The 230686-nt window shown below is 59.3% G+C and carries 210 protein-coding genes, 7 tRNA genes, 3 rRNA genes and 2 pseudogenes (2 of these 222 only partly in view); 131 read left to right on the top strand and 91 right to left on the bottom strand.

The window, feature by feature from the left end; genetic code table 11:
- From glyA to fdhA, 7 genes are all read left to right on the top strand, one after another.
- Positions 1–92: the end of a serine hydroxymethyltransferase gene (gene glyA / locus J9870_RS27020; RefSeq protein ID WP_047228145.1), read on the top strand. The gene continues 1162 nt to the left of window position 1, outside the view; only the last 92 of its 1254 coding nucleotides appear in the window; its start codon lies beyond the left edge, outside the window; it ends in the stop codon at positions 90–92.
- 21 nt (positions 93–113) lie between these two features.
- Positions 114–1364 carry a sarcosine oxidase subunit beta gene (locus J9870_RS27015; protein ID WP_109755034.1) on the top strand — a complete coding sequence of 417 codons (1251 nt, stop codon included), beginning with the start codon at positions 114–116 and terminating at the stop codon, positions 1362–1364.
- Positions 1365–1378: 14 nt separating this feature from the next.
- Positions 1379–1708, top strand: a complete 330-nt coding sequence (locus tag J9870_RS27010; RefSeq protein WP_109755033.1) for a sarcosine oxidase subunit delta — start codon at positions 1379–1381, stop codon at positions 1706–1708.
- Positions 1705–4722 carry a sarcosine oxidase subunit alpha gene (locus tag J9870_RS27005; RefSeq protein ID WP_210641604.1) on the top strand — a complete coding sequence of 1006 codons (3018 nt, stop codon included), beginning with the start codon at positions 1705–1707 and terminating at the stop codon, positions 4720–4722. The genes J9870_RS27010 and J9870_RS27005 overlap by 4 nt, the downstream gene beginning before the upstream one ends.
- Positions 4723–4889: 167 nt before the next feature.
- Positions 4890–5522 carry a sarcosine oxidase subunit gamma family protein gene (gene soxG, locus J9870_RS27000; protein WP_210641602.1) on the top strand — a complete coding sequence of 211 codons (633 nt, stop codon included), beginning with the start codon at positions 4890–4892 and terminating at the stop codon, positions 5520–5522.
- A gap of 127 nt (positions 5523–5649) precedes the next feature.
- Entirely contained in the window at positions 5650–6507 is an 858-nt protein-coding gene (gene purU / locus J9870_RS26995; RefSeq protein WP_134926133.1) for a formyltetrahydrofolate deformylase, read from the top strand.
- Between the two features lie 225 nt (positions 6508–6732).
- Entirely contained in the window at positions 6733–7932 is a 1200-nt protein-coding gene (gene fdhA / locus J9870_RS26990; RefSeq protein WP_186656865.1) for a formaldehyde dehydrogenase, glutathione-independent, read from the top strand.
- 174 nt (positions 7933–8106) lie between these two features.
- On the opposite strand, the gene J9870_RS26985 is transcribed toward fdhA, so the two are convergent.
- The 4 genes and pseudogenes from J9870_RS26985 to J9870_RS26970 all read right to left on the bottom strand — a co-directional run bounded on the left by J9870_RS26985 (position 8107) and on the right by J9870_RS26970 (position 11752).
- The gene (locus J9870_RS26985) at positions 8107–9087 is read right to left on the bottom strand and encodes an RHS repeat-associated core domain-containing protein (protein WP_210641600.1); all 981 of its coding nucleotides are present in this window, start codon (positions 9085–9087) and stop codon (positions 8107–8109) included.
- Positions 9088–9265: 178 nt separating this feature from the next.
- The gene (locus tag J9870_RS26980) at positions 9266–10267 is read right to left on the bottom strand and encodes an RHS repeat-associated core domain-containing protein (protein WP_210641598.1); all 1002 of its coding nucleotides are present in this window, start codon (positions 10265–10267) and stop codon (positions 9266–9268) included.
- A gap of 718 nt (positions 10268–10985) precedes the next feature.
- Positions 10986–11513 (bottom strand): annotated as a pseudogene (locus J9870_RS26975) (RHS repeat-associated core domain-containing protein); the annotation flags it as partial.
- 26 nt (positions 11514–11539) lie between these two features.
- On the bottom strand, positions 11540–11752 hold the full coding sequence (locus J9870_RS26970) for a cold shock domain-containing protein (protein WP_210641596.1): 213 nt from the start codon (positions 11750–11752) through the stop codon (positions 11540–11542).
- Positions 11753–11996: 244 nt separating this feature from the next.
- Here J9870_RS26970 and J9870_RS26965 point away from each other — a divergent pair.
- Positions 11997–12245, top strand: a pseudogene (locus J9870_RS26965) (formaldehyde dehydrogenase, glutathione-independent); the annotation flags it as partial.
- 100 nt (positions 12246–12345) lie between these two features.
- Here J9870_RS26965 and J9870_RS29625 read toward each other — a convergent pair.
- The 5 genes from J9870_RS29625 to J9870_RS26940 form a co-directional block, all read right to left on the bottom strand.
- Positions 12346–13371 (bottom strand): RHS repeat-associated core domain-containing protein, encoded by a 1026-nt coding sequence (locus tag J9870_RS29625; protein ID WP_246883055.1) that lies wholly within the window; start codon positions 13369–13371, stop codon positions 12346–12348.
- A 35-nt stretch (positions 13372–13406) separates the two neighbouring features.
- On the bottom strand, positions 13407–13607 hold the full coding sequence (locus J9870_RS26955; RefSeq protein ID WP_210641594.1) for a cold shock domain-containing protein: 201 nt from the start codon (positions 13605–13607) through the stop codon (positions 13407–13409).
- Between the two features lie 188 nt (positions 13608–13795).
- Complete coding sequence (locus J9870_RS26950) at positions 13796–14068, bottom strand: hypothetical protein (protein ID WP_210641592.1); 273 nt, start codon at positions 14066–14068, stop codon at positions 13796–13798.
- A 576-nt stretch (positions 14069–14644) separates the two neighbouring features.
- Positions 14645–15220: a hypothetical protein gene (locus tag J9870_RS26945; RefSeq protein WP_210641590.1), complete on the bottom strand. Its 576-nt coding sequence runs from the start codon at positions 15218–15220 to the stop codon at positions 14645–14647.
- An 86-nt stretch (positions 15221–15306) separates the two neighbouring features.
- Positions 15307–15735, bottom strand: coding sequence for a DUF3757 domain-containing protein (locus J9870_RS26940; protein WP_210641588.1), 429 nt, complete (start codon positions 15733–15735; stop codon positions 15307–15309).
- A 304-nt stretch (positions 15736–16039) separates the two neighbouring features.
- On the opposite strand from J9870_RS26940, the gene J9870_RS26935 reads away from it, so the two are divergent.
- The gene (locus J9870_RS26935) at positions 16040–16615 is read left to right on the top strand and encodes a DUF2780 domain-containing protein (protein WP_210641586.1); all 576 of its coding nucleotides are present in this window, start codon (positions 16040–16042) and stop codon (positions 16613–16615) included.
- A gap of 36 nt (positions 16616–16651) precedes the next feature.
- Here J9870_RS26935 and J9870_RS26930 read toward each other — a convergent pair whose 3' ends face one another.
- From J9870_RS26930 to J9870_RS26920, 3 genes are all read right to left on the bottom strand, one after another.
- The gene (locus J9870_RS26930) at positions 16652–17059 is read right to left on the bottom strand and encodes a DUF3757 domain-containing protein (RefSeq protein ID WP_210641584.1); all 408 of its coding nucleotides are present in this window, start codon (positions 17057–17059) and stop codon (positions 16652–16654) included.
- 117 nt (positions 17060–17176) lie between these two features.
- Complete coding sequence (locus J9870_RS26925) at positions 17177–18211, bottom strand: RHS repeat-associated core domain-containing protein (protein ID WP_210641582.1); 1035 nt, start codon at positions 18209–18211, stop codon at positions 17177–17179.
- 80 nt (positions 18212–18291) lie between these two features.
- On the bottom strand, positions 18292–19185 hold the full coding sequence (locus tag J9870_RS26920) for an acyltransferase (RefSeq protein WP_210641580.1): 894 nt from the start codon (positions 19183–19185) through the stop codon (positions 18292–18294).
- Between the two features lie 207 nt (positions 19186–19392).
- Here J9870_RS26920 and J9870_RS26915 point away from each other — a divergent pair, with 207 nt between their 5' ends.
- From J9870_RS26915 to creD, 4 genes are all read left to right on the top strand, one after another.
- Complete coding sequence (locus tag J9870_RS26915; RefSeq protein ID WP_058543389.1) at positions 19393–19899, top strand: ATP-dependent zinc protease; 507 nt, start codon at positions 19393–19395, stop codon at positions 19897–19899.
- Positions 19900–19968: 69 nt separating this feature from the next.
- Positions 19969–20649 (top strand): two-component system response regulator CreB, encoded by a 681-nt coding sequence (gene creB / locus J9870_RS26910; protein WP_210641579.1) that lies wholly within the window; start codon positions 19969–19971, stop codon positions 20647–20649.
- The gene (creC, locus tag J9870_RS26905; RefSeq protein ID WP_210641577.1) at positions 20649–22067 is read left to right on the top strand and encodes a two-component system sensor histidine kinase CreC; all 1419 of its coding nucleotides are present in this window, start codon (positions 20649–20651) and stop codon (positions 22065–22067) included. The genes creB and creC overlap by 1 nt, the downstream gene beginning before the upstream one ends.
- Before the next feature lie 218 nt (positions 22068–22285).
- Positions 22286–23659, top strand: coding sequence for a cell envelope integrity protein CreD (creD, locus tag J9870_RS26900; RefSeq protein ID WP_210641575.1), 1374 nt, complete (start codon positions 22286–22288; stop codon positions 23657–23659).
- Positions 23660–23857: 198 nt separating this feature from the next.
- Here creD and J9870_RS26895 read toward each other — a convergent pair whose 3' ends face one another.
- The 9 genes from J9870_RS26895 to J9870_RS26855 all read right to left on the bottom strand — a co-directional run bounded on the left by J9870_RS26895 (position 23858) and on the right by J9870_RS26855 (position 34614).
- On the bottom strand, positions 23858–24487 hold the full coding sequence (locus J9870_RS26895; protein ID WP_210641573.1) for a glutathione S-transferase: 630 nt from the start codon (positions 24485–24487) through the stop codon (positions 23858–23860).
- A gap of 100 nt (positions 24488–24587) precedes the next feature.
- Complete coding sequence (locus tag J9870_RS26890) at positions 24588–25886, bottom strand: MFS transporter (protein WP_210641571.1); 1299 nt, start codon at positions 25884–25886, stop codon at positions 24588–24590.
- Between the two features lie 205 nt (positions 25887–26091).
- Positions 26092–26271: a hypothetical protein gene (locus J9870_RS26885; RefSeq protein WP_210641569.1), complete on the bottom strand. Its 180-nt coding sequence runs from the start codon at positions 26269–26271 to the stop codon at positions 26092–26094.
- Positions 26268–27398 (bottom strand): PepSY-associated TM helix domain-containing protein, encoded by a 1131-nt coding sequence (locus J9870_RS26880; protein ID WP_210641567.1) that lies wholly within the window; start codon positions 27396–27398, stop codon positions 26268–26270. The genes J9870_RS26885 and J9870_RS26880 overlap by 4 nt, the downstream gene beginning before the upstream one ends.
- 142 nt (positions 27399–27540) lie before the next feature.
- Positions 27541–29979: a TonB-dependent siderophore receptor gene (locus J9870_RS26875; protein ID WP_210641565.1), complete on the bottom strand. Its 2439-nt coding sequence runs from the start codon at positions 29977–29979 to the stop codon at positions 27541–27543.
- A 261-nt stretch (positions 29980–30240) separates the two neighbouring features.
- A complete protein-coding gene (locus tag J9870_RS26870) occupies positions 30241–31221 on the bottom strand; it encodes a FecR family protein (protein WP_210641564.1) in 981 nt (326 codons plus the stop codon).
- On the bottom strand, positions 31218–31736 hold the full coding sequence (locus J9870_RS26865) for an RNA polymerase sigma factor (protein WP_210641562.1): 519 nt from the start codon (positions 31734–31736) through the stop codon (positions 31218–31220). Before J9870_RS26865 ends, J9870_RS26870 begins: the two co-directional genes overlap by 4 nt.
- A 239-nt stretch (positions 31737–31975) precedes the next feature.
- Positions 31976–32683 (bottom strand): 3'-5' exonuclease, encoded by a 708-nt coding sequence (locus tag J9870_RS26860; RefSeq protein ID WP_210641561.1) that lies wholly within the window; start codon positions 32681–32683, stop codon positions 31976–31978.
- Positions 32680–34614 (bottom strand): putative nucleotidyltransferase substrate binding domain-containing protein, encoded by a 1935-nt coding sequence (locus J9870_RS26855; protein WP_210641559.1) that lies wholly within the window; start codon positions 34612–34614, stop codon positions 32680–32682. Before J9870_RS26855 ends, J9870_RS26860 begins: the two co-directional genes overlap by 4 nt.
- 258 nt (positions 34615–34872) lie before the next feature.
- On the opposite strand from J9870_RS26855, the gene J9870_RS26850 reads away from it, so the two are divergent.
- Complete coding sequence (locus J9870_RS26850; RefSeq protein WP_210641553.1) at positions 34873–35319, top strand: response regulator; 447 nt, start codon at positions 34873–34875, stop codon at positions 35317–35319.
- Positions 35320–35580: 261 nt separating this feature from the next.
- Here J9870_RS26850 and J9870_RS26845 read toward each other — a convergent pair whose 3' ends face one another.
- Positions 35581–37758, bottom strand: coding sequence for a malate synthase G (locus J9870_RS26845; RefSeq protein WP_210641551.1), 2178 nt, complete (start codon positions 37756–37758; stop codon positions 35581–35583).
- Between the two features lie 537 nt (positions 37759–38295).
- Between J9870_RS26845 and J9870_RS26840 the strand changes: the two genes are divergently transcribed.
- Positions 38296–38814 carry an ACT domain-containing protein gene (locus J9870_RS26840; protein WP_210641549.1) on the top strand — a complete coding sequence of 173 codons (519 nt, stop codon included), beginning with the start codon at positions 38296–38298 and terminating at the stop codon, positions 38812–38814.
- A 217-nt stretch (positions 38815–39031) separates the two neighbouring features.
- Here the strand turns inward: J9870_RS26840 and rarD are convergent, their stop codons facing one another.
- The 5 genes from rarD to J9870_RS26815 form a co-directional block, all read right to left on the bottom strand.
- Positions 39032–39919, bottom strand: coding sequence for an EamA family transporter RarD (gene rarD, locus J9870_RS26835; RefSeq protein ID WP_135847503.1), 888 nt, complete (start codon positions 39917–39919; stop codon positions 39032–39034).
- A 218-nt stretch (positions 39920–40137) separates the two neighbouring features.
- Positions 40138–41112 (bottom strand): serine/threonine protein kinase, encoded by a 975-nt coding sequence (locus J9870_RS26830; protein ID WP_210641547.1) that lies wholly within the window; start codon positions 41110–41112, stop codon positions 40138–40140.
- A 173-nt stretch (positions 41113–41285) separates the two neighbouring features.
- The gene (locus J9870_RS26825; RefSeq protein WP_210641545.1) at positions 41286–43187 is read right to left on the bottom strand and encodes a PhoX family phosphatase; all 1902 of its coding nucleotides are present in this window, start codon (positions 43185–43187) and stop codon (positions 41286–41288) included.
- Between the two features lie 67 nt (positions 43188–43254).
- The gene (locus tag J9870_RS26820; protein WP_210645438.1) at positions 43255–44019 is read right to left on the bottom strand and encodes a TOBE domain-containing protein; all 765 of its coding nucleotides are present in this window, start codon (positions 44017–44019) and stop codon (positions 43255–43257) included.
- 58 nt (positions 44020–44077) lie between these two features.
- A complete protein-coding gene (locus tag J9870_RS26815; RefSeq protein WP_210641543.1) occupies positions 44078–44818 on the bottom strand; it encodes a ComF family protein in 741 nt (246 codons plus the stop codon).
- Positions 44819–44908: 90 nt separating this feature from the next.
- Between J9870_RS26815 and bioB the strand changes: the two genes are divergently transcribed.
- From bioB to J9870_RS26760, 11 genes are all read left to right on the top strand, one after another.
- Positions 44909–45964, top strand: coding sequence for a biotin synthase BioB (gene bioB / locus J9870_RS26810; protein WP_210641541.1), 1056 nt, complete (start codon positions 44909–44911; stop codon positions 45962–45964).
- 162 nt (positions 45965–46126) lie between these two features.
- Positions 46127–47305 (top strand): 8-amino-7-oxononanoate synthase, encoded by a 1179-nt coding sequence (bioF, locus tag J9870_RS26805; protein ID WP_210641539.1) that lies wholly within the window; start codon positions 46127–46129, stop codon positions 47303–47305.
- Entirely contained in the window at positions 47298–48029 is a 732-nt protein-coding gene (locus J9870_RS26800; protein ID WP_210641538.1) for an alpha/beta fold hydrolase, read from the top strand. Before bioF ends, J9870_RS26800 begins: the two co-directional genes overlap by 8 nt.
- Positions 48022–48834 (top strand): malonyl-ACP O-methyltransferase BioC, encoded by an 813-nt coding sequence (bioC, locus tag J9870_RS26795; protein WP_210641536.1) that lies wholly within the window; start codon positions 48022–48024, stop codon positions 48832–48834. The genes J9870_RS26800 and bioC overlap by 8 nt, the downstream gene beginning before the upstream one ends.
- Positions 48831–49511, top strand: a complete 681-nt coding sequence (bioD, locus tag J9870_RS26790) for a dethiobiotin synthase (RefSeq protein WP_210641534.1) — start codon at positions 48831–48833, stop codon at positions 49509–49511. Before bioC ends, bioD begins: the two co-directional genes overlap by 4 nt.
- A 121-nt stretch (positions 49512–49632) precedes the next feature.
- Complete coding sequence (locus J9870_RS26785) at positions 49633–49929, top strand: pyrroloquinoline quinone biosynthesis protein PqqE (protein ID WP_210641533.1); 297 nt, start codon at positions 49633–49635, stop codon at positions 49927–49929.
- Between the two features lie 276 nt (positions 49930–50205).
- Complete coding sequence (locus tag J9870_RS26780; protein WP_210641531.1) at positions 50206–52011, top strand: phenylacyl-CoA dehydrogenase; 1806 nt, start codon at positions 50206–50208, stop codon at positions 52009–52011.
- Positions 52012–52278: 267 nt separating this feature from the next.
- Entirely contained in the window at positions 52279–53568 is a 1290-nt protein-coding gene (locus J9870_RS26775; protein ID WP_210641529.1) for a GGDEF domain-containing protein, read from the top strand.
- Between the two features lie 91 nt (positions 53569–53659).
- Positions 53660–55456: an acyl-CoA dehydrogenase C-terminal domain-containing protein gene (locus J9870_RS26770; RefSeq protein ID WP_210641527.1), complete on the top strand. Its 1797-nt coding sequence runs from the start codon at positions 53660–53662 to the stop codon at positions 55454–55456.
- A 247-nt stretch (positions 55457–55703) separates the two neighbouring features.
- The gene (locus tag J9870_RS26765; protein ID WP_210641525.1) at positions 55704–57482 is read left to right on the top strand and encodes an acyl-CoA dehydrogenase C-terminal domain-containing protein; all 1779 of its coding nucleotides are present in this window, start codon (positions 55704–55706) and stop codon (positions 57480–57482) included.
- 344 nt (positions 57483–57826) lie between these two features.
- A complete protein-coding gene (locus tag J9870_RS26760; RefSeq protein ID WP_038436734.1) occupies positions 57827–57985 on the top strand; it encodes a YqaE/Pmp3 family membrane protein in 159 nt (52 codons plus the stop codon).
- Positions 57986–58125: 140 nt separating this feature from the next.
- Here the strand turns inward: J9870_RS26760 and J9870_RS26755 are convergent, their stop codons facing one another.
- The 19 genes from J9870_RS26755 to rpsU all read right to left on the bottom strand — a co-directional run bounded on the left by J9870_RS26755 (position 58126) and on the right by rpsU (position 83049).
- Complete coding sequence (locus J9870_RS26755) at positions 58126–59955, bottom strand: S9 family peptidase (protein WP_210641523.1); 1830 nt, start codon at positions 59953–59955, stop codon at positions 58126–58128.
- Positions 59921–61090 (bottom strand): pyrroloquinoline quinone biosynthesis protein PqqE, encoded by a 1170-nt coding sequence (gene pqqE, locus J9870_RS26750; RefSeq protein ID WP_210641521.1) that lies wholly within the window; start codon positions 61088–61090, stop codon positions 59921–59923. Before pqqE ends, J9870_RS26755 begins: the two co-directional genes overlap by 35 nt.
- Positions 61062–61337, bottom strand: a complete 276-nt coding sequence (gene pqqD / locus J9870_RS26745; protein ID WP_018607357.1) for a pyrroloquinoline quinone biosynthesis peptide chaperone PqqD — start codon at positions 61335–61337, stop codon at positions 61062–61064. The genes pqqE and pqqD overlap by 29 nt, the downstream gene beginning before the upstream one ends.
- Positions 61334–62086, bottom strand: coding sequence for a pyrroloquinoline-quinone synthase PqqC (gene pqqC / locus J9870_RS26740; protein ID WP_210641519.1), 753 nt, complete (start codon positions 62084–62086; stop codon positions 61334–61336). The genes pqqD and pqqC overlap by 4 nt, the downstream gene beginning before the upstream one ends.
- Positions 62087–62295: 209 nt before the next feature.
- The gene (gene pqqB / locus J9870_RS26735) at positions 62296–63207 is read right to left on the bottom strand and encodes a pyrroloquinoline quinone biosynthesis protein PqqB (RefSeq protein ID WP_210641517.1); all 912 of its coding nucleotides are present in this window, start codon (positions 63205–63207) and stop codon (positions 62296–62298) included.
- Positions 63208–63288: 81 nt separating this feature from the next.
- Positions 63289–63363 (bottom strand): pyrroloquinoline quinone precursor peptide PqqA, encoded by a 75-nt coding sequence (pqqA, locus tag J9870_RS26730; protein WP_003177660.1) that lies wholly within the window; start codon positions 63361–63363, stop codon positions 63289–63291.
- Between the two features lie 169 nt (positions 63364–63532).
- Complete coding sequence (gene pqqF, locus J9870_RS26725) at positions 63533–65965, bottom strand: pyrroloquinoline quinone biosynthesis protein PqqF (protein WP_210641515.1); 2433 nt, start codon at positions 65963–65965, stop codon at positions 63533–63535.
- Positions 65966–66013: 48 nt separating this feature from the next.
- Positions 66014–66808 carry a carbon-nitrogen hydrolase family protein gene (locus tag J9870_RS26720; protein ID WP_210641513.1) on the bottom strand — a complete coding sequence of 265 codons (795 nt, stop codon included), beginning with the start codon at positions 66806–66808 and terminating at the stop codon, positions 66014–66016.
- Positions 66809–66820: 12 nt separating this feature from the next.
- The gene (locus tag J9870_RS26715; RefSeq protein WP_210641511.1) at positions 66821–68503 is read right to left on the bottom strand and encodes an NAD(P)/FAD-dependent oxidoreductase; all 1683 of its coding nucleotides are present in this window, start codon (positions 68501–68503) and stop codon (positions 66821–66823) included.
- Between the two features lie 259 nt (positions 68504–68762).
- Positions 68763–69224: an Lrp/AsnC family transcriptional regulator gene (locus J9870_RS26710; protein WP_092169790.1), complete on the bottom strand. Its 462-nt coding sequence runs from the start codon at positions 69222–69224 to the stop codon at positions 68763–68765.
- Positions 69225–69259: 35 nt separating this feature from the next.
- Positions 69260–71575 carry a hypothetical protein gene (locus J9870_RS26705; RefSeq protein WP_246883054.1) on the bottom strand — a complete coding sequence of 772 codons (2316 nt, stop codon included), beginning with the start codon at positions 71573–71575 and terminating at the stop codon, positions 69260–69262.
- A 372-nt stretch (positions 71576–71947) separates the two neighbouring features.
- Positions 71948–72550, bottom strand: coding sequence for a protocatechuate 3,4-dioxygenase subunit alpha (gene pcaG, locus J9870_RS26700; protein WP_210641509.1), 603 nt, complete (start codon positions 72548–72550; stop codon positions 71948–71950).
- Between the two features lie 12 nt (positions 72551–72562).
- The gene (gene pcaH / locus J9870_RS26695) at positions 72563–73282 is read right to left on the bottom strand and encodes a protocatechuate 3,4-dioxygenase subunit beta (protein ID WP_210641507.1); all 720 of its coding nucleotides are present in this window, start codon (positions 73280–73282) and stop codon (positions 72563–72565) included.
- 127 nt (positions 73283–73409) lie between these two features.
- The gene (pcaQ, locus tag J9870_RS26690; RefSeq protein WP_210641505.1) at positions 73410–74339 is read right to left on the bottom strand and encodes a pca operon transcription factor PcaQ; all 930 of its coding nucleotides are present in this window, start codon (positions 74337–74339) and stop codon (positions 73410–73412) included.
- 180 nt (positions 74340–74519) lie between these two features.
- Positions 74520–74596: transfer RNA gene (locus J9870_RS26685), tRNA-Ile, on the bottom strand.
- Between the two features lie 15 nt (positions 74597–74611).
- Complete coding sequence (locus J9870_RS26680; protein ID WP_210641503.1) at positions 74612–78355, bottom strand: EAL domain-containing protein; 3744 nt, start codon at positions 78353–78355, stop codon at positions 74612–74614.
- Positions 78356–78478: 123 nt separating this feature from the next.
- Complete coding sequence (rpoD, locus tag J9870_RS26675) at positions 78479–80326, bottom strand: RNA polymerase sigma factor RpoD (RefSeq protein WP_135847475.1); 1848 nt, start codon at positions 80324–80326, stop codon at positions 78479–78481.
- 67 nt (positions 80327–80393) lie between these two features.
- Positions 80394–82352, bottom strand: a complete 1959-nt coding sequence (gene dnaG, locus J9870_RS26670) for a DNA primase (protein WP_210641501.1) — start codon at positions 82350–82352, stop codon at positions 80394–80396.
- A gap of 481 nt (positions 82353–82833) precedes the next feature.
- Positions 82834–83049 carry a 30S ribosomal protein S21 gene (rpsU, locus tag J9870_RS26665; protein WP_002551877.1) on the bottom strand — a complete coding sequence of 72 codons (216 nt, stop codon included), beginning with the start codon at positions 83047–83049 and terminating at the stop codon, positions 82834–82836.
- Between the two features lie 199 nt (positions 83050–83248).
- Between rpsU and tsaD the strand changes: the two genes are divergently transcribed.
- Positions 83249–84274 (top strand): tRNA (adenosine(37)-N6)-threonylcarbamoyltransferase complex transferase subunit TsaD, encoded by a 1026-nt coding sequence (gene tsaD, locus J9870_RS26660; protein ID WP_210641498.1) that lies wholly within the window; start codon positions 83249–83251, stop codon positions 84272–84274.
- Between the two features lie 8 nt (positions 84275–84282).
- Here the strand turns inward: tsaD and plsY are convergent, their stop codons facing one another.
- The gene (plsY, locus tag J9870_RS26655) at positions 84283–84852 is read right to left on the bottom strand and encodes a glycerol-3-phosphate 1-O-acyltransferase PlsY (RefSeq protein ID WP_210641496.1); all 570 of its coding nucleotides are present in this window, start codon (positions 84850–84852) and stop codon (positions 84283–84285) included.
- A gap of 74 nt (positions 84853–84926) precedes the next feature.
- On the opposite strand from plsY, the gene folB reads away from it, so the two are divergent.
- Positions 84927–85280, top strand: a complete 354-nt coding sequence (gene folB / locus J9870_RS26650) for a dihydroneopterin aldolase (protein WP_210641495.1) — start codon at positions 84927–84929, stop codon at positions 85278–85280.
- Positions 85271–85789, top strand: a complete 519-nt coding sequence (gene folK, locus J9870_RS26645) for a 2-amino-4-hydroxy-6-hydroxymethyldihydropteridine diphosphokinase (RefSeq protein WP_210641493.1) — start codon at positions 85271–85273, stop codon at positions 85787–85789. Before folB ends, folK begins: the two co-directional genes overlap by 10 nt.
- Before the next feature lie 152 nt (positions 85790–85941).
- Here folK and J9870_RS26640 read toward each other — a convergent pair whose 3' ends face one another.
- The 11 genes from J9870_RS26640 to J9870_RS26590 form a co-directional block, all read right to left on the bottom strand.
- Positions 85942–87168, bottom strand: coding sequence for a multifunctional CCA addition/repair protein (locus tag J9870_RS26640; RefSeq protein ID WP_210641490.1), 1227 nt, complete (start codon positions 87166–87168; stop codon positions 85942–85944).
- A gap of 63 nt (positions 87169–87231) precedes the next feature.
- Positions 87232–88797 carry a SpoVR family protein gene (locus J9870_RS26635; RefSeq protein WP_210641488.1) on the bottom strand — a complete coding sequence of 522 codons (1566 nt, stop codon included), beginning with the start codon at positions 88795–88797 and terminating at the stop codon, positions 87232–87234.
- Positions 88794–90065, bottom strand: a complete 1272-nt coding sequence (locus tag J9870_RS26630; protein ID WP_210641486.1) for a YeaH/YhbH family protein — start codon at positions 90063–90065, stop codon at positions 88794–88796. The genes J9870_RS26635 and J9870_RS26630 overlap by 4 nt, the downstream gene beginning before the upstream one ends.
- A gap of 113 nt (positions 90066–90178) precedes the next feature.
- Positions 90179–92101, bottom strand: a complete 1923-nt coding sequence (locus J9870_RS26625; RefSeq protein WP_210641484.1) for a PrkA family serine protein kinase — start codon at positions 92099–92101, stop codon at positions 90179–90181.
- Between the two features lie 302 nt (positions 92102–92403).
- Positions 92404–92733, bottom strand: coding sequence for a thiosulfate sulfurtransferase GlpE (gene glpE, locus J9870_RS26620; RefSeq protein ID WP_210641482.1), 330 nt, complete (start codon positions 92731–92733; stop codon positions 92404–92406).
- 33 nt (positions 92734–92766) lie between these two features.
- Positions 92767–93645 (bottom strand): symmetrical bis(5'-nucleosyl)-tetraphosphatase, encoded by an 879-nt coding sequence (locus J9870_RS26615; RefSeq protein ID WP_210641481.1) that lies wholly within the window; start codon positions 93643–93645, stop codon positions 92767–92769.
- Positions 93645–94025 (bottom strand): Co2+/Mg2+ efflux protein ApaG, encoded by a 381-nt coding sequence (apaG, locus tag J9870_RS26610; RefSeq protein WP_210641479.1) that lies wholly within the window; start codon positions 94023–94025, stop codon positions 93645–93647. Before apaG ends, J9870_RS26615 begins: the two co-directional genes overlap by 1 nt.
- Before the next feature lie 114 nt (positions 94026–94139).
- Entirely contained in the window at positions 94140–94958 is an 819-nt protein-coding gene (gene rsmA / locus J9870_RS26605; protein ID WP_210641477.1) for a 16S rRNA (adenine(1518)-N(6)/adenine(1519)-N(6))-dimethyltransferase RsmA, read from the bottom strand.
- Complete coding sequence (gene pdxA, locus J9870_RS26600) at positions 94955–95944, bottom strand: 4-hydroxythreonine-4-phosphate dehydrogenase PdxA (protein WP_210641475.1); 990 nt, start codon at positions 95942–95944, stop codon at positions 94955–94957. The genes rsmA and pdxA overlap by 4 nt, the downstream gene beginning before the upstream one ends.
- Positions 95941–97257, bottom strand: a complete 1317-nt coding sequence (gene surA, locus J9870_RS26595; protein ID WP_210641473.1) for a peptidylprolyl isomerase SurA — start codon at positions 97255–97257, stop codon at positions 95941–95943. Before surA ends, pdxA begins: the two co-directional genes overlap by 4 nt.
- On the bottom strand, positions 97238–100036 hold the full coding sequence (locus J9870_RS26590) for an LPS-assembly protein LptD (protein ID WP_210641472.1): 2799 nt from the start codon (positions 100034–100036) through the stop codon (positions 97238–97240). The genes surA and J9870_RS26590 overlap by 20 nt, the downstream gene beginning before the upstream one ends.
- A 130-nt stretch (positions 100037–100166) precedes the next feature.
- On the opposite strand from J9870_RS26590, the gene J9870_RS26585 reads away from it, so the two are divergent.
- Genes J9870_RS26585 through J9870_RS26575 form a run of 3 tightly spaced genes read left to right on the top strand, consistent with a single transcriptional unit; the run spans position 100167 to position 102629 of the window.
- On the top strand, positions 100167–101192 hold the full coding sequence (locus J9870_RS26585) for a phosphotransferase (protein WP_210641470.1): 1026 nt from the start codon (positions 100167–100169) through the stop codon (positions 101190–101192).
- A complete protein-coding gene (gene murU / locus J9870_RS26580; RefSeq protein ID WP_210641468.1) occupies positions 101189–101860 on the top strand; it encodes an N-acetylmuramate alpha-1-phosphate uridylyltransferase MurU in 672 nt (223 codons plus the stop codon). Before J9870_RS26585 ends, murU begins: the two co-directional genes overlap by 4 nt.
- Before the next feature lies 1 nt (position 101861).
- A complete protein-coding gene (locus J9870_RS26575; protein WP_210641466.1) occupies positions 101862–102629 on the top strand; it encodes a TerB family tellurite resistance protein in 768 nt (255 codons plus the stop codon).
- 61 nt (positions 102630–102690) lie between these two features.
- Here the strand turns inward: J9870_RS26575 and J9870_RS26570 are convergent, their stop codons facing one another.
- Positions 102691–103686 (bottom strand): alpha/beta hydrolase family protein, encoded by a 996-nt coding sequence (locus J9870_RS26570; protein ID WP_210641464.1) that lies wholly within the window; start codon positions 103684–103686, stop codon positions 102691–102693.
- A gap of 74 nt (positions 103687–103760) precedes the next feature.
- Between J9870_RS26570 and J9870_RS26565 the strand changes: the two genes are divergently transcribed.
- The 14 genes from J9870_RS26565 (at position 103761) to J9870_RS26500 (ending at position 119510) form a co-directional block, all read left to right on the top strand.
- Complete coding sequence (locus J9870_RS26565) at positions 103761–106157, top strand: sensor histidine kinase (protein WP_210641462.1); 2397 nt, start codon at positions 103761–103763, stop codon at positions 106155–106157.
- Positions 106158–106277: 120 nt separating this feature from the next.
- Complete coding sequence (locus J9870_RS26560; RefSeq protein WP_210641460.1) at positions 106278–106907, top strand: response regulator transcription factor; 630 nt, start codon at positions 106278–106280, stop codon at positions 106905–106907.
- Positions 106908–107241: 334 nt separating this feature from the next.
- On the top strand, positions 107242–108366 hold the full coding sequence (locus J9870_RS26555) for an ABC transporter ATP-binding protein (RefSeq protein WP_210641458.1): 1125 nt from the start codon (positions 107242–107244) through the stop codon (positions 108364–108366).
- A 49-nt stretch (positions 108367–108415) separates the two neighbouring features.
- Positions 108416–109459: an ABC transporter substrate-binding protein gene (locus J9870_RS26550; protein WP_210641457.1), complete on the top strand. Its 1044-nt coding sequence runs from the start codon at positions 108416–108418 to the stop codon at positions 109457–109459.
- Positions 109460–109662: 203 nt separating this feature from the next.
- The gene (locus tag J9870_RS26545) at positions 109663–110910 is read left to right on the top strand and encodes an ABC transporter permease (protein ID WP_210641455.1); all 1248 of its coding nucleotides are present in this window, start codon (positions 109663–109665) and stop codon (positions 110908–110910) included.
- A 12-nt stretch (positions 110911–110922) separates the two neighbouring features.
- Positions 110923–111747, top strand: a complete 825-nt coding sequence (locus tag J9870_RS26540) for an ABC transporter permease (RefSeq protein WP_210641453.1) — start codon at positions 110923–110925, stop codon at positions 111745–111747.
- Positions 111748–111964: 217 nt separating this feature from the next.
- On the top strand, positions 111965–113113 hold the full coding sequence (locus tag J9870_RS26535; protein ID WP_210641451.1) for an iron-containing alcohol dehydrogenase: 1149 nt from the start codon (positions 111965–111967) through the stop codon (positions 113111–113113).
- A gap of 78 nt (positions 113114–113191) precedes the next feature.
- Complete coding sequence (gene rpe, locus J9870_RS26530) at positions 113192–113866, top strand: ribulose-phosphate 3-epimerase (RefSeq protein ID WP_210641449.1); 675 nt, start codon at positions 113192–113194, stop codon at positions 113864–113866.
- Positions 113863–114681 carry a phosphoglycolate phosphatase gene (locus J9870_RS26525; RefSeq protein ID WP_210641448.1) on the top strand — a complete coding sequence of 273 codons (819 nt, stop codon included), beginning with the start codon at positions 113863–113865 and terminating at the stop codon, positions 114679–114681. Before rpe ends, J9870_RS26525 begins: the two co-directional genes overlap by 4 nt.
- Positions 114682–114751: 70 nt before the next feature.
- Entirely contained in the window at positions 114752–116233 is a 1482-nt protein-coding gene (trpE, locus tag J9870_RS26520; protein WP_210641446.1) for an anthranilate synthase component I, read from the top strand.
- Between the two features lie 85 nt (positions 116234–116318).
- Positions 116319–116912, top strand: a complete 594-nt coding sequence (locus J9870_RS26515; RefSeq protein WP_210641437.1) for an aminodeoxychorismate/anthranilate synthase component II — start codon at positions 116319–116321, stop codon at positions 116910–116912.
- Between the two features lie 9 nt (positions 116913–116921).
- Positions 116922–117971: an anthranilate phosphoribosyltransferase gene (gene trpD, locus J9870_RS26510; protein ID WP_210641435.1), complete on the top strand. Its 1050-nt coding sequence runs from the start codon at positions 116922–116924 to the stop codon at positions 117969–117971.
- A complete protein-coding gene (gene trpC / locus J9870_RS26505; protein ID WP_210641433.1) occupies positions 117968–118804 on the top strand; it encodes an indole-3-glycerol phosphate synthase TrpC in 837 nt (278 codons plus the stop codon). Before trpD ends, trpC begins: the two co-directional genes overlap by 4 nt.
- 4 nt (positions 118805–118808) lie before the next feature.
- Positions 118809–119510, top strand: coding sequence for a lipoate--protein ligase family protein (locus J9870_RS26500; protein WP_210641431.1), 702 nt, complete (start codon positions 118809–118811; stop codon positions 119508–119510).
- Here the strand turns inward: J9870_RS26500 and crp are convergent.
- Entirely contained in the window at positions 119507–120151 is a 645-nt protein-coding gene (gene crp / locus J9870_RS26495; protein ID WP_210641429.1) for a cAMP-activated global transcriptional regulator CRP, read from the bottom strand. The two genes, J9870_RS26500 and crp, sit on opposite strands and share 4 nt — an antisense overlap.
- 230 nt (positions 120152–120381) lie before the next feature.
- Between crp and J9870_RS26490 the strand changes: the two genes are divergently transcribed.
- Both J9870_RS26490 and speD read left to right on the top strand, forming a co-directional pair.
- The gene (locus tag J9870_RS26490; RefSeq protein WP_210641422.1) at positions 120382–120804 is read left to right on the top strand and encodes an OsmC family protein; all 423 of its coding nucleotides are present in this window, start codon (positions 120382–120384) and stop codon (positions 120802–120804) included.
- A gap of 238 nt (positions 120805–121042) precedes the next feature.
- The gene (speD, locus tag J9870_RS26485; protein ID WP_210645435.1) at positions 121043–121837 is read left to right on the top strand and encodes an adenosylmethionine decarboxylase; all 795 of its coding nucleotides are present in this window, start codon (positions 121043–121045) and stop codon (positions 121835–121837) included.
- Positions 121838–121912: 75 nt separating this feature from the next.
- Here the strand turns inward: speD and coq7 are convergent, their stop codons facing one another.
- From coq7 to hemJ, 6 genes are all read right to left on the bottom strand, one after another.
- Complete coding sequence (gene coq7 / locus J9870_RS26480) at positions 121913–122560, bottom strand: 2-polyprenyl-3-methyl-6-methoxy-1,4-benzoquinone monooxygenase (protein ID WP_210641420.1); 648 nt, start codon at positions 122558–122560, stop codon at positions 121913–121915.
- 74 nt (positions 122561–122634) lie between these two features.
- Positions 122635–122973, bottom strand: a complete 339-nt coding sequence (locus J9870_RS26475) for a histidine triad nucleotide-binding protein (RefSeq protein WP_123343850.1) — start codon at positions 122971–122973, stop codon at positions 122635–122637.
- Positions 122974–123056: 83 nt separating this feature from the next.
- On the bottom strand, positions 123057–123845 hold the full coding sequence (locus J9870_RS26470; RefSeq protein WP_210641414.1) for an SDR family oxidoreductase: 789 nt from the start codon (positions 123843–123845) through the stop codon (positions 123057–123059).
- 62 nt (positions 123846–123907) lie between these two features.
- Positions 123908–124870 (bottom strand): DUF805 domain-containing protein, encoded by a 963-nt coding sequence (locus tag J9870_RS26465; RefSeq protein ID WP_210641412.1) that lies wholly within the window; start codon positions 124868–124870, stop codon positions 123908–123910.
- Positions 124871–124912: 42 nt separating this feature from the next.
- Complete coding sequence (locus tag J9870_RS26460) at positions 124913–125881, bottom strand: nitronate monooxygenase family protein (RefSeq protein ID WP_210641410.1); 969 nt, start codon at positions 125879–125881, stop codon at positions 124913–124915.
- 40 nt (positions 125882–125921) lie between these two features.
- On the bottom strand, positions 125922–126353 hold the full coding sequence (hemJ, locus tag J9870_RS26455; protein WP_210641408.1) for a protoporphyrinogen oxidase HemJ: 432 nt from the start codon (positions 126351–126353) through the stop codon (positions 125922–125924).
- A gap of 134 nt (positions 126354–126487) precedes the next feature.
- Here hemJ and argC point away from each other — a divergent pair, with 134 nt between their 5' ends.
- Together argC and erpA are read left to right on the top strand one after the other, a co-directional pair.
- Entirely contained in the window at positions 126488–127522 is a 1035-nt protein-coding gene (gene argC / locus J9870_RS26450) for an N-acetyl-gamma-glutamyl-phosphate reductase (RefSeq protein WP_210641406.1), read from the top strand.
- 128 nt (positions 127523–127650) lie between these two features.
- A complete protein-coding gene (gene erpA, locus J9870_RS26445) occupies positions 127651–128001 on the top strand; it encodes an iron-sulfur cluster insertion protein ErpA (protein WP_025215766.1) in 351 nt (116 codons plus the stop codon).
- 69 nt (positions 128002–128070) lie between these two features.
- On the opposite strand, the gene J9870_RS26440 is transcribed toward erpA, so the two are convergent.
- Together J9870_RS26440 and J9870_RS26435 are read right to left on the bottom strand one after the other, a co-directional pair.
- Entirely contained in the window at positions 128071–129162 is a 1092-nt protein-coding gene (locus J9870_RS26440; RefSeq protein ID WP_210641404.1) for an anhydro-N-acetylmuramic acid kinase, read from the bottom strand.
- Positions 129163–129165: 3 nt separating this feature from the next.
- The gene (locus tag J9870_RS26435; protein WP_210641402.1) at positions 129166–130581 is read right to left on the bottom strand and encodes a peptidoglycan DD-metalloendopeptidase family protein; all 1416 of its coding nucleotides are present in this window, start codon (positions 130579–130581) and stop codon (positions 129166–129168) included.
- A gap of 210 nt (positions 130582–130791) precedes the next feature.
- Between J9870_RS26435 and tyrS the strand changes: the two genes are divergently transcribed.
- The 56 genes from tyrS (at position 130792) to bfr (ending at position 174500) form a co-directional block, all read left to right on the top strand.
- Positions 130792–131991: a tyrosine--tRNA ligase gene (tyrS, locus tag J9870_RS26430; RefSeq protein WP_210641400.1), complete on the top strand. Its 1200-nt coding sequence runs from the start codon at positions 130792–130794 to the stop codon at positions 131989–131991.
- A gap of 563 nt (positions 131992–132554) precedes the next feature.
- Positions 132555–134091 (top strand): 16S ribosomal RNA (locus J9870_RS26425).
- A 122-nt stretch (positions 134092–134213) separates the two neighbouring features.
- Positions 134214–134290: transfer RNA gene (locus J9870_RS26420), tRNA-Ile, on the top strand.
- A 10-nt stretch (positions 134291–134300) separates the two neighbouring features.
- Positions 134301–134376: transfer RNA gene (locus J9870_RS26415), tRNA-Ala, on the top strand.
- 243 nt (positions 134377–134619) lie between these two features.
- Positions 134620–137511: ribosomal RNA gene (locus tag J9870_RS26410) — 23S ribosomal RNA — on the top strand.
- Between the two features lie 149 nt (positions 137512–137660).
- Positions 137661–137776, top strand: a 5S ribosomal RNA gene (gene rrf, locus J9870_RS26405).
- Together the 16S, 23S and 5S rRNA genes with 2 tRNA genes alongside form the textbook arrangement of a ribosomal RNA operon.
- Before the next feature lie 133 nt (positions 137777–137909).
- Positions 137910–138866, top strand: coding sequence for a bifunctional biotin--[acetyl-CoA-carboxylase] ligase/biotin operon repressor BirA (gene birA / locus J9870_RS26400; protein ID WP_210641398.1), 957 nt, complete (start codon positions 137910–137912; stop codon positions 138864–138866).
- Positions 138856–139605: a pantothenate kinase gene (locus tag J9870_RS26395; RefSeq protein ID WP_210641397.1), complete on the top strand. Its 750-nt coding sequence runs from the start codon at positions 138856–138858 to the stop codon at positions 139603–139605. The genes birA and J9870_RS26395 overlap by 11 nt, the downstream gene beginning before the upstream one ends.
- A 7-nt stretch (positions 139606–139612) precedes the next feature.
- Positions 139613–140068 carry a hypothetical protein gene (locus J9870_RS26390; protein ID WP_210641395.1) on the top strand — a complete coding sequence of 152 codons (456 nt, stop codon included), beginning with the start codon at positions 139613–139615 and terminating at the stop codon, positions 140066–140068.
- Between the two features lie 142 nt (positions 140069–140210).
- Positions 140211–140295 (top strand) — tRNA-Tyr (locus tag J9870_RS26385).
- Between the two features lie 24 nt (positions 140296–140319).
- A tRNA-Gly gene (locus J9870_RS26380) sits at positions 140320–140393 on the top strand.
- Positions 140394–140419: 26 nt separating this feature from the next.
- Positions 140420–140495: transfer RNA gene (locus tag J9870_RS26375), tRNA-Thr, on the top strand.
- Positions 140496–140581: 86 nt separating this feature from the next.
- Positions 140582–141775, top strand: coding sequence for an elongation factor Tu (gene tuf / locus J9870_RS26370; protein WP_003186103.1), 1194 nt, complete (start codon positions 140582–140584; stop codon positions 141773–141775).
- Between the two features lie 53 nt (positions 141776–141828).
- Positions 141829–141904, top strand: a tRNA-Trp gene (locus tag J9870_RS26365).
- 45 nt (positions 141905–141949) lie between these two features.
- Positions 141950–142318, top strand: a complete 369-nt coding sequence (gene secE / locus J9870_RS26360; protein ID WP_003186101.1) for a preprotein translocase subunit SecE — start codon at positions 141950–141952, stop codon at positions 142316–142318.
- A gap of 9 nt (positions 142319–142327) precedes the next feature.
- Positions 142328–142861 (top strand): transcription termination/antitermination protein NusG, encoded by a 534-nt coding sequence (gene nusG, locus J9870_RS26355; protein ID WP_010443972.1) that lies wholly within the window; start codon positions 142328–142330, stop codon positions 142859–142861.
- Positions 142862–142978: 117 nt separating this feature from the next.
- Entirely contained in the window at positions 142979–143410 is a 432-nt protein-coding gene (gene rplK, locus J9870_RS26350; RefSeq protein ID WP_003210097.1) for a 50S ribosomal protein L11, read from the top strand.
- Positions 143410–144105 carry a 50S ribosomal protein L1 gene (gene rplA, locus J9870_RS26345; protein WP_003186095.1) on the top strand — a complete coding sequence of 232 codons (696 nt, stop codon included), beginning with the start codon at positions 143410–143412 and terminating at the stop codon, positions 144103–144105. Before rplK ends, rplA begins: the two co-directional genes overlap by 1 nt.
- Before the next feature lie 198 nt (positions 144106–144303).
- Complete coding sequence (gene rplJ, locus J9870_RS26340; protein WP_210641394.1) at positions 144304–144804, top strand: 50S ribosomal protein L10; 501 nt, start codon at positions 144304–144306, stop codon at positions 144802–144804.
- A 78-nt stretch (positions 144805–144882) separates the two neighbouring features.
- Positions 144883–145248, top strand: coding sequence for a 50S ribosomal protein L7/L12 (gene rplL / locus J9870_RS26335; RefSeq protein ID WP_210641392.1), 366 nt, complete (start codon positions 144883–144885; stop codon positions 145246–145248).
- Between the two features lie 220 nt (positions 145249–145468).
- On the top strand, positions 145469–149542 hold the full coding sequence (gene rpoB, locus J9870_RS26330; protein ID WP_053125867.1) for a DNA-directed RNA polymerase subunit beta: 4074 nt from the start codon (positions 145469–145471) through the stop codon (positions 149540–149542).
- A 64-nt stretch (positions 149543–149606) separates the two neighbouring features.
- Positions 149607–153806, top strand: coding sequence for a DNA-directed RNA polymerase subunit beta' (gene rpoC / locus J9870_RS26325; protein WP_123415185.1), 4200 nt, complete (start codon positions 149607–149609; stop codon positions 153804–153806).
- A 216-nt stretch (positions 153807–154022) separates the two neighbouring features.
- The gene (gene rpsL, locus J9870_RS26320; protein WP_003186084.1) at positions 154023–154394 is read left to right on the top strand and encodes a 30S ribosomal protein S12; all 372 of its coding nucleotides are present in this window, start codon (positions 154023–154025) and stop codon (positions 154392–154394) included.
- 102 nt (positions 154395–154496) lie between these two features.
- Positions 154497–154967 (top strand): 30S ribosomal protein S7, encoded by a 471-nt coding sequence (rpsG, locus tag J9870_RS26315; RefSeq protein WP_003186074.1) that lies wholly within the window; start codon positions 154497–154499, stop codon positions 154965–154967.
- A gap of 30 nt (positions 154968–154997) precedes the next feature.
- On the top strand, positions 154998–157103 hold the full coding sequence (gene fusA, locus J9870_RS26310; RefSeq protein ID WP_210641390.1) for an elongation factor G: 2106 nt from the start codon (positions 154998–155000) through the stop codon (positions 157101–157103).
- Positions 157104–157134: 31 nt separating this feature from the next.
- Complete coding sequence (gene tuf / locus J9870_RS26305; protein ID WP_003186071.1) at positions 157135–158328, top strand: elongation factor Tu; 1194 nt, start codon at positions 157135–157137, stop codon at positions 158326–158328.
- 157 nt (positions 158329–158485) lie between these two features.
- A complete protein-coding gene (rpsJ, locus tag J9870_RS26300) occupies positions 158486–158797 on the top strand; it encodes a 30S ribosomal protein S10 (protein ID WP_003186070.1) in 312 nt (103 codons plus the stop codon).
- 80 nt (positions 158798–158877) lie between these two features.
- The gene (rplC, locus tag J9870_RS26295) at positions 158878–159513 is read left to right on the top strand and encodes a 50S ribosomal protein L3 (protein WP_003186059.1); all 636 of its coding nucleotides are present in this window, start codon (positions 158878–158880) and stop codon (positions 159511–159513) included.
- A gap of 12 nt (positions 159514–159525) precedes the next feature.
- Positions 159526–160128, top strand: a complete 603-nt coding sequence (gene rplD / locus J9870_RS26290) for a 50S ribosomal protein L4 (protein ID WP_003186057.1) — start codon at positions 159526–159528, stop codon at positions 160126–160128.
- Complete coding sequence (gene rplW / locus J9870_RS26285; RefSeq protein ID WP_002555488.1) at positions 160125–160424, top strand: 50S ribosomal protein L23; 300 nt, start codon at positions 160125–160127, stop codon at positions 160422–160424. Before rplD ends, rplW begins: the two co-directional genes overlap by 4 nt.
- A gap of 14 nt (positions 160425–160438) precedes the next feature.
- The gene (rplB, locus tag J9870_RS26280) at positions 160439–161263 is read left to right on the top strand and encodes a 50S ribosomal protein L2 (protein WP_003186055.1); all 825 of its coding nucleotides are present in this window, start codon (positions 160439–160441) and stop codon (positions 161261–161263) included.
- A 16-nt stretch (positions 161264–161279) separates the two neighbouring features.
- A complete protein-coding gene (gene rpsS, locus J9870_RS26275) occupies positions 161280–161555 on the top strand; it encodes a 30S ribosomal protein S19 (RefSeq protein ID WP_002555486.1) in 276 nt (91 codons plus the stop codon).
- 11 nt (positions 161556–161566) lie between these two features.
- The gene (gene rplV, locus J9870_RS26270; RefSeq protein ID WP_003103908.1) at positions 161567–161899 is read left to right on the top strand and encodes a 50S ribosomal protein L22; all 333 of its coding nucleotides are present in this window, start codon (positions 161567–161569) and stop codon (positions 161897–161899) included.
- Positions 161900–161912: 13 nt separating this feature from the next.
- On the top strand, positions 161913–162599 hold the full coding sequence (rpsC, locus tag J9870_RS26265) for a 30S ribosomal protein S3 (protein WP_003176422.1): 687 nt from the start codon (positions 161913–161915) through the stop codon (positions 162597–162599).
- 12 nt (positions 162600–162611) lie between these two features.
- Positions 162612–163025: a 50S ribosomal protein L16 gene (gene rplP / locus J9870_RS26260; RefSeq protein WP_003186052.1), complete on the top strand. Its 414-nt coding sequence runs from the start codon at positions 162612–162614 to the stop codon at positions 163023–163025.
- The gene (gene rpmC / locus J9870_RS26255) at positions 163025–163216 is read left to right on the top strand and encodes a 50S ribosomal protein L29 (protein WP_002555481.1); all 192 of its coding nucleotides are present in this window, start codon (positions 163025–163027) and stop codon (positions 163214–163216) included. The genes rplP and rpmC overlap by 1 nt, the downstream gene beginning before the upstream one ends.
- Positions 163217–163218: 2 nt before the next feature.
- Positions 163219–163485, top strand: coding sequence for a 30S ribosomal protein S17 (rpsQ, locus tag J9870_RS26250; RefSeq protein ID WP_003176419.1), 267 nt, complete (start codon positions 163219–163221; stop codon positions 163483–163485).
- A gap of 23 nt (positions 163486–163508) precedes the next feature.
- A complete protein-coding gene (gene rplN, locus J9870_RS26245; protein ID WP_002555479.1) occupies positions 163509–163877 on the top strand; it encodes a 50S ribosomal protein L14 in 369 nt (122 codons plus the stop codon).
- Positions 163878–163888: 11 nt separating this feature from the next.
- Positions 163889–164203, top strand: coding sequence for a 50S ribosomal protein L24 (gene rplX / locus J9870_RS26240; RefSeq protein ID WP_003186046.1), 315 nt, complete (start codon positions 163889–163891; stop codon positions 164201–164203).
- 20 nt (positions 164204–164223) lie between these two features.
- Positions 164224–164763, top strand: coding sequence for a 50S ribosomal protein L5 (gene rplE, locus J9870_RS26235; RefSeq protein ID WP_003186044.1), 540 nt, complete (start codon positions 164224–164226; stop codon positions 164761–164763).
- 13 nt (positions 164764–164776) lie between these two features.
- The gene (rpsN, locus tag J9870_RS26230; RefSeq protein WP_003186042.1) at positions 164777–165082 is read left to right on the top strand and encodes a 30S ribosomal protein S14; all 306 of its coding nucleotides are present in this window, start codon (positions 164777–164779) and stop codon (positions 165080–165082) included.
- 210 nt (positions 165083–165292) lie between these two features.
- Positions 165293–165685 carry a 30S ribosomal protein S8 gene (gene rpsH / locus J9870_RS26225; protein ID WP_003186040.1) on the top strand — a complete coding sequence of 131 codons (393 nt, stop codon included), beginning with the start codon at positions 165293–165295 and terminating at the stop codon, positions 165683–165685.
- Between the two features lie 12 nt (positions 165686–165697).
- Entirely contained in the window at positions 165698–166231 is a 534-nt protein-coding gene (gene rplF / locus J9870_RS26220) for a 50S ribosomal protein L6 (protein WP_003186039.1), read from the top strand.
- A 10-nt stretch (positions 166232–166241) separates the two neighbouring features.
- Complete coding sequence (rplR, locus tag J9870_RS26215; RefSeq protein ID WP_003186037.1) at positions 166242–166592, top strand: 50S ribosomal protein L18; 351 nt, start codon at positions 166242–166244, stop codon at positions 166590–166592.
- Between the two features lie 3 nt (positions 166593–166595).
- Positions 166596–167096, top strand: a complete 501-nt coding sequence (rpsE, locus tag J9870_RS26210; protein WP_003186035.1) for a 30S ribosomal protein S5 — start codon at positions 166596–166598, stop codon at positions 167094–167096.
- Between the two features lie 2 nt (positions 167097–167098).
- The gene (gene rpmD / locus J9870_RS26205; RefSeq protein WP_003186033.1) at positions 167099–167275 is read left to right on the top strand and encodes a 50S ribosomal protein L30; all 177 of its coding nucleotides are present in this window, start codon (positions 167099–167101) and stop codon (positions 167273–167275) included.
- A 3-nt stretch (positions 167276–167278) separates the two neighbouring features.
- Positions 167279–167716 (top strand): 50S ribosomal protein L15, encoded by a 438-nt coding sequence (gene rplO / locus J9870_RS26200; protein WP_003186032.1) that lies wholly within the window; start codon positions 167279–167281, stop codon positions 167714–167716.
- Positions 167717–169045, top strand: a complete 1329-nt coding sequence (gene secY, locus J9870_RS26195; protein ID WP_210641389.1) for a preprotein translocase subunit SecY — start codon at positions 167717–167719, stop codon at positions 169043–169045.
- Between the two features lie 30 nt (positions 169046–169075).
- On the top strand, positions 169076–169192 hold the full coding sequence (rpmJ, locus tag J9870_RS26190) for a 50S ribosomal protein L36 (RefSeq protein WP_002555468.1): 117 nt from the start codon (positions 169076–169078) through the stop codon (positions 169190–169192).
- Between the two features lie 130 nt (positions 169193–169322).
- Positions 169323–169679 (top strand): 30S ribosomal protein S13, encoded by a 357-nt coding sequence (rpsM, locus tag J9870_RS26185; RefSeq protein ID WP_003186020.1) that lies wholly within the window; start codon positions 169323–169325, stop codon positions 169677–169679.
- 30 nt (positions 169680–169709) lie between these two features.
- Positions 169710–170099 carry a 30S ribosomal protein S11 gene (rpsK, locus tag J9870_RS26180; RefSeq protein WP_002555466.1) on the top strand — a complete coding sequence of 130 codons (390 nt, stop codon included), beginning with the start codon at positions 169710–169712 and terminating at the stop codon, positions 170097–170099.
- 18 nt (positions 170100–170117) lie between these two features.
- Positions 170118–170738, top strand: a complete 621-nt coding sequence (gene rpsD, locus J9870_RS26175; RefSeq protein WP_003176404.1) for a 30S ribosomal protein S4 — start codon at positions 170118–170120, stop codon at positions 170736–170738.
- 22 nt (positions 170739–170760) lie between these two features.
- A complete protein-coding gene (gene rpoA, locus J9870_RS26170) occupies positions 170761–171762 on the top strand; it encodes a DNA-directed RNA polymerase subunit alpha (protein WP_003186012.1) in 1002 nt (333 codons plus the stop codon).
- Positions 171763–171804: 42 nt separating this feature from the next.
- Positions 171805–172191, top strand: a complete 387-nt coding sequence (gene rplQ, locus J9870_RS26165; RefSeq protein ID WP_003176402.1) for a 50S ribosomal protein L17 — start codon at positions 171805–171807, stop codon at positions 172189–172191.
- 238 nt (positions 172192–172429) lie between these two features.
- Complete coding sequence (locus J9870_RS26160) at positions 172430–173878, top strand: catalase (protein WP_210641387.1); 1449 nt, start codon at positions 172430–172432, stop codon at positions 173876–173878.
- A gap of 157 nt (positions 173879–174035) precedes the next feature.
- Positions 174036–174500, top strand: coding sequence for a bacterioferritin (bfr, locus tag J9870_RS26155; protein ID WP_025215751.1), 465 nt, complete (start codon positions 174036–174038; stop codon positions 174498–174500).
- A gap of 94 nt (positions 174501–174594) precedes the next feature.
- Here bfr and uvrA read toward each other — a convergent pair whose 3' ends face one another.
- Entirely contained in the window at positions 174595–177429 is a 2835-nt protein-coding gene (uvrA, locus tag J9870_RS26150) for an excinuclease ABC subunit UvrA (protein WP_210641385.1), read from the bottom strand.
- Between the two features lie 179 nt (positions 177430–177608).
- Here uvrA and J9870_RS26145 point away from each other — a divergent pair, with 179 nt between their 5' ends.
- On the top strand, positions 177609–179006 hold the full coding sequence (locus J9870_RS26145; protein ID WP_210641384.1) for an MFS transporter: 1398 nt from the start codon (positions 177609–177611) through the stop codon (positions 179004–179006).
- A gap of 9 nt (positions 179007–179015) precedes the next feature.
- On the top strand, positions 179016–179534 hold the full coding sequence (locus J9870_RS26140; protein WP_092444796.1) for a single-stranded DNA-binding protein: 519 nt from the start codon (positions 179016–179018) through the stop codon (positions 179532–179534).
- 77 nt (positions 179535–179611) lie between these two features.
- On the opposite strand, the gene J9870_RS26135 is transcribed toward J9870_RS26140, so the two are convergent.
- Complete coding sequence (locus J9870_RS26135) at positions 179612–180679, bottom strand: LacI family DNA-binding transcriptional regulator (protein ID WP_210641382.1); 1068 nt, start codon at positions 180677–180679, stop codon at positions 179612–179614.
- 211 nt (positions 180680–180890) lie between these two features.
- Between J9870_RS26135 and J9870_RS26130 the strand changes: the two genes are divergently transcribed.
- On the top strand, positions 180891–182207 hold the full coding sequence (locus J9870_RS26130) for an MFS transporter (RefSeq protein ID WP_210641380.1): 1317 nt from the start codon (positions 180891–180893) through the stop codon (positions 182205–182207).
- On the top strand, positions 182204–184588 hold the full coding sequence (locus J9870_RS26125; protein ID WP_210641378.1) for a glycoside hydrolase family 31 protein: 2385 nt from the start codon (positions 182204–182206) through the stop codon (positions 184586–184588). Before J9870_RS26130 ends, J9870_RS26125 begins: the two co-directional genes overlap by 4 nt.
- 104 nt (positions 184589–184692) lie before the next feature.
- Here the strand turns inward: J9870_RS26125 and J9870_RS26120 are convergent, their stop codons facing one another.
- From J9870_RS26120 to J9870_RS26110, 3 genes are all read right to left on the bottom strand, one after another.
- Positions 184693–185316 carry a hypothetical protein gene (locus tag J9870_RS26120; RefSeq protein ID WP_210641376.1) on the bottom strand — a complete coding sequence of 208 codons (624 nt, stop codon included), beginning with the start codon at positions 185314–185316 and terminating at the stop codon, positions 184693–184695.
- A gap of 143 nt (positions 185317–185459) precedes the next feature.
- Complete coding sequence (locus J9870_RS26115; protein WP_210641375.1) at positions 185460–186314, bottom strand: hypothetical protein; 855 nt, start codon at positions 186312–186314, stop codon at positions 185460–185462.
- 90 nt (positions 186315–186404) lie between these two features.
- Entirely contained in the window at positions 186405–188330 is a 1926-nt protein-coding gene (locus tag J9870_RS26110) for an MAC/perforin domain-containing protein (RefSeq protein WP_210641374.1), read from the bottom strand.
- Between the two features lie 210 nt (positions 188331–188540).
- Between J9870_RS26110 and J9870_RS26105 the strand changes: the two genes are divergently transcribed.
- Positions 188541–191840 carry an AAA family ATPase gene (locus tag J9870_RS26105; protein WP_210641373.1) on the top strand — a complete coding sequence of 1100 codons (3300 nt, stop codon included), beginning with the start codon at positions 188541–188543 and terminating at the stop codon, positions 191838–191840.
- A gap of 89 nt (positions 191841–191929) precedes the next feature.
- Here J9870_RS26105 and J9870_RS26100 read toward each other — a convergent pair whose 3' ends face one another.
- Complete coding sequence (locus tag J9870_RS26100) at positions 191930–192484, bottom strand: cysteine hydrolase family protein (protein ID WP_210641370.1); 555 nt, start codon at positions 192482–192484, stop codon at positions 191930–191932.
- A 96-nt stretch (positions 192485–192580) separates the two neighbouring features.
- Between J9870_RS26100 and J9870_RS26095 the strand changes: the two genes are divergently transcribed.
- From J9870_RS26095 to J9870_RS26085, 3 genes are all read left to right on the top strand, one after another.
- Positions 192581–193579: a GlxA family transcriptional regulator gene (locus J9870_RS26095; protein ID WP_210641368.1), complete on the top strand. Its 999-nt coding sequence runs from the start codon at positions 192581–192583 to the stop codon at positions 193577–193579.
- 231 nt (positions 193580–193810) lie between these two features.
- Complete coding sequence (locus J9870_RS26090; RefSeq protein ID WP_210641366.1) at positions 193811–194920, top strand: DUF3182 family protein; 1110 nt, start codon at positions 193811–193813, stop codon at positions 194918–194920.
- Positions 194910–195668: an alpha/beta fold hydrolase gene (locus J9870_RS26085; protein WP_210641364.1), complete on the top strand. Its 759-nt coding sequence runs from the start codon at positions 194910–194912 to the stop codon at positions 195666–195668. The genes J9870_RS26090 and J9870_RS26085 overlap by 11 nt, the downstream gene beginning before the upstream one ends.
- 137 nt (positions 195669–195805) lie before the next feature.
- Here the strand turns inward: J9870_RS26085 and J9870_RS26080 are convergent, their stop codons facing one another.
- From J9870_RS26080 to J9870_RS26065, 4 genes are read right to left on the bottom strand one after another with little or no spacing between them, the layout of a single operon-like run.
- A complete protein-coding gene (locus J9870_RS26080) occupies positions 195806–196807 on the bottom strand; it encodes a lysylphosphatidylglycerol synthase domain-containing protein (RefSeq protein ID WP_210641362.1) in 1002 nt (333 codons plus the stop codon).
- Complete coding sequence (clsB, locus tag J9870_RS26075; protein ID WP_210641360.1) at positions 196794–198092, bottom strand: cardiolipin synthase ClsB; 1299 nt, start codon at positions 198090–198092, stop codon at positions 196794–196796. The genes J9870_RS26080 and clsB overlap by 14 nt, the downstream gene beginning before the upstream one ends.
- On the bottom strand, positions 198089–198901 hold the full coding sequence (locus J9870_RS26070; protein WP_210641358.1) for an endonuclease/exonuclease/phosphatase family protein: 813 nt from the start codon (positions 198899–198901) through the stop codon (positions 198089–198091). The genes clsB and J9870_RS26070 overlap by 4 nt, the downstream gene beginning before the upstream one ends.
- Positions 198898–199824 (bottom strand): DUF72 domain-containing protein, encoded by a 927-nt coding sequence (locus J9870_RS26065; RefSeq protein ID WP_210641350.1) that lies wholly within the window; start codon positions 199822–199824, stop codon positions 198898–198900. Before J9870_RS26065 ends, J9870_RS26070 begins: the two co-directional genes overlap by 4 nt.
- 288 nt (positions 199825–200112) lie before the next feature.
- Between J9870_RS26065 and J9870_RS26060 the strand changes: the two genes are divergently transcribed.
- A complete protein-coding gene (locus J9870_RS26060) occupies positions 200113–202203 on the top strand; it encodes a mechanosensitive ion channel family protein (RefSeq protein ID WP_210641348.1) in 2091 nt (696 codons plus the stop codon).
- Between the two features lie 134 nt (positions 202204–202337).
- Here the strand turns inward: J9870_RS26060 and J9870_RS26055 are convergent, their stop codons facing one another.
- Complete coding sequence (locus J9870_RS26055) at positions 202338–206651, bottom strand: DEAD/DEAH box helicase (RefSeq protein ID WP_210641341.1); 4314 nt, start codon at positions 206649–206651, stop codon at positions 202338–202340.
- A 307-nt stretch (positions 206652–206958) separates the two neighbouring features.
- Between J9870_RS26055 and J9870_RS26050 the strand changes: the two genes are divergently transcribed.
- Positions 206959–207843 (top strand): sugar nucleotide-binding protein, encoded by an 885-nt coding sequence (locus tag J9870_RS26050; protein WP_210641339.1) that lies wholly within the window; start codon positions 206959–206961, stop codon positions 207841–207843.
- Complete coding sequence (locus J9870_RS26045) at positions 207836–208765, top strand: NAD-dependent epimerase/dehydratase family protein (protein ID WP_210641337.1); 930 nt, start codon at positions 207836–207838, stop codon at positions 208763–208765. Before J9870_RS26050 ends, J9870_RS26045 begins: the two co-directional genes overlap by 8 nt.
- 137 nt (positions 208766–208902) lie before the next feature.
- On the opposite strand, the gene J9870_RS26040 is transcribed toward J9870_RS26045, so the two are convergent.
- The 5 genes from J9870_RS26040 to J9870_RS26020 all read right to left on the bottom strand — a co-directional run bounded on the left by J9870_RS26040 (position 208903) and on the right by J9870_RS26020 (position 213169).
- Entirely contained in the window at positions 208903–209601 is a 699-nt protein-coding gene (locus J9870_RS26040; RefSeq protein ID WP_210641335.1) for an OmpW family outer membrane protein, read from the bottom strand.
- A gap of 259 nt (positions 209602–209860) precedes the next feature.
- Complete coding sequence (locus J9870_RS26035; protein ID WP_025215734.1) at positions 209861–210379, bottom strand: DUF3299 domain-containing protein; 519 nt, start codon at positions 210377–210379, stop codon at positions 209861–209863.
- Positions 210380–210390: 11 nt separating this feature from the next.
- Positions 210391–211656 carry an ABC transporter permease gene (locus J9870_RS26030; protein ID WP_210641333.1) on the bottom strand — a complete coding sequence of 422 codons (1266 nt, stop codon included), beginning with the start codon at positions 211654–211656 and terminating at the stop codon, positions 210391–210393.
- A 1-nt stretch (position 211657) separates the two neighbouring features.
- Positions 211658–212368 (bottom strand): ABC transporter ATP-binding protein, encoded by a 711-nt coding sequence (locus tag J9870_RS26025; protein ID WP_210641331.1) that lies wholly within the window; start codon positions 212366–212368, stop codon positions 211658–211660.
- A gap of 219 nt (positions 212369–212587) precedes the next feature.
- On the bottom strand, positions 212588–213169 hold the full coding sequence (locus J9870_RS26020) for a DUF2796 domain-containing protein (protein ID WP_210641329.1): 582 nt from the start codon (positions 213167–213169) through the stop codon (positions 212588–212590).
- Positions 213170–213299: 130 nt separating this feature from the next.
- Here J9870_RS26020 and J9870_RS26015 point away from each other — a divergent pair, with 130 nt between their 5' ends.
- Positions 213300–213653, top strand: coding sequence for a hypothetical protein (locus tag J9870_RS26015; RefSeq protein WP_210641327.1), 354 nt, complete (start codon positions 213300–213302; stop codon positions 213651–213653).
- On the opposite strand, the gene trxA is transcribed toward J9870_RS26015, so the two are convergent.
- The 3 genes from trxA to J9870_RS26000 form a co-directional block, all read right to left on the bottom strand.
- Positions 213650–214522 (bottom strand): thioredoxin, encoded by an 873-nt coding sequence (gene trxA, locus J9870_RS26010; protein WP_210641325.1) that lies wholly within the window; start codon positions 214520–214522, stop codon positions 213650–213652. The two genes, J9870_RS26015 and trxA, sit on opposite strands and share 4 nt — an antisense overlap.
- A gap of 199 nt (positions 214523–214721) precedes the next feature.
- Positions 214722–215378, bottom strand: coding sequence for a 50S ribosomal protein L11 methyltransferase (locus J9870_RS26005; RefSeq protein ID WP_210641323.1), 657 nt, complete (start codon positions 215376–215378; stop codon positions 214722–214724).
- Entirely contained in the window at positions 215375–215839 is a 465-nt protein-coding gene (locus tag J9870_RS26000) for a YbaY family lipoprotein (RefSeq protein ID WP_210641321.1), read from the bottom strand. Before J9870_RS26000 ends, J9870_RS26005 begins: the two co-directional genes overlap by 4 nt.
- Positions 215840–215966: 127 nt before the next feature.
- Here J9870_RS26000 and nrdR point away from each other — a divergent pair, with 127 nt between their 5' ends.
- The 12 genes from nrdR to J9870_RS25940 all read left to right on the top strand — a co-directional run bounded on the left by nrdR (position 215967) and on the right by J9870_RS25940 (position 224646).
- Positions 215967–216431, top strand: a complete 465-nt coding sequence (gene nrdR / locus J9870_RS25995; RefSeq protein WP_013694316.1) for a transcriptional regulator NrdR — start codon at positions 215967–215969, stop codon at positions 216429–216431.
- Positions 216428–217561, top strand: coding sequence for a bifunctional diaminohydroxyphosphoribosylaminopyrimidine deaminase/5-amino-6-(5-phosphoribosylamino)uracil reductase RibD (gene ribD / locus J9870_RS25990; protein WP_210641319.1), 1134 nt, complete (start codon positions 216428–216430; stop codon positions 217559–217561). The genes nrdR and ribD overlap by 4 nt, the downstream gene beginning before the upstream one ends.
- Positions 217562–217607: 46 nt before the next feature.
- Positions 217608–218282: a riboflavin synthase gene (locus tag J9870_RS25985; protein WP_210641317.1), complete on the top strand. Its 675-nt coding sequence runs from the start codon at positions 217608–217610 to the stop codon at positions 218280–218282.
- 16 nt (positions 218283–218298) lie between these two features.
- Complete coding sequence (gene ribBA, locus J9870_RS25980; protein WP_134926015.1) at positions 218299–219390, top strand: bifunctional 3,4-dihydroxy-2-butanone-4-phosphate synthase/GTP cyclohydrolase II; 1092 nt, start codon at positions 218299–218301, stop codon at positions 219388–219390.
- A gap of 90 nt (positions 219391–219480) precedes the next feature.
- Positions 219481–219957: a 6,7-dimethyl-8-ribityllumazine synthase gene (gene ribE / locus J9870_RS25975; protein WP_003206025.1), complete on the top strand. Its 477-nt coding sequence runs from the start codon at positions 219481–219483 to the stop codon at positions 219955–219957.
- On the top strand, positions 219954–220454 hold the full coding sequence (nusB, locus tag J9870_RS25970; protein ID WP_047229742.1) for a transcription antitermination factor NusB: 501 nt from the start codon (positions 219954–219956) through the stop codon (positions 220452–220454). Before ribE ends, nusB begins: the two co-directional genes overlap by 4 nt.
- A gap of 16 nt (positions 220455–220470) precedes the next feature.
- On the top strand, positions 220471–221436 hold the full coding sequence (gene thiL, locus J9870_RS25965) for a thiamine-phosphate kinase (RefSeq protein WP_210641315.1): 966 nt from the start codon (positions 220471–220473) through the stop codon (positions 221434–221436).
- Complete coding sequence (locus J9870_RS25960; RefSeq protein ID WP_210641313.1) at positions 221433–221936, top strand: phosphatidylglycerophosphatase A; 504 nt, start codon at positions 221433–221435, stop codon at positions 221934–221936. The genes thiL and J9870_RS25960 overlap by 4 nt, the downstream gene beginning before the upstream one ends.
- Positions 221937–221947: 11 nt before the next feature.
- Positions 221948–222706, top strand: a complete 759-nt coding sequence (locus J9870_RS25955) for a transporter substrate-binding domain-containing protein (RefSeq protein WP_210641311.1) — start codon at positions 221948–221950, stop codon at positions 222704–222706.
- Between the two features lie 109 nt (positions 222707–222815).
- Complete coding sequence (gene ribA / locus J9870_RS25950) at positions 222816–223433, top strand: GTP cyclohydrolase II (RefSeq protein WP_210641309.1); 618 nt, start codon at positions 222816–222818, stop codon at positions 223431–223433.
- The gene (locus tag J9870_RS25945; protein WP_210641307.1) at positions 223430–223849 is read left to right on the top strand and encodes an MFS transporter; all 420 of its coding nucleotides are present in this window, start codon (positions 223430–223432) and stop codon (positions 223847–223849) included. The genes ribA and J9870_RS25945 overlap by 4 nt, the downstream gene beginning before the upstream one ends.
- Positions 223846–224646 carry a cobalamin-binding protein gene (locus tag J9870_RS25940; RefSeq protein ID WP_210645433.1) on the top strand — a complete coding sequence of 267 codons (801 nt, stop codon included), beginning with the start codon at positions 223846–223848 and terminating at the stop codon, positions 224644–224646. The genes J9870_RS25945 and J9870_RS25940 overlap by 4 nt, the downstream gene beginning before the upstream one ends.
- 136 nt (positions 224647–224782) lie before the next feature.
- Here J9870_RS25940 and J9870_RS25935 read toward each other — a convergent pair whose 3' ends face one another.
- The 4 genes from J9870_RS25935 to J9870_RS25920 form a co-directional block, all read right to left on the bottom strand.
- Positions 224783–226663 carry a TonB-dependent receptor gene (locus tag J9870_RS25935; protein ID WP_210641305.1) on the bottom strand — a complete coding sequence of 627 codons (1881 nt, stop codon included), beginning with the start codon at positions 226661–226663 and terminating at the stop codon, positions 224783–224785.
- Positions 226664–226811: 148 nt separating this feature from the next.
- Positions 226812–228710: a 1-deoxy-D-xylulose-5-phosphate synthase gene (gene dxs, locus J9870_RS25930; RefSeq protein ID WP_210641303.1), complete on the bottom strand. Its 1899-nt coding sequence runs from the start codon at positions 228708–228710 to the stop codon at positions 226812–226814.
- A 114-nt stretch (positions 228711–228824) separates the two neighbouring features.
- Positions 228825–229712 (bottom strand): farnesyl diphosphate synthase, encoded by an 888-nt coding sequence (locus J9870_RS25925; protein WP_210641301.1) that lies wholly within the window; start codon positions 229710–229712, stop codon positions 228825–228827.
- Positions 229709–229951: an exodeoxyribonuclease VII small subunit gene (locus tag J9870_RS25920; RefSeq protein ID WP_047229733.1), complete on the bottom strand. Its 243-nt coding sequence runs from the start codon at positions 229949–229951 to the stop codon at positions 229709–229711. Before J9870_RS25920 ends, J9870_RS25925 begins: the two co-directional genes overlap by 4 nt.
- A gap of 414 nt (positions 229952–230365) precedes the next feature.
- On the opposite strand from J9870_RS25920, the gene J9870_RS25915 reads away from it, so the two are divergent.
- Positions 230366–230686 carry the 5' end (the start) of a DUF2135 domain-containing protein gene (locus J9870_RS25915; protein ID WP_210645431.1) on the top strand. It continues 438 nt past the right edge of the window, so 321 of the gene's 759 nt are visible here — the first part of the coding sequence; the start codon lies at positions 230366–230368; its stop codon lies beyond the right edge, outside the window.

Raw genomic sequence — 230686 nt, 5'->3', positions numbered from 1 at the left:
ACATCCTCGACAATCTCGGCGATGCCGATGTCGAGGCCAATGTCGCGCAGCAAGTGGCGGCCCTGTGCGCGGACTTCCCGGTTTATCGCTGAGTCGGTTTTGGAGTAATGACTATGCAACGCTATTCGGGCTTCGGCCTCTTCAAACACTCTCTCAGCCATCACGAAAACTGGCAGCGGATGTGGCGCACGCCGACCCCGAAAAAAGTCTACGACGTGGTCATTGTCGGCGGTGGCGGGCATGGCCTGGCGACCGCCTACTACTTGGCTAAAGAGCACGGCATCACCAATGTCGCCGTGGTCGAGAAAGGCTGGCTGGGCGGCGGTAACACCGCGCGCAACACCACCATCGTGCGCTCCAACTACCTGTGGGACGAATCGGCCCACCTGTATGAGCACGCGATGAAACTCTGGGAAGGCCTGTCCCAGGACCTGAACTACAACGTGATGTTCTCCCAGCGTGGCGTCTACAACCTGTGCCACACCCTGCAGGACATCCGTGATTCCGAGCGCCGGGTCAGTGCCAACCGCCTCAACGGCGTGGACGGCGAACTGCTCACCGCCAAGCAAGTGGCCGACGAGATCCCGTACCTGGATTGCTCGAAAAACACCCGCTACCCGGTGATGGGTGCCACCGTCCAGCGTCGCGGCGGCGTGGCCCGTCACGATGCCGTGGCCTGGGGCTTTGCCCGGGCGGCGGACGCGTTGGGCGTGGACCTGATCCAGCAGACCGAAGTGATCGGTTTCCGCAAGGAAAACGGTGTGTGCATCGGTGTGGAAACCAACAAAGGCTTCATCGGCGCCAAGCGCGTCGGCGTGGTGACCGCCGGTAACTCCGGGCATATGGCCAAGCTCGCGGGCTTCCGCCTGCCGATCGAATCCCACCCGCTGCAAGCGTTGGTGTCGGAGCCGATCAAGCCAATTATCGACAGCGTAATCATGTCCAACGCCGTGCACGGCTACATCAGCCAGTCCGACAAGGGCGACCTGGTGATCGGTGCCGGTATCGACGGCTACAACGGCTACGGCCAGCGTGGTTCGTACCCGGTGATCGAACACACCATCCAGGCCATCGTCGAGATGTTCCCGGTGCTGTCGCGGGTGCGCATGAACCGCCAGTGGGGCGGCATCGTCGACACAACGCCGGATGCCTGCCCGATCATCTCCAAGACCCCGGTGCCGAACATGTTCTTCAACTGCGGTTGGGGTACCGGCGGCTTCAAGGCCACCCCGGGCTCGGGCAACGTATTCGCTGCCAGCCTGGCCAAGGGTGAAATGCACCCACTGGCCGCGCCGTTTTCCATCGACCGTTTCCACAACGGTGCACTGATCGACGAACACGGCGCTGCTGCCGTCGCCCACTAACAGGAGAAATCCCTATGTTGCACATCTTCTGTCCTCACTGCGGCGAACTGCGCTCCGAAGAGGAATTTCATGCATCCGGCCAGGCGCACATCCCGCGTCCGCTGGACCCGAATGCCTGCACCGACGAGCAGTGGGGCGACTACATGTTCTTCCGCGATAACCCTCGCGGCCTGCACCACGAGCTGTGGATCCACGCGGCCGGTTGCCGCCAGTACTTCAACGCGACCCGCGACACCGTGACCTACGAGATTCTCGAAACTTACAAGATCGGCCAAAAGCCGCAATTCACCGACAAGGCTGACAGTCCGAAAGCGGCCGCACAGGCTCTGGGAGAGAAGGTATGAGCCAGATCAATCGCCTGTCCAACGGCGGACGGATCGACCGCAACAAAGTGCTGAGCTTCACCTTCAACGGCCAGGTCTACAAAGGTTTCGAAGGCGACTCCCTGGCCGCTGCACTGCTGGCCAACGGCGTCGACATCATCGGTCGCAGCTTCAAGTATTCCCGTCCGCGCGGCATCTTCGCCGCCGGCGCCGAAGAGCCGAACGCGGTGCTGCAGATCGGCGCCACCGAAGCCACACAAATCCCTAACGTACGCGCCACACAACAGGCGCTGTACCAAGGTTTGGTCGCCACCAGCACCAACGGCTGGCCGAACGTGAACAACGACATGATGGGCATTCTCGGCAAGGTCGGCGGCAAGCTGATGCCGCCGGGTTTCTACTACAAAACCTTCATGTATCCGCAATCGTTCTGGATGACTTACGAGAAGTACATCCGCAAGGCTGCAGGGTTAGGTCGCTCGCCGACCGAGAACGATCCGGACACCTACGACTACATGAACCGTCACTGCGACGTGCTGATTGTCGGCGCCGGCCCAGCTGGCCTGGCTGCGGCATTGGCTGCGGCCCGCAGCGGTGCGCGAGTGATCCTGGCCGACGAGCAGGAAGAGTTCGGCGGTAGCCTGCTCGATTCCCGCGAAAGCCTGGACGGCAAGCCAGCGACCGAATGGGTCGCCGCTGTTGTCGCTGAACTCAAGTCGATGCCGGACGTGGTGCTGCTGCCGCGCGCCACGGTCAACGGCTACCACGACCATAACTTCCTGACCATTCACGAGCGCCTCACCGACCACCTGGGTGACCGTGCGCCGATTGGCCAGGTCCGCCAGCGCATCAACCGCGTCCGCGCCAAGCGCGTGGTGCTGGCCACCGGTGCTTGCGAGCGGCCACTGGTCTACGGCAACAACGACGTGCCGGGCAACATGCTGGCCGGCGCGGTTTCCACCTACGTGCGCCGCTACGGCGTGGCACCGGGCAAGAAACTGGTGCTGAGCACCAACAACGACCACGCTTACCGCGTGGCCCTGGACTGGTTCGACGCTGGCCTGCAAGTGGTGGCCGTCGCCGATGCCCGCAGCAACCCACGTGGTGCGCTGGTGGAAGAGGCGCGTGCCAAGGGCATCCGCATTCTCACCGGCAGTGCCGTGATCGAGGCCCGCGGCAGCAAGCGCGTCACGGCTGCACGTGTTGCCGCGATCGACGTCCGCGCCCACAAAGTCACCAGCCCCGGCGAGTGGTTGGACTGCGACCTGGTGGCCAGCTCCGGCGGCTACAGCCCAGTGGTTCACCTGGCTTCGCACCTGGGTGGCAAGCCGATCTGGCGCGAAGACATCCTCGGTTTCGTACCGGGCGAAGCACCGCAGAAGCGTGTGTGTGTCGGCGGCGTGAATGGCGTCTACAGCCTCGGCGATAGCTTGGCCGATGGTTTTGAAGGCGGCGTGCGCGCGGCCAGCGAAGCCGGCTTCAAAACCGTCGAGGGTGTGTTGCCCAAAGCCCTGAGCCGTCACGAAGAGCCGACCCTGGCGCTGTTCCAGGTGCCCCACGAAAAAGCCACCGCACGGGCGCCGAAGCAGTTCGTCGACCTGCAGAACGACGTCACGGCCGCCGCCATCGAACTCGCCACCCGCGAAGGTTTCGAGTCGGTGGAACACGTCAAGCGCTACACCGCACTGGGCTTCGGTACTGACCAGGGCAAGCTGGGCAACGTCAACGGCCTGGCCATCGCGGCCCGCTCGCTGAACGTGAGCATCCCGCAGATGGGCACCACCATGTTCCGCCCGAACTACACGCCGGTGACTTTCGGCGCGGTAGCCGGCCGGCACTGCGGGCACATCTTCGAGCCGGTGCGTTTCACCGCGCTGCATGCCTGGCATGTGAAGAACGGTGCCGAATTCGAAGACGTCGGCCAGTGGAAACGCCCTTGGTACTTCCCGAAGAACGGCGAAGACATGCATGCCGCCGTGAAGCGCGAATGCAAAGCCGTGCGCGACAGCGTCGGCCTGCTGGACGCCTCGACCCTGGGCAAGATCGACATCCAGGGCCCGGACGCACGAGAGTTCCTCAACCGCATCTACACCAACGCCTGGACCAAGCTCGACGTGGGCAAGGCCCGCTACGGTTTGATGTGCAAGGAAGACGGCATGGTCTTCGACGACGGCGTGACAGCCTGTCTGGCGGACAACCACTTCCTGATGACCACCACCACCGGCGGTGCGGCCCGCGTGCTGCAATGGCTGGAGATCTACCAGCAGACCGAATGGCCGGACCTGAAGGTGTACTTCACCTCAGTGACCGACCACTGGGCGACCATGACCCTGTCGGGGCCCAACAGCCGCAAGCTGCTGAGCGAAGTCACCGACATCGACCTGGACAAGGACGGCTTCCCGTTCATGACCTGGAAAGAAGGCTCCGTCGGCGGCGTGCCGGCGCGGGTGTTCCGGATCTCGTTCACCGGTGAGCTGTCGTACGAAATCAACGTGCAGGCCGACTACGCCATGGGCGTGCTCGAGCAGATCGTCGAGGCCGGCAAGAAATACAACCTGACCCCGTACGGCACCGAAACCATGCACGTGCTGCGGGCCGAGAAGGGCTTCATCATCGTCGGCCAGGACACCGATGGCTCGATGACCCCGGATGACCTGAACATGGGCTGGTGCGTTGGCCGGACCAAACCGTTCTCGTGGATCGGCTGGCGTGGTATGAATCGCGAAGACTGTGTGCGCGAGGACCGCAAGCAACTGGTGGGCCTCAAGCCGATCGACCCGAATGTCTGGCTGCCGGAAGGCGCGCAACTGGTGTTCAACACCAAGCAGGCGATCCCGATGACCATGGTCGGCCACGTGACTTCCAGTTACGCGCACAACTCCCTCGGCTATTCGTTTGCCATGGGCGTGGTCAAGGGCGGCCTCAAGCGCCTGGGTGAACGAGTGTTCGCGCCATTGGCCGACGGCAGCGTGATCGAGGCAGAGATTGTTTCTTCGGTGTTCTTCGATCCGAAAGGCGATCGGCAGAATATCTAGTGGCTTGAGGTCCTGTGGGAGACCGGCGATACCGCGTCGGCATCATCGCGAGCAAGCTCGCTCCCACAGTAGATCGCGTAACCCTTGTGGGAGCGAGCTTGCTCGCGATGAAGGCCTGACAGCCACCACAAGGGTTTGACTCAACAGTATTCAGACAGGTGCTCCATATGACCGCAGTCAACGTGTACCAACAACGCCCAACCACCGGGGCCAAGGCCGAGTCGTCGCTGCACCATGCCGACCTCGCCAGCCTGGTGGGCAAGGGCCGCAAGAACGCCGGCGTGACCGTGCGCGAGAAAAAACTCCTGGGTCACCTGACCATTCGTGGCGATGGCCACGACCCGGCGTTCGCCGCCGGCGTGCACAAGGCCCTGGGCCTGGAATTGCCCGGTGCGCTGACCGTCATCGTCAAGGGTGAAACCAGCCTGCAATGGCTTGGCCCGGACGAGTGGCTGCTGGTGGTGCCGAGTGGCGAAGAGTTCGCCGCCGAGAAAAAACTGCGTGAAGCCCTGGGCGACCTGCATATCCAGATCGTCAACGTCAGCGGCGGCCAGCAGATCCTCGAACTGTCCGGCCCGAACGTGCGCGACGTGCTGATGAAGTCCACCAGCTACGATGTACACCCAAGCAACTTCCCGGTGGGCAAGGCCGTGGGCACGGTATTCGCCAAGTCGCAACTGGTGATCCGCCACACGGGCGAAGACACCTGGGAACTGGTGATCCGCCGCAGCTTCTCCGATTACTGGTGGTTGTGGTTGCAAGATGCGGCGGCTGAGTATGGCTTGAGCGTGCAGGCATAACCATGATCGTTCCCACGCTCTGCGTGGGAATGCATCCCGGGACGCTCTGCGTTCCAAAAAGCGGACGCAGAGCGTCCATGGCGGCATTCCCACGCAGTACATGGGAACGATCAGAGGAGTATCACGAATGAGCCGCGCCCCAGACACATGGATCTTGACTGCCGACTGCCCCAGCGTGCTCGGCACGGTGGACGCGGTGACCCGCTTTCTGTTCGAGCAGGGCTGCTACGTCACCGAGCACCATTCCTTCGACGACCGGCTCTCGGCGCGTTTCTTCATTCGTGTGGAGTTCCGCCAGCCCGATGGTTTTGACGAGCAAAGTTTCAGGGCCGGCCTGGCCGAACGTGCGCAAGCCTTCGGCATGGTCTTCGAACTGACGCCGCCCAACTACCGGCCCAAAGTGGTGATCATGGTCTCCAAGGCCGATCACTGCCTCAACGACTTGCTCTACCGCCAGCGCATCGGCCAGTTGTCCATGGACGTGGTGGCCGTGGTCTCCAACCACCCCGACCTCAAGCCGCTGGCCGACTGGCACCAGATTCCCTACTACCATTTCCCCCTGGACCCGAACGACAAACCCTCCCAGGAGCGGCAGGTGTGGCAGGTGATCGAAGACACCGGCGCCGAGCTGGTGATCCTTGCCCGCTACATGCAAGTGCTGTCGCCGGAGCTGTGTCGCAAGCTCGACGGCAAGGCGATCAACATCCATCACTCGCTGCTGCCGGGCTTCAAGGGCGCCAAGCCGTATCACCAGGCCTACAACAAAGGCGTGAAACTGGTCGGTGCCACGGCGCACTACATCAACAACGACCTGGACGAAGGCCCGATCATCGCCCAGGGCGTGGAAGTGGTGGACCACAGCCACTATCCCGAGGATCTGATTGCCAAGGGGCGGGACATCGAAGGGCTGACCTTGGCCCGGGCCGTGGGGTATCACATCGAGCGAAGGGTATTTCTCAACGCCAACAGAACTGTCGTTCTTTAGTTTTTTGGGGCCGCTTCGCAGCCCATTCGCGAGCAAGCTCGCTCCCACAGGATCTGCGTCGTTCTACAGATTCTGATGACACCCACCATCCACTGTGGGAGCGAGCTTGCTCGCGATGAGGCCCTTACAGACAACAAAGAAACAAGACACAAGCACTACCCGAGCAATCAACGCGCTGCCTGCCTGGGCAACGCAGTTTCATAAAAACAACAGCGAGGTGAAAGCATGTCTGGCAATCGTGGTGTCGTGTATCTCGGCAACGGTAAGGTCGAAGTACAGAAAATCGACTATCCAAAAATGCAGGACCCGCGCGGCAGGAAGATTGAGCACGGTGTCATCCTGCGCGTGGTCTCCACCAACATCTGCGGCTCCGACCAACACATGGTGCGCGGCCGTACCACCGCCCAGACCGGTCTGGTCCTGGGTCACGAAATCACCGGTGAAGTGATCGAAAAGGGCAGCGACGTCGAGAACCTGAAAATCGGTGATCTGGTGTCGGTGCCGTTCAACGTGGCTTGCGGGCGCTGCCGTTCCTGCAAAGAGCAACACACCGGTGTCTGCCTGACCGTCAACCCGGCCCGTGCCGGCGGTGCCTACGGTTACGTGGACATGGGCGATTGGACCGGCGGCCAGGCCGAATACGTGCTGGTGCCGTACGCCGACTTCAACCTGCTGAAACTACCGGACCGCGACAAGGCCATGGAGAAAATCCGCGACCTGACCTGTCTGTCCGACATCCTGCCGACCGGCTACCACGGCGCCGTCACCGCCGGCGTTGGCCCTGGCAGCTCCGTCTACATCGCTGGTGCCGGCCCGGTTGGCCTGGCGGCCGCCGCTTCCGCGCGCCTGCTGGGTGCCGCCGTGGTGATCATCGGTGACGTCAACCCGATTCGCCTGGCCCACGCCAAGGCCCAGGGTTTTGAAATCGCCGACCTGTCCAAGGACACCCCGCTGCACGAACAGATCGCCGCGCTGCTGGGCGAACCGGAAGTCGATTGCGCCGTCGACGCCGTGGGCTTCGAAGCCCGTGGTCACGGCCATGAAGGCGTCAAGCACGAAGCCCCGGCCACCGTGCTCAACTCGCTGATGGGCGTGGTTCGCGTGGCCGGCAAAATCGGCATCCCCGGCCTCTACGTCACCGAAGACCCGGGCGCCGTCGATGCCGCGGCAAAAATGGGCAGCCTGAGCATCCGCTTCGGCCTGGGCTGGGCCAAATCCCACAGCTTCCACACCGGCCAGACCCCGGTGATGAAGTACAACCGCCAACTGATGCAGGCGATCATGTGGGACCGCATCAACATTGCTGAAATCGTCGGTGTGCAGGTGATCAGCCTGGATGACGCGCCGAAGGGGTATGGCGAGTTCGATGCGGGCGTGCCGAAGAAGTTTGTGATTGATCCGCATAAGTTGTTTAGTGCGGCGTAAGTCGCCAAGGCTAATAAAAAGGGTGACTTAAAGTCACCCTTTTTATTTTCGAGTTCTAGTCGTGCGACGCGAAGAGCTAGCAAGGTAGATTTAGAGCAGAACACCAGCGACCGTTGCTGGCCTGGATGAGGAACGTACTATTTGACAAGGTAGTGGTTGAATATGCCCTGACCTTTAAAATGATGCTCTGTAACGTGGTAGTGGAAGTTCGAAGACTTCATCATAACTGGGCGGGCGTTTTGTCTCGCGGATTAAACTATTGAGAACATCTAGGTCGTGTTTGTACTGGGCTCTGTTCCTTTTTATTTGAACGGTTAATTCGGTGTAAAGGGCTTTATTGGCGCGAGTCGGCCATGATCGCTTTATCATTTTTGCAGCCGTCGTCTCGTCTGCAATGAGTTTAGTATTGCTCTCGATTATATAGCGTTCAAAATTACTGACCTCATCTATACGTTTCTCTTCAGTCCAGAAGAGATCCAATTGTGTTTCATATTTCTCGGTCGGTTCTGTGATGAAAGCCTTCAGTTTCGTATTTGTCGGGACGCGCAATTTTATCCCATGAACAGTCACGGTTTTTTTATTCGTTATAAACGCTATAAAATTCATTATTGGTTTCACGAGGCTGAAATGGCCAGTAGGGTCCACTCTATTTACAGGGTCACCTTGGCCATACGCGTAGGCATTCAACCCACCCTTTCCAAACGGGCTCATCGAGTCCGGACTATTGAAACGCATCAGCGTTGGATTGAACGCCCTATAACCATTGCCCAACAAATAGTGGCCGGTCACCGGGTCTGGTTGTTCGCCGTTGAAGCCGAGCAGGCTGAGTAAACCGTTTTCTGGAGCACGGTGACCGTAGGGTGTGTAGGCGAGAGGATGAGGCCGCGTTGCGTCGAGTGCATGTAGTACAGAGCGTTGTTGATCGGTGGCGAGCAACGTGGTTTCGACGGCGCCATCCTGGCGCTGTTGTTGCGCCAGAAGCTGGGTCTCTAGATGAAAGATAGAGCACTGTGCCATTCCCTGAATTTCTGTGGTTAGACGACCCTTGATATAGAAACGTTGCAAGTTGATCTGAGTTGTTGGTAGGCAATTGATTAGGCGATCCAAAGGGTCGTAGCTGTATCGGCAGAGCAGACTTTCGCGCTCGGATGGCATGAGCAGTACTCCATGGCGTATGAACTTTTCAGGGGCTACTGTGACGTATTTTGATAAGGTCGCCTACTAGCAGTTCTGTTAGGTTGATAGCAGTCTCCCACGCAACAGCACAGAAATAACCTTGAAAGCCAGCCAAGGATCAGTAGCGCCGATCGCGTCTTTGATAAGGGAGGCACTCCTATACTTGTCTACGTATTTGCTTTCCAATTGAGGGCGATGCTCGATTCGGTAGTGGGTTATCAGAAGTGGCGTCATGGTGAGGCGGGCGGGGCACTTCGCGAAGCAACTTCTCATAAGTCCTCAGATTTTCATTATGGCTTGATCTATCGGAGTATATCGTCTCCAAAAGGACATCGAACTTGGATTCTGTGCGGCGTCCGGCTTTTATTTCGAGTGCTGCCTGCCTCTCATGACCAATTAATATTGCGCTATTCTCGATTAGCCTGTTTTCTAGGTTTTGGATTCTTGGGTTTTGCTGTTCCGGGCTTAAACGTAGTTTCGGTATAAATTGTATTGTGGGGGCTTCAAAGAAATCCATTTCTTCGTCGCTGGGCAAAATGCGCAATTTAATATTCTGAACGTAAAGGGTTGTTTTTGGGGTTTTAAGCCCTGTCAAATTCATGAGTCCTTTGATAGGGTTGGGAAAGATAAAATGTCCAGTAGGGTCTATCGTGTTAATAGGATCACCTTGGCCATATACGTAAGCGTTCAACCCACCCTTTCCAAATGGGCTCATCGAATCCGGGCTATTGAAGCGCATCAGCGTTGGATTGAACGCCCGATAACCATTACCCAACAAGTAGTGCCCGGTCACTGGGTCCGACCGTTCGCCGTTGAAACCAAGCAAGCTGAGTAAGCCACTTGCGGGAAGGCGATGGCCGTAAGGTGTGTAGACGAGAGGATGGAGCTGCGTTGCATCAAGCGCGTGCAATACCGAGCGTTGTTTATCGGTGGCGAGCAACGTGGTTTCGACGGCGTCATCCTGGCGCTGTTGTTGCGCCAGGAGTTGGTCGTCCTGCTGGAAAACCGACCGCTGTACCGGACCCTGGATTTCGCTGGCCAGGCGCTCTTTCAGGTAGAAGCGCTGGGTGCGGACCTCGGTCGATGGTGTGTAATCAGCCAAACAATCTAGCGGGTCGTAATGGTAGCGGCAGAGCAATGTTGTCCGGTTCGTTGACATGGTTAGCTCCCCGATAGGCCGGCTGTTATCCCAGCGCCATTATTGGGCTTGTAATCCGTTGATCCTCCTCTCTCGAAGGAGGCGTCTAATTCAACACTTCCGTCCTTTACCGCTAATAATGAAACTGTGTGAGACGGCAGCGTCGCACTCTTTAAAGCCAGCAAAGCTAAATACGCAGTGTTACTGCTCTTGATAAGTATTGAAGACTAGCTTGTTTGTCCTTGATTGCGTATAGATGACGCATTGCGCCTGACCCATTCAAACGATGGAGGGGCGGGGTTTGATGTGTTTGTAGAGGTATTTTCATTTATCCAGTCGACGGTCATGTTGAAATCCGCAAGTTCTTGTTGGTAAGTTACCTTCATTTTTTGTGCCGTATCCATTATTTTTTGGAATCCCGGCGATCTAAGTTTTGGGCTGATTTTTAATTCATTAGCTAAATGCTCTTCGAATATAATTATTTTCCTATTGTTCGTTTTGAGTATCGCTTCACGCTCGGAAAGGCTTACGCTACCGGGGGGGTGTAAATTTCATGTTCTGGGTCAAATATATTTCTCGTTATAAAAGGTTTCGTAGGCTTTTCGAAAAACTTTATGTCTTCCCTGTCACGAGGCAGGCGCAATTTTATACCATGGACATTGAGCTCCATCTCAGGTGTTTTAAATTTAAACCATTTAAAGGGGTTGAACGCGAAGGGGTTTAAAGTGGAGAGGTTGAAATGTCCAGTGGGATCTAAGGTGTTAATAGGGTCACCTTGGCCATATACATAAGCATTCAAACCACCTTTTCCGAATGGGCTCATCGAGTCCGGACTGTTAAATCGCATCAACACCGGATTGAACGCTCGATAACCATTACCCAACAAGTAGTGCCCGGTCACTGGGTCCGATCGTTCGCCGTTGAAACCAAGCAAGCTGAGTAAGCCACTTGCGGGGAGGCGATGGCCGTAAGGTGTGTAGACGAGAGGATGGAGCTGCGTTGCATCAAGCGCGTGCAATACCGAGCGTTGTTTATCGGTGGCGAGCAAAGTGATTTCAACGGCGTCATCCTGGCGCTGTTGTTGCGCCAGGAGATGATCGTCCTGCTGGAAAATCGAGCGCTGTATTGAACCCTGTATCTCGGAGGCAAGTCGGCTTTTCAGATAGAAGCGCTGAATGCTGGCCTGAGCGGGAGGGGTGCAATTAGCCAAGCGATCCAATGGGTCGTAATGGTAACGGCAGAGCAGCGTTTCACGGTTCGTCGACATGGATTAACTCCTGAGTGAACCGATGGTTACTCCGGCGTCACTCTCGTGGCTTGCATGCCTTTGTCGCCCTTTTCGATTTCAAAGGAGACGGTTTGCCTTTCCTTCAATGTTTTATAACCCTCGCCGGATATCGCGGAGTAATGAACGAACAATTCTTCGCCTCCTTTGCCACAAGTGATGAAGCCATAGCCCTTTGCGTCGTTAAACCATTTAACGGTTCCTTTGATTCGGTCGCTCATTTTTATTCTTCCTGCTGGCCCGAATGAAGAAAGGCACAGGGACTGTGGGTTGCCCATAGCCTTGTGCCTTGTGTTCGTTGTCACAGCAGGAGCTTAGAATCGGCCCAAACGGTTGCCTACTGTCAGAGTTGACAGTAGGTAATACCCAGAGGAAATAACTGACCGCAGGTGATATTCGGATGACTGCCAGAGGCGGTCATGCCATGGCTTGGGCCTGAAAGCGCCGGCCAATCGCGTCCAAATGGGCAGCCTGAGCATCCGCTTCGGCCTGGGCTGGGCGAAATCCCACAGCTTCCACACCGGCCAGACCCCGGTAATGAAGTACAACCGCCAACTGATGCAAGCGATCATGTGGGACCGCATCACCATCGCCGAAATCGTCGGTGTGCAGGTCATCAGCCTGGATGACGCGCCGAAGGGGTATGGCGAGTTCGATGCGGGCGTGCTGAAGAAGTTTGTGATTGATCCGCACAAGTTGTTCAGTGCGGCGTAAGCGGTAAAGGGCAAGACGGGGAAAGTGCGACAGTGATGTCGCCCTTTTTATTGGCACTGGGCAACTTTTAACTGGTTGGCTGCCAAGCTGGTCGCGAGCGTCATGTTTCACGGATGGCGGACAGTCGCAGGCCGAGTTTTTCAGCCAGCTCGCTATTTAGCTCATAGGTTTCTTGGGCGGTTTTAAAGTGAAGCTGTTCAAATCGGTGTTTATATTCGGTGATGGCGATTTGATGCTCTGTCGGAGCGTCGCTATTTGAAAGAGAGTCATAGCTAAGAGTCTCTTTGATTTTTTTTATGATGTTGGTACTGTCGGTCGCATACGCATGTAGTTTTTCTTTGGTGATTTTAAGCAGCTCAATTATTTTGCTGCGATGGCCGATCAGCTTCGCATGGTGAATGGCATTGTCTGCGCTGGTGATGAGTCTTTTTGAGTTGGGTTTGTAGTGATTGATACTGTCTATAACTACTCTATCAATGCCTTCGATCTTTTGGCTAGGCAATGAAAGTGCAGGCTGGGATTGCCAGGGCTTTCGCTCAGTAAATACTGCGAACCAGGAAGATCGGAATGAAGAATAGGTAGAAAAAAATGAGCTGTAGCGACCTGTTGGGTCTTTCCGATTTACTGGGTCTCCAACGCAGTAGGTATAGGCATTCAACCCACCCTCCCCAAACGGACTCAAACTGTCCGGGCTGTTGAACCGCATCAACACCGGGTTGAACGCCCGGTACCCATTACCCAACAAATAATGCCCGGTCACCGGATCCGGTCGTTCGCCGTTGAAGCCGAGCAGGCTGAGCAAGCCGTTTTCCAGGGGGCGGTGCCCGTAGGGAGTATAGGCGAAGGGATAAAGTCGCGTAGCATCGAGAGCGTGCAATACCGAGCGTTGTTGATCGGAGGCGAGCAAGGTGGTTTCAACGGCGCCATCCTGGCGCTGTCGTTGCGCCAGAAGTTGGGCGTCCTGCTGGAAAATCGAACGCTGTATCGAACCTTGTATCTCGCTCGTCAAGCGGCTTTTCAGATAAAAGCGCTGGATACTGGCCTGGGCCGATGGCGTGCAATCGGCCAGGCGATCCAATGGGTCGTAACGGTAGAGACAGAGCGGCGTTTCACGATACGCCAACATAGACTGCCCCCTGATGGATTGTTTTCACTCCGGCGTCACCCGTGTGGCCTGCAACCCCTTGGGCCTTTCTCCACTTCAAAGGAAACGGGCTGTCTTTCTTTCAGCGTTTTATAACCCTCGCCGGCTATCGCCGAGAAATGAACGAACAGCTCCTCGCCTCCCGTGCCGCACGTGATAAAGCCATAGCCCTTTGCATCGTTGAACCATTTAACGGTTCCTTGAATTCGGTCGCTCATTTTTATTGTCCTGCCTGCCCGAATGAATAAAGGCCCTGGGCGCTTGGGTCGCCCGTGGCCTTGTTTTCGTTGTCATAGCTGGAGCTTAGAGTCGGCCCAAACGATTGCCTACTGTCAAAGTTGACAGTAGGCAATACCGAGAGGAAATAACTGACCGCAGGTGATATTCAGATGACTGCCAGGGGCGGTCATGCCATGACTTGCGCCTGCAAGCGTCGGCCGATCACGTCCAGTACGTCACAGCCATCGCGCAACGGAATCGCTAGGAGCAGGGCGAAGTCGTGGAGGACTACGGCGTCGGAACTGATCTCCTCGCGAAAAGCGATGTTTTCCAGCACCTGGGTGACGGCGCGGATGCGGTAGGCAGCGGTTTCGGAGAGGACGTCGAGGGGGGCTTGGGTGTCGATGAGCAGGGTGGCGGGGGGGCAGTCGACGCCGGTGATGGGCATGTATCGGTTCATTCGGTAGATCTCCATGGGGTTCGATGATGCCGCCACTCACTCGTCGCCAAACGAATGGGTGGCAGCTGTACGCAGGTTGGCGAACCGGACACCATGGAAGCCGGCAGACCCGAAGGCCTCCCGCGCACAACCGCCATTGAGCAGTTCTGCGAGTGCAAAAGCCCGTGCCAAAAAGCAGGGCTTCTGACCATAGTGTATCGAGTCGCCAAACCCGAGTCGCCATATGGACGACGGGACGAACTATAGGCAGCGCACATTGGGCGGCGCAAGGCTCACCACTGCGGGTGATTTCCCAAGTAGTTGTAAGATTTTTGGTCGCGAATATTCGGGCCGGAACACCGCCGATTGTGGCGAGGGGATTCAGCGAAAGGTCGCACCGCCCCGCTGGGATGCGTAGCGGCCCCAAACCAGGCAACTCGGTGTGCCAGGAAGATTGAGTTCATCGATCGTTCCCACGCTCCTGCGTGGGAATGTCGCCAGGGACGCTCCGCGTTCCGCTTTTGTAAGGTGACGTAGAGCGTCACGGGATGCATTCCTTGCTGCGCGTGGGAACGATCAAAAATCCCCTCGCCACGGTTATTGATGGGCCGTTGCGGTCCTGACCCGCTCGCAGAATTCAGGGTAGAAACCCTGGGTGCTAGGGCCTTGGCAATAGTCTCGCGCTTGAGCCAAGGCGTCCTCGCTGAAATTCAGGGTGCGGGGCATGCTGGCAAAGGTGACGTAGCCCTCCTGCTGTGTCTTGATCGCGTCGAAGCCCGGCATGTCGTAGACCAGTTCCACGTCATCATCGGCCAGCAGGCGCGCCTTGACCGTCACTTGCGTGTATTGCTTGCCCCCTGGCGCGCCATTGAGCGCTGCCAGGCCATGGCCGACAACACGCAGCATGTGCGGAACCCAGGGCTCGCAGTCATTTGCGCAAGCACCTGGACGGTAAAGCACGGTTAGCGCTTGCTGATCGCGGCTGACATCGATCAGGGCCGGGTCGGAGCGCTTGATGCGGTGCTCGATGGTCAGCCAAGTCTTCTGCTCTTCACTGATGCCGTCGGCCAGTTCCGGATTCAGCGGGCCGCGCTGGCATTCGTTGACGCCCAGGGCAATGAGCATCCCCGTCAGGATGACCGCGAGGGTCGCGCCGCCGATTTTTACGTTCATAGGCAAACTCTGCTGGAGGAGCCGCACTGTACGGTAACTGTGCAGGCGATGCAGGATGCTTTGAGAGAACAGTGACCGAGTTGCCATTACCTATCAAAAATCAGGTTGAAGTAATCGTTGTCCATCAACCTGCACATTCGGGTATCCCGGCTTTCGCAGCGATTGTTCGCCCATCTTGAAAATGCCGGTTCCAGGATCTGTTGATACGCCAACTTCAGATTTATATCCCCGTACCTACAAGTGATGGTCGCTAACCTGGCTGCTTGCTTATCCTCGTCGGACTCATGGATAACGTACTCGGCCCCTTCGAATCGCAGCGAGGTCGGGTCAATCACGTCCACTAGGCTTTCGCTCGCCCATTCGTGATTTTCCTGCCCGTCGACAGAGTAAACGTCTTCCAGCGCTTCAATGTTCCTATGAATGCTTGTAGCGGCCGGACACGTTATTTCACCGGCATGGACATGGCCGATGATCAGCATGAGTAACACCGCGCCTCCAGCCGGTATTTTTTTCATTTGCCAAGCTCCTTGGCTCCGTTAAGCGATACTCGCGGCTTTGGCCGGGCGGGCTACTGTCAAGGTTGGCAGTTATTTATGTCAATTTAGAACTGTGTAGGGATGTTTGGTAACTTTTGGCGATAACAAATGACTCGATTCTCGTTAAATCAGATGTTTCCCACTGTCTTGAAAGATTTGTCTGTAATAACTGTCGGTCGAAGCGCATACAACGCCTAGGAACAATAGCTGTTCGCGCCAGTCCAAAGCACGCTTTACGCCGCTCTATATGGGCGGTTTTTTCATGTTCAAGAGGATGTCCCGGATGAAGGTTTCACGCGGTTTTGCACTGTCTTGCCTGTTGACTCTGGCCGCCAGCCCGGCTTTCGCGCAGTTCAGTCTCAGCGATGCGGCGATTGTGGTGTCGGCGATGCAGGGCAACTCAGGTGAGGAGGAGGGTGTCGTGGCCGCTGCACCGAAAGCCGCGGGGCTGCTCAATACCCTGGGCTCGGAACTCAAGATCACCCCGGAACAGGCCATCGGCGGTGCCGGTGCGATGCTGGGGCTGGCGAAGAATCGGCTCAGCGAGCCGCAGTTCTCCGAATTGAGCAAAAGTGTGCCGGGCCTGGACCAGATCGCCGGAAACAGCGCCATCGGCGGGCTCAATGGCCTGGGTGGTTTGCTCGGTGGTGGCTCGGATAAAAACGCCTTGCTCGACGGGTTGCTGGGTAACGTCAAGGACACCAATGACCTGAACAACGCATTCAGTGCGCTGGGCATGGACAGTGGGATGATTGGGCAGTTTGCCCCGATCATCCTGCAGTACCTTGGTCAGCAAGGGGTTGCCGGTTCGTTGTTGCAGTACCTGGGGGGGATTTGGGGCACGGGTGCGGGTGTTTGATGAAGGTGGCGACATCGAAAGTCCGCCACGAAACCATCAGAATCTCAAGCTGAAGTAGTCGGCGCTCGCGCGCCTGCAGGTGTTGGCGTCTCGGCTGGCGCAACGGTTGGGCACCAAGGGCAACGATGTCGGCCCTTGGAAGTCGAGGTAATCCAGCGTGAGATTGTTCTCGCCGTAATTGCAGGTGATGGTCACTCTCCTCGGTATCTGTTCATCTTCGTCGGGTTCATGGATCGCGAACTCGGCGTCGTTAAGTTGCAGTACCGCCGGGTTGGCCTCTTGTCCTAGGTCCTGGCTCTGCCATTGGCGATCATCTTGGATTTCTATTGTTTCAGTGGTGCCATGGATTTGTGTTGCCGCCGGGCAGGTGACTTCTCCGGCATGGACATGGCCGATGATCAGCAAGCACATTCCAGCGCCGCCGTCCGTTATGAAGTTTCGCATGGACTTGCCTCCGCAATATGTCCCGGCGACATGTTTGCGGCTGTGGTTGGTGAGGGCTACTGTCAGGGTTGACAGTTTTTTATGTTGATTTGGAATTAAACGAGTCGTTTTTTTCGTTCATGGGGTTTGGCGGAGGTCCGCGATTTCAGGCCCAGGATCAAAGCCTTGCTTGAATCTGGAGTTGTCTCTGGGCGTAGACAGTAAGCTGGGATGGATGTGGACGCCTTCTTTTCTAAGCGCACTTATAGATTTGTTGTCTAACGGATATGGAGCAACAAAGACATGGTCTGGTGCGTTAGGCAAGGTGATAAAGACTTTCTTATTTATGATAGTGAAGTTTGTTGGTAATGGTTTTGGTTTTGTAACCGGTCGCAGTGGTTTCGATGCATTTTTTGGGGGAATTGGTGGTGCCGGTGATTGTTGATCAGGTACAGAGATTGGTGGGGGCGGTGAGCGTTTCTCAGGTACAGAGATTGGTGGTATCGGTGAGTATTGCTCAGGTATTGATATAGAGCTTAATGAGGGCCGTTTTGCAATAAGTAATTGTGTTGACTGTGTACTTTTAAGCGCTTTTGGCCTCAAGTTGGATACCCTTCTGAAGAATTTTCCTATCCCCCAAATATGCCCTGAAGGATCTGTCCGATTCCTCGGATCTCCTCCACAATATACGTATGCATTCAGCCCGCCCCCACCAAACGGACTCCAGCTATCCGGACTATTAAACCGCATCAACACCGGATTGAACGCCCGATACCCATTCCCCAACAAATAATGTCTCGTTACCGGATCCGGCCGTTCGCCGTTAAACCCAAGCAAACTGAGCAAGCCATTTTCCGCCGGGCGATGGCCGTAAGGTGTATAGACAAGGGGATGAAGCCGGTTCGCATCGAGCACATTCAACACCGACCGCTGCTGATCGGTCGCCAACAGGGTGGTATCGATCTTCACATCCTCGCATCGAAGTTGCGCCAACAACTGGTCGTCATGCTGGAAAACGCTTCGCTGCACCGCGCCCTGTATCTCCGTAGCCAATCGACTTTTGCAATAAAAGCGCTGAATACCAGCCTCAGCGGAAGGTGCACAATCGACCAATCGATCCAGCGGGTCGTAGCGGTAGCGACACAATACGGTTCCACGAGGGGCATCAGGCATGCTCCGAACTCCGTGCCAGGTCCAAACATCCGGACCTCTAGCATCGGAGCTTTTTCAGCCGCTGCCTACTATCAGAACTGTTAGGTTCCAATCCCTTCGTTGCGCAACTCAGCGATGCGCCGGTCCTTTTCAGTCCAGAGCTTATTAACCCAGTCCTGCACGTGCTGGCGAAACACCGGGTCTTTTTCGTAATCGCCCTGCCACAGCGCCGGGTCCAGTTCGCGGGTCTGGATGTCGATGATGACCCGGGGCACCGCGCCGCTGATCAAGTCCCAGAACCCGGGAATGCGCGCTTGCGGATAAACCACGGTCACGTCCAGTACCGCGTCCAGTTGTTCACCCATGGCTGCGAGCACGAACGCCACGCCACCGGCCTTGGGCTTGAGCAGGTGGGTGAAGGGTGACTGTTGCTGTTGGCTTTTGGCGGCGGTGAAGCGCGTGCCTTCGAGGTAGTTCACCACGGTGACCGGTTGGCGCTTGAACAGCTCGCAGGCCTGTCGGGTGATTTCCAGATCCTTGCCGGCCAGTTCCGGATGCTTGGCCAGGAAGGCCTTGGTGTAGCGCTTCATGAACGGATAGTCCAGCGCCCACCAGGCGAGTCCCAGGAAGGGCACCCAGACCAGTTCTTTCTTGAGGAAGAACTTGAAAAATGGCGTGCGTCGGTTGAGGGTCTGGACGAGGGCGGGGATGTCGACCCAGGATTGGTGATTGCTGATCACCAGGTAGGAGGTGTCGCGCCGCAAGTTACCGCCGCCGCGAATGTCCCAGCGGGTGGGGATGCACAGGGCAAAGATCAGCTTGTCGATCTCGGCCCAGGTCTCGGCGATCCACATCACCGCCCACGAGGCGTAGTCGCGAAAGCGCCCGGGCAGGACCAGTTTGAGCAACGCGAACACCATCAGCGGGCCGAACAGCACCAGGGTGTTGAGTAACAGCAGCAGGGTGACGAAACAGCCGGTGAGCAGGCGGCGCATAGATGACTCTTGCAAACAGATGGGCGGGCCATGATAAGCAGCTTCGGGCGGCAGGCCAAATCGCGTGGACGAAAGTTTCACGTTGGTTCGGGTAGGCTGGACCCGCTTTTGTGGCCAGGGAGCAATCCCAGGCCACAGGTGCGCGATCAACCGAACGAATCCATCGGCCACGGTCTAAAATCCCACCCACACAGGAAGCCCTCTTGCATGAAATCCTTTCTCGCCCTGCTTTCCCTGGTGGCCCTTCCAGTGCTGGCCGCCGAGCCGACCCTGTACGGGCGCTACGAATACATCGCGTTGCCCGAAATCGGCGGCGAGGTGCTCAAGGCCAAGATGGACACCGGCGCCCTGACCGCGTCGCTGTCGGCCAAGGACATCGAAACCTTCACCCGCGACGGTGATGACTGGGTACGGTTCCGCCTGGCGACCAAGGATGCGAGCAACAAGGTCTACGAACACAAGATCGCGCGCATCAGTAAGATCAAGACCCGTTCTGAAGAAGATGAAGACGACGACGAAAAAATCGCGCCCACCAAGCGCCCCGTGGTCGACCTGGAACTATGCTTGGGCAACGTCAAGCGCACGGTGGAGGTCAACCTGACCGACCGCAGCAGCTTCAACTACCCATTGCTGATCGGCGCCAAGGCCCTGCGCGAGTTCGGCGCAGCGGTGAACCCGGCCCGCCGTTTCACGGCAGACAAACCCGACTGCTGATTTCCCCGATTGACGTGCCCCGAGGCTTGGGGCACCGTTCCGGCAACTTTACTGCCGGGCTCGCAAGCCATGCCTCATATCCTGATTGTCGAAGACGAAGCCGCCATCGCCGATACGCTGGTGTTTGCCCTGCAAGGGGAGGGATTCGACACCACTTGGCTGAGCCTCGGCGCGGCCGCCCTCGATCACCAGAAAAGCACCCCGGCGGACCTGATCATCCTCGATGTGGGCCTGCCGGATATCAGCGGATTCGAGACTTGTAAAAATCTCAGACGTTTCAGCGACGTTCCGGTCATCTTTCTGACAGCTCGGGATGGCGAGATCGACCGGGTCGTGGGCCTGGAAATCGGTGCCGACGATTATGTGGTCAAGCCCTTCAGCCCCCGCGAGGTGGCAGCCAGGGTCCGGGCGATTCTCAAGCGCGTGGCGCCGCGACCGGTGATGGAGCCAGGCATGGCGCTGTTTCAGGTCGATGCCGATCGCGTGCAAATCAGCTATCGCGGCAAACCGCTGAACCTCACCCGCCATGAATTCCGCCTGCTCAACTGTCTGTTGGAACAACCCGAACGGGTCTTCAGCCGCGAACAACTGCTCGACGCCCTGGGCGTGGCCAGTGATGCAGGCTATGAACGCAGCATCGACAGCCACATCAAGAGCGTGCGCGCCAAGTTGCGCCTGGTCCGGGCCGAGGCCGAGCCGATCCAGACCCATCGGGGCCTGGGCTACAGCTACAGTCCGGGGCACAGCTGATGTCGCTGGGGATCCGGATTTTCCTGGTGTATGTGCTGTTCATCGGTTTGACCGGCTATTTCGTGCTCAACACGGTGATGGAAGAAATCCGCCCTGGCGTGCGCCAGTCCACCGAAGAAACCCTGGTGGACACGGCCAACCTGATGGCCGAGATCCTGCGGGACGATTTCAAGGCCGGCACCCTCAACCAGAATCGTTGGCCGCAATTGCTCAAGGCCTACGGCGAGCGCCAGCCGGCGGCGACGATCTGGGGCTTGCCGAAGAACCAGGTCAGCCACCGCATCTATGTCACCGATGCAAAGGGCATTGTGGTGCTCGACTCCAGTGGCGTGGCGGTGGGCCAGGATTATTCGCGCTGGAACGACGTCTACCTGACTCTGCGCGGCCACTACGGCGCTCGTTCGACCCGCAGCGTTGCCGACGACCCGACGTCTTCGGTGATGCACGTCGGCGCGCCGATCCGCGACAACGGTCGGATCATCGGTGTGGTCACCGTGGCCAAGCCCAACAGCTCGCTGCAGCCTTATATCGATCGCACGGAGCGGCGTCTGCTGGCGTATGGCGCCGGGTTGGTCGCCTTGGGCCTGCTGCTGGGCGGCTTGCTGTCGTGGTGGCTCAGCGCGGCATTGCGGCGCTTGACGAGCTACGCCCAGGCGGTCAGCCAGGGCCGTCGGGTGGAAGTGCCGCATTATCGTGGCGGCGAGTTCGAGCAATTGGCGGGTGCGGTGGAACACATGCGCACCCAGCTCGAAGGCAAGGCTTACGTTGAGCGCTACGTGCATACGTTGACCCACGAACTCAAGAGCCCGCTGGCGGCGATTCGCGGTGCCGCCGAGCTGCTGCAGAGCGATATGCCTGCGGCCCAGCACCAGCGCTTTGTCAGCAATATCGACAGTGAAAGCGTGCGCATGCAGCAACTGATCGAACGGTTGCTCAACCTGGCCCAGATCGAGCAGCGCCAGGGGCTGGAGGAAAAAGTCGCGGTGCCGCTGGCGGCGTTGATGGAGGAGCTGCTGGAGGCTCGCGGTGGCTGGATCGAGAGTCGGCAGTTGCGGATCGAGCAACACATCGCCGCCGACCTGGTGCTGACGGGCGAGGCGTTTCTGTTGCATCAGGCCTTGGGCAATCTGCTGGACAATGCCTTGGACTTCACCCCCGTCAACGGACTGCTGCGCGTCAGTGCCGAGCGCATCGGCGATTGTGTGCAGATCCACTTGTTCAATCAGGCCGAAGCGATTCCTGACTACGCCCTGCCGCGCCTGAGCGAACGCTTCTACTCCCTGCCGCGCCCGGACAGCGGCCGCAAGAGTACCGGCCTGGGGCTCAACTTTGTGGAGGAAGTGGTGCAGTTGCATGGAGGGGCATTCCAGATTGGCAATGTCGAGGGAGGGGTTGAAGTGGTGTTGCGGTTGCCCTGAAACCGCATCTGCTATCCGACAACGCCTACCCTTTGTGGGAGCGAGCTTGCTCGCGATAGCGCAGTGTCAGCCAGCATAGCTGGCACTGATCTACCGCCCTCGCGAGCTCGCTCCCACAGTTTTTGGCTGTCAGTTTCCACACAATCTCCACACTCTCCCCATAAACGCCTCACACAGCCCCCCCAGACTCTCCCCCATACGAACAGGGAGAGCCCCACATGAACCGCAGCCTCGCCATAAAACTGGGCATGATTGCCCTACTGATTCTGTTACTGATGATCCCGCTGTTGATGATCAATGGCCTCATCGACGAGCGCCAGGAGCTGCGCGACGGTGTGTTGCAGGACATCGCCCGCAGCTCCAGCTACAGCCAGCAGCTGATCGGGCCGATGATCGTGGTGCCGTTTCGCAAGGAGGTGAAGGTCTGGAATACCAACGAGAAGACCGGTGTGCGTTTCCTGGAAACCGTCGAGCGGTCGGGCGAGTTGTATTTTTTGCCGGAAGAGTTCGAGCTCGACGGCCAGGTCCGCACTGAAACCCGTGCCCGGGGGATCTACGAAGCGCGGTTGTTCCACGCCGATAACCGGATCGATGGCCGCTTCAAGGTGCCTGAGCGCTACGGTGTGGCGGTCAAGGATTTTGCCGATTACCGCTTCGACGAACCGTACCTGAGCGTAGGTATCAGCGATATTCGTGGCATCGAGAATGCGCTGACCCTGACACTGAACCAGCAGACCGTCGACTTTTTGCCCGGTTCGCGGCTTGGCTGGCTGGGGCAGGGTGTGCATGTGCCGCTGCCGATGATCACTGCCCAGGGCAGTCCGGAGCTGACCTTCGGCTTCGACCTGCGCCTGCAGGGCACCGGCGAGCTGCAGATTCTGCCGGTGGGCAAATCCACCAAGGTGCACTTGTCCGCCGACTGGCCGCACCCCAGCTTCATCGGCAACTACCTACCCACCAATCGCGACATTAATGAGCAGGGCTTCAGTGCTGACTGGCAGACGTCGTTTTTCTCCACCAACCTGCTGGAAACGTTGCAAGCCTGCGAACCAAGCGACAGTTGTGAAGCGTTCCGCAGTCGCGCCTTCGGTGTGAGCTTCATCGACCCGGTGGACCAATACCTCAAGAGCGACCGGGCGATCAAATACGCGCTGCTGTTCGTCGCGCTGACCTTCGCCGGTTTCTTCCTCTTCGAAGTGCTCAAGAGCCTGGCGGTGCACCCGGTCCAGTACGCCTTGGTGGGTGTGGCGTTGGCGTTCTTCTACCTGCTGCTGTTGTCGCTGTCGGAGCACATCGGCTTTGCCCCGGCGTACCTGGTGTCGGCCAGTGCCTGTGTGTTGCTGATCGGGTTTTATGTCTGCCATGTGCTGCGCAGCGTGAGCCACGGCCTGGGGTTCTCGGTGGGGTTGGCGGGGTTGTACGGCTTGCTCTATGGCTTGTTGAGCGCTGAGGATTATGCGCTGTTGATGGGCTCGCTGTTGCTGTTCAGCTTGCTGGGTGTGTTCATGGTGCTGACCCGCAAATTGGATTGGTACGGGGTTGGGTCCAAGCCGGCCGCTGCCATGAGCTTTGATCTGGGAGAGGTGAAATGAGCCGGTCGTTGGGGTTGCGTGAGGATCGGCAATGGCGAGAAGTGTTAGTGATGCAGGTTGCTGAGTTGTTTCCTTTGGAGCCAGTGTGCCGCTCATCGCGAGCAAGCTCGCTCCCACAGGGGATCCCGGTCGTCCAGACAAAGCAACCCAATGTGGGAGCGAGCTTGCTCGCGATGAGGGCGGAACGGTCAATGCAAGCTAAACCCTGGGCACCGTCTCAACCATCGAAGGCCGCAAACTGACTTCGGCAAACCACGCCGCCAGTTGCGGATTGGCCTTGCGCCATTCCAGGTCAGGATGGCGCAGGTCCAGGTAGCCCAGGGCGCAGGCCACACTGATGGACGCCACGTCGAAATGACAGGCCAGTTCGGCAATCGCCTCGGCTTCGAGCATGGCCAGGGCGCGGCGAATCTTGTCCCGTTGGGCATCGAGCCATTCGTCCCAGTGTTTTTCCGCAGGGCGCAGGGCGGTTTCGTAACGGATCATCACGGCTGCATCCATGATCCCATCGGCCAGGGAGGCTAGGGTCAAGCGCCGCCAGCGGGCCGCGCCGTCCCGGGGGATCAGCGGGTTGCCGACGTGCTGGTGGTCGAGGTAGTCGAGGATGACGCGACTGTCATGGATCACGCTGCCGTTGGCCAGGCGCAGGGCCGGGATCTTGCTCAATGGGTTGTCATCGATCAGGGCCCGATCCGGTTTGACCGGCGTGAGCTGGCTGAGCTGTAGTGCCACACGGTCTTGCTGACCGGTTTCGTGCAGCAGCACCAGAACCTTGCGGACAAAGGGTGAAGCGGGGTTGTGGAACAGCGTCATGCTGGGGGTGGACATGGCAGCGTCTCGATCAGTGGGACTTGTTGCGCAGCATAGCGCGTTCAGCCGTGTACAAGGCAGGCGCGACCTGGGCGATGAGTCCCGGTCGCGCCATGCATCAGGCGGCTGGTTGAAGGGCCTGCGGCGCTGGTGCCGATGTCGTCGGTTGTTGCTTGAGTTCCCGGGCGACGGTCCAGACGATAAAGGCCGCGACCACATCGAAGATCGCTAACAGCACGAACAGTGGGCTGTAGCCGATCTTGGTCACCATCACGCCAAACAACAGGGTGAAGGCCGCCGCGCCCAGATAGCCGAACATCCCGCCCATGCCGGTGGCAGTGGCGACTTCATTCTTGCCGAAGGAATCGGACGTGATGGCGTACAGCGCGCCGGACAGGGTCTGGTGGGCAAAACCGCCGACACACAGCAGGGCGATCGCCGTGTACGGGCTGGCGACCAGGCCTATGCACGCCGGGCCGATCATGCAGGAGGCACCGAACAGCAGGACCATTTTGCGCGAGGTGAACAGCGACACCTTGCAATACTTGTGGAAGAACGGGCTCAGGTAACCGCCCAGCACGCAACCGAGGTCGGCAGCCAGGAACGGCAGCCAGGCGAACATCGCGATCTCCTTGATGTTCATGTGCCGCTCGGTCATCAGGTACAGCGGGATCCAGGCGTTGAACGTTTGCCAAGCCGGCTCGGAGAGAATCCGGGCACTGGCGATGGCGTAGAAGTTGCGGCTGGCGATGATGCGTTTCCAGCTGCCTTTCTTCGGCGTCGGATCTTGGAAGTGGGCTTCCTGGCCGCTGAGGATGTAATCGCGCTCGGTGTCGCCCAAGAGCTTTTGGTCGCGTGGATGCTTGTAAAAGATCAGCCAGAGGAACGTCCAGGCCACACCCAGGCCGCCAACGATCAGGAACGCCAGCTCCCAACCACTGTTCAGAATCGCCCAGACCACGAGTGGCGGAGCCAGTACGGCGCCGATCGAGGAACCGATGTTGAACCAGCCGATGGCCACCGAGCGTTCCTTGGCCGGGAACCATTCGGTAGAGGTCTTTACTGCAGCCGGCAGCCCGGCGGCTTCCGTCAGGCCGAGCAAACCACGGAAAAACGCCAGGCCTTGCCAGCCCGAGGCCATGGCTGCTGCGGCACAGGCGATGGACCAGGCGAAGGCGAAAATGGCGAAACCCATCTTGGTACCGATGGCATCGATGATGTAGCCGGCCACCGGTTGCATCAGCGCGTAGCAGATCTGCCAGGCCACGACGATGTGGGAATACTGCTCGGTGGAGATGTTCATTTCGCTCATCAGGGTCGGAGCGGCCACCGAGAGGGTATTGCGAGCCAGGTAGTTGACCATCAGGCCGGCCGTGACCAGGCCGACCATCCACCAGCGGATGCCTTTGATTTTCATCACTTCACCATCAATTATTTTTGGAGTTGGTGCCGCATGTCTTGTTGTAGGTTGTCGTACAACATTGGCCTTTATAGAAGTGCAAGGATTAATTTGTCAATAAATATGTCGAAGGTTGTGGGGTTTGAATTAACCGGCGGTGTCGGCGGTTATCGTATGACGAGCAGAGGAGGGCGTGCGTCTGGCCAATGCCCGCCCGAATGACTCAGCGGCGCGGGATCAAGCCCCACACCGCCACCACAGAGGGGATACCCAACCCCAGCCAACTGACGGCGTCCCACAGACCGTCACCCAGCAAGGCACTGAACAGCCCTGCCGCGCAAAGGACCCCGATCACCATGGGCACGCCAAACACTTTCCAGAAACTCGATTGCCGGGGCCTCACGAGGCGACCTCCGCACCGACGGTTGCACGCTTGGCCGCTTTACGCCGCACCAGCCACAGGTAAACGCCACTGCCAAGGACGATGATGGTCAGCACGTCGAGGGTCGCCCAGAAAATCTGCATCGGCCGGCCACCGTAGTCGCCGAAATGCAGCGGCAACGACAGGCTCATGACGTCCAAGTACCAAGGCCGTTCGGCCACGGCGGTGACGTCCAGGGTGCTGGCGTCGATCAGTACCGGGGTCAGCAAATGCGAAGTCAGGTGGGTGCTGCCTTTCATGAATACGCCGTAGTGGTGCTCACTGGAAAACAGGGTGCCGGGGAAGGCGATGAAACTCGGCGCCATGCCCGGAGCGACCTCCTTGGCGATGTCGAGCAAGCGGCTTGCCGGTGCCAGTTGCGTCAGCGGCGGGGCGTTGCGGTAGGGTTCGACCATGGCGCTGAGGCTGTCGTTGCGCCAGGCGGCGATGATCAGGTCGGCGCATGCGGCGATCACGCCGGTAACGCCAACGGTCAGCGCCCAGACCAGCGTCACCACACCGATCAGGTTGTGCAGGTCGAGCCAGCGCAGGCGCGTGGATTTGTCTTGGCGTACCGTGGCGAACCTCAAGCGGCGCATGAACGGCAGGTACAGGACCACCCCGGAGACGATGGCAATCACGAACAACAGCCCCATGAACGCCAGCAACAATTTGCCCGGCAACCCGGCGAACATGTCCACGTGCAAGCGCAGCATGACCATCATGAAACCGCCGTTGGCCGAGGGCATTGCCAGGGCCTCACCAGTGCGCGCGTCGAGCATGAAGGTGTGGGACGAATTGGGTTCAGTGCCGGGTGTTGGCGCCATGATGGTGATGACGCCGTTGGGTTCGTCCTCGTCCCAGCCAAAATACTGGACCACCTCACCCGGGCGATGGGCCTTGGCTTTTTCCACCAGTTGTTGCAGGTCCAACTGCGGCGTGTCAGTCGGCATTTGCCGAAACTCGGGAGCATCGCCGAGCAGGTGTTCGATTTCATGATGGAAGATCAACGGTAGCCCGGTGATCGCCAGCATCAGCAGAAACACTGTGCAGATCAGGCTGGTCCAGGTGTGGACAAAGGACCAGCGGCGGATGGTTTTGCTTTTCATGATTGATCCGGATGCAAAAGGGCACCTGTGGCGAGGGGATTTATCCGTGGAAACAAGGCTTGCCCGCGAAACAGGCGATGCGGCCCTTTAGAAACCGAGTCGCCTCCATCGCGGGCAAGCCTTGCTCCCGCGCGCTAACCGCCTACCACTTGTAATTCACACTGGCGACGACGTTGCGCTGATCGCCGTAGTAGCAATAAAAGCCATCGCAGGTGGACAGGTAGTCTTTGTTGAAAATGTTCTTCGCATCCACCGCCACCGAAACACCTTTGAGCGAATTGTTCAGGCGACCCAGGTCGTAATGGGCCGACGCGTCGTAAACGGTGTAGGAGCCGACATGGCCCCAGTCGGTGTTGGTGGTGTTGCCGTAGGTGTCGCCGACATAACGCACACCGGCGCCGACGCCAAAACCGTCGAGCGGGCCGTTGTGCCAGGTGTAATCGGCCCACGCGGTAGCCTGGTTACGCGGCACCTGAGCCATGCGCTTGCCTTTTTCAGCCGTCGTGCCTTTGGTGATTTCGCTGTCGTTGTAGGTGTAGGAGCCGATCAGCTTGAGGTTGTCGGTTACATCGCCGGAGGCTTCCAGCTCCAGGCCGCGAACCTGAACTTCACCCACCTGGCGGGTGACGTTGTTTTCAGTCACGGAGTTGTTCTTCTGGGTCAGGTCGAACACTGCGGCGGTCAGCAGTGTCTTGGTGCCGGGTGGTTGGTACTTGATGCCGGCTTCGTATTGTTCACCTTCGGTGGGTTTGAACGCATCGGTGCTGTTGACGGTTGAACCCGCTGCTGCCTGGAAAGACTGGGCGAAGGAAATGTATGGCGTCACACCATTATCGAAGACGTAGCTCAGCGCCGCGTTGCCGCTGAATTTCTTGTCGCGTTGGGTGTTGGTTGCATCGTTCAGGTTGTGGAAAACGGTGCCGGTGTGAATCCAGTCTTCACGACCGCCCAATGCCAGGCGCCAATTGTCCAGGGCGATCTGGTCCTGAACGTACAGGCCGGTCTGGTGGGTCTTCTGGTTGTAGTCGTACATGGTGAAGTACTGGACGTTGGAGAAGTCCTGTCCGTAGACCGGGTTGTGGATGTTGCTGGTCGGTACGCCAGTCGAACCCCAATCCCAGCGCGAATTGCTGTTGGCGCGCTGGTGATCCAGGCCCAGCAACAGGGTGTGGCTCAACGCGCCAGTCTGGAAATCGGCCTGGAAGTTGTTGTCCACGGCGAACTGACTGATGTCCTCGTCAACGACACTGGCACTGCGCTTGACCGTGCCATCGGCGCTCACCGCTTCGTCAGGACCCGCCGGCCAGAATTGCCCACCGGCGGAGATGCCTTGGGTTTCCAGGTCGCTCTTGGTGTAGCGCAGGTTCTGGCGGAACTGCCAGGTGTCGTTCAGGCGATGTTCAAAGGCATAGCCTAGGGCGTAGTAGGTGCGGTCATAGAATTCCCAGTCCGGGTCGCCCAGGTTCTTGTGATGGGAAATCCTGCCCGCCGCCGAGGCCAGTTTGGTGCCCTGCAATGGCAGGAATTGCCCGGTGATGCCAGTGTCGTCGCGGGTGTACTGGGACAGGAACGTCAGGCGCGTGTCGTCGTTGATGTTCCATGTCAGGCTCGGGGCGAGGTTGTAGCGTTTGTCCGGGATGTGATCGACCTGGGAATTGCTGTCGCGCACGGTGCCGCTGACCCGATAAAGGAACTGGCCTTCGTCATCGACCTTGCCAGTGCTGTCGAAGTTGATCTGCTTGTGTTCGTAGCTGCCGGCCTGCAACTCGACTTCGTGGCTGCTCTCGGCTTGTGGGCGCCGGCTGACCATGTCCAGCATGCCGCCCGGGGGCGTCTGGCCGTAGACCGAAGAGGCCGGGCCGCGCAGCACGGCGATGCGTTCAAGGTTCCAGGGTTCGATCTTCGGCGTGATGTAGTTGCCCTTGGGCAGTGGCAGGCCATCGAGGAACTGGGTCGGTATGAAGCCACGCACCAGCAGCCAGTCGTTGCGCGAGTCCGAGCCGTAGCCGCTGCTCTGCACACCAGCGGTGTAGCGCAGGGCGTCGTTGAGGTTGAGCACGGAGCGATCTTCCATCTGCTGGCGTGTCACCACGGACACCGAGCGTGGCAGTTCGACAATCGGCGTATCGGTCTTGGTGCCGGCGGCGGTGCGGGTGGCGACATAGCCTTCGGTCGGGCCCCACGCGGTTTCGCCGAAGCCGGCGCCAATCACGCTGGTTTCCGGCAGGACCATCACGCCTTCAGGCACGGCCACCAGGCTGTAGGTGCCGGCGCTGCTTTGTTCCAGTTGCAGGCCGGTGCCACGCAGGGCCTCACGCAGTGCCCCGGTGGCATCGAACTGGCCTTGGACCGGCGCTGAAGTTTTGCCCGAGGCCAGGGACGGATTCAGGCTCAGGGCGAGGCCGGCCTGGCTGGCGATCTGGTTCAGGGTGCTGGCCAATGGCGCGGCGGGCAGGTTGTAGGTGCGCATACTCGTGACCTGTTCGGCGGCCTGCAGCGGGCCGCTGGCGAGAGGAACGGCAAAGGCAATGGCAACGGCCAACAGGCTGGGGCGCAACAGGGTGTCTAGCGGGCGGGACATACGGCGGCTCCTGAATGGAAATATTTCTCAATTGCCTGAGTGCCGGATGAAAATTGAAAAGTGATAGAGGCTGGATGAAAATAATTTAGATTCAGTTTTCTGGCGGGTAGTCCAGCCTGGTTTTTGTGCTGAGGCGGTTGGTCCCATCGCGAGCAAGCTCGCTCGCACATTTGATCTTCAGTGAACCCCGCCTTGTGTACGCCGCGCTCTACTGTGAGAGCGAGCTTGCTCGCGATGGCGTCATCACTGACACGAGGTTCCTCAAGGCTTGGTATCGGTCCGCGCGCCCACCACCACCCACCACCGCGTGTGATGTTCGACCTGCACCGGCAAGGTCGGCAGCAGCGCGGTCAGGGCCAGGTCGGTGTCATGCAACGGAAAGCTGCCGGTGATGCGCAGGTCCGCCACCTGTGGCTCTACGCCCAAATAGCCGTGCCGGTAGCGCCCCAGTTCATGGACCAGATCTTCGAGGCGGGCGTTGTCCACCACCAGCATGCCGCGAGTCCAGGCATCGGCGCCGGGGCTCAGGGCCATCGTCGGCCCGAGACCGTCGCGGCGCATCAGCACCTGCTGGCCTTCGCGCAGGATCTGTTCGACATCCGTTGCCTGTGGATGCGCCGCAACCGCGGATTTCAACACGCTCAGGCGCGTGCCTTGGTCCTCGCGCTTGACCAGGAACCGGGTGCCGAGGGCGCGCATGCTGCCTTCGCGGGTCTCGACGATAAACGGGCGCGGGTCGTTGTGACCGGTTTCCACCAGGATCTCGCCTTCCTGCAGGACGATGCGGCGCTGCTTGTCATCGAAACGCACGTCCAGTGCACTGTGGGTGTTGAGGTTGACCAGCGTGCCGTCTGCCAGGCGCAGGGTGCGTTGCTCGCCAGTGGCGGTACGTTGGTCGGCCAGCCAGTAATCCAGCGGCAGGTAACGCTCCCCGGCAAACAGCGCCAGGCCGATGACCGCGACAAGACTGGCCAGGCCGCTGCCCACTTTGCGGACCCGGCGGCGAATGCTCACCCGTGATTGCAGCAACGCGGCCCTCGCCGGTCCACTGGCAACGCTGAAACGCTGGTCGAGCATGCCCAACTGCCGCCAGGCCCGGGCATGTTCTTCGTCCGCAGCATGCCAGCGGGCGAAGGCTTCGCGCTCCTGGGCGCTGCCGCTGCCTGAGTCCAGCGATAACTGCCAGGCTATGGCCGCATCCAGCACGCTGGCCGAGACCGGTTTGCAATGGGCCGGGCTCATGTTGGCTCACCGTAAAGCGCGATATAGCACTGCCGAATGCCCTGGGCCAGATACTGCCGTACCCGTGGCACCGAAACCCCCAGGCGCTCGGCGATTTCGGCGTGGCCGAGGCCGTCGAGGCGGTTATACAGGAACGCCGCGCGGGCTTTGCTCGACAGTTGGCCGAGCAGGCGATCGATATGCTTGAGGTCTTCGAGGATGATCTGCTGTTCTTCCACGGATGGCTGTTCGGCTTCGGGAATCAGCATCAGCTCGCTGAGGTAAGCCTGCTCCAACGCCGCACGCCGGAAATAATCGAACAGCAACCCCTTGGCGATTGCCACCAGGAACGCCCGGGGCTCGCGGGGCGCTTTGAGCTCCTCCCGGCCCAGCAGGCGCACGAAGGTGTCCTGGCTCAAGTCCTCGGCCCGTTGCGCACAGGCGACATTGCGTCGCAACCATGCCAATAGCCAACCGCGATGGTCACGGTATAACGCACCAACCAGATCGCTGTGAGGGCTAGGGACTGACGACACGGAGCATCACCGACGTTTTAAGTAACGAGAATTGTTCGCGATTGTGGCAGAGGCGAGGGAAAGAAAGCAATTGGCACTGGTCGGAGCAGCCGTGGCGGGGGAGTGTGACAAGCAACGCAGCCCCATGTGGGAGCGAGCTTGCTCGCGATAGCGGAGTATCAATCAACATCAATGCCACTGATTCACCGCTATCGCGAGCAAGCTCGCTCCCGCAGGAGGGCTTTGTGTTCTCAAGTCTTCTAAAGCGAAGGTGCCTGCTGCCGCCGTTTCCACTGGCCCAACCGCTGTTGCAGGTCAAGCGGGCTCTGGATCTGCTGTTGGCGGGCACGGCTGAACAGGATCAACGCCAGTTCGGCGGTGGCCAAGGCGTCGGCACTGGCGTTGTGGCGGTCGAAGACTTGCAGCTTGAACCAGTCGATCCACTCATCCAGGCCGGCCTTGCGCAGATTGGCCTGGGGGCAAAGCATCGGCGCCAGGTCGGCCACGTCCAGGAACGCATGCTGCAAGCGATACCCCAGGTAATCCTTCAAGGCCCGCCCGAGCATGTGGGAGTCGAATGGCGCATGAAAGGCCAGCAGCGGACTGTCGCCGACGAATTCCATGAACGTCAGCAGCGCCTCGGCCGGGTCGCTGCCGGCGGCAATGGCGCTGGGCGCCAGGCCGTGGATCAACACGCTCGGCCCGAGCTTCTGCTTGTCGCATTGCAAGGTGCGTTCGAACTGCTGGCTGAAATCGATAGCGCCGTCTTCGATCACCACTGCACCGATGGACAGCACCTGGTCCTTGTTCAGGTTCAAGCCGGTGGTTTCCAGGTCCAGCACCACCCAGCGCTGTTCCCGCAAACTGCGTTCATCCAGTGGCGAGGGGGCGGGCAGGCGTTCCAGGCGCTGCTGCAACATCGGCGGCAACATCGGCTGGGCCGGGCGTAGCCAGGAAAAAATGCTCACAACTGGTACCTCACCGCCAGGCTGCTTTGCAGGCGTTGGGCCTGGCGCAGGGATTCGCGCAGGATACGCCGGTCCAGGTGATTGAGGCTGTCAGGGTCGACACGATTGGAATAGGGCAGGTTCTCGCGGGTTTGCAATTGATGTTGTTGCATGCGGGTCTGCTGGATGAAGTGGTAGGCCTCTTCATAAGCCGCGCCATCGAGCGGTTCGATCACTTCCTTGACGACCAGTTGCCGCAAGCGCTCCAAAGTATTGATGGCTTCGATGCCATTGGCCAGCGCGAGCAAACGGGCGCCGTCGACGAAGGGCGTGAGGCCCTGCACCTTCAAGTCGAGGGTCGCTTTTTCACCATTCTTGCGGCTCAGAACGAAATCCCTGAAGCGTCCCACCGGCGGGCGATGGCGCAGCGCGTTCTCGGCCAGCATGCGCTGGAACAAACGGTTATCGGCTACTTGTGCAAGCACCTGTTGGCGCAGTTGTTCGCAGCCCTGCTCATCGCCCCAGACCACCCGCAAGTCGAAATAGATGCTCGAACCCAGCAGGTTTTCCGGTGTGGCTTCACGAATGAATGCCGCAAAGCGCCGGGCCCATTCGGCGCGGGACAGGCACAGCTCGGGGTTGCTGGCCATGATGTTGCCCTTGCACAAGGTGAAGCCACACAAGGCCAGGCTCTGGTTGATCTGCTGGGCGATGGGCAGCAGCAACCCGCGGATCTGCGCCGCATGGGCCGCGTCCCGCGCTTCGAACAGAATGCCGTTGTCCTGGTCGGTGTGCAGGGTCTGCTCGCGCCGGCCTTCACTGCCAAAGCACAACCAACTGAACGCAACGCCCGGGTCGCCCTTGTCGGCCAGGGTCAACTCGATGACCCGGCACACGGTGTGGTCGTTGAGCAGGGTGATGATGTGGGTGATCTGGGTCGACGACGCGCCGTGGGCCAGCATGCGCTCCACCAGTTGGCCGATTTCGCCGCGCAGGGCCACCAGGTTTTCCACTTTTGGTGCGCTGCGAATGGTCCGGGCCAGGTGCACCAGGTCAACCCGTTGCAGGGAAAACAGATCGCGCTCCGACACCACGCCACACAGGCGCTGATCCTTGACCAGGCAGACATGGGCGATGTGCCGTTCGGTCATGGCGATGGCGGCGTCGAAGGCGCTGTGGTCCGGCGAGAGGTAAAAAGGTGTCTGGGTCATGTGCGCCGCGATGGGCTGGGAAAAGTCCCCAGAACCGTCGGCCACTACATGCCTGAGGTCGCGCAGAGTGAAAATCCCCAGCGGGGCTTTGTGCTCATTCACCACCACGATGCTGCCAACCTGTTGCTCGTGCATCAACTTCACGCCTTCGCGCAGCGGTGTGTCCGGGCTGCAACTCACCGGATGACGCATCGCCAGTTCACCCAAGCGTGTATTGAGGGAGTATTGCGTGCCCAGGGTTTGCGCGGACTTTTGCTGGACCTGCTGGTTGACCTGGTCGAGCAGGCTGCTCACTCCGCGCAGGGCGAAGTCGCGAAACGGGCCGGACAGGGCGAACAGCTTGATGAAGGCCTGCTTGTTCAATTGCAGGCAGAACGTGTCTTCGCCGGCCCGGTGCTCGGTACGGGTGGCCCGCTCGCCCAGCAGCGCAGCAAGGGGGAAACATTCGCCGGTGGTGATTTCGAAGGTGGTCTCGGTCCCGCCCTTGGCCGTATGCGGACGTTCGCCCACCACCCGGCCCTGCTTGACGATGTAAAAGTGCTCCACTGGCCCGTCGGCCGGTTTGATGATGCTTTCGCCGGGCGCATAAAAACGCAGCAGGCATTGCTCCACCAGGTAGGCCAGGTGGGCATTTTCCATTTGATTGAACGGAGGGAAACGCTGGAGAAACTGCAGTGTCCCCTGGATGTTTTGCAACACCGCGGTTTTCCCTGCCTGGATGAAAGCGTCCGCTTTTTTCATAACTGTTACGCAGCTTTTTCGAATTGTTGTGGTCGGAACTGTTCTCCATGGTCGGCCCCTCAGCGTGGGGTGCCCATTGGACGTAAGTCTAGGTCGCCGAATAGGGGCCGAACTTACGGAAAAATCCCAGGCCAGGTGTCAGAGAAATCTTCATTAAATATTCTTGGAAAAAAATCCGACGAAGTGCACATTGAAGCGCTGCCGAACGATGTCTGACCACTGTGCCAGGGGATCGATTTAAAGAACTTAGAGAGCATCATGTCCGACCACGATATTTTGAGTGACGACGAGCGCGAGGCGCTGAGTGCCGTCATGCTGGAACCTGACCTGCCGCCGCAGCGCGTCTTGATCGTCGATGACGACAAGGACGCTCGCGAGTTGCTGTCGGAGATTCTGGCGCTGGACGGGATTCACTGCATGACCGCGGCCAGTGGCGAGACGGCACTCAAGATGCTGGAAACCAAGCCGTCGATAGGGCTGCTGATCACCGATCTGCGCATGGGTAACGTCGATGGCCTTGAACTGGTTCGCCTGGTACGCGAGTCGGAGCGGGCAGCGCTGCCGATCATCATCGTGTCCGGCGACGCCGACGTGAAGGACGCCATCGAAGCCATGCACCTGAGCGTGGTGGATTTCTTGCTCAAGCCTATCGATACCGAAAAGTTGCTGGGCTTGGTCAAGCATGAGTTGGGGGTGGATCTCTAAAATCACTTGCCGAATCGGGGCCTAGTGGCGAGGGGGTTTATCGAAACGTCGCCCCCCCCGCTGGGTTGCGTTGCAACCCTGAAGCTACCGGCTCGGTGTGTCAGATTGACTGAGTTCAGCTCTTTTAGGTTGCTGCGCAGCCAGCGGGGATAGATCCCCCGCCACAAAAACAAAAGCAGTGCTTGGCAAATACCTTCACTTGTAATGAAAAAGCCCTGATCTTTCGACCAGGGCTTTTTTCATTGCATCACTGCCGCTCAATCACAAACCATTGGCGGCCTTGAACTCGCGACGACGACGGTGCAGCACCGGCTCGGTGTAGCCGTTAGGCTGCTTCGTGCCTTCAATCACCAGTTCGACCGCCGCCTGGAAAGCGATGTTGCTGTCGAAGTCCGGCGCCAGCGGACGGTACAACGGGTCGCTGGCATTCTGGCGGTCCACCACCGGCGCCATGCGCTTGAGGCTTTCCATCACTTGGTCTTGGGTGACGATGCCGTGGCGCAGCCAGTTGGCGATGTGCTGGCTGGAGATACGCAGCGTCGCACGGTCTTCCATCAGGCCGATGTCGTTGATGTCCGGCACCTTGGAGCAGCCAACGCCCTGGTCGATCCAGCGCACCACGTAGCCAAGGATGCCCTGGGCGTTGTTGTCCAGTTCATTCTTGATCTGCTCTGGCGTCCAGCTCGGATTGACGGCCAGCGGGATGGTCAGGATGTCGTCCACCGAAGCGCGTGCTCGCTTGGCCAGTTCGGCCTGGCGAGCGAACACATCGACCTTGTGGTAATGCAGCGCGTGCAGGGCAGCAGCGGTCGGCGACGGTACCCACGCGGTGTTGGCGCCGGCCATTGGATGGGCGATTTTCTGTTCGAGCATCGCCGCCATCAGGTCCGGCATGGCCCACATGCCCTTGCCGATCTGTGCGCGACCTTGCAGGCCGGTGCTCAGGCCGATGTCGACGTTCCAGTTTTCGTACGCGGCGATCCACTTCTCGGCTTTCATGTCAGCCTTGCGCACCATCGGGCCGGCTTCCATGGAGGTGTGGATTTCGTCGCCGGTGCGGTCGAGGAAACCGGTGTTGATGAACACCACGCGCTCGCTGGCGGCCTTGATGCAGGCCTTGAGGTTGACCGTAGTCCGGCGCTCCTCGTCCATGATCCCGACCTTGAGGGTGTTGCGCGGCAGGTTCAGCACGTCTTCAACGCGACCGAACAGCTCGTTGGTGAACGCCGCTTCTTCCGGACCGTGCATCTTCGGCTTGACGATGTACACCGAACCGGTGCGGCTGTTGCGCCGCGACGTGTTGCCGTTGAGGCTGTGGATCGCCGCCAGGCTGGTGATCAGGCCATCGAGGATGCCTTCCGGCACTTCGTTGCCATGCTGGTCCAGGATCGCGTCGATGGTCATCAGGTGGCCGACGTTACGTACGAACAACAGCGAACGGCCGTGCAGGGTCACGCTCGAACCGTCGACAGTGGTGTAGACGCGGTCGGCGTTCATGGTGCGGGTGAAGGTCTGGCCGCCTTTGGCGACTTCTTCAGCCAGGTCGCCTTTCATCAGGCCGAGCCAATTGCGGTAGATCACCACTTTGTCATCGGCATCGACGGCAGCCACCGAGTCTTCGCAGTCCATGATGGTGGTCAGCGCGGCCTCCATCAGGATGTCTTTGACGCCGGCGGCGTCGGTTTGGCCAACCGGAGTGCTGGCGTCGATCTGGATTTCGAAGTGCAGGCCGTTGTGCTTCAGCAGCACGGCGGTGGGGGCCGCGGCGTCGCCCTGGAAGCCAATCAGTTGGGCATCGTCACGCAGGCCGCTGTTGCTGCCGCCCTTGAGGGCGATTACCAGTTTGCCGTCGACGATCTTGTAACCAGTGGCATCGACATGGGAGCCGGCCGCCAGCGGTGCCGCTTCGTCGAGGAAGGCGCGGGCAAAGGCGATGACCTTGTCGCCGCGAACCTTGTTGTAGCCTTTGCCTTTCTGCGCGCCGTCGGCTTCGCTGATGGCGTCGGTGCCGTACAGTGCGTCATACAGCGAACCCCAACGGGCGTTCGAGGCGTTGAGGGCGAAGCGGGCGTTCATCACCGGCACCACCAGCTGCGGGCCGGCCATGCGGGCAATTTCGTCATCGACATTTTGCGTCGTGGCCTGGAAATCCGCCGCTTCTGGCAGCAGGTATCCAATGTCTTGCAGGAAGGCTTTGTAAGCCACGGCGTCGTGGGCCTGGCCGGCACGAGCCTGGTGCCAGGCGTCGATCCGCGCCTGGAAATCGTCGCGTTTGGCGAGTAGGGCTTTGTTCTTCGGCGCCAGGTCGTGGATGACCTTGTCAGCACCGGCCCAGAACGCGTCGGCGGTGAGGCCGGTTCCGGGAATGGCTTCGTTATTCACGAAGTCGAACAGGACTTTGGCGACCTTAAGGCCACCGACTTGAACGTGTTCAGTCATTGCTTGCCTCACTCTGCTCAGCTATTTCGCTTTTCAGCTCTTCGATTTTGACAATGAAGCCTCGGGACATTTAAACCACAAACCCCGGAACCAGTACATGCCATCGCTGGCGGCTGGGTGTTAAGCCTTGCTGACGGGGCTTTTCAGGGATGCGACTGGCCTTAAGCAGACATCGCTTCAACGTTATGTAGTGCTCGCTGCGGCATACTACATGATCAATTGGGCTTGTGAAAATTAGACTAATTGCGTCGTTCCGCGACCGACTAAAGCAGTACAGTCACGACGAGGCATGGGATGTTCTCAAAAAACCAACAGATTGTTCCAGATAAATCTTGATGTTTGTACACGATGTATCTGTTGTCATCCTGTGGGAGCAAAGCTTGCTCGCGATGACAGTAACTCGATCCCACTGGAATCGAGGCGCCTGTATCGCGAGCAAGCTTTGCTCCCACAGGGGTGAGGTATAAATCCTCAGGCCCACAGTCTGCTCGCGATCACCTGCCTATACTGTTTCTTCCACAACAAGAGGGCTGCGCCATGGACCACCTCGTCATCACTGTTTTCGCCCCGGACCAGCCCGGGCAGGTCGAGCGCATTGCCGACTGCATCGCCGCGCACGGCGGTAACTGGCTGGAAAGCCGCATGTCGCACCTGGCCGGGCAATTTGCCGGGATCCTGCGCCTCAGCGTCCCGGCCGAGTCCCAGGGAGAACTGATCGAAGCCTTGCAGGGGCTGTCGACCCAGGGTATCCGCGTGTTGATCGCCGAAAGCGCCCTTGAAGAATCCTGCAGCTGGAAACCCATCGCCATGGAACTGGTGGGCAATGATCGCCCTGGCATCGTGCGCGACATTACCCGGTTGTTGAGCGAGCAGGGCGTAAACGTCGAGCGACTGGTGACCCATGTTCGCCCGGCACCGATGAGCAGTGAGTTGCTGTTCCATGCCGAAGCGATCTTGGGCGTGCCGTTGACCCTGTCGCTGGACACCCTGCAGGAGCGCCTGGAAACCCTGGCCGATGAATTGATGGTAGAGCTCAAACTCAGCGACGAAGCGTGAGGCGGGTTATCCAAGGAAAAGTTGTGCCTGCCTGTGGATAACCTGTAGAGACCCGGCGCCAGCCCAAGCCTGCCGGGCTTCGACGGGGAATGATCAAAAAACCATCAGTTTTCAAGGGCTTGTGCACAAACGGCGGGGATCACGCTGTGGATAACCTTGGGAAAGATCAGTGCAGGCCACGTCAGGCGTGGCCTGTGGAGAGTTGTGCAATATTTGATCAGGCGCGCCGACGCATGCTGATCACGGCGTCGACGCTGTACACCGCAAGCCCAGCCCAGATAAACAGGAACGCCACCAGCGTGCTGGACGACAGGTGCTCACCGAACAGCGTCACGGCAAGCAACAGCACCAGCGTCGGCGCGATGTACTGGAGAAATCCCAACGTGGTGTAGGGCAGATGCCGCGCTGCGGCGTTGAAACACACCAGCGGAACCAGCGTCACAGGGCCGGCCGCTACCAGCCACCAGGCTTCGGAGGTGGTCCAGAATGCTGGTTGGGCACTGGTGGCCGTCGGGTTGAACAGCAACCAGGCAATGGCAATCGGTACCAGCATCCAGGTTTCCACCACCAGGCCCGGCAAGGCCTTGACGGGCGCCTGCTTGCGGATCAGCCCATAGAAACCGAAGGTCAGCGCCAGCACCAGAGACACCCACGGCAGGCTGCCCACTTGCCAGACCTGCTGCGCCACGCCGACCGCTGCCAGCCCCACCGCCAGCCACTGCATGCGCCGCAGCCGCTCACCCAGGATCAACATGCCCAGCAGTACGTTCACCAGCGGGTTGATGTAATAACCCAGGCTCGCCTCAAGCATGCGCTCGTTGTTCACCGCCCACACGTAGGTCAGCCAGTTGGCCGCGATCAGCGTGCCACTCAGGGCCAGAATCGCCAGCCGACGTGGGTTGTCCCGCAGTTCACGCCACCAGCCCGGGTGTTTCCAGACCATCAGCAATGCCGCGCCGAACAGCGCCGACCACAGCACCCGGTGGATGATGATTTCCACGGACGGCACGCTGGCGATGGCTTTGAAATAGATCGGGAACAGACCCCAGATGATGTAGGCGCTCAGGCCCAGGATATACCCGCGACGCGGGTTGGCGGCTTGCATGCAGAATCCTTGCTTAGGCAGCTAACAAAAGAGTGATTGTAAGGAGATTTGTCAGGTTGTGCTGGAGCCTTTGTGAAGGTTCCAATCGCAAATCCCTTGTGGGAGCGAGCTTGCTCGCGATAGCGGTATGCCTGCCGACAGAGGTGTCGAATGTTCAATTGCTATCGCGAGCAGGCTCGCTCCCACAGGGGCCAGGGTGCTGTTGGGGCCAAGCCCTGTCAGAACAACTTCAACGGCTCTTCATTGAGCGCCGCCAACTGCTCGCGCAACGCCAATACCTGGTCGCCCCAGTAACGTTCGCTGCCGAACCATGGGAAGCTGCGCGGGAACGCCGGATCGTCCCAGCGCCGCGCCAGCCAGGCGCTGTAATGCATCAGGCGCAGGGCACGCAGTGGTTCGATCAGTGCCAGCTCCCGCGGATCGAAGTCGTGGAATTCACGGTAGCCGTCCATCAACTCCGACAACTGCCCCAGGCATTCCTGGCGATCACCGGCGAGCATCATCCACAGGTCCTGCACCGCCGGCCCCATGCGACAGTCGTCCAGGTCGACGATGTGGAACACCTCGTCGCGGCACATCATGTTGCCGGGGTGGCAGTCGCCGTGCATGCGGATGTTCTTGTGGGGCGTGGCAGCGTAGACCTCTTCGACGCGCTTGAGCAGGTCTCTGGCGACCGATTCGTAGGCCGGCAGCAGGCTGCGGGGCACGAAACCGCTTTCCAGCACGGTGGCCAGCGAGTCGTGGCCGAAGTTTTTCACGCCCAGGGCTTCGCGATGCTCGAACGGGCGGGTCGCGCCGACCGCGTGCAGGCGCCCGAGCAATTGTCCCAGGCGATAGAGTTGATCGAGGTTGCCCGGCTCCGGTGCACGGCCGCCGCGGCGGGGAAACAGGGTGAAACGAAACCCGGCGTGTTCATGCAGGCTGGCGCCGTTGTGGATCAGCGGCGCCACCACCGGCACCTCGTATTCGGCCAATTCGAAGGTGAAGCTGTGCTCCTCCAGAATCGCTTCATTGGTCCAGCGCTGGGGGCGATAGAACTTGGCGATCAGCGGTTCGGCATCTTCGATGCCCACCTGATAGACGCGGTTCTCGTAGCTGTTGAGGGCCAGCACCCGGGCGTCGCTGAGGAAGCCAATGCTTTCAACGGCGTCGAGTACCAGGTCGGGTGTGAGGGTTTCAAACGGATGGGACATGCTGACTCCTGCGCAGCGGCAAAGCTGCCGCGTCCGGCCCAGCATGGTAGCGCAGACAGAGGCAGATAGGTGGCGGCTGTGCTGACGCTATCGCGAGCAAGCTCGCTCCCACAATGGATCTTCGGCGTACCGCCTATCCCTGTGGGGGCGAGCTTGCTCGCGATGAGGCCAAATCAGGCGCCGATCACTCCGCCATCCTCACGGCTAATGACCATCACCGAAGACCGCGGCTTGCCATTGGGCAGGTGCTCAGGGAAGGTCGAGCCGCCGTTTTCCCCCGGATGCTGGATCCCGACGAACAAGGTCTTCTGGTCCGGCGCAAAACTGATCCCGGTCACTTCGCAACCCACCGGCCCGACCATGAAACGGCGGATTTCGCCGCTGTTGGGGTCGGCACAGAGCATCTGGTTGTTGCCCATGCCGGCGAAGTCCCCGGCATTGCTGGAGTCGCCGTCGGTGAGGATCCACAGCCGCCCGGCCTTGTCGAAGCCCAGGCCATCGGGGCTGTTGAACATGTTCTGCGCGTTGATGTTGGACGAGCCGGCTTTTGGCGTGCCGGCGTGAACCGTCGGGTTACCGGCGACCACGAACAGATCCCAGGAGAAAGTCTTGGAAGCGTGATCGTCGCGCTCGGTTCTCCAGCGCAGGATCTGGCCATAGACGTTCTTGGCCCGAGGGTTCGGCCCGTCCACCGGCTGGCCGTCTTCGCCGCGCTTGGAGTTGTTGGTGAGGGTGCAATAGACCTGTCCGTCTTTCGGGCTGACCACGATCCATTCCGGGCGGTCCATGCGGGTGGCACCCACGGCGCTGGCGGCGAGGCGCGCATGGATCAGCACTTCGGCCTGGTCGGCGAAACCGCTGCTGGCGTCGAGGCCGTTCTTGCCGTGGGTCAGCTCGATCCACTGGCCCTTGCCTTTGGGGTGGTCCGGGTTGCCGTCGCCGGCATCGAAGCGCGCCACGTACAAGGTGCCATGGTCCAGCAGGTTGCGGTTGGCCTTGGCATTGCGCGGATTGATGCGCTCGCGGCTGACGAACTTGTAGATGAACTCGCCGCGCTCATCGTCGCCCATGTACACCACTGCGCGACCGTCATTGGTCTGCGCCAGGGCAGCGTTTTCGTGTTTGAAACGACCCAGGGCGGTGCGTTTCACCGGGGTGGATTGCGGATCGAACGGGTCGATTTCCACCACCCAACCATGGCGATTGAGTTCGTTGGGGTTCTTCGCCAGGTCGAAGCGAGGATCGTACAAGTGCCAGTTGATCTCGCGACTGGTGACGGTGGCGCCATAGCGCTTTTGCGCTTCATCGAACTGCAAATCGGATTTGCTGCTGCCGAAGCAGTCGGTGAAGTTTTCTTCGCAAGTCAGGTAAGTGCCCCACGGCGTCATGCCGTTGGCGCAGTTCTGGAAAGTACCGAGCACTTTCTTGCCGCTCTTGTCGGCGCTGGTTTTCAGCAGGTCGTGGCCGGCGGCCGGGCCGCGCAGGCGAATCGGCGTATTGCCGTGGATCCGGCGGTTGTAGCGCGATTCCTGGACGAACTGCCACTGACCACGACGACGCTGGACCTCGATTACCGATACCCCTTCGCTGGCCTGGGCCTTGTGCACGTCTTCGGCCGACTGCGGCTGGCCGCCGTGGGCAAAGAGGTAGCGATAGTTGGTGTATTCGTTGTTGATCGCCATCAGTGCCCGGTCGTTGTCGCCGGGGAATGGGAACAGGCTCATGCCGTCATTGTTGTCGCCGAACTGCATTTCCTGTGCGCGGGCGGTGCCGTTGCCACTGGGGTCGAACGCCGGTGCATTTTTCTGTAGCGGCTGGCCCCAACTGATCAGCACCGAGGACTTGTAGCCCGGCGGCAAGGTGATGGTGTCGCTCGTGGCGGCGGCAATGCTGGCAAAGCCCAGCAGCTTGCTGTTGCCTTCGCTCACGGCGGCGGCCAGGACGCTGCGACTCAGCAGGTTACCGCCCAAAAACATCGCCGCACCGCACAGGGCGCCAGCGCTGATGAAACTGCGGCGGCTCAGGCCGACGATCTTTTCCAGGTCGGTGGATTGGTTTTCTTCTAATAGGCTCATCTCAAGGCTCCCTGCTGGTTTTGGCAGTCACCTTAAAGCGAGCCGATGAAACTATTGTTGCAGCGCGCTACAGCGGTGTGCCGAGCAGCACATTTGTTGGCGAAAACCCCACTTGCACCGGTGAACCGGCTGCCAGGTTCTGCTCTTGCAACTGAAGCGGGTCGGCCAGGGCGCAGAGCGTCTGGCCATTGGGCAGGCTGATACGCACTTCACTGGGGCCGTCTTCGGCGGCGGCAACCTGCTCGATCACGCCGCGTAGTGTATTGATTTCCGATTGCTCCGCTGGCCCGACAGGGTGCAATTGCAGCCAGCCGGCCTTGATCAGGGCTACCACTTCGGTGCCGATCGTCAGTTCCAGGCGCAGTGTGCTGTCGTGGGTGATCTGAGCTTCGATGGCCAGGCCCCGGGCCAGTTCCAGGCGGACCCGGTCGTTGTGGCCCTGGGCTTCGATGCCCAGCACCTTGCCATGCAGTTGATTGCGGGCGCTGGTGCGTAGCATCAGGCGACTGAGCAGGCCCAGGTCCCCGACGTCTTCGCTGGCTTCCAGCAACTGCGACTGCAAGGCTTGCAGGCGCAGATACAGACGCAGCACGCGTTGTCCTTCGTCAGACAGCTTGGCGCCGCCACCGCCCTTGCCGCCGACGCTGCGCACCACCAATGGTTGGTCCGCCAGGTTGTTCAGCTCGTCGATGGCGTCCCACGCCGCCTTGTAGCTTAGGCCCGCACTCTTGGCGGCGCGGGTGATCGAGCCTTGTTCGGCGATGTGCTGCAGCAGCGCAATGCGTTGTGGGCGCCGAACGATGTGCTGGGTCAGAAGCGTGGGCAATGACATGTCGGAGAACTGCGCGCAGTGATTGATGGACGGACGTTGGCGCCTGGAGCGCGGCTCGTCAAGCCGGCTCACCGGGTTTCGGCGTGCGCGCCAGGCAATACACATCGACACGTGCCGCGCCGGCGTCGAGCAACAGGCGCGCCAGCGCCTGGGCGGTGGCACCTGTGGTGAGCACGTCGTCCACCAGTGCCAGGTGACGGTTGTGCAGTAACACGCCAGGCAGCATGGCAAAGGCCTGGCGCAAGTTTGTATGCCGGGCCTTGGCATCGAGTGCCTGCTGGGCGGGGGTGTCCTGGATGCGCCGCAGCAGGTGTTCCTCGCAGGGGATTCCCAACTGCCCGCTGAGCCAGCGGGCGAGCAGCGTCGCCTGGTTGAACCCCCGCTGGCGCAAGCGTCGGGCAGCCAGTGGCACCGGTACCAGCGCGTCGGGCCGCTCCAGCCCTTCGTCGAAATGATGTTGCAGCGACTGCGCCAGCAGTTCGCCCAGCAACCGGCCAAGGGGCCATTTCGCCTGGTGCTTGAAGCGGGTAATCAGACTGTCCACCGGGAAGTCGTAGGCCCAGGGCGCCAGGACCCGCTCGAAGGCCGGCGGCCGCGTGGCGCATTGCCCACAACGCAGCCCGGCCATGGGCAGCGGCAGGGCGCAGACGCTGCATTGATCGCCAAGCCACGGCAGCTCGCTTTCGCATGGCGTGCAGATAGGTTGCGGTGTATCGGTGGTTTCGCCGCACAGCAAGCATGATTGTTTGTTTTTTAACCAGATGTAAACCGGTCCTTCGTATCGTGGTTGACAGCGCATGGCTCTTCCTTAAATATGCCGAACATCCGTGTCGTGCCTGTGGGTATTGCGTACCCCAGGCGCCAGCCAAGCATAATCAAGGAAATGCCCATGAGCGCCAGCACCACTGCCAACCTGCGTCATGACTGGTCTTTGGCCGAAGTCAAAGCACTCTTCGTTCAGCCATTCAATGACCTGTTGTTCCAGGCGCAGACCGTGCACCGCGCGCACTTCGACGCCAACCGCGTCCAGGTTTCCACGCTGCTGTCGATCAAGACCGGCGCCTGCCCGGAAGATTGCAAATATTGTCCGCAGTCCGGTCACTACAACACCGGGCTGGAAAAAGAAAAGTTGCTGGAAGTGCAGAAGGTCCTCGAAGAGGCCGCGCGGGCCAAGGCCATCGGTTCGACCCGTTTCTGCATGGGCGCCGCCTGGAAGCATCCTTCGGCCAAGGACATGCCGTATGTGCTGGAGATGGTCAAAGGTGTGAAGGCCATGGGGCTGGAAACCTGCATGACCCTGGGGCGCCTCGACCAGGAGCAAACTGCGGCGCTGGCCCAGGCCGGTCTGGACTACTACAACCACAACCTCGACACCTCGCCGGAGTTCTACGGCAGCATCATCACCACCCGTACCTACAGCGAGCGTTTGCAAACCCTGGCCTACGTGCGTGATTCGGGGATGAAAATCTGCTCCGGTGGCATCCTGGGCATGGGCGAATCCCTGGACGACCGCGCCAACCTGTTGATCCAGCTGGCGAACCTGCCGGAGCATCCGGAGTCGGTACCGATCAACATGCTGGTCAAAGTCGCCGGCACGCCGCTGGAGAATGCCGAAGACGTCGATCCGTTCGATTTCATTCGCATGCTCGCCGTGGCGCGGATCCTGATGCCCAAGTCCCACGTGCGCCTGTCCGCCGGCCGCGAAGCGATGAACGAACAGATGCAGGCCCTGGCATTTTTCGCCGGTGCCAACTCGATTTTCTACGGCGACAAACTGCTGACCACCGCCAACCCGCAGGCTGACAAGGACATGCAGCTGTTCGCCCGCCTGGGTATCCAGCCCGAAGCCCGGGAAGAGCATGCCGATGAAGTGCACCAGGCCGCGATTGAACAGGCGCTGGTGGAGCAGAAGAGCAGCGAACAGTTCTATAACGCGGCTGTTTGATCACTCACCGATGTCCTGACTGGAATGCAAGGCACTGTGGGAGCGAGCCTGCTCGCGATAGCGATGGAGCCCTCAACATTTGTGTTGACTGGCACACCGCTATCGCGAGCAAGCTCGCTCCCACAAGGGGCTTTGGCCAGTCTTTAAACAGTTGAGGCCTGCATGCCCTTTGATCTCGCCGCACGCCTGGCTGCCCGTCGTGCCGAAAACCTCTATCGCCAGCGCCCGTTGCTCGAAAGCCCGCAGGGCCCGGAAGTGGTGGTGGACGGCCAGCCGTTGCTGGCGTTCTGCAATAACGATTACCTGGGCTTGGCCAATCACCCGCAAGTGATCGAAGCCTGGCGCGCTGGGGCCGCTCGGTGGGGCGTCGGTGGCGGCGCGTCTCATCTGGTGATCGGTCACAGCGCTCCACATCATGCCTTGGAAGAAGCCTTGGCCGACCTGACCGGTCGCCCGCGGGCGCTGCTGTTCACCACCGGCTACATGGCCAACCTCGGTGCCGTCACTGCGCTGGTGGGGCAGGGCGATACGGTGCTGGAAGATCGTCTGAACCATGCTTCGTTGCTCGATGCCGGGTTGTTGTCCGGTGCGCGCTTCAATCGTTATCTGCACAACGATGCCCAAAGCCTGGCCAACCGCCTGGAGAAAGCCACCGGCAATACTTTGGTGGTCACCGATGGCGTATTCAGCATGGACGGCGACATCGCCGACCTGCCGGCACTGGCCCGTGCGGCCAAGGCCAAGGGCGCCTGGCTGATGGTCGACGATGCCCATGGCTTCGGTCCACTGGGGGCCAATGGCGGCGGTATCGTCGAGCATTTTGGCTTGAGCCAGGATGACGTGCCGGTGCTGGTTGGCACCTTGGGCAAGGCCTTCGGCACCGCCGGCGCTTTTGTCGCCGGCAGTGAAGAACTGATCGAGAGCCTGATCCAGTTCGCCCGCCCCTACATCTACACCACCAGCCAACCGCCGGCCCTGGCCTGTGCGACGCTCAAGAGCCTTGAGCTGTTGCGCAGCGAGCATTGGCGGCGTGAGCATTTGCAGGTGCTGATCCGTCAGTTCCGTCATGGCGCCGAACAGATCGGTCTGCAATTGATGGACAGCTTCACGCCGATCCAGCCGATCCTGATCGGTGATGCGGGGCGGGCGATGCGTTTGTCGCAGATGCTGCGTGAGCGCGGGCTGATGGTCACCGCGATTCGCCCGCCCACCGTACCGGCCGGCAGTGCCCGTTTGCGCGTGACCCTGACCGCCGCCCACAGCGAAGCCCAGGTGCAACTATTGTTGAATGCACTGGCCGAGTGTTTTGCCCAACTGGGACCGGAGCCAAGCCATGCGTGATCGACTGATACTGCTGCCCGGTTGGGGCCTGGGTGTTTCACCGCTGGAGCCGCTGGCGGCGGCGCTGCAAGGTCTCGACGAACATCTGCGGGTGGAAATCGAGCCGTTGCCGGCCCTGACATCGAGTGACCCCGATGAATGGCTCGAAGAGTTGGATGCCGTTGTGCCTCAGGATGCCTGGCTGGGCGGTTGGTCCCTGGGTGGCATGTTGGCTTCGGCGCTGGCGGCGCGTCGGGGCGAGCGCTGCTGCGGCTTGCTGACCTTGGCGAGCAATCCCTCGTTCGTCGCCCATGAGCAATGGCCGCACGCAATGGTCGGTGAAACCTTCGATGGTTTTCTCGCCGGATGTGCCGCCGACCCTCGCCAGACCCTCAAGCGTTTCAGTCTGCTGTGCGCCCAGGGCTGCGGCGATCCGCGCGGGTTGTCACGGTTGCTGCTGGCCGGTGCGCCGAGTACTTCGCCAGAGGTCTTGATGGCCGGGCTCGAACTGCTGGCGCAACTGGACACCCGCCAAGCATTGCAAAGCTTTCGTGGCCCGCAACTGCATCTGTTTGCCGGGCTCGATGCCCTGGTTCCGGCCGAGGCGGCGGGTGAGTTGCTGGTATTGCTGCCGGATGTCGAAATCGGCCTGATCGAACAGGCCGGCCACGGATTCCTTCTGGAGGACCCGCACGGTGTGGCGGGGGCGATCCAGGCTTTTTTGCATGAGTCCGGTGATGACTGATTTGTCTCTTCCCAAATTCCCCGGCGCCTTGCCCGACAAGCGCCAGGTGGCGGCCTCGTTTTCCCGGGCTGCAACCAGTTATGACAGCGTGGCTGAACTGCAGCGCGATGTCGGCCAGCAATTGCTGCAGCGGGTGCCACCTTCACTCGTACCGGAACGCTGGATGGACCTGGGCTGCGGTACGGGTTATTTCACCCGGGCCTTGGGCGCGCGCTTTGGTGAGGCAAACGGCCTAGCGCTGGATATCGCCGAAGGCATGCTCAACCACGCTCGTCCCCAGGGTGGAGCTGCGCATTTTGTAGCCGGTGACGCCGAGCGGCTGCCCTTGCAGGCGTCGAGTTGCGATTTGGTGTTCTCCAGCCTGGCGGTGCAGTGGTGCGCGGATTTTGCCGGGGTACTGAACGAGGCCCATCGTGTATTGAAACCCGGTGGAGTGTTTGCTTTCACCAGCCTTTGCGTGGGCACTTTGTACGAGTTGCGCGACAGTTGGCGTCAGGTGGATGGCCTGGTGCACGTCAACCGTTTCCGCGCATTCGAAACCTATCAACAATTGTGCGCAGCCAGCGGGTTGCATGTTGTCAGTCTTGAAAATCGTCCCCATGTGTTGCATTACTCCGATGTGCGCAGTCTGACCCACGAGCTGAAGGCCTTGGGCGCCCACAATCTGAACCCTGGCCGGCCCGGTGGGTTGACGGGCAGGGCGAGGATCCTGGCGTTGGTTGAAGCCTACGAACAGTTTCGACAGGCGCAGGGGTTGCCCGCGACCTATCAGGTGGTCTACGCCGTCTTGGAGAAACCGCTATGAGCCAGGCCTATTTCATTACCGGCACCGACACCGATGTGGGCAAGACCACCGTTGCGGCCGGTCTGCTGCATGCCGCGCGACAGGCCGGCATGAGCACCGCAGCGGGCAAACCCGTGGCTTCTGGTTGCGAAGTAACGCCCAAGGGCCTGCGCAACGCCGATGCCTTGGCGCTGTTGGCCGAGTGCTCGGTGCCGCTTGAGTATGCGCAGGTCAATCCCGTGGCGTTCGAGCCGGCCATTGCGCCTCACCTGGCCGCCCGGGAAGCCGGCGTGGCGCTGACAGTGCAATCGTTGCTGGGCCCGATGCGTAATGTGCTGGCCCAGGAGGCCGATTTCACACTGATCGAGGGCGCGGGCGGTTGGCGTGTACCGTTGGCCGACCAGGACAACCTCTCGGACCTGGCGATAGCGCTGGGCCTGCCGGTGATCCTGGTGGTGGGCGTGCGCCTGGGTTGCATCAGCCATGCGTTGCTGACCGCCGAGGCCATCGCCCGGGACGGCCTGCAACTGGCCGGTTGGGTGGCGAACATCATCGACCCCAAGACGTCACGCCTGGAAGAAAACCTCGCCACCCTGGCCGAACGCCTCCCGGCGCCGTGCCTGGGACGAGTACCGAGGATCAAGGGTGTCACCGCCGATAGGGTGGCGGAGCATCTGCACCTGGATCTGCTGGATTAATCAGTCCGGTGAAGGTTTTGGCTATGACAAGGCACTGTGCCATTAGTGTTTTTGTCGGGCCTTTTCCGCAGGCTTCTGATTCAATGGCCACTGTCGACCCTTCAAGAAGACGAGCCCTGCCATGGAAATCTCAGGAAGCACCGCGTTCTATGCCGGTCTGAGCACTATTCAGACAGGGCAGAACCGTGTCGATCAAGCGTCCAGCGAGATCGCCAACAATACGATCGAGCGATCGGTCACCAGCCAGTCGTCCGAAGTCCAGGTAGATCGCCTGCGTTCAGTAGACCGTAGCCAGCAATCGGACCTGGCCAGCAACATGGTCGAGATGGCCCAAGGCAAGTTCCAGGTGCAACTGGGCGTTAATGTCGCCAAGGCATCCGACGAAATGCTCGGGACGTTGATCGATACCTTCGCCTGATCTGTCTTCCCGTCTTTGCGAGAACGCCGCGATTATTCGCGGCGTTTTTGTCTCTAACGTCTTCTTGCTCAACTAATCTTTTCTTACGCGCGTCGCGGATCCTTCACTGCGATGGATTTCCCGTGTCCGACTTTTTTCTCTAGCTGATGACGAATGGCAAAAGATCGGCGCTTGACAAGATTTGGGCGTAAACGTATGTTTCAAACAACTGTTTGACCGCTACAACAAATCCACGCGGTCGCTCATTCCCGGTTACATCAGCAGAGGTTTATCGCTATGCCTGACTACAAGGCCCCCTTGCGTGATATTCGCTTCGTTCGTGACGAACTGCTTGGCTATGAAGCGCATTATCAGAGCCTTCCGGCTTGCCAGGATGCAACTCCGGACATGGTTGACGCCATTCTCGAAGAAGGCGCCAAGTTTTGTGAGCAGGTGCTGGCTCCGCTGAACCGCGTGGGCGACCTCGAAGGCTGCACCTGGAGCGAGTCCGGCGTGAAAACCCCGACCGGTTTCAAGGAAGCCTACAAACAATTCGTCGAAGGTGGCTGGCCAAGCCTGGCCCACGACGTCGAGCACGGCGGTCAAGGCCTGCCCGAATCCCTGGGCCTGGCGGTCAGCGAAATGGTCGGCGAAGCCAACTGGTCGTGGGGCATGTACCCAGGCCTGTCCCATGGCGCGATGAACACCATTTCCGAACACGGCACGCCTGAGCAGCAAGAGGCCTACCTGACCAAGCTGGTTTCCGGCGAATGGACCGGCACCATGTGCCTGACCGAACCGCACTGCGGCACCGACCTGGGCATGTTGCGCACCAAGGCCGAGCCACAGGCCGACGGTACTTACAAGGTCAGTGGTACCAAGATCTTCATTTCGGCCGGCGAACACGACATGGCCGACAACATCGTCCACATCGTTCTGGCGCGCCTGCCGGACGCACCAGCCGGTACCAAGGGTATTTCGCTGTTCATCGTTCCAAAATTCCTGCCTAACGCCGACGGCTCCATCGGTCAGCGCAACGCGGTTAGCTGCGGTTCCCTGGAACACAAGATGGGTATCCACGGTAACGCCACTTGCGTGATGAACTTCGACGCGGCCACTGGTTTCCTGATCGGTCCAGCGAACAAAGGCCTGAACTGCATGTTCACCTTCATGAACACCGCACGCCTGGGCACCGCGCTGCAAGGCCTGGCCCACGCCGAGATCGGTTTCCAAGGCGGCCTGAAATATGCGCGTGACCGCCTGCAAATGCGCTCCCTGACTGGCCCGAAAGCGCCGGACAAGGCGGCCGACCCGATCATCGTGCACCCTGACGTGCGTCGCATGCTGCTGACCATGAAAGCGTTCGCCGAAGGTAACCGGGCGATGGTCTACTTCACTGCCAAGCAAGTCGACATCGTCAAGTACGGTGTGGACGAAGAAGAGAAGAAAAAAGCTGATGCGCTGTTGGCGTTCATGACGCCGATCGCCAAGGCGTTCATGACCGAAGTCGGCTTCGAATCGGCCAACCATGGCGTGCAGATCTACGGCGGCCACGGCTTCATCGCCGAGTGGGGCATGGAACAGAACGTGCGCGACAGCCGTATCTCGATGCTGTACGAAGGCACCACCGGCATCCAGGCTCTCGACCTGCTGGGCCGTAAAGTGCTGATGACCCAGGGCGAAGCGCTCAAGGGCTTCACCAAGATTGTCCACAAGTTCTGCCAAGGCAACGAAGGCAATGAAGCGATCAAAGAGTTCGTAGGACCTCTGGCTGCGTTGAACAAGGAATGGGGCGAGCTGACCATGAAGGTCGGTATGGCGGCGATGAAAGATCGTGAAGAAGTCGGCGCGGCGTCGGTGGACTACCTGATGTACTCCGGTTATGCCTGCCTGGCTTACTTCTGGGCCGACATGGCACGCCTGGCTGCGGAAAAACTTGCTGCCGGCACTACTGAGGAAGCCTTCTACACCGCCAAGCTGCAGACCGCGCGCTTCTACTTCCAGCGCATCCTGCCGCGTACCCGCACTCACGTGGCAACCATGCTGTCGGGCGCCAACAACCTGATGGACATGAAAGAAGAGGACTTCGCGCTGGGCTACTAAGCCTTACGCGTTTCTTCTGAAAAGCCGCTGCTTCCTTGGGAGCAGCGGCTTTTTCATGCCCGGCGAAGCCCCCCTGTGGGAGCAAGCTCACTCCCACAGGGCATCAAAGGCGATCCTGAAACAATATTCATCCAACTCAACCCTAAGAAAACCGCCCCCTCTGCCGTTACAGCGATGGCAGTGTGACATCTGTCACATCTCGCGTGCCTTACTGCTTCAGTTGCAGGCACAATGCCATCTTTGCTCAGCCCGGTCGGAGCTTTACCCTTGCCGCGTTCTTCCGCTGTACGTTTCAGCCATTTCCTACCGTCCTTGCTGCTGTTGCTGGCGGGGCTCGCGGCTGCGTACGTCAAGGATCTCAACGTTTTCTTCACCTCGCTGTTCAACGTCCTTCCTACGTTGGTGTTGTTGCTGGGGGGTGCGTATTGCGCCGTCTACCGACGTCAGCGTGAACTGTTTCTGATGGTCACGGTGTACATCGCCTACTTCCTGCTGGACACCCAGACTGACTTCTACCGCGATAACGGCAAGGTGCGCGAAGACGCTGCGGTGGTGTTCCACCTCGTCTGCCTGTTGTTGCCACTGTTGTTCGGGTTGTTCGCAGCGTGGCAGGAGCGCACCCACCTGTTCCAGGACATGGTGGCGCGGTTCGCCGTGCTGCTGGTGTTTGGCAGTGTGGCGCTGGCCCTGGAGCAAAGTTTTCCCCAGGCGTTGCTGCTTTGGCTTTCGGAGATCCGCTGGCCCGCGTTGCACGGTGCCTGGATGAGCCTGATCCAGTTGTCGTATCCGATGTTCGCCGCTGCATTCCTGTTGTTGGCCTGGCAATACTGGCGTCACCCTCGGCCATTGCACGCGGCGCAATTGGTGGGGTTGCTGGGGTTGTTCTGGATGTTGCCGAAAACCTTCATCCTGCCGTTCACCCTGAACATCATGTGCAGCCAGGTGATGCTGATGATCGCCGCGGCGGTCGCCCATGAGGCCTATCAAATGGCCTTCCGTGACGAACTCACCGGCTTGCCGGGACGTCGGGCGCTGAATGAGCGCATGCAGCGCCTGGGGCGCAATTATGTGTTGGCGATGAGCGACGTAGACCACTTCAAGAAATTCAACGACACCCACGGCCACGATGTGGGCGACCAGGTGCTGCGCCTGGTGGCCAGCAAACTATCGAAGATCGGCGGTGGTGGTAGGGCGTATCGCTACGGCGGCGAGGAGTTTGCCCTGGTGTTTGCAGGCAAAACCATTGATGAGTGCATGCCCCATCTGGAAGTCATCCGCCAGTCTATCGAAACGTACAGTATTCAGTTGCGCAATCCCGACAGCCGTCCCCAGGACGATCAACAAGGCCGTCAGCGTCGCTCCGGGTCTGCTGCATCCAGCGTATCGGTGACCGTCAGCATTGGCGTGGCCGAGCGCCTCGAGCAACGCACGCCTGAAGAAGTGCTCAAGTCCGCTGACCAGGCCCTCTATAACGCCAAGGGCGCGGGGCGCAACTGTGTGATTGCCTATGGGCAGAACCGGCGCGGCGCGGTGCGCATGGACGCCGCCGCGGGTTGAGTGATGACGGCGCATTCAGCGCCTGGACTGTGATTGTGGGCCTCGGTAGCCGGCAGTAGGTTGAAACGATCTGCTACCGGAGAAAACCACCATGCCCGAGTACAAAGCCCCGCTGCGCGACATGCGCTTTCTGATCGATCACGTCTTCGATTTCCATGGCCGTTATGCCGAGCTGGGGGCCAGCGATGCCAGCCCGGACATGGTCAGCGCGATCCTCGAGGAGGGCGCCAAATTTTGTGAGAATGTGCTGGCGCCACTCAATCGCTCGGGTGACGAAGAGGGCTGCCATTTCGACAATGGCGTAGTGACTACGCCTACGGGCTTCAAACAGGCTTTCGCACAATACGTGGAGGGTGGCTGGCATGGGCTGGCGGCGGATCCGACATATGGTGGCCAGGGCCTGCCCAGCTCCCTGGGGCTGGTCATCAGCGAGATGGTTGGCTCCAGCAACACTTCCTGGGGCATGTACCCGGGCCTGACCCACGGCGCGATGTCGGCCATTCATGCCCACGGCACCGAAGAACAGAAACAGACCTACCTGAGTAAACTCACCGCCGGCCAGTGGACCGGCACCATGTGCCTGACCGAAGCCCACTGCGGCACGGACCTGGGCATCATCAAGACCCGCGCCGTGCCCCAGGCCGACGGCAGCTACGCAATCTCCGGCAGCAAGATTTTCATCTCTGCCGGCGAGCACGACATGAGCGATAACATCATCCATTTGGTGCTGGCCAAGTTGCCGGACGCTCCCGCCGGGACCAAAGGCATCTCGCTGTTCATCGTGCCTAAATTCCTGCCCGATGCCACTGGCGAGGCGGGGGTGCGCAATGGCGTTTCCTGCGGCTCGATCGAGCACAAAATGGGGATCAAGGCGTCGGCCACCTGCGTGCTGAACTTCGATGGAGCCCAGGGTTTTTTGATCGGCGAGCCGAACAAAGGCCTTAATTGCATGTTCACCATGATGAATCACGCCCGACTCGGCACCGGCATGCAAGGCTTGTGTCTGGGGGAAGCGAGTTTCCAGGGCGCGATCAAATATGCCAACGACCGTTTGCAGATGCGCGCGCTGACCGGCCCCAAGGCGCCGGAAAAAGCCGCCGACCCGATCATCGTTCATCCGGATGTACGCAGGATGTTGCTGACCATGAAGGCCTTCAATGAAGGCAACCGGGCGCTGACGTATTTCACCGCGCAACTGTTGGACACCGCACACCTGAGTCAAGACGAAACCGCTCGCCAGGACGCCGAGGACCTGCTGGCGTTCCTCACCCCGATCTGCAAGGCCTTCATGACCGACACCGGGCTGGAGGTGACCAACCACGGCATGCAGGTGTTTGGCGGCCATGGTTTCATTCGCGAATGGGGCATGGAACAGTTGGTGCGCGACTGCCGCATCGCGCCGATCTATGAAGGTACCAACGGCATCCAGGCCCTGGATCTATTGGGACGCAAGGTGCTGGGCAGCCAGGGCAAGTTGCTGCGAGGCTTCACTAAAATCGTCCATAAGTTCTGCGCTGCCAACGGGCAACATCCGCAACTGAAGGACTATATCGCGCAACTCGACGGGCTCAACCAGCAGTGGGGCGAACTGACCACCCACGTCGGCATGGCCGCTATGAAGAACCCGGATGAAGTGGGCGCCGCTTCCGTGGATTATCTGATGTACAGCGGTTACATCATCTTGGCCTACCTGTGGCTGCGTATGGCGTTGGTGGCCCAGGCGCAACTCGACAGCGGTAACGGGGATGGGGATTTCTGCCGGGGCAAACTGGCGACTTGCGAGTTCTACTTCAAGCGCCTGCTGCCGCGCACGGCCGCTCACCGCGCCGCTGTCGAGGCGGGAAGCGATTGTCTGATGAAGCTGCCGGCGGAGTTGTTTGCGCTCTGACAATTGAACCGTGGCGAGGGAGCTTGCTCCCGCTTGAGTGCGCAGCATTCACAAAGAGGGGCTGCTGCGCATCCCGGCGGAGCAAGCTCCCTCGCCACGATAAATCACCTAATCTTCCTTTGTGACCAAAAATAACAAAACGGTCATTGGTTGACCCTATGTGTCGCAAAAGTTGTTGAGGTACACTCCGACCACTGCAAAAACCGTTTTCTTACGAACCAACTGTTTAGATCCTGCGAGGTTTGCCATGGCTGACTACAAAGCGCCCCTGCGCGATATGCGCTTCGTCCTCAATGAAGTGTTCGAGGTCGCCAAACTCTGGGCCGAGCTGCCGGCCCTGGCCGAGACCGTCGACGCTGAAACCGTCGAGGCGATTCTCGAGGAGGCCGGCAAAGTCACCAGCAAAAGCATCGCCCCCCTCAGTCGTGCGGCTGACGAAGAAGGTTGCCACTGGGCTGACGGAGCCGTCACCACGCCGGCAGGTTTCCCACAGGCATACAAGACTTACGCTGAAGGCGGTTGGGTTGGTGTCGGTGGTGATCCGGCATACGGCGGCATGGGCATGCCCAAGGCCGTTTCGGCCCAGGTCGAGGAAATGGTCAATTCCGCCAGCCTTTCCTTCGGTCTGTACCCGATGTTGACCGCTGGGGCTTGCCTGTCGATCAATGCCCATGCCAGCGAAGAGCTGAAAGCTGCGTATTTGCCGAACATGTACGCTGGTGTCTGGGCCGGCTCGATGTGCCTGACCGAACCTCACGCCGGTACGGACTTGGGGATCATTCGCACCAAGGCTGAACCCCAGGCCGACGGTTCCTACAAAGTCAGCGGCACCAAGATTTTCATCACCGGTGGCGAACACGACCTCACCGAGAACATCATTCACTTGGTATTGGCGAAACTGCCGGATGCGCCGGCTGGCCCGAAAGGCATTTCCTTGTTCCTGGTGCCCAAGTTCATGGTCAACGCCGATGGCAGCCTGGGCGCGCGCAACCCGGCCAACTGCGGCTCGATCGAGCACAAGATGGGTATCCAGGCATCCGCCACTTGCGTGATGAACTTCGACGAAGCCGTGGGTTACCTGGTAGGCGAGCCGAACAAAGGCCTGGCGGCAATGTTCACCATGATGAACTACGAACGTCTGGGCGTCGGTATCCAAGGCCTGGCCTCCGGTGAGCGCTCCTACCAGAACGCCATCGAATACGCCCGTGACCGCCTGCAAAGCCGTTCGCCAACCGGCGCGCAGAACAAGGACAAGGTTGCCGACCCGATCATCGTCCACCCGGATGTACGCCGGATGTTGCTGACCATGAAAGCGTCGAACGAGGGTGGCCGGGCCTTTTCCACCTACGTTGCGATGCAACTGGACACCGCCAAGTTCAGCGAAGAGCCGACTACCCGCAAACGCGCCGAAGACTTGGTGGCATTGCTGACGCCAGTGGCGAAGGCCTTCCTGACTGACTTGGGCCTGGAAACTACGGTCCACGGCCAACAGATTTTCGGCGGCCACGGCTACATTCGTGAATGGGGTCAGGAGCAACTGGTGCGCGATGTGCGTATCACGCAAATCTACGAAGGCACCAACGGCATCCAGGCGCTGGACCTGGTGGGGCGCAAGATCGTCGGCAGCGGCGGTGCGTTCTACAAACTGTTCGCCGATGAAATCCGTCACTTCACCGCCACCGCAAGCAGCGACCTGGCGGAGTTCACCAAACCGCTGAACGATGCGGTCGGTACGTTGGACGAACTGACTGAATGGCTGCTGGATCGGGCGAAGACCAACCCGAATGAAATCGGTGCGGCTTCGGTGGAGTATCTCCAGGCGTTTGGTTACACCGCTTACGCCTACATGTGGGCGCTGATGGCCAAGGCGGCCTTGGGCAAAGAAAGCCAGGATGATTTCTACGCGAGCAAACTGGGCACGGCGCGGTTCTACTTCGCTCGTTTGCTGCCGCGCATTCATTCCTTGAGTGCTTCGGTGAAAGCGGGCAGCGAGTCGCTGTTCCTGTTGGAGCCCGGACAGTTCTAAAAGCTGACATTGTGTAAGCAAACGCTTACACAATGTGCTGGCGTTTTCCCTCTATCGGCAGATTGGATCCAGGGCTAATCTACTTCACATGGACGTCGCGCAGGATGCGCAAAGCAACAACACGGACACGTAGGATTCTGCCAGGAAGGCGGAGTGAAATGGATGTCAGGGAAACAGTCTGCAAAACCCCGCTTCGGCGGGGTTTTCTTTTGCCTGCGTTTTTTGTCGTGAGTGGATTTGGCCGTTCGGCCGCCCATCCTGAATGTTTTTCACTGAACCCTGACGAGCGGTCGTGGGTCAATGAGCTATATGGCAACGTAGCCATCGCCAATCAGGAGTCATCCATGGATATCATTCGAATCATCATCGCCATTCTGCTGCCGCCGTTGGGTGTGTTCCTGCAAGTCGGTTTTGGCGGGGCTTTCTGGCTGAATATCCTGCTGACACTGCTGGGTTACATCCCGGGCATCGTGCATGCGGTGTACATCATCGCCAAGCGCTAAGGGCCTGGCGCTAGATTAGTTGAATAGTCAAAACCCTGTGGGAGCGAGCTTGCTCGCGATAGCGGTCAATCAGTCTACTGAGATGTTGACTGAACCGACGCTATCGCGAGCAAGCTCGCTCCCACCGTTTTTGCGGCTTTCTACTGCTCGCTACCCATCACCCTACGATAAAACAACCACTCATGCTCCAGCGCATGCGCCTGGTTAGCCGCCTTGCGGAAGCCGTGGCGCTCTTCCGAGTAATAGTGTGCTTGGACCATCACCCCGCTGTCTTCTAGAGCGGCGACCATGTCTCGGGTCTGCTGCGGTACGACTACGGCGTCCAGTTCGCCCTGGAAAAAGATCACCGGTACGCGGATTTGATCGGCATGCAGCAGTGGCGTACGGGCGCGGTAGCGTTGGGCATCTCGTTGCGGGTCGCCAATCAACCAGTCCAGGTAATCCGCTTCGAATTTGTGTGTGGCACGGCCCAGGGCGATCGGGTCGCTCACGCCATAAAGGCTTGCGCCGGCGCGGAAGATGTCATGGAACGCCAAGGCGCAAAGGGTCGTATACCCACCGGCACTGCCGCCGCGAATGAATGCACGACGGCCATCGACCAGGTTTTGCTCATCCAGGTACGCCACCACCGCGCAGGCATCTTCGACATCCACTATGCCCCAGTTCAAATGCAGCGCTTGTCGATAAGCCCGACCATAGCCGCTGCTGCCACGGTAGTTGAGGTCGGCGACGGCAAAGCCGCGCTGGGTCCAGTACTGGATGCGCGGATCGAACAGGGGATAACAGGCTGAGGTGGGGCCACCGTGAATGAACACCACCAATGGAGGTTTCTCTTCAGCACTCATGGCTGGATAAAAGAACCCATGGGCTTCACCTGAAGCCGAGGGATATCGCAGGGTTTGCGGACGACTGATTTGCTCGACGGGCAACGGTGCGACGCCACCGGCCAGCACCCTCACTTCATGACTTTGCCGCTCAATCGCAATCACCGCCGACGGACTGGTTGGCGAGGCAGCGACGGCGTAAATGAACTGCTCATCCAGCGCCAGGCTGCGAAAGCGGCTGTAGGTCCCGGTAAAGTCCTCGTTGCCACCGTTGCTGCGGCATAAGCCCAGACGGCCGAAACCCGCCGCGGTCCAACTCGCCAGGTAAGCGTGTTCATCCAATGGCAGCCAAGTGCTGCCACCCAATTGCCACGGCGCCGGGGCATGATCGGCTTCAGTGGCGGGCAGCGGTTCCAGGCCGTGGCCCGACTCGACCCAGGGCTGCCAGTAGCCACCGCGATCAGTCAGGCAATAAAGGCGATTGGCGCCATCGAAGCGCGGCTGTTGGATGGACTCTTCTTCACCGTTGCCCGCCACACAGCGCGGCTCACCCCACCCCGAAGCTACGCGCTCGGCCAGCATCAGCCGCGTTGCAGTCCATGGCTGATGGGGACGGCTCCACTCAATCCAGGCGAGCCGCTGACCATCGGGGCTCACGGTCGGTGAAGCATAGAAGTCCGCGCCTTCAGCCAGCAGATGCCGTTGATGATCCGTCAGTCCGATCGACACCAGCCGATGTTGATTACCCTGTTCCTCCACCGCCAGCAGCTGGCCGCAGACGAAATGAAGGTCACCGTATCGACAGTCTCCCGAGGTCAGTCTCACCGGGCGCGAATCGGCCAGTGACTGGTGATACAGCTGCTGGTCGGACTCATTGACAAACAGCACGCCGTCATCGCTCAGGCAGAACGACCCGCCGCCGTATTCGTAGACCCGGCTGCGGGCGCTGAACCCATCCGGGGTCAGGCAACGGGCCTTGGCATCCTGCCAATGCCAGATCCGGCAGGCGCCGTCTTCGGGACGGTATTCATTCCAGAACAAGCCTAGGGGACCGACCTGCAGTTCGGCGAAGTCGGTGCCGGCAGCAACGGCCTGGGCGGCGCTGAACGGATCAGCCTTTGGCGATGAGGCGCGAGTTTCGTTCATTGCGAAAGGCCAGTTGCTCAATGGTTTGGGTGGCGTGCTCGGCTTCTTCGCGAGCCTTAAGAATCATACCGTGGTGTTGCGACTTGCTGCACACCGGGTCGGCGTTGCTGGCGTCGCCCGTGAGCATGAACGCCTGGCAGCGACAGCCGCCGAAGTCCTTTTCTTTTTCATCGCAGGAGCGGCAGGGCTCGGGCATCCAGTCGTAACCGCGAAAGCGGTTGAAGCCGAACGAGTCGTACCAGATGTGCTGCATGCTGTGGTCGCGCACGTTAGGAAATTGCACGGGCATTTGTCGGGCGCCATGACAGGGCAGGGCAGTGCCGTCCGGCGTCACGGTCAGGAATATGCTGCCCCAGCCGTTCATGCAGGCTTTCGGGCGTTCTTCGTAATAGTCCGGGGTCACGAAAATCAGCTTGCACGGATGCCCTTCGGCTTCCAGTTTGGCGCGGTATTCGTTGGTGATACGCTCAGCGCGGACCAGCTGCTCCTTGGTCGGTAGCAGCCCCACTCGGTTGAGTTGCGCCCAGCCGTAAAACTGGCAGGTGGCAAGTTCGACGAAATCCGCCTCAAGGGCGATGCACAACTCGATGATGCGGTCGATCTTGTCGATGTTGTGCCGATGGGTCACGAAGTTCAGCACCATCGGATAACCGTGGGCTTTGACTGCCCGGGCCATTTCCAGTTTTTGCGCGAAGGCTTTTTTCGAGCCGGCCAGCAGGTTGTTAACTTGCTCGTCGCTGGCCTGGAAACTGATCTGGATATGGTCCAGGCCGGCCTTCTTGAAGTCGCTGATTTTCTGTTCGGTCAAGCCGATGCCGGAGGTGATCAGGTTGGTATAGAAGCCCAGCCTGCGTGCCTCGCCGATCAGGTCGGCGAGGTCCTGGCGCACCAACGGTTCGCCGCCGGAAAAACCCAGTTGCGCGGCACCCATCTCTCGGGCTTCGCGAAAGACCTTGAACCACTGCTCGGTGCTCAGCTCCTGGCCTTGCTCGGCAAAATCCAACGGGTTGGAGCAATACGGGCATTGCAGCGGGCAACGATAGGTCAACTCCGCCAGCAACCACAGCGGCAGGCCGACTTCAGGCTTGGGCGGTAGCCCGTTAGCGTCAGGCAAGTTCGATCCAGTGCTGTGCACGGGCGACCTCCATGAATTGCTCGATGTCGTCACCGAGTTCCGGTACGCCCGGGAATTGCTTGGCCAACTCGTCGATGATGGCCGCGACATCCCGTTCACCGTCGATCAGACCGCCGATCAGCGCAGCGCTGTCGTTCAGCTTGATCATGCCTTCAGGATAGAGCAGCACATGGCCCTTCTGTGCCGGTTCGTACTGGAAGCGATAGCCGGGGCGCCAGCGCGGGGTTTTGCTGCGGTCGAAACTCATAAGGCGATCCCTTTGTGCCACACCCGTTGCGCGGTCACGCTGTGGTAGGGCGGGCGGTTCAATTCATAGGCCATGCTCATGGCGTCGAGCATGCTCCACAGGATGTCCAGTTTGAACTGGAGAATTTCCAGCATGCGCTCCTGCCCTTGGCGGGTGGTGTAATGCTGCAAGGTAATCGCCAGGCCGTGCTCCACATCACGCCGGGCCTGGCTCAGACGAGTGCGGAAGTATTGGTAGCCGGCCGGGTCGATCCACGGGTAATGCTGCGGCCAGCTGTCCAGGCGCGACTGGTGGATCTGCGGCGCGAAGAGTTCGGTCAGTGAGCTGCTGGCGGCCTCCTGCCAGCAGGCCCGGCGGGCGAAGTTGACATAGGCGTCCACCGCGAAACGCACACCCGGCAGCACCAATTCCTGTGAGCGCAGTTGATCGGGGTCCAGGCCCACGGCTTGGCCCAGTCGTAGCCAGGCTTCGATGCCACCGTCTTCACCAGGCGCACCGTCATGGTCGAGTAGACGCTGAATCCACTCACGGCGGATTTCCCGATCCGGGCAGTTGGCCAGGATCGCGGCATCCTTGAGCGGGATGTTCACCTGATAGTAAAACCGGTTCGCGACCCAACCCTGGATCTGCTCGCGAGTCGCGCGGCCTTCATACATCGCCACGTGATAGGGGTGATGGATGTGGTAATACGCGCCCTTGGCGCGCAGGGCCGCTTCGAACTCGGTGGGGGACAGGGGGGTGTCAGTCATTTAGATTCTCCGGGAAATGCCCGTGGGGTCGGTGGTGTCAGGGCAGGCCCCATCGCGAGCAAGCTCGCTCCCACACTGGTTTTGCTGTGAATCAGATATCCAGTACGACTCGGACCTCTGTGGGAGCGAGCTTGCTCGCGATAGTGTCCTTTCAGGCATCATCCTGGCTGACCCACCGCAAGCTCGCCCCCAGACTCGTTCCGCTCTTCCTACAACTCAATACTCATTCCGTCGTAAGACACTTCAATCTTTCGGCGTACAAGTTCAGCCCGTTCGGGCGAGTCTTCGTCGAGGATCGGGTTGGTGTTGTTGATATGAATGAGGATCTTGCGCGGCAAGGGCAACTGCTCCAGCACTTCGATCATCCCGCCGGGACCGTTTTGTGCCAGATGGCCCATCTCCCGACCGGTGCGGGTACCGACGCCACGGCGCTGCATTTCATCGTCGTCCCACATCGTGCCGTCCACCAACAGGCAATCGCTGTCGGCCATGATCTCCAGCAACGGTCCGTCCACCTTGCCCAGGCCCGGAGCGTAGAACAGTTTGCCGCCGGAGCGCAGGTCTTCGACGATCAGGCCGATGTTGTCGCCCGGGTGCGGGTCGAAACGATGCGGGGAATAGGGTGGGGCGGCGCTGCGCAATGGCAGTGGCGTGAAGCGCAGGTTCGGACAGGCCGGGATGATGAAGCTCTGGTCGAGCTCGATGCGGTTCCAGCTCAGCCCGCCGTTCCAGTGGGTCAGCATGTTGAATAGCGGGAAACCGGTGCTCAGGTCTTCATGGACCATGTCGGTGCACCAGACTTGATGTGGGCAACCCTCACGCAAGCTGAGCAGGCCGGTGGTGTGGTCGATCTGGCTGTCCATCAGGATGATGGCGCCAATGCCGGTGTCCCGTAGCGCCCGGCCAGGCTGCATCGGGGCGAAGCTCTGGAGTTGGGCGCGAATGTCCGGAGAAGCGTTGCACAACACCCAGTTCACACCGTCATCGGAAATGGCGATGGACGATTGGGTGCGCGCCTCGGCCCGCAGGCTGCCATTGCGAAAACCTGCGCAATTGGCGCAGTTGCAGTTCCACTGGGGGAAACCGCCGCCGGCGGCGGAACCTAGAATCTGGACGAACATGGCCGCTCCCTCTGCAAACCGTAATAAAAAACGCCCCGGTAGACCGAGGCGTTGTGCTGCGTGTTTAAGCGCCTGCAGCAATCAACGGCTGGCGAAGTACATGGTGACTTCGAAACCGATACGCAGGTCGATATATGCGGGTTTGGACCAGGACATGGGAATACTCCTTTGGTTGGGATGCTTTGATTAGATGGTACGGTGCGATCTATACATATAGTCCACCTCCGTTCGGAGATGTTCAGATGCTTAGGTGGCTATGTTACTAAATCTGACCTGTTCGTTCGCCGCGATTCTCAAAGAAAGCTCATTGCAGTGGCTGCAATGATCATCCTGCCGCTTGCCAGGAGGATCCCGGGCAAGCCCCGTTGGCCAGGCAATGCCGTCCACCTTCAGCGTCAGCCAACTGCCTGGCGGCATGCAATAGCTGTTCGCGCCCCAGTAGCAAGATAGCGTCGGATAACTGCTGGAGATAATCCGACGGGCGGCCGGCCAGCTTGCCCTGCCAGAGCAGTTCTGCAGCCTGGGCGCACGGCAGGGTGGTGGTTTGAAGCTGGGCGGCGAGGGCCTGCTGCTGGCTGCTCAGGGTCGCATCGTCGATCTGCTGGATCAGCTCTGGTAATTCGTTCAGGAATTGTTCGACGTGGGCGATCAACTGTCCCGCCGAAGCGCTGGGCGATTGAACACCAAACAACACACCGGTTTGCCCATCGAGCTGTTTCAAGCCACTGAACACTGCATAGCCCAACTGCAATTCGACCCGCAGGCGCTGGTAAAACGGCGTCTGGCACAGCTGCGCCAGCAACCGCCACGCCGCTTCATCGGACAAGGCCGGGGTTGGCGTGGGGCAAAACAGCAACACGGCCTGTTCATCGCCAGGAGGTTGGAGCATGTGCCAGATACGTTGCCGGGAGGGTGTCGTCGGCTCGACTTCCTGGGCGGCGATGCCGGGCACCTGGGCCAGGGTTGGGCTGATTGCGCCTTGGGTGGCCGCTGACAGACCGATGGCCAGGCCGTCCCACTGGGCTGTCGTCCACAGGTTGTCGGCCAGTGGCGATGCCGAGGGCTGCAAGTGTTGCTGACGATAATTCGGCAACTCCCTCAGCAGGTGTCGGATCGGCATCAATGCGATTGCGTTCCTGGCCTGGACCGTCGGCAGCGGTTGGCCCAGTTTCGCCAGGATGTGCTCGAGCACCAACGGTATGGGCGCCTGCAGGCCGACCAGTTTCAGCAGCCATTGATGATTGCCGCAGGGCTCGAAAGTGACGTCTACACCGGCCTGACACGCCTCTTCACGCAGATCTTGCAGATGCCGGTCGAGCCTGGTTTGAAGGTCGAGCGGTGCTGGCGCCGCCAACCGCCAGCGCAGATACACCGCGCCCTGCGGGGTGTTGTCCACCAGCGTCTGGCTAAATTGCATCGGCGAGCGTTCCCGTCGGCCTCGGGAGCGGTCCTGGGCAAAGGTTCGTAGGCCGCGGTGGGCGCTGGTCTGGCCGCGTATCAAGCCGGCGCGGGGTGGTTCGCTTGGCGTTTGCAGGAACGGGTTGGGCGCGGGTAGTTGCCATTGCCCGGTGACGTTATCCACAGGGTGCAATTGCTTGAGGATTTCCCTGAGCCTCGCCAGATCATTTTCCGACAAGGGCCCGTTGCGTTTCTCACTGTCCCAACGGGCCAGTTGCAGCGCTGTTCCCATTTCATATCGACGTTGCAGCAGCGCAGTGAATTCCTCGCGCAATAACGCCCAGTCGTCCTGGGCGGCGAAAAATCCCAGCCAATCGTGCAGCAACGGCTGGATTTGGTTCGACGCTTGATCGTTGTCGAGCTTGAACTCGATGTGCAACAGCGCCTGCCCGGCAAACTCATACAGCGGCGTGGCCTTGAGGCTGTCAGCCAGGCCGCGCTGGCGCAACGTGGCGAGCAGGCCGCCCGGTTTGCTGGAGTTCAGCCACGTGCAGAGAAAATCCATGGCTTGTGGCGAGGCGACGGGTAAATCTTCGAAAGCCAATAGCAGATCGAGACAACCTTCGCGGGGCTGTTGATAAACGGCCGGGGACGCTTCCATCAGCGTGGGTGGCAAATCCCTGACAACCGCTTCGCCCTGCGCAATGTTGTCACCGAATCGCTCGGCCAATGCCTTCAAGGTTTCGGCGCTTTGCGGGCCGGCCAGGCTCAGGGTCATTTGAGCGCTCTGGTAAAACCGTCGATAGAAGTCGTGCAATGCCGTTTGGAATTCGGGCTGCGACACCGCAAGGCTGTCGCGATTACCCGCATGAAAACCTCTCAGCGGATGGGCCGCCGACAGTCCGTCGAGCAGGGCAACCTGTCGCTGGGCTGCCGCGTCTTGGGACCAGGCGATGAATTCTGCGTGCAGCACTTCTCGTTCGCGCAACTGATCGGCCTCATCCAGGCACGGATGTGCAAGCATGTCCGACAACCGCTCCAATCCGCCGGCAAAGGCCGTAGGTGGCAATTCGAAGAAGAAATCCGTGGTGCGTTCGCTGGTGCGCGCATTGACCTGGCCACCGTGCCTCTGCACGTAGGCCATCAAATTTTCCCCTGTGGGAAACTGCTCGGTGCCCAGGAAGAAAAGATGCTCGAGAAAGTGCGCCAAGCCTGGCCAGGCCAGGGGTACATCATGGCTGCCGGCCGCTACCCGCAGCACCGCCGCGCAGCGCTTGAGGCCGGGCATATGACGCACTGTCACCCGCAGGCCGTTGGCCAGGGTTTCAGCATGAGGATGGAGGGAGTCGGCGGCCGGCATGAGCGTTTCCAAAACAGAGAAGTGCTCATGCTAGCGGATTCGCCAGGGTCAGTGCTTGTGCAAGTCGCCGTAAAGCTCAGGCCGACGGTCGTGCAGGTAGTTATAGGCCGCACGTGAATCTTCCATCAGCTGTCGATCCAGCTCACCCACGATCAAGGCCTCGTCCAGCCCTGCAAGCGCGGGACGACTGCCATCCGGTGCGGCGATGCTGCTTTGGCCGCAATACTGCAATTCACCTTCGTGACCGCAATAATTGGCGTAAGCCACGAAACATTGGTTCTCGATGGCCCGCGCGCGCACGGTGATGTCGGCGATGAACTCGTAGGGTTGCATGTTGGCGGTCGGTACCAGGATCAACTCGGCACCGGCCAGGGCCAGGCGTCGAGCGTTTTCCGGGAACTCCAGGTCGTAGCAGATCAGGAAACCGAGTTTCCAGCCGTTGAGTTCCACGATGGGCAATGCGTCGTCGCCGGCGCTGAACATCGCGTGATCGAGGTCGCCGAACAGGTGGCTCTTGCGGTAGTTGGCGAGGCGTTCGCCCTGGGCATCGATCAGTTGCACCGAGTTGTAGATCTGTCCGTCTTCGTCGCGTTCGGGGTAGCCATAGACAATTGCCAGACTGGCCGCCTTGGCAATTCGGCCGATCTGCTGCGCCCATTCGCCGTTGTAGACCTCGGCCAATACATTCACCGCATCGACGCCGATGTTGTAGCCGGTCATGAACATCTCGGGTAGCACCAGCACATCGGCGCCCCTGGCCTCCAGCGCCACTTGGTGCAGGCGTTGCAGGTTGCCGGCCGGATCCAGTGGCAGCGGTGGGCATTGGTAAAGGGCTACACGCATCAAAAACTCCTTTTATTCGGGCAGGGCGATCGGACCGATCTCGTGGAACACATCACCTGGACCCGGGTTCTCGGCGTGAGTTTCACCGCCGAAGTGCTTCATGATTCCCCACACGGCATTGAGCGAGGTCTGTACCGCGCCTTCGACCCAGGCCGGTGTCCATGAGACGTCATCGCCAGCGATAAAGATCCCGCGCTGTTCGGCCGGCATGCCGTCCTGCATGAAATGCGCGTACATGCGCTGGTTGTAGCGATAGTGGCCAGGCAGGGCGCCTTTGAATGCACCGAGGAAATGCGGGTCGGCTTCCCAGGACACGGTGATTGGATCGCCGATGATCCGTGCGGCGATGTCCACCTTGGGGTAGATTTTTTTCAGGGCGTCGAGGGCCAGCTTCACGCGTTTTTCCACCGGATGCGGCAGCATTTTCAACGCATCGCTCATCCAGGAGTACGACAGGCAAATCACCCCGGGCTTGTCATCGCCATTGTCGAACAGATAGGTGCCGCGAGTAAGGCGGTCGGTGAGGGTCATGCTCATCAGGTCGCGGCCGGTTTCCGGGTCCTTGTCCTTCCAGAATGGCCGGTCGACCATTACGAACGTCTTCGACGATTGCATGTAGCGGGTGCGGTCCAGGGCCATCCACATTTTTTGCGAGAACAGCGCCTCTTCACATTCGATCTGGGTGGTCAGCAGCCAGCTCTGGCAGGTGACCAGCACTGCGGCGTACTCACGGGTGTTATCCCAGACGTCCGTCACACTGAACCGGCCATCGGCGGCGCGGGCGATGCGCTTCACGCCGCTGCGCGGGGCGCCCAGGTGCAACGAATTCAGGCTGGTACCTTCCGGCCAGTGCGCGCAGCGCTCCGGCACGTGGTTCCAGATGCCGTGGGGGACCTGTTCGACGCCGCCGACCACCAGGTGTTGATGATCGTCGCAGTTGGTCATCACGACGCGGAAGATCTCCAGCATCGAATTGGGGAAATCCGAATCCCAGCCGCCGGTGCCGAACCCGACCTGGCCGAACACTTCGCGGTGCTGGAACGAGAGTTTGGCGAACGCCTTGGAGGTGGCGACGAAGTCGTAGAACGTGCGGTCGTCCCACAGCGGTACCAGGGTGTTCCACAGCGCCTTGAGCCGTGGCACGTCGCGGTCGCGAATCGCTTGCTGGATCTCACCAAAACGCGAACCGTCCTCCAGCGCATCGGCCCAGGCGTCGGCAACCTCTTGGAACAATGCAGGAAGGTCGGCCAATTTCTGTGCGTAGTAGGTCTGGCCCTCCAGATCGATGACGGTGCTGCCGGAGGCCGGGGTCAGTGGGTTGGGGAACGGTTTTGTCTCCAGGCCCAGCTTGTCGACATAGTGATAGAAGGCGGTGGACGACACCGGAAAGCGCATGCCGCCTAGTTCGGCAATTACGCCTTCGGCGCCATTGAACGCTTGCGAGCGCAGGCGCCCGCCCATTTTCGACGCCTCATAGACCACGGGCTTGAGGCCCAACTTCATTAATTCGTACGCCGCCACCAGGCCAGCGATACCGGCACCGACAATCGCTACTTCCGCACCGTGATTGTGGGCCGGAATACTGCCCAGGCCAGCCGGATGCTCGATCCAGTCGTCAAAGGCGAAGGGAAAGTCCGGCCCGAAAATGGTGATGGGTTTCTTACCGTCTGCTGGGTGGCGATTGTTCTTGTTCATGACTGACCTTGATGGGCGACTCGACACGACGTTCGCGTCTGAGTATAGGAAAGATGCCAGCCATTCTAGGGAGGGTGTAACACGTTAATAAGACACAATATGTCGTCGTTTTGAGTGGTTTTAAGTCACTTTGACGTATTGATGAGTCGTAATGACGAAGCAGGTTCTCTGTGGGAGCGAGCTTGCTCGCGATAGCGGCCTGTCAGTCATGAAGATGTGGCTGAATCAACGCCATCGCGAGCAAGGTAAGTCTCAGGCCCTAGACCGGCTGGCCCCGATCGATCTTGCTGCTGAGGATGATCGAAGTGGTGGTCTTCTCCACACCGTCCACGCTGCCGATCTGGTCCAGCAACTGGTCCAACTGCTCCGGCGAGTCTGTGCGCAACCAGGCGACGTAATCGAACTCACCGCTGACCGCGCACAATTGCTGGACCTGGGCCATGGCGCTCAAGCGCCGCAGTACGTCCTTGCCGGAGCGCGGTTGAACCTTGATGCCGACATAAGCCTGCAAGCCGCCGTCTATCATCCGCTGCCCCAGGCGCACGCCGTATCCAGTAATCACCTTGGTTTTTTCCAGCCGCGCCAACCGCGAGGTCACGGTCGTGCGGGCGATGCCTAGCTGCCGGGCGAGCATGGCGACGCTTTCCCGGGCATTGATTTGCAGCGCCGCGATCAGTTGGCGGTCGATTTCGTCGAGGACGGGAGGGCGGGTGTCAGGCAAGGTGGGCTCCGGCGCGGGCATCGGTGACGGGCATGTTACAGGCTCTCAGGTTGGAAATAGTCAATGGCAGGTAAAGTCAGTGCTCGCCAGAGGGGCGCCAAGTTCACCTGCGAAGACCTGAGCCAGAAACCATCCTGGCAAACCAGCTGCTCAGCGGGCAACTGCAACAAAAGGTCCAGTGAGAACGACTGGATTGAACCTGGGTCGTCAGCGCCTTCTGCTTCCCAATCACGCTCAAAACAGCGTACATGCAGCTGTTCGTCGTCGAAGCGTTCAAACACTGGCCGGTTGCCCAGCCATTGCGAATGCACCCGCAACGTGTGCTCCTGAACATCGAGTAGTAGCAACTGCCAGCCACGATAGCTGCCACACACCTCTGTCACATTCGTTGCCATACAGGTCAGCGCCAGATAGCGGCCATCGGCCGACCAGATCATCGAGGGTGCCAGGTCGACCAAAGCGCAGCCTGACGCCGTCAGCAGGCAGCCTCCAAGCCGGGGCGTCTGCGCACGTACCCAACTGTCGGCATATTCCGTTTCGCTGCCGAATAACCAGGCGGCATCCTGATGACCGGGCGCGGGGAAGATGAAGTCACCGTCGGCGTTGGCCACTTGCGCACGATCCACCAGGCGCCAAGGGGCAACGCTGTGCAGTTGTGAGCCTGTCACCTGCAGGTCCACGGTGTTGTAGAACAGTCGGGATTGTTCGCAGGCGTGAAAGAACGAAGGGTCGCTGCCCGGCTGCGGCGCAGGGATGTTGAAGCGTTGCAGCGCGCTGCTTTCCAGGTCTTGCCCAAGACGACCGGCAATCACCGCGAGACTCAGCCGGCCATCCCGAAAATCGAGTATCCGTTCTACCCACATAGCGGGCCCTGGTAGCAGGCGTCGTTCTTGCACATCTGCAATCACTGCATGGGTTGTCACTGTCGTTGAGTCTTCAAACGGTAGCAGCGCCAGATAACGCCCGCAGTCAGAGACTCGATGGTCCAGCAACCAACTTCCTGGCAAGTGCCAGTCACCGATCTGGCAGCGATAACCGCCAAGCCCAGCGCTATTGTCGGCAAGCCAGGCCAACTGCGCGCACACCCCACCCTGCATCGGCTGCGTCTCTAGGTACGAGTCACCTCGCCGGCCCCTGTTGTCCAACGGCATGACAATGGCGGTGCGGGTCAATTTGAATTCAGCGACTTGCACGCGGCCTTGGGCGTCATGACCGGCCTGGGTTTCGGTATCGCTATGGATACTGTCCAGGCGGTAGCCATAACGGCCAGAGCCTGGTCGCGGATAATCGAGGTACGACCCGATACGCACATGGTTCGCCTCGAGGCTCAATAATTCATGCCAATAGAAAGAGGGTTCGGTGGCGCTCTTCACCCAAGGCGCGGGCAGTACGCGCCAGCCATCGTCAACGTGCCATAACCAATATTGGTCGCCATCTGCCTGACTGGCATGTTCCTGGGCCAGGCACGCCAGGGCGCGCTGATCAGTGCTCCATACCAACGGCGCATCGGCCGCCATCAGCAGGTCCGATGGTTGCCCGTTGATGCTGACGGTGTAGCGCGGCGAACGCAGGGGCTCCAGTGGCTGGGCCAGATCACGGAAGGTCGAGGGCAATGAAATGTTGCCTTGCAGGCGTTGCAGACCATCAGCGGAATGTCGTTCGAAAGTGTGCGGGACATTCTCCGGATACCCGTCGGGTTCCAGCCAGAGATCGGCGACAGGCACCAGATTGGAAACGCTGGCCGTTTGTAACAGCTCACCGAGTCGGGTTTCGCGAACGCTGTCGTCCACCAATGGGCTGTGGCGACCGCGCAATACGTCGAGATCAAACGTGTCCAGCTCCCAGAGCTCGCTATCGGCACAGCGGTACAGCTGGCGCTGTAGACGATCAAGGACCACCAGGCCCCAATTCTGCCGGGACGGTACTGGCGCAGCAAAATAACGTCCATCGCTGGAGAACACTGCTGAGGAACCGAGGCCTTGCAGGAGCACACCATCGGGAAACAGATAATCGCAATAGGTGGGGCCGCCCATCGCGATTTCACTGTGGTTGAACACCCGGATCGGCTCGCCTTCCGGGGTCAGCAGCGGCTCGTTTCCACCCCAGGCACTCGGCCCTTTGACGGAAACCACGACCAGGCCCAGACGCCGCTCCCATGCACTGACGCACGCGAGTCCACCGATGATGCTGACGATTGCGACCAGGATACCCCACCACTCGGGCAGGGCCCTGCCCAGGCTGAAGCCCAGGCCGAACACGGCACCGATCATTAGCCGGGCACAGCCTCGACCGATCGATAGCCAGCCCAGGCGCGCGGCAAGTCCCATCAGCAGGCCGAAGAACAGCACCACCAATAAAGCCAGGGGGGTGGCAGCAGCGTGACGAAAAAGGCCGGCACCAGCAGGATGCTGAGTTGCCAGAACAGGTCAAGAAACAGTCTAGAGAGGCTGGGGCTGGCGATGATGGGCGTCTCGGTGAGGAAGCTGGATGGTCTTAGGCGTGGGGATTGTGAACTTCGCAGAGTATTACTGTAGGTGAGTACAGGGACAAGGGCGGGGGAGCGGTTGGTTGCCTGAGTTGTTATGACGATCAAAAAAACGTCAGTCTTTAAAGCTCAATTCGATAAAAAACCAGACCCTGATGGGTCTGGTTTTAGGGGAGGCCGGCGTCTAGGCAACTTCATCGATCCCGAGCGCTTATGCCCGACACTGTGCAAGTAGCGATTAAAAATCGAAGAACACCGTTTCCGATTCACCTTGCACATGAATATCGAACCGATAAACCAGTTTGCCATCCAGCGTGGAACGCCTGGCCATCAGGGACTGGCGACGTGGCGGTTGCTCGATCAGACCCAGGATGGGGTCCACGGCGTTCGCCTCGGCTTCGTCGTCGAAATACAGGCGGGTCTGCAAGTGAATGTTGATCCCTCGAGCAAACAGGGCAACGTTGATATGCGGGGCCATGGGAAGCCCTGCGGTGTTTTTCACTGTGCCGGGTTTGACGGTCTTGATTATCCATTCTCCGTCATCGGCGGTGGCCGTGCGGCCAAAACAATTGAAGGGCTTTTCCAGATCGTATTCGGGGTCATAGACGCCTTCTGGATTTGCCTGCCAGAACTCCAGAAATGCATCACGAATCAAATGGCCGTTACCGTCATAAACGTGGCCCATCAGTACGATGTGCTCACCTGGCGCGCCACGCTTGGCCATTTCATTCCAGATTTCCTGTTCCCGCGACGGATTACCAGCCGCCTCTAGCGCCAAGCCTATATGCACATAAGGACCGGCCGTTTGCGAAGGGGTTTCAGGCAGAAGTTGAACGGACATTCGCATGCCTCCTCAGCGGTTTTCGAAGTGGGTCTTGCGCTGTCCGCGCAGAACAATATCAAAGCGATAAGCCAGGCAATCCATCGGATTGGCCATGCTCATATCAAGTTTGGCGATCAAACTTTGCACCGCCTCCTGATTCGCGATCGTCTTGACAATCGGGCACATGGGAATGAGCGGATCACCTTCGAAATACAACTGAGTAATCAAACGCGCAGAAATGGATGGGCCGCTGATGGAGACGTGGATGTGGGCTGGCCGCCAGTCATTGGGGCCGTTGCGCCATGGGTAGGGGCCGGGCTTGACCGTGCGGAAGCTGTAGTTGCCGTCACGGTCAGTCAGCGCACGGCCGACCCCGCCGAAATTGGGATCAAGCGGCGCCAGGTAACTGTCTTTCTTATGCCGGTAACGGCCACCCGCATTGGCCTGCCACATTTCCACCAACGTATGGGAAATTGGCTTACCGAATTGATCACAGACTCGGCCCGCGACGATGATGCGTTCGCCGATGGGCAGGCCTCCGTGATTGAAATTGAGCAGCAGATCGTTATCGTGCTGGCCCATTTTCAGATGGGAAAAATCCGGCCCGCTGGTTTCCGATAGAGACTGGGGAATACTCACCAAGGCCTGGCGCGGCGAACGCAGGATCGAAGTCTTGTAGTCAGGCGTCAGGGCTTTGGGGTGCCAATTACGGTCACGAATGACGAAGCGGCTGTCATGCGCATCAGACATGTCGATTTTTCCTATTGTTATGGTTCGTCAGAGGCAAGTGCTGCGTTGGCAGCGACTGGTAGTCCAGTTTCCTCTTGCTCGACCCAACCCAAAATTGAAAAAAACGACTTGATCCATATCCAAATGGTTATGGATATTTTCCTTCGAGGTATTCCTGACCGACTTCGCGAAGTGCCTCCATGCACCACTGCGCCTGCGGTGTTATCGGTAACGCGGGATTTGTGCATAGCCCCACGGAACCGCCTGGTTCGCGCGTCCCTAATTCCAGCTCCACCAAAGTGCCTTGTCTCAAGTCCTGCCTGACAGCATCGAAAGGCGCTACCCAAATGGCCTGGCTGCATTGTACGTAGCGCCGACTCAGCGCGACCGATAAGGTTTCCAGGCGTTGGCGCGATGGGCTAATGCCGTGTTGCACAAACAGGGCGTCGGCGAATTTACGGATCGTCGTCCCCGCCAAAGGAAGGACCCATGGATAGTCTTCGAGGCTCTTATGCCCCTGTGGATTTGCGAGCACAGGATGGTCGTTACACACCACCAGGGTCATGGATTCGCTGTAGAGGTGTTCGAACGCCAACCCATGAATCAATGGGCTATCGGTCATTCTGCCTACCACCAGGTCCAGCTCACCGACGCGCAGTTGCGATAGCAAGTATGCACTGGGGCCGGTCACCACACTGACCACCAGGGCCGGATGTCGAGCATGCAATCGACGGACAACCTCCGGAATCAACATGCTTTCAACCGTGGAGAGCACACCGACGCTAAGGGCAACGGGCTCGTGGACACCTGCGCGCAAACTATTGACCCCCTCGCGCAGCGCTTGCACGCTCGGCCCCGCATATCGCAGAAAAGCTACGCCGGCTTCCGTCAGCGTCGTCCCTTTCTTGCTGCGTTCGAACAACACGGCAGCCAACAACGTTTCCAACTCCTTGAGCGTCTTGGAAAGCGCTGGTTGGCTGATTGCCAATTTGTCTGCCGCACGGGCCAGGCTTCCCTGACGCGCCACTTCGAGAAAACACACCAGATGACGGAATTTGATGCGTGTGTCGATGTTCACTCGGGTCGCTGCCTTCAAAGTACTTGGGATGCGCAGTGTTTGTGCTGCCGGTTGCCGCGCGTGGGCTACTTTTCCAACAGTATCAGCCTTGCTTGTCTGTCTGCTCTGTGCATTACGTCCGGGCGTGCAAAATCCGCAGTCTCAAAAACGCAAAAGCCGCGCAATGCGCGGCTTTCAAGATGGTGGGCCCACACGGACTCGAACCGTGGACCAAAGGATTATGAGTCCTCTGCTCTAACCAACTGAGCTATAGGCCCTCAGTAGGTCGCGGATTATAGCGACGGTTTCTCGGCTGTGCTATCCGAAAAATCCGATACGGTCATACGAAGAAACGTTGCTGCAAACTCTTCGGCGCACAAGGGCAGGCTGACGATATAGCCCTGGATCTGTTCGCAACCTTCTTCAGTCAGGAATTGTTGCTGGGCCAGGGTTTCGACGCCCTCGGCGATGATGGTGAATTGCATGCTGCGGCCCAGGGCGATGATTGCCCGCACGATGGCTGCGTCATGAGGGTCGTCGGGCAGGCCGCGGACGAAAGACTGGTCGATCTTGAGGATGTCCAGTGGCAGACGCTTGAGGTAGCTCAGGGATGAGTAGCCGGTACCGAAGTCATCAATAGCCAGTTGTACGCCGAGTTTTTTCAGTTGGTGCAGTACCGTCAGGGCTTCTTCGGCCTGGCTCATGATGAAGTTTTCGGTAATTTCCAGTTGCAATAAGCCAGGTTCGAGTTGGTGCTCGCGCAGCAGTTGTTCGATACGCCCCAATAGGTTGGGTTGGCGCAGCTGGGCCCCGGCCAGGTTGACCGAAAGGGGGCCAAGGCTGTCGTAAGCGTCGTTCCATTCGCATAACTGTCGGCAGGCGCGCTCCAGTACCCAATCGCCGATTTGCAGGATCATGCCGTTTTCTTCCGCAAGGGGGATGAAGTGTTCCGGCGGCACGTCGCCAAACGTAGGGTGAGTCCAGCGGATCAACGCTTCGGCACCCACCAGTTGGTTGTCGGCGAGGCTGATTTTCGGTTGGAAGGACAATGACAACTCGTTGCGTTCAATCGCCCGCCGTAGCTCGTGCTCCAATGCCACTCGCTCGCTGGCCTGGGCAGTGAGGTCGCGGGTGTAGCTTTCCACCCGATTGCGTCCCTTGGACTTGGAACGGTACATCGCCGCGTCGGCATTCTTGACCAGTGTGGCGACGTCGCAGCCATCCTGCGGGTAGAGGCTGGTGCCGATGCTGGCGCTGATGAAAAATTCGTGTTCGCCGGCCTGGAAGGGCGCGGCGAAGCAGTTCAACAGTTTCTGGGCGATGTGCTCGGCGTCGCTGGGCTGCTGCAGGCCCGGTAGCAGAATGATGAATTCGTCGCCGCCCAGGCGTGCCACGGTGTCGATGTCGCGCAACTGTTCGCGCAGGCGTACGGCAATGCCTTTGAGCAGCAGGTCGCCGACCGGGTGTCCGAGGCTGTCATTGATGTGCTTGAAGCGGTCCAGGTCCAAGAATAGCACCGCCCCCTGGCCACCATTTTCCTGCTGGCTGTTCAGTGCCGTGAGCAAACGGCTTTCGAACAACGTCCGATTCGGCAAGCCGGTAAGCGGGTCGTGGTGAGCCTGGTAATCGAGCCGGGCCTGGGCGTGTTTGAGGCTGGAAATGTCGGCGAAGACCGCGACGAAGTGGGTGATCTGCTGGTTCCGGTTGCGCACAGCGCTGATAGTCAGCCAGCTGGGGTACAACTCGCCATTCTTGCGCCGATTGGAGATCTCTCCCTGCCAGTGTCCTTCTGCCGTCAACTGGTGCCACATCGCGGCGTAAAACGCGCTGTCGTGCAGGCCGGAAGCCAATAGCCGTGGCGTATGCCCCAAGGCTTCGGTTTCGCTGTAGCCGGTGATTTCAGTGAAGGCACGGTTCACCGCGCTGATGTGTTGTTGTGTATCGGTGATCAACACACCCTCGGCGGTGCTTTCGAACACCGTGGCGGCCTGCTGCAGCTTTTCCTGCATCAGATGGCGTTCGGTGATGTCCCGGGCGATGGTCAGCATGCAGTCTTCATTGCCGATGGGTAGCGGACGGCTGGACACTTCGCAGAGTCGTATCTGGCCGTCATTGCGGCGGATATGGCAGCTGAAATCCCTCACGAAGCCGTCTCGCTTCAGCAGATCGAGCATTTGTTTGCGTTCGTTGAGATTGACCCAGATACCCAGATCCAGGGTCGAGCGGTCTACCGATAAAGCGCTGTTGAAGCCGGTGATACGGCTGAAACCTTCGTTGACTTCAATCAGCAGGCCGTCGCTTTGCCGCGACAGCAGCAAGCCATCGGGGGAGGCGTGGAAAGCCTTGGCGAACTTCTCTTCGGATGTCTGCAATTGCTGCTGGGTTTCTTTGAGCTGGCTGATGTCACGCACCACCACGACCAGGGCGGGTGTCGTGTCGAGGTCAAAGGGTTCGGCGGAGATCAGTCCGGTGAACTCCTGGCCGTTGCTGCGGCGAAAGGGCATTTCCAGATTGCGAATGCTCCCGGCCTGCAAACGCTGCAACAGGCTTGGGCCAACGCCCTGGATGCCCCAGATATTCAGTTCGGTCGCGGTCTGGCCCACTACCTCTGCGGCGCTCAGGCCAATCTGCTCTTCGAAGGCTTTATTGACCTCCAGCAGGCAGCCGTCCATCAAGCGCGCTATCACCAGGATGTCCGGGCACTGGCGGAATACCGAGGCGAACTTCTGCTCCGAAAGGCGCAACGCTTCCTCGGTGTGCTTGGCCTCACTGATGTCGATCATCAACCCTCGCATCACTGGTTCGTGACCGTGCTCGATCAGGCTGACAATGTCGCGCACCCACAGGCAGCGCCCGTCGGCGGTGATAACACGGTAATCGATGCAGTGATCGCGACCTGCCTGCACTTCATGATCGCAATAGGTCTGGGCGCGGATCAGGTCAGCCGGATGAATGATGTTGCGCCAGAAGCCCGGAATCAGCCAGTGGGCGAGGGGGTAGCCGAGCAATTCCTCGGCGTGGGGGGAGACGTAGCTGTAGGTGAAATCGCTAACCCTTGCTTCCCAGGCAATCGCCGACAAACTCTCCACCAGACCACGGTAATGGTATTCGCTGCTGCGTAGTTCCTGTTCAAGCTCGACCCGTCGGGCAATTTCCGAGCTGAGCCGACGGTTGATGCGAATCACCACTGCCAGTACGCCGATCAAGAGGAGCAGCGCGGGCAGGCCGTAAAGCAGCAAGTCTGACCAGAGCTGGCGGTAATCGTGCACATTGCCGACCCACTTCTCCTGGATCTCGTTGACTTGCGCTGGCGTCATATCCGCCAGGACCTTGTCCAGGATGCTCACCAGTATCTTGTTATCCCGAGGGACGCCCATTGCCAGTTGATAGCGATAAGGTGTTTCCCCGCTGACATAAAGGCCATCGAGCTTGAGTTGGCGCAGGCTCCAGACGCTGGAAGCGAGGTCACCTACCACCGCGTCCACTTCGTCGGTTGCCAGCGCTTGCAGGGCTGAACTGACATTCGGCAGCGCCACCAGGTTCAGATCGGGATGGTGGTTGCGCAGCAGTTCGTGGGGGGCGTAGTTCTCCACCACAGCGATTTTCAGCCCGTACAGCTCTTTAAGGTTATGCGGCTGGGCGCCGCCATGATGGGCCAGGATGACGATTGGGAAATCGAGATAGGGGCGAGTAAACGCCAGGTAATTCTGCCGTTCGGGGGTGGACATGATGCCCGGCAAAAGATCGATCTTGCCCTGTGCGGCCTGCTCCAGCACTACAGTCCAACTGACCGGCTCGATCGGTGTGAGCTGGATAGCCAGCCGTTCGCGGATGATTTCGACGTAATCAGCGGCCAAGCCCTGATAGCGGCCCTGATCATCTCGAAACTCAAACGGCGGCCATGAGGCATCGACACCCAGGCGCAGGTCGGGGTGGTCCTTGAGCCAGCGAAGCTCCTCTTCAGTGAGCGTCAACGCGCCAGCTGTTGCGGTCCAGGTTATCAAGGACAGCAAAAGCGCGGCCGTCAGTCTGGGCATCAGTGTCTCGTCATCGCTTGGGGAGGATGTTTCGAGTGTAGACGGGCAATAGGGCGGGGGGACAGCACGGGGGGATTTTATCTGTACATAACAAAACCCCCGGCAGGGCCGGGGGTTTGAAGGTCACTCGTCGAGGAAGGAGCGCAGATGCTCGCTTCGCGTCGGGTGGCGCAATTTGCGCAATGCCTTGGCTTCGATCTGACGAATCCGCTCACGGGTGACATCGAACTGCTTACCGACTTCCTCAAGGGTGTGGTCGGTATTCATGTCGATGCCGAAGCGCATGCGCAGTACCTTGGCTTCACGGGCAGTAAGGCCGGAGAGTACTTCGCGAGTCGCTTCCTTGAGGCTCTCAACGGTGGCGACATCGATCGGAGACTGCATGGTCGAGTCTTCGATGAAGTCACCCAGATGGGAATCTTCGTCGTCACCGATCGGGGTTTCCATGGAGATCGGCTCTTTGGCGATCTTCAGTACCTTGCGGATCTTGTCCTCAGGCATTTCCATGCGTTCGCCCAGCTCTTCCGGGGTCGGTTCGCGACCCATTTCCTGCAACATCTGCCGGGAAATACGGTTGAGCTTGTTGATCGTCTCGATCATGTGCACCGGAATACGGATGGTGCGGGCCTGGTCGGCGATCGAGCGAGTGATCGCCTGACGGATCCACCAGGTGGCATAAGTCGAGAACTTGTAGCCGCGACGGTATTCGAACTTGTCCACCGCTTTCATCAGGCCGATGTTGCCTTCCTGGATCAGATCGAGGAATTGCAGGCCGCGGTTGGTGTACTTCTTGGCGATGGAGATCACCAGACGCAAGTTCGCCTCAACCATCTCTTTCTTCGCGCGGCGGGCCTTGGCCTCGCCGATCGACATGCGACGGTTGATGTCCTTGATCTCAGCGATGCTCAGGCCGGTTTCGGTCTCCAGCGCGCTCAGTTTCTGCTGGCAACGAATGATGTCCGGTTGCAGGCGACCAATGGCTTCGGCGTATTTGCTTTTGCCTTTGGCCAGGGCATCGGTCCAGCTTTCGTCGACTTCGTGGCCAGGGAACTGACGCAGGAAATCGGCGCGTGGCATGCGGGCATCACGCACGCAAAGTTGCATGATCGCGCGCTCTTGCTGACGCAGACGATCCAGGGCGCTGCGAACACGCTCCACCAGGCCTTCGAACTGCTTGGGCACCAGCTTGATCGGCATGAACAGCTCGGCCAGTGCCAACAGCTCGGCGATGGCCTGCTTGTTGTTACGACCATGCTTTTTCAGCGCCTTGCGGGTGATTTCCATCTGGTCGGCCACAGCGCCGAAACGCTGTGCAGCGATGACCGGATCCGGACCGCTTTCGGCTTCTTCCTCGTCGTCGCTGGCTTCGGCGTCGTCGTCATCGGTGTCGTCGTCGGCCTTGACGGCTTTCGCGTCGATCGGCGGCGGCACTTCGGCGGCAGGCGGCGCAATGCCGTCGTCCGGGTCGATATAACCACTCAGGACGTCGGACAGGCGGCCACCTTCGGTGGTGACGCGGGTGTACTCGGAGAGAATATGGTCAACCGTGCCAGGGAAGTGCGCGATTGCGCCCATCACTTCACGGATGCCTTCTTCAATACGCTTGGCGATTTCGATTTCGCCTTCGCGTGTGAGGAGCTCTACCGTACCCATTTCACGCATGTACATGCGCACGGGGTCCGTGGTGCGACCAATGTCGGTCTCGACCGCTGCCAACGCTGCGGCCGCTTCTTCAGCGGCCGCCTCGTCGGTATCGGCGTCGGCCAGCATAAGGGCATCCTTATCTGGAGCAACCTCGAATACGTTGATCCCCATGTCGTTGATCATGCGGATGATGTCTTCCACCTGTTCCGGATCTGAAATATCCTCCGGCAGGTGGTCGTTGACCTCCGCGTAAGTCAGGTAGCCCTGCTCACGACCCAATAGGATCAACTCTTTGATACGAGACTGCTGTTGCGCTTTTCCGGACATAACACCCTATCCACTGAAGGTCTTGGCGGGCAAAAAACAAGCCGAGGATTATACCTGAGCTGTGACCTCACGCGCCAGTTGAGGTCGGGTTTGATGCGCAAACATTGCGGCTGAGTAAGTCGCGCAATTGGTTTTTCTCTTCGCTGGTCAACTCGCTCTGGCGAGCTTTTCGCAGAAGTTGTTCCAGATTTCGCTCGCGTTGGCGGGCGGACAAGCTAGTAATGGTGTCGAAAAACTGTTGTTCAAGGTTATCTCCTTCAATCAGCCATTCCTTCTCGGCCAGGGCCTTCAACAGACGCCCCTGTTCGGTGCCATGCCATCGTGCGATCAACTGGAAAGAGTTTAGCTTGGGGTTCTTCTGCACCGCTTCAAGGAGCGCGACCAGCAATTGCGTATTGCTGTGGTCCTCGGCGGCGAAGTGCCCGGCGTCCTCGACCTTTTCAGCCAGTTGCGGGTGATGCAGCAAGGTGCGCAAGGCGGCCAGTGTTGGTGGTTCGACGGCGGCCGGCACGCGCGGGGCACGTGGCTGGTCACGATCGCCGCGCTTGCCGTTCTTGTCCCAAGGCTTTTTGTCCCATTTCTTGCCGCCGCTGCCGGGTTTTTTCGGCGTCCATTCCTGCTGCGGTGCATAGTCCTGCTGCGGTTGATGATAGTCGGCGAAATCTGGCATCGCGTCGTAATCGATACCCGGGTCGTAGGTCGGTGGCGCCTCCTGAGGCGCACTGTGGACCAGTTGATTGACCGCTTCGCTGTTCAGGCCGGTGATCTCGGTCAGGCGCTGGCGCATGAGCGTGCGCAGGTTGGCGCCAGGCACCTTGTCGATCAGTGGTGCCGCGAGAGTGGCCATGTGGGCCTTGCCTTCGAGTGAGCGCGGATCGGCCTCTTCGGTCAATTGCTGGAAAAAATAATCGGCCAATGGTTGCGCGTGCTGATTGATCCGCGCGCGGAACGCATCGGTCCCCTCGGAGCGCACCAGGGTATCCGGGTCCTCGCCTTCTGGCAGGAACAGGAAGCGTGCACGCCGCCCGTCCTGCAGGCACGGCAGGGTGGCTTCCAGTGCACGCCAGGCGGCATTGCGGCCGGCCTGGTCGCCGTCAAAGCAAAACAGCACGTTGGGCACCACGCGAAACAGGCGCTTCATGTGTTCTTCGCTGGTGGCCGTGCCCAGGGTCGCGACGGCGTTGCGCAGGCCTTGCTGGGCCAGGGCGATAACGTCCATGTAGCCTTCGACGACAATGATTTCGTCGAGATTGCGGTTGTTCTTGCGCGCTTCGTACAGGCCATAGAGTTCCTGGCCTTTATGGAAGACCGGGGTTTCCGGGGAGTTCAAGTACTTGGGCTTGTCGTCACCCAGTACTCGGCCACCGAAAGCAATGATCCGCCCGCGGGTGTCGCGGATGGGGAACATTACCCGGTCGCGGAAGCGGTCGTAGCGCTTGCCGGTTTCGGCATTCTCGACCAGCAGGCCGGCGTCGATCATGGCGCGTTGCTGCAGCGTGTCGCTGCTTAGATGCTTATAGAGATTGTCCCAGCCGGGCGGGGCGAAGCCGAGGCCGAAGTCCCGGGCGATTTCGCCGGTCAGGCCGCGACCCTTGAGGTAATCCACCGCTGCCTTGCGTGCCGGATGGCTTTTGAGGGCCTGGCGATAAAAGTCGGCCGCCGCGGTCAGCAGTGGATAGAGCGGCGAGTCGGTCGGTTGGCGCGGCTTGTGTTGCCGACCGCTTTCCTCCCGGGGAATCTCCATGCCAGCGGCTTTGGCCAGTTCTTCGACGGCCTGGGGAAAGTCCAGGTTGTCGTGGTCCATGATGAAGCCGAGGGCATTGCCGCCCGCGCCGCAGCCAAAGCAATAGTAGAACTGCTTGTCGGGGCTGACGCTGAACGACGGGGTTTTTTCCTTGTGAAACGGGCAGCAGGCCGTGTAGTTCTTGCCTGCTTTCTTCATTTGCAGGCGAGAGCTGACCACGTCGACGATGTCGGTGCGGTTCAGGAGGTCGTCAATAAAGCTCTGGGGAATCAGCCCGGCCATGGCGTTCTCATCATCACTGCGCGAAATATGGACCCGAAATCAGCAGGCGTAACCGGCTCTTGGTCTTGAGGCACAGTAAAACGGTGGCTCGACCGGGTCGTCTGCATCATCGCTGTCGGGAAGTGTATCTGCCGATAATCCACTGACGTTAATAACTATCAGCATTCGACTGTTTGAATGTGTTGCGCTGAGTCCGGTAACGGCCGGTCAGGCCTCGGATAGCTCATCAAGCGGGCACGCAAGCAGGTGCCTTGGGCTGATCGTCGTTAGAGGAATCAGGGGTGTGCTCGTCAGTAGCCTTGGTAGGCTCGTCAGAAGAGACGTGCACCGCTGGCAAAAGAGCCAGGTCTGACGTGGTGAAGCAGGTTGTCTTGGTCGCGTCTGCGGCTTTGACGGTGAAGCATCAAGCGTGATTCCGCAAATGCCATAAGCCCGGCTTGAGGGCCGGGCTTGGCAGAAGCTTGCTACGGACGTCTGTGTATTAGTACAGACGTACGGCGCGGCGCTGTTCGCGCTGAACTTTCTTGGCGTGACGCTTAACAGCGGCTGCTGCTTTGCGCTTACGCTCCGAAGTCGGCTTCTCGTAGAATTCGCGGCTACGAACTTCAGCCAGAACACCGGCTTTTTCGCAGGAGCGCTTGAAACGACGCAGAGCTACGTCGAAGGGTTCGTTCTCTTTTACTTTGACGGCTGGCATCCAGAGCTACCTTCATTCATTACCGGGGTCAACATCCTCGCGGCAAAAGAGCACTTGAAGACGTCGGTTTTTAAGGGTTGCGGATGTTAACCCCTCATCGCTCGGAATGCAAAGCCTCTGATCGAAAACCGCTGGTCGGGGCACAACGCGGCGACTATTATGCGCGCCTTCGAATTCAGCCTCTACAAGGCGCAAACCCATGCTAGTACTGGGATTAGAAACCTCCTGCGACGAAACCGGCGTTGCACTTTACGACAGTGAACGCGGCCTGCTGGCCGATGCGCTGTTCAGCCAGATCGACCTGCACCGCGCTTATGGTGGGGTGGTGCCTGAGCTTGCGTCGCGCGATCACGTCAAGCGCATGCTGCCCTTGATCCGCCAGGTCCTGGCCGAAGCAGGCTGTGTACCGACCGAGATCGATGCCATTGCCTACACCGCTGGGCCGGGCCTGGTGGGCGCGTTGCTGGTAGGCGCTTCCTGCGCCCAGGCGCTGGCCTTTGCCTGGGGTATCCCGGCCCTTGGTGTGCACCACATGGAAGGCCACTTGCTGGCGCCCATGCTGGAGCCGCAACCACCGCAATTTCCGTTCGTCGCTTTGTTGGTGTCTGGCGGCCATACGCAGCTGGTTCGGGTCGATGGCATCGGCCAATACCAGTTGCTGGGCGAAACACTTGACGACGCCGCTGGCGAAGCTTTCGACAAAACCGCGAAAATGATGGGGCTCAATTATCCCGGCGGACCGGAAATCGCCCGACTTGCAGCTCAAGGCGTTGAAGGACGTTTCGTGTTTCCGCGTCCGATGTGCGATCGCCCGGGTCTTGATTTCAGTTTCAGCGGCCTGAAAACCTTCGCCCTGAATACTTGGCAGCAGTGCGTCAGCGCCGGGGACGACAGTGAGCAAGCCCGTTGCGACATCTCGCTGGCGTTCCAGCAGGCCGTGGTGGAGACTTTGACCATCAAGTGCAAGCGTGCCCTGAAGCAGGCCGGTCTCAAGCGTCTGGTAATCGCAGGTGGGGTGAGTGCGAACAAGGCGTTGCGCGTATCACTGGAGAAAATGCTCGGCGACATGAAGGGCGACGTTTACTACGCCCGGCCGGAGTTCTGTACCGATAACGGCGCGATGATTGCTTTTGCCGGCTGTCAGCGTTTGCAGGCTGGCCAGCATGAAAGCCTGGCCATCAGCGTGCAGGCGCGTTGGCCGATGGAGCAGTTGTCGCCGCTGTGAAGCGGCTTTTAAAAATGCCGTTCGCGCCCGGCGAACAGGTCGCGTAGATTGCCTCGGTGACGCCAGACGATCAGTGCGACCAAGGCTGTCATCGGCAACAAGGCCGCCGGCTCCTGCCAGGCCAGTAGTGGCAGGGTCAGCGGTGTGGCGATCAGCGCGGCCAGTGAGCTGGTGCGGGTCAGGTAGAACGTCAGCAGCCAGGCACAGACCGCCAGTAGGGCAGCGGGCGGATACAGGCCCAGCAGCATGCCGGCAGCAGTGGCGACACCCTTGCCGCCACGAAAGCGAAAGTACAGCGGAAACAGGTGGCCGATAACGGCGCAGACGCCGATCCAGGCCTGTTGCTGCAACGAGAGCCCTGCAAGGCTGGCGATCAATACCGGGAAAAGACCTTTGCAGAGGTCGCCAAGCAGGGTCAGGACGGCGAGTTTGCGTCCGGCCAGGCGCAGCATGTTGGTGGCGCCGGCATTGCCTGAGCCACTCGTTCGCGGATCCGGGCGACCGGTCAGGCGGCTAAGCAAAATGGCAAAGGACAGCGAGCCGAGCAGGTAGGCGAGAATCGCCAGTAACCAAAACATGCTAACTATTCCGGGCGAGGACGCCCTGATTCTAACGGCGCATTGCGCCCTTGTCGTGCTGCGGAGAAGAGTGCTTGGACAGAGTGTTTATCGAGGGCCTGGAAGTCGACACGGTAATCGGTGCCTACGACTGGGAACGAGGCATCCGACAGTGTCTGCGGCTTGACCTGAGTTTCGCTTGGGACAACCGCCCGGCCGCCGCAGGCGATGACCTGACTTTGGCGCTCGACTACGCCAGCGTATCGGCGCGCATCCAGTCATTTGCCGAGCAAGCGCAGTTCCAGTTGGTCGAAACGTTCGCCGAACGACTGGCCCAGGAACTGATGGACGAGTTCAAGATTACTTGGCTGCGTCTGAAGGTGACCAAGCCCGGTGCGGTGCCGGCGGCCAGCGGTGTTGGCGTGGAGATCGAGCGCGGATGTCGCTGACTCAGGTTTTTCTCGGGCTCGGCAGCAATATCGAGCGCGAAATCCATTTGCGTGCGGGCCTTGAAGCCTTGGCCGATTTCCTGGTGGACATACGCTGTTCGGCGGTCTTCGAGAGTCAGCCGGTGGGGATCAAGAGCGGGCCATTCTTCAATTTCGTCGTGTCGGCCTTCACGGATCTGCCGCTGATGGAGTTGGACCGTCGCCTCAAGTTCATCGAGGCGGACAACGGTCGTTATGCGCCGGATCGCAAGGGGCTGCCGCTGGATATCGACGTGCTGCTGTATGGCGAACAGGTTGGCAACTTCGACGGGTTGATTCTGCCTCGCGCCGAAATCCTCAAGAACGCCTTTGTTCTGTGGCCGTTGTCGTTGATCGCGCCGGATCGGATTCATCCAGGTGTGGGCAAAAGCTTCGCCACTTTGTGGGGCGAGTCGCAGATTGATCAGGTGTTGGCGCCGGTGGCTTTTGAGTGGCGAGGCCAGCAGCTTACGCCGTCGAATCTGCTGTGAGGCGCCTGCGGTCATCGCGAGCAAGCTCGCCCCCACATTGATTAGCCAGCGGACACATGTGTTGTGTTCGACTGAAGCCCACTGTAGGAGCGAGCTTGCTCGCGATGGCGGTGGCGCATCCCGCGAAGATGCAAGCCGCCCCATGCCATCCGTCAGTTCGCTGCGTCCTTGTACGCTTTCAACGCCCTGAGGCGCTCGCGCTTGATCGCCTCGCCCAACTCCGGCCCCTTGAAGCCCTTCTCCAGCAAGGGCTGCACTGCCACTCCGCGGGCCGCCGCTGCTGCACCTCGCAAATAGTCAGCCTGTGGATAACTTCTCTCTTCGAGCCCTTTGCGTCCCCGCGCATCCATCTCGCACGCCGCGATGAATTCCTCGAAGCGCTGAGGCCGGCGATACACGTCAAAACTCTGCAACAGCTCAAGCAGGGTAGAAGCCTTGAGCTCAAGTGCACGATGACCATGGGTGTGGTACTGGCCAACCAATAGCGCCAACTCCTGGCAGTCGCGCGGCACCTTGAAGCGCTCATTGACCGCTTTGATCAGTTTCAATCCCTTGTGCTCGTGAGCGATGTGTCGCGGCCATTCGTGCTCGGGTGTCAGGCCTTTCCCCAAATCATGGAGCAGGCAAGCCCAGCGGACGGTCAGAGGCTGCCGGTGTAGCGCTGCCTGTTCCAGCACGCTCAGGGTATGCAAGCCAGTGTCGATTTCCGGGTGATGGGCTTCAGGTTGTGGCACGCCGAACAGCGCATCGACCTCGGGTATCAGAACCTTGAGTGCCGTACAGTCGCGCAGCACCTGGATAAACACCTGTGGTTGATTTTCCATGAGGGCGCGGGAAATTTCTTTCCAGCTGCGTTCGGCGGTCAATGCCTCCAGCTCGCCGGAATCGCTGAGCTGACGCATCAGCTCAAGTGTTTCATCGGCCACTTTGAAGCCCAGCGGAGCATAACGTGCGGCGAAGCGAGCAACTCGCAGTACTCGGAGGGGATCTTCGGCAAATGCGGGGGAAACGTGGCGCAAAATTCTGGCTTCGAGATCGCGCTGGCCGTGGTATGGATCAGTGAGATGGCCGTTGTCGTCCTCAGCCATGGCGTTGATCGTAAGGTCTCTGCGGATCAGGTCTTCTTCGAGGGTCACTTCAGGGCTGGCATGGAACACAAAGCCGCCATAGCCTCGACCGCTTTTGCGTTCGGTACGGGCCAAGGCGTACTCCTCGCCGGTCTTCGGGTCGAGGAACACCGGGAAATCGGCCCCCACGGGGCGGAACCCCTTGGCCAGCATCTGCTCGGCGGTGGCACCCACCACGACCCGATCGATGTCGGTGACGGGGATGCCCAGCAGGCGATCGCGAACGGCGCCGCCGACTTTATAAATCTGCATAAAAAACCTCCGTTGGTCCGACAGGATAACCTTTGCGCCGGACGTTCGGAGGTGAAAACGGGATCAAAGGTGAATGACGGCCAGGTCCAGGCGGCCATAGTCTCCTTCGGCTTGTTCGGTGCGGGGCGGCACATGGTGGGTTTTCATCACCTGGTCGCCCTGCAAGGTCTCCAGATGGATGTCGAAACCCCAGAGACGATGCAGGTGCTTGAGTACCTCATCGGTGGAGTCGCCCAGCGGTTTTCGGTCATGAGCCTGGTGGCGCAGGGTCAGCGAGCGATCTCCCCGGCGGTCGATGCTGTAGATCTGCACGTTGGGCTCGCGATTGCCCAGGTTGTATTGGGCCGCCAGGGTCTCGCGGATGATGCGATAACCGCCTTCGTCATGGATGGCAGGCACCAGCAGGTCATCTTTCTGGTCATCATCGAGAATGCTGAACAGCTTCAGGTCGCGGATCACCTTGGGTGAGAGGTACTGCAGGATGAAGCTTTCATCCTTGAAGCTGCTCATGGCGAACTTGATGGCGGACAGCCAGTCCGAGCCCGCGATGTCCGGGAACCAGCGCCGATCCTCCTCGGTGGGGTTTTCGCACATGCGCCGAATGTCACGGTACATGGCAAAGCCCAGTGCATAAGGATTGATACCGCTGTAGTACGGGCTGTCGAAACCGGGCTGGAACACTACGCTGGTGTGGGATGTCAGGAACTCCATCATGAAGCCGTCGGTCACCAGGCCTTCGTCGTACAGGTCGTTCATCAGCGTGTAATGCCAGAACGTGGCCCAGCCCTCGTTCATGACCTGGGTCTGGCGTTGTGGATAGAAATACTGGGCAATCTTGCGCACGATGCGCACGATTTCCCGTTGCCAGGGCTCCAGCAGCGGCGCGTGTTTTTCAATGAAATAAAGAATGTTTTCCTGCGGTTCGGCAGGGAAGCGCGCGTTGTCTTTTTCACTGTATTTGTCGGCACCCTTGGGAATGGTGCGCCACAGGTCGTTGATCTGCTTTTGCAGGTGTTCTTCACGGTCCTTTTGGCGACGGCGCTCTTCTTCGGCAGAAATCGGATATGGCCGCTTGTAACGGTCCACGCCGTAGTTCATCAGGGCGTGGCAAGAGTCCAGCAGATCCTCCACTGCGTCGATGCCGTGGCGCTCTTCGCATTGCATGATGTACTGCTTGGCAAACACCAGGTAGTCGATGATCGAGCTGGCATCGGTCCAGGTGCGGAACAGGTAGTTGCCCTTGAAGAAACTGTTGTGGCCGTAGCACGCATGCGCCACCACCAAAGCCTGCATACAGATGGTGTTTTCTTCCATCAGGTAAGCGATGCACGGGTCGGAGTTGATCACGATCTCGTAAGCCAGCCCCATCTGGCCACGGCTGTAGGATTTTTCGGTGCTGAGGAAGTGCTTGCCGTAGGACCAGTGGTGATAACCCAGCGGCATACCGACCGACGCATAAGCGTCCATCATTTGCTCGGCGGTGATGACCTCGATCTGGTTCGGATACGTGTCCAGGGCATAACGGTCCGCGATACGGCTGATTTCGCGGTCGTAGGCCTGGATCAGCTCGAATGTCCATTCGGAGCCGGTGGAAATAGGCTGACGTTTCTGCTCTTTTTTGGCGGTCATGTCACTAACCTGCGCTGGAAGAGTTCACGGAAGACCGGATAGATATCCCCGGCCGAGACCAGTTGTTGTTGGGCAAATGTGTCGGAAAAAGCTTCGGCAATACGCTCATATTCGTACCACAAGGCCTGATGTTCGCGTGGAGTAATTTCCACATAGGTGTAGTACTGGACGAACGGCATGATCTGGTTGATCAGGATGTCACGGCAGATCGGCGAATCGTCGTTCCAGTTGTCACCGTCGGACGCCTGGGCCGCGTAGATATTCCACTCGTTGGCGGGGTAGCGCTCAGCCATGATTTCCTGCATCAGTTTCAAGGCGCTGGAAACGATAGTGCCGCCGGTTTCCCTGGAATAGAAGAATTCTTCTTCGTCCACTTCTCTCGCGCTGGTGTGATGGCGAATGAATACGACGTCGATCTTGTCGTAGTTCCGCTTCAGGAACAGGTACAGCAGGATGAAGAAGCGCTTGGCGATGTCCTTGGTCGCCTGGGTCATGGAGCCTGATACGTCCATCAGGCAGAACATCACTGCCTTGGAGCTGGGGTTAGGCTGTTTCACCAGCAGGTTGTACTTGAGGTCAAATGTATCGAGGAATGGTACGCGATGAATGCGCGCGCTGAGTTTCTCGATTTCCGCTTCGAGATCTTGAATATCGCCGAAATTATCGGGTTCTTCGCGTTTCAGGCGAGCCAGTTCCTCCTTGACCTCCCGCAGTTTGGCCCGGCTGCTTCCTGACAGCGCAATGCGTCGCGCGTGGGCCGAACGAAGTGTGCGGATGATATTGATGCGCGAAGGATTGCCTTCGTTGCTGATGCCGGCTCGCACGGTCTTGAAGGTGTCGGTGCCGGTCAGGTTGCGCTTGACCAGGTTGGGCAGTTCCAGGTCCTCGAACATGAACTCAAGGAATTCCTCCTGGGTGATCTGGAACACGAACTCGTCCATACCTTCGCCGGAGTTGCCGGCCTTACCGGGTCCCCTGCCGCCACCGCCTCCTTGTGGACGGGGAATGTGCTCGCCACTGGTGAATTCCTTGTTGCCGGGATGCACCACGGTCTGCTTGCCACCGCGGCCATGGTGAAGCACCGGCTCGTCGATGTCGCGGCCAGGAATGCTGATCTGTTCGCCATGTTCCATATCGGTAATGGAACGCCGGCTGACCGCCTCTTCGACGGCCTTCTTGATGTGATCACGGTAGCGCCGCAGAAACCGCTGGCGGTTTACCGTGCTCTTGTTCTTGCCATTAAGGCGTCGGTCGATCACATAGCTCATAGGCCCCTCCGGGGAAGCTTCAAGTCGTCAGCTCCAAGCCGCAAGGGAAACGCTGTCGAGCCTCGGGCTCAACGGCTGTCCCTCGCAGCCTGTCGCTAGAAACCTGCCGCTGCTTATTGCGATTTGCGGACCCGCAGATACCACTCGGAGAGCAGCCGTACCTGTTTGTCGGTGTAGCCACGTTCGACCATGCGTGTGACGAAGTCGTTGTGTTTTTGCTGGTCCTCCTTGCTGGCCTTGGCGTTGAAGCTGATGACGGGCAGCAGGTCTTCGGTGTTGGAGAACATTTTCTTCTCGATCACCACCCGCAGCTTTTCATAGCTGAGCCAGGTTGGGTTCTTGCCGTTGTTGTTAGCCCGGGCGCGCAATACGAAGTTGACGATTTCGTTACGGAAATCCTTCGGATTGCTGATGCCGGCCGGTTTCTCGATTTTTTCCAGTTCCTCGTTCAACGCCACGCGGTTGAGGATTTCGCCGGTTTCCGGGTCGCGATATTCCTGGTCCTGGATCCAGAAGTCGGCGTACAGCACGTAGCGGTCGAAGATGTTCTGGCCATATTCGCTGTAGGACTCCAGGTACGCAGTCTGGATTTCCTTGCCGATGAATTCGATGTAGCGCGGGGCCAGGTATTCCTTGAGGAATCGTAGATAACGCTCGCGAGTTTCCGCCTGGAACTGTTCCTGCTCGATCTGTTGCTCCAGCACGTACAGCAGGTGAACCGGGTTGGCGGCGATCTCGTGGGGGTCGAAGTTGAAAACCTTGGAGAGGATCTTGAACGCGAAACGTGTAGACAGGCCGTTCATGCCTTCATCGACCCCCGCGTTGTCGCGGTATTCCTGGATCGATTTGGCCTTCGGATCGGTGTCCTTGAGGTTTTCGCCGTCGTATACCCGCATCTTCGAATAGATATTGGAGTTTTCCGGCTCCTTGAGGCGCGATAGTACGGTGAACTGGGCGAGCATCTTCAGCGTGTCGGGCGCGCAGTGGGCCTTGGACAGCGAGCTGTTGAACAGCAGTTTGTCGTAGATCTTCACCTCGTCGGTGACGCGCAGGCAGTACGGTACCTTGACGATGTAGATCCGGTCGATGAAGGCTTCGTTGTTCTTGTTGTTGCGGAAGGTATGCCATTCCGACTCGTTGGAGTGAGCCAGCAGGATACCGGTGAACGGAATGGCCCCCAGGCCCTCGGTGCTGTTGTAGTTACCTTCCTGGGTTGCGGTCAGCAAGGGGTGCAGTACCTTGATGGGGGCCTTGAACATCTCGACGAATTCCATCAGGCCTTGGTTGGCCCGGCACAGTGCGCCTGAATAGCTGTAGGCGTCGGCGTCGTTCTGCGGAAATTCCTCCAGTTTGCGGATATCCACCTTGCCCACCAGGGCCGAAATGTCCTGGTTGTTTTCGTCCCCCGGTTCGGTCTTGGCTACTGCGATCTGGTTGAGGATCGACGGGTAGAGCTTGACCACTCGGAACTGACTGATATCGCCACCGAACTCGGCCAGGCGCTTGGTGGCCCATGGCGACATGATGGTACTGAGGTAGCGGCGTGGGATGCCGAAGTCTTCCTCGAGGATCGCGCCGTCCTCGGTGGCGTTGAACAACCCCAGGGGCGATTCGAACACCGGCGAGCCCTTGATTGCATAGAAGGGCACTTTTTCGATCAATTGCTTGAGCTTTTCGGCCAGGGACGATTTACCGCCACCTACGGGGCCGAGCAGATAGAGGATTTGCTTCTTCTCTTCCAAGCCTTGGGCGGCGTGGCGGAAATAGGACACGATCTGGTCGATGCATTCTTCCATCCCGTGGAAGTCTTCGAAGGCCGGATAGCGGCGAATCACCTTGTTGGAAAAAATCCGCGAAAGCCTCGAGTTGGTCGAGGTATCCAGCAGTTCCGGTTCTCCGATTGCCAGCAACAGACGCTCCGCGGCTGATGCGTAGGCGCTGCGGTCCTGCTTGCAGAGTTCGAGGTATTCCTGCAGCGAGTATTCCTCCTGCCGCGTGGACTCGAAACGTTGTTGGAAGTGGCTAAAAATGCTCATGACGTCACCTCGCTCGATACGTGGAGCCGGTGGCGGATCAATCAGTCGATGCTGGTCAGCCGCTGGTGGAACCCAGCTGCCGTTTACCCCCCAGAATGCTTTCAGGAATGCAGGCTCCTGAAAGCTTACTCCCGATGACCCGTGCGCCGGTGTACCGGCTCTCCCCTGTTTTGGATGGCCTGAGGCTAAGGATAGTTCGGAATCGGAGAGGTAAAGGGGGAATGCGTAATTAGTTGTGGCAGACCGTTCGTCTGCCAGCGCTCAAGCCCACGGTTCCCGCGGGCTTGGGACGACATAAAAAATTATTCGTGAACGCTTTGCGCAATTTCCGAAGGGTAAGTCGTACGCCATTGTTCGAAACCACCGTCCAGGCTGTAGACATCGGTGAAGCCCTGGCTGACCAGGTAGGCGGCTGCGCTTTGGCTGGAGTTGCCGTGATAGCAGACCACGACGGTAGGGGCGTCGAGGTCGGCGGAGCGAATGAAGTCGGCGATGGAGTGGTTATCCAAGTGTCTGGAGCCGCTGATGTGCAGGGCGGCAAATGTGGCTGGGTCGCGAACATCGACGACCACTGCGCCTTGCTCGCGCAGGGCCTGGGCCTGGTCCGGGGGGATGCGTTTGAATTCAGTCATGAAGGGCTCCTGTAGCTTGAAGCGTAGCGCCGGTCAAACGGCGGTGCCGGCCGACACTGATGCAGTGGTCGGCTTGTGGTTGGGTTTGGCATGGCCCTGTTCGTCGCAATCACAACGCAGTTGCTCGCCGGTGTCGACGTTCATCAGTGTCATCGCGCTACCCCATACGCAGCCGGTATCAAGGGCGATGACCCCGGGCTCGTCGGATTGACCTTGCAGCGCCGCCCAATGACCGAAAATGATTTTAAGGTTACGGGTCTTGCGCTCCTTGTGCTTGAACCAAGGGGCGTAGCCGGGCGGGGCCGTCTCGATGCCTTCCTTGCTCTTGAGATCAAGCTTGCCATCGCGGGTGCAGAAACGCATGCGGGTGAAATAGTTGGTGATGACGCGAAGACGGGCCACGCCGGTGAGCTCATTGTCCCATTTGACCGGATCGTTGCCGTACATACCGTCCAGGTAGGGTGCGAACAAATTGTCGTCGCGCAATGCCTGTTCGACCTCGTTGGCGCATTTGAGCGCCTTGCGTAGCGACCACTGGGGGGGGATTCCGGCATGAACCAGTGCCAGGTTGCGTTGCTCGTCATAGTGCATGAGCTTTTGCTGGCGCAACCATTCCAGCAGGTCGACGCAGTCGGGGGCGTTGAGGATTTCGCTCAAGGTATCGGATTTTTTCAGGCGCTCGATGTTCTGCCAGGCGGCCAGCAGGTGCAGGTCGTGGTTGCCGAGCACGCAGACCAGCGACTGGCGGATGCCGTAGAGGAAGCGCAAGGTCTCAAGCGATTGCGGGCCACGGTTGACCAGGTCACCGACCAACCATAGCGTGTCTCGCTGCGGGTCGAAGGCGACTCGCTCCAGCAGGCACTTGAGTGGTTCGAGGCAGCCTTGCACGTCACCCACTGCATACGTGGCCATCAGTGCAAGGCTCCGGGCACCGCCAGGCGGAAGGGTTTGATGATGGCGTCGAAGCGTTTGCCGTCCTCGGCCAGCATCTGGTAAGTGCCCTGCATGGTACCGACCTTGGTCGTCATCACCGTGCCACTGCTATAGCTGTGGCTTTTGCCGGCCTCGATCAACGGTTGCTGACCCACCACGCCTGCACCGCGCACTTCTTCGACATGCCCATCGCCGTCGGTGATGACCCAGTGCCGCGACAGCAGCCTGGCTGGCAAAGAGCCGTTATTGCGTACGGTAATGTTGTAGGCAAAGGCGAAGCGGTTTTGCTCGGGTTGCGACTGTTCTGCCAGAAAACGGGTGGTGACGCTAACGTCGACCTGGTAACGAGGATCGGACATGCAAAAAGGCCTTAGAAGCGAAGCGGGACGCGGGCGTAGCTGATGAAGTCAGTCTAGGCCAAGTATCGGGTAGTAGACCAGAGTGTCGTCCCGCCCGATAGCGATCATCGTCCGTCAGCTGGCGTCGGCTTGCGGCGCAACCTGTTCGCTGAGCTTGTCGGCCAGGCGCACGAAAGCTGCCAGGTCCAACTGTTCGGGACGCAGGCTACCGTCCACGCCGGCGGCTTCGATTTCAGCGCTGCTGAGCAGCAGTTTCAAGGTGTTACGCAGGGTTTTGCGGCGTTGGTTGAACGCTTCACGTACCACCCGCTCCAGCAACCGATGATCCTTGGCCGGGTGCGGCAGGACCGCATGGGGCACCAGGCGGACGATGGCCGAGTCGACTTTCGGCGGCGGGTTGAACGCCCCCGGGCCGACGTTGAACAGGTGTTCGACCCGGCAGTGGTACTGGACCATGATCGACAGACGGCCCCAGTCACCACCGCCAGGACCGGCAGCGAGACGCTCGACCACTTCTTTTTGCAGCATGAAGTGCATGTCGCGGATCAGGCCTGCGTTGCTTAGCAGGTGAAAGATCAGGGGTGTGGAAATGTTGTAGGGCAGGTTGCCAACCACGCGCAGGCTGCGCGGTGCTGCGTTCAAGCTATTGAAGTCGAACTTCAGCGCGTCACCCTGGTGCAGGTTGAAATTGCTCTTGCCAGCGAACTGCTGGTTGAGGATCGGGACCAGGTCCTTGTCCAGCTCCACTACGTCCAGTTGCGCGCCGCTGTCGAGCAGGCCTTCGGTCAGGGCACCCTGGCCCGGGCCGATTTCCAGCAGGCGATCGTCGGGCTTGGCATTGATGGAGCGCAGGATGCGATCGATCACGCCAGCGTCATGCAGGAAGTTCTGGCCGAAGCGCTTGCGCGCGCGGTGTTGGTATTGCTCGGTCATAAATGGGTCTCGGCCATCTGGTAGGCGGTTTCCAGTGCGACTTGCAGGCTACCGGTATCGATCCTGCCGCTGCCAGCCAGGTCCAGGGCTGTGCCGTGGTCCACCGACGTGCGGATGATCGGCAGGCCCAGCGTCACGTTGACGGCTGCGCCGAAGCCTTTGTACTTCAGTACGGGCAGGCCCTGGTCGTGGTACATCGCCAGCACCGCGTCGCAGTGCTCCAGATATTTGGGGGTAAACAGAGTGTCGGCAGGCAGCGGGCCACGCAGGTCCATGCCCTCGCTGCGCAAGCGTTCCAATGTGGGTTCTATGATGTCGATTTCTTCGCGGCCCAGGTGTCCGCCTTCACCGGCATGGGGGTTGAGCCCGCAGACGAGAATACGGGGCTGGGCGATGCCGAATTTTTCCTGCAGGTCGGCATGCAGGATCCGCGTGACCCGCTCCAGGCGTTCCGGGGTGATGGCGTCCGCGATGTCCCGCAGGGGCAGGTGAGTGGTCACCAGGGCCACGCGCAGGCCATGCGTGGCGAGCATCATCACCACTTGTGCGGTGTGAGTCAGGTCCGCCAGAAACTCAGTATGCCCGGAGAAGGCTATGCCGGATTCGTTGATCACACCCTTGTGCACCGGCGCGGTGATCATGCCCTCAAAAGCTCCGTCGAGGCAGCCTTGGCCGGCGCGGGTCAGGGTCTCGAGGACAAACGCCGCGTTGGCCTTGTTCAGTTGGCCGGTAACCACCGGCGCGCCCAGCGGCGTATCCCAGACATACAGGCTGTTGGCCGGCGCCGGGACGTCCGGCCAGGCGTGCGGCGATACTGGCAGCAGATTGACGACCACCCCCAGCTGCGCGGCCCGCTCAAGGAGCAGGTCGCGGCTGGTGATGGCAATCAGAGGGTATGGCTGGGGCCGCGAGGCGAGTAGCAGGCACAGGTCGGGACCAATGCCGGCGGGCTCGCCGGGTGTCAGCGCGAAACGCTTGGGTTTCACTGCGCTGCCTGGTCTGCACCAGGGAGTTTGATTTCAACGTAGGCCTCGTCGCGAATCTGACGCAGCCAGGTTTGCAGCTCTTCGTCGTATTTGCGATTACGCAGTACGGTCATCGCCTGTTGTTCGCGAGCCTGGGTCGTGCTGTCGGTGGCGCGGCGGCCAAGGACTTCCAGCACGTGCCAGCCATAAGGGCTCTTGAACGGCTTGGACAACTGGCCTTGTGGCGTATTGGCCATGACTTGGCGGAACTCGGGGACCAGTGCATTCGGATCGACCCAGTTCAGGTCGCCACCGTTGAGCGCCGAACCCGGGTCTTCCGAGAAGCTCTTGGCCAGTTCGGCGAAGTCTTCGCCTGCCTCGATGCGGTCGTAGAGTTTTTCCGCCAGGCGCTTGGTTTCGGCTTCGCTGCGGATTTCACTTGGCTTGATCAGAATGTGGCGAACATGCACTTCGTCGCGCACCTGGGTTCCGCCACCGCGTTTTTCCAGCACTTTGAGGATGATGAAGCCACCGGGCGTACGGGCTGGTTGGGTGATGTCACCCACCGCCATGGTGCTCAGTTCGCGGTCGAACGGGGGCGGCAGTTGAGCGGGTTTACGCCAGCCCATGTCACCGCCTTCCAGGGCGTTGTCGCTGCCCGATTTGGCAATGGCCATCTGGCTGAAATCAGCACCTTGCTTGAGCTGCTGGTAGACATCCATCGCCTGGCGATAAGCACTCTGGATCGCTTCGGAGTTGGCGCTTTCCGGGGTAGGGATCAGAATGTTCGCCAGGTGCAGTTCTTCGGAAAGCTGCATTTTTCCCAGGTCGGAAGCGAGGAAATTCTTCACTTCCTGCTCGGACACCTGGATGCGTTCGGCGACACGGCGCTGGCGCACACGGCTGATGACCATCTCGCGGCGGATCTGATCGCGGGCGTCCTCGTAAGAGAGGCCGTCGCGAGCCAGGGCGGCGCGGAACTGGTCGATGGTCATGTTGTTGCGCTGGGCAATGGTGCCGACGGCCTGGTTCAGCTCTTCATCGGTGATGCGAATGCCGGAGCGTTCGCCGATCTGCAATTGCAGGTTTTCGACGATCAGGCGTTCGAGCACTTGTTGGTCCAGCACGCCCGGCGGCGGCATGCCGCCGCCGCGCTTGGCGATGGTTTGCTGCACCTCATGGACGCGCTGATCCAGCTGGCTTTGCATGACCACATCGTTGTCGACGATGGCCACCACTTTATCGATGGACTGCACCGCGGCGTTGGCCGCGGTACCCAGGAACAGCGCGCCCAGCATCAGCGGGCGCAGACAATCAGAAAGCTTGATCTTCACGTTCACGATAACCTTGGATGCCTTTGTCGAGGAAGCTCTCTACCTTGGCGCCGGTGAGGCCGCCGAGTCCCTTCAGAACAATTTGGAGGAAGACGCCGTGGTCGCCTTTTTCGTTTTCCGGGGCGGCTTGACTGAACTCTTCATAGTCGACCCAGTAACGGTTGATCAGGCGCAGTTTCCAGCAGCAGTTGTCGTATTCGAAACCACCGAAGGCTTCCAGGGTACGGTTGCGGTTGTAGTCATACTGCCAGCGGCTGATTGCGTTCCACTGCGGCACGATCGGCCATATGACCGAGAAGTCGTGCTGCTTGATCTTGTAGTAGTCCTTCACGTAGCCAGGAGTGCCCGGGGTGCCGTAGTCGCCGCCGCCCACGGACCATTGACCTGTAGTCTGGTCGTAGCGGATCTGGTCGTTGCGGTAGCGGTAACCCGCATTGATGACCTTGTTTGGGTTGTCTGCTGGCTGATAGTGGAACATCGCACTGCCTGAGCGCGGGCTGCGGGTGTCCGGGTCCCAGTTATAGGTGGCTGTTGTACGCCAGTCACGGTTCCAGCGGTATTCGTACTCCAGCGCATAGGGCGATACATCCGACTTGGCGTCTTCGCGGGTCCGGGCGTCGATGCCTGGCAATTGGACTTCTCGGTCCTTGAAGTACAAGGCTTGGCCAACACTGACGCGTTGACGTTCGAAACCGTTTTCTTCGATCCAACGGCTGGTCACACCCAGGGACAACTTGTTCTCGTCGCCGACACGGTCGGAGCCGTAGAAGCGGTTGTCCCGGAATAGCGAGGAATAGCTGAAAGTCGATTCACTGGTATCGAAAATCGGGATGTCGCTCTGATCCTTTTCGGGTACATAAAGGTAGAACAGGCGTGGTTCCAGGGTCTGGCGATAGTTGGTCCCAAACCATTGGGTATTCCGGTCAAAGTACAGGCCGCTGTCGATGCTGGCGATTGGAATGCCACGGCTCTGGCTGCTGCTATAGGTGCCCAGGAGGCGATCCTGTTCAGCGCTTTGTCCGGCAATGTTGGTTTTGCCTCTGTTATCTAGATCGAGGTCGTACTGGGTGTATTGATACTTGAGCGACGGCTTGATGTACCCATAGGATGCGTTCATCGGCAGGCTCACGACGGGCGCCAGGTTCAAGCGATTGCCGTTAGAACGAGCAAGACCCCAAACCCTGGTGTCCAGAAATGGACTTGTGACCCCATCCTCGTTGCTATAGTCGCCAGTCCTCAGGTCACGATCAAACCGCACCAGTTCTGTTTGGTAGGCGAAGTCCAGGCCATAAGGATGTTGCGGCAGTGCACCGTTGACGGTCAGCTGTGGCAAACGGTTATATGGCGTAATGTTCGAAATCGTGGCCATCTGATAGGCCTGTGCGTTCAAGCGTGCCGTATACGTATCACCCCGATAGCTGACGGCCCCTTGCTGGTTTACATAGTCCTTGGACTCGACACCGATCTGGTCGGTCTGCAAATCCTGGAAGTAGTAAGGGTCGCTGATCTTGGTGTAGTCGACTTCCGTCAGCACGCGGGAATCGAGCCCGCCCTTGTGCTGCCAGTTGTACATGTAGCGGGTCTTGCTGTAGTCGGTCTGCTTGGCGCGTTCGTCTTCTTCGTCGTTGAGGTAAGCGGCGCCGAACTGACCTTCGCTGGACTTGGTCAGGTAGCGGAACTCGCCTTCCATCAACATGCCGCGCTTGCTCATGTAGCGCGGGTACAACGTGGCGTCGTAGTTGGGCGCCAGGTTGAAGTAGTACGGAGTGACCAGCAGGAAGCCGGTATCGGTGCCGCTGCCGATGGTCGGCGGCAGGAAGCCGGACTGGCGACGGTCATCGATCGGGAAATAAATATAAGGCGTGTACAGGACTGGAATGTCCTTGACCCGCAGCGTCACGTTGGTCGCGGTACCGAAGCCGGTGGCCGGGTTCAGGGTGATGTTGTTGCCCTTGAGCGTCCAGGCGTTGCTGTTCGGTTCGCACGTGGTGTACGTGCCGTCCTTGAGGCGGATGATCGCGTTCTCGGCGCGCTTGGCGTATAGCGCGTTACCGCGGATGCGCGACTTGTGCATCACGTATTCGGCGTTGTCGACCTTGGCTTCGCCGGTGTCCAGTTGTACATCGGCATGGTCGCCGACGATCAGTGCACCGTTGTCGCGAACCCGTACGTTGCCGCTCAGCTCACCGCGGTTCTCGGCCTGGTACAGGCTGGCCTCGTCGGCCTCGACCTGCATGCTGCCCTGGCGCATGACTACGTCGCCGGCCAGGGTCGCCACCTGTTCTTCCTGCTGATAGCGCGAAGCCTTGGCACCAAGGAACGTCGGCGCGTCACTCTTGGCCGTCTTGTCGTTCATGCCAGGACGAGTCGGTTCGATGTAGGCACCCGAGCAGTAAGGGCCGGTCTCAGCCAATTGTGCAGGCGTGAGGTTCTCGCGCGGAACCCAGTCCAGGTGACTGTAGTCTGCACTGCGCGACTTCAGGCCGCGGCCCTTGGCTTCGGTGACCAGCATCGGCTTGTCGCCGGCCTGTTCGCCCGAGCTGTTGTCGGTCGCAGCGTCGCCGCTGTCGGCAACCGCGCTGCCTTCATGCACCGGGCGCGGCGGCAATGCGGCGGCCGGTGTCTTGGGTGAGCAGTCCCAGGCACCCGAAGCGGAGACGGAGCAGTCATACTGCTGCGCCGCGACGACGAATGAAGAGGCCAGGGGTTGCAGGGCCAGCAGACTGCCGGTGACCAGCAACGGAAATTTTTTACGAAACGCGGGGGATTTCAATGCCATCTTATTAGTCCGGGCTTCCTGCGTGCCATCTGCCCGCGGTGTGGGCCGCACGCCTCTCGATGGTCTGAAAAAGATGCTGGATAATAAAGCATGACCCGCTTGACGGCTAGCGCCGTCGGAGACCCTTGCAATGCCCGACCAAGATGTACGCCTGCAACACCTGAAAGTTTGGCTCGATGAACAGCTGCCGATCCTCTTTACTCAACAGGGTTGGGGCGCCGTCCCCCCGGCCACGTTGACCGCGGCCAGCAGCGACGCGAGTTTTCGTCGTTATTTCCGTTGGAAAGGCGAGGACCGCAGTTTCATCGTGATGGATGCGCCACCGCCCCAGGAAAACTGCAAACCTTTCGTGGATATCGCGTTTTTGCTGGCGAAATCCGGTATCAATGTGCCAAAAATTTATGCCGAGGACCTCGATCGCGGATTTCTTTTGCTCAATGACCTGGGCAACCAGACCTATCTGGATGTGATCAACGCCGACAATGCCGACGATCTATTCCGCGATGCGCTGCAAGCTTTGCTGGCTTTCCAGCAACTGCCGATGGTGGCGCCGTTGCCCAGCTACGACGTCGCCTTGCTACGTCGGGAGCTGGAGTTGTTCCCCGAGTGGTACGTCAAGCGTGAGTTGGGTGTCGAGTTCGATTCGGCCCAGCAGCAGCTCTGGCAGCAGGTTTCCGATCTGCTGATCGACAGCGCCCTGGCCCAGCCCAAAGTGCTGGTGCACCGCGACTACATGCCGCGCAACCTGATGCTCAGCGAGCCGAACCCCGGCGTGCTGGATTTCCAGGATGCGGTCTATGGCCCCGTCACCTACGACGTGACTTGTCTGTTCAAGGACGCTTTCCTCAGTTGGCCCGAGGAGCGTGTGCGTGGCTGGTTGGTGGATTACTGGCAGCAGGCCGGCGCGCTTGGCATTCCAGTCCAGCCGGATGTCGAGGACTTCCTGCGGGCCAGCGATTTGATGGGTGTGCAGCGTCATCTCAAGGTCATCGGGATTTTCGCGCGCATTTGCCATCGCGACGGCAAACCGCGGTATCTGGGCGATGTGCCGCGCTTCTTTGCTTATATAGACGCGGTCATCGCTCGCCGTCCTGAACTGGCGCAGCTCGATGAGCTGCTTTGCAGCCTGCGTCAAGCGACCGGGGCGACGGCATGAAGGCGATGATCCTGGCGGCGGGCAAGGGGGAGCGCATGCGGCCCCTGACCCTCACCACACCCAAGCCGTTGATTCGCGTTGGCGGCGTTCCTTTGATCGAATATCACCTGCGGGCCTTGGCCAAGGCCGGGTTCACCGACATTGTGATCAATCATGCCTGGCTCGGTCAGCAGATCGAAGACTACCTGGGGGACGGTTCGCGCTTTGGCGTGAGCATTCATTTCTCGCCCGAAGGTGAGCCGCTGGAAACTGGCGGTGGAATTTTCCGAGCCTTGCCGCTGCTGGGCGATGAAGCGTTTGTGGTGGTCAATGGCGATATCTGGACCGACTACGATTTCAGTGCTTTGCGCCGGCCGCTCGAAGGGCTGGCGCACCTGGTGTTGGTGGACAATCCAGAACACCACCCGGGTGGCGATTTCATCCTGGCCGACGGAAAGGCTCACGATGGTGAGCCCGCTGCCGACAAACTGACCTACAGCGGCATCGCCGTCCTGCACCCACTGTTGTTCGACGGCTGCTCGGACGGTGCGTTCAAGCTTGCACCACTGCTGCGCAAGGCCATGGCCGAGGGGCGCGTCAGTGGCGAGCTGCTGAAGGGCCGCTGGGTCGATGTCGGAACCCATGAACGTTTGGCGCAGGTCGAAACCTTGATAGAAGCGAGCGGTTGATATGTGGTGGCCAGGGACTCTGATTGGAGCCGGGGCGGGCTTTGCCATAGCCAGCATTCCGGGGGCCATGCTGGGCGCGTTGTTGGGGCAGGCGTTGGATAGGCGCCTGGACCTGCAGAGCTGGGCGCAGCTACGTGAGCGCCTGGGCGGTCGTCCAGCGTTGCGCAACGATGAATTGTTATTTGTATTGCTGGGGCGGCTGGCGAAAAGCGATGGACGAGTGGTCGATGGCCACATCCAGCAGGCTCGCCAGGAGATGCGCGCCTTGGACCTGAGTGAAGCGGCTCAGCGCCGGGCCATTGCTGCGTTCAACCGCGGCAAGTCTGGAAATGATCGCTTGCGCGGTTATCTGCGTCGCCTCAGCACCCAGCCACATGCGGCTGAAGGTGTGTTACGGGCCTGCTGGCGGATGGTTTGGGCCGATGGTCGGGCGGGCGCAGGGGAGCGTGAATTGATTACCCGGTGGGGCAAGTGGCTGGGCTGGACGCAGCAACAAGTCCAAGCGTTGGCGAGCGATTACGAACCTCAGAAACTGGCGCCGCCTAGTAGCGGCATCACGTATCAGGAGGCGATGCGTTTGTTGGGGGTTTCTGCCACCAGTGAACCGTCGCAGATCAAGCGCGCTTACCGACGCCTGCTCAGTCGTCACCACCCGGACAAGATTGCTGGCAGCGGGGCGACGCCATTGCAGGTGCGTGAGGCCACCGATAAAACCCGGGAGTTGCATAGCGCCTATCGCTTGATTCGCGAGCGGCGCGATTTCCGCTAGTCACCCGCACCACCTGTGGCGAGGGGATAAATCCCCTCGCCACATTATGTCTGCAGTGACCTCACTCCCCCGGTTTCTGCGGGCTCAACCAGCCCCGAACCCGACGGAACAGCTGTTCCTGTTCCGCCGACGGGTTCGGCAGGGCTTTGAGGGAAACCTGGCTGAAGGTTGAGCCTTTCAAGCGTTTGCTCGCCTGCAAGCGTTCCAGTGCTGCGTTGCGATCCAGCGGTTTGTCCGTGTAGAAAATGTCGGCGGTCGCCAGTTTCAAAGTCGGGGTCAGTTCGGCCAGGCCGGGTTTGGCGGTGACCGGGGTCTGGGCGGCGACCATCACGAAGCGTTCGATTTGCGCGGGCTGTTTTTCATTCAGGTAACGTGCCGCCCAATAGGCACCGGTGCCGTGGCCCAGCAGCACAATGCTGCGTGCGCCCTGTTGTTCGGCGTACGCCAGCGCCGCATCGATGCGAGCGAAGATGCGCTCGGCGTCGGCCTTGGCGTGTTCCTCGCTCGTTTCGACAACGGCTGGGTCTGCCGCATCGGCCTCGCCCCCTGCAACCTGTTCGATCGGTGCTGCGGTGGTGGCATCCGGTGCCGCGGCAGCCGTGTCGGCCGGTTTGGTTTCGGCCGGTGTTTCCGCCACGCGCGGTGCGATGACGTCGCTTTGCAGGTCCGGCAGGGTGATACTCAGGCTGCTCCATTCGACGTCAGGTAATTTTTTGCGCAACGGGCCGATTACTTGAGGCCAGTCAGCGGTTTCGCCGGCACCGGGGATTATGATGACCGCGCCTTTGGGGTCGCTGGTGTTGGCCGGTTTCCAGAGCGCCAGGAACGTATCGCTGCCAGTCTGTAGCCGTTGTTGTTCCTGGACCGGGATTTGTCGTTCGAGTGCCACCGCTTCTTCCTGGCTACGCTCAAGCAAGGGTTGGCGTTCGGCCGGTTTTTCCTCGGCAGGTTGCTCCGTCGCAGCGGGTGCTGGTTCACTGGCCTGTACAGAAAAGGCACTCGGCAGGATCAGCGACAGGCACAATGCTGGCAATGCCAGGCGGTAAACAGAGGGCATCGGATATTCCATGACCAGAAGTATTTCCGGCAGCCTAATGGGTTGGTCAGTATTTGTCAGTGCATGAGACTTCGATGATGCGTTTTTGCTGCCTGTGGGTTATCGGCTGTTTATGGCTTCCCTTGATGGCGTGGGCCGCGCCCGCGCCATCGGCGCATGGGGTGCAATTGAACGCGGAACAGCGCGAGTGGCTTGCGCAACATCCGCAATTGCGGGTCGGCCTCGTATTGCAGGCGCCCTATGCGCAATACGACCGGCGCTTGCAGCGTTTGTCGGGTACCAACGTCGAGCTGATGCAATGGCTGGGCAAGGCGTTGAATGTCGAGCTGACCTGGCGCAATTTCCAGGACCTGGGGCAGTTGGAGACCGCACTGCGCGAGGGTGAGGTGGATATCGCCCCGGGCCTGAACCAGACGCCGGGCGGGCTCAGGCTCTGGCAGTTTTCCGACCCTTACATGCGGGTGCCGCAATTGATCGTCGGCGAGCAGAAGGGCGCCGAGGGCGTGGAGCTGGAAAAACTCGATGCCCGGACCCGTGTGGCGGTGCGCATGCCCAGCGCCACGGCCGATTATCTGCGCAGCAATTACCCGACGCTGAACCTGCAGGGGGTGCCGATGGAGCGCCAGGCCCTGCAATTGCTGCTGAGCCAGCAGGCCCGCTATGCCGTGGTTGACGAGGCCCAGTTGGGGCGGTTGATGGTCGAGCCTGAATTTTCCGAATTGGTGGTGGTGGGCGACATAGGTTTGCCGCAACTGCTACGGGTCGCCACGCGTCGGGACTGGCCGCAGTTGGCCGAAATCGTCGACGCCGGTTTGCAGGCGATCCCGGCCAAGGAGCTGGAGCAACTGCACAGTCGCTGGCTCAAGCCTAAATATCCGCGCCTGACCGAGACCCCCGGGTTCTGGCAAAACCTTACCCTGTTGATGCTGGCGCTGTTGTTGAGCAGCGTGGCCATCGTGTTCTGGCAACGTCGCCAGCAACGGGCGCTGGAACGGCGTCTGCGTGCCGCACGGGAGGACATTGCCCAGCGTACCGCCAGCGAAGAAGCCTTGCGCCTGACGCAGTTTTCCATCGATCAAAGCACCGTCGGCATTCTCTGGGTCAACTGGGACAGCCATGTGCGCTACGCCAACCATGCCGCCGAAACCATGCTGGGCTATGCACCGGGCGCCATCATCGACCGGCCCTTGATCGACTTCGAACCCGGCCTGCATATGGATCGCTGGCTCAACCTGTGGAAGCGCGCCCGGGCCAGTGACGAAGGGCCGCAGAGTTTCGAAACCGAGTGCGTGCGGGCCGATGGCAGTATCCTGCCGGCGGATGTGTCCTTGAGTTTCCTGCGTTTTCGCGACGCCGAATACTTGGTGGTTTACCTCAATGACGTGACCGAACGCCGGCGCGCGCTGGCGGCGTTGCGCGAAAGCGAGGCGCGCTTGCAAGGCATTGCCGCCAACGTCCCGGGGCTGGTCTTTCGTCTGGAGCGGGCGCCGGTGACCGGCCAGATCGACTTTGCCTACATCAGCGAAGGCAGCGAAAGCCTGGTGGGTTATTCCCCGGCGACCCTGGCCCGCAGCGACACCGGTCTACGCAGCCTGGTGCACCCGGACGACAAGGCCGGTTACCACCGCACCCAGGACCAGGCGCTGGACAGCGATAGCGACTGGTCATGGCAGGGCCGCATCTTGACCCGCGAAGGGCAGGAGCGTTGGGCCGAGATCAAGGCAATCACTCGTCGTCTCGAGGATGGCGCTTACGTCTGGGACGGAATTGTCTGGGACATCACCGAAAGCAAGCGCATCGAATTGGAACTGGCCAGCTCTCGGGAGCAGTTGCGCGAGTTGTCGGCGCACTTGGAAAGCGTGCGGGAAGAGGAAAAGGCGCGCATCGCCCGGGAAGTCCACGACGAGCTGGGGCAGATGCTGACGGTGTTGAAGCTTGAAACTTCCATGTGTGAGTTGGCCTACGCGCAACTGGACCCTGGTCTGCAGGAGCGGCTCAACAGCATGAAGCGCCTGATTGCCCAGTTGTTCCAGCTGGTACGGGACGTGGCGACTGCGTTGCGCCCGCCGATCCTCGATGCCGGCATCGCCTCGGCCATCGAATGGCAGGCCCGGCGTTTCGAGGCGCGTACGCAGATCCCTTGCCTGGTGCAGGTGCCGGACAATCTGCCGCCCTTGAGCGATGCCAAGGCCATCGGCCTGTTCCGGATTCTCCAAGAAGCGCTGACCAATGTGATGCGCCACGCCCAGGCGCATACTGTGGAACTGACGCTGGTTCAGGAAGGCGACGAATTGTGTCTGACAGTCAGCGATGACGGTGTAGGCTTTATTGCCAATACAGGTCGGCCAACCTCCTTTGGCCTGGTCGGCATGCGTGAGCGCGTGCTGATCATGGGCGGGCAGGTGTCCCTGGAAAGCGAGCCGGGAGAGGGTACGACCCTGTCGGTGCGGGTGCCGCTGAGTGGGGCCTGACGGTTTCGGTTACCTGGGCTGAGTCATCGCGAGCAAGCTCGCTCCCACAGGGTGTGTGTACGCCTCAATCAATGTGGGAGCGAGTTTACTCGCGATGAGATCCTGAATCTGGAGAAGAACGTGATCCGTGTACTGGTAGCCGAAGACCACACCATCGTCCGCGAAGGCATCAAGCAGTTGATCGGCCTGGCGAAGGATCTGCAGGTGGTGGGGGAGGCGAGCAATGGCGAACAGTTGCTCGAGACTCTGCGGCACGTGCCCTGCGAAGTGGTGCTGCTGGATATTTCCATGCCGGGAGTCAATGGCCTGGAGGCGATCCCGCGGATCCGTGCGCTGAACAATCCGCCGGCCATCCTGGTGCTGTCGATGCACGACGAAGCGCAAATGGCCGCCCGTGCGTTGAAAGTCGGCGCCGCTGGCTACGCCACCAAGGACAGCGACCCGGCCCTGCTGCTCCTGGCGATTCGCAAGGTCGCGGCCGGAGGGCGTTACATCGACCCGGACCTGGCCGACCGCATGGTCTTCGAAGTCGGCCTGACCGACACCCGCCCGTTGCATTCGCTATTGTCCGAGCGCGAGTTCTCGGTCTTCGAGCGCCTGGCCCAGGGTGCCAACGTCAACGACATTGCCCAGCAACTGGCCCTGAGCAGCAAAACCATCAGCACCCACAAGGCGCGGTTGATGCAGAAACTCAACATCACCTCATTAGCGGAACTGGTGAAGTACGCGATGGAGCACAAGTTGCTCTAAGCCCTTGTGGGAGCGAGCTTGCTCGCGATGGCGTCGGACCATTCAGCATCGATGTTGGCTGACACACCGCTATCGCGAACAAGCGCGCTCCCACAGGGGATAGTGTCGACATACCTATTTGCGACACGCCCCAACACCGCTTTTACCCAACACTTGCAGCTCGCCGCTTCAAACTCACCGCCGCCCTTATCCAATCCCGCCATCGCTGTAGGGCAATCCCTACCCCGACTCTTCCATCCGGCTGAGGCGATTCTCTCCTGCCTCCCGATTTGCGCAGCCCCCAGGGTCCACTAGGCTTGATTCACAAGCAGTCATCAATACAAAAGGTGCGGGTATGAGCCAGGTCGATTCAAGTGCGGGGGCCAGTGATGTGCTGGTCAGCTTTCGTGGTGTGCAAAAGAGCTACGACGGCGAAAACCTGATCGTCAAGGACCTCAACCTGGAGATTCGCAAAGGCGAATTCCTGACCCTGCTCGGGCCGTCCGGCTCCGGCAAGACCACCAGCCTGATGATGCTCGCCGGGTTTGAAACGCCAACCGCCGGTGAGATCCAGCTGGCCGGGCGTTCCATCAACAACGTGCCGCCGCACAAGCGTGACATCGGCATGGTGTTCCAGAACTACGCGTTGTTCCCGCACATGACCGTTGCCGAGAACCTGGCGTTCCCGCTGACCGTGCGAGGCCTGAACAAGAGCGATGTGAGTGATCGGGTCAAGCGCGTCTTGAGCATGGTCCAGCTGGACACCTTCGCCCAACGCTATCCGGCGCAATTGTCCGGTGGCCAGCAGCAACGGGTGGCCCTGGCCCGGGCCCTGGTGTTCGAACCGCAGTTGGTGCTGATGGACGAACCTCTCGGTGCGCTGGACAAGCAACTGCGTGAACACATGCAGATGGAAATCAAACACCTTCACCAGCGCCTGGGCGTGACCGTGGTCTACGTGACCCACGACCAGGGCGAAGCCTTGACCATGTCCGACCGCGTGGCGGTGTTCCACCAGGGCGAGATCCAGCAGATTGCCCCACCGCGCACGCTCTATGAAGAGCCGAAAAACACCTTCGTCGCCAATTTCATCGGCGAGAACAACCGCCTCAACGGCCGCCTGCACAGCCACACCGGTGACCGTTGCCTGGTTGAGCTGGGGCGCGGCGAGAAGGTCGAGGCGCTGGCGGTGAACGTCGGCAAGCCTGGCGAACCGGTGACCCTGTCGATTCGTCCGGAACGGGTGAGCCTCAATGGCGCAAGCGAACAATGTGTCAACCGCTTCTCAGGGAGGGTGGCGGAATTCATCTATCTGGGCGACCACGTCCGGGTTCGCCTGGAAGTCTGCGGCAAGAACGACTTCTTCGTGAAACAACCGATTGCCGAGCTCGATCCCGGGCTCGCCGTCGGGGACGTGGTTCCGCTTGGCTGGCAAGTCGAGCACGTGCGTGCGCTCGATCCCCTTCTAGAGGCGAATTGATCGCCCCCTGCTGTACCAACACCAACCCTGCACGTGGAGAGAACAATAAATGTTGAGATCCCTGAAGTTCACAGCCCTGACCCTGGGCATGATAGGTGCGGCAAGCGCGATGGCGGCGGGCCCGGACCTGACCGTGGTGTCTTTCGGCGGGGCGAACAAGGCGGCTCAGGTCAAAGCCTTCTACGCACCGTGGGAAGCGGCCGGTAACGGCAAGATCGTAGCTGGCGAGTACAACGGTGAAATGGCCAAGGTCAAGGCCATGGTCGACACCAAGAGCGTTTCCTGGGATTTGGTGGAAGTCGAGTCCCCGGAGTTGTCCCGTGGTTGTGACGAAGACATGTTCGAACAACTGGACCCGGCCCTGTTCGGCAAGGCTGAAGACTACGTCAAAGGTGCCATCCAGCCGTGCGGCGTCGGTTTCTTCGTGTGGTCGACCGTACTGGCCTACAACGCCGACAAACTGAAGACCGCGCCGACCAGTTGGGCAGACTTCTGGGACACCAAGCAATTCCCGGGCAAGCGCGGCCTGCGCAAGGGCGCCAAGTACACCCTGGAATTCGCCTTGATGGCCGACGGCGTCGCGCCGAAAGACGTCTACAAAGTGCTGGCCGGCAAAGACGGCCAGGACCGTGCATTCAAGAAACTCGACGAACTCAAGCCGAACATCCAGTGGTGGGAAGCTGGCGCTCAGCCGCCGCAGTACCTGGCGTCCGGTGACGTGGTCATGAGTTCGGCCTACAACGGTCGGATCGCTGCGGTCCAGAAAGAAAGCAACCTGAAAGTGGTGTGGAACGGCGGGATCTACGATTTCGATGCCTGGGCCATCCCGCGTGGCCTGGACAAGACCCGCGCCGAAGCGGCGAAGAAATTCATCGCCTTCTCGGTGGCGCCGCAGCAGCAGAAGACCTACTCGGAAAACATCGCCTACGGTCCGGCGAACACCCAGGCAGTGCCGTTGCTGGCCAAGGATGTCCTGACCAACATGCCGACCACCCCGGAAAACATCGCCAACCAGGTGCAGATCGACGTCAGCTTCTGGGCTGACAACGGTGAGCAACTGGAGCAGCGCTTCAACTCCTGGGCGGCGAAGTAACCCGACGGTCTGAAACTGGATGAGAGCCATGTGGGAGCGAGCTTGCTCGCGATAGCGGTCTGTCAGGTACCTCAGTATTGAATGTGCCGCAGCCATCGCGAGCAAGCTCGCTCCCACAGGTTCTTGTATCAACTCGGGTGTTTCAAAAGAACAGAGGCGGCCCGCCGCCCCTGTAACGATCAAAAAGATTTGCGGAGTTCGCCATGGCCATCGCCGTTCCACTGAACGCGGGCACCAGCCCCACCCTGAAGCAGCGGCTCAAGCATGCCGAGCGGGTCAACCGCTGGAAGGCTCAGGCGCTGATCGCGCCGCTGGTGCTGTTTCTGTTGCTGGTGTTCCTGGTGCCGATCGTGGCGCTGCTGTTCAAAAGCGTCAGCAACCCGGAAGTGGTGGGTGCCATGCCGCGTACTGTCGCTGCCGTCGCTGCATGGGACGGGCGCGGGTTGCCGGGTGAGCCGGTGTATAAGGCTGCCAGTGAAGACCTGGCCGAAGCCCGCAAGAATCAGACCCTGGGCGACTTGTCCAAGCGCCTGAACATGGAACTGGCCGGCTATCGCAGCCTGCTGACCAAGACCGCTCGTGCACTGCCGTTTGCCAGCGAGCCGGCCTCTTATAAAGAAGCGTTGGAAAACCTCGACGAGCGCTGGGGCGATCCAGCGTATTGGCAGGTGATCCGTCGCAACACCAGCAATGTCACCCCGTATTACTTGCTGGCGGCCGTCGATCATCGTATCGATGACCTCGGTGAACTGGCGCCGGCCACCCCCGACCAGGCGATTTACCTGGATATTTTCACCCGCACGTTCTGGATGGGTCTGGTGATCACCGCGATCTGCCTGGTGCTGGCCTATCCGCTGGCCTACCTGCTGGCGAACCTGCCGTCGCGTCAAAGCAACCTGCTGATGATCTTGGTATTGCTGCCGTTCTGGACCTCGATCCTGGTGCGGGTGGCCGCGTGGATCGTGCTGTTGCAGTCGGGCGGGCTGATCAACAGTGGCCTGATGGCCATGGGCATCATCGATAAACCCCTGGAGTTGGTGTTCAACCGTACCGGTGTCTACATCTCCATGGTCCATATCCTGCTGCCGTTCATGATTTTGCCGATCTACAGCGTGATGAAGGGCATCTCGCCAACCTATATGCGTGCGGCGATTTCCCTGGGCTGCCATCCGTTCGCCAGTTTCTGGCGGGTGTATTTCCCGCAGACTTATGCCGGTGTCGGCGCCGGTTGCCTGTTGGTGTTCATCCTTGCCATCGGCTACTACATCACGCCGGCGTTGCTGGGTAGCCCGAACGATCAGATGGTCAGCTACTTTGTCGCGTTCTACACCAACACCAGCATCAACTGGGGCATGGCCACGGCGCTCGGCGGGCTGCTGTTGCTGGCGACCGTCGTGCTTTACCTGATTTACAACCGGCTGGTGGGCGCCAGCCGCCTGCGCCTGAGCTAAGGGGAGATCGAAATGCTGAGTCCTTACATGTCTCCCGTCGAACGGGTGTGGTTCTACACCTTGCGCACCCTCTGCGGGCTGATCCTGTTGTTCCTGATTCTGCCGGTGCTGGTGATCATTCCGCTGTCGTTCAACTCCGGCAGCTTCCTGGTGTACCCGCTGCAGGGCTTTTCGCTGCAGTGGTACCACGATTTCTTCGCCTCGGCCGAATGGATGCGGGCGCTGAAAAACAGCATCATCGTGGCACCGGCGGCGACGTTGCTGGCAATGATCTTCGGCACGCTGGCGGCCATTGGCCTGACCCGTGGCGACTTCCCGGGCAAGGCGTTGGTAATGGCCCTGGTGATCTCGCCGATGGTCGTGCCGGTGGTGATCATCGGCGTGGCCAGCTACCTGTTTTTCGCGCCACTGGGGATGGGCAACAGTTTCATCTCGCTGATTGTGGTCCACGCCGTGCTGGGTGTGCCGTTCGTCATTATCACCGTGTCGGCGACCTTGCAGGGGTTCAACCACAACCTGGTTCGGGCCGCCGCCAGCCTCGGGGCTTCGCCATTGACCGCGTTTCGTCGGGTGACCCTGCCGTTGATCGCCCCCGGCGTGATCTCTGGCGCGCTGTTCGCCTTCGCGACGTCGTTCGATGAAGTGGTGGTGACCCTGTTCCTGGCCGGTCCCGAGCAGGCAACCCTGCCACGGCAGATGTTCAGCGGTATCCGCGAAAACCTCAGCCCGACCATCGCCGCCGCCGCGACGCTGCTGATCGCCTTCTCGGTGATCCTGCTGCTGACCCTGGAGTGGTTGCGTGGGCGCAGCGAGAAACTGCGTACTGCGCAAGTATAAAGGTCTGAGCCGATCACAATGTGGGAGCGAGCTTGCTCGCGATAGCGCACTGACATTCAACGTAAATGTTGAATGTGCCGCCGCCATCGCGAGTAAGCTCGCTCCCACAGGGGCCCATCCGCAGGTTCCTTTATTGCATTCACAAGCTGAATAGCAGACAACCCCCAATACCGAGCTATCCTTGTGCCAGCCCATACTCGAATAAGAGGCCGCGCACATGAGTCTTTCCTCATTCAAGATCGCCCATAAACTGATCACAGGTGCCGCTGCCATCGAGCAACTGGCGGCCGAGCTGACCCGGCTGGACGTCGACAACCCGCTGATCGTCACCGACGCCGCACTGGTCAAGTCCGGTACCGTGGAGCTGGCCCTGCAGCACCTGGGCGGGCGCGACTACGAAATTTTCGACCGGGTCATGCCGGACCCGGAAATCGCCATCGTCGAAGACTGCATGCAGGCCTACCGCGACGGCGGCCATGATGGCCTGATCGGCCTGGGTGGCGGCAGTGCCATCGACATCGCCAAATGCGTGGGGGTCTACGCCGGTTACCATGGCGAGCTGCAGGATATGTTCGGGGTCGACCAGGTCCCGCGCAAAGGCCCGCCCATGATCGCCATCCCCACCACGGCCGGGACCGGCTCGGAAGTCACCAATGTGGCGATTCTCTCCGACAAGGCCGCTCAATTGAAAAAAGGCATCGTCAGCGATTACCTGCTGCCGGACGTGGCGCTGGTCAGCCCGCAGATGACCCTCACCTGCCCACGCAGCGTGACGGCGGCCAGTGGCGTCGATGCGCTGGTGCACGCCATTGAGGCTTACCTGTCGCTCAATGCCTCGCCGATCACCGATGCCTTGGCCATCGGGGCGATCAAGCTGATCACCCGCGCACTGCCCAAGGCCTATGCCAACCCCGCGCACCTGCAAGCCCGCGAAGACATGGCCACCGCCAGCCTCATGGCCGGGATGGCGTTTGGCAACGCCGGGGTCGGGGCGGTGCATGCACTGGCCTATCCATTGGGCGGGCGCTTCCACGTCTCCCATGGCGTTGCCAACGCCTTGTTGCTGCCGTATGTCATGGCGTGGAACAAGATGGCCTGCGTCGAGCGCATGCGTGATATCGCCGAAGCCATGGGCTTGAAGACCGCTCATCTGAGTGATCTCGAGGCCGCCGATGAGGCCGTGGAGGCCATGGTTGCGCTCTGTGCTGCCGTGGAAATTCCCCAGGGCTTGAGCGGCCTGGGCGTGACCGAGGACGTGATTCCCTCGATGGCGGTGGAAGCGGCGGGGATAGAGCGGCTGATGCGCAATAACCCGCGCCAGCTGAGCGCCAGCGATATCGAGAAGATCTACCGCGCGGCGTATTGATCGACTGTCACGGTGGGCGCGCCAAATCTTGCGGTATACAATGCGCGCCATCGTGATTTCGCTCAAAACAGGTGCGTCATGCAGCCCTTCGCTATTGCTCCGTCGATTCTCTCCGCCGACTTCGCCCGCCTGGGCGAGGAAGTGGACAACGTTCTGGCCGCCGGGGCCGACATCGTGCACTTCGATGTCATGGACAACCACTACGTACCCAACCTGACCATCGGCCCGATGGTCTGCGCGGCGCTGCGCAAGTACGGCATCACCGCGCCGATCGACGCGCACTTGATGGTCAGCCCGGTGGATCGCATTGTCGGGGACTTCATCGAAGCCGGCGCCACCTACATCACCTTTCACCCTGAAGCCACGTTGCACGTCGACCGTTCCCTGCAGTTGATCCGCGAAGGCGGTTGCAAGGCTGGCCTGGTGTTCAACCCGGCCACGCCCCTGGACGTGCTCAAGTACGTGATGGACAAGGTCGACATGGTCCTGCTGATGAGCGTCAACCCGGGCTTTGGCGGGCAGAAATTCATTCCCGGTACCCTCGACAAGCTGCGCGAAGCCCGCGCGCTGATCTATGCCTCGGGCCGTGATATCCGCCTGGAAATCGACGGTGGCGTGAATGTGAACAACATCCGCGAGATCGCTGCGGCGGGTGCTGATACCTTTGTCGCAGGCTCGGCGATCTTCAATGCCCCGGACTACAAAGAGGTCATTGAAAAGATGCGCGCCGAATTGGCCCTGGCTCGCCCATGAGCGGCTTCGAGCAGCTGTTCCCCGGCAGCCTGCCGCGTCTGGTGATGTTCGACCTCGATGGCACTCTGATCGATTCGCTTCCCGATCTCGCGGCGGCCGTGGACCACATGTTGCTCGAACTTGGGCGGCCGCCCGCCGGGCTCGATGCGGTACGCCAGTGGGTGGGAAATGGCACGCCCACGCTGGTACGCCGAGCCCTGGCTAACCACATTGATGCCAAGGATGTTGATGAGACCGAGGCCGAGCGAGCGTTGGAGCTGTTCAACGCAGCCTACGAGGGTAGTCACGAGCTGACGATGGTCTACCCCGGCGTGCGTTCCACCCTCAAATGGCTGCAAAAGCAGGGCGTGGAAATGGCGCTGATCACTAACAAGCCGGAACGATTCGTCGCGCCGTTGTTGGATCACATGAAAATCGGCCGCTATTTCCGCTGGATCATCGGCGGTGACACCTTACCGCAAAGAAAACCTGATCCCGCCGCACTGTTTTTCGTGATGAAAATGGCCAATATCCCGGCCTCCCAGTCGCTGTTCATTGGCGACTCGGTCATTGATGTGCAGGCGGCGAAAGCAGCGGGGGTAAAATGCGTGGGGTTGAGTTACGGCTACAATCCTGGCCGGCCAATTGCCGAAGAGCTTCCGACGCTGGTAATCGACGATTTGCGCCTGTTAATTCCCGGTTGCCTGGACCCGGCCGCTGAGATAACGTTGCCCGACGCTGTTCAATCCTCTTCTGGAAACGCCATCGTGGTGGTCACTCGCAAACTCTGGATGAAAGTCATCAAGGCCCTGGCCCGCTGGCGTTGGCGCGCCTGACGTGATCCTGGCCGGTTATCCGGCGCGTTTGCATACCTGACTGTCAGCTCCTCTTGCCACGAGGCACCCCATGATCCGCGAAGAATTCCTGCGTCTAGCCGCTGCCGGCTACAACCGCATCCCGCTTGCCTGCGAAACCCTGGCCGACTTCGACACGCCGCTGTCGATCTACCTCAAGCTGGCCGACCAGCCCAACTCCTACTTGCTCGAATCGGTGCAGGGTGGTGAGAAATGGGGCCGTTATTCCATCATCGGCCTGCCGTGCCGCACGGTGCTGCGGGTCCATGACCATCGGATCAGCGTGACCCACGACGGCGTCGAGATCGAAAGCCTGGAAGTTGAAGACCCGCTGGCGTTCGTCGAAACCTTCAAGGCTCGCTACAACGTGCCGACCATCCCTGGCCTGCCACGTTTCAACGGTGGCCTGGTGGGGTATTTCGGCTACGACTGCGTGCGCTACGTGGAAAAACGCCTGGGCACCTGTCCGAACCCCGATCCACTGGGCGTTCCGGATATTTTGCTGATGGTGTCCGACGCCGTCGTCGTTTTCGACAACCTCGCTGGCAAGATGCACGCCATTGTCCTGGCCGACCCGTCTCAGGAAGATGCCTACGAGCAAGGCCAACAAAGCCTGCAGGCACTGCTGGAAAAACTCCGTCAGCCGATCACACCACGCCCCGGCCTGGATTTCAGCAAGCAATCGGCGGCCGACCCGGTGTTCCGCTCCAGTTTCACCCAGGACGATTACGAAAGGGCCGTAGACACCATCAAGGAGTACATCCTCGCTGGCGACTGCATGCAGGTGGTGCCGTCGCAACGGATGTCCATCGACTTCAAAGCGGCACCCATTGACCTGTACCGGGCTCTGCGCTGCTTCAACCCGACGCCTTACATGTACTTCTTCAACTTCGGCGACTTCCATGTCGTGGGCAGTTCGCCAGAAGTGCTGGTGCGGGTCGAAGACAACCTCATCACGGTGCGGCCGATTGCTGGCACTCGCCCACGTGGCGCCACGGAAGAGGCCGACCGGGCGCTGGAAGAGGACCTGCTGTCGGACGACAAGGAAATCGCCGAGCACCTGATGCTGATCGACCTGGGCCGTAACGACACCGGGCGCGTCTCGGAAGTGGGGTCGGTGAAGCTCACCGAGAAGATGGTCATCGAGCGTTATTCCAACGTGATGCATATCGTCTCCAACGTCACCGGCCAGTTGAAGGCCGGGTTGACGGCGATGGACGCCTTGCGGGCGATCCTGCCGGCGGGCACCTTGTCCGGGGCGCCGAAAATCCGCGCGATGGAAATCATCGACGAACTGGAGCCGGTCAAGCGGGGTGTGTACGGCGGGGCTGTTGGTTACTTCGCCTGGAACGGCAACATGGACACCGCCATTGCCATCCGCACCGCCGTGATCAAGGACGGTGAGCTGCACGTGCAAGCCGGCGGCGGCATCGTCGCTGACTCGGTGCCAGCGTTGGAGTGGGAAGAAACCCTGAACAAGCGTCGGGCTATGTTCCGCGCCGTGGCGTTGGCGGAGCAGACTTCAGGCGACTGAAATCCTCCACAACAACCTGTGGCCAGGGAGCTTTTTTGCTCTGAAGGCCGTATTTAAAGTCAGTGAATCCAAAGGTTGCTACGCCATGTTGCTGATGATCGATAACTACGACTCTTTTACCTACAACGTTGTGCAATACCTCGGCGAGTTGGGTGCCGAGGTCAAGGTCGTGCGCAACGACGAACTGACCATCGCTGAAATCGAAGCTCTCAAGCCTGAGCGCATTGTGGTCTCGCCCGGTCCTTGCACACCGACCGAAGCCGGCATTTCCATCGAAGCCATCAAATATTTCGCCGGCAAGCTGCCGATCCTGGGCGTTTGCCTGGGGCATCAGTCGATCGGCCAGGCGTTCGGTGGCGATGTGGTGCGTGCCCGTCAAGTCATGCACGGTAAGACCAGCCCGGTATTCCACGAGGACAAGGGCGTATTCGAAGGGCTGAATCGTCCGCTGACGGTCACCCGCTACCACTCTTTGATCGTCAAGCGCGAAACCCTGCCCGACTGCCTGGAGGTGACCGCCTGGACCCAGCTGGAAGACGGTTCGGTGGATGAAATCATGGGGCTGCGCCACAAGACGCTGAACATCGAGGGTGTGCAATTTCATCCTGAGTCTATTCTCACTGAACAGGGCCACGAACTGTTCGCCAACTTTCTCAAACAAACCGGCGGCACGCGCTAAGGACTTTTCATGGATATCAAGACAGCCCTGAGCCGTATCGTCGGCCATCTCGACCTGAGCACCGACGAGATGCGCGACGTGATGCGCGAAATCATGACCGGACAATGCACGGATGCGCAGATTGGCGCGTTCATGATGGCCATGCGCATGAAGAGCGAGAGCATCGATGAAATCGTCGGCGCGGTTTCGGCGATGCGTGAACTGGCGGACAAGGTCGAGCTCAAGACTTTGGACGGTGTGGTGGATGTCGCGGGCACCGGTGGTGACGGCGCCAATATCTTCAATGTCTCCAGCGCTGCGGCATTCGTCGTCGCGGCAGCTGGTTGCACGGTTGCCAAACATGGCAATCGCGCGGTTTCCGGAAAGAGTGGCAGTGCCGATTTGCTGGAAGCGGCCGGCATCTACCTGAACCTGACCGCGGTCCAGGTGGCGCGTTGCATCGATAATGTCGGCATCGGCTTCATGTTTGCCCAGAATCATCACGGCTCCATGAAACACGCCGCTGCGCCGCGTCGTGAGCTGGGCCTGCGCACCCTGTTCAACATGCTCGGCCCGCTTACGAATCCGGCCGGCGTAAAACATCAGGTGATCGGTGTGTTCAGCCAGGCGCTGTGCCGGCCGTTGGCAGAAGTCCTGCAGCGTCTGGGCAGCAAGCACGTGCTGGTGGTTCATTCGAAGGACGGGCTGGATGAATTCAGCCTGGCGGCGCCTACATTCGTGGCCGAACTAAAAAATGATCAGATCAGCGAATATTGGGTCGAACCTGAAGACCTCGGTATGAAGAGCCAGAGCTTGCATGGGCTGGCGGTCGATAGCCCGGCCCAGTCGCTGGAGCTGATTCGCGATGCCTTGGGCCGCCGCAAGACCGAGAATGGCCAGAAAGCCGCTGAGATGATCGTACTCAATGCCGGTGCTGCGTTGTACGCCGCCGACCACGCCAGCAGCCTCAAGCAAGGCGTGGAACTGGCCCACGATGCGTTGCACACTGGCCTGGCCAGGGAAAAACTCGAAGAATTGGGTGCATTTACCGCCGTATTCAAAGTGGAGAACGAAGGATGAGTGTGCCAACGGTTCTGGAAAAAATTCTGGCTCGCAAGGCTGAAGAAGTGGCCGAGCGCAGCGCTCGAGTCAGTCTGGCGGAGCTGGAGAACCTCGCGCGCTCAGCGGATGCACCCCGTGGCTTTGCCAAGGCGCTGATCGATCAGGCGAAGAAAAAACAACCTGCGGTGATTGCCGAGATTAAAAAGGCCTCTCCCAGCAAAGGTGTGATTCGCGAGCACTTCGTCCCGGCCGACATCGCCAAAAGCTACGAGAAGGGCGGCGCGACCTGCCTCTCGGTACTGACTGACATCGACTTTTTCCAGGGGGCCGACGATTACCTGAAGCAGGCGCGGGCGGCCTGCAAGCTGCCGGTGATCCGCAAGGATTTCATGATCGACCCGTACCAGATTGTCGAGGCGCGCGCGCTGGGCGCCGATTGCGTGTTGTTGATCGTTTCGGCCCTCGATGACGTGAAAATGGCCGAGCTGGCGGCGGTCGCCAAAGACGTGGGCCTGGATGTATTGGTGGAGGTCCATGACGGCGACGAGCTGGAGCGCGCGCTGAAGACCCTCGATACCAAGCTGGTTGGCGTGAACAATCGCAACTTGCACACCTTCGAAGTCAGCCTGGAAACCACCTTGGACCTGCTGCCGCGTATTCCGCGTGATCGCTTGGTCATCACCGAAAGTGGCATCCTCAACCGGGCTGATGTCGAGCTGATGGAAGTCAGCGATGTGTACTCGTTCCTGGTGGGCGAAGCGTTCATGCGGGCCGAAAGCCCGGGCACCGAATTGCAACGATTGTTCTTTCCTGAACGTGGTCTCCCGGTCAGCGGTTCGACACTGGACTGATTCAATGTCGCCAGTGATTTCCCTGACCGTCGAAGCCGGCCTGCAAGCCGAACAGGATCTGCTGGCCCGTATTTGCGCGGGGGATGCTGAGTTCGGCTTGTTGTTCTGGCAACCCCATGATCGTGCCTTGGTGATGCCGCGCCGCTTGAGTCGCCTACCGGGGTTTGACCACGCATGCGAAGTATCGGCCACCAACGGCTGGCCGGTACTGTTGCGCGAAACCGGTGGAGAGCCGGTGCCGCAGTCTGCCGCTACCGTCAATATCGCCCTGGTCTACGCACCACCGCGCAGCGAAGGCGATCATGGCCGGATCGAAACCGCGTATCGCCGCTTGTGTGATCCCATCTGTCAGTTGCTCGATGAGTTGGGCGGAGTCGCTTCGTTGGGGGAGGTGGACGGTGCGTTTTGCGACGGACGATTCAACGTCAATCTTGACGGTCGCAAAATGGTTGGTACAGCGCAGCGCTGGCGCCAGAGCAAGGGCGGGCAACGCCCGGTGGGCCTGGTGCATGGAGCGCTGTTGCTAGAGAACGAACGTGAAGCCATGGTGGCTGCGGTCAATCGTTTCAATGAAGCTTGTGGTCTGGAGCAGCGCGTTCGCGCCGAAAGCCATATTGCCTTGCACGAGAAGTTTCCGGCCCCTTGCGCGCTGGAGCGGCTCGATGCGTTATATCGGCAATGGCTGACCACGCTATCCGGGGGCTAGCGCGTTCCGAACACGACCATGGTCTTGCCTTTGACGCTGACCAAGTTGCGCTCCTCCAAGTCCTTGAGCACCCGGCCGACCATTTCCCGAGAACAGCCGACAATCCGGCCGATTTCCTGGCGGGTTACCTTGATTTGCATGCCGTCCGGATGAGTCATGGCGTCGGGTTGCTTGCACAGTTCCAGCAGGCAGCGGGCGACGCGACCGGTCACGTCGAAGAAGGCCAGGTCGCCGACCTTGCGAGTAGTGTTGCGCAGGCGCTGTGCGATCTGTCCGCTGAGGACGTAAAGAATGTCCGGGTCTTGCACTGACAGCTCCCGGAATTTGCTGTAACTGATTTCCGCGACCTCACACTCGATTTTCGCGCGTACCCAGGCACTGCGTTCCTGCTCCTTGCCTGCCTGTTCGAATAACCCCAGCTCGCCGAAAAAATCCCCCGAATTGAGATAGGCGATGATCATTTCCCGACCATCGTCATCCTCGATCAGGATCGTGACCGATCCCTTGATGATGAAAAACAGCGTGTCGGAGCGATCGCCCGCGCAAATGATGTTGTGCTTGGCTGGATAGCGACGGCGCTGACAGTGCATCAGGAGTTTGTCGAGGTTCTTGATCTTGAGCGTGGGAGTAATGGCAACCATGGTTGTATCCCGAAAGACTGCGCGGTGTGGTGGTTTGGTTTTCTTATGAGGCACGATGACAATCGCGATAGCTGGCAATACGCCAGCGAGCCGAGCCAGCTTAACAGAGGCATCTTCAATTGATTTGAGAATTTACCTACATGCGTGCCTCCAGGCGTCTTACGGCAGAGCCTGTCATGACGGGGGCTGTGCTAAGCTGGCGCCCCCTTTTTAACAGTGGAGTCTTGGCGATGAAGGCACGCATCCAATGGGCTGGCGAAGCCATGTTCCTCGGTGAATCAGGCAGTGGTCATGTGGTGGTCATGGACGGTCCGCCGCAAGCCGGTGGTCGCAACCTGGGTGTTCGGCCAATGGAAATGCTCCTGCTGGGCGTGGGCGGTTGCAGCAACTTCGACGTGGTCAGCATTCTCAAGAAGTCCCGCCAGGCCGTCGAAAGCTGCGAAGCCTTCCTGGAAGCGGAGCGCGCCACCGAGGATCCAAAAGTGTTCACCAAGATTCACATGCATTTTGTGGTGAAGGGGCGAGCCTTGAAGGAAGCCCAGGTCAAGCGTGCCATTGAGCTGTCCGCCGAGAAATATTGCTCGGCTTCCATCATGCTCGGCGCTGCCGGTGTTGAAATCACCCACGATTATGAAATCATCGAACTGGGTTGAATCGACATCCAACCATCATAAAAGCAGTGCAAGCTCTGGCGATCAGAAGCCGACGTCTGCATAATGCGCCACTTTTTTCAGGGCAGGGATCGGTCATGTGACCGGTCCTTGTCTGGACAGACAACCAAAATCGCCATCGCGAAGAGGTGTTAACCGTCCTACGCAGGTGCGTCGTTCGCATCTGACGGGCATGCTTGATCACGCGGCCGGGCCGCAATACATAGAGAGTTTTCAAACGGTGAAAAGCAAACTCAAGCTCCATGGGTTCAATAACCTGACAAAGACCTTGAGCTTCAACATCTATGACATCTGCTATGCGGAAACTCCGCAAGACCAGCAGGCCTACGTCGAGTACATCAATAAAGAGTACAACGCCAAGCGCCTCACGCAGATCCTCACAGAAGTTGTCGATATCATTGGTGCCAACATCCTGAACATCGCCAGTCAGGACTATGAACCCCAAGGTGCCAGCGTAACCATTCTGATCTCGGAAGAGCCGGTGACGCCGACCGACAGCCAGATCGAAGAGTCCCCGGGCCCATTGCCTGAAATCATCCTGGCCCACCTCGACAAGAGTCACATCACGGTACATACCTACCCGGAAATACACCCGGTAGATGGCATTGCGACGTTCCGTGTGGACATCGATGTGTCGACCTGTGGTGTCATTTCACCGCTCAAGGCGCTCAACTTCCTCATTCACCAGTTCGAGTCGGACATCGTGACCGTGGATTATCGCGTGCGTGGGTTTACCCGCGACGTTGAAGGCCACAAGCATTTTATTGATCACGAGATCAATTCGATCCAGAACTACCTGTCTGAAGACACGCGCGATGCGTACCAGATGACCGATGTGAACGTGTATCAGGAAAACCTGTTCCACACCAAAATGCTGCTCAAGGACTTTGAGCTGGATAACTACCTGTTTGGTGATGCCACCAGCAACCTGTCTACTGAACAGCGCGCGCAGGTGGAAGAGCGTGTGAAACACGAAATGCTGGAAATCTTCTACGCACGCAACATGCCGCGCTGAAGTTTCGAGCATAAAAAAGGCGACTCCCGGGATGGGTAGTCGCCTTTTTTATGGGAGCTGACTCCAATTTCGCCATCAGATCCGATAAGTGCTCTTGGTCATGACCTTGGCCAGCAGGCTCATACCGAACTTCACCGGTGCCGGAAAACGAAAACCACCGGCCTGGAGGGCGCTTTCGGCATGGTGTTCCTCGTCCTCGCGCATCTGCTCCAGTATCGCCCGGGATTTCTCATCCTCGGCTGGCAGTTGCTCCAGGTGCTCATTCAAATGCTTGCACACTTGATGCTCGGTCGCTGCAACGAAGCCAAGACTGACTTTGTCGCTGATCAGACCGGCCACGGCACCGATTCCAAATGACATCCCATAGAACAATGGGTTCAAGACGCTGGTATGGCTGCCCAACTGGCGAATGCGTTGCTCGCACCAGACCAGATGGTCGACTTCTTCCTCGGCGGCATGTTCCATTGCTTCGCGCACCTGGGGCAGCTTGGCTGTCAGCGCTTGGCCCTGATACAGCGCCTGGGCGCAAACTTCGCCTGTATGGTTGATGCGCATCAGCCCGGCGACGTGGCGCGTCTGCTCGTCGCTCAACTGTGCGTCCGGCTGCACGATAGCCGGTGATGGGCGGTACGGCTGGCCACTGAAGGGCAACAGCGTACGCATCGCGGTATCGGCTTGCAGCAGCAGGCGGTCAATCGGCGAGTAGTGACGTTGGGTAGTCATGCTTACCTCCGGGAAAAATCACAGCGGCCAGTTTAACCGAATCGGCCGCCGAAGATTTGCGTTGAGTCAGGGTATCAACCCGGTGGCCAGTGCATCTGGCGCTGTCCCAGCACATGCATATGAATGTGATAGACGGTCTGCCCGCCGAGTTCATTGCAGTTCATCACTACACGGAAACCGTCTTCGCAGCCTTGCTCCTTGGCCAGGCGTTGGGCTGTGAACAAAATATGCCCAGCCAGCCCTTTATCCTCTTCGGTCAGGTCGTTGAGCGTACGGATCGGCTTCTTCGGAATAACCAGAAAGTGCACCGGTGCCTGTGGGGCAATGTCATGGAAGGCCAGAACCTGGTCATCCTCGTAAATGATCTTGGCCGGAATCTCCCGGTTGATGATCTTGGTAAACAGAGTATCCACAGCTGTTTCTCCATTGGGTTAGTCGAGCTCGAGTGTACTCAAGGCGCAGCTGGCGAGCCTGGGTTTTAACTGCAAAGGGGTATTCAACGCGGACAGTAGGCCTTATTGATCATGCCGGCGACAGTTCGGACCAGCCAACGCGACCCCAGTCGCGGTAGCGTGGCGATCCAGCGATTACGGCGCCCGGGAATGATGATGGCCCTGTTTTTATCCAGTGCGCGCACGGCATACAGTGCAACTTCCTCCGGGCTCATCAGGTACTTACTGTCAGTGAGTTTTTGTTCATCGAGCTGCGCTCGGGCGAAAAAGCCGGTGCGGGTCGGGCCAGGGCAAAGCACCGATACTTTGATCGCGCACTTCTTGAGTTCGACCCGCAGGGCTTCGGAGAAGTGCAGTACATAGGCCTTGCTGGCGTAATAGGTACTCATCCAGGGCCCTGGTTGGAATGCGGCGATCGAGGCGACGTTGAGGATTTGCCCGCCGCCCTGCAGGGCCATGGTATTACCTATCGCATGACAGAGGCGCGTCAGGGCGAGGATATTGACTTCGATCAGGTCCTGTTCGGTCATCCAGTCCTGGCCCAGGAACGGGCCGCAAGTACCGATGCCTGCGCAGTTGACCAGCAGGTCGATGTGTCGCTCACCCTCTTCCAGTTCCAGCAGGAAACCTGAAAGCCTGAGGGGCTCTCCCAAATCGCAAGCTCGGAACAGCACCTCCACGCCAAACCGTTGAGTCAGTTCTATTGCAATACTTTCCAGCCGATCGCGCTGTCGAGCCACCAGTATCAGGTTGCGGCCGCGCCGGGCCAGCGCCTCGGCCATGGCCAGGCCGAGGCCGCTGGAGGCGCCAGTGATCAGAGCGTAACGGGTCATGCAGTTCTCCATCGCAACAGCCCGCCACCAGTGGACTGGGCTGTCACTGGCATCAAGCGCGCTTATTGTTCCTCTTCTTCATAGTCTACAGAAGGCGAGGCGGGCTCGGCTGCCTCTACGGCGGGTTCTTCGGCGGCATCGTCGCTGGACTCGCTGCTTTCATAGCTGCTCAAGGAACTGCTCCCGTATTCCTCGCCGATACCGCTGAAAGCGCCGGCCAACGCGCCGAGGAAAATCAGTACGATCATGACGACCCACAACCACGAAAGTACTTTGACTGCGGTGCTGTTGGGCGGTGGTGGAGGGCCGTAGCGATTCGCCCCGGCATTGCCAGGCATGCAGATGAGCACGAACGGGAAGACGCTGCCCACGAACGGAACGAGGTTGAGCAGCCACAGCCACCCGGACCAGCCCAGGTCATGCAGGCGTTGGACGCTGAACTGAATGCTCACATAGGCAAAGCCCAGTGCGATGACTACCGCCACCAGCCCGCCGACGATCATTGCAGCGATCGAGTTGGAAGTGAGCAGCCAGGACAGGCTGACCCAAAAAGCCACGCCAACCACGGGCATCATGGCCAGGGTCAAAACCATGGTCCAGGCCAGGTAGCGCAGGCGGCCGATACGCCCGTCGAAGCTGAAGGGCTTGAGCGTGCTGTATTCGGCGAGTGCTTCGCCGACGGCGGCCCGTGGCGGTGCGTAAGGCGAAACAGGCTCAATGATCGAGTCCGGGTGCCGTCCGTTCGGTTGCAGTGGCGATTCCTGTACATCGCCAAGGTTCAGCTGGAGGGCGGGCTCGGCTTCGACTCGGGCATCGATTCCGCTCTTGTTGAGCGCTTCCAGGTACTTCTGGGCTTCGCTTTGGGACAGGTTGCTTTTAAGGGCCACCTTGCGACCGCTGAACAACCGTTCGATGGCAGCGACATCGCTTTTGAACAGCTCGGCGAGATTGAGTTTTGCAGTCGTGGCATCGACACCCGGCAGCAGGGCTCCGTCGAATACAATGTTGAAGCGGGGTTCACTCATGCCAGGCATCCTTGTCTCTAAAGTTGAAATTGTTGGGTTAGTTCAGCGGGGCCATTGGCCGCCAAGCTGTACCGTCCGGGCGTGTGCCTGACGGTATTCTTCAGTCAGGCGCGCCACCAGTTGGTCGACGCTGGGCAAATCATGGATTTCACCCACGCCCTGGCCTGCGGACCACACGGTTTTCCAAGCCTTGGCCTCATCGTTCAACGGCTTGAGTTTCGAGCCGAAATTCACCTCACCTTTGCCCTGCAGGGCGTTAAGGTCGAAACCGGCGTTTTCCAGGCTCTGACGCATGAAGCTGGCCGGCACCCCGGACACCGCAGAAGTATGCACGATGTCTGCGGCTTGGGATGTGAGCAACATCTCTTTATAAGCGTCAGGCGCATGGCTTTCGGTCGTGCCGATGAAGCGCGTCCCGAAGTAGGCCAAATCCGCGCCGAGCAATTGCGCGGCCAGGATCTGATGGCCGTGGTTCAGGCATCCTGCAAGCAGCACGGTTTTATCGAAAAACTGGCGAATCTCGGCAACCAGCGAGAACGGGCTCCAGGTCCCGGCGTGTCCACCTGCGCCGGCGGCAACGGCGATCAGGCCATCGACACCGGCCTCGGCGGCTTTCTCGGCGTGACGGCGTGTAGTGACATCGTGGAACACCAGGCCGCCATAGCTGTGAACGGCGTCCACCAGTTCCTTCACCGCACCCAGGCTGGTGATGACAATCGGTACTTTGTGCTCGATGCAGATGGCCAGGTCGGCCTGAAGCCTTGGGTTACTGTGGTGGACGATGAGGTTTACGGCGTAGGGCGCCGGACTTTCCAATGCCGCCAGACCTGCTTCGATTTCCTCGAGCCAAGCCTTGAAGCCACTGCTTTCACGCTGGTTCAACGCCGGGAAGCTGCCGACGATACCGTTGCGGCAGCAGGCCAGGACCAACTGCGGGTTGGAAATCAGGAACATCGGCGCCGCCACGACCGGCAGGCGCAAACGTTGTTCAAGCAGAGCGGGTAGCGACATGGGAAGTACCCCGGATAAGGTAAGTAGTGCCGATTGGAGATTAGAACGGACGGACCACGACCAGAATTACAATAGCTAGCAATATCAGAACCGGTACTTCATTGAACCAGCGATAGAAGACATGGCTGCGGGTGTTTTCACCGCGGGCGAAGCGCTTCACCTGGGCGCCGCACATGTGGTGATAGCCGATCAGAAGCACAACCAGGGTCAGTTTGGCGTGCATCCAGCCGCCCTGGCTGAAGTACGCGCCAGCGTTGAGGCTGAGTAGCCAGATGCCGAACACCAGTGTGGCGATCATCGCTGGGCCCATGATGCCGCGATACAACTTACGCTCCATGACGCTGAAGCGCTCCTTGCTGACGGTGTCTTCGCTTTGGGCGTGATAGACAAACAGGCGGGGCAGGTAGAACAGGCCGGCGAACCAGCAGACCATGCTGACGATGTGAAGTGCTTTGAGCCACAGATAGAGCATTTTTAGTTATTCCCAGATTCACGGTAGCTCGATAGTAGAGGTTAGAGCGGCCACACGTCACCTTGGCGGTTGTCGCCGCGCCGCGTGGCCCCTATCATCGACGGCTTTCCAGTGGGTTCGTTGAGGGCAGGTTTATGGTCAAGGTCGGTATCGTCGGCGGCACGGGTTACACCGGTGTCGAACTGCTGCGTTTGTTGGCACAGCATCCGCAAGCTGAGGTGGTGGTCATTACCTCCCGATCCGAGGCCGGGCTGGCCGTCGCCGATATGTATCCGAACCTGCGCGGTCATTACGACGGCCTGGCGTTCAGCGTTCCGGACATCAAGACCCTCGGCGCCTGCGACGTGGTGTTCTTCGCCACGCCTCACGGTGTCGCCCACGCCCTGGCAGGTGAACTGCTGGCCGCCGGGACCAAGGTCATCGACCTGTCGGCGGACTTCCGCCTGCAGGACGCAGACGAATGGGCCAAATGGTACGGCCAGCCTCACGGCGCCCCGGAACTGCTGGACGAGGCAGTCTATGGGTTACCTGAAGTCAATCGCGAGAAAATCAAGCAGGCACGACTGATCGCGGTACCGGGTTGCTATCCGACTGCGACGCAGTTGGGGTTCTTGCCTCTGCTTGAGGCCGGTCTTGCCGATACTTCGCGTCTGATTGCTGACTGCAAATCCGGTGTGAGCGGTGCCGGGCGTGGCGCCAGTGTCGGTTCGTTGTACTCCGAGACATCGGAAAGCATGAAGGCGTACGCGGTCAAGGGGCACCGTCACCTGCCGGAAATTCGCCAGGGATTGCGTCGGGCAGCGGGCAAGGACGTCGGTCTGACTTTCGTGCCGCACTTGACGCCAATGATTCGTGGCATCCACTCCACCCTTTACGCAACCGTCGTCGATCGCTCCGTGGACTTGCAGGCGTTGTTCGAAAAGCGTTATGCCAACGAACCGTTCGTCGACGTAATGCCCGCCGGCAGTCATCCAGAAACCCGTAGCGTCCGTGGTGCGAACGTATGCCGGATTGCTGTGCATCGTCCGCAGGATGGCGACTTGGTGGTGGTGTTGTCGGTCATCGATAACCTGGTCAAGGGCGCGTCGGGCCAGGCGGTGCAGAACCTGAACATCCTGTTCGGGCTGGATGAGCGTCTGGGCCTGTCTCATGCGGGGATGTTGCCTTAACAGCGGCCACGGCCTCCAAGTCTGCAGCTTGGCGCTGGTCTTCTAAATAGTTGACCGATTTTGTAGGAGAAGCGGATAATGCCCGCCATTACGCATTATGGCGGCGTTAGCGCCGGGAGATATTCAGCATGAGCGTCGAAACCTTCACCCCCATGGCTTTGCAATTCACCCACGGTGCCGCGCACAAGGTGAAGAGCCTGGTCGATGAAGAGGGCAATGATCGTTTGAAGCTGCGCGTATTCGTGACGGGCGGCGGTTGTTCAGGTTTTCAGTACGGCTTCACTTTCGATGAGGAAGTGGCCGAAGATGACACCATCGTCGAGCGCGAAGGGGTCAGCCTGGTAGTCGATCCAATGAGCTTCCAATACCTGGCGGGTGCCGAGGTGGATTACCAGGAAGGTTTGGAAGGGTCGCGTTTCGTGATCAAGAACCCGAATGCCACCACAACCTGCGGTTGCGGTTCTTCGTTCTCGATCTGACAGCTTCAATAAAAAACGCCGCAGTGCCTTACGGCTCTGCGGCGTTTTTTTGTCTGAGGGTTAAGTGGTTCAGGCGGGGTAGATGGCGCCCAGTACGCGTAAGCCCCGCGCGCCTGTGACACTTGGGCGGTTTGCTGGAATGCCTTCAAGGCAGCAATGCGCCAGCCAGGCGAAGGCCATGGCTTCCACCCAATCCGGATCCACGCCGTAAGACGCGGTGCTGCTGACTTTGGCGTCCGGCAGTAAGTCAGCCAGACGCTTCATGAGCGCGTGGTTGTGCGCGCCTCCGCCGCAGACCAGCAACTCCTGAGTCGCCATCTGGGCACTTTGCAGTGATTCGACGATGGTCAGGGCCGTCAGTTCGAGCAGCGTTGCCTGTACGTTTTCAGGGGCGAAAGCTGGCAGGTGCGATAGGTGCTGGATCAGCCAGGGCAGGTTGAATACTTCGCGTCCTGTACTTTTCGGCCCCTTGGTGACAAAGAACGGGTCGCTAAGTAGCTCCTTGAGCAAAACCGGTTCGACTTGCCCGGTGGTAGCCCATTGGCCATCGCGATCGAAATGTTCGCCCCGTTGTTGGTGTATCCAGGCATCGAGCAATACGTTGCCGGGGCCACAATCGAACCCCGCTACGGGTTTTCCGGGTTCTATCAGGCTGAGATTGCTGAAGCCGCCGATATTCAGCACGGCGCGATTACCGACTCGCTCTTCGAACAACGCTTCGTGAAACGCCGGCACCAGAGGAGCGCCTTGTCCTCCGGCCGCTACGTCACGACTGCGAAAGTCACTGACGACGGTAATGCCGGTCAATTCGCTCAGCAGTGCGGGGTTGCCGATCTGCACGGTAAAGCCGCGGGCCGGCTCGTGGCGGATGGTTTGGCCATGACTGCCGATCGCCGTCACGTCTTGAGGCTTGAGTTTCTGTGCATCGAGCAAGGTGTTGACGCCCTGAGCGGCCAGCTTTACCCAGTTCTGCTGGGCAATGGCGGAACGAGCGATCTCATCGGGCCCACTGCTGCACAAACCGAGCAATTCGGTGCGTAGGGAGGCGGGCATGGGGATGTAATGCGTGGCGATCAGTCTGATCGCCGGGGTCAGTTCGATCAGTGCGATATCCAAGCCATCCAGGCTGGTCCCGGACATCACACCAATATAGCGCGCCATGGCTCAGCGTTTGCTCGAGGCCAGCATGGTGGCTTTCTCTTGATCCATGCGAGCCATTAGCGGTTGGCTTTGAGCCAGGAAGCGGGCGCGTTCGGATTTGGCGATTGGATCGGCCATCGGCAGTTTCTGGCCAAGCGGATCGACGTGAACACCGTTGACCTGGAACTCGTAATGCAGGTGCGGTCCGGTGGACAGGCCGGTAGTGCCAATGTACCCGATAACCTGGCCTTGCTTGACGCTACCGCCGGTTTTCACGCCTTTGGCGAAGCCTTGCATATGGCCGTACAGCGTGCGGTAGGTGTTGCCGTGCTGGATGATCACGGTGTTGCCATAACCGCCGCGGCGTCCGGCCAGCAATACTTTGCCATCGCCGGCGGCTTTGATTGGAGTGCCACGCGGGGCGGCATAGTCGACGCCTTTGTGAGCCCGGATCTTGTTCAGGATCGGGTGTTTTCGGCCTGCGGAAAACTTCGAGCTGATGCGGGCGAAATCTACCGGCGTGCGGATGAATGCCTTGCGCATGCTGTTGCCATCAGCGGTGTAGTAGCTGCTGTTGCCCTGTTTGTTGGTGTAACGCACCGCAGTATAGGTCTTGCCGCGGTTGGTGAAGCGCGCGGAAAGAATCGGGCCGTTGCCCACGCTCTTTCCGTTGACCACTTTCTGTTCATAAATGATATCGAACTCGTCGCCCTGACGAATATCCTGGGCGAAGTCGATGTCGTAGCCAAACACGCTGGCCATGTCCATTGTCAGACTGTGGGAAAGGCCTGCGCGCGCAGCCGACTGCGATAGCGAACTATTGATGACGCCATGGACGTACGCCGAGCGCACGGTGGGCTTGGCCGTAATGCGATTGAATACATAACCCTTGTCATTTTTGGTCAGGGTGATGCTTTCCAGGTCGCTCAGCTTGGTGTGCAGATTGGTCAGCTGTCCGTCTGGAGTGAGTTCGAATTCGAGTTTCTGGCCGCGTTGCAGCTGGGTGAACTGTTTGGCTTGCTTGTCGCTGGCCAGGATTTCGTGAACTGAAGTCGAAGGCAGGCCAACTTTTTCGAAGAGGGTAGAGAGCGTATCGCCTTTGGCGACAATGACCTCGCGGTGGTCCGGTCCTTTCTTTTCTTCTACAGCTGGAGGCACTGCTTGAGCGGCCTCCGTGGTGTCCTCAGGGCTGTCTTCAATCTGCGCAAAGGGAGAGGTGGCCGGTTCGTTTGTGGCTTGGACCGCTTCTGCAGCGTCTTGATCTTGTGTCAGTTGTTCAGCAGGACTTTCCAGTTCAAGACTCAGAGTCGTCTTTTTGGCTTCAACATCGCTGGAGGGGAACACCAGGAGCGCCAGGCTAAGGAGGGCTGCGATGCCACTTGCGGCAAGCAGGTGGGTCTTTGGGTAAAGCGGCGGCGCTTTAGACGGTTCTGTGGTCATAAGTAATTTGACTTTTGAAAAGATGAATTGGAAAAGATGAATGACATGATGAAGATGAAATAACTGTATAAAATATAACCAAATCCCCCGCGAAGCAAGCCCGCAGACGCTCTGTCTGTGGATTGGTGTCCGTGCGCCGGGCAAACCTTGTATTTGGTGCGCGATCTTGTATGGTTGGGGCCCTTTGAATCTGAGCCTTGCGGGTCTGTTATGAAGTCGGTTGAAGAGCAGCTAGCGCTGATCAAGCGTGGTGCGGAAGAACTGTTGGTCGAGTCCGAGCTGATCGAAAAGCTCAAGCGCGGGCAACCGCTGCGTATCAAGGCTGGTTTCGACCCTACGGCGCCTGACCTGCACTTGGGGCATACCGTGCTTATTAATAAGCTGCGCCAGTTCCAGGATCTGGGGCACCAGGTCATCTTCCTTATAGGTGACTTCACTGGGATGATCGGTGATCCGAGCGGCAAGAGTGCTACGCGCCCACCGCTGACTCGCGAGCAGGTTCTCGATAACGCCGAGACCTACAAGACTCAAGTCTTCAAGATTCTTGATCCGGCCAAGACCGAGGTGGCGTTCAACTCCACTTGGATGGATCAGATGGGGCCGGCGGATTTCATTCGCCTGACGTCCCAGTACACCGTGGCTCGTATGCTCGAGCGCGATGATTTCGACAAACGCTATAAAACCAATCAACCAATCGCCATTCATGAGTTCCTTTATCCGCTTGTGCAGGGGTATGACTCGGTTGCGTTGCGAGCGGACGTTGAGCTCGGCGGTACGGATCAGAAGTTCAATCTGTTGATGGGGCGTGAGCTGCAGCGCGGATATGGTCAGGAGGCCCAGTGCATCCTTACGATGCCGTTGCTGGAAGGTCTGGATGGCGTGAAGAAGATGTCCAAGTCGTTGGGCAACTACGTCGGCATTCAGGAGGCGCCGGGTGTCATGTACAGCAAGTTGGTCTCCATTCCGGATGTGCTGATGTGGCGCTACTTCGAGCTGTTGAGCTTCCGCTCCATGGACGAGATCAATACGTTCCGTGCAGATGTCGAGGCGGGAGCCAATCCGCGGGATATCAAAATCAAGCTGGCTGAAGAGATCGTTGCTCGTTTTCATGGTGAGGAGGCCGCAGCCAATGCTCACCGTGCGGCGGGCAATCGTATGAAGGATGGCGAGCTGCCGGATGATCTGCCAGAGATCGAGTTGACCGCCGCCGAGGATATGCCGATTGCGGCCGTGCTCAATAAGGCAGGTCTGGTCAAGAATGCGGCAGTGGCCCGAGACCTTCTTGGTTCGGGTGGCGTGCGTATAGATGGTGAGGTTGTCGACCGCACCTATATATATGAGTTGGGGTCGACTCATGTATGCCAGGCCGGCAAGAAGGCTTTCGCGCGAATTACGCTGAAATCCGAATAAAGCTGAAAATAGGTGTTGACGGCAAATTCTGGACGTCTATAATTCGCCCCACTTCCGGCGCAGTAGAAACGGAAAACTCCTTGAGTTTCAATGAGTTAACCATGTTTTGAAGGTGCCGGGCTTCAGTTCATCGAGGCCAGGGAACAGTTGATAAGGCAGTGTTTGTTTGGCCTTGTCAGCGATTCGATCTTCTCGGTCGAAAGCGGAGAAAAAGAGGTGTTGACAGCAGCGAGTAACGCTGTAGAATTCGCCTCCCGCTAACGAGAGATCGGAGGCGCAAGTGGTTGAAGTTGTTGATGTTTCCCAAGCGAAACTTTGAAAACTTCTTAAAATAACCGCTTGACAGATACATCGGGCGCTGTAGAATGCGCGCCTCGGTTGAGACGAAAGCTCTTAACCAACCGCTCTTTAACAACTGAATCAAGCAATTCGTGTGGGTGCTTGTGGAGTCAGACTGCTAGTCAACAGATTATCAGCATCACAAGTTACTCCGCGAGAAATCAAAGATGTAACCAACGATTGCTGAGCCAAGTTTAGGGTTTTCTCAAAACCCAAAGATGTTTGAACTGAAGAGTTTGATCATGGCTCAGATTGAACGCTGGCGGCAGGCCTAACACATGCAAGTCGAGCGGTAGAGAGGTGCTTGCACCTCTTGAGAGCGGCGGACGGGTGAGTAATGCCTAGGAATCTGCCTGGTAGTGGGGGATAACGCTCGGAAACGGACGCTAATACCGCATACGTCCTACGGGAGAAAGCAGGGGACCTTCGGGCCTTGCGCTATCAGATGAGCCTAGGTCGGATTAGCTAGTTGGTGGGGTAATGGCTCACCAAGGCGACGATCCGTAACTGGTCTGAGAGGATGATCAGTCACACTGGAACTGAGACACGGTCCAGACTCCTACGGGAGGCAGCAGTGGGGAATATTGGACAATGGGCGAAAGCCTGATCCAGCCATGCCGCGTGTGTGAAGAAGGTCTTCGGATTGTAAAGCACTTTAAGTTGGGAGGAAGGGCAGTTACTTAATACGTGATTGTCTTGACGTTACCGACAGAATAAGCACCGGCTAACTCTGTGCCAGCAGCCGCGGTAATACAGAGGGTGCAAGCGTTAATCGGAATTACTGGGCGTAAAGCGCGCGTAGGTGGTTCGTTAAGTTGGATGTGAAATCCCCGGGCTCAACCTGGGAACTGCATTCAAAACTGTCGAGCTAGAGTATGGTAGAGGGTGGTGGAATTTCCTGTGTAGCGGTGAAATGCGTAGATATAGGAAGGAACACCAGTGGCGAAGGCGACCACCTGGACTGATACTGACACTGAGGTGCGAAAGCGTGGGGAGCAAACAGGATTAGATACCCTGGTAGTCCACGCCGTAAACGATGTCAACTAGCCGTTGGGAGCCTTGAGCTCTTAGTGGCGCAGCTAACGCATTAAGTTGACCGCCTGGGGAGTACGGCCGCAAGGTTAAAACTCAAATGAATTGACGGGGGCCCGCACAAGCGGTGGAGCATGTGGTTTAATTCGAAGCAACGCGAAGAACCTTACCAGGCCTTGACATCCAATGAACTTTCCAGAGATGGATTGGTGCCTTCGGGAACATTGAGACAGGTGCTGCATGGCTGTCGTCAGCTCGTGTCGTGAGATGTTGGGTTAAGTCCCGTAACGAGCGCAACCCTTGTCCTTAGTTACCAGCACGTTATGGTGGGCACTCTAAGGAGACTGCCGGTGACAAACCGGAGGAAGGTGGGGATGACGTCAAGTCATCATGGCCCTTACGGCCTGGGCTACACACGTGCTACAATGGTCGGTACAGAGGGTTGCCAAGCCGCGAGGTGGAGCTAATCCCACAAAACCGATCGTAGTCCGGATCGCAGTCTGCAACTCGACTGCGTGAAGTCGGAATCGCTAGTAATCGCGAATCAGAATGTCGCGGTGAATACGTTCCCGGGCCTTGTACACACCGCCCGTCACACCATGGGAGTGGGTTGCACCAGAAGTAGCTAGTCTAACCTTCGGGGGGACGGTTACCACGGTGTGATTCATGACTGGGGTGAAGTCGTAACAAGGTAGCCGTAGGGGAACCTGCGGCTGGATCACCTCCTTAATCGACGACCGCAGCTGCTTCATGAGCTCCCACACGAATTGCTTGATTCATTGAAGAAGACGATAGAAGCAGCTTTAAGCTCCAAGCTGATAGCTCACGCTAACAGTTACAAGCTCGAAATTGGGTCTGTAGCTCAGTTGGTTAGAGCGCACCCCTGATAAGGGTGAGGTCGGCAGTTCGAATCTGCCCAGACCCACCAATTTTGTTATGGGGCCATAGCTCAGCTGGGAGAGCGCCTGCCTTGCACGCAGGAGGTCAGCGGTTCGATCCCGCTTGGCTCCACCATAAACTGCTTCTGAAAGCTTAGAAATGAGCATTCCATCAAGGTGATGGTGAATGTTGATTTCTAGTCTTTTGATTAGATCGTTCTTTAAAAATTTGGGTATGTGATAGAAAGATAGACTGAACGTTACTTTCACTGGTAACGGATCAGGCTAAGGTAAAATTTGTGAGTTGCTCTTTGAGCATGCATGCGAATTTTCGGCGAATGTCGTCTTCACAGTATAACCAGATTGCTTGGGGTTATATGGTCAAGTGAAGAAGCGCATACGGTGGATGCCTTGGCAGTCAGAGGCGATGAAAGACGTGGTAGCCTGCGAAAAGCTTCGGGGAGTCGGCAAACAGACTTTGATCCGGAGATGTCTGAATGGGGGAACCCAGCCATCATAAGATGGTTATCTTGTACTGAATACATAGGTGCAAGAGGCGAACCAGGGGAACTGAAACATCTAAGTACCCTGAGGAAAAGAAATCAACCGAGATTCCCTTAGTAGTGGCGAGCGAACGGGGACTAGCCCTTAAGCTTCTTTGATTTTAGCGGAACGCTCTGGAAAGTGCGGCCATAGTGGGTGATAGCCCTGTACGCGAAAGGATCTTAGAAGTGAAATCGAGTAGGACGGAGCACGAGAAACTTTGTCTGAATATGGGGGGACCATCCTCCAAGGCTAAATACTACTGACTGACCGATAGTGAACTAGTACCGTGAGGGAAAGGCGAAAAGAACCCCGGAGAGGGGAGTGAAATAGATCCTGAAACCGTATGCGTACAAGCAGTGGGAGCCCACTTTGTTGGGTGACTGCGTACCTTTTGTATAATGGGTCAGCGACTTATTTTCAGTGGCGAGCTTAACCGAATAGGGGAGGCGTAGCGAAAGCGAGTCTTAATAGGGCGTCTAGTCGCTGGGAATAGACCCGAAACCGGGCGATCTATCCATGGGCAGGTTGAAGGTTGGGTAACACTAACTGGAGGACCGAACCGACTACCGTTGAAAAGTTAGCGGATGACCTGTGGATCGGAGTGAAAGGCTAATCAAGCTCGGAGATAGCTGGTTCTCCTCGAAAGCTATTTAGGTAGCGCCTCATGTATCACTGTAGGGGGTAGAGCACTGTTTCGGCTAGGGGGTCATCCCGACTTACCAAACCGATGCAAACTCCGAATACCTACAAGTGCCGAGCATGGGAGACACACGGCGGGTGCTAACGTCCGTCGTGAAAAGGGAAACAACCCAGACCGTCAGCTAAGGTCCCAAAGTTATGGTTAAGTGGGAAACGATGTGGGAAGGCTTAGACAGCTAGGAGGTTGGCTTAGAAGCAGCCACCCTTTAAAGAAAGCGTAATAGCTCACTAGTCGAGTCGGCCTGCGCGGAAGATGTAACGGGGCTCAAACCATACACCGAAGCTACGGGTATCACGTAAGTGATGCGGTAGAGGAGCGTTCTGTAAGCCTGTGAAGGTGAGTTGAGAAGCTTGCTGGAGGTATCAGAAGTGCGAATGCTGACATGAGTAACGACAATGGGTGTGAAAAACACCCACGCCGAAAGACCAAGGTTTCCTGCGCAACGTTAATCGACGCAGGGTTAGTCGGTCCCTAAGGCGAGGCTGAAAAGCGTAGTCGATGGAAAACAGGTTAATATTCCTGTACTTCTGGTTATTGCGATGGAGGGACGGAGAAGGCTAGGCCAGCTTGGCGTTGGTTGTCCAAGTTTAAGGTGGTAGGCTGAGATCTTAGGTAAATCCGGGATCTTAAGGCCGAGAGCTGATGACGAGTTACCCTTTGGGTGACGAAGTGGTTGATGCCATGCTTCCAAGAAAAGCTTCTAAGCTTCAGGTAACCAGGAACCGTACCCCAAACCGACACAGGTGGTTGGGTAGAGAATACCAAGGCGCTTGAGAGAACTCGGGTGAAGGAACTAGGCAAAATGGCACCGTAACTTCGGGAGAAGGTGCGCCGGTGAGGGTGAAGCACTTGCTGCGTAAGCCCACGCCGGTCGAAGATACCAGGCCGCTGCGACTGTTTATTAAAAACACAGCACTCTGCAAACACGAAAGTGGACGTATAGGGTGTGACGCCTGCCCGGTGCCGGAAGGTTAATTGATGGGGTTAGCTAACGCGAAGCTCTTGATCGAAGCCCCGGTAAACGGCGGCCGTAACTATAACGGTCCTAAGGTAGCGAAATTCCTTGTCGGGTAAGTTCCGACCTGCACGAATGGCGTAACGATGGCGGCGCTGTCTCCACCCGAGACTCAGTGAAATTGAAATCGCTGTGAAGATGCAGTGTATCCGCGGCTAGACGGAAAGACCCCGTGAACCTTTACTATAGCTTTGCACTGGACTTTGAATTTGCTTGTGTAGGATAGGTGGGAGGCTTTGAAGCGTGGACGCCAGTTCGCGTGGAGCCATCCTTGAAATACCACCCTGGCAACTTTGAGGTTCTAACTCAGGTCCGTTATCCGGATCGAGGACAGTGTATGGTGGGTAGTTTGACTGGGGCGGTCTCCTCCTAAAGAGTAACGGAGGAGTACGAAGGTGCGCTCAGACCGGTCGGAAATCGGTCGTAGAGTATAAAGGCAAAAGCGCGCTTGACTGCGAGACAGACACGTCGAGCAGGTACGAAAGTAGGTCTTAGTGATCCGGTGGTTCTGTATGGAAGGGCCATCGCTCAACGGATAAAAGGTACTCCGGGGATAACAGGCTGATACCGCCCAAGAGTTCATATCGACGGCGGTGTTTGGCACCTCGATGTCGGCTCATCACATCCTGGGGCTGAAGCCGGTCCCAAGGGTATGGCTGTTCGCCATTTAAAGTGGTACGCGAGCTGGGTTTAGAACGTCGTGAGACAGTTCGGTCCCTATCTGCCGTGGACGTTTGAGATTTGAGAGGGGCTGCTCCTAGTACGAGAGGACCGGAGTGGACGAACCTCTGGTGTTCCGGTTGTCACGCCAGTGGCATTGCCGGGTAGCTATGTTCGGGAAAGATAACCGCTGAAAGCATCTAAGCGGGAAACTTGCCTCAAGATGAGATCTCACTGGGACCTTGAGTCCCCTGAAGGGCCGTCGAAGACTACGACGTTGATAGGTGGGGTGTGTAAGCGCTGTGAGGCGTTGAGCTAACCCATACTAATTGCCCGTGAGGCTTGACCATATAACACCCAAGCAATTTGCTGACCCGAAAGGGCACCAGATTGCGGTGTGTGAAGACGACATGAACCGAAAGTTCGCAGCAAACACACAAACTATCGCATACCCATTCGCTGGAACGTGACCGCAAGGCGCGCGCTGGCTACCGAATTTCTTGACGACCATAGAGCATTGGAACCACCTGATCCCATCCCGAACTCAGCAGTGAAACGATGCATCGCCGATGGTAGTGTGGGGTTTCCCCATGTGAGAGTAGGTCATCGTCAAGATTAAATTCCGAAACCCCTATCTGCTGACGCAGGTAGGGGTTTTGTTTTGCCCGCAGGAAAGGCATTTTGTGTTTCTATGCAACGGTCTTGTGCATAGCTATCATGCGGGCCTCATTATCAGGGCGCAGTTCGCATGCTCACGTTGCTAAAACTTCTGAAAGATGGCCGCTTTCATTCGGGCCAAGCGCTCGGCATTGCGCTGGGTATCAGTCGCAGTGCGGTCTGGAAGCAGCTGCAGCACCTGGAGGCGGACTTGGGGTTGTCTGTTCATAAAGTTCGGGGCAGAGGGTATCAGTTGGCCAAGCCCCTGCTGCTTTTGGATGCTGCTGAGATTGGCGCAAATGGTCTTCGTGAGTGGCCCATTCATATATTTGACTCCATCGATTCCACTAACGCAGAAGCCTTACGCTCAATAGAGCGCGGGGTGGCGGCTCCATTCATGGTGTTGGCCGAGCGACAAATGGCTGGCCGAGGTCGTCGTGGTCGTAAATGGGTCAGTCCGTTTGCTGAGAATCTCTATTGCAGCATGGTCTTGCGCATTGACGGTGGCATGCGACAGATCGAAGGGCTCAGTCTTGTTGTTGGGCTTGCTGTCATGCACGCTTTGCGGAATATGGGGATCGTGGAGGCGGGGTTGAAGTGGCCTAACGATGTCCTGGTTGGCGAGAAAAAAATCGCGGGCATTTTACTTGAGCTGGTAGGGGATCCTGCGGACGTCTGTCATGTTGTCCTGGGCGTGGGGGTCAATGTGAATATGCGGTCGACCACCGAGGTTGACCAGCAGTGGACATCCATGTGTCTCGAGGCGGGCAGGGATTTTGACCGGAATGAGTTGGTGGCGCGATTGGGAGCGAAGCTTCAGCAATATCTGAAGCTGCATCATGTGTCCGGATTTGCTGCGATCCAATCGGATTGGGAGCGGTACCACCTCTGGCAGGGGCGTGCTGTATCACTGATTGCCGGTGTCAATCAAATTGACGGCGTTGTGGTGGGGGTTGATCGTCAGGGTGCTCTGCGCTTGAAGGTAGATGGTGTGGAAAAAATCTTTAGTGGTGGTGAGCTCAGTTTGAGGTTGCGTGATGATTCTTGAGCTCGACTGTGGCAACAGCTTTATCAAGTGGCGTGTCCTTCAGTCTGATGGCCTTACGCCCGTCGAGGGAGGGGTCGTCAGTTCCGATAGTGATCTATTGGCGTGCCTGAGCTGTGCTGAGAAATTCCAGCTCAAGAAATGTCGCCTGGTTAGCGTGAGAACAGCAGAAGAAACAGACGCGTTGGTCGCATCGCTGGTTGACGTATTTGGAGTTTCTGTAGCGCGTGCTTTACCCGCTAGGGAAATGGCGGGAGTGAAAAACGGCTATGAGGATTACCAGCGATTGGGGCTCGACCGTTGGCTAGCTCTGCTCGGCGGGTTTCATCTTGCTTCGGGAGCATGCCTGGTACTTGATTTTGGTACGGCGATTACAGCGGATTTCGTAGCTGCTGATGGTGGGCATCTCGGGGGGTTCATTTGCCCAGGTATGCCTTTGATGCGCAATCAATTGCGTACGCATACTCGACGAATTCGTTATGACGATACGGCGGCTGAGCGAGCTCATGAGAGCCTTGCTCCGGGGCGTACGACCGTGGAGGCGGTCGAGCGTGGTTGCATGTTGATGCTCAGGGGGTTTGTCCTGACTCAGCTTGAGTTGGCCCGGGAATATTGGGGGGAGGATTTCGTAGTGTTTCTCACTGGTGGGGATGCCAATTTGGTTTCCGGGGTTGTTCCTGGTGCCAGAATGGTGCCTGACCTGGTTTTTGTTGGTTTGGCGATGGCCTGTCCTTTGTCCTGAGGTTCCTATGCGGTGGCTGTTCCTATTGTTGCTGGTTTTGAATGTCTTCTATTACGTCTGGCATCAACAGGAGGCCCCCCTTCGCGCGAAGGATGTTACGCCGCTAAGTTTGTACCGCGGCTCGCAGCAGGATATCCACCTATTGAGTGAGACGGCGGATGCGCTTGTGAAGCGTGATTCGGGCAAATCCAGTGAGGCGCCAAAAACATGTGTCTACTTGGGTGGCTTTGCTCGCCCGGAAATGGCGAAGCAGCTAGAGCAACGACTAGCAGTATTGGGTGTTGTGGTTCGTCCCGCTACGCTGGGTTCGCCGAACTCACCTGAGGTGGGAGGTTTTTGGGTTCAGGTTTCTCCGGAGGGCTCCGGAAAGGTGAATGAAACGCTGCTTCAAAACCTTTCTAAAGAATTCAATGAGTTAAAACATAAAATAATGCCTTGCGAAGGGGTTGCGCCCGCAGGGTAGTTTGCATAGAATGGCGCCCGCTTCGCAGTGAAGGCCTTTAACGGTTAACGATGCGAGGCGTAGTCAACGCAGCTAACCTCAGGTTTTTTATGAGAAAATGCTTGACAGAAGGCTGGCATAATATAGAATGCCGGCTCGCTTAGGAGGGGTTCCCGAGCGGCCAAAGGGATCAGACTGTAAATCTGACGTCTACGACTTCGAAGGTTCGAATCCTTCCCCCTCCACCATTTTTAGCGTGAGCTGCAAGCTCCGCGGGTATAGTTTAGTGGTAGAACCTCAGCCTTCCAAGCTGATGATGCGGGTTCGATTCCCGCTACCCGCTCCACGTTTGCAGGTTGTGCAGAGTGTTTTGCTCTTGTAGCTCAGTTGGTAGAGCACACCCTTGGTAAGGGTGAGGTCAGCGGTTCAAATCCGCTCAAGAGCTCCATATATAACAAGGCAGATATGAAAATATCTGCCTTTGTTTTAATGGCTTGTGTGACTTGTTAAATTCTTCTCCTAGGGGTGATTGCGATGGCTAAGGAAAAGTTCGAACGTAATAAGCCGCACGTCAACGTTGGTACTATTGGTCACGTTGACCATGGCAAGACCACGCTGACTGCTGCTCTGACCCGGGTCTGCTCCGAAGTTTTCGGTTCGGCCAAGGTTGACTTCGACAAGATCGACAGCGCCCCAGAAGAGAAGGCTCGCGGTATTACCATTAATACTGCTCACGTTGAGTACGATTCGGCTGTGCGTCACTATGCGCACGTTGATTGCCCGGGTCACGCTGACTACGTGAAGAACATGATCACCGGTGCTGCCCAGATGGATGGTGCGATCCTGGTTTGCTCGGCCGCTGATGGTCCGATGCCGCAAACTCGTGAGCACATCCTGCTGTCTCGTCAGGTAGGCGTTCCGTACATCGTTGTCTTCCTGAACAAGGCTGACATGGTTGACGACGCCGAGCTGCTTGAGCTGGTTGAGATGGAGGTGCGTGATCTGCTGAGCACCTACGACTTCCCAGGTGATGACACTCCAATCATCATTGGTTCGGCTCTGATGGCGCTGAATGGTCAGGACGACAACGAAATGGGTACCACCGCTGTCAAGAAGCTGGTGGAAACTCTGGATAGCTACATCCCAGAGCCGGAGCGTGCTATCGACAAGCCGTTCCTGATGCCAATCGAAGACGTATTCTCGATCTCCGGTCGCGGTACTGTTGTGACTGGTCGTGTTGAGCGTGGCATCGTCCGTATCCAGGAAGAAGTTGAGATCGTCGGTCTGCGCGACACTCAGAAAACTACCTGTACCGGCGTTGAAATGTTCCGCAAGCTGCTCGACGAAGGTCGTGCAGGTGAGAACTGCGGCGTGCTGCTGCGCGGTACCAAGCGTGACGATGTTGAGCGTGGCCAGGTTCTGGTCAAGCCAGGTACTGTCAAGCCGCACACCAAGTTCACTGCAGAAGTTTATGTTCTGAGCAAGGAAGAGGGCGGTCGTCATACGCCGTTCTTCAAGGGCTACCGTCCGCAGTTCTACTTCCGTACGACTGATGTGACCGGTAACTGCGAGCTGCCAGAAGGCGTTGAAATGGTAATGCCAGGTGACAACATTCAGATGACTGTTACCCTGATCAAGACCATTGCGATGGAAGACGGTCTGCGTTTCGCTATCCGTGAGGGTGGTCGTACCGTTGGCGCTGGCGTCGTAGCCAAAGTTATCGAGTAAACAGTTGTAATGTCTTTTTCGGGCCGGCATAATGGTCGGCCTGATTTTGTTTTAGGTCAGTAGCTCAATTGGCAGAGCGACGGTCTCCAAAACCGTAGGTTGGGGGTTCGATTCCCTCCTGACCTGCCAGATTCACTTGGTGTATCTGGCTTTCTTTTCACAGGATCTTCATAGATGACTCCTAAAGCTGAAGCTCAAGGCTCTCGCTTCGATCTGCTCAAGTGGCTAGTGGTAGTCGCTTTGGTGGTTGTTGGCGTTGTCGGCAATCAGTATTACTCTGCTTCGCCGATCCTGTACCGTGTACTCGCATTGCTTGCCATTGCTGCTGTTGCTGCCTTTGTTGGTCTGCAAACAGCCAAGGGCAAGTCTTTCTTTGTACTCGCTAAGGAAGCTCGCACCGAGATTCGTAAAGTCGTATGGCCGACTCGCCAAGAAACCACGCAGACCACGTTGATCGTTGTGGCTGTTGTTCTGGTAATGGCGTTGCTGTTGTGGGGGCTTGATTCCCTGCTCGGCTGGCTTGTTTCCTTGATTGTTGGCTAAGGGTGTCCCGTGGCTAAGCGTTGGTACGTTGTGCATGCTTACTCGGGTTACGAGAAGCATGTTATGCGCTCGCTGATAGAGCGCGTCAAGCTGGCTGGCATGGAAGATGGCTTTGGCGAAATTCTGGTCCCCACTGAAGAAGTGGTTGAGATGCGTAATGGCCAGAAGCGCAAAAGCGAACGCAAGTTCTTTCCAGGCTATGTGCTGGTACAGATGGACATGAACGAAGGGACTTGGCACTTGGTCAAGGATACCCCTCGGGTGATGGGTTTCATCGGCGGTACCGCTGATAAGCCTGCACCGATCACGGACAAAGAGGCAGAAGCAATTCTGCGTCGCGTCGCTGATGGTAGCGACAAGCCGAAGCCAAAAACGCTGTTTGAACCAGGTGAAGTTGTACGCGTCACTGATGGTCCATTCGCCGACTTTAACGGCACGGTTGAAGAAGTTAACTACGAAAAGAGCCGGATCCAAGTGGCAGTGCTCATTTTCGGTCGCTCTACTCCGGTAGAGCTAGAGTTCAGTCAGGTCGAAAAGGTCTGATTGAGCAGGCATCCCAACCCCGCAGCCCTAGGCTGTGGGGTTTTGTCGTCACTGGGATAAACGCGCAAGTAACCGGGGAGCCTTTCGAGGCGTTCGAACCCGTAATTGGAGTGCCTCATGGCCAAGAAAATTACCGCTTACATCAAGCTGCAAGTGAAGGCCGCTCAGGCTAACCCAAGCCCACCTGTTGGTCCTGCCCTGGGTCAGCACGGCGTGAACATCATGGAATTCTGCAAAGCCTTCAACGCCCGTACCCAGGGTATTGAGCCAGGCCTGCCGACTCCAGTGATCATCACTGTCTACAGCGACCGTAGCTTCACCTTCGAAACAAAAAGCACCCCTGCTTCGGTTCTGCTGAAGAAGGCTGCAGGTTTGACCAGCGGTTCCGCTCGTCCAAACACCGTTAAGGTTGGCACCGTTACCCGTGCTCAGCTGGAAGAAATCGCGAAAACCAAAAACGCGGATCTGACTGCAGCTGATATGGATGCAGCCGTGCGTACTATCGCCGGTTCTGCTCGTAGCATGGGCCTTAACGTGGAGGGTGTGTAATGGCTAAGCTGACCAAGCGTCAAAAGGCTATCGCCGGCAAAATCGAAGCAGGCAAGGCCTACAACTTTGTAGACGCCGCCGCTCTGCTGGCCGAGCTGTCGACTGTCAAGTTCAGCGAGTCGTTCGACGTTGCTGTAAACCTGGGCGTTGACCCACGTAAATCCGACCAGGTCGTTCGTAGCGCTACCGTGCTGCCACACGGCACTGGCAAGACCGTTCGTGTTGCTGTTTTCACCCAGGGCCCAGCAGCTGAAGCTGCTCTGGCTGCTGGTGCTGATCGCGTAGGCATGGACGATCTGGCTGCCGAAATGAAAGGCGGCGACCTGAACTATGACGTCGTTATCGCATCGCCTGATGCCATGCGTGTTGTAGGTCAGTTGGGTCAGATCCTCGGTCCACGTGGCCTGATGCCTAACCCTAAAGTCGGCACCGTAACGCCAGACGTAGCTACCGCGGTTAAAAACGCCAAGGCTGGTCAGGTTCGTTATCGCACCGACAAAAACGGCATCATTCACACCTCCGTTGGCAAGATTGGCTTCGACGCCGTCAAGCTGAAGGAAAACGTTGAAGCCCTGATCGCTGATCTGAAGCGTATCAAACCAGCTTCTTCGAAAGGTATCTACGTCAAGCGCGTTACCCTGAGCACCACCATGGGCCCAGGTCTGGTCATCGATCAGAGCTCGCTGGACGCGTAAGACGCGGATTGGCGCAAGTAATTGCGCCAGTCGAAAAATTGGGGTCCCTGCCTGGCGGGGGCTGTCCAAGACCGTAGGCGACGCAAGTCTTAAACCACAAGCCTACGCAGATGGTGCTCCCGGTTCCTTACCGAATCAGACACCAAAACGACATCCGATTTCGATTGGATGAAACGGTAACAAGCAGGAGTTAAACCCGTGGCAATTAAACTCGAAGACAAGAAGGCCATCGTCGCTGAAGTCAACGAGGCTGCCAAAGCTGCTCTGTCCGCTGTCGTGGCTGATGCCCGTGGCGTAACAGTAGGCGCTATGACCGGACTCCGTAAAGAGGCTCGTGAAGCTGGCGTTTACGTACGTGTTGTACGTAACACCCTGCTCAAGCGCGCTGTTGCTGACACTGAATACAGTGTCCTCAACGACGTGTTCACCGGCCCGACCTTGATTGCATTCTCGAAAGAACATCCGGGCGCTGCTGCTCGTATCTTCAAAGAGTTCGCAAAAGGTCAGGACAAGTTCGAGATTAAGGCAGCTGCGTTCGAGGGCAAGTTCCTCGCAGCTAACCAGATCGACGTACTGGCAACTCTGCCGACCCGTGACGAAGCAATTTCTCAGCTGATGAGCGTGATTCAAGGCGCAACCAGCAAATTGGCTCGTACCCTGGCGGCACTGCGCGACCAGAAAGAAGCTGCCGCAGCCTAAGGCTGAGCACCTCTTTTCGCGTTTTTTGTTTATTTCGATGGTCGCGTAGGCCGTCCCCCAATTCAGGAATTTAGAGTCATGTCTATCTCTCAAAACGATATCCTCGAAGCCGTTGGCAACATGTCCGTAATGGAAGTTGTTGAGCTGATCAAAGCTTTCGAAGAAAAATTCGGTGTTACCGCTGCTGCCGCTTCGGCTGGTCCAGCTGTTGCTGTTGCTGCTGCTGAAGAGCAAACCGAATTCAACGTCATGCTGACCGAAGCTGGCGAGAAGAAAGTTAACGTGATCAAGGCAGTACGTGAACTGACCGGTCTGGGCCTGAAAGAAGCCAAGGCTGTAGTTGACGGCGCTCCTGCCATGGTTCTGGAAGCTGTTGCCAAAGACGCAGCTGACAAAGCCAAAGCTGTTCTGGAAGAAGCAGGCGCTAAAGTCGAGCTGAAGTAAGCATCGACTTTGCGTCTCCAGCCCGAGCGTTAAGCGACAGGCTGATGGCTGGTGGCTCTTGCCACCGGCCTTTTTCCGTTACTGGCAGCCGACTGGGTCGGTGCTGATAGCGAGCTGTAACCACCCGATGTGGTGGCGCAAACCATGGGGTTTGCACGATTTTCTGGCTGCTCCCGTCGGGAGGGGCCAAACAAGCAGGTGACCAAGCTGGGGAACGCTGATGGCTTACTCATATACTGAGAAAAAACGTATCCGCAAGGACTTTAGCAAGTTGCCGGACGTCATGGATGTGCCGTACCTCCTGGCCATCCAGCTGGATTCGTATCGTGAATTCTTGCAAGCGGGAGCGACTAAAGATCAGTTCCGCGACGTGGGCCTGCATGCGGCCTTCAAATCCGTTTTCCCGATCATCAGCTACTCCGGCAATGCTGCGCTGGAGTACGTCGGTTATCGCCTGGGCGAACCGGCATTTGATGTCAAAGAATGCGTATTGCGCGGTGTAACTTACGCCGTACCTTTGCGGGTAAAAGTGCGCCTGATCATTTTCGACAAAGAATCGTCGAACAAAGCGATCAAGGACATCAAAGAGCAAGAAGTCTACATGGGTGAAATCCCCCTGATGACTGAGAACGGTACCTTCGTAATCAACGGTACCGAGCGTGTAATCGTTTCCCAGCTGCACCGTTCTCCAGGCGTGTTCTTCGACCACGACCGTGGCAAGACGCACAGCTCCGGCAAACTGCTCTACTCCGCGCGCATCATTCCTTACCGCGGCTCGTGGTTGGACTTCGAGTTCGACCCGAAAGATTGCGTATTCGTGCGTATCGACCGTCGTCGCAAGCTGCCTGCCTCGGTACTGCTGCGTGCGCTCGGCTATACCACCGAAGAAGTACTGGACGCGTTCTACACCACCAACGTTTTCCACGTGCAGGGTGAAAACCTCAGCCTGGAGCTGGTGCCTCAGCGTCTGCGCGGTGAAATCGCTGTCCTCGATATCCAGGATGACAAGGGCAAGGTTATTGTCGAGCAGGGTCGCCGTATCACCGCTCGCCACATCAACCAGCTGGAAAAGGCCGGGATCAAAGAGCTGCAGGTGCCTCTGGACTACGTCCTGGGTCGCACCACCGCCAAGGTCATCGTGCACCCGGCTACCGGCGAAATCCTGGCAGAGTGCAACACCGAGCTGAACACTGAGATCCTGGCAAAAATCGCCAAGGCCCAGGTCGTTCGCATCGAAACTCTGTACACCAACGATATCGACTGCGGTCCGTTCATCTCCGACACGCTGAAGATCGACTCCACCGGCAACCAACTGGAAGCCCTGGTCGAGATCTATCGCATGATGCGTCCTGGCGAGCCGCCAACCAAGGATGCAGCCGAGACTCTGTTCAACAACCTGTTCTTCAGCCCTGAGCGCTATGACCTGTCTGCGGTCGGCCGGATGAAGTTCAACCGTCGTATCGGTCGTACCGAGATCGAAGGTTCGGGCGTGTTGAATAAAGACGACATCGTCGCGGTACTCAAGACTCTGGTCGACATCCGCAACGGTAAAGGCATCGTCGATGACATCGACCACCTGGGTAACCGTCGTGTTCGCTGCGTAGGCGAAATGGCCGAGAACCAGTTCCGTGTTGGCCTGGTGCGTGTAGAGCGCGCGGTCAAGGAACGTCTGTCGATGGCTGAAAGCGAAGGCCTGATGCCGCAAGACCTGATCAACGCCAAGCCAGTGGCTGCGGCAGTGAAGGAGTTCTTCGGTTCGAGCCAGCTGTCTCAGTTCATGGACCAGAACAACCCGCTGTCCGAGATCACCCACAAGCGTCGTGTTTCCGCACTCGGCCCGGGCGGTCTGACCCGTGAGCGCGCAGGCTTCGAAGTTCGTGACGTACACCCGACTCACTACGGTCGTGTATGCCCGATTGAAACGCCGGAAGGTCCGAACATCGGTCTGATCAACTCCCTGGCCGCCTATGCGCGCACCAACCAGTATGGCTTCCTCGAGAGCCCGTACCGTGTGGTGAAAGACGCTCTGGTCACCGACGAGATCGTGTTCCTGTCCGCCATCGAAGAAGCCGATCACGTGATCGCTCAGGCTTCGGCCACGATGAACGACAAGAAAGTCCTGATCGACGAGCTGGTAGCTGTTCGTCACTTGAACGAGTTCACCGTCAAGGCGCCGGAAGACGTCACCTTGATGGACGTATCGCCGAAGCAGGTAGTTTCGGTTGCAGCGTCGCTGATCCCGTTCCTCGAGCACGACGACGCCAACCGTGCGTTGATGGGTTCGAACATGCAGCGTCAGGCTGTACCCACTCTGCGTGCCGACAAGCCGCTGGTAGGTACCGGCATGGAGCGTAACGTAGCCCGTGACTCCGGCGTTTGCGTCGTGGCTCGTCGTGGCGGCGTGATCGACTCCGTCGATGCCAGTCGTATCGTGGTTCGTGTTGCCGATGACGAAGTTGAAACTGGCGAAGCCGGTGTCGACATCTACAACCTGACCAAATACACCCGCTCCAACCAGAACACCTGCATCAACCAGCGTCCGCTGGTGAGCAAGGGTGATCGGGTTCAGCGTAGCGACATCATGGCCGACGGCCCGTCCACCGACATGGGTGAACTGGCACTGGGTCAGAACATGCGCATCGCGTTCATGGCATGGAACGGCTTCAACTTCGAAGACTCCATCTGCCTGTCCGAGCGTGTTGTTCAGGAAGATCGCTTCACCACGATCCACATCCAGGAACTGACCTGTGTGGCCCGTGACACCAAGCTTGGCCCAGAGGAAATCACTGCGGACATCCCGAACGTGGGTGAAGCTGCACTGAACAAGCTGGACGAAGCCGGTATCGTTTACGTAGGTGCTGAAGTTGGCGCAGGCGACATCCTGGTCGGCAAGGTCACTCCGAAAGGCGAGACCCAGCTGACTCCGGAAGAAAAACTGCTGCGTGCCATCTTCGGTGAAAAAGCCAGCGACGTTAAAGACACCTCCCTGCGCGTGCCTACCGGCACCAAGGGTACTGTCATCGACGTACAGGTCTTCACTCGTGACGGCGTTGAGCGTGATGCTCGTGCACTGTCCATCGAGAAGACTCAACTCGACGAGATCCGCAAGGACCTGAACGAAGAGTTCCGTATCGTCGAAGGCGCAACTTTCGAACGTCTGCGCTCTGCTCTGGTCGGCCACAAAGCCGAAGGCGGCGCCGGCCTGAAGAAAGGTCAGGAAATCACCGACGAAGTTCTCGACGGTCTTGAGCATGGCCAGTGGTTCAAGCTGCGCATGGCTGAAGATGCTCTGAACGAGCAACTCGAGAAGGCTCAGGCCTATATCGTTGATCGCCGTCGTCTGCTGGACGACAAGTTTGAAGACAAGAAGCGCAAACTGCAGCAGGGCGATGACCTGGCTCCGGGCGTGCTGAAAATCGTCAAGGTTTACCTGGCAATCCGTCGTCGCATCCAGCCGGGCGACAAGATGGCCGGTCGTCACGGTAACAAGGGTGTGGTCTCCGTGATCATGCCGGTTGAAGACATGCCGCACGATGCCAATGGCACCCCGGTCGATGTGGTCCTCAACCCGTTGGGCGTACCTTCGCGTATGAACGTTGGTCAGATCCTTGAAACCCACCTGGGCCTCGCGGCCAAAGGTTTGGGCGAGAAGATCAACCGTATGATCGAAGAGCAGCGCAAGGTCGCTGACCTGCGTAAGTTCCTGCACGAGATCTACAACGAGATCGGCGGACGCAACGAAGAGCTGGACACCTTCTCCGACCAGGAAATCCTGGATCTGGCGAAGAACCTGCGCGGCGGCGTTCCAATGGCTACTCCGGTGTTCGACGGTGCCAAGGAAAGCGAAATCAAGGCCATGCTGAAACTGGCAGACCTGCCAGAAAGCGGCCAGATGCAGCTGTTCGACGGCCGTACCGGCAACAAGTTCGAGCGCCCGGTTACTGTTGGCTACATGTACATGCTGAAGCTGAACCACTTGGTAGACGACAAGATGCACGCTCGTTCTACCGGTTCTTACAGCCTGGTTACCCAGCAGCCGCTGGGTGGTAAGGCACAGTTCGGTGGTCAGCGTTTCGGGGAGATGGAGGTCTGGGCACTGGAAGCGTACGGTGCTGCATACACTCTGCAAGAAATGCTCACAGTGAAGTCGGACGATGTGAACGGCCGGACCAAGATGTACAAAAACATCGTGGACGGCGATCACCGTATGGAGCCGGGCATGCCCGAGTCTTTCAACGTGTTGATCAAGGAAATTCGTTCCCTCGGCATCGATATCGATCTGGAAACCGAATAACACGTGACGCGAATCGAGAGCGGGGCTGTTTGGCCCGCTCTCTGCTCCGCCAGGAGGAAAGGCCTTGAAAGACCTACTGAATTTGCTGAAAAACCAGGGTCAAGTCGAAGAGTTCGACGCCATCCGTATTGGATTGGCCTCGCCTGAGATGATCCGTTCGTGGTCGTTCGGTGAAGTTAAAAAGCCGGAAACCATCAACTACCGTACGTTCAAACCCGAGCGTGACGGCCTGTTCTGCGCCAAGATCTTTGGCCCGGTAAAGGATTACGAGTGCCTGTGCGGTAAGTACAAGCGCTTGAAGCACCGTGGTGTGATTTGCGAGAAGTGCGGCGTTGAAGTCGCGCTGGCAAAAGTTCGTCGTGAGCGCATGGCCCACATCGAGCTGGCCTCGCCGGTTGCCCACATCTGGTTCCTGAAATCGCTGCCGTCCCGTATCGGCCTGCTGATGGACATGACCCTGCGTGATATCGAACGTGTTCTCTACTTCGAGAGCTATGTCGTTATCGACCCGGGCATGACCACCCTTGAAAAAGGTCAGTTGCTCAACGACGAGCAGTACTTCGAAGCGCTGGAAGAGTTCGGCGACGATTTCGATGCCCGCATGGGTGCCGAAGCTGTCCGCGAGCTGCTGCACGCTATCGACCTGGAGCACGAGATTGGCCGTCTGCGCGAAGAAATTCCGCAAACCAACTCCGAAACCAAGATCAAGAAGCTGTCCAAGCGTCTGAAGTTGATGGAAGCCTTCCAGGGTTCCGGCAACCTGCCAGAGTGGATGGTGCTGACCGTTCTGCCGGTTCTGCCGCCAGACCTGCGTCCACTGGTTCCGCTCGATGGCGGTCGTTTCGCGACTTCCGACCTCAACGACTTGTATCGTCGAGTGATCAACCGTAACAACCGCTTGAAGCGCCTGCTCGATCTGTCCGCTCCGGACATCATCGTGCGCAACGAAAAGCGTATGTTGCAGGAAGCGGTCGACGCATTGCTCGACAACGGTCGTCGTGGCCGCGCTATCACCGGTTCCAACAAGCGTCCTCTGAAATCCCTGGCTGACATGATCAAGGGTAAGCAGGGTCGTTTCCGTCAGAACTTGCTCGGTAAGCGTGTTGACTACTCCGGTCGTTCGGTAATTACCGTAGGTCCGACCCTGCGTCTGCACCAGTGCGGTCTGCCTAAGAAAATGGCTCTGGAGCTGTTCAAGCCGTTCATTTTCGGCAAGCTGGAAATGCGTGGTCTCGCGACCACCATCAAAGCCGCCAAGAAAATGGTCGAGCGCGAACTGCCAGAGGTTTGGGACGTTCTCGCCGAAGTGATTCGCGAACACCCAGTGTTGCTCAACCGTGCACCGACCCTTCACCGTCTGGGTATCCAGGCGTTTGAACCGGTACTGATCGAAGGTAAGGCTATCCAGCTGCACCCGCTGGTCTGTGCTGCGTACAACGCCGACTTCGACGGCGACCAAATGGCCGTGCACGTACCGCTGACGCTGGAAGCCCAGCTCGAAGCGCGTGCGCTGATGATGTCGACCAACAACATTCTGTCGCCAGCCAACGGTGAGCCAATCATCGTTCCGTCGCAGGACGTTGTATTGGGTCTGTACTACATGACTCGTGAAGCGATCAACGCCAAGGGCGAAGGTCGTGTGTTCGCGGATCTGCAGGAAGTTGACCGTGTGTTCCGTGCCGGCGAAGCCGCACTGCACGCCAAGGTCAAGGTGCGGATCAACGAAACCGTGAACGATCGTGATGGCGGCAGCGTGACCAACACCCGTATCGTCGACACCACCGTCGGCCGTGCGCTGTTGTTCCAGGTTGTGCCAAAAGGCCTGTCCTTCGACGTCGTCAACCTGCCGATGAAGAAAAAGGCGATCTCCAAGCTGATCAACCAGTGCTACCGCGTGGTTGGTCTGAAAGAGACCGTGATCTTCGCTGACCAGTTGATGTACACCGGTTTTGCCTATTCGACCATTTCCGGCGTTTCCATCGGTGTTAACGACTTCGTTATTCCGGATGAAAAAGCCCGCATCATCGGTGCTGCCACCGAAGAAGTGAAAGAGATCGAAAGCCAGTACGCCTCCGGCCTGGTAACCCAGGGCGAGAAGTACAACAAGGTAATCGACCTCTGGTCCAAGGCGAACGACGAAGTATCCAAGGCGATGATGGCCAACCTCTCGAAAGAGAAAGTCATCGACCGTCATGGCAACGAAGTCGACCAGGAATCGTTCAACTCGATGTACATGATGGCTGACTCGGGCGCACGGGGTTCTGCTGCGCAGATCCGTCAGCTCGCCGGTATGCGTGGCCTGATGGCCAAGCCGGACGGCTCCATCATCGAGACCCCGATTACCGCGAACTTCCGTGAAGGTTTGAGCGTACTCCAGTACTTCATCTCCACTCACGGTGCTCGTAAGGGTCTTGCGGATACCGCGTTGAAAACGGCGAACTCCGGTTACCTGACTCGTCGTCTGGTAGACGTTGCGCAGGATCTGGTCGTGACCGAGATCGATTGCGGCACCGAACACGGCTTGGTAATGACTCCGCACATTGAAGGCGGTGACGTTGTAGAGCCGCTGGGTGAGCGCGTATTGGGTCGTGTCATCGCCCGTGACGTATTCAAGCCGGGTACCGAGGACGTAATCGTTCCTGCCGGCACCCTGGTTGACGAGAAGTGGGTCGAGTTCATCGAACTCAACAGCATCGACGAAGTGATCGTACGTTCGCCGATCAGCTGCGAAACCCGCTACGGCATCTGCGCCAAGTGCTACGGTCGCGACCTGGCTCGTGGTCATCAGGTGAACATCGGTGAAGCGGTCGGCGTTATCGCTGCCCAGTCCATCGGTGAGCCGGGTACCCAGCTGACGATGCGTACGTTCCACATCGGTGGTGCGGCAAGCCGGACCTCCGCTGCAGACAGCGTACAGGTGAAGAATGGCGGTACCGTCCGTCTGCACAACCTCAAGCACGTAGAGCGCGTGGACGGTCACCTGGTGGCTGTATCGCGTTCCGGTGAGCTGGCGATCGCTGACGACTTCGGTCGCGAGCGCGAGCGCTACAAGCTGCCGTACGGTGCTGTGATTTCGGTCAAGGAAGGTGACAAGGTCGACGCTGGCGCTATCGTGGCCAAGTGGGATCCGCACACCCACCCAATCGTGACCGAAATGAAAGGTACCGTGACCTACGTGGGCATGGAAGAAGGCATCACGATCAAGCGTCAGACTGACGAATTGACCGGTATGACCAACATTGAAGTACTTGACGCGAAAGATCGTCCAGCTGCGGGCAAGGACATCCGTCCGGCCGTGAAGATGGTCGACGACAACGGCAAGGATCTGTTGCTGCCAGGCACTGACGTAATCGCTCAGTACTTCCTGCCAGCCAACGCCCTGGTCGGTGTTGCGGACGGTGCGCGGATCGCGATCGGTGATGTTATCGCTCGTATCCCGCAGGAAACTTCGAAAACCCGTGACATCACCGGTGGTCTGCCGCGTGTTGCCGACTTGTTCGAAGCCCGTCGTCCGAAAGAAGCCTCGATTCTGGCTGAAGTCAGCGGCACCATCGCGTTCGGTAAAGAGACCAAGGGCAAGCGTCGTCTGGTCATTACCCCGAACGACGGTAGCGATCCGTACGAAGAGCTGATTCCGAAGTGGCGTCACCTGAACGTCTTCGAAGGCGAACAGGTAAACCGCGGCGAAGTTATCTCCGACGGCCCGAGCGATCCACACGACATCCTGCGTCTGCTGGGTGTGAGTGCGCTGGCCAAGTACATCGTGAACGAGATCCAGGACGTTTATCGTCTGCAAGGCGTGAAGATCAACGACAAGCACATCGAGACCATCCTGCGTCAGATGCTGCGTAAAGTTGAAATCGCTGAATCCGGCGATTCGAGTTTCATCAAGGGCGACCAGATGGAACTGACTCACGTACTGGTAGAAAACGAGCGCCTGGCTGCGGACGACAAGTTCGTATCCAAGTTCACTCGCGTGCTGCTGGGTATCACCAAGGCGTCGTTGTCCACCGAATCGTTCATCTCGGCGGCTTCCTTCCAGGAAACCACCCGTGTACTGACCGAGGCGGCGGTAACCGGCAAGCGCGATTACCTGCGCGGCCTGAAAGAAAACGTGGTCGTGGGTCGTCTGATCCCGGCTGGTACCGGTTTGGCCTATCACAGCGAGCGCAAGCGTCGCCGTGATGCAGACAAACCGTTGCGCGTAAGCGCCAGTGAAGTGGAAGCTGCACTGACCGAAGCGCTGAACTCGAGCGGTAACTGAGTTCTGTAGTAATTGAGTGCCTGGCCCTGGTCATCCCGCACGCCGGATCGAGACAGATTGTCGAGATCCGGCGGGCGGGGAGGTCGGGGCCTTGCCTTGACTGGGAACAAGATCCTCTTTAGACTCTTGATCCCCTAAATTTGGCGGGAATTCGTTCCTGCCATTTTGCTTTTCTTGTAAGACAATAGCGTCGCAAGACAACAGTGGAGCTAGTAGATGGCAACTATCAACCAGCTGGTACGTCAGCCGCGTAAGCGTATCGTCGAGAAATCCGACGTGCCTGCGCTGCAGAACTGCCCGCAACGTCGTGGCGTATGCACCCGTGTGTATACCACCACGCCGAAAAAACCTAACTCGGCACTGCGTAAAGTATGCCGTGTGCGTCTGACCAACGGTTTCGAGGTTTCCTCGTACATCGGCGGTGAAGGCCACAACCTGCAAGAGCACAGCGTGGTACTGATCCGCGGCGGTCGTGTAAAAGACTTGCCAGGTGTTCGTTACCACACCGTTCGCGGTTCTTTGGATACTTCCGGCGTCAAAGGTCGTAACCAGGGTCGTTCGAAGTACGGTACCAAGCGTCCGAAATAATCGGCCGTTTTACAGTTTTTCATTTTATTGAGTCGATAAGAGTAAGGTCGGGCACGCATTAGCTGTCCCGGGCTAACCTGAAGACCGTTTGAGGGCTTATCAATGCCAAGACGTCGCGTAGCAGCCAAACGTGAGATTCTGGACGATCCGAAATACGGAAGCCAGATCCTCGCCAAGTTCATGAACCACGTAATGGAAAGCGGCAAGAAAGCCGTTGCCGAGCGTATTGTTTATGGCGCACTGGACAAAGTTAAGGAACGCAAGAACAGCGATCCCCTGGAAATCTTCGAGAAAGCTCTCGACGCCATCGCTCCGCTGGTCGAAGTGAAGTCGCGCCGTGTAGGCGGTGCTACTTACCAGGTTCCGGTCGAAGTTCGTCCGTCCCGTCGTAACGCCCTGGCAATGCGCTGGTTGGTAGACTTCGCCCGCAAGCGCGGTGAGAAGTCCATGGCTCTGCGTTTGGCTGGCGAACTGTTGGACGCTGCTGAAGGTAAAGGTGCTGCAGTTAAGAAGCGTGAAGACGTGCACCGCATGGCTGAAGCCAACAAGGCTTTCTCGCACTACCGCTTCTAATTCTAGCGTCACTAATTTTGCGAGGGCTTTATGGCTCGTACTACACCGATTAACCGCTACCGTAACATCGGTATCGTTGCCCACGTGGATGCTGGTAAAACCACCACCACTGAGCGCGTCCTTTTTTACACCGGCAAAAGTCACAAGATGGGCGAGGTGCATGATGGCGCCGCGACCACCGACTGGATGGTGCAGGAGCAGGAGCGTGGTATTACCATTACTTCTGCTGCTATTACCGCTTTCTGGAAGGGTTCCGAGAAGCAGTACCCGCACGAGCATCGCTTCAACGTTATCGATACCCCGGGCCACGTAGACTTCACCATCGAAGTTGAGCGTTCCCTGCGTGTACTCGACGGCGCTGTCGTCGTGTTCTGCGGTACTTCGGGTGTTGAGCCTCAGTCGGAAACCGTGTGGCGTCAGGCCAACAAGTACGGTGTTCCTCGTCTTGTTTACGTAAACAAGATGGACCGTGCTGGTGCCAACTTCCTGCGCGTGATCGGTCAGATCAAGCAGCGCCTGGGTCACACTCCGGTGCCGATCCAGCTGGCTATCGGTTCCGAAGACAACTTCCAGGGTCAGATCGATCTGATCAACATGCAAGCTGTCTACTGGAACGATGCTGACAAGGGTATGGTTCCTGTTCGCAAGGACATCCCGGCAGAGTTGCTGGAAGAAGCCGAGAAGTGGCGCGGCAACATGGTTGAGGCTGCGGCCGAAGCCAACGAAGAGCTGATGAACAAGTACCTCGAGGGTGAAGAACTCACCAACGAGGAAATCAAGGCTGCTCTGCGTCAGCGTACCATCGCTGGTGAGATCGTCCTGGCTGTTTGCGGTTCTTCCTTCAAGAACAAGGGTGTTCCCCTGGTTCTCGACGCTGTGATCGACTTCCTGCCTGCTCCAACCGACATTCCTGCTATCAAGGGTACCAACCCTGATAACGAGGAAGAGGAAATGGAGCGTCATGCAAGCGATGACGAGCCTTTCGCGGCTCTGGCGTTCAAGATCGCTACCGACCCATTCGTGGGTACCTTGACCTTTGTTCGGGTTTACTCGGGCGTGTTGAACTCCGGCGACGGCGTGATCAACTCTGTTAAAGGCAAGAAAGAGCGTGTGGGTCGTATGGTGCAAATGCACGCAAACGCCCGCGAAGAGATCAAGGAAGTGCGCGCTGGCGACATCGCGGCCTTGATCGGCATGAAGGACGTCACCACTGGCGAAACCTTGTGCAACGCTGACAAGCCAATCATCCTGGTTCGCATGGACTTCCCGGAGCCGGTTATTTCGGTTGCCGTTGAGCCAAAAACCAAGGATGACCAGGAAAAAATGGGTATCGCTCTGGGCAAGCTTGCTCAGGAAGATCCATCTTTCCGCGTCAAGACTGATGAAGAGACTGGTCAAACGATCATCTCTGGCATGGGCGAGTTGCACCTGGACATCCTGGTTGACCGGATGCGCCGTGAGTTCAACGTCGAAGCCAACATCGGTAAGCCTCAGGTTTCCTATCGTGAGCGCATCACGAAGAACTGTGAAATCGAAGGTAAGTTCGTTCGCCAGTCTGGCGGCCGTGGTCAATTCGGTCACTGCTGGATCCGTTTTGCACCGGCTGATGAAGGTCAGGAAGGTCTGCAGTTCGTGAACGAAGTCGTGGGTGGTGTGGTTCCTAAGGAATACATCCCGGCGATCCAGAAGGGTATCGAAGAGCAGATGAAGAACGGCGTTGTTGCCGGCTATCCGCTGATCGGCCTGAAGGCAACTGTGTTCGATGGTTCTTACCACGACGTCGACTCCAACGAGATGGCGTTCAAGGTGGCTGCTTCCATGGCAACCAAGCAACTGGCCCAGAAGGGCGGCGGTGAGTTGCTCGAGCCGATCATGGCGGTAGAAGTCGTAACGCCTGAAGACTACATGGGTGATGTCATGGGCGACCTTAACCGTCGTCGTGGCATGATTCTGGGTATGGAAGATACGGTTTCCGGCAAGGTTATTCGTGCCGAGGTTCCGTTGGGTGAAATGTTCGGTTACGCGACCGACGTTCGTTCCATGTCTCAGGGTCGCGCAAGCTACTCTATGGAATTCAAAAAATACAATACAGCTCCGTCGCATATCGTCGAAACTGTTACCAAAAAACAAGGCTGATTCAGCCCCTTTAGGCTAGGAGTTAATTGTCGTGGCTAAAGAAAAATTTGATCGTTCCCTACCGCACGTCAACGTTGGCACCATTGGTCACGTTGACCACGGTAAAACCACTCTGACTGCTGCTCTGACTCGTGTCTGCTCCGAAGTTTTCGGTTCGGCCGTTGTTGCTTTCGACAAAATCGACAGCGCTCCGGAAGAGAAGGCTCGTGGTATCACCATCAACACCGCGCACGTTGAGTACAACTCTTCGATTCGTCACTACGCTCACGTTGACTGCCCAGGTCACGCTGACTATGTGAAGAACATGATCACCGGTGCTGCCCAGATGGACGGCGCGATCCTGGTTTGCTCGGCCGCTGATGGTCCGATGCCACAAACTCGTGAGCACATCCTGCTGTCCCGTCAGGTAGGCGTTCCGTACATCGTTGTCTTCCTGAACAAGGCTGACATGGTTGACGACGCTGAGCTGCTGGAACTGGTTGAGATGGAAGTGCGCGACCTGCTGAGCACTTACGACTTCCCAGGTGATGACACTCCGATCATCATCGGTTCGGCTCTGATGGCTCTGAACGGCCAAGACGACAACGAAATGGGTACCACCGCTGTTAAGCGCCTGGTAGAAACTCTGGACAGCTACATCCCAGAGCCAGTTCGTGTTATCGACAAGCCATTCCTGATGCCAATCGAAGACGTGTTCTCGATCTCGGGTCGCGGTACTGTTGTAACTGGCCGTATCGAGCGCGGTATCGTCAAGGTTCAGGATCCACTGGAAATCGTTGGTCTGCGTGACACTACCGTCACCACCTGCACCGGTGTTGAAATGTTCCGTAAGCTGCTCGACGAAGGTCGTGCTGGCGAGAACTGCGGCGTTCTGCTGCGTGGTACCAAGCGTGACGACGTTGAGCGTGGCCAGGTTCTGGTCAAGCCAGGTTCGGTCAAGCCGCACACCAAGTTCGAAGCTGAAGTGTACGTTCTGAGCAAGGAAGAAGGCGGTCGTCACACTCCGTTCTTCAAAGGCTACCGTCCACAGTTCTACTTCCGTACCACTGACGTGACCGGTAACTGCGAACTGCCGGAAGGCGTTGAAATGGTAATGCCAGGCGACAACATCAAAATGGTTGTCACCCTGATCAAAACCATCGCAATGGAAGACGGTCTGCGTTTCGCTATCCGTGAAGGCGGTCGTACCGTCGGCGCTGGTGTCGTAGCCAAAATCATCGAGTAAGCTCTTTTTTGAGTTAGCTTTGATGAGTTGAAAAAGCCTCCGCTTAGCGGGGGCTTTTTTATTGGGTTGACACCTATATGGGGCGTCTATAGAATTGCGCCTCCTTTTAACGGGCGTATTGCGCTCGGTGGGAATAGCAGCCGGAGTCTGAAATCCAATGCAAAATCAGCAAATCCGTATCAGGTTGAAGGCTTTTGACCATCGCCTGATCGACCAATCCACCCAGGAAATCGTGGAAACCGCGAAACGTACTGGTGCTCAAGTGCGTGGTCCAATTCCACTGCCTACCCGTAAAGAGCGGTTCACCGTTCTGGTCTCCCCGCACGTCAACAAAGACGCGCGTGACCAGTACGAGATCCGTACTCATAAGCGCGTTCTGGACATCGTCCAGCCAACGGATAAAACCGTTGATGCTCTTATGAAGCTCGATCTTGCGGCCGGTGTGGAAGTGCAGATCAGCCTCGGCTAAGACTCGGTCTTAGTCGTGTAACGCTCTGAAATGGGCGGCCATAGCGGGTGAAAGCCCCGTACACTCATGAGGTTTACAACATGACTATTGGTGTAGTCGGTCGTAAATGCGGTATGACCCGTATTTTCACCGAAGAAGGTGTCTCCATTCCGGTCACGGTCATTGAGATCGAGCCGAATCGCGTCACCCAGTTCAAAACTGAAGAGACCGATGGCTATCGTGCAGTGCAAGTCACTGTCGGCGAGCGTCGTGCTTCGCGTGTAACAGCTGCTCAGGCTGGCCACTTCGCTAAAGCGAACGTTGCCGCTGGTCGTACCGTAATGGAATTCCGTCTTGAAGAAGGCGAGTACCAGGCCGGCGATCTGATCAACGCTGAAATCTTCGCTGCTGGTCAACTGGTTGATGTAACCGGTCAGTCCAAGGGTAAAGGCTTCCAGGGTACGATCAAGCGTTGGAACTTCCGCGGGCAAGATAACACCCACGGTAACTCCGTATCCCACCGCGTTCCAGGCTCTATCGGCCAGTGCCAGACTCCTGGTCGTGTATTCAAGGGCAAAAAAATGTCCGGTCATATGGGCGCTGAGCGCGTGACCGTGCAGTCCCTCGAAGTAGTGCGCGTGGACGCTGAACGCAATCTGTTGTTGGTCAAGGGCGCTGTTCCTGGCGCTACTGGCGGCAACTTGGTTGTACGTCCAGCAGCCAAGGCTCGCGGTTAAGGGGAAGCTGACATGCAATTAAATGTAAATGACGCTCAAGCGATCGAAGTTTCCGAACTGACATTTGGCGGCGAATTCAACGAGACGCTGGTTCACCAAGCAGTCGTGGCCTACATGGCCGGCGGCCGTCAGGGTAGCAAGCAGCAAAAGACCCGTTCCGACGTTTCTGGTGGCGGTAAGCGCCCATGGCGTCAGAAAGGTACTGGCCGTGCTCGTGCCGGTACTATCCGTAGCCCAATCTGGCGTGGCGGCGGTACCACTTTCGCAGCTCGTCCTCAGGATCACTCCCAGAAGCTGAACAAGAAGATGTATCGCGCAGCAATGCGTTCCATCCTTGCTGAGCTGGTGCGTACTGATCGTCTGGTCGTGGTTCAGGACTTCGCTGTTGAAGCACCGAAAACCAAAGATCTGCTGAACAAGCTGAACGGCATGGGCCTGACTGACGTCCTGATCGTGTCTGACGCTGTTGATCAGAACCTGTACCTGGCTGCTCGCAACCTGCCACACGTTGATGTTCGTGACGTGCAAGGTTCCGATCCGGTCAGTCTGATCGCATACGACAAGGTGTTGATCACCGTGTCGGCCGTGAAGAAATTCGAGGAGCTGCTGGGATGAACCAGGAACGCGTATTTAAAGTTCTGCTTGGCCCGCACGTTTCCGAGAAGGCTACGGTTCTGGCAGACAAGAAAGGCCAGTTCGTTTTCAAGGTTGCGACTGACGCAACCAAGCTGGAAATCAAGAAGGCCGTCGAAAGCCTGTTCAGCGTGAAAGTAGAGCGCGTGACTACCCTGAATGTTCTGGGTAAAAGCAAGCGCACTGCTCGCGGTCTGGGCAAGCGTAATGACTGGAAGAAGGCAGTTATCTCCCTTCAGCCAGGCCAAGATCTCGATTTCAGCAGCAGTGCTGAGTAAGGAAGGGGTGCATCATGGCAATCGTTAAATGCAAACCGACTTCCCCTGGCCGCCGTTTTGTGGTCAAGGTGGTCAACCAGGAGCTGCATAAAGGCGCTCCTCACGCACCGCTGCTCGAGAAAAAATCGAAGTCTGGTGGTCGTAACAACAATGGCCGTATTACCACTCGTCACATCGGTGGTGGTCATAAGCAGCATTATCGTCTGGTCGACTTCCGTCGCAACGACAAGGATGGCATCGCTGCCACCGTCGAGCGTATCGAATACGATCCAAACCGTACTGCTCACATCGCTCTGCTGTTGTACGCAGATGGCGAGCGTCGCTACATCATCGCCCCTAAAGGCGTGAGCGCTGGCGACCAGCTGATCGCAGGTGCCCTGGCACCGATCAAGCCGGGCAACGCTCTGCAACTGCGTAACATTCCAGTTGGTAGCACCGTACACGGCATCGAATTGAAGCCAGGTAAAGGCGCGCAAATCGCTCGTTCCGCTGGTGCTTCGGCTCAGCTGATCGCTCGTGAAGGTGTCTACGTGACCCTGCGTCTGCGTTCTGGTGAGATGCGTAAAGTACTGGCTGAATGCCGTGCGACCCTGGGCGAAGTCTCGAACTCCGAGCACAGCCTGCGTTCGTTGGGTAAAGCTGGTGCCAAGCGCTGGCGTGGCGTTCGCCCAACCGTTCGTGGTGTTGCCATGAACCCGGTTGACCACCCACATGGTGGTGGTGAAGGTCGTACCTCTGGTGGTCGTCATCCGGTATCGCCATGGGGCTTCCCGACTAAGGGCGCGAAGACTCGTGGTAATAAGCGTACCGACAAAATGATCGTCCGTCGTCGCAAGTAAATAGAGGGATACGACAGTGCCACGTTCTCTGAAAAAAGGTCCTTTTATTGATCTTCACCTACTGAAGAAGATCGAAGTGGCGGCGGAAAAGAACGATCGCAAACCAGTTAAGACCTGGTCGCGTCGTTCGATGATCCTGCCACAAATGGTCGGTCTGACCATCGCAGTACACAACGGTCGTCAACACGTCCCAGTTCTCGTGAACGAAGACATGGTCGGCCACAAACTGGGCGAGTTTGCCGGTACCCGCACATACCGTGGGCACGTGGCTGACAAGAAAGCCAAGCGTTAAGGGGTTAGGAAATGGAAGTAGCCGCTAAGTTGTCGGGCGCTCGAATCTCCGCCCAGAAAGCCCGCTTGGTCGCCGACCAGATCCGCGGGAAGAAGGTGGGCGAAGCGCTCAACCTGTTGGCTTTCAGCAGTAAGAAAGCCGCCGAGATCATGAAGAAAGTGCTGGAGTCGGCCGTAGCCAACGCCGAGCATAACGAAGGCGCAGACGTTGATGACCTGAAGGTCAGCACCGTTTTCGTCAACGAAGGGCGTTCGCTGAAGCGCATCATGCCACGTGCCAAAGGCCGTGCTGATCGCATCGTCAAGCGGTCTTGCCATATCACTGTCAAGGTTGCTGACAAGTAACGGAGTCGAAGAGATGGGTCAGAAAGTACATCCCATTGGCATTCGCCTGGGAATCGTCAAGGAGCACACCTCCGTCTGGTACGCAGACGGTCGGACTTATGCGGACTACTTGTTCGCTGATCTGAAGGTGCGTGAGTATCTCCAAGACAAACTAAAAAGCGCGTCCGTAAGCCGTATCGATATCCATCGTCCGGCGCAGACTGCACGTATCACCATCCACACCGCTCGTCCAGGTATCGTTATCGGGAAGAAAGGTGAAGATGTTGAGAAACTGCGTCAGGACCTGACCAAGCAAATGGGTGTGCCTGTGCACATCAATATCGAAGAGATCCGCAAGCCGGAGCTCGACGGTATGCTGGTTGCGCAGAGCGTAGCTCAGCAGCTGGAGCGTCGCGTAATGTTCCGTCGCGCTATGAAGCGCGCTGTACAGAACGCAATGCGCATTGGTGCCAAAGGCATCAAAATCCAAGTGAGCGGTCGTCTCGGCGGTGCTGAAATCGCACGTACTGAATGGTATCGCGAAGGTCGTGTGCCACTGCACACCCTGCGTGCCGACATCGACTATGCCAACTACGAAGCTCACACCACCTACGGTGTGATCGGTGTAAAGGTTTGGATCTTCAAAGGCGAAGTAATTGGTGGTCGCCAAGAAGAGCTGAAACCACAAGCACCAGCGCCTCGTAAAAAAGCTGCTAAGTAAGGGGTACGCCAAATGTTGCAACCAAAGCGTACGAAGTTCCGCAAGCAGATGACCGGTCACAACCGTGGCCTGGCATTGCGCGGTAGCAAAGTCAGCTTCGGCGAGTTCGCGCTGAAGTCTGTTGCTCGTGGTCGTCTCACCGCTCGTCAGATCGAGTCAGCGCGTCGTGCTCTGACCCGTCACGTAAAACGTGGCGGCAAGATCTGGATCCGTGTATTCCCGGACAAGCCTGTCACCAAGAAGCCACTCGAAGTTCGGATGGGTAAAGGTAAGGGTAACGTGGAGTACTGGGTTGCCCAGATTCAGCCAGGCAAAGTCCTGTATGAAATCGAGGGTGTTTCTGAAGAGCTGGCGCGTGAGGCTTTCGCCCTGGCTGCTGCAAAGCTGCCGCTCGCCACCTCCTTTGTTAAACGGACGGTGATGTGATGAAAGCGAATGAACTTCGTGAAAAATCAGCACAGCAGCTGAACGAGCAACTGCTCGGCCTGCTGCGCGACCAGTTCAATCTGCGTATGCAGAAGGCAACTGGCCAGTTGGGGCAGTCTCATCTGCTCTCGCAAGTTAAGCGTGACATCGCTCGCGTGAAAACTGTGCTCAACCAGCAGGCAGGTAAGTAATCATGGCTGAAGCCGAAAAAACTGTCCGTACGCTGACTGGCCGTGTTGTCAGCGACAAGATGGACAAAACCATCACCGTTCTGATCGAGCGTCGCGTTAAGCACCCGATCTACGGTAAATACGTTAAGCGTTCGACTAAGCTGCACGCGCACGACGAAACCAATCAGTGCCACATCGGCGACAAAGTCACTATTCGTGAAACTCGTCCTTTGGCCAAGACCAAGTCTTGGGCGCTGGTTGATGTTCTCGAACGCGCTGTGGAAGTCTAAGGACTAGGGGTCGGAGAAATTATATGATTCAGACTCAATCCATGCTCGATGTGGCCGATAACAGCGGCGCTCGCCGCGTTATGTGCATCAAGGTGCTGGGTGGCTCCCATCGTCGTTACGCTGGTATTGGTGACATCATCAAAGTTACCGTGAAGGAAGCAATTCCTCGCGGTAAGGTGAAAAAAGGCCAAGTGATGACTGCTGTTGTAGTCCGCACTCGTCACGGCGTTCGCCGTGCAGATGGCTCCATTATCCGCTTTGATGGCAACGCTGCTGTTCTTCTGAACAACAAGCAAGAGCCGATCGGCACCCGTATCTTTGGGCCAGTGACCCGTGAACTTCGTACTGAGAAGTTCATGAAGATCGTCTCGCTCGCCCCAGAAGTGCTGTAAGGAGATCCGACATGCAAAAGATTCGTCGTGACGACGAGATCATCGTGATCGCCGGCAAAGACAAAGGTAAGCGCGGTAAGGTGCTGAAGGTTCTTGCTGACAACCGTCTGGTTGTTGGTGGTCTGAACCTGGTCAAGCGTCATACCAAGCCTAACCCGATGTCGGGCGTACAGGGCGGTATCGTCGAGAAAGAAGCGCCACTGCACGCTTCCAACGTCGCCATTTTCAACGGCGAAACCAACAAGGCTGACCGCGTTGGTTTCAAAGTAGAAGACGGTAAGAAAATTCGTGTCTTCAAGTCGACCCAAAAAGCGGTTGATGCTTGAACACTGCTAGGTAGAAGACCATGGCACGACTAAAAGAGATTTACCGGAAGGAAATCGCACCGAAACTTAAGGAAGAACTTAAGCTTTCGAACGTGATGGAAGTTCCGCGCGTTACCAAAATCACCCTGAACATGGGTCTGGGCGAAGCGATCGGCGACAAAAAAGTCATCGAGCACGCTGTTGCTGACCTGGAAAAGATCACCGGTCAGAAAGTCGTTGTGACTTACGCTCGGAAATCCATCGCTGGCTTTAAAGTCCGTGAAGGTTGGCCGATCGGCGTCAAAGTGACCCTGCGCCGTGAGCGTATGTACGAGTTCCTGGATCGTCTGCTGTCGATCTCCCTGCCTCGGGTTCGCGACTTCCGCGGCCTGAATGCCAAGTCCTTCGATGGTCGTGGTAACTACAGCATGGGCGTTAAAGAGCAGATCATTTTCCCGGAAATCGATTACGACAAGATCGACGCTCTCCGCGGTCTGGACATTACCCTGACCACCACTGCTCGGACGGATGACGAAGGTCGCGCACTGCTGCGCGCTTTCAAATTCCCGTTCCGCAACTGATTGGAGTAGGAAAATGGCCAAGAAGAGCATGAAAAACCGTGAGCTGAAGCGTCAGCTCACCGTTGCCAAGTACGCCACCAAGCGTGCAGCGCTGAAAGCTATCATCGTAGATCTGAACGCAAGTCCAGAAGCACGTTGGGAAGCTACCGTAGCACTGCAGAAGCAGCCACGTGACGCAAGCGCCTCGCGCATGCGTAACCGCTGCCGCCTGACTGGTCGTCCGCACGGCGTGTACCGCAAGTTCGGCCTCGGCCGTAACATGCTGCGTCAAGCTGCAATGCGTGGTGACGTTCCAGGTCTGGTTAAAGCCAGCTGGTAAGCCTGATCAAAGTCGCGGTGTTCCGGGTCGCAAGATCCTGACCACCGGTGACCTTGAACTTGAATCAAGCCCCTTTTGGGGCTTGATTCATTTGTGGGGTGTGTCTAGAATACCCGGCTCGCCTGAGCCCGTGCTTTTTTTGCGCGGATGCGCTCGGCGACACGTACTAGCCGCAAGGCTAATTTTTTGTGTATTAGGAGCGTCTAGCCCATGAGTATGCAGGACCCGTTAGCGGACATGCTAACTCGTATCCGTAATGCCCAGATGGCTGAAAAGTCCGTCGTAAGCATGCCATCTTCTACGTTGAAGGTAGCTGTTGCCAAAGTCCTGAAGGACGAAGGTTACATTGCGGGTTATCAGATCAGCAGCGAAATCAAGCCTCTGCTGTCCATCGAGCTGAAGTACTTCGAAGGCCGTCCGGTCATCGAGGAAGTGAAGCGCGTTAGCCGTCCAGGCCTGCGTCAGTACAAGTCCGTCGATGATCTGCCAAAAGTTCGTGGCGGTCTCGGTGTGTCTATCGTCTCCACCAACAAAGGTGTGATGACGGATCGTGCTGCGCGCGCTGCCGGTGTCGGCGGCGAAGTTCTTTGCACTGTGTTCTAAGGGGGGATAAGCATGTCACGCGTCGCTAAGAACCCCGTTAAGCTGCCAGCCGGTGTCGAAGTCAAATTCGCAGGCCAACAGCTTTCGGTGAAGGGTGCCAAGGGCACTCTGCAACTGAACATCCATTCGTCCGTTGAGATCGTTGAAGAAGCTGGTGAGCTGCGTTTCGCTGCTCGCAATGGCGATCAACAGACTCGCGCAATGGCTGGTACCACTCGTGCGTTGGTAAACAACATGGTCCAAGGCGTAAGCCAAGGCTTCGAGCGTAAGCTCCAGCTGGTCGGTGTTGGTTACAAAGCGCAAGCAAAAGGCACAGTGCTGAACCTGGCTCTTGGCTTCTCGCACCCAGTGGATTATGAACTGCCGGAAGGCATCACCGCTGAGACTCCTAGCCAGACCGATATCCTGATCAAGGGCATCGACAAGCAGCTGGTAGGTCAAGTGGCCGCCGAGATCCGCGACTTCCGTCCACCAGAGCCGTACAAAGGCAAAGGTGTGCGCTACGCGGACGAAGTCGTCCGTCGTAAAGAAGCCAAGAAGAAGTAGGGCATAGCAAATGACCGACAAAAAAGTTACTCGACTGCGTCGCGCTCGCAAAGCACGCCTGAAAATGCACGAACTCGAAGTCGTGCGTCTCTGCGTGTTCCGCTCGTCGCAGCACATCTACGCCCAGGTCATTTCGGCCGACGGCAACAAAGTCCTGGCAAGTGCCTCGACTTTGGATAAAGAACTGCGTGATGGCGCCACTGGCAACATCGACGCGGCCACTAAGGTTGGCCAGCTGGTCGCTACGCGTGCAAAAGCCGCTGGCGTCTCGCAGGTGGCTTTCGACCGCTCTGGCTTCAAGTACCACGGCCGCGTCAAGGCGCTGGCTGATGCTGCTCGTGAAGCTGGGCTGGAGTTCTAAGTTATGTCAAATAACGACCAAAAGCGCGACGAAGGCTACATCGAGAAGCTGGTTCAAGTTAACCGCGTAGCCAAAACCGTTAAAGGCGGCCGTATCTTCACTTTCACCGCGTTGACCGTGGTAGGTGATGGTAAGGGCCGTGTTGGCTTCGGCCGTGGCAAGTCGCGTGAAGTGCCTGCTGCGATCCAGAAGGCAATGGAAGCTGCTCGCCGCAACATGATCCAGGTTGATCTGAACGGCACCACTCTGCAGTACGCAATGAAGTCTGCCCATGGCGCTTCGAAGGTGTACATGCAGCCTGCTTCTGAAGGTACCGGTATCATCGCTGGCGGCGCTATGCGTGCTGTCCTCGAAGTTGCTGGCGTTCAGAACGTTCTGGCCAAGTGCTACGGCTCGACTAACCCGGTAAACGTGGTTCACGCCACTTTCAAGGGTTTGAAAGCAATGCAGTCTCCTGAATCCATTGCCGCCAAGCGTGGCAAAAGCGTCAAGGAGATCTTCTGATCATGGCTACCGTAAAAGTTACGCTGATCAAAAGCATGACCGGCCGCATCCCTAACCACAAATTGTGCGTTAAGGGTCTGGGTCTGCGTCGCATCGGTCACACTGTAGAAGTCCTGGATACTCCCGAGAATCGCGGGATGATCAACAAGGCTTACTACATGCTGCGTGTCGAGGGTTAATCGATGAAACTCAATGATCTGAGTCCAGCGCCGGGTTCCCGTCGCGAAAAGCATCGTCCGGGCCGTGGTATCGGTAGTGGTTTGGGCAAGACCGGTGGCCGTGGCCACAAAGGTCAGACCTCCCGCTCCGGTGGCACTATTGCTCCAGGCTTTGAAGGCGGTCAACAGCCGCTGCATCGTCGCCTGCCGAAGTTCGGTTTCGTTTCCCTGAAGGCCATGGACCGCGCAGAAGTGCGTCTGTCCGAGCTGGCTAAAGTGGATGGCGACATCGTCACCGTGCAGTCCCTGAAGGATGCCAACGTGATCAACCAGAACGTACAGCGTGTGAAAATCATGCTGTCGGGCGAAGTTGCTCGTGCTGTCACCATCGGAAAGGGAATCGGCGCCACCAAAGGTGCGCGTGCGGCTATCGAAGCAGCTGGCGGCAAGTTCGAGGAATAAATGGCTAAGCAAGGTGCTCTCTCTGCGCTCGGCAAAGGCGGTATGTCTGAACTCTGGGCTCGTCTGCGTTTTCTGTTCCTGGCGATTATCGTCTACCGAATAGGCGCACACATCCCGGTTCCAGGTATCAACCCGGACCGACTCGCGGACCTGTTTCGACAGAATGAGGGGACCATTCTTAGCTTGTTCAACATGTTTTCCGGCGGCGCGCTGGAACGGATGAGCATCTTTGCACTGGGGATCATGCCGTACATCTCGGCATCGATCATCATGCAACTGATGACCGCCGTCAGCCCGCAGCTGGAGCAGTTGAAGAAGGAAGGTGAAGCTGGCCGTCGCAAGATCAGCCAGTACACCCGCTACGGCACTGTCGTCCTCGCCCTCGTTCAAGCCATTGGCATGTCCATTGGCCTGGCGGGGCAGGGCGTATCGTTCACTGCTGACTTTAGCTTCTATTTCGTTGCGGTAACCACTTTTGTGGCGGGCGCGATGTTCATGATGTGGCTGGGTGAGCAGATTACTGAGCGTGGTGTTGGCAACGGTATCTCGATGTTGATTTTCGCAGGTATCGTCGCCGGTCTTCCGAGAGCGATCGGGCAGTCTTTCGAGTCTGCGCGTCAGGGTGATATCAACATTTTCGCCCTGGTTGCCATCGGTTTGCTGGCAGTAGCGATTATCGGTTTCGTGGTGTTCATTGAGCGTGGTCAGCGTCGTATTGCTGTTCACTACGCCAAGCGTCAGCAGGGCCGCAAGGTCTTTGCTGCGCAGACCAGCCACTTGCCGTTGAAGGTGAACATGGCCGGCGTAATTCCGGCTATTTTCGCGAGCAGCATCCTGCTGTTCCCGGCTTCGTTGGGTGCCTGGTTCGGCCAGTCTGAAGGTATGGGCTGGTTACAGGACATCTCGCAGTCGATCGCTCCTGGTCAGCCGTTGAATATTCTGCTGTTTAGTGCAGGGATTATTTTCTTCTGCTTCTTCTATACGGCGTTGATGTTCAATCCGAAAGACGTAGCGGAAAACCTGAAGAAGTCCGGTGCCTTTATTCCGGGCATCCGTCCAGGTGAGCAGTCTGCGCGCTACATTGATGGCGTTCTGACTCGCTTGACCATGTTCGGTGCTCTTTACATGACGGCCGTCTGTCTGTTGCCCCAGTTCCTGGTGGTTGCGGCAAACGTACCGTTCTACCTTGGCGGGACCTCGTTGCTGATCGTGGTCGTGGTTGTGATGGACTTCATGTCCCAAGTACAATCGCACCTCGTTTCGCACCAGTACGAATCCCTGATGAAGAAAGCCAACCTGAAGGGCTACGGCAGCGGCATGTTGCGCTGAGTAGCGTCCATAAGGTTCGAGGAGTTGGTGATGAAAGTTCGTGCATCGGTGAAAAAGCTGTGCCGTAACTGCAAGATTATTCGCCGCGAAGGTGTTGTTCGGGTAATTTGCAGCGCGGAACCGCGTCACAAACAGCGCCAAGGCTGAGTGTGATTGTGCTTTAAGCCCGGCAGCTAGTGCGCTGCCGGGTTGATTATTTGTTATTACAGCGATATTATCTCGCGCCCTATTTCTTGGCTTCCGGGGCGTAGGTAGCTGTCAATTGGAGTCCCACTGAATGGCCCGTATTGCAGGCGTTAACATTCCAGATAACAAGCATACTGTTATCTCGCTGACCTACATCTATGGTGTTGGTCGCACTACTGCACAGAAAATTTGTGCAGTGACTGGGGTCAACCCAGCGGCAAAGATCAAAGATCTGAGCGACGAGCAGATTGAACAGCTGCGTGGCGAAGTGGCGAAGTTCACCACTGAAGGTGACCTGCGTCGCGAAATCAACATGAAAATCAAGCGCTTGATGGACCTCGGTTGCTATCGCGGTCTGCGTCATCGTCGTGGTCTTCCAGTACGCGGTCAGCGTACCAAGACCAACGCGCGTACCCGTAAAGGTCCGCGTAAGCCGATCCGCAAGTAATCGCCCCAGCGAATCGACAGGAATTTAATCATGGCAAAACCTGCTGCTCGTCCTCGTAAAAAAGTTAAAAAGACAGTGGTTGATGGCATCGCCCACATCCATGCTTCTTTTAACAACACCATCGTGACCATTACCGACCGTCAAGGTAACGCTCTTTCCTGGGCTACCTCCGGTGGTTCGGGTTTCCGCGGTTCCCGCAAGTCCACCCCGTTCGCTGCTCAAGTAGCTGCTGAGCGTGCTGGTCAAGCTGCGCTGGAATACGGCCTGAAAAACCTCGACGTCAACGTCAAAGGTCCAGGTCCAGGTCGTGAATCCGCAGTCCGCGCTTTGAACGGCTGTGGCTACAAGATCGCCAGCATCACCGACGTGACGCCAATCCCGCACAACGGGTGCCGTCCGCCGAAGAAGCGCCGCGTGTAATCCAGGAGATTGTAAAGAATGGCTCGTTACATTGGTCCAAAATGCAAACTCGCTCGTCGCGAAGGCACCGATCTCTTTCTGAAGAGCGGCGTGCGCGCGATCGAATCGAAGTGCAACATTGAAGCAGCACCTGGTATCCACGGCCAACGCCGCGGTCGCCAGTCCGATTACGGCACCCAACTGCGTGAAAAGCAGAAGGTCCGTCGTATCTACGGCGTTCTCGAGCGTCAATTCAGCGGCTACTACAAAGAAGCTGCTGGCAAGAAAGGCGCAACCGGTGAAAACCTGCTGCAGCTGCTCGAATGCCGTCTGGACAACGTTGTATACCGTATGGGTTTCGGTTCTACTCGTGCCGAATCCCGTCAGCTGGTATCGCACAAGTCGATCAGCGTTAACGGTCAAACCGTAAACGTTCCGTCCTACCAGGTTCGTGCTGGTGACGTGGTTGCTGTTCGCGAGAAAGCAAAGAACCAACTTCGCATTGTCCAAGCTCTCGATCTGTGTGCCCAACGTGGCCGCGTAGAATGGGTAGAAGTAGACACTGAGAAGAAGTCGGGCGTTTTCAAGAACGTTCCTGCTCGCAGTGATCTGTCCGCCGACATCAACGAAAGCCTGATTGTCGAGCTCTACTCCAAGTAAGGGCTAGAAAATAGGTGCATCCATGCAGATTTCGGTAAATGAGTTCCTGACACCCCGCCATATTGATGTGCAGGTTGTCAGTCCAACCCGCGCCAAGATCACACTCGAGCCTCTCGAGCGTGGTTTCGGCCACACCCTGGGCAACGCGCTGCGCCGCATCCTGTTGTCCTCAATGCCCGGCTGTGCAGTAGTCGAGGCCGAGATTGACGGTGTGCTCCACGAGTACAGCGCCATCGAAGGTGTACAGGAAGATGTAATTGAAATCCTGTTGAACCTTAAAGGTCTGGCTATCAAGCTGCACGGTCGTGACGAAGTTACGCTGACCTTGTCGAAGAAGGGTTCGGGGGTGGTTACCGCTGCCGATATTCAGCTGGATCATGATGTCGAGATCGTTAACCCCGATCACGTAATCGCTAACCTGGCGTCTAACGGCGCCCTGAACATGAAGCTCACTGTAGCTCGTGGTCGTGGTTATGAACCGGCAGACTCGCGTCAGAGCGATGAAGACGAAAGCCGCAGCATCGGTCGCTTGCAGCTTGACTCTTCGTTCAGCCCAGTTCGCCGTATCGCATACGTGGTGGAAAACGCCCGTGTCGAGCAGCGTACCAACCTGGACAAGCTGGTTATTGATCTGGAAACCAACGGTACCCTGGATCCTGAAGAGGCTATTCGCCGCGCTGCAACCATCCTGCAACAGCAGTTGGCTGCGTTCGTCGACCTCAAAGGTGACAGTGAGCCAGTGGTTGTCGAGCAGGAAGACGAGATCGATCCGATCCTGCTTCGCCCGGTTGACGATCTGGAACTGACTGTACGTTCGGCTAACTGCCTTAAGGCGGAAAACATCTACTACATCGGCGACCTGATTCAGCGTACCGAAGTAGAGCTGTTGAAGACTCCGAACCTTGGCAAGAAATCCTTGACTGAAATCAAGGACGTTCTGGCCTCCCGCGGTCTGTCCCTCGGCATGCGCCTCGACAACTGGCCGCCTGCAAGTCTTAAGAAGGACGACAAGGCGACTGCCTGATCGTCGTAATCACCGAACGTTGTGTTTGGTAAGGAATGAACCATGCGTCATCGTAAAAGTGGTCGTCACCTGAGCCGCACCAGCTCGCACCGCAAGGCCATGTTCCAAAACATGGCGGTGTCGCTGTTCGAGCACGAGCTGATCAAAACTACACTGCCGAAAGCCAAAGAACTGCGCCGCGTTGCTGAGCCGCTGATCACTCTGGCCAAGACAGATAGCCTGGCTAACCGCCGTCTGGCTTTCGACCGTACTCGTTCGAAAGCTATCGTTGGTAAGCTCTTCAACGACCTGGGCAAGCGTTACGCTACCCGTGAGGGTGGCTACCTGCGCATTCTCAAGTGCGGTTTCCGCGCTGGCGACAACGCGCCTATGGCGTACGTCGAGTTGGTTGATCGTGCTACTGCCGGCGAAGCTGTAAGCGCCGAGTAAGACGACAGTCTGTAACGAAGAACCGGGCCTAGCGCCCGGTTTTTTGTGGGCGTAAGAAAGCTCTATTCGTACAAGTTTCCGCTGGAGGTTAGGCGGCACTATTGGCACAGAGGGTGTTGGTAGATATTTTCTATGGGTGTCTGCAGTTTAATGAATTTGTAGGTGTCATGATTGTTGATCAATACTCCCTTCCAGCCGATTAGCCGGCAGTTCAAAGACCGACCTAGGAAGATAGAGCATGAGCCAGACCAAAACGCTTACGACCGCAAGCGGCGCTCCTGTCGCCGATAACCAGAATTCTCGCTCCGCCGGCCCGCGCGGCCCGCTGTTGCTCGACGATTTCCACCTCATCGAGAAGCTTGCTCACTTCAACCGCGAGAACATTCCTGAGCGTCGAGTGCACGCCAAGGGGTCGGGGGCCTACGGTACATTCACCGTCACCCGGGACATCACTCAATACACCAGCGCCAAGCTGTTCGAGTCGGTCGGTAAGCAAACGCCAACCTTCCTGCGGTTTTCCACTGTAGGTGGTGAGCGTGGTTCTGCCGACACTGAGCGCGATCCGCGCGGCTTTGCCTTGAAGTTCTATACCGAGGAAGGAAACTGGGACATTGTTGGCAACAACACGCCGGTCTTTTTCATCCGTGACCCGCTGAAATTTCCAGACTTCATCCATACCCAGAAGCGTCTGCCGCAAAGCAACCTGAAAAGTGCCCAGGCGATGTGGGATTTCTGGTCGCACTCGCCTGAGGCGTTGCATCAGGTCACCATTTTGTTCTCTGACCGGGGCATTCCGGATGGCTACCGGCATATGCACGGCTTCGGCAGTCACACCTACAGCCTGATCAGCGCCCAGGGTGAGCGGCACTGGGTGAAGTGGCACTACAAGACCAAGCAGGGGATCAAGAACCTGGCTCCCGCCGAAGCGGCACGCCTGGCCGGCACCGATCCGGACTACGCTCAGCGCGACCTGTTCAATGCGATTGAGCGTGGTGATTTCCCGAAATGGAGTGTCTGCATCCAGATCATGACCGAGGCCCAGGCCGCTGCTCATTACGAAAACCCGTTCGACGTGACCAAGACCTGGTCACAGAAAGAGTTTCCGCTGATTGAAGTGGGGGAGCTCGAACTCAACCGTAACCCGCTGAACTACTTTGCTGAGGTCGAGCAGGCGGCATTCGGACCGAGCAACATGGTGCCGGGTGTTGGTCTTTCGCCCGATCGCATGCTGCAAGGCCGTGTATTCGCTTACGCTGATGCACACCGCTACCGTGTAGGCACCAACCACCAGCAATTGCCAGTGAATGCCCCACGCAGCCCGGTCAACACCTACCAGCGCGATGGAGCCATGGCTTTTGGCAGCAACGGCGGTGCGGCACCGAACTACGAGCCCAATAGCTATGTCGAAGCGCCGAAGCAAGCTCCACGCTATGCCGAGCCAGCGCTGGAGCTCAGTGGTGCGGCGGATCGTTATGATCATCGCGAAGACACCGATTACTACAGCCACGCCGGCGCGCTGTTCCGCCTGATGAACGTCGAGCAGAAAGCTCTGCTGATCAACAATATCGCCGGTGCGATGGCCGGTGTATCGGCAGATGTCGTTGACCGTCAGTTGCAGCATTTCTTCAAGGCGGACGTCGCTTACGGGGAAGGCATTGCCAAGGCGTTGGGCGTACAGCTTAACTAAGTCTAAACGAGAAGCAGAACCGCCCGCATTAGGGCGGTTTTTGCGTTATTTCACCTGCTTTTCTCGGATTTTCTTCGCTTTTATTGCGATGAGCCAGTGACCTCGCGTTCAGCTTGGTTCAAACTACAGCCTTTCAAAGCTTGTGGAGATGTGGGCGATGCAAGGTCACCCAGACGTAATCGATTACCTCAACACGTTGCTGACAGGTGAGCTGGCAGCCCGTGATCAATATTTCATCCACTCGCGGATGTACGAGGATTGGGGTTTTACCGAGCTCTACGAACGTATCAACCATGAGATGGAAGAAGAAGCACAGCACGCCGATGCATTGATGCGCCGGATCCTGATGCTCGAAGGCACGCCGCGGATGCGCCCGGACGATCTGGACATTGGGACCACGGTGCCTGACATGCTTGCCGCCGACTTGCGCCTGGAATACAAAGTACGCGCTGCGCTGTGCAAAGGCATCGAGCTTTGCGAACAGCACAATGACTACGTAACCCGCGAAATCCTGCGCATCCAGCTCAACGATACCGAAGAAGACCATACCTACTGGCTCGAGAAGCAGTTGGGTCTGATCAAGTTGATAGGCCTGGAAAACTACCTGCAGTCGCAGTTCTGACGTACGCATTGTGGGAGCCAGCTCGGTCCCACAGAAAAACAAAAAGCCCCTGTCATCGATGAGATGACAGGGGCTTTTGCATGCCCGGGGGAAATCAGTCCCGATCACGCTCCAGCAACGGCTTGAGGTAGTGGCCGGTGTAGGACTGCTTCATCTCGGCCACTTGCTCAGGTGTACCTACCGCGATGATCTGTCCACCCTTGGAGCCGCCTTCCGGCCCCAGGTCCACCAGCCAGTCAGCGGTCTTGATCACATCCAGGTTGTGCTCGATCACCACCACGGTGTTGCCGTGGTCGCGCAGACGATGCAGCACGTCGAGCAATTGCTGGATATCGGCGAAGTGCAGGCCAGTGGTCGGCTCGTCGAGGATGTACAGGGTCTTGCCGGTGTCGCGCTTGGACAGTTCACGGGACAACTTGACCCGCTGGGCCTCGCCGCCGGACAAGGTCGTTGCCGACTGCCCCAGCTTGATGTACGACAGACCTACATCCATCAAGGTCTGGAGCTTGCGCGCCAGCGCCGGTACCGCGTCGAAGAACACCCGTGCTTCCTCGATGGTCATCTCGAGGGTTTCGTGGATGTTCTTGCCCTTGTACTTGATCTCCAGGGTTTCGCGGTTGTAGCGCTTGCTCTTGCACACGTCGCACGGCACGTAGATGTCCGGCAGGAAGTGCATCTCCACCTTGATCAGGCCATCGCCCTGGCAGGCTTCGCAGCGCCCACCCTTGACGTTGAACGAGAAGCGGCCAGGGCCGTAGCCCCGGGAGCGCGACTCCGGTACGCCGGCGAACAGTTCGCGGATCGGCGTGAACAGCCCGGTGTAGGTCGCCGGGTTGGAGCGCGGCGTGCGGCCGATCGGGCTCTGGTCGATATCGACGACCTTGTCCAGGTGCTCCAGGCCCTTGATGCTGTCGTGGGCGGCAGCTTCCAGGGTGGTGGCGCCGTTCAGGGCCGTGGCACTGAGGGGGAACAAGGTGTTGTTGATAAGCGTCGATTTACCGGAACCGGACACGCCGGTAACGCAGGTCAGCAGGCCGATCGGGATTTCCAGGTCGACGTTGCGCAAGTTGTTGCCACGGGCGCCCTTGAGGGTCAGCGACAGCTTCTTGTTGCGCGGTGTGCGCTTGGCGGGCACCTTGATCTTCACCCGACCCGACAGGTATTTACCGGTCAGGGAGTCGGGATGCGCCATGACTTCGGCGGCGGTGCCCTGGGCAACGATATGCCCACCATGCACTCCTGCGCCCGGGCCGATGTCCACCACATAATCGGCCAGGCGAATGGCGTCTTCGTCGTGCTCGACCACAATCACCGTATTGCCGATGTCCCGCAGGTGCTTGAGGGTGCCGAGCAGCCGGTCGTTGTCCCGCTGGTGCAGGCCGATGGACGGCTCGTCGAGGATGTACATCACCCCCACCAGGCCGGCGCCGATCTGGCTGGCCAGGCGGATACGCTGGGCTTCGCCGCCGGACAAGGTGTCAGCGCTGCGATCGAGGGTCAGGTAATCCAGGCCGACGTTCACCAGAAACTGCAGGCGCTCGCGGATTTCCTTGAGGATCTTGTCGGCAATCTCGCCCCTGCGACCGGTGAGTTTCAAACCGCCGAAATAATCGGTGGCGTCACCGATCGGCAGATTGGTCACCGCTGGCAAGGTTTTCTCGCCGACCCACACATGCCGCGCTTCTCGCCGCAACCGGGTGCCACGGCAATCGGGGCAGGGCTGGGTGCTGAGGAACTTGGCCAGTTCTTCGCGCACGCTGGCCGACTCGGTCTCGCGATAGCGACGTTCCAGGTTTGGCACGATGCCTTCGAAAGGGTGGGAGCGCTTGACGATATCACCGCGGTCGTTCAGGTATTTGAAGTCGACATTCTGCGCACCACTGCCATGCAGGATGAATTTCTGCTGGTCGGCGGGGAGCTCGTTGAACGGCTTGTCCAGGCTGAACTTGTAATGGGCCGCCAGCGACCCGAGCATCTGGAAGTAATAGACGTTGCGCCTGTCCCAGCCGCGAATCGCCCCTTCGGCCAGGGTCAGTTCGCCGTTGACCAGGCGCTTGGTGTCGAAGAACTGCTTGACCCCCAGGCCATCGCAGGTCGGGCAGGCGCCGGCCGGGTTGTTGAAGGAAAACAGCTTGGGTTCCAGCTCACTGATGGCATGACCGCAGATCGGGCAGGCGAAGCGCGCGGAGAAGATGATTTCCTCGCCGGGTTCGTCGTCCATCGGCGCGACCAGGGCGATGCCGTCGGCCAGCTTCAGTGCGGTCTCGAAGGACTCGGCCAGCCGCTGTTGCAGGTCGGCACGGACTTTGAAGCGGTCCACGACGACATCAATCGAATGCTTCTTCTGTTTATCCAGCTTCGGCAGTTCGTCCAGCTCGCACAGCTTGCCGTTGACCCGGGCCCGCACGAAGCCCTGGGCGCGCAGTTCTTCGAAGACCATCAGGTGCTCGCCCTTGCGCTCGCGAATCACCGGGGCCAGCAGCATCAGCTTGCTGCCTTCTGGCTGGGCCAGCACCAGGTCGACCATCTGGCTGACGGTCTGGGCTTCCAGGGGAATGTCGTGGTCGGGGCAGCGGGGGATGCCCACTCGTGCATACAGCAGGCGCAAGTAGTCGTAGATCTCGGTGATGGTGCCGACCGTCGACCGTGGGTTATGGGACGTCGACTTCTGCTCGATGGAGATCGCCGGCGACAGGCCTTCGATGGTGTCGACGTCGGGTTTTTCCATCATCGACAGGAACTGCCGGGCATAGGCCGACAGCGATTCGACATAGCGCCGCTGACCTTCGGCGTACAGGGTATCGAAGGCCAGGGATGATTTGCCGGATCCGGACAGGCCGGTGATGACGATCAGTTTGTCCCGTGGCAGGGTCAGGTCGATGTTCTTCAGGTTGTGGGTACGGGCCCCACGAATCAGGATCTTGTCCAAAGTGGCCTCGCTCGGCGGGCGTCGAAAACGTAGGAGTATACGGGCAAATACTGGATGGATGCACACTATTGAAAGTGAGTTTGCAGCCATACATGAAGACTGCGCGGCAAACGGTCGCCATATACCCTCTCAATCGATGGGACTGGTAGAATCGCCGCCGGTTCACATGAGGTTTTTCCATGCACGATCCCCACAGCGAACGCATGAGTAGCGCAGAGACCCGCGCGGCAAGCGGTCTTGCCCTGGTGTTCGCCTTCCGTATGCTGGGCATGTTCATGGTGTTGCCGGTGCTGGCGACCTATGGCATGGACCTGGCGGGCGCGACGCCGGCCCTCATTGGCCTGGCGATTGGCGCTTACGGCCTGACCCAGGCGATTTTCCAGATCCCGTTCGGGATCATTTCCGACCGCATCGGCCGTCGTCCGGTTATCTACCTGGGGCTGATCGTCTTCGCCCTGGGCAGTGTGCTGGCGGCCAATGCCGATTCGATCTGGGGCGTGATCGCCGGACGCATCCTACAGGGCGCCGGGGCCATTTCCGCTGCCGTCATGGCGCTGCTGTCGGACTTGACCCGCGAACAGCATCGGACCAAAGCCATGGCCATGATCGGCATGACCATCGGTCTGTCGTTCGCCGTCGCCATGGTCGTAGGTCCCTTGCTGACCCGTGCCTTTGGTTTGTCGGGGCTGTTCCTGGCCACCGGTGCCATGGCGCTGGTGGGCATCCTGATCGTGGCGTTCATGGTGCCGCATGCCACCGGGCCGTTGCAGCACCGGGAGTCCGGGGTAGCCCGCCAGGCGTTGATCCCGACGCTCAAGCATCCGGACCTGTTGCGCCTGGACCTGGGTATCTTTGTGCTCCACGCCATGCTCATGTCCAGTTTCGTCGCCTTGCCGTTGGCGCTGGTGCAGAAGGCCGGCCTGCCCAAGGAACAGCATTGGTGGGTGTACCTGACCGCGCTGCTGATTTCGTTCTTCGCCATGATCCCGTTCATCATCTATGGCGAGAAGCGACGCAAAATGAAACGAGTTTTGCTCGGCGCCGTCATGACGCTGATGCTCACTGAGCTATTCTTCTGGCAGTTCGGCGACAGCTTGCGGGCCCTGGTGATCGGCACGGTGGTGTTCTTCACCGCGTTCAACCTGTTGGAGGCGTCGCTGCCGTCGCTGATCAGCAAGGTTTCACCAGCGGGCGGCAAGGGCACGGCGATGGGGGTTTATTCCACCAGCCAGTTCCTGGGTTCGGCGTTGGGCGGGATCCTCGGCGGCTGGCTGTTCCAGCATGGCGGTTTGTCGGTTGTGTTCCTGGGATGTGCCGCGCTGGCTGCACTTTGGCTGGCCTTTGCTGTTACCATGCGCGAACCTCCCTATGTGACGAGCCTGCGCTTGCCCTTATCGCCCGAGGCGATTCGTGAGGCTGGCCTGACCGAGCGTCTGAAGGCCGTCGTTGGAGTAACCGATGCAGTGGTGGTCGCCGACGAGGCGGCCGTGTATATCAAACTCGACACCGAATTATTGGATCGCGCGACGCTCGAGCGCCTGGTGAACAACCCGGCCCCGAGCACGTGCGAAGCCTAGGAGAACGTTATGGCCCGTGGGGTTAACAAAGTCATATTGGTCGGTACTTGCGGCCAGGATCCTGAGGTTCGCTACCTGCCCAACGGCAACGCCGTGACCAACCTGAGTCTGGCGACCAGCGAACAGTGGACCGACAAGCAGACCGGCCAGAAGGTCGAGAAGACCGAATGGCACCGCGTGTCGATGTTCGGCAAAGTGGCGGAGATCGCCGGCGAATACCTGCGCAAGGGTTCGCAGGTATACATCGAGGGCAAGCTGCAGACCCGCGAGTGGGAAAAAGACGGTATCAAGCGTTACACCACCGAAATCGTGGTCGACATGCAAGGCACCATGCAACTGCTGGGCGGCCGTCCACAGGGCGACCAGCAACAAGGTGGCAACAACTACCAGCAGTCGGCTCCGCGTCAGCAGGCGCCTCGTCCACAGCAGTCGGCTCCACAGCCACAACGCGAGCGTCCGGCCCCACAACAGGCCGCGCCGCAACCGGCTCCGGATTTCGACAGCTTTGATGACGATATTCCGTTCTGAGTCTACTCAGACTTTTTATAAAGTTTGACTAAGGAACCCCCGCCATGCGGGGGTTTCGCGTTTTTGGCAGTGTAAAATCAGTCATAAATAATCTTCTGATAAACCGGCGTTTGCTTGGCGCTGTGCTTGATGCGTCGCACTGAGCTGCCGGTGATGAGTCGCCCACCGAGCAGAAGATTGCCACGAGGAGATCGCGGTTCGAAAAGCTGCTGTCTTAATACCCTTATCGCTTCTGCACCCAATTCATCGCGGGGCACGTGAAGCGTGGTGAGCGGTATATCGTTGATGTCCGCCAGGTTGAACCCGTCCATGCTCATCACTGAAACATCGTGAGGAACCCTCAGGCCAGCATTCTGGAGCGCTTTAACTGCCCCGGCTGCCATAAAGTCACCTCCGGCCAGGATGGCAGTCGGTCGGTCTTCGGCTGCGCAGTTTTCCATGAAGGCCGCCACCTGCGCTTCAGATTCAGCACTGCCGAAACCTTCGGAAATTACTAGGTGTTTCGCTTCGACAAACTCGAGATTTTGCTCCTTCCAGGCGTCACGAATTCCACGTATTCGAAGGTCCATCGTGTAGCGCCTGAGACACTGGAGGGTCAGTACATTTCGATGGCCCATCTGAAATAGATAATTCATCGAATAATGACCGATTAAAAAGTGGTCGGGCGATATCGAGGGCAGGCGCATGCTGCGATCGATGCAGTTGATTAGCACCGTCGGCTTGCTGAGGTCGGCCGCAAGTTGGTGTATGTGCGGATCATCAATACCAATCAGGATCGCCGCATCGGTGTCCTTCTGATTCATCTTTTCCAAAAACAATAATGCGTTGCTATCGACCTCTTCGAGCTCACAGTAGCGGACTCGAACATCATGCTGCGCGACTGCCTGCGTGATGCCCTGGATAACTTTGTAGTAGAAAATATCAGAGCGTACGTTGAAGGCCCGCGAGGGCGCGAAGATGGTCAGTCCGTTGAGCAGGAAACGACCATTGGCAAGGTCTTCCATCACGCCCTGCTGACGAGCCGCTGCTAATACTTTTTCTCTGGTGGCCGGGCGGGTATTTGATTTGCCAGCAAGCACCCGCGACACCGTAGCTGTGGACAGGCCAGTCTGTGCCGCGATTTCAGCAATGTGTAATTTCCCCACCGCGGCTTATCCATTGAGACAATTTATGTAAAAGCTTTCATAGCAGAAAAGGGCTAGCAAGCCTAGCGTCCTTGGGTTTTTGCCTAGCCATGGTGAAAGAGAATGTAAGTTTATACACGCTTACTTCTGTACGAGTCATGAGTCGTTGCCATAGCGTCAAGCCTCAAATAAAAACAAAACGCCGGAAAATCCGGCGACAGGCGAAGAATTGATGACTATCGATATCGAACGCAATGCTCGACTTTCGGCCAAGCGAACATTCATCCCACATTTGCGTTGGTGGATGCTTTCCCTGTTTTTGCTCGGCGTCACCGTAAACTACATAACCCGCAATTCATTAGGCATATTGGCGCCGGAACTAAAAACCACGTTCAGCATGTCCACTGAACAATACTCGTGGGTGGTCGCCTCTTTCCAACTTGCCTATACCGTTTTCCAACCCATCTGCGGATGGCTGATCGATGCGATCGGGCTCAAGCTCGGCTTTGTGGTATGCGCCGTCATATGGTCGGTGATGTGCCTTCTGCATGCCGGGGCAGCGAGTTGGGTTCATCTGGCGATTCTGCGTTTTTTTATGGGCGCTTCGGAGGCCGCGGCTACACCAGCCAATGCCAAGGCGATAGGGGACTGGTTTCCAAAAAAAGAACGACCTATCGCCGCGGGTTGGGCAGGGGTTGGCTTTTCTTTGGGGGCCATGCTCGCCCCTCCCATCATCTATCTGGCTCATGTATCTCTGGGCTGGCAGGGCGCATTTCTAATCTCCGGGGGGATCGGCCTGGTCTGGGCTGCCATCTGGGGATGGCTCTACCACGCTCCCAATATCCACCCGCGCTTATCGCCCAATGAGTTGAAGCATATTCAACAAGACGGCGAAAAAATCGGCCAGCAAATGCCATTTTTTAAAGCGTTGAAAAAGATTGGCCGGGACAAGCGGTTTTACGGTATCGCGCTTCCCGCCTTCATGGCTGAACCGGCATGGGCGGTCATGAGTTTTTGGGTGCCACTGTATCTGGCCAACGAAAGAGGAATGGACCTTAAGCAAATCGTACTGTTTGCCTGGGTTCCGTTTCTGGCCGCGGACTTGGGCAGTATCGCCAGCGGTTATCTGTCACGCGCTTACCATCGATTTTTCAAATGCACCCGGGTGAACTCGATAGTCGCCAGTTCAATCACCGGCGCGTTCCTGATGTTTTCGTTGGCCGTGATGACTCAGGTGCAAGACCCCTATGTTGCGATTGCGCTTATTTCAGTCGGCGGTTTTGGCCACCAGATTATTTCTTGCATGTTAAGTGCGTTGGTCGTCGAAACGTTTGATCGGGATGAGTTGGCGACGGTTAACGGAATGCGAGGTTCCTGCGCCTGGATTGCCAGCTTTATTTTCTCGCTGATCATCGGTGTCAGCGTGGACAAAATAGGATTCAACCCATTGTTCATTGCAATGGGGCTCTTTGATTTTATAGGTGCGTTTTTCATGATTTTGTTTATCGCAGACAGAGCGTCCAAACCTAAAGCGGTGCGTGCACAATGAAATCACTTAAAGTCTGGACGTTACAGGCCCAGGAAAAAGGCTACATCGAGCTGCTGGTTGAGGGCCGACATCTATTCCGAATCTATATTCTTGAAGACGGTTTGGCGCGTGTTCTGCTCATGCGTGCAGGCGCGTTGGCACTGGATCGGACCTGGAGCATTGCGCCCCGGGAGGACGTCGCCTGGGAGGGCCGGTCCCGCGAGTCGGTAGCGGATTTCTCTTTGCCCGCGTACCGGGTCGAAGAGTTTCAGGACCGGTTGGTGCTCACCACCAAAAAACTCCGCATCACTGTGAATCGGCCGCTGTGGTTACAGTGGGAATACCATGATGGCCAGAGCTGGAAGCCGTTGGTCTCGGATCGGCCCACCGGTGCCTATTCGCTTGACGCTCATGGTGAAGGCCTGGAGCACTACCAGCTTCGCGCGCCCGAACATCGCTACTACGGGCTCGGCGAAAAAACCGGCGATTTGAACCGCACCGGCAGACGTTTTGAAATGCGTAACCTGGACGCAATGGGATATGACGCTGCGAGCACCGACCCGCTGTACAAGCATATTCCCTTTGTCATCACGCACCAGGAACACGCCAGCTTCGGGATGTTTTATGACAACCTGAACACCAGCCTGTTTGATCTGGGTAACGAGCTGGATAATTATCACCGGCCCTACCGTCGGTACAAAGCGGAGGCCGGCGACCTCGACTACTGGGTACTCGCAGGCCCGCGCATACTGGATGTGACAAAGGCTTTCGTTCGCCTGACCGGACGCACCTTGTTTCTACCTAAATGGAGCCTGGGCTACAGCGGCTCGACCATGCATTACACCGATGCCGAAAATGCCCAGGAACAGTTGCTGGAGTTTCTTGATCTGTGCCGCCGGCACGATATTCCCTGTGACTCTTTTCAACTGTCATCGGGGTACACCTCCATTGGCGAAAAACGCTATGTGTTCAACTGGAACCATGAAAAAGTCCCGGACCCCAAGGCGCTTGCCCAGGCCTACCGTGATGCCGGTGTCAGACTGATTGCCAACATAAAGCCTTGTCTGCTGCAGGACCATCCGCGCTACGCCGAGGTGGCCAATCAAAAGATGTTCATTACCGACTCTGAGCACGACAGGCCAGAGCGGTCGGTCTTCTGGGACGATGAGGGCTCTCATCTGGACTTCACCAACCCGGACTCTGTCAGTTGGTGGCAGTCAAACGTCACGTCACAGCTGTTGGAACTGGGCATTGAGTCTACGTGGAACGATAACAATGAATTCGAAGTGTGGGACGGCGAGGCACGCTGCCAAGGCTTCGGGCGCGAGATAGCCATCAAACATATCCGGCCCGTCATGGCATTGCTGATGATGAGAGCGTCTCTAGAGGCACAACAGCGCTTCTCACCGTCAGAGCGGCCCTACCTCATCTCACGCTCAGGTTGCGCCGGCATGCAGCGCTACGTTCAGACCTGGAGCGGTGATAACCGAACCAACTGGAAAACGCTCCGCTATAACACCCGCATGGGCCTGGGCATGAGCCTGTCGGGGTTGTACAACGTGGGGCACGATGTAGGTGGGTTCTCCGGTAATAAACCGGATCCCGAGCTGTTTGTCCGTTGGGTCCAGAATGGTGTGATGCATCCGCGCTTCACCATTCACTCCTGGAACGACGATGGCACCGTCAATGAGCCATGGATGCATCCAACGGTCACCGATGCGGTCCGTGACGCTATTGGGCTCCGATACAGGTTGATGCCTTATTTCTATACGTTGCTGTGGCAAGCCAGTCACGAAGATGAGCCTATTTTGCGACCTACGTTTCTTGACCACGAGCACGACCTTCAAGCGTTCGAGGAAAACGACGAGTTTCTTCTTGGCCGAGACGTTCTCGTCGCCAGCGTTGTAGAGGAAGGCGCACGCGAGCGCGAGGTGTGGCTGCCCCTGAACGCGACAGGATGGTGCGACTGGCATACCGGTGGCTGGTACGAAGGCGGCCAATACGTTTCTCTGGATGCGCCTTTGGAACGTTTGCCATTGTTGGTGCGAGGGGGCGCTGCGATAGCGACCGGTGAATGCCACAAGCTTAATGACCCCTCGCTTGATCGGCGTCGCGAGCTGGTGATTTTTCCTGCACCTTCAGGCACCTCCAGCGGCGTGTTATTTGAAGATGACGGCATCAGTCATGGCTGGAAAAACGGCAATAGCCTGGTGATCAGATGGACCATTGAATATGGCCTGGACTTTATTGATTTGACGATCTCTAAAACGGGGGATTTTTGTCCGGCGTGGGAGCAGCTCGAGGTGTCCTTGAAGGGAACGGATGCGAGAACCCTGCGAATCAACGGCCATAGCGACTGCGCTTTAACGTTGGCCGACATTGCGAAGCATGAATTTCATTGATCCCCTGAAAAATCTGCCCTCCCAGTCCGGGAGGGCAGATCCAAGGGGCATCGGAGGCGTTCATCTCTCCTGAGAACCGTGCATACGAGTTTCCCTGCCTCGGCTCACAAATCCAGATCCAGTACCTCCTGCATCCTTTCGCCAATCGACTGTCTCAACCACGCGGCATGGAACGCCATGTCCCGCACCGTTACATCCCCAAACCGCAGTGCGATCGGCTTGCCATTGGCCCCGGCGAAGCACACCTCAAAGTGACAAACGTTGGCCGAAGCAGTCGTTATGTAAGGCCGGATGGAATGGATGTCGCTGTACGGCACGCATTCTTCGGTGGTCTGTCGGGCACGGCGTCGCTGGGTGAAGGTGAGGCGTTGCTGGCGCTCGTCAAAGCAGAAACCGAGCACTTCAGGCGCGCTGGCGAGCCATTTGAGGATGCAGACGGCCACGAATGTGCTGATGAACATGAGTGCTAAAAACAGGGGGTCTTCGATCACTCTTGTGTGAATGGGCGACAGGCTTTGGCCGACTTGAAACAGCTTCATCGATAGCACTGCCAGTCCGTAGACCGGCAAGGCCAGCAATATCACCACGGCGTACAGCATGGTGCCCAGGTATCCCGGCCTGGATACGTCGCTTGAGCAATCCCAAGTGGGAGGGTGCCATGCCGCTGAGGCGGCGGTGTCGGTCGGGAAGGGGGAGTCGACCAGGCGCGGCGGGCGTTTGCGTTTCATGCGGCAGGCTCTTGGTAAAATACCAGGCCATTCTTATCGTTATTCCTCAAGCACGCCTAGGTAAAAAACAGTTCGCCCGAGGTTGGGTTCTTCCTGGCCCCGCCAATCCAGGTTTTTCTGCCTGACCTGCCATGCCGCCATCGTCACGGCCGATAATTCGCCGGTAATTCATGGCGCGTCGGCGTTTTTTCTTCGTGATAGTGCGGTTTACCCTGGGGAGAGTTCATCAAGGTCGAATTGGCCAGGATCGTCTCCGTCAGTAAACAGTCCTCACCGTCCCCGAACCAGCAGGCCAACGCCGAATTTCGATTGCCATGCATGTCCACGACGGCCGGCCAGTTTTCGGCGCCAAGGGCATCACTGGGAGCAATGTCGGGGTAATGCTTGGGCGGCAGGACCAGCGCATCGCCGGGTTGGACCCATAGGTCTGCCAGATGAATCTCTCTCGTCGCAGGCCGCCAGCGGGCGACACTGATCACCAGCGGCAAGCGCCCATAACGGGAAAAAAACGCGTGGGGAAAGTTGTGGTATTCGAGGTCGGTCGGGTTGTATGTCAGCAGCTCGCGCTGACGTGTCGGGCCCAGGTAGGGCGACTGGTGACCCGCCCATTTACCGTAGGTGTATTGGCCCAGAATCAGTTGGTCGTACTCGAAACGCAGGCATTCGCCGTTGCCGAGCAGAGTCATGCCGAAGGCCTGCGCCGTTTCCCGGGTTGCCCAGATCGGCTCGTAGTGCACTTCGCTGGCGTGGAAATCGAACGTCTTGATCCAGTAGGAACCGCTGTTCGTTGGAACCTCACGCTCCCTCCAACTGATGCCGGAGTAGCGAGTGCCCAGGGACAGGGCCGGGTTCTCGGGGTTGAGCGGGATCAGGTTGCCACGCACCTGGGCACTCGGCTGCGCCAGTCCGTGGTCGTTGAACAGATAGGGGAAGCGACGGGGATCGAGCGCTGTTTCCACGCCGTCGCCGATAAAGGGAATACAGTTGAAGACTTGCATCGGGTCGGTACCACGCACGCAACAGGGCTACAGGGAATGGCAATCCAAACCTGTGGGAGCGAGCTCCCACAGGGGGATAACTGCCTGGTATCAACTATACGGACGATGCGGCTCGCGCAACCAATCCATGCCGTGAGGCTGGCGCCAAGGCCGGACGGCGGCGCGCTTTTCCACCTGGGTCAGGCACAAGGCGTCCATCCAGTAGTAGACCATCAACAGGTGAAACACCTCATCGCCGCGCCGGTCCCAAATGACATCGTCCTGCTGGCGACCCGGCTCGATGGGCTTGAGCCGGCAGTCGCCCTGGTCGTGCATGCCCTGCAAGCAGGCTCCCGTCTCGTAATTGATCAACAGGACCGGGTGGTTGATTTCCGGATAGGGTTTTTCCAGCTCGGGCATGTACCAGAATTGCCCGGGGTTGTGCCTGTCCGGCGTTTGCATGGCAATACGGGTTTTGTTTTGCGAATCGACCGCCAGTGCCGGTTTATCGCCAGTATTGTTACGCACGATGTACAACGCAGTGCGAGGGTCTTGCTCGGTCTTTTCGGTTTTGACCAGCTTGACCTTGCCGAACGAGTCGTGGGCAAGGCGCGCCTTGATCTTCACCGTTGGGTTGAGATCCTTGCCTGCCTGACCAAAACCGGCAATGAGCCCGTCGACACCGGGCGCCTCGAAGTCATTGCCCGCCAGCACATAAGTTAGGCCGGATAACGGGTTGGGTTGCATGTGCTTGGTCAGCGTTTCCCAGCGCTTGAGCGAAACGTCACTGGCGCCATTGGACAGCAGGGCTTCACGCATGGCGTACCCCGGGTAGTAGCGTGAGTCGCGAGGCCAGCGCTCGGTGGCCAGGAGCAATTTATGCCCGCTTTTTTGTCTCAGCAGCAGGGCCAGTGCATCCCAGAACTGGTCAAATTCCGCGGTAGACGCAGTCGCTGCGGGCGGGTAGTGAAAGCTCTCGGTGGTTTCCTTGCTTTTGTTGTCGACGAACACCATTCGCAAGGCCGGGCCGGTCGCCGTGCCCTTGGGGGTGGTTTGCCGTCCGGAGCGGCCGAGGACAACCACCGACTCTTGCCAAGTCCCTTCAATTTCCGCCTTGTAGCTGGTGTACCACTGGTAGGCTTGCTCCAGGGCGGTGCGGGTCTCGCCTTCCTTGACGAAGCGATAGACCGGCGCGATTTTCAACTCCACCACCGTCGGATCGTCGGGCAGCGATTCACGCCATTTGCCGAACTCCGCGTTGCAATTGCTGGGGTCCATTGCGTTGAAAGCGATAGCGTGCGTGCCCCCTTGGGTGGTCAGGTTGGCGTTGCGATGGGCGATGTTTTTCTTGACCGTTTCCGAGATCGACGTCGTCGCGCTGCCACTGATGAATGCACCGTATTCGGCCTTGACCATTGCATCGAGGGTATTGGTCTGGCTGAGGAAGCTCTTGAGGGCGGTCATCGCATAGTTCAGCGAGCCGCCGACGGTCACTTCGCTGACGATATCGGCGCCAAAATCGACGAGGAAATTGAAGAACGGCGTCGGACTGCCTGGATCGAAGGTCTTGGGCAGTTCATCGACACGCTTCTTGAACGCTTCAGTGGCATTGGCAGGGTTGACTTCGAAGGTCAGTTTCCATAACCGCACCGTGTGACTGTAGAGCGCGGCTTCGCGCTCTTCGAGCGTCTTGATTTCACTGCCGAAGGTGGCTTTGAAGCCGGCGGAAAAGGCGCCATATTTACCGGCGGCTTCGACACTGGTCTGGGTATGTCTTTCGTATTCGTCACGGGAGGAAAACGTCTCGGTCGAGAAATTGTCGTTGGCCACGACCGTGGACATGCTGACGTTTTTCCCCACGTTGTAGGCCGTTTTCCGGTACGGCACGGCGCGTTTGCCTGACTCGGTATCACCAACCTTCTGGCACTCGTTGCTGTCGTCGGCCCAGTCGAGCCGGTTCAGTCCGCGCCCCAGCAGTTGCGAACCGCCGATATCCCGTAAATCGTCGCCTGCGTTGCCCTTCAGTCCATCGTTCATCGCCTTTCTCCCATCGCTCAGGTTGTATCAACTGGGTGCCAATTGATGGGAGTGAGTATCAGGAGGCCCGGGATAACCGGACAGTCCAGAGCGGTGTCAGTCCGGTATCAGTTTGGTATCAGGCCAAATGCCATCTTTTTGTGAACCCGGAGGAGACGCTGGAGTACACTCGATCGGCTGCCGTTGTCCCAGGGTAGAAGGGCTATCGACATGGACACCCGACACAACACCTTTGCTGCCCTGCCCAAGCGCGATGCCTCGATATCCGATGGTCGTGTCCTGCTGGACGCCGTGTCGTTGAAAGGACTGCGCAAACAGCATGGCCTGAGCCAGGAAACCCTGGCCGAGGCCTGCCTGAACCGGCATTTGTGCGTCTCGATCGCTTCCATCAAACGCGCCGAAACCGGCAAGCCGGTGCTTTATCGCACCGCTCGGCACCTGGCGACGGCCTTCGGGGTCGATGTGAGCGCGCTGCTGAGCGATCCCGCCTCGACGGCTTTGGCGCACATCCGACAGACGATGAGCGAGTTGCACCAGGCCGCCTTTGCGCAACAGGCGCTGAAACAGGTCGATGACAGCGTTATCCGTTATGTGCTTGAACTGTCCTTTCGGGTCGATGGGCTGCCCGCAACGGCGTTGATGGAGGAGATCGAGCGCCTGGTGCGTCAGTTCGGAGGCGTTCCACTGGGGCTGACGCAGGAGGTGATGATCGCCCAGTTCGGTTCTCCGCAGGCGTATCGCAGTGATAGCGAGCGGGGCCTGCTCTGCGCGCTGGCACTGAGCCGGGAACAATTCGTCACGCCCGGACATGCCTTGGTGTTGCGGCTTGTGCGCCTGAGTACCGAAACCACGGAGCCTGCGGCCGAGCCTGCCTTGCTCGCGCTAAAACCGTTGCTGGATCGTCATGGGCACGCGCCGGTGTATGTTGCGCAGAACCTGCTGGAACAACTCGCAGCACGCTTTGAGTTTTCGTCCAGCGACGATGAGTTCCGGGCCTATCGCAAATGCCTGCGCCCGCGCAGCCTCGACGAAAACGCGCCGCGCCCGTTGGTGGGACGGGCCATCGAACTATTGCAGTTCAAGGCGGTGATCGAGGCCACCCAGGAATGCCAGGATGGGCACATCGTCTATGTGCGTGGCATGGCGGGCATTGGCAAGACTCGCCTGGTCAGCGAGTTTTTCGAAATGGCCCGGCAGCGTGGTTTCGCCTGCCATCGCGGCGATGTGCTGGATTTCGGCATGAACAACAGCCTGTGGCCCTTGGGCCAACTGATGGCCAGCCTGCTCAACCTGGGCAGCGCACCGCCCATCAGCGCGTCATTGTTGGACGCTGCCTTGTCCCGCCTGAAAGTGGCCGCCGAGCATCGAATGTTCTTGCAAGTGCTGATGGGCGTGTCGTCTGCCGAGCCTCCCGTCCAATATGGCGCAATGAGCAACCAGGCCCGTACCCATGGGCTGTTCCAGGCTTTGCTCGAAGTGTTGCTGCGCGTCGCGGTGCAACAGCCCTTGTTGATCTGCCTCGAAGACCTGCATTGGGGCGACATCGCGCTGTTTACGCTGTTGGGCAAGCTGCTCGATGCCACTGACGAAGCGCCGGTCGTCTGGCTGCTGACGTCCCGTCCCGAAGGGGATCCGCTGGACGGTGAGATTCGTGCGCATTCCTCCAGCCCCATGAGCCTGCTCGACATCGCACCGATCCGGGCACGGGAGGCCACGCTCCTGGCGGAGCAATTCACCGAGGTCGAGCCGCGCTATCGGGCCGAATGTGTCGCCCGCGCCCAAGGCAATCCGCTGTACCTGACGCAACTGTTGTCCAGCCAGGAAGGTGTTTTTCCCGACAGTTTGCGGCATCTGGTCCAGACCCGCTTTGACAAACTGGCCCCCGAGCAACGTCGCGCCCTGCATTACGCCGCCGTGCTGGGCAATCGCTTCGAGTTGGCGCTTTGGCGCGAAGCGCTGGGGCAGCCTGGTTATCTGCCGACGACGGACATGCGCCAGGGGCTGCTGCGGGAAGTCGAGCCAGGCAGCTATCTGTTCGTTCACGACCTGGTCATGCACTGTCTTTACGACGCGATGCCCACGCTGCTTCGCGAGCAATTGCACGGTGAGGTGGCGAGCCTTTACCGCGAGCGCGACCGGGTGCTTTATGCCCAGCATTTGCTGCGGGCCAACGATCCGGCGGCGTTCGACGCGCTGTTGGTCGCCATGGCCGAAAAGCGCCTGGCCTGCCAGTACGACAGTGTTCTTGCGCTGGCGCGGCAATGCTCGGCGTTTGCCGAGCGTGCCCAGGGCAATTTTTCCTTTGCGTTGTTATGCGGCCAGGCGTGCTCGGGCCTGGGCCAGACGATGGAGGCACGGGCGCATTTGCAGCGGGCATTGGCATTGGCCGAGCAGCCACAGGATCAGATCGAGGCCGCGTTGGGGTTGGCAGCGGTCCTCAATACCCTCGATTGCCTGGACGAGGAAGAGCGCCTGATCGAGGCCATGCTGCCCATCGCCCAGGCCATGCAGGCCCATACGGCGTTGGCGCGGTTGAATCACTTGCGCGGGAACATCTATTTTCCACGGGGCGATTACGCCGAATGTCGCCGGCTCCATGAAGAGGCCTTGTCCTTTGCCCGCATCGGTCGGGACCTGCAAACCGAGGCCAAGGCCTTGAGTGGCATTGGTGACTCCTATTACGCACAAGGGCGCATGCAGACCGCCTACGAGGTTTTCGATCAATGCGTACGCCTGTGTGAGCGTAATGGCTGGGCACACGTGGAGGCGGGCAATCGCAGCGCCCGAGGCTCGGCGCAACTCTACCTGGGCCGGCCGGAGCAAGCCTTGCGCGATGCCATGGAGGCCATCGAATGCAGTGCCCGGCTGGGTAATCACCGGGCACAGGTGTTCTCACGGCTCACGGCAGCCTGGGTGTTGGTGGCGGGTGGCCAGGATGCCTTGGCTGAACAAGAGCTGACCTGTGCCCTGACGTTGGCGCGCAACCTTGGCGCCAGCCGTTTCGAAGCGATCCTGCTGGAAGGGTTGGCGCGGGTGGCGTTGCGCCAGGGCGAACGCGGGCTGGCGCAGACCTTGATCATGGAGGCGGCGAGCCTGGTGGAACGCTTTGAGCTGCAGCGTTACATCGGGCCATGGGTCTATGGCAGCCTGGCGATGATCAGCGAGGATGTGCCGCTCAGCCAACAGGCCTTGGCGACGGGTGAAGCCCAACTCACCCTGGCCTGCCTGGCCCACAACGCCTTGCGCTTTCGCGTGGCCGCCGCTGAAACCTGCCTGTTGGCGGGCAATCCCGAACAAGCGATCTGGCATGGGCAACAGATGGCGGCGTTGCCCGAGTCGGCGTCGTGCGCCTGGATCAACCATCACGTGCGGTTGATCGATGTGGCGGGGCAGTGGCTGCGCAGCGCCGATCGAGCCAGCGGCGAGAAGCTGAAGGGGATAGCACGCGAAGCTCAGCAAATGGGATTCGTGGCGACGATGCCGAGGTTGTTGCAGGTACTGGATATTTGATCGCTTCCAGGCACCCCGTAGAGGCTTGAGACAAAACCGCACTTCGCTGAAGCGCGGTTTTTTTTGCGTTTTTTCAGAGGTACCGGTGCTTAGCCATTGGCCGCCAGGAATTGTGCGGTGCTCACCACACTCGCATAGGCAAACCCCAGCGCGGCCATGAACGCCGCATGCACCTGGGCAGCCGGTACAACGACGCCGTTGAATTCCAGGTCGAGGGTGGCACAGGCATCGTGAATGACCGTGACGCCGTAGCCCAGGTCCGCCGCAGCACGAACGACGCCATCGACGCACATGTGGCTCATGCTGCCGACCACTACCAGTTGCTCGATGCCATGGTGGTCGAGGAGGGCCTGCAGTTCGGTCTCGCGAAACGAATTGACGAAGTGCTTGAGGACCACCGGTTCATCGGCACGGTTGAGCACCTTGGGGTGCAACTGCGCGCCTTCGGAACCTGGGGTGAAGAACGGCGCGTCTTCGGAGGTGAACTCATGGCGGATGAACACCACTTGATCCCCGGCCTGGCGAAAGGCTTCGATCAATTTTGCGGCGTTGTCGGCGGCGGCGTCGGCGCCGACCAGTGGCCATTTCCCTTGGGGGAAGTAGTCGTTCTGGATATCGACTACGATGAGCGCTTGCTTGGACATGGGGCTTCCTCGATCAGATTGGTGTGAAGCCAGTATTGGCTTTTGACGCCGCTTCGAGGATTGGCCGCAACGACAATAAGCGAGGGAAAACTGACAATGACGCAGCAAAGGGCAGTCGCCGAACTCGGGGTGCTCATCTACCCCGGCGCACAACTGGCGGCGGTGCATGGCTTGACCGATCTGTTTGCCGTGGCGCAGCGGATCGCGGCCGAGCAGGCCAGTACGCAGTTGCCGCAGCTGCGGGTCAGTCACTGGCGGGCAGAGGAGGGTAAGGCCCCGCTGCGGGTGTTCGACAGCGCCCCCGGTCCGGCGGGCAAGCTGGTTGCGTTGTTGATTCCACCGTCCCTCGCCGGCTTCAGTGAAGGCCTGGTCTCCCAAGCGCTGATGGATTGGTTGCGGGCGCAGCATGCCGACGGCACGGTGCTGGGCGGGGTTTGTGTGGGCTCGATCCTGCTGGCCGAAAGCGGCCTGCTCGACGGGCGCAGCGCCACCACCCACTGGACCTCGGCCAAGTCCTTCGCGGCGCGTTATCCGAAGGTCAAGCTTAACGCCGACAAACCTATCGTCGACGACGGCGACCTGATCACCACGGCCGGGTTGATGGCTTGGTCGGAGCTGGGGCTGCGATTGGTGGACCGTCTGCTCGGGCCGAGCATCGCCACGCGCACCGCGCAATTTCTGGTGATCGAGCACAGCGACAGTGCCAGCCAGTGCGGCAGCAACTTTGCCCCCATCCTCGGCCATGGCGACGCAGCGATTCTCAAGGTCCAGCATTGGCTGCAAAGCAGCGGCGCGGTGGAGGTTTCCCTTGGCGCGATGGCCGAACGGGCCGGCTTGGAAGAGCGCACTTTCCTGCGCCGGTTCCGCGCCGCCACCGGGCTCAAGCCCACCGAATACTGCCAGCACCTGCGCGTCGGCAAGGCCCGGGAAATGCTCGAGTTCACCAATGGCACGATCGATCACATCGCCTGGACCGTGGGCTATCAGGATCCGAGTGCGTTTCGGGCGACGTTCAAGAAGATTACCGGGCTGGCGCCGAGTGATTATCGGGCGAGGTTTGGGGTGAGTCCGCCGGGTGTTACTAGGCCGCAGTGAAGGCTTTGTGACGAGGGGATTTATTCCCACGCCACGGGGGGGCAGCGCCTGACTCAAAAGTTTCGTGCAATTTGCCGGATATCAACCGCAGGTCGTGCAGAATGAAACAGGCCAGGTGCTATCAACTCCTCGCGACATCCCCGTTTGCTCGACCGTCCTTGCTCGTCCATCGTTGGCCTGATCTCTGCACCCCTTTATTCACAGCCATCGAGCACAGATAAAGGGCAACGCATGACGTCAGTCAATCGCAACAAAATCGTAGTGGCTCACTCGATCAACCCCCACGCGCCGCTCCATGAGGTCGAGACCAATCGCGCACTGGCTCGCTGGCTGGCGCAGATCCTCGGGTTCGAGTACGGCGGCAGTTATGACCAGCAGCAACATGCCGGGCGTGATGTGTATCTGGTGCCCACGCAAACCCTGATTGGCGCCGAGGCCGCGCTGCGGTTGGGCGTCAAGGGTCCCGAGGACCTGTGGGGCGGTTACGTCGAGCATGATTTTATTTGCACCAAGGCGATCGCCCACGGTCTGTTGAATAAGCATGCCGTGGCGCCCAAGGGTTGGTCGCCACTGTTCGCCAAGCTCACCCGTGGTGCGGTGCTCGATGGCGTGAGTGTCTTTGCGCTGCAGGACGCGCGCCCGGCCGCCGAGCATTTGCTTTACACCGGGCCGATACGCCTCAAGCCGATCCATGCCTGCGCTGGGCGCGATCAACGAGTGATCAAGAGTCTTGCGCAGTTCGATGAAGTTGCCGCCGCGCCTGACGCCCAGACGCTTTTTCGCGATGGGGTGGTGCTGGAGCAAAACCTCAATGAGGTCCAGACCCAAAGCGTCGGCCAGAGCTTCATCGATGGCAAGGTGCTCAGCTATTGCGGCGTGCAACACCTGACCCGCGACAGCGAAGGCTTGGAGGTCTACGGCGGCTCGGATCTGCTGGTGGTGCAGGGCGGCTATATCGAATTGCTCAGGCTCGAGCTGCCCGACGATGTGCGTGAAGCGGTGCGTCTGGCGCAGGTGTTTGATGATGCCGCCAACCAGGCCTACCCCGGCTTCTTCGCCTCGCGGCGCAATTACGACATTGCCCAGGGCCTGGATGCCGCCGGTCAGCCCCGTGGCGGTGTACTGGAGCAGTCTTGGCGCATGGGCGGGGCCAGCAGCGCGGAGCTGGCGGCGTTGCAGGCGTTCATCGAGGAGCCTTCGACCAGCGCGGTTCGCGTGTCCTCGGTGGAAACCTACACCGACCAGCCGCTGCCTCCCGGGGCTACCGAGGTGTATCGCGGCGCGGCGCACAATGGCGACTTCCTTCTTAAATACGTAACGGTTCATTCCTATGACGGCTAGAAGCGAAACCATTCAAATCGAGATCGACGATGAACACATGAACGGGACCTTCCTGAGTCCCAAGTCAAAGGTGCCCGGCGTGTTGTTCGTGCACGGTTGGGGCGGCAGCCAGGAACGCGATCTGGAGCGGGCCAAAGGCATCGCCGGCCTGGGCTGCGTGTGCCTGACTTTTGATTTGCGCGGGCATACCGGCGGGGCGGGCATTCCGCTGTCGCGGGTGACCCGGGAAGACAACCTGCGGGATCTGCTGACCGCCTACGACCGGCTGCTCGCCCACCCGGCCCTGGACACTTCGGCGATTGCCGTAGTGGGCACCAGCTATGGCGGTTACCTGGCCGCGATCCTGACGTCGCTACGACCGGTGCGCTGGCTGGCTTTACGGGTGCCGGCACTGTACCGCGACGAGCAATGGCATACGCCCAAGCGCGACCTGGACAAGAGTGACCTGCTGGATTACCGCAGCACCCTGGTGCATGCCGACACCAACCGTGCCTTGCACGCCTGCGCGCAGTTCACCGGTGATGTGCTGCTGGTGGAGTCGGAGACCGACGACCATGTACCCCATGCCACCATCATGAGCTACCGAGCGGCGTGCCAGCAGACCCATTCGCTGACCCACCGGATCATCGACGGCGCCGACCATGCCTTGAGCGACCCAGTGTCACAACAGGCCTACACCTCGATCCTGGTGGACTGGATCACGGAGATGGTGGTGGGCGAGCGGTTGAGCATTATTCAGGAGCGGTGATTGTGTGGTGTTGGTACGGGCCTCATCGCGAGCAAGCTCGCTCCCACACTGGAACTGTTGGGAACATGATATCCCGGCTGCAATAAATCCCCTGTGGGAGCGAGCCTGCTCGCGATGGGGCCGCCACTGACGCCTCGTTATTTAAGCCCTGGCTTGACGCGCAACGCCTTGGCCTTCGCCTCGATCAGCAAATACATCACCACCGTGATCAACAACGGCAAAATGAAGTAGATCGCGCGATAAGCAATCAACCCCGCCAGCAGGCTGCCCCGTGAAACCTCGTGCTGCAGCAGTGCGATGAATACCGCCTCCAGTACCCCCAAGCCCGCCGGGATGTGGGTGATGACCCCGGCAATGCTGCTGATCAGCAACACCCCGAGCACCATCGGATAATCCAGCTTGCTTGGCAGCAAAGTGAAAATCACCGCCGCCATCAGCGACCAGTTCAGCGCCCCCAGAGCCAGTTGCAGCACGGCCATGCGCAGTGACGGCAGGTTGATTTCCATGCCTCGAATCGTCCAGGCCCGCCGCTTGGAAAAACGGCAGGCCACTAGATAACCGGCGCTCACCAGCAGCAACAGCACGCCTACGCCTTGCAGCGCATCGCTGCTCAGTTTCCAGCCCGGCGGCATCGTCACCAGGCCGCTGCTGAACACCACGCCGGCCAGGGTCATGTAGCCGAACCAGTTGGTGGCCAGGCTCAGGCCGAGGATCTTGGCGATGTTGCCAGTGCTGACGCCCAGCCGTGAATACAGCCGATAGCGCATGGCGATGCCGCCGACCCAGGCACTGAGGTTGAGGTTGAAGGCGTAGCTGATCACCCCCACCGGCAGGATCTGCCGCCAACCCAGTTTCTGGCGGATGTAGGTGCGGCCGATCAGGTCGAAGCAGGCGTAAGTGATGAAACTGGTGATGGTCAATGCTGCCGCGATGATCAGCGTGCGTACCTTGAAGTCCGCCAGGGTGGCGAACACTTCCGACCAGTCGATGCGCCGGGCCAGGGTGGTGAACAGCACGATCAGCAGGAGGAAGAAAGCCAGGGTCAGCGGTCTTTTCCAGCGGCTCCAGCGTGACTTGGGTTTACCCTGTTCGTGGACGTGGGCGTCATTGGGGGCGGTCTGCGCTTCAGAGTGGTTCATGGGGTTCGCTCCGAACCGCCGTCGGCGGCGAAAAGGGTTTCAGACGAGGTTTATGGGCTGGCAGCCAGCCGGCCCAGGCCGGAAAGTGGCGCAGGAAGTGAAACACCATGAAACCGACGGTCATGCGCCACAGTAGACCCCGGGGAGCATGGTCTGCGGGCATGGCGGTGCAGTGGTTGCGGCTCAGGTAGTCGAGGCGCTCGAACAGTTCGCGATTGAACGCCCGGTCGCGGATCAGCACGTTGGCTTCCAGGTTCAGGGACAAGCTCAGCGGGTCGAGATTGCTCGAGCCGACGGTGCTCCAGTCCTCATCCACCAGCGCGACTTTGCCGTGCAGCGGCCGTTCGCAATATTCGTAGATCACCACACCGGCCTTGAGCAGGTAGTGATAAAGCATCCGCGCCGCGAGCTTGGCGATCATCATGTCCGGCTGGCCCTGCAGGATCAGCCGCACCTCCACGCCACGGCGCGCTGCGTTACGAATTTCGCGCAGCAACCGGTAGCCGGGGAAGAAATAGGCATTGGCGATCACCACGCGGCGCTGGGCGCTGCGCAGCACTTGCAGGTAGACCTCTTCGATGTCGGTCTGATGCTCGTGGTTATCGCGATAGACCAGGCGCACCTGGCCGTCATGGTCGTTGAAGGCCAGCTCGTGGCGGCGACTGCGACGGCGTTGCCACCAGTATTTGGCCCGGGCGGGCCGACCACTCTGCAACAGCGCGAAGTGGTGGATATCCACCACCGCCGGGCCTTTGACCTCCACCGAGTAATCCTGCTTGGCCTCGGGGCCGAAATCCCCCAGGTGATCAGCGGAAAAGTTGATGCCACCGATAAACGCGATGACCCCGTCCACCACCACGATCTTGCGGTGCAGACGGCGGAACCAGTTAGTGCGGATCCCCAGGCGCCGGGGAGCGGGATCGAACATTTGCAGGCGCACTCCGACATCACTCAACGACGCGAGGAATTCGGTGGTCAGCTCACCGCAACCGAAACCGTCGAGGCTGACGGTGATGCGCACGCCACGATGGGCGGCGTCCACCAGCAGATCCCGCAGTTCGATACCGACCTTGTCCTCGAACAGGATGAAGGTCTCCAGCAGTATTTCGCTCTCGGCCCGGCGAATGGCCTCGAAAACCCGGGGGAAGTACTCCTCGCCGTTTTCCAGGAGCGTGACGCGGTTGTTGCCGTGCCAGCCGTATTCGATATCGGCCAGTGCCGGGTTGCGCTCGGTGGGCGGAACGTCAATTTGCTCCACCGTCGCCTTGTTCACCGTCGCGCTCATAATTCGATCTCCACCGACAGCGGTGCGTGGTCGGAAAGGTGCGACCAGGGGCGCACGCTCAACACCTTGGGATGATGGGCCTTGAGGTTGCGCACGTAGATGCGGTCCAGGCGCAGGATGGGCAGGCGCGCCGGAAAGCTGCGGGCCGGCTTGCCCAACCGCTCGGCGAACACTTCCCGCAGGCCGCAGGGCTTGAGCAGCTCGCTGGCCTTGCCGCGCCAGTCGTTGAAGTCCCCGGCGACGATCACGGGCGCCTCGGGCGGCAGTTCATTCAAGCGTTGGCAAAGCAGCTGCAATTGCTCGACCCGATGGCCTTCGCGCAGCCCCAGGTGGACGCAAATGGCGTGGATGTGCGGGCTGTCGGCGCCCGGCAAGCGCAGCACGCTGTGGAGCATGCCGCGGCTTTCATGGCCGCTGATGGACATGTCGATATTGTCGTGGCGGATGATCTGGAATTTCGACAGCAGTGCATTGCCGTGGTCGCCCGCCGGGTAGACCGCGTTGCGCCCGTAGGCGAACTGCGGCCAGAGACTGTCGGCGAGGAATTCGTATTGCGGCATGCTCGGCCAGTTGCTGTAGCGCTGGGGGTGATGTTCGTGGGTGCCGTGCACTTCCTGCAAAAACACCACGTCGGCGGACACGCTGCGCACCGCCTCGCGCAGTTCCGGCAGGATGAAGCGGCGGTTCAGTGCGGTGAAGCCCTTGTGGGTGTTGACCGTCAGGACGGTGAAGCGGCTGATCCGGTCAAGGTTTTGGGCCAGGGGCTGGGTTGGGTCGCGGGTCGCTTCGGGGGATTCTGGAATGCTCATGGCAATACTCCCTCGGCCGGGCGCACGCCGGGTGCGGTAGCGAGGTCTTTGTCCAGGTCGAAGTGCTCCAGCAAGTGCCGTGCGTCATAAGGCGCGCGGACTTTGATGTCGTTGTCGAAATAGCAGAACACTTCCCGGCTCTTGCGCGCCCGCGGCTTCTTTTGCGGGTCGATCAGGTGGGCGTCGCTGGGCTGCTTGCCGTGGCTCCAGGCCTCGATCCGCTCACCCCAGCGTTGCAACGCCGCGTCGGTGTAACCGCTGGCGTACAACTCCTCGGCGCCGTGCAGGCGCAGGTAGACGAAATCGCTGGTGACGTCTTCACGATAGGGCCATTTGTCGGCGGTGTCGGCGATCACCAGGGCCACGTCGTAGCGCTTGAGCAAGGTGACGAAGTGCGGGTCGATGAAGCTCTCGTGGCGGATTTCCACGGCGTGGCGCAGCGGCCGTTTTTTATCGGTCTGGGTGCTGGCGTGGCCGTCCAGGCGCGGTTCGTGCTCGCGGGCCAGGGCGGCGGCGCCTTTGGTGTCGTGGGGCAGTTGCTTGAGGAAGTCTTCGAACAGCTCGGGGTCGAATTTGAAGCTGGGGGGAAATTGCCAGAGGATTGCGCCGAGCTTCTCCTTGAGCTCCAGCACCCCGGAGGCAAAAAAATTGGCCAGCGGCTTGTGGATATCTCGCAGGCGCTTGATGTGGGTGATAAAGCGCGGGGCCTTGACGCTGAACACGAAGCCGGGCGGCGTCTCGGCGTACCACTGGGCATACCGTTCGGGACGTTGCAGGGCGTAGAACGATCCATTGATTTCGATGCTGTTGACCGCGCGCGAGGCGAATTGCAATTCCCGCTTCTGGGTCAGCCCCTTGGGGTAGAAATCCCCCCGCCAAGGCGTATAACGCCAACCGGAAATGCCAATGTGGATCGCCGTCATGTGTCCTCCCGTGCCAATGACCTCGTACAGCCTGTGTCTTTTGATGACTGTTGCGCGGCCCGGAAAGTTTCGATGGGGTGCCCGGCGGTGAAGTCATGCGCGCAGAGCATGATCGTTCCCATGCTCCGCGCGGGAATGCGGACCGAGACGCTCCGCGTCTCTTCCAGAGCCGAACGCAGAGCGTCCGTAGAGGCATTCCCACGCGGAGCGTGGGAACGAGGGGCGATGAACTTGCCGGCCCGTTATTGATCAGTTCCTTACCGATCCCGTGTGAAGGAGCCTCGTGTTTTGTCTCGATTGAGCACTGTATTGCTGCTGTTCTTGCTGGCGATGAGCGGCACCAGCGCCTACGGGACCGCTGCTGTCCCTGGCACCTCCAAGCCCGACGAACCGCCCGCCGAACCCGCGCCGCTGGTACAGGGCGGCTTGCTGGGGGCAATCAGCTCGAGCATCGATGACGTCCAGGACAAACTCGACCTCAACCAGAGCCTGGTGGACGCCTGGCGCTTGCGGGCGGATCGGGCGGCGGATGAGGTGGACCGGCTGGTGGACCAGACGTCCCGCTCGTCCTGGCGAGTGGCGGGGGATTTCCTGTTGCTTTCCGGCGTCTGGCTGGGGAGTTTTGCACTGATCTGGGCGGGTGCACGCCTGTTGGTGCGGCACCTGGGCAAAGGCCGCTGGCTGCGCACCCGCCAGCGTTTGCGGGATCTGCTGGGCTATCTGCTGCCCTACACCGTACCGGCCCTGGTCTGCCTGCCGCTGACCCTGTACGTCAGTCACTTCCTGCAGGTCTCGGTCGGTCGCGCCCTGGCGTTGTGTTTTGCCTACGCCACCAGCAGCGGTATTTTTTCCACGTCGGTGTTGCTCTGCGTGATCGTGATGTTCAACGCCGGCCACAAGCGCCGGGCGGTGGCGATGATCCGGCGCTTGAGCCCTCGGCCGCTGTTCATGATCGGTTTTCTCGCCGCCCTCAGCGATGCCCTGACCAGCCCGCAGATCGCCCGGCAACTGGGCGGCAACATCACCAGCAGCATCGCGGTGTTCACCGGTTTGTTCGCCTCGATGATCTTTGCCTGGCTGGTGATTCGCATGCGCAGGCCAGTGGCGCACCTGATCCGCAACCGCCCGCTGGCCCAGCGCCTGAAGCAACCGGCCCTGCAAGAGTCGCTGCGGATTTTTTCCGGGCTCTGGTACTGGCCGATCCTGTTGATGGTGCTGGTCTCGGCGGTGAGCCTGATCGGCGTCGGTGAGGACAACCAGAAGGCCCTGCGTTGCGCGATATTCACGACCATCCTATTGATCGCGATGGTGTTTCTGAGCACGGTGTTCCAGCACGTCTTCAAGTCGCCCAAGGTCGAGGTTATCCAGCGCAACAGCGCGTACAAGGGCCGTTTGCTGAGCCTGTTGCATGCGTTGCTGCGGATCATCATGGCGGTCGCATTCATTGAGATCCTCGGGCGGATCTGGGGGATTTCGCTGTTCGAATTCGCTTCACGCAATGCGGTGGGAAGGGCAATCAGTGATTCCTTGAGCCGCATCGGCCTGATATTCCTGGTGACCTGGCTGATGTGGGTGGTGCTCGACACGGCGATCCAGGAAGCCTTGAAACCACCGCTGAACAAACGCGGCGCACGCCAGCCCAGCACCCGGATCAAGACCATTCTGCCGCTGCTGCGCAACGCGGCGAAAATCATCCTGGTGGTGATCTGCGCGATCACCACCATGGCCAACCTGGGCATCAACGTCGCACCGTTGCTGGCCGGTGCCGGGGTGGTGGGGTTGGCGATCGGTTTTGGTTCGCAGCAACTGGTGCAGGACGTGATCACCGGGCTGTTCATCATCATCGAGGACACGCTGTCGATCGGCGACTGGGTGGTGCTCGATTCCGGTCACGCTGGCACGGTCGAGGGCTTGACCATCCGTACCTTGCGCCTGCGCGACGGCAAGGGGTTCGTACATTCGGTGCCATTCGGCCAGATCAAGGCGGTGACTAACCAATCCCGGCAATTTGCCTTTGCGTTTTTCTCTGTGCAATTCACTTACGACACCGATGTGGAGCAGGCCATCGAGCTGATCCGCGAAGCCGGGCGTTCGATCGCCGAAGACCCGTTCCTCAAGTTCAACCTGCAAGGGCCGCTGGATGTGTTCGGCGTAGACAAGATGGACCTCAACGGCGTGGTGCTCACGGCGCAGTTCCGCACGGTGTCGGGCGGGCAGTACGCGGTGAGTCGGGCGTTCAACCAGCGCTTGAAGAAACTTGTGGATAACGATCCGGCGGTGCATTTCGCGCAGACTTATCCACAGCAGGTGGTGATGCCGCGGCGGTTGGTGGAGGAGTCGAAAGAAGAGGGCGAGGAGGTGCCCAATCAACCTCAGTAGTTGAGGAGGTTTTGTGGTGGGCTGATGGCCTCATCGCGAGCAAGCTCGCTCCCACTGTGGACCGAGTTCCTTCAGAAAGAATGCGATCAAATGTGGGAGCGAGCTTGCTCGCGATGGGGCCGGGCCAAACACCCTCAATTTTTCTGAATGAGCTTACTCTTCACCTCAGCCATCCCCTGCCCATCCAACTCCACCCACAGATGCTGCTTGCCAGCAACCTGCGCCGCAACCGGCAACCCATCGCGATACACCAGCCGATTGCTCGCCAGCGCCGGCACCTTCGCCCCCGGTAGCAGGGTGCCGGCCAGGTTCAGCGGGTCGACGCCACATACCGCGACCAAGCTGCCGTCGCTGGGGCGGCGACGTACTTCGCGTAGCAACGGGATGGCTTCGGGCAGGGCGAATTGCTCGCCCGCCAGCCCACTGACGAAACGCCCTCCACGGATTTCGCCCCGTGCTTCCAGGCGATGAAAGGTCCGCAGCAACTCGCGCCAGCTCGGCAACCAATCGGCTTCCCGTTCCAGCAAACGCCAGAACACCACGCCGTAACGGCGTAGCAGGGTCATGGCGATGTGTTCCAGCGTCTCTGGCGCTGTGGGCGCGGGGCGGTTGCCTTCTTGAGGCGCAGGTGCACTGCGGCGCAACAGGGCCCAGCGCCCGGCGTCGTCCATGCCGCCGACAAACGCGCCGCGCCCACGCCGGCTGCTGCGGGCCTGGCGTTTACTGGCGGGAGTGATCAGCGCGCGCAGTCCGGCGAAGCTGTCGGCGTTCACCAACCCAGCGCCCACCAGTTCCTGCAAGGCAATTTCCAATTCGCTGCGCAGCAGATGGGCCTCATGCAGCAGTTCATCAAAAAACAGCGCGCCGTGTTCGCTGAGGGCCTGATGGACTTTTTGCGTTTTGAGGGACAATTCGCTGGGGAGTGTTTGTTCGGCCAGGCTGCTCCACAGCGTCAGCTGACTGCGCGGCAGCAACACAATCGGCGTGCTGCGCAGGGCGCTGGCAGAGGCTTTCTGGCGGGCGCTCAGGCGCGTCCACACCAGTTTGCCGTTGCGGCACAGCTCATCGAGCCAGCTCGGCGCATAGTCTTTTATCCGCGCCGGCAGCAGGTCACTGTCCCAAGCCGAGGCAGCCGCCGGGTAGCCCTCGAACTGGCTGATGATCGATGGCAGTACGGCGCTCCCGCGGCCCTGGGTGGACGGCGACAGATGCTGCCAGTCGAACAGGAAGCGCATGAAGTCCTGCAACATCACCGGCTCGATTTCCCGGCGCAGGCGCTTGACCGTGTAGCGATGGATACGCGCCAGCAAATGCCGCTCGCACCATTCCTCCTGGCCGATGCCCGGCGTGAACCGGCCACGCAATACGTAGCCTTGCTGCTCCAGGTGCGCCAGGGCCAGGGTGACTTGCGGGGTCGACAACCCCAGCGGATAGGCGATGGCCTTCAACGGCAGAGGGCCAAAAGCGCTGAGCCGGGCGCGAAGGACTTCCACAACGGCTTCGTCACTGTCCCAGGCTTCATCGAAACCAGCCAAGGGCGTCAATGCGGGTTGCCATTGGGCCTGTGGATAAACCGCTTGCAGGCACGTCAGCCGTTCCAGCGCCACCCACAGTCCGCGTTCGGCGCTGATCTGCACATGGCTGGCGCGACCGCGTTCGGCCAGGGTCTGCAACCACTCCAGCCACGACGGATGGGCGCTGGCTTCGCTGTCGGCGATGCAGGCCAGGCTCATCAGCGCTTCGTGCATTTCATCGAGATTGGCCGGCGTTGGCCAGGCTTCATTCCTCACTGACTCGATGGCCTCGGCGTCCAGCGCGCCAAGGTCGTCGGTGGACTGTGGATCGCTCCAGCGCCGGTTGATCACCGCCTGGGTCCGCCGTTCCTCCAGCGGTGCGTCGTCGAGGAAGGTGTAGGGCCGGGCGCTGAGGATTTCCGCCGCCAGGGGCGAGGGCGCCGGCAGGTCGCGGCTGATCAGGCGAACCTCGCCGGCTTCCATGCGCCGCAACAGCGTCAGCCAGCCTTCGCTGTCCATGGCTTCGTGCAGGCAATCGTCGAGGGTCTGTTCCACCAGCGGGTGGTCGGGGATCTCGCGCTCGCCGGCCAGGTTCTCCAAGCAGGCGATTTGATCCGGGAATACGCTGGCGATCAGGTCTTCGCTTTTCATCCGCTGGATCTGCGGGGCGACTTTGCGCCCGCCGCTGTAGCGCGGCAAGGCCAGGGCCACGCCGGCATTCCAGCGCCAGCGCACGCCGAACAGCGGCGCATCCAGCACAGCCTGGATCAGGATCTGCTCGGCGCTATGGCTGTTGAGGTAGCGCCAGACCTCGTCCAACTCGAAGCTGTGGCTGGTGGACAGCGACAGCACGATGGCGTCTTCGCTGGCGGCGGCCTGCAATTCGAAATTGAAGGTGCGGCAGAAGCGCTTGCGCAAGGCCAGGCCCCAGGCGCGGTTGATACGGCTGCCAAAGGGCGTGTGGATGATCAGTTGCGTGCCGCCGGACTCGTCGAAAAACCGCTCCATCAGCAACGTGTCCTGGGACGGCAGCGCGCCGAAGGCCAGGCGCGCCGGAGCCAGGTAATCCACCAGTTGCTCAGCGCTGGCCAGGTTCAGTTGCAAGGTGCCGGTGAGCCAGTCGAGGGCCGGTTGCAGATTGCCCGGCGTGGCGCCGAGTAATACGTCCAGCTGGGCTTGCAGGCGGGCGACGGCCAGGGACAATTCGGCGCTGCGCCCCGGGGCTTCACCGAGCCAGAACGGGATGGTCGGCGGCTGGCCCTGGGCGTCCTCGACCCGCACGCGCCCGGTTTCGACGCGAATGATGCGGTAGGACGTATTGCCCAACTGGAACACGTCGCCGGCAATGCTCTCCACTGCGAAATCTTCGTTGACGCTGCCAATGTTCAGCCCTTGGGGTTCGAGCAGCACGCTGTAGTCAGCGTTGTCCGGGATGGTGCCGCCGCTGGTCACGGCGGTCAGCTTGCTGCCCCGGCGCCCGCGCAAGGTGCGGGTGACGGCATCGCGGTGCAGGTAGGCGCTGCGCACGCCCTGGCGACCGTTGAGGCCTTCGGCGAGCATCTGCAGCAGGGCCTGATAGTGATCGTCGTCCAGTTCGGCGTAGGGCGAGGCGCGGCGCAAGGTCTCCAGCAGCGCCTGTTCCTGCCATTCCTGGCAACTGACCTCGGCGACGATCTGTTGGGCCAGCACATCCAGTGGCGCCTTGGGGATGTGCAATATGTCCAGCTCGCCACGGCGCACGCAATCGAGCAGGGCGGCGCATTCGATCAAGTCGTCACGACTGGTGGCGAACAACCGTCCCTTGGGTGTACCGCCCACCTGGTGCCCGGAGCGACCCACTCGTTGCAGGAACGCCGAGATCGAACGGGGCGAGGCGATCTGGCACACCAGGTCGACATCGCCGATATCGATGCCCAGCTCCAGGGACGCGGTGGCGATCAACACCTGCAATTGGCCGCGCTTGAGGCGTTGTTCGGCGTCGAGGCGAAACTCCTTGGCCAGGCTGCCATGGTGGGCGGCCACGGCGTCCTTGCCCAGGCGCTCGCTCAGATGACGGCTCAGGCGTTCGGCCAGGCGCCGGGTGTTGACGAACACCAGCGTGGTGCGGTGTTCCCGGGCCAGCTCGGCGAGGCGGTTGTAGACCAGCTCCCAGACGTCATTGGCCATCACCGCCGAGAGCGGCACGGGCGGCACCTCGATGTCCAGGTCCCGGGGGCGGGCGTGGCCGATATCGACGATTTCACAGGGCCGCCCCTGGCCCACGAGAAAACGTGACACGGCTTCGATGGGTTTTTGCGTGGCGGACAGGCCGATGCGCATCAGCGGTTCGGCGCACAGGGCTTGCAGGCGTTCCAGGCTCAAGGCCAAGTGACTGCCGCGTTTGCTGGCGGCGATGGCGTGGATTTCGTCGACGATCACCGTGCGCGTGCTGGCGAGCATTTGCCGGCCGGAATCGGAGCCGAGCAGCACGTAGAGCGACTCTGGTGTGGTCACCAGGATGTGCGGCGCGCTCTTGCGCATCGCCGTGCGTTCCTTCTGCGGCGTGTCACCGGTGCGTACGGCGGTGGTGATACACAGGGGCGGCAGGTCCATTTGTCGCAATTGTTCGGTGATGCCGGCCAGTGGGTTTTGCAGGTTGATCTGAATATCGTTGCTCAATGCCTTGAGCGGCGAAACATAGACCACCAGGGTCTGGTCCGGCAGGCCGCCTTGTTCCAGGCCGCGGTGCACCAGGTCATCGAGCACGGCGAGAAACGCCGTCAAAGTCTTGCCCGAACCGGTGGGCGCCGCCACCAGGGTCGAACGGCGCTGGCCGATCAACGGCCACGCCCGGGCCTGGGCGGCCGTCACCGCTGGGAAAGTCTGGCTGAACCAGGCGCGAACGGCGGGGTGAAAGCCTGCCATGGCGTGGTTGGCTGCAAGGGGCAGATTCATGGGGCAGTTATGCGGGTGGGAGGGGGAAGATGCAAGTACCGTCAGGAATCTCCATCGTCTGTTCGGGCCCTATCGCGAGCTCGCTCCCCACAGGGGGGCCTTTATGAGCGCAAAATCTGTGGCCACAACCAGTCAAATGTGGGAGCGAGCTTGCTCGCGATAGCGGCCTCGAGGTGCACGCAAATGCCAGATCTGCACTTTACGGATGACGGTTGCGCACTAAACCCGCAAAATGCAACGATCCCGGTGACGCCTGCGGGCGTTGTCGACCAAATTCTTGTGCCAACAGACTGGGCCTGCTGACTTTATGCGAATGCGCCTTATGTTACTGGGCGGCGGAAATGCCCTTGGGCAGGCGCTGATTCGCCTCGGTGCAGAAGAAGACATCGGTTTTCTTGCCCCCCGCCCACCCGAAGACGGTTGGGATGCCGCGAGCCTGACTCAGTTGCTCGACGACACCCGTCCGGACGCCTTGATCAACCTGGCGTACTACTTCGACTGGTTTCAGGCCGAGGCCGTCAGCGAGCAGCGCCTGGCCGGCCAGGAGCGCGCCGTCGAGCGCCTGGCCGAGCTGTGCCAGCATCACAATATCGTCTTGCTGCAACCGTCCAGCTACCGGGTGTTCGACGGTTCCCGCGCCACGGCCTATAGCGAAAAGGACGAGCCTGTACCCTTGGGCCTGCGTGGCCAGGCGTTGTGGCGAATCGAGCAAAGCGTGCGTGCCACCTGTCCGCAACATGTGTTGTTGCGTTTCGGCTGGCTGTTGGACGACAGCGCCGACGGCATCCTCGGACGTTTCCTGGCCCGGGCTGAACAGCCTGAGGAGTTGCTGCTGGCCGACGACCGTCGCGGCAATCCGACGCCCGTGGACGATGCGGCGCGGGTGATTATCTCGGTGCTCAAGCAACTCGATTGCGCGGCGCCGCTGTGGGGCACCTATCATTACGCCGGGCACGAGGCGACCACGCCGCTGGCGCTGGGCCAGGCGATCCTCACCGAAGCCCGCGCCCTGCATCCTTTGGCAATCGAGTCGCCCACCGCCCAAGCCCACGCCGCACGTCCGGACGCCGCGGAAGAACCACAGCACGCGGTACTGGCCTGCAAGAAAATTCTGCACACTTTCGGGATCAAGCCCCGCGCCTGGCGCGCGGCACTCCCGGGCTTACTGGATAGGTTTTATCGTCATGGCTGAAGGCCCTGTTTTAATCACTGGCGGCGCGGGTTTCATTGGTTCGCACCTGACCGACGCCTTGCTCGCCAAGGGACATTCGGTGCGTATCCTCGATGACCTGTCCACCGGCAAGCGCAGCAACCTGCCGCTGGACAACCCCGCCGTCGAACTGATCGAAGGCGATGTCGCCGATGCCGCGCTGGTGGCCCGGGCCATGGCCGGTTGCAGCGCCGTGGCGCACCTGGCAGCAGTGGCCTCGGTGCAAGCGTCGGTGGACGACCCGGTGCGCACCCACCAGAGCAACTTCATCGGCACCCTGAACGTCTGCGAGGCCATGCGCCAGGCCGGTGTGAAACGGGTGCTGTTCGCCTCCAGCGCTGCGGTCTATGGCAACAACGGCGAAGGCGAGTCCATCGACGAGGAAACGCCCAAGGCCCCGCTCACGCCGTATGCCTCGGACAAGCTGGCCAGCGAGTTCTACCTGGATTTCTATCGCCGCCAGCATGCCCTGGAACCGGTGGTGTTCCGCTTCTTCAACATTTATGGTCCGCGCCAGGATCCGTCCTCGCCGTATTCCGGGGTCATCAGCATCTTCAGCGAACGGGCGCAGAAAGGCCTGCCGATCACCGTGTTCGGCGACGGCGAGCAGACCCGGGACTTTGTCTACGTCGAAGATTTGGTGGACTTGCTGGTGCAGGCCATCGAGAAGCCTGAGGTGGAAGTCGGGGCGGTGAACGTCGGCTGGAACCAGGCCACGACCCTCAAGCAGATGCTCCAGGCCCTGGCCGCCGTGGTGGGCGATCTGCCGCCGATCAGCTACGCCCCGGCGCGTTCCGGCGACATCCGCCATTCCCGGGCCGACAACCATCGGCTGTTGCAGCGCTTCAGCTTTCCCCAGCAAACACCGATGAGCGTGGGGCTGGCGCGTTTGTTGGGGCGCTGAGTTTCCCAGCCACCACAAACCTGTGGGAGCGAGCTTGCTCGCGATAGCGGTAGGTCAGTCAACATCATTGCTGGCTGATCCACCGTCATCGCGAGCAAGCTCGCTCCCACAGGTGTTTTCGTATCTTTAAGCTTGGGTCAGAACTTGTAACCCAACCCCACCATGTAGATCCACGGATCCACATCGACATTCACCTTGGCCCGGGTCCCGCCAGCCACGGCGTTGTTGTCCACATAGGCGGTGGTGTCGATGTCGATATAGCGAATCTGGCCGTTGATCATGATGTTGTCGGTCAGCATGTAGTCGGCGCCCACTTGCCACGCCATGCCCCAGCTGTTGCTCGCGCGAAAGTTGCTGAAGCCGTTGGCGCTGGCTTCGCTGCCGACGTGTTCGTCGTAGATCCAGGTGTAGTTGATGCCGGCACCGACATACGGCTGGAACGCCGACTTGGCGTCGAGCGGGTAGTAGACCAGGCTCAAGGTTGGCGGCAGGTGCTTGAGGGTGCCGAGCTTGTTATTGGCCGCGCCCAGGGCGGTGCCTTTGATTTTCACGTCATGTTCGAACGGCGAGGCCGCCAGCAACTCGATCCCCAGGTTGTTGGTGATCATGTAGGCGAAGTTCAGGCCCAGTTGCGTGTCACTGCTCATGGTCGCCTTGCCGCCCAGGTCGGTGCCGGCCAGTGGACCTCGGTCAACCTTGACGCTGGAGCTGTCGGCTTCCGGATTGACGGTGATAGCACCGGCGCGAACGATAATATCGCCGGCTGTGTGGGCCTGGGCGAGTGGGGCGGCGAGCGCGAGGGCAACGAGGGAAGCGCTGAGCAAGGACTTGTTCATGAGGGCTCCAGAGGGCATCGAAATTTGATGTCTCATGATATGAAGCCGTCTGGTCCGGTCTTTTGACACAGCTCAATGAGTCAGGGGGTGTTTAATTGACTCAGCTCAATAAAAGCGCTGATGAGAAAATTTGAGGGAACCATTGCGTGAAAGCCAGCTCCCACATTGAATCGAGTTTCTTCAGAAGGAATACCGATCCAACTGTGGGAGTGAGCTTGCTCGCGATAGCGACCTCAAAAACCACATATCACCACCAGATTCACTCCGGCAGCTCATACACATAAATCTTCTGCGCCTCCATTTGATACCCGGCATCGGCCAGTTCACTGGTGGAAGGCTTGACCTGCATCGGCCCTTCAACCCAGTAGGGCTGGTACAGCTCATCGAGCTTGACCCCGACTTCGCTTTTCACATGCACGATCTGGTTCGACGGCGGTGGCGGCACGTGGATGCAGGCGCCGAAGTAGGGCACCAGCAAAAAGTCCGTGGTGCGGCCTTCTTCGCTGACTTCCAGCGGCACGATGTAGCCCGGCAGGCGGATCTGCTGGCCGTCGAGGGCCTTGACCACCGGGGCGTTGGGCAAATCCTGCTTGGCCGCCGGGGCGGATTCGGCGGCCAACGCGTCGCTCATCTTCGACAAGTCATGCAGCGGGGTCATGTTCGGCACTTCCGGCGGCGCATCCGGCGGGATCATTTCCGACCAGGCCAGGTCCCTCGGCTCGGCTGCCCACAGCGGCAGGGCGACCATCATCAACAGCGCAAGCAGGGCGCGGGGCATTTTCAAGGTCCTCATAAACGGATCGACAGGCCATCGGCCAACGATTGGCGATAGGCGCGCCAGGCCGGCACGCTGCCCATCAGCAGGGCGGCGACCAGGATGCCAGCCATCAGCGTCCATTCATATTCGCTCGGCCAGCTCAGCGGCAGGTACAAACCATAGGCTGACTGCACGTAACCCTGGGCGGCAGCGATGCCGATGTACAGCAACGCCAGCCCGGCGGTGACTCCGGCCAGGGCCAGGGCAAAGGCTTCGAGCACCAGCAGCGTCGCAATGTGCCACGGCCGGGCGCCCACCGAACGCAGGATCGCCATTTCCCGGCGGCGTTCGTTGAGGCTGGTGAGGATCGCCGTCAGCATGCCGATCAACCCGGTCAGCACCACGAACAATGAAATCACGAACAGGGCTTTTTCCGCCGTGCCCATCAGGCTCCACAACTCTTGCAGGGCCACGCCGGGCAGGATCGCCAGCAATGGCTCGCCGCGGAACTCGTTGATCTCGCGTTGCAAGGCAAAGGTGGAGATCTTGCTGTTGAGGCCGAGCATGAACGCGGTGATCGCCTGGGGCGTGAGGTCCATGTTGCGCGCCTGGTCGGCGCTGATGCGGCCGTTGCCCTGGGCCGGCACGCCGTTCTTCCAGTCGATGTGGATCGCTTCCATGCCACCGAGGCTGATGTGCAGCGTGCGGTCCACCGGGGTGCCGGTGCGTTTGAGAATGCCGACCACGGTGAAGGGTTTGTCGTCGTGCTTGACCAGGCTGACCGCCGCCACGCCGTGGGCCAGCACCAGTTTGTCGCCGAGCTTGTAATGCAGTGCCTCGGCCACTTCGGCGCCGAGCACCACTTCGAAAGGATCGGTGGCGAAGGCCCGGCCATCGGCCAGTTCCAGGTGTTGCTGGCGACCGTACTGGTAGTGTTCGAAGTAGGCCTCGGTGGTGCCCATCACTCGATAACCGCGATGGGAATCGCCGAGGGACATCGGGATCGCCCACTTCACTTTCGGGTTGCTGGCGAAGTGTTCGAAGCTGTCCCAGCGGATGTTGTTGGTGGCGTTGCCGATGCGAAACACCGAATACAGCAGCAGGTTTACCGAACCGGAGCGGGCGCCGACGATCAGGTCGGTGCCGCTGATGGTGCTGGCAAAACTGGCCCGCGCCTCGGTGCGCACCCGCTCCACTGCCAGCAACAGACAGACAGACAGGGCGATGGCAAACGCAGTGAGGATCGCGGTGAAGCGGCGGTTCGCCAGGCTGGCCATGGCTAGACGGAACAAATACATCTCAGACCTCGAGTGGCGTGGCGGCGCGATTGAGATCGGCCAGCGAGAGGTTGCGGTCGAACAGCGGCGCCAGGCTCTGGTCGTGGCTGACGAACAACAGGCTCGACCCGGCCTCGCGGCATTCGGCGAACAACAACCGCAGGAAGTTTTCCCGGGCATCGTAGTCCAGGGCCGAAGTCGGTTCGTCGGCGATCACCAACTCCGGTTGGCCGATCAGCGCCCGTGCGGCGGCGACCCGTTGTTGCTGGCCGATGGACAGCGAGTCGGCGCGGCGCTCCAGCAGGCTTGGATCGGTCAGCCCCAGGTGCGCCAGTAGCGTGGCGGCGGCTTGATCGACGCTGCCGTGGCGCTGGAGCGCCCGTTGCGCCCGCAGCTTGGAAAAGTGGCAGGGCAGCTCGACGTTCTCACGTACCGAGAGAAACGGCAGCAAATTGAATTGCTGGAAGATGTAGCCGGTGTGGTCCACGCGAAAGCGGTCGCGGCTGCCAGCACCCAGCTCGGTGAGTTCCTGGCCGAGCAGGCGAATGCTGCCACGGTCTGGCATCTGCACTCCGCCCAACAGCCCCAGCAGCGTGGTCTTGCCGCTGCCGCTCGGCCCCTTGAGGAACAAGGTTTCGCCAGCCTCCAGGCGAAACGCCGGGATATCCAGCAACGGCGGATGCCCGGGCCAGCTGAAGCCCAGGTCGGAGAGTTCGATGAGTGCTTGGGTCATGTTTGCTGACTTCAAGGTAATGGATCGTTGTTGCCCACATATTCTGTATTCACAGTCGATCAACCGTGGGCGCGAGCTTGCTCGCGGTAGCGATGTGTCAGGCGACATAAGTACTGGATGTGCCGACCTCATCGCGAGCAAGCTCGTTCCCACATTGGATCTCTGCTGCTCACGCATTTGCATTCACAACAGATCAACCGCGGGAGCCGCAGTAATAACTCAGAACTTCAGGGTAGGCACCTTGGCCGTCACTTCCACGCCTTGCTGGCCGCTCGGGCTGATCAGTTGTACCTGAATTTTCTGGGTGGCCGGGAAGGTTTTGAACAGTGTTGCCAGGTCCAGGTTCTTCAATGCACCCGGGGCGGCGCAGGTGAACTGGTAATGGGCATGGATTTCACTGTGCTCGTGGTGTTCGTCGCCGTCGGTGTCTTCATCGTGGTCTTCGTGGTCTGGCTCATCGCCGAACAGTGGGCTCTCCAGTTCCTGCTGGGCCACGGTGCATTTGGCCGCGGCGGGCAGGTTGAACAGTGCCAACGGTTTGTCCAGCTGCGCCCGTACGGCGGCGACCTTGGCTTTGTCGGCGTCACTGGTGGCGGCATGTTCGAAGCCCACCAGGTTCATCGCCGGGCTTTCCAGTTCCAACTCCAGGGTCTGGCCGTCCAGTGCCGCATTCAGCCGCCCGACCCCATGTTCGTGGGCGCCGAGGCTGCCGTGCTCGTGGTCATGATCGTGTTCGACCGCCGCATGAGCGACAGCCAATGGCAGCAGGGCGAACGGCAGGGCAAGAAGCAGACGACGCATGACGAGTCTCCAGGAAGTACAAGTTGTGTTATGTAATCTTATAACGAAAGTGCGCAGAGTTTGACCGTCTGCTTGGCGTCGCGCAAGGCCCATGGGAGCATGCGTACATGAAATATTCAGGAGCACAGTGATGTTGCGGATACGCGGAACCGTCGGCGATTGGCCGGTGGACTTGTCGATCGAAATGGATGAAGGCGACTGGGCGCAGCTTGGCGCGCAGTTACAAGTGGCCAAGGCCGAGGGCGTGGCGGCACCGGTGGGCAAACCGGCGAATCAGGACGATGCCCTGTGGCAGATCTCCAAGGAACTGCTGCGCAAGGCCGGGCAGTTGAGCGGTCCGGACCTGCTGGAACAGCTTGAAGGCCTGAGCGGCAGTGCGTCGGCAGGCAAGCGCCTGTTGGTGCGCTTGCGCCATAGCGCCGAGGTCAAGGTGTTGAGCGGCGGCGATACGCCGCTCTATAGCTGGGTCGGGCCAAAGGCTTAATACAGCGCGGCGAACAGCTTGCGGCGATAGGTCGTCACCAGCGGGTGATCGTTGCCCAGCAATTCGAACACTTGCAGCAAGGTCTTGTGGGGCAGGCCTTCGCTGTAGCTGCGGTTACGCACGAACAGCTTGAGCAACGCGTCGAGGGCCGCTTCGTACTGCTGGCGCGCCAGTTGCTGGATCGCCAGTTGATACACCGCTTCATCGTCCTGCGGGTCTTTGGCCAGGCGGGCCTTGAGGTCGGCGGCGTCCGGCAGGTGCTTGGCCAGGCCGAGGAACTGGATTTGCGCCTTGGCACCGGCGAGGGCGGCCTTGTGCTCGTCGCTTTTCACCGCATTGAGCACTGTCTGCGCTTCGTCCAGTTCGCCGCGTTCGGTCAGGCAGCGGGCATACAGGATCAGGGCCTTGGCGTTGGTGTTGTCTTCACCCAGCAGCACCTTGAGCACCGCTTCGGCGTCGGCGAAACGACCGTCGTCGAACAACGCCTGGGCTTGTTCGAACGGATCGGCAGCGGCTGGAGGGGGCATCTGCACATGGGGCTCGAGCATCGTGCGCACGGCCGATTCCGGCTGGGCTCCGGCAAAACCGTCGACCGGCTGGCCGTCCTTGAACAGCACCACGGTGGGCAGGCTGCGGATGCCGAAGCGGGCGACGATGTCTTGCTCGATGTCGCAGTTGACCTTGGCCAGCAGCAGCTCACCCTGGTAGCTCTCGGCGATGGTTTGCAGCATCGGCATCAGCGCCTTGCACGGTGCACACCACTCGGCCCAGAAGTCCACCAGCACCGGTTTGTGGAAAGAGTTGGCGATCACCGACTGGTCGAAATCGGCGGTGGTGGCGTCGAAGATGTAGGGGGTGTCCTGGGTCATGGGGAATCTCGTAGAGCGCTTGAATGGGGCAACTATACGGCTTGGTGGGGGTGGCTGAAAGCCGGGAGATCGTGAGAGATGTATTGATTGACGGGGCCTCATCGCGAGCAAGCTCGCTCCCACAGAGGGAGGCGTCTTGCGCAAAATGTCTGAACAACCGACAGCCTTGTGGGAGCGGGCTTGCTCGCGAAGCTTTTATTTAGTCACGGCGCGCGTGGTACAGGCTCACATGCCGAAATTCTTCAGGCTCGGCCAGGTCGGGCAAAGTCATGGCTTCAAGCATTTCGATGCGCCGGTACAGCGGATGCTGGAAATCCCGTACCCGGGAGTCGGCCACCAGGGCCTCGCGACCGCGGCTGAGGAAGTGATCGAGCAGTGGCAGGTTGGCGCGGTCGTAGAGCACATCGGCGACCAGGACCAGATCAAAACGATCGGCCTCGGCAAAGAAGTCCGTCGAATAACCTAGTTCCACACCATTGAGCGCGGCATTGGCCTGGCATGCGGCAATCGCCAACGGGTCCAGGTCGCAGGCCACCACTTCCAGCGCGCCGGCCTTGACCGCCGCGATGCCAGCGACACCAGAGCCGGCACCGAAATCCAACACCCGCTTACCCTCGACCCACTGTGGCTGTTCGGCCAGATAGCGGGCCATCGCCAGGCCGCTGGCCCAGCAGAAACTCCAGTAAGGCGGCTCGTGGAGGATGCGCCGGGTTTCTTCCGGGCTGAAGGCGCGGTCCATGTTGTCGCCGTCGATCAGCCACAGTTTCAAGTCCGTGCCCGGCAGTGGGCAAGCCACCAGGCGTGCGTCGCCCAGCAACTCACCCAACGCGTGTTGTAGGTCTTGCGGTGCATTCATGGCGCTTTGACGAACTGCAGGGCGCCCAGCGCCTGGGTGGTCGGTTGGCTGATGCGTTGTTCCGGCAGGTGCAGGATCAACTGGCCGGACTGGCTGGCACGACCGCGCAGTTCCACACGAGCGCCAACCGGGAAGGCATCGGGGTTGAAGCGCAGGCGGAAGGGCAGGGCCTGGTTGGTACCGATCAGGCTGGAACTGGCGAGCAGTTGCTGTGGACGGTCCTTGTCATCGATCACCAGCAGCGCCAGTTCGACCTCGGCCCCGGCCGGCACGCCTTGCAGGGTGCCGCTCAATTCCCGCTGGTACGCCGGCAGCGGCCCCAGCTCGGCGGCCTGGCGGGCTTTTTCCTGGGCCTGTTTCGGCGCCGGGGCCGGGGCGGGCGCTGCGGGCTTGGGGGCGTCGCTGCTGCACGCCATCAGCAGGCTGAAAAAACTGAGCAAAACGAGCGATCGTAGCGGCATGTGTGGCTCCAGCAAGGTAAATTCCATGGATCTGACGGTAAGCCCGTCTGTATACCGTAAACCCTATGGCTTGTCTTGCCAGTGGGATGCGCTACCATGGCCCTCCCTTTTTTTGTTGCCTGCCACCATGCACTGTCCATTCTGCGGTGCCAACGACACCAAGGTCATCGACTCGCGACTGGTCGCCGAGGGCGAACAGGTCCGCCGCCGTCGCGAATGCCTGGCCTGCGGCGAACGTTTCACGACGTTCGAGACCGCTGAGCTGGTGTTGCCGCGCCTGATCAAAACCGACGGCAGTCGCCAGCCGTTCGACGAAGAAAAACTGCGCGCCGGCATGCAGCGCGCCCTGGAAAAACGCCCAGTGAGCGTCGAGCGCCTGGAAGCGGCGCTGGTGCACATCAAGCACAAGCTGCGGGCAACCGGCGAGCGCGAGGTCAAATCCCTGGTGGTCGGTGAGCTGGTGATGGCCGAGCTGCAAAAGCTCGACGAAGTCGCCTACATCCGTTTTGCCTCGGTGTACCGGCGCTTCCAGGACTTGAACGAGTTCCGCGAAGAAATCGACCGCCTGGCTCGCGAGCCGGTGAAAGAATGAGCATTTCGGCGCAGCAGGCCGTCCTCGACGCCCACTACATGGCCCGTGCCCTGGAGTTGGCGCGGCGCGGTCACTACACCACCCACCCCAATCCCCGGGTTGGTTGTGTGATCGTGCGTGACGGGCAGATTGTCGGCGAAGGCTGGCACATTCGCGCCGGTGAGCCCCATGCCGAAGTCCATGCCCTGCGCGCCGCCGCTGAACTGGCCCGGGGCGCCACGGCCTACGTGACCCTCGAACCTTGCAGCCATCACGGGCGTACACCGCCGTGTGCCGACGCGTTGGTCAACGCCGGCGTGGCGCGGGTGGTGGCGGCGATGCAGGACCCCAACCCGGAAGTGGCCGGTCGTGGTCTGCAACGGCTGGCCCAGGCTGGTATTGCCACTGAAAGCGGCGTGCTGGAAGGAGAGGCACGCCAGCTCAATGAAGGTTTCCTCAAGCGCATGGAACACGGCCTGCCGTTCGTGCGGGTCAAGCTGGCCATGAGCCTCGATGGCCGCACAGCCATGGAAAGCGGCGAAAGCCAGTGGATCACCGGCCCGGCCGCACGCTCGGCGGTGCAACGCCTGCGTGCCCAGGCCAGCGTGGTGCTGACCGGCGCCGATACGGTGCTGGCGGACAACGCCCGGCTGACCGTGCGCGCCGATGAGCTCGGACTGGACCCGGAGCAGACCGCGCTGGTCATGAGCCGTCCGCCACTGCGAGTGCTGGTGGACGGGCGCCTGCGGGTGCCGCTGAACGCGCCGTTCTTCAAGGCTGGCCCGGCGCTGGTCGCTACTTGCATGGCGGTGGAAGAACAGTACGCCAATGGTCCCGAATGCATGATCGTGGCGGGTGATGACGGCCAGGTCGATCTGCGCCGGCTGCTGGTGGAGCTGGCCGGCCGTGACGTCAACGAGGTTCTGGTGGAAGCCGGCCCGCGCCTGGCGGGGGCATTTGCCCGGCAAGGGCTGGTGGACGAATTCCAGATTTTCATCGCCGGCAAGTTCCTCGGCTCTTCGGCGCGGCCATTGCTGGACTGGCCGCTGGCGCAGATGAAAGACGCCCCAGAGCTGAAAATCACTGAAATCCGCGCCGTGGGCGATGACTGGCGAGTCATCGCCGTTCCCGTACCCAAGGCGAGCGTATAATTCCCGGCTTTCGCGCAAGCGGCGGCCTGTTCTCGAGGAGGACTCCATGTTTACCGGCATCATCGAATCCATCGGCAGCATCCGCGCACTCACCCCCAAGGGCGGTGATGTGCGGGTCTACGTCGAAACCGGCAAGCTCGACCTGAGCGACGTCAAGCTGGGCGACAGCATTGCGGTAAACGGCGTATGCCTGACCGCCGTCGAATTGCCAGGCAATGGTTTCCTGGCGGATGTCAGCCGCGAAACCCTCGACTGCACCGCCATGAACGACCTCAAGAGCGGCAGCCCGGTCAACCTGGAAAAAGCCCTCACGCCGACCACCCGCTTGGGCGGCCATCTGGTCAGCGGCCATGTCGACGGCGTCGGCGAAGTGGTCTCGCGCAGCGATAATGCCCGGGCCGTGGAATTTCGCATCCGTGCGCCGAAGGAACTGGCCAAGTACATTGCCCATAAAGGCTCGATCACCGTCGATGGCACCAGTCTGACGGTCAATGCGGTGGATGGCGCCGAGTTCCTGCTGACGATCATTCCCCATACCCTGAGCGAAACCATCATGGCCTCGTATCGGCCGGGGCGTCGGGTCAACCTGGAAGTCGACTTGCTGGCCCGTTACCTGGAACGCCTGCTGTTGGGAGACAAGGCCGCAGAGCCTGGCTCCCCACAAAAGCCGGGTAACATCACTGAAAGCTTTCTGGCCGCCAACGGCTACCTCAAATCCTGACCCAAGGGGGTGCCGCGTGGCGCTCAATAGCATCGAAGAACTGGTTGAAGACATCCGCCAAGGCAAGATGGTCATCCTCATGGATGACGAAGACCGCGAGAACGAAGGCGACCTGATCATGGCCGCCGAGTGCTGCAAGGCCGAACACATCAACTTCATGGCCAAGCACGCCCGTGGCCTGATTTGCATGCCGATGACCCGCGAGCGCTGCGAGCTGCTGAAGTTGCCGCTGATGGCGCCGCGCAACGGCTCCGGTTTCGGCACCAAGTTCACCGTGTCCATCGAGGCCGCCGAAGGCGTGACCACCGGTATCTCCGCCGCTGACCGTGCGCGCACCGTGCAAGCCGCCGCGGCGAAAGACGCCAAGGCCGAAGACATCGTCAGCCCTGGCCACATCTTCCCGCTGATGGCCCAGGCCGGCGGTACCCTGGCCCGCGCTGGCCACACCGAAGCGGCCTGCGACCTGGCGCGCATGGCCGGTTTCGAGCCCAGCGGCGTGATCTGCGAAGTAATGAACGACGACGGCACCATGTCCCGTCGTGCGGAACTCGAAGCGTTCGCCGCCGAACACAACATCAAGATCGGCACCATCGCCGACCTGATCCACTATCGGATGATCCACGAACGTACCGTTCAGCGGATTGCCGAGCAGCCGCTGGACAGTGAGCTGGGCCAGTTCAACCTGGTGACCTACCGCGATTCGGTGGAAGGCGACGTGCACATGGCGCTGACCCTGGGCACGGTGTGCGCCGAAGAACCGACCCTGGTGCGCGTGCACAACATGGACCCGCTGCGTGACCTGCTGATGGTCAAGCAGCCCGGTCGCTGGAGCCTGCGGGCCGCCATGGCTGCAGTGGCCGAGGCGGGCAGCGGCGTGGTGCTGCTGCTCGGGCACCCGCTCGATGGCGACGTGCTGCTGGCGCACATCCGTGAAACCGCCGATCAGACGGCGGTGAAAAAACCGACCACCTACAGCATCGTCGGTGCCGGTTCGCAGATCCTTCGCGACCTGGGTGTGCGTAAAATGCGCCTGATGAGCGCACCGATGAAATTTAATGCGATATCCGGTTTCGATCTGGAAGTTGTAGAATACGTGCCCTCCGAATAATAGCCCGGGATTTTCCGGCCCTGTATTCGTGGCTAATATCACTGAGGAGCGCGTATCGAACGCGCTCTGGCTCTTTAAGAGATCTGACGAATGACCCTGAAGACCATCGAAGGTACCTTCATCGCCCCCAAAGGCCGCTACGCTCTGGTAGTGGGCCGGTTCAACAGCTTCGTGGTTGAGAGCCTGGTCGGCGGTGCGGTCGATGCCCTGGTTCGCCATGGCGTGAGCGAAAGCGACATCACCATCATCCGTGCGCCTGGCGCCTTCGAAATTCCACTGGTTGCGCAGAAAGTCGCTCAAAAGGGCGAATATGCGGCGATCATCGCCTTGGGCGCGGTCATTCGTGGCGGTACTCCGCACTTCGAATACGTGGCCGGCGAATGCACCAAGGGCCTGGCCCAGGTGTCCATGGAGTTCGGCGTGCCAGTCGCCTTTGGCGTGCTGACCGTTGATTCCATCGAGCAAGCCATCGAGCGTTCCGGCACCAAGGCCGGTAACAAAGGTGCCGAAGCTGCCCTGTCCGCCCTGGAAATGGTCAGCCTGCTGGCGCAGTTGGAGGCCAAGTGATTAGCGACGAAAGCGATCGTTTCAACCCGCGCGATCCCAAGCCCGCCGATGCCGGCAAGCCATCCAAGAGCGTCAAGCGCCGCGAAGCCCGTCAGCTCGCGACCCAGGCGCTGTATCAATGGCACATGGCCAAGCAATCGCTGAACGAGATCGAAGCGCAGTTTCGGGTCGACAACGATTTCAGTGATGTCGATGGCGCGTATTTCCGCGAGATCCTCCACGGCGTGCCGGCCCACAAGACCGAGATCGATATCGCCCTGGCCCCTTGCCTGGACCTGACCATCGAAGAGCTGGACCCGGTTGAGCTGGCAGTGTTGCGTCTGTCCACCTGGGAATTGATGCAACGCGTCGACGTACCGTACCGTGTGGTGATCAACGAAGGGATCGAGCTGGCGAAAGTCTTCGGTTCCACCGATGGCCACAAGTTCGTCAACGGCGTGCTCGACAAGTTGGCCCCACGTCTGCGTGAAGCTGAAGTGAAGGCGTTCAAGCGCTGATTGCGCTTGAAATCCCATGGGTGAGTTTGAGCTGATCCGTCATTACTTCGCCGCTGCGCCTTGCGCCCAAGGCGGCGAAGGCGTTGCGTTGGGGATCGGCGACGATTGCGCCTTGCTGGCCGTTCCTCCCGGGGAACAACTGGCAGTATCCACCGACACGCTCGTGGCCGGTGTACATTTTCCAGATCCATGCGACCCGTTCCTGCTCGGCCAGCGCTCGCTGGCCGTGGCGGTCAGTGACCTGGCAGCCATGGGCGCCACGCCTTTGGCCTTTACCCTTGCCTTGACCTTGCCGGCGGTGACTGCCGATTGGCTGCAAGCCTATGCCCGAGGGCTCAACCTCATGGCCCAGGCCTGTGGCGTGGCCCTGGTGGGCGGAGACACCACCCGCGGGCCGTTGAGCCTGACCATGACCGTGTTCGGGCGCGTACCGTCCGGCCAGGCCTTGACCCGAAGTGGCGCGCAGCCTGGTGATTGGCTGTGTGTCGGCGGCGAGTTGGGCAATGCCGCTGGCGCATTGCCGCTGGTGCTTGGCCAACGTGAAGCCGAGCCTGTCGTCGCCGAGCCGCTGCTGGCGCATTATTGGTCGCCACGACCGCAGATTGACCTGGGCTTGGCCCTGCGCGGCAAGGCCAGTGCGGCGATGGATATTTCCGATGGTCTGCTGGCCGATTGCGAGCATATTGCCCTGGCGTCTGGCGTGGCATTACAGGTTGAACGGGACCGATTGCCGTTGTCCAAAGCTTTAGTCACGTTTCTCGGCCAACCGGGAGCAGCACACGCCGCCCTGAGTGGCGGTGACGATTACGTGCTGCTCTTCACCTTGCCACCGGTCCGATTGTCGGTGTTGCAGGCCGCAGGCTGGCCAATCCATGTGATCGGCCGCGTCATGGCCGGGCAAGGGGTCAAGTTGCTCGATCAAGACGGGCGCGACATCACCCCGCAAATTCGGGGCTATCAACATTTTCGGGAGACACCGTGACAGATCATCCCAACCAGGTCCCGGCGGAGTTCGTTCCGCCCTCGGTCTGGCGCAATCCCTGGCATTTCCTGGCATTCGGCTTCGGTTCGGGTACATTGCCTAAAGCGCCGGGCACTTGGGGCTCGCTGGTTGCGCTACCCTTTATACCGTTGTGGCAGATGTTGCCGGACTGGGGCTATTGGCTGATGCTGGGCGTCACCATGCTGTTTGGCTTCTGGTTGTGCGGCAAGGTGGCGGATGACCTGCGGGTGCACGATCATGAAGGCATCGTCTGGGACGAAATGGTCGGCATGTGGATCACCCTGTGGCTGGTGCCGGAAGGCTGGTACTGGCTATTGGCGGGTTTTCTGGTGTTTCGCTTCTTCGACATTCTCAAGCCATGGCCGATTCGTTGGATAGACCGGCATGTGCATGGAGGCGTTGGCATCATGCTTGACGATGTACTGGCCGGGGTCTTTGCCTGGCTGGCAATGCAGGGGTTGGTGTGGTGTTTTACCTGAGGGAACCAGGAATGGGCGTAAGCCGCACACTGTTGCTTTTGCTGTGCTTGGGGAGCTGCCTCAGTGCCTGGGCGGCAGGGCCGACGGCGCTGCCCGGCAAGGTTCGTGCGGCCAGCGAGGAATGGGCCGATTACACCCAGGCCGATGGCCGGGGCATGGGCTGGGACATCTTGCGCGAGGTGTTCGAGCCTGCGGGCGTCAAGCTGGAGATTCGCAGCGTGCCCTACACCCGCTCGACCGGGTTGGTGCAGCGCGGCGAGGTCGATGTGCAGGTCGGCGCCTATCGTGATGAGTCCGAAGGTGTGCTTTACCCTAAGTGGCACTACGACGTCGACCACATCTATGCCCTTGGGCTGGCCTCCAAGCCGGCACCGACGCTGGCGACGGTCGGCAACTATCGGCTGGTATGGATGCGAGGGTACGAATACAACAACTATCTGCCCAACATCCGGCGTTTCAATGAAATCCACCGCTCGGTGGGTATTTTGTCGATGCTGGTCCATGATCGCGCCGATTTTTACATCGATGCGTTGATGGAAATCCAGGATGTGCTCGCCAAAGCCGATAATCCTCAGCAGTTCAAGCTCTCGCCGCTGATCAATTTGCCGCTGTACCTGGGCTTTGCCAACACCGAAAACGGACGGGCCTTGCGTGAGCTGTTTGACCAGCGCATGGAGGTGCTGGTGAGAACTGGCCAGCTCAAGCCGATTTTCGAACGCTGGAAGCAACCCTATCCTTTCGACGAGAATGGCAAGCCGCCGAAGCCGTAATCAAACTTTTCGATGGTTATGGCCGACAATTCAGCCTAAGCGTCTGTCGGGACGTGCTGTTACAATGCCCGCCTCTGCGAAACTCCAGTACTAGATCAGGAGCACACCGGTGCCTGTCGTTTTTGTTGCCGCTTCCAAGCTGCCAACGCCCTTTGCGCAATTCACCATGCATGGTTTTCTCGATGAAGCCACCGGCCGCGAGCACGTCGTGCTGAGCCTGGGTGATTTCGCCGACGGTAGCCCGGTACTCGGTCGCCTGCACTCCGAATGCCTGACGGGCGATGCCCTGTTCAGCCAGCGCTGCGATTGCGGTTCGCAACTCGAAGCCGCGTTGCAGGCCATTGCCCGTGAAGGCCGTGGCGTGCTGCTGTACCTGCGCCAGGAAGGTCGCGGCATTGGCCTGTTGAACAAGATCCGCGCCTATGAACTGCAAGACGGTGGCGCCGATACCGTGGAAGCCAACGAACGCCTCGGCTTTGCCGCCGATTTGCGTGACTACAGCATTTGCTTGCCGATGCTCGAGCACCTGGGCATCAAGTCCCTGCGGCTGATGACCAATAACCCACGCAAGGTCAAGGCGCTGACCGACATGGGCATCGTGGTCGCCGAGCGTGTGCCATTGCACACCGGCCATAATCCGCATAACAAACTCTATCTGGCGACCAAGGCCAGCAAGCTCGACCACATGATGGGCAACGAGCATCAGAACGAGGTCGACCGGGCGTGACGCGTGGCCAGGTTCGGCGGCGACTGGCCGTCAGTTGGTGGAAATACCTGGCCCTGGCCCTGGTGCCGCTGTTCGTGATCAACCTGGTGTTTGGCGAGGGCGAAGCGATTCTGCCGGTGCTGGCGATGCCGCTGTTTATTGCCGGCGTGGCGTCGATGTTTGTCAGCCTGCGATTCTTCGGGCCTTATAAACACGCCTTGGTTGCGACCCAGAAAGCCCTCGACACACCGGAAGAGCCCCAGGCCTGGATTACCCTGGCGGCCCGTCGTCGTGCAGCCTTCCTCGTTGCGGGGCTGCCGGCCTGGATCGGTGCTCTCGCGGTGTTCGTGGGCCTGGAAGCGGTGCCGCTGATGTTGCTGGCCTTGTCCTCCGCGGTACTGTTCTACCTGTATCGCATCCCGCGTCAGCTCGGCTGATGAGCCGCTGGCTGGCAGTCCTGCTGCTGGCCGCCAGTGCCTCGACGGTGGCGGCCAACCGCATCGTCAGCCTTGCGCCGTCACTCACTGAAATTGTCGTTGAACTGGACTCTGCCGACCTGTTGGTGGGCGTGCTGGACGCCGGTGATCGTCCGGCGGGGCTCGACGACCTGCCCTCGGTGGGCCGTTACGGGCAGCTGGACATGGAGCGCTTGCTCAGCCTCAAGCCCGACCTGTTGCTGCTTTGGCCCGGTAGCGTGGGGCCGGCCCAGCGTGAGCAGCTCAAGGGCTTGAACATTCCGGTCTACGTTGCCGAGCCCCGTGGCCTCGACTCACTTATCAGCCAAATAGAAGACATCGCCGCACAACTCGCTCGCCCGGAGCGGGGCGTGCAGCGAGCGGCACAGTTGCGCGTGCGTCTTGAGGCGCTGCGCCAGCGTTACCGGCGCGATACACCGTTGCCGGTGTTCTATCAGGTCTGGGACCGGCCGTTGTACACCGTCGGTGGCGGGCAGATCATCAGTGACGCGCTGGCGGTGTGCGGGGCGCGGAACGTCTTCGCCGACCTGAGCGTGCCGGCGCCGCAGGTGAGCGTGGAGTCGGTGTTGCAACGCAATCCGCAGATCATCCTGGCCACGGAGCAAGCCCAGCTCGACGCCTGGAAAACCTGGCCGCAGCTGGCAGCAGTGGCGCAGGGGCGGTTGCTGTTAGTGCGTGACAAGGGGCTGGAACGGCCCAGTGGGCAGATGATCGAGGCGACGGCCCGGTTGTGTGGGTTGATTGCGCCGGACAGGTAGAGCGCGGTGCCCTCATCGCGAGCGAACTCGCTCTCACAGTTGATCTACGGCGGATACAGCATCTGAATTCACCAAAAATCCCCTGTGGGAGCGAGCTTGCTCGCGATGAGGCCAGCCCAGGCGCGCAAGTCCCTGATCAGAGGGAGGGCGTCCAAGTCACCCCAAACAACCAGGTCCGACCTTCTTCACGATAGCCGTATTGCGCTCCGTCATGGCTATACAGCGCCCGGCTGTAACCCTTGTCCAGCAGGTTATCCACCTTCATTTCCAGCTTCACCTCCCGACTCATCACCCAACTGCTGCGCAGCCCGAGCAGGGCGTAGCCGCCCAGGGCGTTACGGTTGTTTTCGTCGTCGTAGCTGCCGCTCACCGCTTGCCACGTGGCGCCCAGGCCCAGGCGGTCGAATTGCCGGTCCAGGTCCAGGCTCAAGGTCCGCCGGGCGCGACGGGCCAGGGTGTGGCCGCTGTCGCGGTCACGCGGGTCGATGATGGCCAGGCCCAGGTTGCTCTGCCAGCCGAACAGTTCCTGCATCAGGGCCATCTCAAACCCGTTGATCCGCGCCGAAGCGACGTTCTGCGGGCGTGAGTTACTGCCAAAGATGATCGCGTCTTCCAGGTCCGTGCGGTACAGCGAGGCTTCCAGGCGAGCGTCATCGCTCAGTTGGCTGCGCCATTGCAGTTCGTAGCTTTTGGCCGTCTCGGGTGCAAGGTCCGGGTTGCTGAAGTCCGGGTAGTACAGGTCGTTGAAGGTCGGCGCGCGAAAGCTCTCGCTGTAAGTCAGCAGCAGGTTGTTGTCCGGGTTTACCGGCAGGGTGAGGGTGCCGCTCCAACTGTTCTGGCCACCGAATTGCTGGTTCTGGTCGCGGCGCAGGCCCAGTTCGGTGGAGAACGTTTCGGCCTGGAAGCGGTGCTGGATAAACGCTGCACGGTTCCAGCGACTGTCTTCGTCGAACGGCGTGCTGCTGTTGATTCGATCTTCATGCCAATCGCCGCCGACGATCAGGCTGTTGCGCTCGTCCAGCTTCACATCGTTCTGCCAGGTCAGTGAGTCGCGGTAGGTGTTGAACACTTCTCGGACTTCGCTGAGCTTGTCGAAGGTTTTCTCGCGGTTTTCGCTGTGCCCCAGTTCCAGGCGCGATTTCCAGGCGTCGTTGAGCCGACCGTCCACATAACTGCTGAAACTGCTCACGGCAAAATCGCTGTAGGGCTGCTGGGGCAGTGATTCGAACGTGTTCGGGTCGAAGCGGCCGAACGGGTTGTCGTATTCGCTTTTGCCGCGGTTATCCAGCAGGTTCAGACCGATTTCCAGGTCATCGTTGATGATGTGGCTCAGGCTCAGGCTCAAAGACTGGTTGCGGTTGGCGTCGTCGTCGCGATCGCTGGCGTAGGACTCATGGGTCCGATTGGTCCCGGCGCTGTCGTCCAGGCTGGCCCCTAGATTGAAGCGTGTCTGCTCATCGCCACCGGACAGGCCCAGGCTGCGCTCCCAGGTCTGGTGGCTGCCGAAGCCCAGGTGCAGGCGCGGTTGCAGGCCTGGTTGGTTACCGCGACGGGTGAAAATCTGGATCACCCCGCCTACCGCATCGGCACCGTAGATCACCGAACGCGAACCGCGTAGCACTTCCACCCGTTCGATCTGGTTGATGTTCAGGCGTTGCAGGTTGCTGTCGCCGGAGGTTGAGTTGCCGATGCGTTGGCCGTCCACCAGCACCAGGCTCTGGGCTGATTTGGTGCCGCGAATGTAAATTCCCGGCAAGCTGCCGCGCCCGCCCTGCGCCGCCACCTGCACCCCCGGCACGCGGCTGAGCAGGTCGGTGACGCTGGCTGGTTGCAGGCGCTCGATGTCGTCGCGGGTGAATACGGTGTTGGCGGCGCTGCTGTCATTGCGGGCCTCGACCTGGCGGTTGGCACTGATGACCACGTCCGGCAGTTGCAGGGCTTGGTCGCGTTCGAAGGTGTCGGCGAGCAGGTCGGGGGTGGGGAGCAGGGAAAGGGTGAGGGCGAGGCGCAGTTTCATGGGTGTTCCGTGACTACTTGGTCCGCACAAAACCAATGTGGGAGCGAGCCTGCTCGCGATAGCAGTGTGTCAGGCAATACAGATGCCGACTGGTCTACTGCTATCGCGAGCAGGCTCGCTCCCACAGGGGATATGTGTGGTCTGAAAATTACAGGCCCAGCAGTTGCAACCGCTGACGCACCGACGCTTCGATTCCAGCCTCATCCAACCCACACTCAGCCAGCATCTGTGCCGGCTTGGCATGTTCGACATAGCTGTCCGGCAAGCCCAGGTGCAGCACCGACTTGAGGATGTTCTCCCTGGCCAGGAATTCGCTGACCGCCGCGCCGGCGCCACCCATGATGGCGTTTTCCTCGAGGGTCACCAGCAGCTCGTGGCTGCCGGCCATCTCGCGCACCAGGGCTTCGTCCAAGGGTTTGACGAAACGCATGTCCACCACGGTGGCGTCCAGGGTTTGTGCGACTTTCAGGGCTTCGGCCAGTTGCACGCCAAACACCAGCAGCGCGGTTTGCTTGCCTTGGCGGCGGATCACGCCCTTGCCGATCTCGATCGGCTCCAGGTCGGCTTCGATCGTTGCGTTCGGGCCGGTGCCACGAGGGTAGCGCACTGCCGCCGGGCCATTGAACAGGTGACCGGTGGTGAGCATCTTGCGCAGCTCGTTTTCATCGCTCGGGGTCATCACCAGCATGCCGGGGATGCAACGCAGGAACGACAGGTCGAAGCTGCCAGCATGGGTCGGGCCGTCTTCGCCCACCAGGCCGGCGCGGTCGATGGCGAACAGCACATCGAGGTTCTGCACCGCGACGTCATGGATCAACTGGTCATAGGCGCGTTGCAGGAACGTCGAATAGATCGCCACCACCGGTTTTGCGCCTTCGCAGGCCATGCCGGCGGCGAGGGTCACGGCGTGCTGCTCGGCAATCGCCACGTCGAAATAGCGCTGTGGGTAGCGTTCGCTGAAGGCCACCAGGTCCGAACCTTCTTTCATCGCTGGGGTAATGCCCACCAAGCGTGGGTCAGCGGCAGCCATGTCGCACAGCCATTGACCGAACACGCCGGAATACTTCGGTCCGCCAGCCTTTTTCGGCGCGGCCGCCGGGGCGTCGAGGGGTTCGAGCTTGGTGATGGCGTGGTAGCCGATCGGGTCGACTTCCGCCGGGGCGAAGCCTTTGCCTTTCTTGGTGACCACGTGCAGGAACTGCGGGCCCTTGAGGTCGCGCATGTTGCGCAGGGTGGCGATCAACGTGGGCAGGTCATGGCCGTCGATGGGGCCGATGTAGTTCCAGCCCAACTCTTCGAACAGCGTGCCGGGTACCAGCATGCCCTTGGCGTATTCTTCGGTGCGGCGGGCGATTTCCCAGGCGCCGGGCAGGCGCGACAGTACTTTCTTGCTGCCTTCGCGCATGCTGGCGTAAGTGCGGCTGGAGAGGATCTTCGCCAGGTAGTTGGACAGGCCGCCGACGTTGCGCGAGATCGACATGTCGTTGTCGTTGAGGATCACCAGCATGTTGGCGTTGACTTCCGGCGCGTGGTTCAGCGCTTCGAAGGCCATGCCCGCCGTCAATGCGCCGTCGCCAATCACCGCAATGGCCTTGCGCTCGCTGTTTTGCAGGCGGGCGGCAATCGCCATGCCCAGGGCGGCGCTGATGGACGTGCTGGAGTGGCCGACGCCAAAGGTGTCGTACTCGCTCTCGGAACGGCGTGGGAAGGCGGCGATGCCGTCCTTCTGGCGCAAGGTACTCATGCGCTCACGACGACCGGTGAGGATCTTGTGCGGATAGGCCTGGTGCCCGACGTCCCACACCAAGCGGTCGTCCGGAGTATCGAACACGTAATGCAGCGCGATCGTCAGCTCGATGACGCCCAGGCCGGCACCGAAATGCCCACCGGTCTGGCCGACCGTGTAGAGCAGTTCCAGGCGCAACTCATCGGCCAGGGTTTCCAGCTCGGCTTCACCCAGGCGACGCAGGCCGTCCGGCGTGTTGGCGCGGTCCAGCAGGGGCGTGGTCGGGCGCTTGCGGGGAATCTCTTGAAACGTCGTGGGCATCAGGCGAATCGTTATAGGTATAGAAAGAGGCGGCAGTTTACCTTATGCATCGCAAGCTGCCCACGCGTTGGCCGGAACTTGGCCGATACGCAGTCTAAAGGGATTGACCCCATATCAACTGCGGCGTTCGACGATATATCGCGCCAAGTCGCGCAACGGTTCGGCCGCCGCGTCAAAGGGTCGCAGCGCGGCCAGGGCCTGGTCGCGCAACTCCAGGGCATAGGCCTTGGCAGCAGCGAGGCCGAGCAGGGCCGGGTAGGTCGGTTTATCCCGGGCGATGTCGGCACCTTGGCGTTTGCCCAGGGTCTGGGTATCGCTTTCGACGTCGAGGATGTCGTCCTGCACCTGGAATGCCAGGCCAATGGCCAGGGCATAGGTTTGCAAGGCTTGTAGCTGTGCGGGGGTCGCCCGGCCGCTGGCGAGGGCGCCGAGTTTGACGCTGGCCTCGATCAAGGCACCGGTCTTGTGTCGATGCATGTATTCCAGAGCGCTCTGGTCCAGCTTCAAACCCACCGAGCCGAGGTCGATGGCCTGGCCACCGACCATTCCGGCGGGGCCGGCCGCCAGTGCCAGGGCGCTGACCATCTCCAGGCGAATCTGTGCCGGGCAATCGCTCAGGGCCGGGTCCAGCAGGGCGCTGAAGGCCAGGCTCTGCAAACCGTCGCCGGCCAGGATCGCGCAGGCTTCGTCGAATTGCTTGTGGGTGGTTGGCTGGCCGCGACGCAGGTCATCGTCGTCCATGGCCGGCAAGTCGTCGTGAACCAGCGAATAAGCGTGAATCAGCTCCACCGCGCAGGCCGCGCCATTGGCCTGTTCGGCCTGGCCGCCCAGGGCTTCGCACGCGGCATAGGCCATCAATGGACGCACGCGCTTGCCGCCGTTCATCACGCTGTAGCGCATGGCTTCGTACAGGCGCGCCAGTTCCGGGCTTGGAGCGCTGAACAAACTATCCAGTGCAGCATTGACCCGAGCCTGGCTGCTGGCCTGATAAGCGCCGATCATTCAGGCTGGTCCGCGTCGAAAGGCTCTTCGGTCAGCTCACCGTCGCGCTCGAGCAGCAACTGCACCTTCTGCTCGGCCTGGGCCAGGGCCGCCTGGCAGTCGCGAGTCAAGCCGATCCCTTGCTCGAAGGCGGTCAGCGAGTCTTCCAGCGACAATTCGCCGTTCTCCAGGCGCTCGACCAGCGTTTGCAGGTCGGCCAGAGATTGTTCGAAATCCAGTGCAGCTTTTTTGCGGGCCATGGCGGCTATTCCGGTTGACTGTTAAACCGGCGCGACACTAGCAGACATGGGGTTTTGGGGCAAATCAGGGTGGGGCAAACCGAAGCGCGACGGTGGGCTTGGACCTGCCCGCTTTTGTAGCGAGGGAGCGGGGGCAATTGGGATCGTTTTTCATATTCGGCTCATTTTGTGAGCCGAATAAATCTTCTATTTGGCTCACGCAACCCTCAGTACGTGATTTCCCACACAGAATCGCGCGTTCCCCGATTGTGAATAATCTGCCGAATCGCTAATCTTCGCGCCATCTATGGCCCCTAACGACGGGGCTTTCAGGCGAAACCCGAATAATGACAAGCAGCGCTGAGGATTGGCGCCGGGTTGCGTCATGCATGGCAGGAGGCATACGTGCGTTTTCTTTCGTTGTTGATCGTGCTGATGGGCGCGCCGCTGGCGTGGGCACAGCCTTCGGCTGAGATGTCGGGGCCGGTGGGCGGCTGGCGCTACAGCGGCTTGCTCGATCGCACTGAAAACCCGCAGGTCGCCTATCCCACGCCGCCCATCGACCGGGGCGTGCAGCGCAATCGCACGATGATCGAGGGTCGGCTCAAGGCCATGGGCACGGCCCGTCAGCCCCACAGCCTGGCGGTCAACGGCAATCCACTGAATCTCTATACCGACGACGAGGGGCGTTTCGCCCGGCCGTATGCGTTCGGCGCCGGCTCCAACAGTGTCGAGGTGCGCAGCTCCGAAGGCCAG

The sequence above is a fragment of the Pseudomonas sp. Tri1 genome (assembly GCF_017968885.1).
In the GTDB taxonomy this organism is placed as follows: Bacteria; Pseudomonadota; Gammaproteobacteria; order Pseudomonadales; family Pseudomonadaceae; genus Aquipseudomonas.
This window is presented reverse-complemented; position numbering and strand designations above follow the sequence as displayed.

What these genes read in the sequence shown, in the direction of transcription:
- J9870_RS25985 (WP_210641317.1), top strand. Translation starts at nt 217,608, where the DNA reads ATGTTTACCGGCATCATCGAATCCATCGGCAGCATCCGCGCACTCACC.
- clsB (WP_210641360.1), bottom strand. Translation starts at nt 198,092, where the DNA reads ATGAGCGCGACGGTGAACAAGGCGACGGTGGAGCAAATTGACGTTCCG.
- J9870_RS26535 (WP_210641451.1), top strand. Translation starts at nt 111,965, where the DNA reads ATGAGTCTTTCCTCATTCAAGATCGCCCATAAACTGATCACAGGTGCC.
- J9870_RS26945 (WP_210641590.1), bottom strand. Translation starts at nt 15,220, where the DNA reads ATGAACGTAAAAATCGGCGGCGCGACCCTCGCGGTCATCCTGACGGGG.
- J9870_RS26440 (WP_210641404.1), bottom strand. Translation starts at nt 129,162, where the DNA reads ATGGCGCGCTATATTGGTGTGATGTCCGGGACCAGCCTGGATGGCTTG.
- rplK (WP_003210097.1), top strand. Translation starts at nt 142,979, where the DNA reads ATGGCCAAGAAAATTACCGCTTACATCAAGCTGCAAGTGAAGGCCGCT.
- J9870_RS26115 (WP_210641375.1), bottom strand. Translation starts at nt 186,314, where the DNA reads ATGCAAGTCTTCAACTGTATTCCCTTTATCGGCGACGGCGTGGAAACA.
- J9870_RS26160 (WP_210641387.1), top strand. Translation starts at nt 172,430, where the DNA reads ATGAGCCAGACCAAAACGCTTACGACCGCAAGCGGCGCTCCTGTCGCC.
- J9870_RS26925 (WP_210641582.1), bottom strand. Translation starts at nt 18,211, where the DNA reads ATGCCTGATGCCCCTCGTGGAACCGTATTGTGTCGCTACCGCTACGAC.
- apaG (WP_210641479.1), bottom strand. Translation starts at nt 94,025, where the DNA reads ATGTCCGATCCTCGTTACCAGGTCGACGTTAGCGTCACCACCCGTTTT.
- J9870_RS26615 (WP_210641481.1), bottom strand. Translation starts at nt 93,645, where the DNA reads ATGGCCACGTATGCAGTGGGTGACGTGCAAGGCTGCCTCGAACCACTC.
- J9870_RS26915 (WP_058543389.1), top strand. Translation starts at nt 19,393, where the DNA reads ATGAAATCCTTTCTCGCCCTGCTTTCCCTGGTGGCCCTTCCAGTGCTG.
- J9870_RS26855 (WP_210641559.1), bottom strand. Translation starts at nt 34,614, where the DNA reads ATGAAAAAAGCGGACGCTTTCATCCAGGCAGGGAAAACCGCGGTGTTG.
- J9870_RS26540 (WP_210641453.1), top strand. Translation starts at nt 110,923, where the DNA reads ATGCTGAGTCCTTACATGTCTCCCGTCGAACGGGTGTGGTTCTACACC.
- J9870_RS26435 (WP_210641402.1), bottom strand. Translation starts at nt 130,581, where the DNA reads ATGACCACAGAACCGTCTAAAGCGCCGCCGCTTTACCCAAAGACCCAC.
- rpsU (WP_002551877.1), bottom strand. Translation starts at nt 83,049, where the DNA reads ATGCCAGCCGTCAAAGTAAAAGAGAACGAACCCTTCGACGTAGCTCTG.
- rpsQ (WP_003176419.1), top strand. Translation starts at nt 163,219, where the DNA reads ATGGCTGAAGCCGAAAAAACTGTCCGTACGCTGACTGGCCGTGTTGTC.
- J9870_RS26090 (WP_210641366.1), top strand. Translation starts at nt 193,811, where the DNA reads ATGACGTCAGTCAATCGCAACAAAATCGTAGTGGCTCACTCGATCAAC.
- J9870_RS26680 (WP_210641503.1), bottom strand. Translation starts at nt 78,355, where the DNA reads ATGCCCAGACTGACGGCCGCGCTTTTGCTGTCCTTGATAACCTGGACC.
- bioF (WP_210641539.1), top strand. Translation starts at nt 46,127, where the DNA reads ATGCCCTTTGATCTCGCCGCACGCCTGGCTGCCCGTCGTGCCGAAAAC.
- J9870_RS26590 (WP_210641472.1), bottom strand. Translation starts at nt 100,036, where the DNA reads ATGGCATTGAAATCCCCCGCGTTTCGTAAAAAATTTCCGTTGCTGGTC.
- J9870_RS26980 (WP_210641598.1), bottom strand. Translation starts at nt 10,267, where the DNA reads ATGTCAACGAACCGGACAACATTGCTCTGCCGCTACCATTACGACCCG.
- J9870_RS26625 (WP_210641484.1), bottom strand. Translation starts at nt 92,101, where the DNA reads ATGAGCATTTTTAGCCACTTCCAACAACGTTTCGAGTCCACGCGGCAG.
- rpsD (WP_003176404.1), top strand. Translation starts at nt 170,118, where the DNA reads ATGGCTCGTTACATTGGTCCAAAATGCAAACTCGCTCGTCGCGAAGGC.
- J9870_RS26715 (WP_210641511.1), bottom strand. Translation starts at nt 68,503, where the DNA reads ATGAACAAGAACAATCGCCACCCAGCAGACGGTAAGAAACCCATCACC.
- ribD (WP_210641319.1), top strand. Translation starts at nt 216,428, where the DNA reads ATGAGCATTTCGGCGCAGCAGGCCGTCCTCGACGCCCACTACATGGCC.
- J9870_RS26140 (WP_092444796.1), top strand. Translation starts at nt 179,016, where the DNA reads ATGGCCCGTGGGGTTAACAAAGTCATATTGGTCGGTACTTGCGGCCAG.
- J9870_RS26130 (WP_210641380.1), top strand. Translation starts at nt 180,891, where the DNA reads ATGACTATCGATATCGAACGCAATGCTCGACTTTCGGCCAAGCGAACA.
- J9870_RS26555 (WP_210641458.1), top strand. Translation starts at nt 107,242, where the DNA reads ATGAGCCAGGTCGATTCAAGTGCGGGGGCCAGTGATGTGCTGGTCAGC.
- bioD (WP_210641534.1), top strand. Translation starts at nt 48,831, where the DNA reads ATGAGCCAGGCCTATTTCATTACCGGCACCGACACCGATGTGGGCAAG.
- J9870_RS25920 (WP_047229733.1), bottom strand. Translation starts at nt 229,951, where the DNA reads ATGGCCCGCAAAAAAGCTGCACTGGATTTCGAACAATCTCTGGCCGAC.
- rpe (WP_210641449.1), top strand. Translation starts at nt 113,192, where the DNA reads ATGCAGCCCTTCGCTATTGCTCCGTCGATTCTCTCCGCCGACTTCGCC.
- J9870_RS26825 (WP_210641545.1), bottom strand. Translation starts at nt 43,187, where the DNA reads ATGAGCCTATTAGAAGAAAACCAATCCACCGACCTGGAAAAGATCGTC.
- bioC (WP_210641536.1), top strand. Translation starts at nt 48,022, where the DNA reads ATGACTGATTTGTCTCTTCCCAAATTCCCCGGCGCCTTGCCCGACAAG.
- J9870_RS27015 (WP_109755034.1), top strand. Translation starts at nt 114, where the DNA reads ATGCAACGCTATTCGGGCTTCGGCCTCTTCAAACACTCTCTCAGCCAT.
- rpoA (WP_003186012.1), top strand. Translation starts at nt 170,761, where the DNA reads ATGCAGATTTCGGTAAATGAGTTCCTGACACCCCGCCATATTGATGTG.
- J9870_RS26070 (WP_210641358.1), bottom strand. Translation starts at nt 198,901, where the DNA reads ATGAGCATTCCAGAATCCCCCGAAGCGACCCGCGACCCAACCCAGCCC.
- J9870_RS25925 (WP_210641301.1), bottom strand. Translation starts at nt 229,712, where the DNA reads ATGATCGGCGCTTATCAGGCCAGCAGCCAGGCTCGGGTCAATGCTGCA.
- rplN (WP_002555479.1), top strand. Translation starts at nt 163,509, where the DNA reads ATGATTCAGACTCAATCCATGCTCGATGTGGCCGATAACAGCGGCGCT.
- J9870_RS26005 (WP_210641323.1), bottom strand. Translation starts at nt 215,378, where the DNA reads ATGAATGCACCGCAAGACCTACAACACGCGTTGGGTGAGTTGCTGGGC.
- J9870_RS26100 (WP_210641370.1), bottom strand. Translation starts at nt 192,484, where the DNA reads ATGTCCAAGCAAGCGCTCATCGTAGTCGATATCCAGAACGACTACTTC.
- J9870_RS26565 (WP_210641462.1), top strand. Translation starts at nt 103,761, where the DNA reads ATGATGCGTTTTTGCTGCCTGTGGGTTATCGGCTGTTTATGGCTTCCC.
- J9870_RS26395 (WP_210641397.1), top strand. Translation starts at nt 138,856, where the DNA reads ATGATTCTTGAGCTCGACTGTGGCAACAGCTTTATCAAGTGGCGTGTC.
- J9870_RS26110 (WP_210641374.1), bottom strand. Translation starts at nt 188,330, where the DNA reads ATGAACGATGGACTGAAGGGCAACGCAGGCGACGATTTACGGGATATC.
- erpA (WP_025215766.1), top strand. Translation starts at nt 127,651, where the DNA reads ATGAGCGTCGAAACCTTCACCCCCATGGCTTTGCAATTCACCCACGGT.
- J9870_RS26760 (WP_038436734.1), top strand. Translation starts at nt 57,827, where the DNA reads ATGGATATCATTCGAATCATCATCGCCATTCTGCTGCCGCCGTTGGGT.
- argC (WP_210641406.1), top strand. Translation starts at nt 126,488, where the DNA reads ATGGTCAAGGTCGGTATCGTCGGCGGCACGGGTTACACCGGTGTCGAA.
- J9870_RS26550 (WP_210641457.1), top strand. Translation starts at nt 108,416, where the DNA reads ATGTTGAGATCCCTGAAGTTCACAGCCCTGACCCTGGGCATGATAGGT.
- J9870_RS26080 (WP_210641362.1), bottom strand. Translation starts at nt 196,807, where the DNA reads ATGAACCACTCTGAAGCGCAGACCGCCCCCAATGACGCCCACGTCCAC.
- nrdR (WP_013694316.1), top strand. Translation starts at nt 215,967, where the DNA reads ATGCACTGTCCATTCTGCGGTGCCAACGACACCAAGGTCATCGACTCG.
- pcaG (WP_210641509.1), bottom strand. Translation starts at nt 72,550, where the DNA reads ATGTCCGTTCAACTTCTGCCTGAAACCCCTTCGCAAACGGCCGGTCCT.
- tyrS (WP_210641400.1), top strand. Translation starts at nt 130,792, where the DNA reads ATGAAGTCGGTTGAAGAGCAGCTAGCGCTGATCAAGCGTGGTGCGGAA.
- J9870_RS26570 (WP_210641464.1), bottom strand. Translation starts at nt 103,686, where the DNA reads ATGCCCTCTGTTTACCGCCTGGCATTGCCAGCATTGTGCCTGTCGCTG.
- folK (WP_210641493.1), top strand. Translation starts at nt 85,271, where the DNA reads ATGTCGCTGACTCAGGTTTTTCTCGGGCTCGGCAGCAATATCGAGCGC.
- purU (WP_134926133.1), top strand. Translation starts at nt 5,650, where the DNA reads ATGAGCCGCGCCCCAGACACATGGATCTTGACTGCCGACTGCCCCAGC.
- trpD (WP_210641435.1), top strand. Translation starts at nt 116,922, where the DNA reads ATGGATATCAAGACAGCCCTGAGCCGTATCGTCGGCCATCTCGACCTG.
- J9870_RS26870 (WP_210641564.1), bottom strand. Translation starts at nt 31,221, where the DNA reads ATGAGCCCGGCCCATTGCAAACCGGTCTCGGCCAGCGTGCTGGATGCG.
- J9870_RS26935 (WP_210641586.1), top strand. Translation starts at nt 16,040, where the DNA reads ATGAAGGTTTCACGCGGTTTTGCACTGTCTTGCCTGTTGACTCTGGCC.
- J9870_RS26055 (WP_210641341.1), bottom strand. Translation starts at nt 206,651, where the DNA reads ATGAATCTGCCCCTTGCAGCCAACCACGCCATGGCAGGCTTTCACCCC.
- J9870_RS26800 (WP_210641538.1), top strand. Translation starts at nt 47,298, where the DNA reads ATGCGTGATCGACTGATACTGCTGCCCGGTTGGGGCCTGGGTGTTTCA.
- J9870_RS26880 (WP_210641567.1), bottom strand. Translation starts at nt 27,398, where the DNA reads ATGAAAAGCAAAACCATCCGCCGCTGGTCCTTTGTCCACACCTGGACC.
- J9870_RS26770 (WP_210641527.1), top strand. Translation starts at nt 53,660, where the DNA reads ATGCCCGAGTACAAAGCCCCGCTGCGCGACATGCGCTTTCTGATCGAT.
- J9870_RS26515 (WP_210641437.1), top strand. Translation starts at nt 116,319, where the DNA reads ATGTTGCTGATGATCGATAACTACGACTCTTTTACCTACAACGTTGTG.
- rsmA (WP_210641477.1), bottom strand. Translation starts at nt 94,958, where the DNA reads ATGACCGAGCAATACCAACACCGCGCGCGCAAGCGCTTCGGCCAGAAC.
- J9870_RS26490 (WP_210641422.1), top strand. Translation starts at nt 120,382, where the DNA reads ATGAAGGCACGCATCCAATGGGCTGGCGAAGCCATGTTCCTCGGTGAA.
- crp (WP_210641429.1), bottom strand. Translation starts at nt 120,151, where the DNA reads ATGGTTGCCATTACTCCCACGCTCAAGATCAAGAACCTCGACAAACTC.
- J9870_RS26850 (WP_210641553.1), top strand. Translation starts at nt 34,873, where the DNA reads ATGTCCGACCACGATATTTTGAGTGACGACGAGCGCGAGGCGCTGAGT.
- dxs (WP_210641303.1), bottom strand. Translation starts at nt 228,710, where the DNA reads ATGCCCACGACGTTTCAAGAGATTCCCCGCAAGCGCCCGACCACGCCC.
- birA (WP_210641398.1), top strand. Translation starts at nt 137,910, where the DNA reads ATGCTCACGTTGCTAAAACTTCTGAAAGATGGCCGCTTTCATTCGGGC.
- J9870_RS26785 (WP_210641533.1), top strand. Translation starts at nt 49,633, where the DNA reads ATGGAAATCTCAGGAAGCACCGCGTTCTATGCCGGTCTGAGCACTATT.
- J9870_RS26875 (WP_210641565.1), bottom strand. Translation starts at nt 29,979, where the DNA reads ATGTCCCGCCCGCTAGACACCCTGTTGCGCCCCAGCCTGTTGGCCGTT.
- J9870_RS26950 (WP_210641592.1), bottom strand. Translation starts at nt 14,068, where the DNA reads ATGAACCGATACATGCCCATCACCGGCGTCGACTGCCCCCCCGCCACC.
- secE (WP_003186101.1), top strand. Translation starts at nt 141,950, where the DNA reads ATGACTCCTAAAGCTGAAGCTCAAGGCTCTCGCTTCGATCTGCTCAAG.
- creC (WP_210641577.1), top strand. Translation starts at nt 20,649, where the DNA reads ATGTCGCTGGGGATCCGGATTTTCCTGGTGTATGTGCTGTTCATCGGT.
- rplB (WP_003186055.1), top strand. Translation starts at nt 160,439, where the DNA reads ATGGCAATCGTTAAATGCAAACCGACTTCCCCTGGCCGCCGTTTTGTG.
- J9870_RS26630 (WP_210641486.1), bottom strand. Translation starts at nt 90,065, where the DNA reads ATGAGCTATGTGATCGACCGACGCCTTAATGGCAAGAACAAGAGCACG.
- secY (WP_210641389.1), top strand. Translation starts at nt 167,717, where the DNA reads ATGGCTAAGCAAGGTGCTCTCTCTGCGCTCGGCAAAGGCGGTATGTCT.
- rpsH (WP_003186040.1), top strand. Translation starts at nt 165,293, where the DNA reads ATGAGTATGCAGGACCCGTTAGCGGACATGCTAACTCGTATCCGTAAT.
- murU (WP_210641468.1), top strand. Translation starts at nt 101,189, where the DNA reads ATGAAGGCGATGATCCTGGCGGCGGGCAAGGGGGAGCGCATGCGGCCC.
- creD (WP_210641575.1), top strand. Translation starts at nt 22,286, where the DNA reads ATGAACCGCAGCCTCGCCATAAAACTGGGCATGATTGCCCTACTGATT.
- rplA (WP_003186095.1), top strand. Translation starts at nt 143,410, where the DNA reads ATGGCTAAGCTGACCAAGCGTCAAAAGGCTATCGCCGGCAAAATCGAA.
- J9870_RS26120 (WP_210641376.1), bottom strand. Translation starts at nt 185,316, where the DNA reads ATGAAACGCAAACGCCCGCCGCGCCTGGTCGACTCCCCCTTCCCGACC.
- soxG (WP_210641602.1), top strand. Translation starts at nt 4,890, where the DNA reads ATGACCGCAGTCAACGTGTACCAACAACGCCCAACCACCGGGGCCAAG.
- J9870_RS26940 (WP_210641588.1), bottom strand. Translation starts at nt 15,735, where the DNA reads ATGAAAAAAATACCGGCTGGAGGCGCGGTGTTACTCATGCTGATCATC.
- J9870_RS29625 (WP_246883055.1), bottom strand. Translation starts at nt 13,371, where the DNA reads ATGTTGGCGTATCGTGAAACGCCGCTCTGTCTCTACCGTTACGACCCA.
- pqqC (WP_210641519.1), bottom strand. Translation starts at nt 62,086, where the DNA reads ATGACTGACACCCCCCTGTCCCCCACCGAGTTCGAAGCGGCCCTGCGC.
- rpmC (WP_002555481.1), top strand. Translation starts at nt 163,025, where the DNA reads ATGAAAGCGAATGAACTTCGTGAAAAATCAGCACAGCAGCTGAACGAG.
- rplE (WP_003186044.1), top strand. Translation starts at nt 164,224, where the DNA reads ATGGCACGACTAAAAGAGATTTACCGGAAGGAAATCGCACCGAAACTT.
- J9870_RS26815 (WP_210641543.1), bottom strand. Translation starts at nt 44,818, where the DNA reads ATGCGCTGTCAACCACGATACGAAGGACCGGTTTACATCTGGTTAAAA.
- tuf (WP_003186103.1), top strand. Translation starts at nt 140,582, where the DNA reads ATGGCTAAGGAAAAGTTCGAACGTAATAAGCCGCACGTCAACGTTGGT.
- rarD (WP_135847503.1), bottom strand. Translation starts at nt 39,919, where the DNA reads ATGCAAGCCGCCAACCCGCGTCGCGGGTATATCCTGGGCCTGAGCGCC.
- J9870_RS26460 (WP_210641410.1), bottom strand. Translation starts at nt 125,881, where the DNA reads ATGTCGCTACCCGCTCTGCTTGAACAACGTTTGCGCCTGCCGGTCGTG.
- J9870_RS26890 (WP_210641571.1), bottom strand. Translation starts at nt 25,886, where the DNA reads ATGAAAATCAAAGGCATCCGCTGGTGGATGGTCGGCCTGGTCACGGCC.
- rplW (WP_002555488.1), top strand. Translation starts at nt 160,125, where the DNA reads ATGAACCAGGAACGCGTATTTAAAGTTCTGCTTGGCCCGCACGTTTCC.
- J9870_RS26030 (WP_210641333.1), bottom strand. Translation starts at nt 211,656, where the DNA reads ATGTATTTGTTCCGTCTAGCCATGGCCAGCCTGGCGAACCGCCGCTTC.
- J9870_RS26085 (WP_210641364.1), top strand. Translation starts at nt 194,910, where the DNA reads ATGACGGCTAGAAGCGAAACCATTCAAATCGAGATCGACGATGAACAC.
- thiL (WP_210641315.1), top strand. Translation starts at nt 220,471, where the DNA reads ATGGGTGAGTTTGAGCTGATCCGTCATTACTTCGCCGCTGCGCCTTGC.
- J9870_RS26585 (WP_210641470.1), top strand. Translation starts at nt 100,167, where the DNA reads ATGCCCGACCAAGATGTACGCCTGCAACACCTGAAAGTTTGGCTCGAT.
- J9870_RS26955 (WP_210641594.1), bottom strand. Translation starts at nt 13,607, where the DNA reads ATGAGCGACCGAATTCAAGGAACCGTTAAATGGTTCAACGATGCAAAG.
- rpsE (WP_003186035.1), top strand. Translation starts at nt 166,596, where the DNA reads ATGTCAAATAACGACCAAAAGCGCGACGAAGGCTACATCGAGAAGCTG.
- rplD (WP_003186057.1), top strand. Translation starts at nt 159,526, where the DNA reads ATGCAATTAAATGTAAATGACGCTCAAGCGATCGAAGTTTCCGAACTG.
- J9870_RS26895 (WP_210641573.1), bottom strand. Translation starts at nt 24,487, where the DNA reads ATGTCCACCCCCAGCATGACGCTGTTCCACAACCCCGCTTCACCCTTT.
- fusA (WP_210641390.1), top strand. Translation starts at nt 154,998, where the DNA reads ATGGCTCGTACTACACCGATTAACCGCTACCGTAACATCGGTATCGTT.
- pcaH (WP_210641507.1), bottom strand. Translation starts at nt 73,282, where the DNA reads ATGTCTGATGCGCATGACAGCCGCTTCGTCATTCGTGACCGTAATTGG.
- J9870_RS26000 (WP_210641321.1), bottom strand. Translation starts at nt 215,839, where the DNA reads ATGCCGCTACGATCGCTCGTTTTGCTCAGTTTTTTCAGCCTGCTGATG.
- rpmJ (WP_002555468.1), top strand. Translation starts at nt 169,076, where the DNA reads ATGAAAGTTCGTGCATCGGTGAAAAAGCTGTGCCGTAACTGCAAGATT.
- rplV (WP_003103908.1), top strand. Translation starts at nt 161,567, where the DNA reads ATGGAAGTAGCCGCTAAGTTGTCGGGCGCTCGAATCTCCGCCCAGAAA.
- J9870_RS26035 (WP_025215734.1), bottom strand. Translation starts at nt 210,379, where the DNA reads ATGCCCCGCGCCCTGCTTGCGCTGTTGATGATGGTCGCCCTGCCGCTG.
- J9870_RS27005 (WP_210641604.1), top strand. Translation starts at nt 1,705, where the DNA reads ATGAGCCAGATCAATCGCCTGTCCAACGGCGGACGGATCGACCGCAAC.
- J9870_RS26780 (WP_210641531.1), top strand. Translation starts at nt 50,206, where the DNA reads ATGCCTGACTACAAGGCCCCCTTGCGTGATATTCGCTTCGTTCGTGAC.
- J9870_RS26635 (WP_210641488.1), bottom strand. Translation starts at nt 88,797, where the DNA reads ATGACCGCCAAAAAAGAGCAGAAACGTCAGCCTATTTCCACCGGCTCC.
- rpsJ (WP_003186070.1), top strand. Translation starts at nt 158,486, where the DNA reads ATGCAAAATCAGCAAATCCGTATCAGGTTGAAGGCTTTTGACCATCGC.
- rpsL (WP_003186084.1), top strand. Translation starts at nt 154,023, where the DNA reads ATGGCAACTATCAACCAGCTGGTACGTCAGCCGCGTAAGCGTATCGTC.
- J9870_RS26845 (WP_210641551.1), bottom strand. Translation starts at nt 37,758, where the DNA reads ATGACTGAACACGTTCAAGTCGGTGGCCTTAAGGTCGCCAAAGTCCTG.
- pqqD (WP_018607357.1), bottom strand. Translation starts at nt 61,337, where the DNA reads ATGAGTTTCGACCGCAGCAAAACCCCGCGCTGGCGCCCCGGCTATCGC.
- J9870_RS26830 (WP_210641547.1), bottom strand. Translation starts at nt 41,112, where the DNA reads ATGTCCCATCCGTTTGAAACCCTCACACCCGACCTGGTACTCGACGCC.
- J9870_RS26820 (WP_210645438.1), bottom strand. Translation starts at nt 44,019, where the DNA reads ATGTCATTGCCCACGCTTCTGACCCAGCACATCGTTCGGCGCCCACAA.
- glpE (WP_210641482.1), bottom strand. Translation starts at nt 92,733, where the DNA reads ATGACTGAATTCAAACGCATCCCCCCGGACCAGGCCCAGGCCCTGCGC.
- dnaG (WP_210641501.1), bottom strand. Translation starts at nt 82,352, where the DNA reads ATGGCCGGGCTGATTCCCCAGAGCTTTATTGACGACCTCCTGAACCGC.
- J9870_RS26920 (WP_210641580.1), bottom strand. Translation starts at nt 19,185, where the DNA reads ATGCGCCGCCTGCTCACCGGCTGTTTCGTCACCCTGCTGCTGTTACTC.
- rplF (WP_003186039.1), top strand. Translation starts at nt 165,698, where the DNA reads ATGTCACGCGTCGCTAAGAACCCCGTTAAGCTGCCAGCCGGTGTCGAA.
- rplQ (WP_003176402.1), top strand. Translation starts at nt 171,805, where the DNA reads ATGCGTCATCGTAAAAGTGGTCGTCACCTGAGCCGCACCAGCTCGCAC.
- J9870_RS26390 (WP_210641395.1), top strand. Translation starts at nt 139,613, where the DNA reads ATGCGGTGGCTGTTCCTATTGTTGCTGGTTTTGAATGTCTTCTATTAC.
- J9870_RS26020 (WP_210641329.1), bottom strand. Translation starts at nt 213,169, where the DNA reads ATGCGTCGTCTGCTTCTTGCCCTGCCGTTCGCCCTGCTGCCATTGGCT.
- J9870_RS26545 (WP_210641455.1), top strand. Translation starts at nt 109,663, where the DNA reads ATGGCCATCGCCGTTCCACTGAACGCGGGCACCAGCCCCACCCTGAAG.
- hemJ (WP_210641408.1), bottom strand. Translation starts at nt 126,353, where the DNA reads ATGCTCTATCTGTGGCTCAAAGCACTTCACATCGTCAGCATGGTCTGC.
- J9870_RS26640 (WP_210641490.1), bottom strand. Translation starts at nt 87,168, where the DNA reads ATGCAGATTTATAAAGTCGGCGGCGCCGTTCGCGATCGCCTGCTGGGC.
- J9870_RS26755 (WP_210641523.1), bottom strand. Translation starts at nt 59,955, where the DNA reads ATGAACGAAACTCGCGCCTCATCGCCAAAGGCTGATCCGTTCAGCGCC.
- J9870_RS26765 (WP_210641525.1), top strand. Translation starts at nt 55,704, where the DNA reads ATGGCTGACTACAAAGCGCCCCTGCGCGATATGCGCTTCGTCCTCAAT.
- trpC (WP_210641433.1), top strand. Translation starts at nt 117,968, where the DNA reads ATGAGTGTGCCAACGGTTCTGGAAAAAATTCTGGCTCGCAAGGCTGAA.
- rpsC (WP_003176422.1), top strand. Translation starts at nt 161,913, where the DNA reads ATGGGTCAGAAAGTACATCCCATTGGCATTCGCCTGGGAATCGTCAAG.
- rpoB (WP_053125867.1), top strand. Translation starts at nt 145,469, where the DNA reads ATGGCTTACTCATATACTGAGAAAAAACGTATCCGCAAGGACTTTAGC.
- ribE (WP_003206025.1), top strand. Translation starts at nt 219,481, where the DNA reads ATGACCCTGAAGACCATCGAAGGTACCTTCATCGCCCCCAAAGGCCGC.
- pqqB (WP_210641517.1), bottom strand. Translation starts at nt 63,207, where the DNA reads ATGTTCGTCCAGATTCTAGGTTCCGCCGCCGGCGGCGGTTTCCCCCAG.
- J9870_RS26720 (WP_210641513.1), bottom strand. Translation starts at nt 66,808, where the DNA reads ATGCGTGTAGCCCTTTACCAATGCCCACCGCTGCCACTGGATCCGGCC.
- plsY (WP_210641496.1), bottom strand. Translation starts at nt 84,852, where the DNA reads ATGTTTTGGTTACTGGCGATTCTCGCCTACCTGCTCGGCTCGCTGTCC.
- trxA (WP_210641325.1), bottom strand. Translation starts at nt 214,522, where the DNA reads ATGACCCAGGACACCCCCTACATCTTCGACGCCACCACCGCCGATTTC.
- J9870_RS26985 (WP_210641600.1), bottom strand. Translation starts at nt 9,087, where the DNA reads ATGCCATCCGAGCGCGAAAGTCTGCTCTGCCGATACAGCTACGACCCT.
- J9870_RS25955 (WP_210641311.1), top strand. Translation starts at nt 221,948, where the DNA reads ATGGGCGTAAGCCGCACACTGTTGCTTTTGCTGTGCTTGGGGAGCTGC.
- J9870_RS26045 (WP_210641337.1), top strand. Translation starts at nt 207,836, where the DNA reads ATGGCTGAAGGCCCTGTTTTAATCACTGGCGGCGCGGGTTTCATTGGT.
- J9870_RS26970 (WP_210641596.1), bottom strand. Translation starts at nt 11,752, where the DNA reads ATGAGCGACCGAATCAAAGGAACCGTTAAATGGTTTAACGACGCAAAG.
- J9870_RS26050 (WP_210641339.1), top strand. Translation starts at nt 206,959, where the DNA reads ATGCGAATGCGCCTTATGTTACTGGGCGGCGGAAATGCCCTTGGGCAG.
- J9870_RS26025 (WP_210641331.1), bottom strand. Translation starts at nt 212,368, where the DNA reads ATGACCCAAGCACTCATCGAACTCTCCGACCTGGGCTTCAGCTGGCCC.
- rpsK (WP_002555466.1), top strand. Translation starts at nt 169,710, where the DNA reads ATGGCAAAACCTGCTGCTCGTCCTCGTAAAAAAGTTAAAAAGACAGTG.
- J9870_RS26525 (WP_210641448.1), top strand. Translation starts at nt 113,863, where the DNA reads ATGAGCGGCTTCGAGCAGCTGTTCCCCGGCAGCCTGCCGCGTCTGGTG.
- rpoD (WP_135847475.1), bottom strand. Translation starts at nt 80,326, where the DNA reads ATGTCCGGAAAAGCGCAACAGCAGTCTCGTATCAAAGAGTTGATCCTA.
- J9870_RS26125 (WP_210641378.1), top strand. Translation starts at nt 182,204, where the DNA reads ATGAAATCACTTAAAGTCTGGACGTTACAGGCCCAGGAAAAAGGCTAC.
- J9870_RS26015 (WP_210641327.1), top strand. Translation starts at nt 213,300, where the DNA reads ATGTTGCGGATACGCGGAACCGTCGGCGATTGGCCGGTGGACTTGTCG.
- pqqF (WP_210641515.1), bottom strand. Translation starts at nt 65,965, where the DNA reads ATGCCGGCCGCCGACTCCCTCCATCCTCATGCTGAAACCCTGGCCAAC.
- J9870_RS26095 (WP_210641368.1), top strand. Translation starts at nt 192,581, where the DNA reads ATGACGCAGCAAAGGGCAGTCGCCGAACTCGGGGTGCTCATCTACCCC.
- rplC (WP_003186059.1), top strand. Translation starts at nt 158,878, where the DNA reads ATGACTATTGGTGTAGTCGGTCGTAAATGCGGTATGACCCGTATTTTC.
- J9870_RS26500 (WP_210641431.1), top strand. Translation starts at nt 118,809, where the DNA reads ATGTCGCCAGTGATTTCCCTGACCGTCGAAGCCGGCCTGCAAGCCGAA.
- J9870_RS26465 (WP_210641412.1), bottom strand. Translation starts at nt 124,870, where the DNA reads ATGAGTGAACCCCGCTTCAACATTGTATTCGACGGAGCCCTGCTGCCG.
- J9870_RS26065 (WP_210641350.1), bottom strand. Translation starts at nt 199,824, where the DNA reads ATGACGGCGATCCACATTGGCATTTCCGGTTGGCGTTATACGCCTTGG.
- bfr (WP_025215751.1), top strand. Translation starts at nt 174,036, where the DNA reads ATGCAAGGTCACCCAGACGTAATCGATTACCTCAACACGTTGCTGACA.
- J9870_RS27010 (WP_109755033.1), top strand. Translation starts at nt 1,379, where the DNA reads ATGTTGCACATCTTCTGTCCTCACTGCGGCGAACTGCGCTCCGAAGAG.
- creB (WP_210641579.1), top strand. Translation starts at nt 19,969, where the DNA reads ATGCCTCATATCCTGATTGTCGAAGACGAAGCCGCCATCGCCGATACG.
- J9870_RS26470 (WP_210641414.1), bottom strand. Translation starts at nt 123,845, where the DNA reads ATGACCCGTTACGCTCTGATCACTGGCGCCTCCAGCGGCCTCGGCCTG.
- rpsG (WP_003186074.1), top strand. Translation starts at nt 154,497, where the DNA reads ATGCCAAGACGTCGCGTAGCAGCCAAACGTGAGATTCTGGACGATCCG.
- J9870_RS26105 (WP_210641373.1), top strand. Translation starts at nt 188,541, where the DNA reads ATGGACACCCGACACAACACCTTTGCTGCCCTGCCCAAGCGCGATGCC.
- trpE (WP_210641446.1), top strand. Translation starts at nt 114,752, where the DNA reads ATGATCCGCGAAGAATTCCTGCGTCTAGCCGCTGCCGGCTACAACCGC.
- rplL (WP_210641392.1), top strand. Translation starts at nt 144,883, where the DNA reads ATGTCTATCTCTCAAAACGATATCCTCGAAGCCGTTGGCAACATGTCC.
- rpmD (WP_003186033.1), top strand. Translation starts at nt 167,099, where the DNA reads ATGGCTACCGTAAAAGTTACGCTGATCAAAAGCATGACCGGCCGCATC.
- rplR (WP_003186037.1), top strand. Translation starts at nt 166,242, where the DNA reads ATGACCGACAAAAAAGTTACTCGACTGCGTCGCGCTCGCAAAGCACGC.
- J9870_RS25935 (WP_210641305.1), bottom strand. Translation starts at nt 226,663, where the DNA reads ATGAAACTGCGCCTCGCCCTCACCCTTTCCCTGCTCCCCACCCCCGAC.
- J9870_RS26840 (WP_210641549.1), top strand. Translation starts at nt 38,296, where the DNA reads ATGGACCACCTCGTCATCACTGTTTTCGCCCCGGACCAGCCCGGGCAG.
- rplP (WP_003186052.1), top strand. Translation starts at nt 162,612, where the DNA reads ATGTTGCAACCAAAGCGTACGAAGTTCCGCAAGCAGATGACCGGTCAC.
- J9870_RS26145 (WP_210641384.1), top strand. Translation starts at nt 177,609, where the DNA reads ATGCACGATCCCCACAGCGAACGCATGAGTAGCGCAGAGACCCGCGCG.
- rplX (WP_003186046.1), top strand. Translation starts at nt 163,889, where the DNA reads ATGCAAAAGATTCGTCGTGACGACGAGATCATCGTGATCGCCGGCAAA.
- J9870_RS26040 (WP_210641335.1), bottom strand. Translation starts at nt 209,601, where the DNA reads ATGAACAAGTCCTTGCTCAGCGCTTCCCTCGTTGCCCTCGCGCTCGCC.
- rplO (WP_003186032.1), top strand. Translation starts at nt 167,279, where the DNA reads ATGAAACTCAATGATCTGAGTCCAGCGCCGGGTTCCCGTCGCGAAAAG.
- rpsM (WP_003186020.1), top strand. Translation starts at nt 169,323, where the DNA reads ATGGCCCGTATTGCAGGCGTTAACATTCCAGATAACAAGCATACTGTT.
- bioB (WP_210641541.1), top strand. Translation starts at nt 44,909, where the DNA reads ATGAGCGCCAGCACCACTGCCAACCTGCGTCATGACTGGTCTTTGGCC.
- coq7 (WP_210641420.1), bottom strand. Translation starts at nt 122,560, where the DNA reads ATGACTACCCAACGTCACTACTCGCCGATTGACCGCCTGCTGCTGCAA.
- J9870_RS26575 (WP_210641466.1), top strand. Translation starts at nt 101,862, where the DNA reads ATGTGGTGGCCAGGGACTCTGATTGGAGCCGGGGCGGGCTTTGCCATA.
- rpsN (WP_003186042.1), top strand. Translation starts at nt 164,777, where the DNA reads ATGGCCAAGAAGAGCATGAAAAACCGTGAGCTGAAGCGTCAGCTCACC.
- fdhA (WP_186656865.1), top strand. Translation starts at nt 6,733, where the DNA reads ATGTCTGGCAATCGTGGTGTCGTGTATCTCGGCAACGGTAAGGTCGAA.
- J9870_RS26930 (WP_210641584.1), bottom strand. Translation starts at nt 17,059, where the DNA reads ATGCGAAACTTCATAACGGACGGCGGCGCTGGAATGTGCTTGCTGATC.
- tsaD (WP_210641498.1), top strand. Translation starts at nt 83,249, where the DNA reads ATGCTAGTACTGGGATTAGAAACCTCCTGCGACGAAACCGGCGTTGCA.